Annotated in this window: 197 protein-coding genes, 4 tRNA genes, 3 rRNA genes and 1 riboswitch (2 of these 205 cut by a window edge); of the genes, 124 read left to right on the top strand and 80 right to left on the bottom strand. The window is 53.9% G+C overall.

The annotated features are described in order from the left end of the window. Both thrC and O9K67_RS20995 read left to right on the top strand, forming a co-directional pair. On the top strand, positions 1-1,155 hold the 3' portion of the coding sequence (gene thrC / locus O9K67_RS21000) for a threonine synthase (protein ID WP_061497831.1). 132 nt of this gene lie to the left of the window's left edge; only the last 1,155 of its 1,287 coding nucleotides appear in the window; its start codon lies off the left edge, out of view; the stop codon is at positions 1,153-1,155. Between the two features lie 194 nt (positions 1,156-1,349). Beyond that, the gene (locus O9K67_RS20995) at positions 1,350-1,646 is read left to right on the top strand and encodes a DUF2502 domain-containing protein (RefSeq protein WP_061497829.1); all 297 of its coding nucleotides are present in this window, start codon (positions 1,350-1,352) and stop codon (positions 1,644-1,646) included. Positions 1,647-1,683: 37 nt separating this feature from the next. On the opposite strand, the gene yaaA is transcribed toward O9K67_RS20995, so the two are convergent. Together yaaA and O9K67_RS20985 are read right to left on the bottom strand one after the other, a co-directional pair. Next, complete coding sequence (yaaA, locus tag O9K67_RS20990; RefSeq protein ID WP_061497828.1) at positions 1,684-2,457, bottom strand: peroxide stress protein YaaA; 774 nt, start codon at positions 2,455-2,457, stop codon at positions 1,684-1,686. 80 nt (positions 2,458-2,537) lie between these two features. Continuing rightward, a complete protein-coding gene (locus O9K67_RS20985; protein WP_061497826.1) occupies positions 2,538-3,968 on the bottom strand; it encodes an alanine/glycine:cation symporter family protein in 1,431 nt (476 codons plus the stop codon). A gap of 284 nt (positions 3,969-4,252) precedes the next feature. On the opposite strand from O9K67_RS20985, the gene tal reads away from it, so the two are divergent. The 3 genes from tal (at position 4,253) to O9K67_RS20970 (ending at position 7,338) form a co-directional block, all read left to right on the top strand. Further along, a complete protein-coding gene (gene tal, locus O9K67_RS20980) occupies positions 4,253-5,206 on the top strand; it encodes a transaldolase (protein WP_061497824.1) in 954 nt (317 codons plus the stop codon). A 110-nt stretch (positions 5,207-5,316) separates the two neighbouring features. Continuing rightward, the gene (mog, locus tag O9K67_RS20975; protein WP_061497822.1) at positions 5,317-5,904 is read left to right on the top strand and encodes a molybdopterin adenylyltransferase; all 588 of its coding nucleotides are present in this window, start codon (positions 5,317-5,319) and stop codon (positions 5,902-5,904) included. 126 nt (positions 5,905-6,030) lie between these two features. Continuing rightward, positions 6,031-7,338, top strand: coding sequence for an MFS transporter (locus O9K67_RS20970; protein WP_061497820.1), 1,308 nt, complete (start codon positions 6,031-6,033; stop codon positions 7,336-7,338). A 49-nt stretch (positions 7,339-7,387) separates the two neighbouring features. Here the strand turns inward: O9K67_RS20970 and satP are convergent, their stop codons facing one another. Then, the gene (satP, locus tag O9K67_RS20965; protein ID WP_061497818.1) at positions 7,388-7,954 is read right to left on the bottom strand and encodes an acetate uptake transporter; all 567 of its coding nucleotides are present in this window, start codon (positions 7,952-7,954) and stop codon (positions 7,388-7,390) included. A gap of 297 nt (positions 7,955-8,251) precedes the next feature. Here satP and dnaK point away from each other — a divergent pair, with 297 nt between their 5' ends. The 4 genes from dnaK (at position 8,252) to nhaR (ending at position 13,651) form a co-directional block, all read left to right on the top strand. Continuing rightward, on the top strand, positions 8,252-10,165 hold the full coding sequence (dnaK, locus tag O9K67_RS20960; RefSeq protein WP_061497816.1) for a molecular chaperone DnaK: 1,914 nt from the start codon (positions 8,252-8,254) through the stop codon (positions 10,163-10,165). Between the two features lie 85 nt (positions 10,166-10,250). Further along, a complete protein-coding gene (gene dnaJ / locus O9K67_RS20955) occupies positions 10,251-11,393 on the top strand; it encodes a molecular chaperone DnaJ (RefSeq protein WP_061497814.1) in 1,143 nt (380 codons plus the stop codon). A 164-nt stretch (positions 11,394-11,557) separates the two neighbouring features. Then, positions 11,558-12,721, top strand: a complete 1,164-nt coding sequence (nhaA, locus tag O9K67_RS20950; protein ID WP_061497812.1) for a Na+/H+ antiporter NhaA — start codon at positions 11,558-11,560, stop codon at positions 12,719-12,721. Positions 12,722-12,751: 30 nt separating this feature from the next. Continuing rightward, the gene (nhaR, locus tag O9K67_RS20945) at positions 12,752-13,651 is read left to right on the top strand and encodes a transcriptional activator NhaR (RefSeq protein ID WP_061497810.1); all 900 of its coding nucleotides are present in this window, start codon (positions 12,752-12,754) and stop codon (positions 13,649-13,651) included. A 47-nt stretch (positions 13,652-13,698) separates the two neighbouring features. Here nhaR and rpsT read toward each other — a convergent pair whose 3' ends face one another. Further along, entirely contained in the window at positions 13,699-13,962 is a 264-nt protein-coding gene (rpsT, locus tag O9K67_RS20940; RefSeq protein WP_061497808.1) for a 30S ribosomal protein S20, read from the bottom strand. Between the two features lie 327 nt (positions 13,963-14,289). Here rpsT and ribF point away from each other — a divergent pair, with 327 nt between their 5' ends. The 6 genes from ribF (at position 14,290) to rihC (ending at position 21,090) form a co-directional block, all read left to right on the top strand. Continuing rightward, a complete protein-coding gene (gene ribF, locus O9K67_RS20935) occupies positions 14,290-15,231 on the top strand; it encodes a bifunctional riboflavin kinase/FAD synthetase (protein ID WP_061497806.1) in 942 nt (313 codons plus the stop codon). 45 nt (positions 15,232-15,276) lie between these two features. Next, on the top strand, positions 15,277-18,093 hold the full coding sequence (ileS, locus tag O9K67_RS20930) for an isoleucine--tRNA ligase (protein ID WP_061497804.1): 2,817 nt from the start codon (positions 15,277-15,279) through the stop codon (positions 18,091-18,093). Then, positions 18,093-18,593, top strand: coding sequence for a signal peptidase II (gene lspA, locus O9K67_RS20925; RefSeq protein ID WP_061497802.1), 501 nt, complete (start codon positions 18,093-18,095; stop codon positions 18,591-18,593). Before ileS ends, lspA begins: the two co-directional genes overlap by 1 nt. Positions 18,594-18,700: 107 nt before the next feature. Further along, entirely contained in the window at positions 18,701-19,150 is a 450-nt protein-coding gene (gene fkpB / locus O9K67_RS20920) for an FKBP-type peptidyl-prolyl cis-trans isomerase (RefSeq protein WP_061497800.1), read from the top strand. Then, entirely contained in the window at positions 19,151-20,101 is a 951-nt protein-coding gene (gene ispH, locus O9K67_RS20915; RefSeq protein ID WP_061497798.1) for a 4-hydroxy-3-methylbut-2-enyl diphosphate reductase, read from the top strand. A 74-nt stretch (positions 20,102-20,175) separates the two neighbouring features. After that, positions 20,176-21,090 (top strand): ribonucleoside hydrolase RihC, encoded by a 915-nt coding sequence (gene rihC / locus O9K67_RS20910; RefSeq protein ID WP_061497796.1) that lies wholly within the window; start codon positions 20,176-20,178, stop codon positions 21,088-21,090. On the opposite strand, the gene O9K67_RS20905 is transcribed toward rihC, so the two are convergent. Then, a complete protein-coding gene (locus tag O9K67_RS20905; protein WP_061500189.1) occupies positions 21,087-21,986 on the bottom strand; it encodes a LysR family transcriptional regulator in 900 nt (299 codons plus the stop codon). The genes rihC and O9K67_RS20905 overlap by 4 nt on opposite strands. A 99-nt stretch (positions 21,987-22,085) precedes the next feature. Between O9K67_RS20905 and O9K67_RS20900 the strand changes: the two genes are divergently transcribed. From O9K67_RS20900 to folA, 8 genes are all read left to right on the top strand, one after another. Continuing rightward, complete coding sequence (locus O9K67_RS20900; protein WP_061497793.1) at positions 22,086-22,715, top strand: alanyl-tRNA editing protein; 630 nt, start codon at positions 22,086-22,088, stop codon at positions 22,713-22,715. Between the two features lie 163 nt (positions 22,716-22,878). Continuing rightward, complete coding sequence (dapB, locus tag O9K67_RS20895; protein WP_061497792.1) at positions 22,879-23,700, top strand: 4-hydroxy-tetrahydrodipicolinate reductase; 822 nt, start codon at positions 22,879-22,881, stop codon at positions 23,698-23,700. A 453-nt stretch (positions 23,701-24,153) separates the two neighbouring features. Next, the gene (gene carA, locus O9K67_RS20890) at positions 24,154-25,302 is read left to right on the top strand and encodes a glutamine-hydrolyzing carbamoyl-phosphate synthase small subunit (protein WP_061497789.1); all 1,149 of its coding nucleotides are present in this window, start codon (positions 24,154-24,156) and stop codon (positions 25,300-25,302) included. A 17-nt stretch (positions 25,303-25,319) separates the two neighbouring features. Continuing rightward, a complete protein-coding gene (gene carB / locus O9K67_RS20885; RefSeq protein WP_061497787.1) occupies positions 25,320-28,544 on the top strand; it encodes a carbamoyl-phosphate synthase large subunit in 3,225 nt (1,074 codons plus the stop codon). Between the two features lie 197 nt (positions 28,545-28,741). Continuing rightward, positions 28,742-28,975, top strand: coding sequence for a YgdI/YgdR family lipoprotein (locus O9K67_RS20880; protein WP_061497784.1), 234 nt, complete (start codon positions 28,742-28,744; stop codon positions 28,973-28,975). Between the two features lie 132 nt (positions 28,976-29,107). After that, on the top strand, positions 29,108-29,638 hold the full coding sequence (gene kefF, locus O9K67_RS20875) for a glutathione-regulated potassium-efflux system oxidoreductase KefF (RefSeq protein ID WP_061497782.1): 531 nt from the start codon (positions 29,108-29,110) through the stop codon (positions 29,636-29,638). After that, a complete protein-coding gene (gene kefC, locus O9K67_RS20870) occupies positions 29,631-31,493 on the top strand; it encodes a glutathione-regulated potassium-efflux system protein KefC (RefSeq protein WP_061497779.1) in 1,863 nt (620 codons plus the stop codon). Before kefF ends, kefC begins: the two co-directional genes overlap by 8 nt. Positions 31,494-31,670: 177 nt before the next feature. After that, positions 31,671-32,150, top strand: a complete 480-nt coding sequence (folA, locus tag O9K67_RS20865) for a type 3 dihydrofolate reductase (RefSeq protein WP_061497777.1) — start codon at positions 31,671-31,673, stop codon at positions 32,148-32,150. A gap of 33 nt (positions 32,151-32,183) precedes the next feature. On the opposite strand, the gene apaH is transcribed toward folA, so the two are convergent. Genes apaH through lptD form a run of 6 tightly spaced genes read right to left on the bottom strand, consistent with a single transcriptional unit; the run spans position 32,184 to position 38,906 of the window. After that, complete coding sequence (gene apaH / locus O9K67_RS20860) at positions 32,184-33,032, bottom strand: bis(5'-nucleosyl)-tetraphosphatase (symmetrical) ApaH (protein ID WP_061497775.1); 849 nt, start codon at positions 33,030-33,032, stop codon at positions 32,184-32,186. 6 nt (positions 33,033-33,038) lie between these two features. Then, complete coding sequence (apaG, locus tag O9K67_RS20855; protein ID WP_061497772.1) at positions 33,039-33,416, bottom strand: Co2+/Mg2+ efflux protein ApaG; 378 nt, start codon at positions 33,414-33,416, stop codon at positions 33,039-33,041. A 3-nt stretch (positions 33,417-33,419) separates the two neighbouring features. Next, positions 33,420-34,241, bottom strand: a complete 822-nt coding sequence (gene rsmA, locus O9K67_RS20850; protein WP_061497770.1) for a 16S rRNA (adenine(1518)-N(6)/adenine(1519)-N(6))-dimethyltransferase RsmA — start codon at positions 34,239-34,241, stop codon at positions 33,420-33,422. Next, positions 34,238-35,224, bottom strand: coding sequence for a 4-hydroxythreonine-4-phosphate dehydrogenase PdxA (gene pdxA, locus O9K67_RS20845; RefSeq protein WP_061497768.1), 987 nt, complete (start codon positions 35,222-35,224; stop codon positions 34,238-34,240). Before pdxA ends, rsmA begins: the two co-directional genes overlap by 4 nt. After that, positions 35,224-36,510, bottom strand: coding sequence for a peptidylprolyl isomerase SurA (surA, locus tag O9K67_RS20840; RefSeq protein ID WP_061497765.1), 1,287 nt, complete (start codon positions 36,508-36,510; stop codon positions 35,224-35,226). The genes pdxA and surA overlap by 1 nt, the downstream gene beginning before the upstream one ends. A 53-nt stretch (positions 36,511-36,563) precedes the next feature. Next, entirely contained in the window at positions 36,564-38,906 is a 2,343-nt protein-coding gene (gene lptD, locus O9K67_RS20835; protein WP_061497764.1) for an LPS assembly protein LptD, read from the bottom strand. 197 nt (positions 38,907-39,103) lie between these two features. Between lptD and djlA the strand changes: the two genes are divergently transcribed. After that, on the top strand, positions 39,104-39,925 hold the full coding sequence (gene djlA / locus O9K67_RS20830) for a co-chaperone DjlA (RefSeq protein ID WP_061497762.1): 822 nt from the start codon (positions 39,104-39,106) through the stop codon (positions 39,923-39,925). Positions 39,926-39,965: 40 nt separating this feature from the next. On the opposite strand, the gene rluA is transcribed toward djlA, so the two are convergent. The 6 genes from rluA to araB form a co-directional block, all read right to left on the bottom strand. Beyond that, positions 39,966-40,625 carry a bifunctional tRNA pseudouridine(32) synthase/23S rRNA pseudouridine(746) synthase RluA gene (rluA, locus tag O9K67_RS20825; RefSeq protein ID WP_061497760.1) on the bottom strand — a complete coding sequence of 220 codons (660 nt, stop codon included), beginning with the start codon at positions 40,623-40,625 and terminating at the stop codon, positions 39,966-39,968. 11 nt (positions 40,626-40,636) lie between these two features. Beyond that, entirely contained in the window at positions 40,637-43,543 is a 2,907-nt protein-coding gene (rapA, locus tag O9K67_RS20820; RefSeq protein ID WP_061497757.1) for an RNA polymerase-associated protein RapA, read from the bottom strand. Positions 43,544-43,682: 139 nt separating this feature from the next. After that, on the bottom strand, positions 43,683-46,040 hold the full coding sequence (polB, locus tag O9K67_RS20815) for a DNA polymerase II (protein ID WP_061497755.1): 2,358 nt from the start codon (positions 46,038-46,040) through the stop codon (positions 43,683-43,685). 73 nt (positions 46,041-46,113) lie between these two features. Further along, a complete protein-coding gene (araD, locus tag O9K67_RS20810) occupies positions 46,114-46,809 on the bottom strand; it encodes an L-ribulose-5-phosphate 4-epimerase (protein WP_061497753.1) in 696 nt (231 codons plus the stop codon). A gap of 100 nt (positions 46,810-46,909) precedes the next feature. Next, a complete protein-coding gene (gene araA / locus O9K67_RS20805; RefSeq protein WP_061497751.1) occupies positions 46,910-48,412 on the bottom strand; it encodes an L-arabinose isomerase in 1,503 nt (500 codons plus the stop codon). 10 nt (positions 48,413-48,422) lie between these two features. After that, entirely contained in the window at positions 48,423-50,114 is a 1,692-nt protein-coding gene (gene araB / locus O9K67_RS20800; RefSeq protein WP_061497749.1) for a ribulokinase, read from the bottom strand. Between the two features lie 335 nt (positions 50,115-50,449). Here araB and araC point away from each other — a divergent pair, with 335 nt between their 5' ends. Both araC and O9K67_RS20790 read left to right on the top strand, forming a co-directional pair. Further along, the gene (gene araC, locus O9K67_RS20795; protein WP_061497747.1) at positions 50,450-51,295 is read left to right on the top strand and encodes an arabinose operon transcriptional regulator AraC; all 846 of its coding nucleotides are present in this window, start codon (positions 50,450-50,452) and stop codon (positions 51,293-51,295) included. 128 nt (positions 51,296-51,423) lie between these two features. Beyond that, the gene (locus tag O9K67_RS20790; protein ID WP_061497745.1) at positions 51,424-52,194 is read left to right on the top strand and encodes a DedA family protein; all 771 of its coding nucleotides are present in this window, start codon (positions 51,424-51,426) and stop codon (positions 52,192-52,194) included. Here the strand turns inward: O9K67_RS20790 and thiQ are convergent. From thiQ to sgrR, 4 genes are all read right to left on the bottom strand, one after another. Next, on the bottom strand, positions 52,188-52,889 hold the full coding sequence (gene thiQ / locus O9K67_RS20785) for a thiamine ABC transporter ATP-binding protein ThiQ (protein ID WP_061497744.1): 702 nt from the start codon (positions 52,887-52,889) through the stop codon (positions 52,188-52,190). The genes O9K67_RS20790 and thiQ overlap by 7 nt on opposite strands. Beyond that, complete coding sequence (gene thiP, locus O9K67_RS20780; RefSeq protein ID WP_061497742.1) at positions 52,873-54,483, bottom strand: thiamine/thiamine pyrophosphate ABC transporter permease ThiP; 1,611 nt, start codon at positions 54,481-54,483, stop codon at positions 52,873-52,875. Before thiP ends, thiQ begins: the two co-directional genes overlap by 17 nt. After that, positions 54,459-55,442 (bottom strand): thiamine ABC transporter substrate binding subunit, encoded by a 984-nt coding sequence (gene thiB / locus O9K67_RS20775; protein ID WP_061497739.1) that lies wholly within the window; start codon positions 55,440-55,442, stop codon positions 54,459-54,461. Before thiB ends, thiP begins: the two co-directional genes overlap by 25 nt. 30 nt (positions 55,443-55,472) lie before the next feature. Then, positions 55,473-55,573: riboswitch (TPP riboswitch) on the bottom strand. A gap of 36 nt (positions 55,574-55,609) precedes the next feature. Continuing rightward, complete coding sequence (gene sgrR, locus O9K67_RS20770; protein WP_061497731.1) at positions 55,610-57,265, bottom strand: HTH-type transcriptional regulator SgrR; 1,656 nt, start codon at positions 57,263-57,265, stop codon at positions 55,610-55,612. Between the two features lie 88 nt (positions 57,266-57,353). Between sgrR and sgrT the strand changes: the two genes are divergently transcribed. Both sgrT and O9K67_RS20760 read left to right on the top strand, forming a co-directional pair. Then, positions 57,354-57,506 carry a glucose uptake inhibitor SgrT gene (gene sgrT / locus O9K67_RS20765; RefSeq protein ID WP_071890731.1) on the top strand — a complete coding sequence of 51 codons (153 nt, stop codon included), beginning with the start codon at positions 57,354-57,356 and terminating at the stop codon, positions 57,504-57,506. Positions 57,507-57,628: 122 nt separating this feature from the next. Continuing rightward, positions 57,629-58,807, top strand: a complete 1,179-nt coding sequence (locus tag O9K67_RS20760) for a sugar efflux transporter (RefSeq protein WP_061497730.1) — start codon at positions 57,629-57,631, stop codon at positions 58,805-58,807. Positions 58,808-58,870: 63 nt separating this feature from the next. Here the strand turns inward: O9K67_RS20760 and leuD are convergent, their stop codons facing one another. From leuD to leuL, 5 genes are all read right to left on the bottom strand, one after another. Then, positions 58,871-59,476, bottom strand: coding sequence for a 3-isopropylmalate dehydratase small subunit (gene leuD, locus O9K67_RS20755; protein ID WP_061497729.1), 606 nt, complete (start codon positions 59,474-59,476; stop codon positions 58,871-58,873). A 10-nt stretch (positions 59,477-59,486) separates the two neighbouring features. Beyond that, a complete protein-coding gene (gene leuC / locus O9K67_RS20750; RefSeq protein ID WP_061497728.1) occupies positions 59,487-60,890 on the bottom strand; it encodes a 3-isopropylmalate dehydratase large subunit in 1,404 nt (467 codons plus the stop codon). Between the two features lie 2 nt (positions 60,891-60,892). Next, entirely contained in the window at positions 60,893-61,984 is a 1,092-nt protein-coding gene (gene leuB / locus O9K67_RS20745) for a 3-isopropylmalate dehydrogenase (RefSeq protein WP_061497727.1), read from the bottom strand. Continuing rightward, a complete protein-coding gene (leuA, locus tag O9K67_RS20740) occupies positions 61,984-63,555 on the bottom strand; it encodes a 2-isopropylmalate synthase (RefSeq protein ID WP_061497726.1) in 1,572 nt (523 codons plus the stop codon). Before leuA ends, leuB begins: the two co-directional genes overlap by 1 nt. 93 nt (positions 63,556-63,648) lie before the next feature. Next, entirely contained in the window at positions 63,649-63,735 is an 87-nt protein-coding gene (leuL, locus tag O9K67_RS24785) for a leu operon leader peptide (protein ID WP_134319006.1), read from the bottom strand. Positions 63,736-64,284: 549 nt separating this feature from the next. Between leuL and leuO the strand changes: the two genes are divergently transcribed. The 23 genes from leuO (at position 64,285) to mutT (ending at position 91,514) form a co-directional block, all read left to right on the top strand. Next, the gene (gene leuO, locus O9K67_RS20735) at positions 64,285-65,247 is read left to right on the top strand and encodes a transcriptional regulator LeuO (protein ID WP_061497724.1); all 963 of its coding nucleotides are present in this window, start codon (positions 64,285-64,287) and stop codon (positions 65,245-65,247) included. Positions 65,248-65,632: 385 nt separating this feature from the next. Beyond that, positions 65,633-67,357 (top strand): acetolactate synthase 3 large subunit, encoded by a 1,725-nt coding sequence (gene ilvI / locus O9K67_RS20730; RefSeq protein ID WP_061497723.1) that lies wholly within the window; start codon positions 65,633-65,635, stop codon positions 67,355-67,357. 2 nt (positions 67,358-67,359) lie between these two features. Beyond that, the gene (ilvN, locus tag O9K67_RS20725) at positions 67,360-67,851 is read left to right on the top strand and encodes an acetolactate synthase small subunit (protein ID WP_007373137.1); all 492 of its coding nucleotides are present in this window, start codon (positions 67,360-67,362) and stop codon (positions 67,849-67,851) included. Between the two features lie 179 nt (positions 67,852-68,030). Beyond that, on the top strand, positions 68,031-69,035 hold the full coding sequence (gene cra, locus O9K67_RS20720; RefSeq protein WP_061497721.1) for a catabolite repressor/activator: 1,005 nt from the start codon (positions 68,031-68,033) through the stop codon (positions 69,033-69,035). A gap of 622 nt (positions 69,036-69,657) precedes the next feature. Continuing rightward, the gene (gene mraZ / locus O9K67_RS20715) at positions 69,658-70,116 is read left to right on the top strand and encodes a division/cell wall cluster transcriptional repressor MraZ (RefSeq protein ID WP_061497719.1); all 459 of its coding nucleotides are present in this window, start codon (positions 69,658-69,660) and stop codon (positions 70,114-70,116) included. A 2-nt stretch (positions 70,117-70,118) separates the two neighbouring features. After that, positions 70,119-71,060, top strand: coding sequence for a 16S rRNA (cytosine(1402)-N(4))-methyltransferase RsmH (gene rsmH / locus O9K67_RS20710; protein WP_061497717.1), 942 nt, complete (start codon positions 70,119-70,121; stop codon positions 71,058-71,060). Further along, entirely contained in the window at positions 71,057-71,422 is a 366-nt protein-coding gene (gene ftsL / locus O9K67_RS20705; RefSeq protein WP_061497715.1) for a cell division protein FtsL, read from the top strand. The genes rsmH and ftsL overlap by 4 nt, the downstream gene beginning before the upstream one ends. Before the next feature lie 25 nt (positions 71,423-71,447). Then, positions 71,448-73,214 (top strand): peptidoglycan glycosyltransferase FtsI, encoded by a 1,767-nt coding sequence (locus O9K67_RS20700; protein WP_061497713.1) that lies wholly within the window; start codon positions 71,448-71,450, stop codon positions 73,212-73,214. Then, positions 73,201-74,688, top strand: coding sequence for a UDP-N-acetylmuramoyl-L-alanyl-D-glutamate--2,6-diaminopimelate ligase (gene murE, locus O9K67_RS20695; RefSeq protein WP_061497711.1), 1,488 nt, complete (start codon positions 73,201-73,203; stop codon positions 74,686-74,688). The genes O9K67_RS20700 and murE overlap by 14 nt, the downstream gene beginning before the upstream one ends. Continuing rightward, positions 74,685-76,043 (top strand): UDP-N-acetylmuramoyl-tripeptide--D-alanyl-D-alanine ligase, encoded by a 1,359-nt coding sequence (murF, locus tag O9K67_RS20690; protein WP_061497709.1) that lies wholly within the window; start codon positions 74,685-74,687, stop codon positions 76,041-76,043. Before murE ends, murF begins: the two co-directional genes overlap by 4 nt. Then, on the top strand, positions 76,037-77,119 hold the full coding sequence (gene mraY / locus O9K67_RS20685; protein ID WP_061497707.1) for a phospho-N-acetylmuramoyl-pentapeptide-transferase: 1,083 nt from the start codon (positions 76,037-76,039) through the stop codon (positions 77,117-77,119). The genes murF and mraY overlap by 7 nt, the downstream gene beginning before the upstream one ends. A gap of 2 nt (positions 77,120-77,121) precedes the next feature. After that, complete coding sequence (murD, locus tag O9K67_RS20680) at positions 77,122-78,438, top strand: UDP-N-acetylmuramoyl-L-alanine--D-glutamate ligase (protein WP_061497704.1); 1,317 nt, start codon at positions 77,122-77,124, stop codon at positions 78,436-78,438. Further along, positions 78,438-79,682: a cell division protein FtsW gene (gene ftsW / locus O9K67_RS20675; RefSeq protein WP_061497702.1), complete on the top strand. Its 1,245-nt coding sequence runs from the start codon at positions 78,438-78,440 to the stop codon at positions 79,680-79,682. Before murD ends, ftsW begins: the two co-directional genes overlap by 1 nt. Beyond that, complete coding sequence (gene murG / locus O9K67_RS20670) at positions 79,679-80,746, top strand: undecaprenyldiphospho-muramoylpentapeptide beta-N-acetylglucosaminyltransferase (RefSeq protein WP_061497699.1); 1,068 nt, start codon at positions 79,679-79,681, stop codon at positions 80,744-80,746. Before ftsW ends, murG begins: the two co-directional genes overlap by 4 nt. 57 nt (positions 80,747-80,803) lie before the next feature. After that, positions 80,804-82,276, top strand: coding sequence for a UDP-N-acetylmuramate--L-alanine ligase (gene murC, locus O9K67_RS20665; protein WP_061497698.1), 1,473 nt, complete (start codon positions 80,804-80,806; stop codon positions 82,274-82,276). Further along, positions 82,269-83,189, top strand: coding sequence for a D-alanine--D-alanine ligase (locus O9K67_RS20660; protein ID WP_061497695.1), 921 nt, complete (start codon positions 82,269-82,271; stop codon positions 83,187-83,189). Before murC ends, O9K67_RS20660 begins: the two co-directional genes overlap by 8 nt. A gap of 1 nt (position 83,190) precedes the next feature. Next, complete coding sequence (gene ftsQ, locus O9K67_RS20655) at positions 83,191-84,039, top strand: cell division protein FtsQ (RefSeq protein ID WP_061497693.1); 849 nt, start codon at positions 83,191-83,193, stop codon at positions 84,037-84,039. Further along, a complete protein-coding gene (gene ftsA, locus O9K67_RS20650) occupies positions 84,036-85,292 on the top strand; it encodes a cell division protein FtsA (protein WP_061497690.1) in 1,257 nt (418 codons plus the stop codon). The genes ftsQ and ftsA overlap by 4 nt, the downstream gene beginning before the upstream one ends. 63 nt (positions 85,293-85,355) lie before the next feature. Continuing rightward, a complete protein-coding gene (gene ftsZ / locus O9K67_RS20645) occupies positions 85,356-86,504 on the top strand; it encodes a cell division protein FtsZ (RefSeq protein ID WP_061497688.1) in 1,149 nt (382 codons plus the stop codon). Between the two features lie 100 nt (positions 86,505-86,604). Continuing rightward, positions 86,605-87,522, top strand: coding sequence for a UDP-3-O-acyl-N-acetylglucosamine deacetylase (gene lpxC / locus O9K67_RS20640; protein WP_061497686.1), 918 nt, complete (start codon positions 86,605-86,607; stop codon positions 87,520-87,522). 271 nt (positions 87,523-87,793) lie between these two features. Next, positions 87,794-88,300, top strand: coding sequence for a secA translation cis-regulator SecM (secM, locus tag O9K67_RS20635; protein ID WP_061500186.1), 507 nt, complete (start codon positions 87,794-87,796; stop codon positions 88,298-88,300). Between the two features lie 60 nt (positions 88,301-88,360). Continuing rightward, a complete protein-coding gene (secA, locus tag O9K67_RS20630) occupies positions 88,361-91,066 on the top strand; it encodes a preprotein translocase subunit SecA (protein WP_061497683.1) in 2,706 nt (901 codons plus the stop codon). 58 nt (positions 91,067-91,124) lie between these two features. After that, a complete protein-coding gene (gene mutT / locus O9K67_RS20625; RefSeq protein WP_061497680.1) occupies positions 91,125-91,514 on the top strand; it encodes an 8-oxo-dGTP diphosphatase MutT in 390 nt (129 codons plus the stop codon). 43 nt (positions 91,515-91,557) lie between these two features. Here the strand turns inward: mutT and yacG are convergent, their stop codons facing one another. From yacG to coaE, 3 genes are read right to left on the bottom strand one after another with little or no spacing between them, the layout of a single operon-like run. Beyond that, on the bottom strand, positions 91,558-91,752 hold the full coding sequence (gene yacG / locus O9K67_RS20620; protein WP_061497677.1) for a DNA gyrase inhibitor YacG: 195 nt from the start codon (positions 91,750-91,752) through the stop codon (positions 91,558-91,560). A gap of 9 nt (positions 91,753-91,761) precedes the next feature. Next, positions 91,762-92,505, bottom strand: a complete 744-nt coding sequence (zapD, locus tag O9K67_RS20615) for a cell division protein ZapD (RefSeq protein ID WP_061497675.1) — start codon at positions 92,503-92,505, stop codon at positions 91,762-91,764. Beyond that, on the bottom strand, positions 92,505-93,125 hold the full coding sequence (gene coaE, locus O9K67_RS20610; protein ID WP_061497673.1) for a dephospho-CoA kinase: 621 nt from the start codon (positions 93,123-93,125) through the stop codon (positions 92,505-92,507). The genes zapD and coaE overlap by 1 nt, the downstream gene beginning before the upstream one ends. 321 nt (positions 93,126-93,446) lie before the next feature. Here coaE and O9K67_RS20605 point away from each other — a divergent pair, with 321 nt between their 5' ends. Next, positions 93,447-94,490: a GMP reductase gene (locus tag O9K67_RS20605; RefSeq protein ID WP_061497671.1), complete on the top strand. Its 1,044-nt coding sequence runs from the start codon at positions 93,447-93,449 to the stop codon at positions 94,488-94,490. A 32-nt stretch (positions 94,491-94,522) separates the two neighbouring features. Here O9K67_RS20605 and hofC read toward each other — a convergent pair whose 3' ends face one another. The 4 genes from hofC to nadC all read right to left on the bottom strand — a co-directional run bounded on the left by hofC (position 94,523) and on the right by nadC (position 98,622). Then, positions 94,523-95,725, bottom strand: a complete 1,203-nt coding sequence (hofC, locus tag O9K67_RS20600) for a protein transport protein HofC (protein ID WP_061497669.1) — start codon at positions 95,723-95,725, stop codon at positions 94,523-94,525. Continuing rightward, on the bottom strand, positions 95,715-97,100 hold the full coding sequence (gspE, locus tag O9K67_RS20595) for a type II secretion system protein GspE (protein ID WP_061497667.1): 1,386 nt from the start codon (positions 97,098-97,100) through the stop codon (positions 95,715-95,717). Before gspE ends, hofC begins: the two co-directional genes overlap by 11 nt. 9 nt (positions 97,101-97,109) lie before the next feature. Then, positions 97,110-97,547, bottom strand: a complete 438-nt coding sequence (gene ppdD, locus O9K67_RS20590) for a prepilin peptidase-dependent pilin (RefSeq protein ID WP_061497665.1) — start codon at positions 97,545-97,547, stop codon at positions 97,110-97,112. A gap of 181 nt (positions 97,548-97,728) precedes the next feature. Next, the gene (gene nadC, locus O9K67_RS20585; protein WP_061497663.1) at positions 97,729-98,622 is read right to left on the bottom strand and encodes a carboxylating nicotinate-nucleotide diphosphorylase; all 894 of its coding nucleotides are present in this window, start codon (positions 98,620-98,622) and stop codon (positions 97,729-97,731) included. A gap of 130 nt (positions 98,623-98,752) precedes the next feature. Here nadC and ampD point away from each other — a divergent pair, with 130 nt between their 5' ends. Both ampD and ampE read left to right on the top strand, forming a co-directional pair. Further along, positions 98,753-99,316, top strand: a complete 564-nt coding sequence (gene ampD, locus O9K67_RS20580; protein WP_061497660.1) for a 1,6-anhydro-N-acetylmuramyl-L-alanine amidase AmpD — start codon at positions 98,753-98,755, stop codon at positions 99,314-99,316. Next, a complete protein-coding gene (ampE, locus tag O9K67_RS20575) occupies positions 99,313-100,167 on the top strand; it encodes a beta-lactamase regulator AmpE (protein ID WP_061497658.1) in 855 nt (284 codons plus the stop codon). The genes ampD and ampE overlap by 4 nt, the downstream gene beginning before the upstream one ends. 16 nt (positions 100,168-100,183) lie before the next feature. On the opposite strand, the gene O9K67_RS20570 is transcribed toward ampE, so the two are convergent. The 3 genes from O9K67_RS20570 to aroP form a co-directional block, all read right to left on the bottom strand. Continuing rightward, positions 100,184-101,134 carry a glycoside hydrolase family 43 protein gene (locus O9K67_RS20570; RefSeq protein WP_061497656.1) on the bottom strand — a complete coding sequence of 317 codons (951 nt, stop codon included), beginning with the start codon at positions 101,132-101,134 and terminating at the stop codon, positions 100,184-100,186. Continuing rightward, entirely contained in the window at positions 101,134-102,540 is a 1,407-nt protein-coding gene (locus O9K67_RS20565; protein ID WP_061500183.1) for a glycoside-pentoside-hexuronide (GPH):cation symporter, read from the bottom strand. The genes O9K67_RS20570 and O9K67_RS20565 overlap by 1 nt, the downstream gene beginning before the upstream one ends. Positions 102,541-102,711: 171 nt before the next feature. Further along, positions 102,712-104,085, bottom strand: coding sequence for an aromatic amino acid transporter AroP (gene aroP, locus O9K67_RS20560; protein WP_088237393.1), 1,374 nt, complete (start codon positions 104,083-104,085; stop codon positions 102,712-102,714). Between the two features lie 534 nt (positions 104,086-104,619). On the opposite strand from aroP, the gene pdhR reads away from it, so the two are divergent. The 7 genes from pdhR to yacL all read left to right on the top strand — a co-directional run bounded on the left by pdhR (position 104,620) and on the right by yacL (position 116,862). Then, a complete protein-coding gene (pdhR, locus tag O9K67_RS20555; protein WP_061497651.1) occupies positions 104,620-105,384 on the top strand; it encodes a pyruvate dehydrogenase complex transcriptional repressor PdhR in 765 nt (254 codons plus the stop codon). 174 nt (positions 105,385-105,558) lie between these two features. Then, entirely contained in the window at positions 105,559-108,222 is a 2,664-nt protein-coding gene (aceE, locus tag O9K67_RS20550) for a pyruvate dehydrogenase (acetyl-transferring), homodimeric type (protein WP_061497649.1), read from the top strand. Between the two features lie 14 nt (positions 108,223-108,236). Further along, positions 108,237-110,135 (top strand): pyruvate dehydrogenase complex dihydrolipoyllysine-residue acetyltransferase, encoded by a 1,899-nt coding sequence (gene aceF / locus O9K67_RS20545; RefSeq protein ID WP_061497648.1) that lies wholly within the window; start codon positions 108,237-108,239, stop codon positions 110,133-110,135. A gap of 203 nt (positions 110,136-110,338) precedes the next feature. Then, on the top strand, positions 110,339-111,763 hold the full coding sequence (gene lpdA, locus O9K67_RS20540) for a dihydrolipoyl dehydrogenase (protein ID WP_061500180.1): 1,425 nt from the start codon (positions 110,339-110,341) through the stop codon (positions 111,761-111,763). Between the two features lie 157 nt (positions 111,764-111,920). Then, positions 111,921-113,348: a hypothetical protein gene (locus O9K67_RS20535; protein ID WP_082794186.1), complete on the top strand. Its 1,428-nt coding sequence runs from the start codon at positions 111,921-111,923 to the stop codon at positions 113,346-113,348. A 267-nt stretch (positions 113,349-113,615) separates the two neighbouring features. Next, positions 113,616-116,213: a bifunctional aconitate hydratase 2/2-methylisocitrate dehydratase gene (gene acnB / locus O9K67_RS20530; protein WP_088237395.1), complete on the top strand. Its 2,598-nt coding sequence runs from the start codon at positions 113,616-113,618 to the stop codon at positions 116,211-116,213. Between the two features lie 286 nt (positions 116,214-116,499). Continuing rightward, positions 116,500-116,862, top strand: a complete 363-nt coding sequence (yacL, locus tag O9K67_RS20525; protein ID WP_061497644.1) for a protein YacL — start codon at positions 116,500-116,502, stop codon at positions 116,860-116,862. A 29-nt stretch (positions 116,863-116,891) separates the two neighbouring features. On the opposite strand, the gene speD is transcribed toward yacL, so the two are convergent. From speD to O9K67_RS20510, 3 genes are all read right to left on the bottom strand, one after another. Then, positions 116,892-117,686: an adenosylmethionine decarboxylase gene (gene speD / locus O9K67_RS20520; protein ID WP_061497642.1), complete on the bottom strand. Its 795-nt coding sequence runs from the start codon at positions 117,684-117,686 to the stop codon at positions 116,892-116,894. Positions 117,687-117,700: 14 nt separating this feature from the next. Continuing rightward, entirely contained in the window at positions 117,701-118,558 is an 858-nt protein-coding gene (gene speE, locus O9K67_RS20515) for a polyamine aminopropyltransferase (protein WP_061497640.1), read from the bottom strand. A 142-nt stretch (positions 118,559-118,700) separates the two neighbouring features. Next, positions 118,701-119,048, bottom strand: a complete 348-nt coding sequence (locus O9K67_RS20510) for a YacC family pilotin-like protein (RefSeq protein ID WP_061497638.1) — start codon at positions 119,046-119,048, stop codon at positions 118,701-118,703. Between the two features lie 144 nt (positions 119,049-119,192). Here O9K67_RS20510 and cueO point away from each other — a divergent pair, with 144 nt between their 5' ends. Then, a complete protein-coding gene (gene cueO / locus O9K67_RS20505; RefSeq protein WP_061497636.1) occupies positions 119,193-120,827 on the top strand; it encodes a multicopper oxidase CueO in 1,635 nt (544 codons plus the stop codon). 84 nt (positions 120,828-120,911) lie between these two features. Here cueO and O9K67_RS20500 read toward each other — a convergent pair whose 3' ends face one another. After that, positions 120,912-123,302, bottom strand: a complete 2,391-nt coding sequence (locus O9K67_RS20500) for a glucose/quinate/shikimate family membrane-bound PQQ-dependent dehydrogenase (protein ID WP_061497635.1) — start codon at positions 123,300-123,302, stop codon at positions 120,912-120,914. A 205-nt stretch (positions 123,303-123,507) separates the two neighbouring features. Here O9K67_RS20500 and hpt point away from each other — a divergent pair, with 205 nt between their 5' ends. Continuing rightward, the gene (hpt, locus tag O9K67_RS20495) at positions 123,508-124,044 is read left to right on the top strand and encodes a hypoxanthine phosphoribosyltransferase (RefSeq protein ID WP_061497633.1); all 537 of its coding nucleotides are present in this window, start codon (positions 123,508-123,510) and stop codon (positions 124,042-124,044) included. A 27-nt stretch (positions 124,045-124,071) separates the two neighbouring features. Here the strand turns inward: hpt and can are convergent, their stop codons facing one another. Beyond that, on the bottom strand, positions 124,072-124,734 hold the full coding sequence (gene can, locus O9K67_RS20490) for a carbonate dehydratase (protein ID WP_061497631.1): 663 nt from the start codon (positions 124,732-124,734) through the stop codon (positions 124,072-124,074). A 107-nt stretch (positions 124,735-124,841) separates the two neighbouring features. Between can and O9K67_RS20485 the strand changes: the two genes are divergently transcribed. The 3 genes from O9K67_RS20485 (at position 124,842) to O9K67_RS20475 (ending at position 127,912) form a co-directional block, all read left to right on the top strand. Further along, positions 124,842-125,768 carry an ABC transporter ATP-binding protein gene (locus O9K67_RS20485; protein WP_061497629.1) on the top strand — a complete coding sequence of 309 codons (927 nt, stop codon included), beginning with the start codon at positions 124,842-124,844 and terminating at the stop codon, positions 125,766-125,768. Beyond that, complete coding sequence (locus O9K67_RS20480; RefSeq protein WP_061497627.1) at positions 125,765-126,535, top strand: ABC transporter permease; 771 nt, start codon at positions 125,765-125,767, stop codon at positions 126,533-126,535. The genes O9K67_RS20485 and O9K67_RS20480 overlap by 4 nt, the downstream gene beginning before the upstream one ends. Positions 126,536-126,667: 132 nt before the next feature. Continuing rightward, positions 126,668-127,912 (top strand): polysaccharide deacetylase family protein, encoded by a 1,245-nt coding sequence (locus O9K67_RS20475; RefSeq protein ID WP_061497625.1) that lies wholly within the window; start codon positions 126,668-126,670, stop codon positions 127,910-127,912. A 4-nt stretch (positions 127,913-127,916) separates the two neighbouring features. Here the strand turns inward: O9K67_RS20475 and panD are convergent, their stop codons facing one another. The 9 genes from panD to thpR all read right to left on the bottom strand — a co-directional run bounded on the left by panD (position 127,917) and on the right by thpR (position 134,989). Next, positions 127,917-128,297, bottom strand: coding sequence for an aspartate 1-decarboxylase (panD, locus tag O9K67_RS20470; protein WP_061497624.1), 381 nt, complete (start codon positions 128,295-128,297; stop codon positions 127,917-127,919). A gap of 109 nt (positions 128,298-128,406) precedes the next feature. After that, the gene (gene panC, locus O9K67_RS20465; RefSeq protein ID WP_061497622.1) at positions 128,407-129,270 is read right to left on the bottom strand and encodes a pantoate--beta-alanine ligase; all 864 of its coding nucleotides are present in this window, start codon (positions 129,268-129,270) and stop codon (positions 128,407-128,409) included. 11 nt (positions 129,271-129,281) lie between these two features. Further along, positions 129,282-130,073: a 3-methyl-2-oxobutanoate hydroxymethyltransferase gene (panB, locus tag O9K67_RS20460; RefSeq protein ID WP_061497619.1), complete on the bottom strand. Its 792-nt coding sequence runs from the start codon at positions 130,071-130,073 to the stop codon at positions 129,282-129,284. A gap of 108 nt (positions 130,074-130,181) precedes the next feature. Next, a complete protein-coding gene (gene folK, locus O9K67_RS20455; protein WP_061497616.1) occupies positions 130,182-130,661 on the bottom strand; it encodes a 2-amino-4-hydroxy-6-hydroxymethyldihydropteridine diphosphokinase in 480 nt (159 codons plus the stop codon). Then, positions 130,658-132,055, bottom strand: a complete 1,398-nt coding sequence (gene pcnB / locus O9K67_RS20450; protein ID WP_071890601.1) for a polynucleotide adenylyltransferase PcnB — start codon at positions 132,053-132,055, stop codon at positions 130,658-130,660. The genes folK and pcnB overlap by 4 nt, the downstream gene beginning before the upstream one ends. A 56-nt stretch (positions 132,056-132,111) precedes the next feature. Then, on the bottom strand, positions 132,112-133,014 hold the full coding sequence (gene gluQRS, locus O9K67_RS20445; RefSeq protein WP_061497612.1) for a tRNA glutamyl-Q(34) synthetase GluQRS: 903 nt from the start codon (positions 133,012-133,014) through the stop codon (positions 132,112-132,114). Between the two features lie 92 nt (positions 133,015-133,106). Beyond that, entirely contained in the window at positions 133,107-133,562 is a 456-nt protein-coding gene (dksA, locus tag O9K67_RS20440; protein WP_007373199.1) for an RNA polymerase-binding protein DksA, read from the bottom strand. Between the two features lie 173 nt (positions 133,563-133,735). After that, positions 133,736-134,443, bottom strand: coding sequence for a DNA/RNA nuclease SfsA (sfsA, locus tag O9K67_RS20435; RefSeq protein WP_061497611.1), 708 nt, complete (start codon positions 134,441-134,443; stop codon positions 133,736-133,738). Between the two features lie 15 nt (positions 134,444-134,458). Beyond that, positions 134,459-134,989 carry an RNA 2',3'-cyclic phosphodiesterase gene (thpR, locus tag O9K67_RS20430; RefSeq protein ID WP_061497609.1) on the bottom strand — a complete coding sequence of 177 codons (531 nt, stop codon included), beginning with the start codon at positions 134,987-134,989 and terminating at the stop codon, positions 134,459-134,461. Positions 134,990-135,071: 82 nt separating this feature from the next. Between thpR and hrpB the strand changes: the two genes are divergently transcribed. From hrpB to fhuB, 6 genes are all read left to right on the top strand, one after another. After that, positions 135,072-137,501 carry an ATP-dependent helicase HrpB gene (hrpB, locus tag O9K67_RS20425; protein ID WP_061497607.1) on the top strand — a complete coding sequence of 810 codons (2,430 nt, stop codon included), beginning with the start codon at positions 135,072-135,074 and terminating at the stop codon, positions 137,499-137,501. Positions 137,502-137,616: 115 nt separating this feature from the next. Beyond that, positions 137,617-140,148 carry a bifunctional glycosyl transferase/transpeptidase gene (gene mrcB / locus O9K67_RS20420; protein WP_061497605.1) on the top strand — a complete coding sequence of 844 codons (2,532 nt, stop codon included), beginning with the start codon at positions 137,617-137,619 and terminating at the stop codon, positions 140,146-140,148. A 260-nt stretch (positions 140,149-140,408) separates the two neighbouring features. Beyond that, positions 140,409-142,583 (top strand): ferrichrome porin FhuA, encoded by a 2,175-nt coding sequence (fhuA, locus tag O9K67_RS20415; RefSeq protein ID WP_061497604.1) that lies wholly within the window; start codon positions 140,409-140,411, stop codon positions 142,581-142,583. 47 nt (positions 142,584-142,630) lie between these two features. Continuing rightward, the gene (gene fhuC, locus O9K67_RS20410) at positions 142,631-143,428 is read left to right on the top strand and encodes a Fe3+-hydroxamate ABC transporter ATP-binding protein FhuC (RefSeq protein WP_061497602.1); all 798 of its coding nucleotides are present in this window, start codon (positions 142,631-142,633) and stop codon (positions 143,426-143,428) included. Beyond that, a complete protein-coding gene (gene fhuD / locus O9K67_RS20405; RefSeq protein WP_061497600.1) occupies positions 143,428-144,318 on the top strand; it encodes a Fe(3+)-hydroxamate ABC transporter substrate-binding protein FhuD in 891 nt (296 codons plus the stop codon). Before fhuC ends, fhuD begins: the two co-directional genes overlap by 1 nt. After that, positions 144,315-146,297 (top strand): Fe(3+)-hydroxamate ABC transporter permease FhuB, encoded by a 1,983-nt coding sequence (gene fhuB / locus O9K67_RS20400; protein WP_061497597.1) that lies wholly within the window; start codon positions 144,315-144,317, stop codon positions 146,295-146,297. The genes fhuD and fhuB overlap by 4 nt, the downstream gene beginning before the upstream one ends. A gap of 38 nt (positions 146,298-146,335) precedes the next feature. Here fhuB and hemL read toward each other — a convergent pair whose 3' ends face one another. After that, positions 146,336-147,616: a glutamate-1-semialdehyde 2,1-aminomutase gene (gene hemL, locus O9K67_RS20395; RefSeq protein WP_061497595.1), complete on the bottom strand. Its 1,281-nt coding sequence runs from the start codon at positions 147,614-147,616 to the stop codon at positions 146,336-146,338. Between the two features lie 171 nt (positions 147,617-147,787). On the opposite strand from hemL, the gene clcA reads away from it, so the two are divergent. Both clcA and erpA read left to right on the top strand, forming a co-directional pair. Next, positions 147,788-149,197: a H(+)/Cl(-) exchange transporter ClcA gene (clcA, locus tag O9K67_RS20390; protein WP_061497594.1), complete on the top strand. Its 1,410-nt coding sequence runs from the start codon at positions 147,788-147,790 to the stop codon at positions 149,195-149,197. 82 nt (positions 149,198-149,279) lie between these two features. After that, positions 149,280-149,624, top strand: coding sequence for an iron-sulfur cluster insertion protein ErpA (gene erpA, locus O9K67_RS20385; protein ID WP_023480429.1), 345 nt, complete (start codon positions 149,280-149,282; stop codon positions 149,622-149,624). A 47-nt stretch (positions 149,625-149,671) separates the two neighbouring features. Here the strand turns inward: erpA and O9K67_RS20380 are convergent, their stop codons facing one another. The 3 genes from O9K67_RS20380 to mtnN are packed head-to-tail and all read right to left on the bottom strand — an operon-like array spanning position 149,672 to position 151,800. Continuing rightward, positions 149,672-150,295: a TRIC cation channel family protein gene (locus O9K67_RS20380; protein ID WP_061497592.1), complete on the bottom strand. Its 624-nt coding sequence runs from the start codon at positions 150,293-150,295 to the stop codon at positions 149,672-149,674. A 13-nt stretch (positions 150,296-150,308) separates the two neighbouring features. Next, positions 150,309-151,109: a vitamin B12 ABC transporter substrate-binding protein BtuF gene (btuF, locus tag O9K67_RS20375; RefSeq protein ID WP_061497590.1), complete on the bottom strand. Its 801-nt coding sequence runs from the start codon at positions 151,107-151,109 to the stop codon at positions 150,309-150,311. Beyond that, the gene (mtnN, locus tag O9K67_RS20370; protein ID WP_061497588.1) at positions 151,102-151,800 is read right to left on the bottom strand and encodes a 5'-methylthioadenosine/S-adenosylhomocysteine nucleosidase; all 699 of its coding nucleotides are present in this window, start codon (positions 151,798-151,800) and stop codon (positions 151,102-151,104) included. Before mtnN ends, btuF begins: the two co-directional genes overlap by 8 nt. A 106-nt stretch (positions 151,801-151,906) precedes the next feature. Here mtnN and dgt point away from each other — a divergent pair, with 106 nt between their 5' ends. The 3 genes from dgt (at position 151,907) to cdaR (ending at position 156,312) form a co-directional block, all read left to right on the top strand. Beyond that, the gene (gene dgt / locus O9K67_RS20365; RefSeq protein ID WP_061497586.1) at positions 151,907-153,421 is read left to right on the top strand and encodes a dGTPase; all 1,515 of its coding nucleotides are present in this window, start codon (positions 151,907-151,909) and stop codon (positions 153,419-153,421) included. Between the two features lie 139 nt (positions 153,422-153,560). Continuing rightward, positions 153,561-154,997: a serine endoprotease DegP gene (gene degP, locus O9K67_RS20360; protein WP_061497584.1), complete on the top strand. Its 1,437-nt coding sequence runs from the start codon at positions 153,561-153,563 to the stop codon at positions 154,995-154,997. A 157-nt stretch (positions 154,998-155,154) separates the two neighbouring features. After that, entirely contained in the window at positions 155,155-156,312 is a 1,158-nt protein-coding gene (gene cdaR / locus O9K67_RS20355) for a DNA-binding transcriptional regulator CdaR (protein ID WP_061497583.1), read from the top strand. 59 nt (positions 156,313-156,371) lie between these two features. Here cdaR and O9K67_RS20350 read toward each other — a convergent pair whose 3' ends face one another. The 4 genes from O9K67_RS20350 to map form a co-directional block, all read right to left on the bottom strand. After that, entirely contained in the window at positions 156,372-156,761 is a 390-nt protein-coding gene (locus O9K67_RS20350) for a DUF3461 family protein (protein WP_017457991.1), read from the bottom strand. A 122-nt stretch (positions 156,762-156,883) separates the two neighbouring features. Continuing rightward, a complete protein-coding gene (dapD, locus tag O9K67_RS20345; protein ID WP_061497581.1) occupies positions 156,884-157,708 on the bottom strand; it encodes a 2,3,4,5-tetrahydropyridine-2,6-dicarboxylate N-succinyltransferase in 825 nt (274 codons plus the stop codon). Between the two features lie 33 nt (positions 157,709-157,741). Continuing rightward, positions 157,742-160,417: a bifunctional uridylyltransferase/uridylyl-removing protein GlnD gene (glnD, locus tag O9K67_RS20340; RefSeq protein ID WP_061497579.1), complete on the bottom strand. Its 2,676-nt coding sequence runs from the start codon at positions 160,415-160,417 to the stop codon at positions 157,742-157,744. A gap of 154 nt (positions 160,418-160,571) precedes the next feature. Continuing rightward, positions 160,572-161,363 carry a type I methionyl aminopeptidase gene (map, locus tag O9K67_RS20335; protein WP_061497578.1) on the bottom strand — a complete coding sequence of 264 codons (792 nt, stop codon included), beginning with the start codon at positions 161,361-161,363 and terminating at the stop codon, positions 160,572-160,574. 309 nt (positions 161,364-161,672) lie between these two features. On the opposite strand from map, the gene rpsB reads away from it, so the two are divergent. The 20 genes from rpsB to tilS all read left to right on the top strand — a co-directional run bounded on the left by rpsB (position 161,673) and on the right by tilS (position 185,192). Further along, complete coding sequence (rpsB, locus tag O9K67_RS20330) at positions 161,673-162,398, top strand: 30S ribosomal protein S2 (protein ID WP_061497575.1); 726 nt, start codon at positions 161,673-161,675, stop codon at positions 162,396-162,398. Positions 162,399-162,538: 140 nt separating this feature from the next. After that, the gene (gene tsf / locus O9K67_RS20325) at positions 162,539-163,390 is read left to right on the top strand and encodes a translation elongation factor Ts (RefSeq protein ID WP_061497573.1); all 852 of its coding nucleotides are present in this window, start codon (positions 162,539-162,541) and stop codon (positions 163,388-163,390) included. A 146-nt stretch (positions 163,391-163,536) separates the two neighbouring features. Further along, on the top strand, positions 163,537-164,262 hold the full coding sequence (gene pyrH / locus O9K67_RS20320; RefSeq protein ID WP_061497572.1) for a UMP kinase: 726 nt from the start codon (positions 163,537-163,539) through the stop codon (positions 164,260-164,262). A 165-nt stretch (positions 164,263-164,427) separates the two neighbouring features. Further along, positions 164,428-164,985 (top strand): ribosome recycling factor, encoded by a 558-nt coding sequence (gene frr, locus O9K67_RS20315; RefSeq protein ID WP_061497569.1) that lies wholly within the window; start codon positions 164,428-164,430, stop codon positions 164,983-164,985. A 97-nt stretch (positions 164,986-165,082) separates the two neighbouring features. Further along, positions 165,083-166,282 carry a 1-deoxy-D-xylulose-5-phosphate reductoisomerase gene (ispC, locus tag O9K67_RS20310; RefSeq protein WP_061500174.1) on the top strand — a complete coding sequence of 400 codons (1,200 nt, stop codon included), beginning with the start codon at positions 165,083-165,085 and terminating at the stop codon, positions 166,280-166,282. Positions 166,283-166,465: 183 nt separating this feature from the next. After that, the gene (gene ispU / locus O9K67_RS20305; protein ID WP_061497567.1) at positions 166,466-167,224 is read left to right on the top strand and encodes a (2E,6E)-farnesyl-diphosphate-specific ditrans,polycis-undecaprenyl-diphosphate synthase; all 759 of its coding nucleotides are present in this window, start codon (positions 166,466-166,468) and stop codon (positions 167,222-167,224) included. A 12-nt stretch (positions 167,225-167,236) separates the two neighbouring features. Further along, entirely contained in the window at positions 167,237-168,094 is an 858-nt protein-coding gene (cdsA, locus tag O9K67_RS20300) for a phosphatidate cytidylyltransferase (RefSeq protein ID WP_061497565.1), read from the top strand. Positions 168,095-168,105: 11 nt separating this feature from the next. After that, positions 168,106-169,455 carry a sigma E protease regulator RseP gene (rseP, locus tag O9K67_RS20295; protein ID WP_061497563.1) on the top strand — a complete coding sequence of 450 codons (1,350 nt, stop codon included), beginning with the start codon at positions 168,106-168,108 and terminating at the stop codon, positions 169,453-169,455. A 31-nt stretch (positions 169,456-169,486) separates the two neighbouring features. Then, positions 169,487-171,898, top strand: a complete 2,412-nt coding sequence (bamA, locus tag O9K67_RS20290) for an outer membrane protein assembly factor BamA (protein WP_061497561.1) — start codon at positions 169,487-169,489, stop codon at positions 171,896-171,898. A gap of 117 nt (positions 171,899-172,015) precedes the next feature. Continuing rightward, the gene (gene skp / locus O9K67_RS20285; RefSeq protein ID WP_061497558.1) at positions 172,016-172,510 is read left to right on the top strand and encodes a molecular chaperone Skp; all 495 of its coding nucleotides are present in this window, start codon (positions 172,016-172,018) and stop codon (positions 172,508-172,510) included. Positions 172,511-172,513: 3 nt separating this feature from the next. Beyond that, on the top strand, positions 172,514-173,539 hold the full coding sequence (gene lpxD / locus O9K67_RS20280) for a UDP-3-O-(3-hydroxymyristoyl)glucosamine N-acyltransferase (protein WP_061497556.1): 1,026 nt from the start codon (positions 172,514-172,516) through the stop codon (positions 173,537-173,539). 105 nt (positions 173,540-173,644) lie between these two features. Next, the gene (fabZ, locus tag O9K67_RS20275) at positions 173,645-174,100 is read left to right on the top strand and encodes a 3-hydroxyacyl-ACP dehydratase FabZ (protein ID WP_007373234.1); all 456 of its coding nucleotides are present in this window, start codon (positions 173,645-173,647) and stop codon (positions 174,098-174,100) included. Positions 174,101-174,103: 3 nt separating this feature from the next. Beyond that, on the top strand, positions 174,104-174,892 hold the full coding sequence (gene lpxA / locus O9K67_RS20270) for an acyl-ACP--UDP-N-acetylglucosamine O-acyltransferase (RefSeq protein ID WP_061497554.1): 789 nt from the start codon (positions 174,104-174,106) through the stop codon (positions 174,890-174,892). Next, positions 174,892-176,040, top strand: coding sequence for a lipid-A-disaccharide synthase (gene lpxB, locus O9K67_RS20265; RefSeq protein WP_061497552.1), 1,149 nt, complete (start codon positions 174,892-174,894; stop codon positions 176,038-176,040). The genes lpxA and lpxB overlap by 1 nt, the downstream gene beginning before the upstream one ends. Beyond that, positions 176,037-176,633: a ribonuclease HII gene (rnhB, locus tag O9K67_RS20260; RefSeq protein ID WP_061497549.1), complete on the top strand. Its 597-nt coding sequence runs from the start codon at positions 176,037-176,039 to the stop codon at positions 176,631-176,633. The genes lpxB and rnhB overlap by 4 nt, the downstream gene beginning before the upstream one ends. Before the next feature lie 27 nt (positions 176,634-176,660). After that, complete coding sequence (gene dnaE, locus O9K67_RS20255; RefSeq protein WP_061497547.1) at positions 176,661-180,143, top strand: DNA polymerase III subunit alpha; 3,483 nt, start codon at positions 176,661-176,663, stop codon at positions 180,141-180,143. Between the two features lie 12 nt (positions 180,144-180,155). Continuing rightward, the gene (accA, locus tag O9K67_RS20250; RefSeq protein ID WP_061497545.1) at positions 180,156-181,115 is read left to right on the top strand and encodes an acetyl-CoA carboxylase carboxyl transferase subunit alpha; all 960 of its coding nucleotides are present in this window, start codon (positions 180,156-180,158) and stop codon (positions 181,113-181,115) included. Positions 181,116-181,242: 127 nt separating this feature from the next. Continuing rightward, complete coding sequence (locus O9K67_RS20245) at positions 181,243-183,381, top strand: lysine decarboxylase LdcC (protein ID WP_061497543.1); 2,139 nt, start codon at positions 181,243-181,245, stop codon at positions 183,379-183,381. 59 nt (positions 183,382-183,440) lie between these two features. After that, the gene (locus tag O9K67_RS20240; protein ID WP_061497541.1) at positions 183,441-183,830 is read left to right on the top strand and encodes a VOC family protein; all 390 of its coding nucleotides are present in this window, start codon (positions 183,441-183,443) and stop codon (positions 183,828-183,830) included. Between the two features lie 63 nt (positions 183,831-183,893). Beyond that, positions 183,894-185,192, top strand: coding sequence for a tRNA lysidine(34) synthetase TilS (gene tilS / locus O9K67_RS20235; RefSeq protein ID WP_061497539.1), 1,299 nt, complete (start codon positions 183,894-183,896; stop codon positions 185,190-185,192). Positions 185,193-185,220: 28 nt separating this feature from the next. Here the strand turns inward: tilS and rof are convergent, their stop codons facing one another. Beyond that, positions 185,221-185,481, bottom strand: coding sequence for a Rho-binding antiterminator (gene rof, locus O9K67_RS20230; protein ID WP_061497537.1), 261 nt, complete (start codon positions 185,479-185,481; stop codon positions 185,221-185,223). Then, positions 185,468-185,668, bottom strand: coding sequence for a YaeP family protein (locus O9K67_RS20225; protein WP_007373244.1), 201 nt, complete (start codon positions 185,666-185,668; stop codon positions 185,468-185,470). Before O9K67_RS20225 ends, rof begins: the two co-directional genes overlap by 14 nt. A 195-nt stretch (positions 185,669-185,863) precedes the next feature. Here O9K67_RS20225 and O9K67_RS20220 point away from each other — a divergent pair, with 195 nt between their 5' ends. The 4 genes from O9K67_RS20220 (at position 185,864) to tnpA (ending at position 188,167) form a co-directional block, all read left to right on the top strand. Then, a complete protein-coding gene (locus O9K67_RS20220; protein WP_061497535.1) occupies positions 185,864-186,409 on the top strand; it encodes a YaeQ family protein in 546 nt (181 codons plus the stop codon). Then, positions 186,409-186,831, top strand: coding sequence for an alternative ribosome rescue aminoacyl-tRNA hydrolase ArfB (gene arfB, locus O9K67_RS20215; RefSeq protein WP_061497533.1), 423 nt, complete (start codon positions 186,409-186,411; stop codon positions 186,829-186,831). The genes O9K67_RS20220 and arfB overlap by 1 nt, the downstream gene beginning before the upstream one ends. Before the next feature lie 35 nt (positions 186,832-186,866). After that, positions 186,867-187,562 carry an envelope stress response activation lipoprotein NlpE gene (nlpE, locus tag O9K67_RS20210; RefSeq protein ID WP_061497531.1) on the top strand — a complete coding sequence of 232 codons (696 nt, stop codon included), beginning with the start codon at positions 186,867-186,869 and terminating at the stop codon, positions 187,560-187,562. Positions 187,563-187,732: 170 nt separating this feature from the next. Then, on the top strand, positions 187,733-188,167 hold the full coding sequence (gene tnpA, locus O9K67_RS20205; RefSeq protein ID WP_007369221.1) for an IS200/IS605 family transposase: 435 nt from the start codon (positions 187,733-187,735) through the stop codon (positions 188,165-188,167). An 86-nt stretch (positions 188,168-188,253) separates the two neighbouring features. Here the strand turns inward: tnpA and proS are convergent, their stop codons facing one another. The 6 genes from proS to metN all read right to left on the bottom strand — a co-directional run bounded on the left by proS (position 188,254) and on the right by metN (position 193,826). After that, positions 188,254-189,972, bottom strand: a complete 1,719-nt coding sequence (proS, locus tag O9K67_RS20200) for a proline--tRNA ligase (protein ID WP_061497529.1) — start codon at positions 189,970-189,972, stop codon at positions 188,254-188,256. 110 nt (positions 189,973-190,082) lie between these two features. Beyond that, positions 190,083-190,781: a tRNA (N6-threonylcarbamoyladenosine(37)-N6)-methyltransferase TrmO gene (gene tsaA / locus O9K67_RS20195; protein ID WP_061497527.1), complete on the bottom strand. Its 699-nt coding sequence runs from the start codon at positions 190,779-190,781 to the stop codon at positions 190,083-190,085. Then, positions 190,778-191,182, bottom strand: coding sequence for an Rcs stress response system protein RcsF (rcsF, locus tag O9K67_RS20190; RefSeq protein WP_061497525.1), 405 nt, complete (start codon positions 191,180-191,182; stop codon positions 190,778-190,780). Before rcsF ends, tsaA begins: the two co-directional genes overlap by 4 nt. A 108-nt stretch (positions 191,183-191,290) precedes the next feature. Then, entirely contained in the window at positions 191,291-192,106 is an 816-nt protein-coding gene (gene metQ / locus O9K67_RS20185) for a methionine ABC transporter substrate-binding lipoprotein MetQ (protein ID WP_061497523.1), read from the bottom strand. A gap of 42 nt (positions 192,107-192,148) precedes the next feature. Next, positions 192,149-192,802 (bottom strand): methionine ABC transporter permease MetI, encoded by a 654-nt coding sequence (locus O9K67_RS20180; RefSeq protein WP_061497521.1) that lies wholly within the window; start codon positions 192,800-192,802, stop codon positions 192,149-192,151. Then, positions 192,795-193,826, bottom strand: coding sequence for a methionine ABC transporter ATP-binding protein MetN (gene metN, locus O9K67_RS20175; protein ID WP_061500169.1), 1,032 nt, complete (start codon positions 193,824-193,826; stop codon positions 192,795-192,797). The genes O9K67_RS20180 and metN overlap by 8 nt, the downstream gene beginning before the upstream one ends. 188 nt (positions 193,827-194,014) lie before the next feature. Between metN and gmhB the strand changes: the two genes are divergently transcribed. The 7 genes from gmhB (at position 194,015) to O9K67_RS20140 (ending at position 200,246) form a co-directional block, all read left to right on the top strand. Then, positions 194,015-194,581 (top strand): D-glycero-beta-D-manno-heptose 1,7-bisphosphate 7-phosphatase, encoded by a 567-nt coding sequence (gene gmhB / locus O9K67_RS20170; protein ID WP_061497519.1) that lies wholly within the window; start codon positions 194,015-194,017, stop codon positions 194,579-194,581. Between the two features lie 370 nt (positions 194,582-194,951). Then, positions 194,952-196,493 (top strand): 16S ribosomal RNA (locus O9K67_RS20165). Between the two features lie 71 nt (positions 196,494-196,564). Further along, positions 196,565-196,641: transfer RNA gene (locus O9K67_RS20160), tRNA-Ile, on the top strand. A 102-nt stretch (positions 196,642-196,743) separates the two neighbouring features. Next, positions 196,744-196,819: transfer RNA gene (locus tag O9K67_RS20155), tRNA-Ala, on the top strand. Positions 196,820-196,999: 180 nt separating this feature from the next. Continuing rightward, a 23S ribosomal RNA gene (locus tag O9K67_RS20150) occupies positions 197,000-199,907 on the top strand. Positions 199,908-200,001: 94 nt separating this feature from the next. Continuing rightward, positions 200,002-200,117: ribosomal RNA gene (rrf, locus tag O9K67_RS20145) — 5S ribosomal RNA — on the top strand. The 16S, 23S and 5S rRNA genes sit together here with 3 tRNA genes alongside, the layout of an rRNA operon. A gap of 52 nt (positions 200,118-200,169) precedes the next feature. Next, positions 200,170-200,246, top strand: a tRNA-Asp gene (locus tag O9K67_RS20140). Positions 200,247-200,335: 89 nt separating this feature from the next. On the opposite strand, the gene fabF is transcribed toward O9K67_RS20140, so the two are convergent. The 4 genes from fabF to O9K67_RS20120 are packed head-to-tail and all read right to left on the bottom strand — an operon-like array spanning position 200,336 to position 204,773. Continuing rightward, positions 200,336-201,610, bottom strand: a complete 1,275-nt coding sequence (fabF, locus tag O9K67_RS20135) for a beta-ketoacyl-ACP synthase II (RefSeq protein WP_061497517.1) — start codon at positions 201,608-201,610, stop codon at positions 200,336-200,338. A gap of 22 nt (positions 201,611-201,632) precedes the next feature. After that, positions 201,633-203,192, bottom strand: coding sequence for a DHA2 family efflux MFS transporter permease subunit (locus O9K67_RS20130; protein ID WP_061497515.1), 1,560 nt, complete (start codon positions 203,190-203,192; stop codon positions 201,633-201,635). After that, on the bottom strand, positions 203,189-204,232 hold the full coding sequence (locus tag O9K67_RS20125; RefSeq protein ID WP_061497513.1) for an HlyD family secretion protein: 1,044 nt from the start codon (positions 204,230-204,232) through the stop codon (positions 203,189-203,191). The genes O9K67_RS20130 and O9K67_RS20125 overlap by 4 nt, the downstream gene beginning before the upstream one ends. Further along, positions 204,216-204,773, bottom strand: a complete 558-nt coding sequence (locus O9K67_RS20120) for a winged helix-turn-helix transcriptional regulator (RefSeq protein ID WP_061497511.1) — start codon at positions 204,771-204,773, stop codon at positions 204,216-204,218. Before O9K67_RS20120 ends, O9K67_RS20125 begins: the two co-directional genes overlap by 17 nt. A 199-nt stretch (positions 204,774-204,972) precedes the next feature. On the opposite strand from O9K67_RS20120, the gene dkgB reads away from it, so the two are divergent. Further along, positions 204,973-205,776: a 2,5-didehydrogluconate reductase DkgB gene (gene dkgB, locus O9K67_RS20115; RefSeq protein ID WP_061497510.1), complete on the top strand. Its 804-nt coding sequence runs from the start codon at positions 204,973-204,975 to the stop codon at positions 205,774-205,776. A gap of 36 nt (positions 205,777-205,812) precedes the next feature. On the opposite strand, the gene yafC is transcribed toward dkgB, so the two are convergent. After that, positions 205,813-206,700, bottom strand: coding sequence for a DNA-binding transcriptional regulator YafC (yafC, locus tag O9K67_RS20110; protein ID WP_061497508.1), 888 nt, complete (start codon positions 206,698-206,700; stop codon positions 205,813-205,815). Between the two features lie 228 nt (positions 206,701-206,928). On the opposite strand from yafC, the gene O9K67_RS20105 reads away from it, so the two are divergent. Further along, a complete protein-coding gene (locus O9K67_RS20105) occupies positions 206,929-207,729 on the top strand; it encodes an endonuclease/exonuclease/phosphatase family protein (RefSeq protein WP_071890600.1) in 801 nt (266 codons plus the stop codon). 60 nt (positions 207,730-207,789) lie between these two features. On the opposite strand, the gene mltD is transcribed toward O9K67_RS20105, so the two are convergent. Both mltD and gloB read right to left on the bottom strand, forming a co-directional pair. After that, positions 207,790-209,163, bottom strand: a complete 1,374-nt coding sequence (mltD, locus tag O9K67_RS20100) for a murein transglycosylase D (protein ID WP_061497503.1) — start codon at positions 209,161-209,163, stop codon at positions 207,790-207,792. A 74-nt stretch (positions 209,164-209,237) separates the two neighbouring features. After that, positions 209,238-209,993 carry a hydroxyacylglutathione hydrolase gene (gene gloB / locus O9K67_RS20095; RefSeq protein WP_061497501.1) on the bottom strand — a complete coding sequence of 252 codons (756 nt, stop codon included), beginning with the start codon at positions 209,991-209,993 and terminating at the stop codon, positions 209,238-209,240. Positions 209,994-210,026: 33 nt separating this feature from the next. Here gloB and O9K67_RS20090 point away from each other — a divergent pair, with 33 nt between their 5' ends. Continuing rightward, complete coding sequence (locus O9K67_RS20090) at positions 210,027-210,734, top strand: class I SAM-dependent methyltransferase (RefSeq protein ID WP_061497499.1); 708 nt, start codon at positions 210,027-210,029, stop codon at positions 210,732-210,734. Here the strand turns inward: O9K67_RS20090 and rnhA are convergent. Next, a complete protein-coding gene (rnhA, locus tag O9K67_RS20085) occupies positions 210,731-211,297 on the bottom strand; it encodes a ribonuclease HI (RefSeq protein ID WP_167352631.1) in 567 nt (188 codons plus the stop codon). The two genes, O9K67_RS20090 and rnhA, sit on opposite strands and share 4 nt — an antisense overlap. Here rnhA and dnaQ point away from each other — a divergent pair. Both dnaQ and O9K67_RS20075 read left to right on the top strand, forming a co-directional pair. Next, positions 211,251-211,982, top strand: a complete 732-nt coding sequence (gene dnaQ / locus O9K67_RS20080; protein ID WP_061497494.1) for a DNA polymerase III subunit epsilon — start codon at positions 211,251-211,253, stop codon at positions 211,980-211,982. The genes rnhA and dnaQ overlap by 47 nt on opposite strands. Before the next feature lie 135 nt (positions 211,983-212,117). Beyond that, positions 212,118-212,194: transfer RNA gene (locus O9K67_RS20075), tRNA-Asp, on the top strand. Between the two features lie 46 nt (positions 212,195-212,240). On the opposite strand, the gene O9K67_RS20070 is transcribed toward O9K67_RS20075, so the two are convergent. After that, complete coding sequence (locus tag O9K67_RS20070; RefSeq protein WP_061497492.1) at positions 212,241-213,713, bottom strand: NCS1 family nucleobase:cation symporter-1; 1,473 nt, start codon at positions 213,711-213,713, stop codon at positions 212,241-212,243. A gap of 146 nt (positions 213,714-213,859) precedes the next feature. Between O9K67_RS20070 and O9K67_RS20065 the strand changes: the two genes are divergently transcribed. The 3 genes from O9K67_RS20065 to puuE are packed head-to-tail and all read left to right on the top strand — an operon-like array spanning position 213,860 to position 216,287. Next, complete coding sequence (locus tag O9K67_RS20065) at positions 213,860-214,579, top strand: GntR family transcriptional regulator (RefSeq protein WP_061497490.1); 720 nt, start codon at positions 213,860-213,862, stop codon at positions 214,577-214,579. Next, the gene (locus O9K67_RS20060) at positions 214,576-215,313 is read left to right on the top strand and encodes an aspartate/glutamate racemase family protein (protein WP_061497488.1); all 738 of its coding nucleotides are present in this window, start codon (positions 214,576-214,578) and stop codon (positions 215,311-215,313) included. The genes O9K67_RS20065 and O9K67_RS20060 overlap by 4 nt, the downstream gene beginning before the upstream one ends. 32 nt (positions 215,314-215,345) lie before the next feature. Further along, positions 215,346-216,287, top strand: coding sequence for an allantoinase PuuE (gene puuE, locus O9K67_RS20055; protein ID WP_148654720.1), 942 nt, complete (start codon positions 215,346-215,348; stop codon positions 216,285-216,287). A 34-nt stretch (positions 216,288-216,321) separates the two neighbouring features. Here the strand turns inward: puuE and xni are convergent, their stop codons facing one another. From xni to queF, 5 genes are all read right to left on the bottom strand, one after another. Next, positions 216,322-217,074 (bottom strand): flap endonuclease Xni, encoded by a 753-nt coding sequence (gene xni, locus O9K67_RS20050; protein WP_061497486.1) that lies wholly within the window; start codon positions 217,072-217,074, stop codon positions 216,322-216,324. 112 nt (positions 217,075-217,186) lie between these two features. Further along, on the bottom strand, positions 217,187-218,554 hold the full coding sequence (locus O9K67_RS20045) for an L-serine ammonia-lyase (RefSeq protein ID WP_061497484.1): 1,368 nt from the start codon (positions 218,552-218,554) through the stop codon (positions 217,187-217,189). Between the two features lie 57 nt (positions 218,555-218,611). Then, complete coding sequence (locus tag O9K67_RS20040) at positions 218,612-219,901, bottom strand: HAAAP family serine/threonine permease (RefSeq protein WP_061497482.1); 1,290 nt, start codon at positions 219,899-219,901, stop codon at positions 218,612-218,614. Positions 219,902-220,351: 450 nt separating this feature from the next. Continuing rightward, positions 220,352-221,716, bottom strand: coding sequence for a nucleotide 5'-monophosphate nucleosidase PpnN (gene ppnN / locus O9K67_RS20035; RefSeq protein WP_061497480.1), 1,365 nt, complete (start codon positions 221,714-221,716; stop codon positions 220,352-220,354). 88 nt (positions 221,717-221,804) lie between these two features. Further along, entirely contained in the window at positions 221,805-222,650 is an 846-nt protein-coding gene (queF, locus tag O9K67_RS20030; protein WP_061497479.1) for an NADPH-dependent 7-cyano-7-deazaguanine reductase QueF, read from the bottom strand. A 69-nt stretch (positions 222,651-222,719) separates the two neighbouring features. Between queF and syd the strand changes: the two genes are divergently transcribed. The 8 genes from syd to O9K67_RS19990 all read left to right on the top strand — a co-directional run. Continuing rightward, positions 222,720-223,265: a SecY-interacting protein gene (gene syd / locus O9K67_RS20025; protein WP_061500163.1), complete on the top strand. Its 546-nt coding sequence runs from the start codon at positions 222,720-222,722 to the stop codon at positions 223,263-223,265. 630 nt (positions 223,266-223,895) lie between these two features. Then, positions 223,896-224,225: a YqcC family protein gene (locus O9K67_RS20020; protein WP_061500159.1), complete on the top strand. Its 330-nt coding sequence runs from the start codon at positions 223,896-223,898 to the stop codon at positions 224,223-224,225. Beyond that, a complete protein-coding gene (gene truC, locus O9K67_RS20015) occupies positions 224,225-225,019 on the top strand; it encodes a tRNA pseudouridine(65) synthase TruC (protein ID WP_061497477.1) in 795 nt (264 codons plus the stop codon). The genes O9K67_RS20020 and truC overlap by 1 nt, the downstream gene beginning before the upstream one ends. Positions 225,020-225,024: 5 nt before the next feature. Beyond that, positions 225,025-225,474, top strand: a complete 450-nt coding sequence (locus O9K67_RS20010; protein WP_061497475.1) for a flavodoxin — start codon at positions 225,025-225,027, stop codon at positions 225,472-225,474. Positions 225,475-225,989: 515 nt separating this feature from the next. Further along, positions 225,990-227,342 carry an MFS transporter gene (locus tag O9K67_RS20005; protein ID WP_061497468.1) on the top strand — a complete coding sequence of 451 codons (1,353 nt, stop codon included), beginning with the start codon at positions 225,990-225,992 and terminating at the stop codon, positions 227,340-227,342. A gap of 2 nt (positions 227,343-227,344) precedes the next feature. Beyond that, complete coding sequence (locus tag O9K67_RS20000; protein WP_061497466.1) at positions 227,345-228,685, top strand: enolase C-terminal domain-like protein; 1,341 nt, start codon at positions 227,345-227,347, stop codon at positions 228,683-228,685. Positions 228,686-228,704: 19 nt separating this feature from the next. Beyond that, the gene (gudD, locus tag O9K67_RS19995) at positions 228,705-230,045 is read left to right on the top strand and encodes a glucarate dehydratase (RefSeq protein WP_061497464.1); all 1,341 of its coding nucleotides are present in this window, start codon (positions 228,705-228,707) and stop codon (positions 230,043-230,045) included. 89 nt (positions 230,046-230,134) lie between these two features. Next, positions 230,135-230,686 carry the 5' portion of a glycerate kinase gene (locus tag O9K67_RS19990; protein WP_061497462.1) on the top strand. It continues 588 nt past the right edge of the window, so the window shows 552 of its 1,140 coding nt (coding positions 1-552); its start codon is at positions 230,135-230,137; its stop codon lies off the right edge, out of view.

Genomic DNA, 230,686 nt, shown 5'->3' with positions numbered 1-230,686 from the left:
GAGATGCTGAATCAGGATTTTGTCACCCGTAGCGCGAAAATCCTCGCTGCCTATATCGGTGATGAAATCCCTCAGGATGCGCTGGAAGCACGTGTTCGTGCGGCTTTTGCCTTCCCGGCGCCGGTGCGTTCGGTTGAAAGCGATGTGGGCTGCCTGGAACTCTTCCACGGGCCGACTCTGGCGTTCAAAGACTTTGGTGGGCGTTTTATGGCGCAGATGCTGAGCGCCATCAGCGGCGATAAACCAGTCACTATTTTGACCGCAACGTCAGGGGATACCGGAGCGGCAGTGGCGCATGCATTCTATGGCATGAAAAACGTCCGCGTTGTTATCCTCTATCCACAGGGCAAAATCAGCCCATTGCAGGAAAAACTATTCTGCACGCTGGGTGGTAATATCGAAACGGTCGCTGTTGATGCGGACTTCGATGCCTGCCAGGCTCTGGTAAAACAGGCTTTTGACGATGAAGAGTTGAAAGCGGCGCTGGGGCTGAACTCAGCGAACTCGATCAACATTAGCCGTCTGCTGGCGCAGATTTGTTACTACTTTGAAGCGGTTGCACAACTGCCTCAGGAAGCGCGCAACCAACTGGTTGTCTCTGTCCCCTGCGGTAACTTCGGTGATTTGACCGCCGGCCTGCTGGCAAAATCCCTCGGCCTGCCGATCAAACGCTTTATTGCAGCGACCAATAGCAACGACACGGTTCCACGCTTCCTGAAAGAGGGTGAGTGGAAGCCAAAAGCGACCCAGGCCACGTTGTCTAACGCTATGGACGTCAGCCAACCCAATAACTGGCCGCGCGTCGAAGAGTTGTTCCGCCGTAAAATCTGGCGTCTCAATGAGTTGGGCTATGCCGCAGTGGATGATGAAACCACCAAAGCCACGATGCGTGAGCTGCAGGGCAAAGGCTATATTTCCGAGCCGCATGCGGCCATCGCCTATCGTGCGCTGCGCGATCAATTGAATCCGGGAGAATACGGTCTGTTCCTTGGGACTGCGCACCCGGCGAAGTTTAAAGAGAGCGTAGAGGAGATCCTGGGGGAACCGTTAGCGCTGCCAAAAGAACTGGCGGATCGCGCGGACCTGCCGCTGCTGTCCCATCAGTTGCCTGCGGATTTTGCGGCATTACGTCAGTTAATGATGCGTAACGCGTAATTTCTCTGTTTCCCCCCTGTACTGGCGGGGGAAATGGGGAGAAATTATGTAGAGATCTGGCAGGGAAAAAGCAGAAATTCCCAATAAATGCGCAGGGTTAGAGAATAGGATTGCGCCAATAACAACGCAGGCAGGCGTTACGTAATCTCCTCACATCGGCCCACTACGGGCTGGATGATGCAAAGGAGTAACCTATGTTGAAACCTGTAATGTTAGCGCTTTCCATGATGTTGGTGGCTCCCCTTGCGGTTCAGGCCGCAGAAATCACGCTTGTGCCGGCAGTGAAACTGCAAATTGGCGACCGTGACAATAGCGGTCACTACTGGGATGGTGACCACTGGCGCGATCACAGTTGGTGGAAAAAACACTACGAATGGCGTGAAAACCGCTGGCAACCGCACGGCCACTTTGACGATCGTCGTGATGATCCCCGCGATCATCACGATGACCACCGTGGCGACCCGGAGCAGGAGTGGCAGCGCCACCCGTAACCTTTATCACCCTCTCCCGACCGGGAGAGGGTAACTTTTACTGTTCGTGGCGCTTAAACACCATTTCGCCTGTTACCGAAGCCTCTTCATCAAAGAAATAACCTTCGCTGTTGAATCCGGTTAACTGCTCAGGCTTCGTTAAACGATGCTCAATGATGTAACGGCTCATCAGGCCGCGCGCTTTCTTGGCATAGAAACTGATCACCTTAAATTTACCGTTCTTCTCATCAAGGAATACGGGCTTAATCAGCTGCGCATTCAGTTTTTGCGTTTTAACGGAACGGAAGTACTCATCAGAAGCCAGGTTCACCACCACGTTGTCGCCTTGCGCAGCAACCGCTTCATTGAGTTTGTTAGTGATCACATCGCCCCAGAATGAGTACAGATCTTTGCCTTTGGCGTTCTCGAGACGGATGCCCATTTCCAGGCGATAAGGTTGCATGAGATCCAACGGACGTAGCACGCCATATAAGCCAGACAGCATCCGCAGATGCTGCTGCGCGAAGTCGAAATCCGCGTCGCTGAATGTTTCAGCCTGAAGCCCGGTGTAGACATCGCCTTTAAAAGCCAGGATCGCCTGGCGGGCGTTATCCGGTGTGAAGTCTGGCTGCCAGTCATGAAAGCGGGTGGCGTTCAGGTCGGCCAGTTTATCACTGATGCCCATCAACGTTTTGATTTGCGGCGCAGAGAGTTTGCGCGCGATCTTAATCAGTTGCTGCGAATAATCCAGCAGCTCCGGCTGCGTATAACGCGTAGTCGCCAGCGGGCTTTGGTAGTCGAGTGTTTTAGCAGGTGAAATTAAAATCAGCATACTCAGTCCTTGCTGTGCGAGAAATTTCCGCTGACTTTAGCAAAAAAAAGAACAAACTTGATCGATAGTTGCGATTAGCGCTACGAACGGGGAATGTCATCCCAGGCGCCTGGCGCCAGTTGCCGGTTAATATCCGGGTAGCGCTTGGGATCAAACACTGGCATGACGCCCAGCTTGCGCTGGCGCATATAATCGCGAGCCAGCAGCCTCACCACCGGGGACAGGAGCAGAATCGCAGTCAGATTGATCATCGCCATCAGCGCCATCACCACATCTGCAACGTGCCAGATCAGCGGCACGTTGATCACCGCGCCCAGCAACACCATCACCATGACACAGGTACGTAGCAGCAGGATATTTCGTCGGCTGTTGCGCCGCAGGAAGACAAGGTTATTTTCCGCGTAGATGTAATTGGCGACGATGGAAGTCAGAGCAAACAGAATCACGATAAGCGCCACAAAACCCGCGCCCCAGCCACCGGTGAGCGATACCATGGCCTGTTGCATTAACTGAATGCCGCCGTACGTGTCAGTGGCCGGGGTGACGCCTGCCAGTAATAGCACCAGTGCGCTGGCGGTGCACACCAGGAAGGTATCCGTTAATACGCCAATCATCTGTACTATGCCTTGCGCAGCGGGGTGCGGCGGCCATGATGCCGCGGCTGCGGCGGCATTGGGTGATGACCCCATGCCCGCCTCATTGGCAAACATACTGCGCTGAAAACCACTGGTGACGGCCTGGCTCAAGGTGTAAGCCATTGTGCCTGTTGCGGCCTCCTGCCAGCCAAAAGCGCTTTTAATGATGGTGATAAAGACCCCTGGCAGCAGATTCGCGTGCCAGAGGCTGATGCCAAAGCCCATGATAATCCACGTAAACGCCATTATCGGCACCATCCATTGCGTTAACCGGGCTACGCCTCTCAGACCTTTAACGATAAACAGGAAAGAGAATGCGGCCAGCAATGGACCGGTAATAAATCCCGGCACCTGCCAGGCATAGTGTATGGCGCGTGCGACAGCGCTGGATTGAATGGTATTAAATACCAGCCCATAGGTAAGCAGCAGAAAAACAGAGAACAGCACGCCCATCCAGCGCATGCCCAGCCCTCGTTCCATGTACCACGCCGGTCCCCCGCGTAGCTGGTGGCTGGCATCTCGCTCCTTGTAGAGCTGCGCCAGCGAGCACTCAGCAAAACTGGTTGCCATGCCGATGATGGCGGAAACCCACATCCAAAAAATAGCACCAGGGCCGCCTGTGGTAAGGGCAAACGCGACGCCCGCAAGGTTACCGCTGCCCAACCGCGTCGCCAGACTGAGGCATAATGCCTGATACGAAGAGAGCGTGCCGGGTTGCAATAAGCGACTGCTTTTCAGACTTAGCCCAAAGTCCGTGATAAAGCGAAAGGGAACAAACCGGGTGCGAAGCAAAAACCAGATACCCGCTGCCGCCAGCAGGTAAACCATTAAGGAGCCCCAGAGTATTTCGCTGATAAATGAGAAAAATTCTGGCATTAACGTCCCTCTTGTTGATGCCGGTAATCTGGTCCTGCAGCCTGTTGCAGGCGATGAATCCACTGAGTTTACCATACAATATTCACAGCATTGTCTGCGGTTGCGCTCACAGTGCGTCGTGATATCATCGGGGCAGACCGGTTACATCCCCCTAACTAGTATACTCGTCATACTTCTCGTTCAGGTGCGCTGGCTGCGTTTGTGATTCCGGGTTTCCGGATGACGAATGCGCTGTTGGTCTTAACGTGATTTATTCAGGGTATCGTTTAAAGAGAAACATTATCATGACGGATAAATTGACCTCCCTGCGTCAGTACACAACAGTCGTGGCTGATACCGGAGACATCGCGGCAATGAAGCTTTACCAGCCGCAGGATGCAACAACCAACCCTTCTCTGATCCTTGGCGCTGCTCAAATCCCGGAATACCGCAAGCTGATTGATGATGCGGTGGCGTGGGCGCGTAGCCAGAGCAGCGATCGTGCGCAGCAGGTGGTTGACGCGACGGATAAGCTGGCGGTGAACATTGGTCTGGAAATCCTGAAACTGATCCCTGGTCGTATTTCTACTGAAGTTGACGCCCGTCTCTCCTATGACACCGAAGCCTCTATCGCGAAAGCGAAACGTCTGATCAAAATGTACAACGATGCTGGCATCAGCAACGATCGTATTCTGATCAAACTGGCCTCCACTTGGCAGGGTATTCGCGCGGCTGAGCAACTGGAAAAAGAAGGCATCAACTGTAACCTGACGCTGCTGTTCTCTTTCGCCCAGGCGCGTGCCTGTGCTGAAGCGGGCGTTTTCCTGATTTCTCCGTTTGTTGGCCGTATTCTTGACTGGTACAAAGCCAATACCGATAAGAAAGAGTATGCGCCGGCCGAAGATCCGGGCGTGGTTTCCGTAACCGAAATTTATCAGTACTACAAACAACACGGCTATGAAACCGTGGTGATGGGCGCAAGCTTCCGTAATACTGGCGAAATCATTGAACTGGCGGGCTGTGACCGCCTGACTATTGCTCCGGCATTGCTGAAAGAGCTGTCTGAAAGCGCGGGCAGCCTTGAACGTAAACTGGCGTACACCGGCGACGTGAAAGCACGTCCGGAGCGTATCACCGAAGCGGAATTCCTGTGGCAGCATAACCAGGATCCGATGGCGGTAGACAAACTGGCGGACGGTATCCGCAAGTTTGCCGTTGACCAGGAAAAACTGGAAAAAATGGTTGGCGACCTGCTGTAATCCTCATGCGTGGCCGGGTTCCGGTCACGCTTACTTTTCTCCGCTCTGTTTGACTCTCCCCTCAGCGTGTATCATTTCCGTATATCTCGGTTTTTTTGAACGGAATGAATATGGACACACTACGCATTGGTTTGGTTTCTGTTTCCGATCGCGCCTCCAGCGGCGTTTATCAGGACAAAGGCATCCCCGCTCTGGAAGAATGGCTGGCGAGCGCGTTAACCACGCCTTTTCACATTGAAACCCGCCTGATCCCCGATGAGCAGAGCATCATTGAACAAACCCTGTGTGAACTGGTTGATGAAATGAGCTGCCATCTGGTGCTGACCACGGGCGGAACCGGGCCCGCGCGTCGTGATGTAACGCCGGATGCGACGCTGGCAGTCGCCGATCGCGAAATGCCGGGGTTCGGTGAACAGATGCGGCAGATCAGCCTTCATTTTGTGCCAACCGCGATTCTTTCCCGCCAGGTGGGGGTTATTCGTAAACAGGCGCTGATTCTCAATTTACCCGGCCAGCCGAAGTCCATCAAAGAGACGCTGGAAGGCGTCAAAGCAGAAAACGGCGAAGTGAAGGTGCCTGGTATTTTTGCGAGTGTACCGTATTGTGTACAGCTGCTTGACGGGCCTTATGTGGAGACCAATGCGCAAGTTGTAGCATCTTTCCGTCCCAAAAGCGCAAGGCGCGAAACATTATCCTAAAGAATGGGATTGTATGACATAAGTGATGCCAGTGCTGGAGTGTTGATTTATTTACGATATAGTAATTTTTAATTTACATCGTGCGTAATAATTAAATCAGCACTTCCTCTTTACAAATGGTTGATTATGTCAAATTACACTCGCCCACTGAACCGACAGGACTATAAAACTCTGACCCTTGCCGCACTTGGTGGCGCGCTGGAGTTTTACGACTTCATTATCTTCGTCTTCTTCGCCGCGGTTGTTGGCGAGCTCTTCTTTCCTGCTGATATACCGGAATGGCTGCGCCAGGTACAAACCTTCGGTATTTTTGCCGCAGGTTACCTGGCGCGTCCGCTCGGCGGTATTGTGATGGCGCACTTTGGCGATTTAGTCGGGCGTAAAAAGATGTTTACCCTGAGTATCCTGCTGATGGCGCTGCCGACGCTGGCGATTGGTTTACTGCCAACCTATGCCTCTATGGGGATCCTCGCGCCATTATTACTGCTGCTGATGCGCGTTTTGCAGGGCGCGGCTATTGGCGGTGAAGTGCCGGGGGCGTGGGTGTTCGTTGCTGAACACGTTCCGGCGCGGCGCATTGGCATTGCCTGTGGGACGCTGACTGCTGGGTTGACGGTGGGGATCCTGCTGGGTTCGGTCGTGGCGACGCTGGTGAATACCAGCATGACGCAGCAAGGGATCCACGATGGCGGATGGCGTATTCCGTTCCTGCTCGGCGGGGCGTTTGGTCTGGTAGCGATGTACCTGCGCCGCTGGTTGCAGGAAACACCGATTTTCCTCGAGATGCAACAACGCAAAGCGTTAGCGCAGGAGCTCCCGGTGAAATCTGTTGTGCTGAAGCATAAGAAAGCGGTGGTGGTCAGCATGCTACTGACCTGGCTGCTATCCGCCGGGATTGTGGTTGTGATCCTGATGTCGCCGGTGTGGCTGCAAAAACAGTACGGGCTTGCTCCGGCACTGACTTTACAAGCGAACAGCGTCGCTACCGTTATGCTGTGTTTCGGTTGCCTTGCCGCCGGACTGCTGGTGGATCGTGTTGGCGCCAGCCGCACCTTTATTGTCGGGAGCATTCTGCTCGCCTGCTCCAGCTGGTTTTTCTACCATCTGGTTGGCCCCCATCCTGAATACCTGTTTTTGCTTTATGGGTTGGTCGGGCTGTGTGTCGGCGTGGTGGGCGCGGTGCCTTTTGTGATGGTACGTGCATTCCCTGCGGAGGTCCGTTTCACGGGCATTTCCTTCTCTTACAATGTTTCCTACGCCATTTTTGGCGGGCTGACGCCGATTGCGGTAACCATGTTGATGGGCGTCTCGCCAATGGCTCCCGCCTGGTATGTGTTGGCGCTATCGCTAATGGGGCTGGCACTGGGGATCTGGTTGCGCCAGGATCTCTACTATGAAGATCGTATTGCAGGGCCTACAGTACAGCAGTCATAAAAAACGGAGCCGCAGGGCTCCGTTCTTATTCATACGATTGCATGACAAATCAGTGTTTTTCACCAATCGGCAATACGGTACGGTCAAACTGTTCGTTGAGCACTTCGCCCATTGCCAGATAAATGGCGCTGGCGCCACATACCAGACCGATCCAGCCAGCGACGTGGACGATGTTTTCGTTATCAGCCAGGTGACCCACAGCCAGCAGAGCAAACAGTACGGTCAGGCTCAGGAACACGAACTGCAGCATGCGCGCGCCTTTCAGGGTGCCAAAGAACATAAACAGCGTGAACACACCCCAAATGCCCAGATAAACGCCCAGGAAGTGGCCGTTCGCCGCATCCGCCAGCCCCATTTTCGGCAGCAGCAGGATAGCAACCAGCGTCAGCCAGAAAGAGCCGTAAGAGGTGAATGCGGTTAAACCAAAGGTGTTGCCTTTTTTGAATTCAAGAAGGCCAGCGAAAATTTGTGCAATACCACCATAGAAAATGCCCATAGCCAGGATAATGCCATCCAGCGGGAACATGCCAATATTGTGCAGGTTAAGCAGAATAGTGGTCATGCCGAAGCCCATTAAGCCCAGCGGAGCCGGATTAGCCAACTTAGTGTTGCCCATAATTCCTCAAAATAAATCAATTTGAATGGTGAAATGAAAAGTCCCCGCATCACTATTGAGGAAGCGAGGCGCGGCATCATAATTAGCGCCAATAAGCCTGTCTATGATCTGAACAGGTGGAAATTAAAAAATTTTTTATCCCTCCCCCTTGATGCGTGACGTTACGACCCCATCTTGTAGTCAACCGCAGTATGTGGGCCTGAAAAAAAACGATACTGGGCAGTTGAAACCGCACGTTTCGCCCTTATTACAGGTTCACAACCACATGTTGACCGAATTTTTAGTGGAGACGTTTAGATGGGTAAAATTATTGGTATCGACCTGGGTACTACCAACTCTTGTGTAGCGATTATGGATGGCACTCAGGCACGTGTGCTGGAGAACGCAGAGGGCGACCGCACCACACCTTCTATCATTGCCTACACACAGGATGGCGAAACTCTGGTGGGTCAGCCGGCTAAACGTCAGGCAGTGACGAACCCGCAAAACACCCTGTTTGCGATCAAACGCCTGATTGGCCGTCGCTTCCAGGACGAAGAAGTTCAGCGTGATGAATCCATCATGCCGTACAAAATCATTGCTGCCGACAACGGCGACGCATGGCTTGACGTAAAAGGCACCAAAATGGCGCCGCCGCAGATTTCTGCGGAAGTCCTGAAAAAAATGAAGAAAACCGCGGAAGATTACCTGGGTGAGCCGGTAACTGAAGCTGTTATCACCGTTCCGGCTTACTTTAACGATGCGCAGCGTCAGGCGACCAAAGACGCCGGCCGTATCGCAGGCCTGGAAGTCAAACGTATCATTAACGAACCGACCGCGGCGGCACTGGCTTACGGTCTGGATAAAGAAACCGGTAACCGTACCATTGCGGTATACGACCTGGGTGGCGGTACGTTCGATATCTCTATCATCGAAATCGATGATGTTGACGGTGAAAAAACCTTCGAAGTTCTGGCAACCAACGGTGATACCCACCTGGGTGGTGAAGACTTCGACAGCCGTCTGATTAACTACCTGGTGGAAGAGTTTAAGAAAGATCAGGGTATCGATCTGCGTAACGATCCACTGGCGATGCAGCGTCTGAAAGAAGCTGCAGAAAAAGCGAAAATCGAGCTCTCTTCTGCACAGCAGACCGATGTGAACCTGCCGTATATCACTGCAGATGCAACCGGTCCGAAACACATGAACATCAAAGTGACTCGTGCGAAACTGGAAAGCCTGGTGGAAGACTTGGTAAACCGTTCCATCGAGCCGCTGAAAGTTGCACTGCAGGATGCTGGTCTGTCTGTTTCCGACATTCACGACGTGATTCTGGTCGGTGGTCAGACACGTATGCCGATGGTGCAGAAAAAAGTTGCCGAATTCTTCGGTAAAGAGCCGCGTAAAGACGTGAACCCGGACGAAGCTGTTGCTATCGGTGCTGCGGTTCAGGGCGGTGTTTTGACGGGTGAAGTGAAAGACGTTCTGCTGCTGGACGTTACCCCGCTGTCGCTGGGTATCGAAACCATGGGCGGCGTAATGACTGCGCTGATCAACAAAAACACCACCATCCCGACCAAGCACAGCCAGGTGTTCTCTACTGCGGAAGACAACCAGTCTGCGGTAACCATCCATGTGCTGCAGGGTGAGCGTAAACGTGCGTCTGATAACAAATCGCTGGGTCAGTTCAACCTCGATGGCATCAACCCTGCTCCGCGCGGTATGCCGCAGATTGAAGTCACCTTCGATATCGATGCCGATGGTATTCTGCATGTCTCTGCAAAAGATAAGAACACCAACCGCGAACAGAAAATCACCATCAAAGCCTCTTCTGGTCTGAATGAAGAAGAGATCGCGAAAATGGTGCGTGAGGCAGAAGCGAACGCTGAGTCCGATCGTAAGTTCGAGGAACTGGTGCAAACCCGTAACCAGGGTGACCATCTGCTGCACAGCACGCGTAAGCAGGTTGAAGAAGCGGGCGACAAACTGCCGGCAGAAGACAAGACTGCTATCGAGTCTGCACTGAGCGCGCTGGAAACGGCACTGAAAGGCGAAGACAAAGCTGATATCGAAGCGAAAATGCAGGCGCTGGCGCAGGTTTCCCAGAAATTACTGGAAATCGCACAGCAGCAGCACGCACAGCAGCAAGCAGGTGCTGATGCTTCCGCGAACAACGCGAAAGATGACGATGTTGTTGACGCCGAGTTCGAAGAAGTAAAAGACAAAAAATAATCGCCCTTATGCAGGGTAGATAACCAGCACGGGCGTCGGAGTTCTCTCCACGCCCGTGCTCGTATGTTAAGGGGCAGATAAACCGATGGCGAAGCAAGATTATTACGAGATTTTAGGCGTTCCGAAAACAGCGGAAGAGCGTGAAATCAAAAAGGCGTACAAACGCCTGGCCATGAAATATCACCCGGACCGCAATCAGGGCGATAAAGAGGCCGAAGCCAAATTTAAAGAGATCAAAGAAGCCTACGAAATCCTGACCGATGCCCAAAAACGTGCGGCTTACGATCAGTATGGCCATGCGGCATTTGAGCAGGGCGGTGGCGGCGGTGGATTCGGCGGCGGCGGTTTTGGCGGCGGCGCGGATTTCAGCGATATATTCGGCGATGTGTTTGGCGATATCTTCGGCGGTGGCCGTGGTCGCCAGCGCGCGGCACGGGGTGCTGACCTGCGCTATAACATGGACTTAACGCTGGAAGAAGCGGTCCGTGGCGTCACAAAAGAGATCCGCATTCCGACTCTGGAAGAGTGCGATGTTTGTCATGGTAGCGGCGCGAAAGCAGGCACACAGCCGCAGACCTGTCCGACCTGTCATGGTTCCGGCCAGGTGCAGATGCGTCAGGGCTTCTTTGCTGTACAGCAAACCTGTCCGCATTGCCAGGGGCGCGGTACGCTGATCAAAGATCCATGCAACAAGTGCCATGGTCATGGTCGTGTAGAAAAATCCAAAACCCTGTCCGTTAAAATCCCGGCAGGTGTCGATACCGGCGATCGTATTCGTTTGAGCGGTGAAGGCGAAGCGGGTGAACACGGTGCGCCAGCAGGCGATTTGTACGTTCAGGTACAGGTGAAACAGCACCCGATTTTCGAACGTGAAGGTAACAACCTGTACTGCGAAGTGCCGATCAATTTTGCTATGGCGGCGCTGGGCGGTGAGATTGAAGTACCGACACTGGACGGTCGCGTGAAGCTGAAAGTGCCAAGCGAAACCCAAACGGGCAAACTGTTCCGTATGCGTGCCAAAGGTGTGAAATCTGTACGCGGCGGCGCACAGGGCGATTTACTGTGTCGGGTCGTCGTAGAAACGCCAGTCGGTCTGAATGAGAAACAGAAACAACTGTTGAAAGATCTGCAAGATAGCTTTGGTGGTCCGACGGGCGAACATAACAGCCCGCGTTCTAAAAGCTTCTTCGACGGTGTGAAAAAATTCTTTGATGATTTGACGCGTTAAGCGAGATCACCAGATATTTATCAGGCCCGGCTTTTGCCGGGTTTTTTTTACGCTTTCTCATTGCTCGGAAAAAAGGAGTCTATAAGCAATAATAATCTGTTTTTAGCGAAGAGTTGACGAGCGTAAGATAGCTGCCACGACGTTACAGGGATCGGGAGAATAAGATGAAGTTATTACAACGTTTTTTTAACAGTGACGCCTCCGGCGGCATTGTCCTTATCATTGCGGCTGCGCTGGCGATGTTATGCGCCAACCTCGGCGTTACGCAGGATTTATACAACTCTTTTCTACAAATGCCTGTCGAGCTGAAAGTCGGATCGCTGGAAATCAAAAAAGACATGTTGCTGTGGATCAACGACGCGTTGATGGCAGTCTTTTTCCTGATGGTCGGACTGGAAGTGAAATATGAGCTGGTTGAAGGCACGCTTGCCAGCCGTCAGCAGGCGGTTTTCCCCGTCATCGCTGCACTCGGCGGCATGGTTGCACCGGCGCTGATCTTTTTGTTGTTTAATTTTCACAATCCGCTGGCGAGCCACGGCTGGGCAATTCCTACAGCCACAGACATTGCATTTGCCCTCGGTGTGCTTGCCCTGTTGGGGAACCGGGTTCCGCCCGTGCTGAAAGTGTTTCTGATGGCGCTGGCCATCATCGATGATCTCGGAGCGATTATCATCATTGCGCTGTTCTATACCAGCGATCTCTCCACCATGGCGCTGGGTGTGGCTGCTGCTGCTATCGTCGTGTTGGCCATTATGAATGCCCTGAATGTCCGTCGTATTGGCCTCTACATGCTGGTCGGTGTTGTACTTTGGACGGCAGTATTGAAATCCGGCGTGCATGCAACTCTCGCAGGTGTTGTCGTTGGCTTTTTTGTTCCGCTGCGTGAAGAGAAAGGTGTTTCACCCTTACATCAACTGGTGGATGCCATTAATCCGTGGGTGGCATGGCTCATTCTGCCGTTGTTTGCTTTCGCCAATGCGGGCGTTTCCATGGACGGCATGTCGCTCTCCGGGCTGGCTGATGTGCTGCCCTTGGGAATTATTGCGGGTCTGGTTATCGGTAAGCCACTCGGTATCTCTATTTTCTGCTGGCTGGCGCTACGTGCAAAACTGGCGAAACTGCCGCAAGGCGCGGTATTCAGTCAAATTATGGCTGTGGGCGTGCTGTGCGGTATTGGTTTTACCATGTCTATCTTTATCTCTTCACTGGCCTTCGGCGATGCACATGCGGAGATGATTGCCTGGAGTAAACTGGGCATTCTCACCGGTTCTGTCATCTCGGCAATACTCGGTTATTGCCTGTTGCGTACGCGCATTGCCCGCCCTTAATGCTTGGCGTCGGCAGGGAGTGAATCATCGATGTCTTATATTAATTACAATCATTTGTATTATTTCTGGCATGTTTATCGTGAAGGCTCCGTCGTTGGCGCGGCGGAGGCACTCTGGCTGACGCCGCAAACTATCACCGGGCAGATCAAAGCGCTGGAAGAGCGGTTGCAAGGCAAACTCTTTAAACGTAAGGGGCGTGGGCTGGAGCCGACAGAACTGGGTGAATTGGTGTTTCGCTATGCGGATAAAATGTTCACCCTGAGTCAGGAAATGCTGGATACCATTAATTACCGTAAAGAGTCCAATTTGCTCTTTGATGTGGGGGTCGCCGATGCGCTCTCTAAACGGCTGGTGAGTGGGGTGCTGGACGCTGCCGTACAGGACGGGGAACAAATTCATCTGCGCTGTTTTGAGTCTACCCACGAGCTGCTGCTTGAGCAATTAAGCCAGCATAAACTGGATATGATCATCTCTGATTGCCCAATCGATTCCACGCAACAAGAGGGGCTCTTTTCCGTGAAGATTGGTGAATGCAGCGTCAGTTTTTGGTGTTGTAATCCGCCGCCGCAAAAACCATTCCCGTTTTGCCTGGAAGAACGTCGTTTATTGATACCTGGCCGACGCTCAATGCTCGGACGCAAGTTGTTGAACTGGTTTAACGTCCAGGGGTTACAGGTGGAAATCCTCGGGGAGTTTGACGATGCCGCGTTAATGAAGGCGTTCGGTGCAGCGCATAACGCAATTTTTGTCGCACCATCGCTGTATATTCACGACTTTTATGCGGACGAGCGCATGGTAGAGATAGGGCGGGTGGATAATGTGATGGAGGAGTATCACGCCATTTTCGCGGAACGGATGATCCAGCATCCGGCGGTGCAGCGCATTTGTAATCGAGATTACTCAGGGCTCTTCTCACCGTTACGGAAATAAAAAACCCGCCAGGAGGCGGGTTTTTCACAAAGCCAACAAGCGGGCAATTAAGCCAGTTTGCTGATCTGCGCGGCCAGGTTAGCCTTATGACGCGCTGCTTTGTTTTTGTGGATCAGACCCTTAGCGGCCTGACGATCCACGATCGGTTGCATTTCGTTAAATGCATTCTGCGCAGCGGCTTTGTCGCCAGCTTCAATTGCAGCGTACACTTTCTTGATGAAAGTACGCATCATTGAGCGACGGCTAGCGTTGTGCTTGCGAGCCTTTTCAGACTGAACGGCGCGCTTCTTAGCTGATTTGATATTAGCCAAGGTCCAACTCCCAAATATGATCTATATGGACAATTCAAAGGCCGGGGAATATGCCCTTTTAGCCTTCTTTTGTCAATGGATTTGTGCAAATAAGCGCCGTTAATGCACGACGCTACGTTACGTAGTGATGGCGCAGGATTCTAACAGCTTGCGTGTCGCGAATACAGCTTTTCCACCAGAAAAATCGCTATCAAGGCCAGATTTTCATACCTACAGGACACAGCCTGATGAAATCCTTCTCCTTTCTGCTTTGTTAAGGCAATCGTCGGTTAACGTCGCACGCTGTACAAGGTATAATCCGACGATTTTCACTGTTTTGAGCCAGACATGAAGCTGATACGCGGCATACATAATCTCAGCCAGGCACCGCACGGGTGTGTGCTGACTATTGGTAATTTCGATGGCGTCCACCGTGGCCATCAGGCGTTATTACAAGGGCTTGGCGAAGAAGGCCGTGCTCGTGGGCTACCCGTGGTGGTGATGATTTTTGAACCACAACCGCTGGAACTGTTTGCTGGCGAAAAAGCGCCTGCACGCCTGACGCGTTTGCGGGAAAAGCTGCGTTGGCTGGCTGAATGCGGCGTGGATTACGTGCTGTGCGTGCGTTTCGATCGCCGTTTTGCAGCGCTGACCGCACAAACGTTTGTCAGCGATCTGCTTGTCGATCGTCTTGGCGTGAAATTTCTCGCCGTCGGTGATGATTTCCGCTTTGGCGCTGGTCGCCAGGGGGATTTCTTGTTATTACAGAAAGCGGGCGAGAAGTACGGCTTTGACGTTATCAGCACACAAACCTTTTGTGAAGGCGGTACTCGCGTAAGCAGCACGGCGGTGCGGCAGGCGTTGGCTGACGATAACCTCGAACAAGCTGAAACGTTACTGGGCCATCCTTTCAGCATCTCCGGGCGCGTGGTGCACGGCGATGAGTTGGGGCGGACGATAGGTTTCCCGACGGCGAATTTACCGCTGCGTCGTCAGGTCTCCCCGGTTAAAGGGGTGTATGCGGTAGAAGTGGCTGGACTGGGCGATACTGTCCTTCCCGGCGTTGCCAATATCGGCACTCGCCCGACAGTCTCTGGTGTACGTCAGCAACTGGAAGTGCATTTGCTGGATGTTGTAATGGACCTCTACGGGCGCCATATAGATGTAGTACTGCGTAAAAAATTACGCAATGAGCAGCGATTTGCCTCCCTCGATGAACTGAAAGCGCAAATCGCCCGAGATGAGGTAGCGGCCCGCGAGTTTTTTGGGCTATCTAAACCGGCTTCTTAAGGCCTGGTGGTATTAATCAAACCGAAATACGGAACCGAGAATCTGATGAGTGACTATAAATCTACCCTGAATTTGCCGGAAACAGGGTTCCCGATGCGTGGCGATCTCGCCAAACGCGAGCCGGGGATGCTGGCGCGTTGGACTGATGATGACCTGTACGGCATCATCCGTGCAGCGAAAAAAGGCAAAAAAACCTTCATTCTGCATGATGGCCCTCCTTATGCGAATGGCAGCATTCATATTGGTCACTCGGTTAACAAGATTCTGAAAGACATTATTGTGAAGTCCAAAGGACTCGCAGGATATGACTCGCCTTACGTTCCGGGCTGGGACTGCCATGGCTTGCCGATCGAGCTGAAAGTGGAGCAGGAGTTCGGGAAACCGGGCGAGAAGTTCACCGCCGCCGAGTTCCGCGCCAAATGTCGCGAATACGCAGCCACGCAGGTTGACGGTCAGCGCGCTGATTTTATCCGCCTTGGCGTGCTCGGCGACTGGTCGCACCCGTATCTGACGATGGACTTCAAAACCGAAGCTAATATCATTCGTGCGCTGGGGAAAATCATTGGTAACGGCCACCTACATAAAGGCGCGAAACCGGTGCACTGGTGCGTTGACTGCCGCTCTGCGCTGGCGGAAGCGGAAGTGGAATATTACGACAAAACCTCTCCGTCCATTGATGTTGCATTCCACGCGGTTGATCAGGCTGCGGTAAAAGCCAAATTCGGCGTATCGTCGGTTAATGGCCCGATTTCGCTGGTTATCTGGACCACCACCCCGTGGACACTACCAGCCAACCGCGCGATCTCCCTCTCACCAGAATTCGACTATGCGTTGGTGCAGGTTGATGGTCAGGCGCTGATCCTGGCGAAAGATCTGGTTGAAAGCGTAGCAAAACGCATCGGCGCTGCAGACTACGCTGTTTTGGGCACCGTGAAAGGTTCTGAACTGGAACTGATGCGCTTTAAACATCCGTTCCTCGACTTTGATGTGCCAGCGATCCTGGGCGATCACGTTACGCTGGATGCCGGTACCGGTGCGGTGCATACCGCCGGCGGTCATGGCCCGGACGACTACACCATCAGCCTGAAATACGGTCTGGAAATTGCTAATCCGGTCGGCCCGGACGGCGCGTATCTGGCCGGGACCTATCCTGCGCTGGATGGCATCAACGTCTTCAAAGCCAACGACATCATCGTCAATATGCTGCGTGACAGCGGCGCACTGTTGCATGTCGAAAAACTGCAGCACAGCTATCCGTGCTGCTGGCGTCACAAGTCGCCGATCATCTTCCGTGCGACGCCGCAGTGGTTTGTCAGCATGGATCAAAAAGGCCTGCGCGCGCAGTCTCTCAAAGAGATCAAAGGTGTACAGTGGATCCCGGACTGGGGCCAGGCGCGTATCGAATCCATGGTTGCTAACCGCCCTGACTGGTGTATTTCGCGTCAGCGTACCTGGGGCGTGCCGATGTCGCTGTTTGTTCACAAAGACACGGAAGAGCTGCATCCGCGTACTGAAGAGCTGATTGAAGCCGTTGCTAAACGCGTTGAAGCGGAGGGGATCCAGGCATGGTGGGATCTCGATCCTCGTGACATCCTGGGTGACGATGCTGACAATTATGTGAAAGTGCCGGACACGCTGGACGTCTGGTTTGACTCCGGTTCAACCCATGCTTCCGTTGTGGATGTGCGCCCGGAATTTGCCGGTCATGCGGCGGATATGTATCTGGAAGGTTCGGATCAGCATCGTGGCTGGTTTATGTCTTCCCTGATGATTTCTACGGCAATGAAAGGCAAAGCGCCATACCGCCAGGTGCTGACACACGGTTTCACCGTTGATGGCCAGGGACGCAAAATGTCCAAATCCATCGGCAACACCGTGTCGCCGCAGGATGTGATGAATAAGCTGGGTGCAGACATTTTACGTCTGTGGGTGGCGTCGACCGACTATACCGGCGAAATGGCGGTGTCGGACGAAATCCTCAAACGTGCCGCCGACAGCTATCGTCGTATCCGTAACACCGCGCGCTTCCTGCTGGCGAACCTGAACGGTTTCGACCCGGTAAAAGATATGGTGCAGCCGGAAGAGATGGTGGTGCTGGATCGCTGGGCGGTTGGCTGCGCGCAAGCAGCGCAGGAAGATATCCTGAAAGCATACGAGTCCTACGACTTCCATGAAGTGGTACAGCGTCTGATGCGCTTCTGCTCCATCGAGATGGGCTCGTTCTACCTCGACATCATCAAAGACCGTCAGTACACCGCAAAAGCAGACAGCGTTGCGCGTCGTAGCTGCCAGACCGCGCTATATCATATCAGCGAGGCGCTGGTGCGCTGGATGGCACCGATCCTGTCCTTCACCGCTGATGAAATCTGGGGATACCTGCCGGGCGATCGTGAGAAGTATGTTTTCACTGGTGAGTGGTACGAAGGCCTGTTTGGTCTTGCTGAAACCGAAGCCATGAACGATGCCTTCTGGGACGAGTTGCTGAAAGTCCGCGGCGAAGTGAACAAGGTGATTGAACAGGCGCGAGCTGACAAGAAAGTCGGTGGTTCTCTGGAAGCGGCGGTAACGCTGTTTGCCGAACCTGAGCTGGCGGCGAAGCTGACAGCGCTGGGGGATGAATTGCGATTTGTCCTGTTGACCTCGGGTGCGAAAGTTGCGGATTATGCCACGGCTTCTGCGGACGCCTGGCAGAGCGATGTGCTCAAAGGGCTGAAGGTCGAATTAAGCAAGGCCGAAGGTGAGAAATGCCCGCGTTGCTGGCATTACACTACCGATGTCGGTCAGGTGGCGGAACACGCAGATATCTGCGGACGCTGTGTAAGCAACGTCGCCGGTGACGGCGAAAAACGTAAGTTTGCCTGATGAGTAAACCGATCCTTTCAACAGGGCTGCGCTGGCTATGGCTGGTCGTGGTTGTGCTGATTATCGATCTGGGCAGTAAATACCTGATCCTCCAGAACTTTGCTCTGGGGGATACGGTTTCTCTGTTCCCGTCTCTTAATCTGCATTATGCGCGTAACTATGGTGCCGCATTCAGTTTTCTGGCTGACAGTGGTGGCTGGCAGCGCTGGTTTTTCGCGGGTATCGCTATAGGCATCTGCGTGGTGTTGGCGGTGCTGATGTACCGGGCGAAAGCCTCGCAGAAACTGAATAACATCGCTTATGCGCTGATTATCGGTGGTGCGTTGGGTAACCTGTTCGACCGTTTGTGGCATGGTTTTGTCGTCGATATGATCGATTTCTATATGGGCGACTGGCATTTTGCTACGTTTAACCTTGCTGATACCGCGATCTGTATCGGTGCGGCGTTGATTGTGCTGGAAGGTTTCTTACCCTCCGCGGCAACGAAAAAACAGGCGTAATCCGTCAAAGCAGTGCAGGCCCGGTTGTGGGCCGGATAGCGTTGTGTCATCCGGCAATGAAAATGCAACCGGGCAGTATCACTGCTCAAAACATAAGAGCAACCTGCATGTCTAAATCCGTACAAAGCGATAGCGCAGTGCTGGTGCACTTTACGCTGAAACTTGAAGATGGCTCTCTTGCTGAGTCAACCCGCAATAACGGCAAACCGGCGTTGTTTCGCCTTGGTGACGGTTCACTTTCCGAAGGGCTGGAACAACATCTGCTGGGTTTGAAGGCCGGTGAGAAAAAAGCGTTCTCTCTCGAGCCGGACGCCGCATTTGGTACGCCGAGCCCGGACCTGATCCAGTATTTCTCCCGTCGTGAGTTTATGGACGCCGGAGAACCTGAAGTTGGTGCGATTATGCTTTTTACGGCAATGGACGGCAGTGAAATGCCCGGCGTGATCCGTGAAGTCAACGGCGACTCTATTACCGTTGATTTTAACCACCCGCTGGCGGGCAGAACCGTCCATTTTGATATCGATGTGCTGGAAGTCGATCCAGCGCTGGAGGCATAAATGCAGATCCTGTTGGCTAACCCGCGCGGTTTTTGCGCCGGGGTTGACCGCGCTATCAGCATTGTTGAAAACGCGCTGGCCATCTACGGTGCGCCGATTTATGTGCGCCATGAAGTGGTGCATAACCGCTACGTCGTTGATAGCCTGCGCGAGCGTGGCGCTATTTTTATTGAGCAGATCAGCGAAGTGCCGGATGGCGCGATCCTCATTTTCTCCGCCCACGGAGTTTCCCAGGCGGTGCGTAATGAAGCAAAAAGTCGCGATCTGACTGTCTTCGATGCGACCTGTCCGCTGGTCACCAAAGTCCATATGGAAGTTGCTCGTGCCAGTCGACGCGGCGAAGAGGCGATTCTGATTGGTCATGCTGGTCATCCGGAAGTGGAAGGAACTATGGGCCAGTACAGCAACCCGGAAGGGGGCATGTATCTGGTGGAATCGCCGGAAGATGTCGGAACGCTGAATATCAAAGACGCGGGCAAGCTGTCATTTATGACGCAGACCACACTTTCAGTCGATGACACGTCTGCTGTGATTGATGCGCTGCGTGAGCGTTTCCCGCAGATTGTTGGCCCGCGTAAAGACGATATCTGCTATGCCACCACCAACCGTCAGGAAGCCGTGCGTGCGCTGGCTGAGCAGGCCGAAGTGGTGCTGGTCGTCGGCTCGAAAAACTCCTCCAACTCCAACCGCCTTGCTGAGCTGGCGCAGCGTATGGGGAAACGGGCATATCTGATTGATGACGCGTCTGATATTCAGGAAGTCTGGGTGCAAAACATTGCCTGCGTTGGCGTGACGGCAGGCGCATCCGCACCGGATATTCTGGTGCAGCAAGTGATTGCGCGTTTACAGGCGCTGGGTGGCGGCGAGGCCATTCCGCTGGAAGGGCGTGAAGAGAATATTGTTTTCGAAGTGCCAAAAGAGCTGCGCGTGGATGTTCGCGAAGTCGAATAACGTTTTTACCCGTGCCTTATGCGAAGATGCCAGACTCAGTCTGGCATTTTTTTTAATAATCTTGTGGAGGTGTTATGCGCCAGCCGATCATTCTCGACACCGACCCCGGCATTGATGATGCTGTTGCCCTTGCTGCGGCCTTGTTTGCGCCGCAGTGCGATCTCAGGTTAATCACCACCGTTGCCGGCAACGTTTCGCTGGAAAAAACCACCCGTAACGCGTTGCAACTACTGAATTTCTGGCAGGCCGACATTCCGCTGGCGCAGGGGGCGGCAACACCTTTGCTGCGACCTCTTTACTGTGCAGCCGATGTCCACGGCGAGTCCGGAATGGAGGGATACGACTTTGTTGAGCACCCGCGCCAGCCGCTGGCGAAACCGGCATTTCAGGCGATCCGCGACGTGCTACTGGCATCGCCGGAGCCGATAACGCTGGTCACCATCGGTCCGCTCACCAACATTGCGCTATTGTTGTCGCACTACCCGGAGTGCCAGTTCAACATCCGCCGACTGGTGATGATGGGCGGTTCCGCCGGGCGTGGCAATTTTACTCCGAACGCTGAGTTTAATATTGCTGTCGATCCGGAAGCCGCCGCCCGCGTGTTTAACAGCGGTCTGGAAATTGTGATGTGTGGGCTGGACGTCACCAACCGGGCGACATTAACCCCCGAGTTTCTGGCGACGCTGCCCACGCTAAACCGCTCGGGCCACATGTTACACGCGCTGTTTAGCCACTACCGCAGCGGCAGCATGACAACGGGATTGCGGATGCACGATCTCTGTGCGATTGCCTGTCTGGTTCGCCCTGAGTTGTTTACGCTGAAATCCTGTTTTGTGGCGGTAGAAACCCAGGGACGTTATACCGCCGGGACCACCGTGGTGGATCTTGACGGCAAGCTTAATCAACCGCCAAACGCGCGGGTAGCGCTGGACATCGACATAAACGGTTTTCGCCACTGGGTGGCGGAAGTGCTGGCACTGGCACCCTAAGAGGCCATTTTTTCAGTCAGGTAATCGATCATTGCCCGCATGCGGGCGGGCATATGTTTGTTACGCGCCCACAGTAGCCACAGTTCTCCGGTATAGCTGCTGATGAATTCCCATTCCGGCAGGAGTTGCACAATCTCGCCGCTGTTGAGTGATTCGCGGGCGGTAAACAGTGGCAGGCTGCCAATACCAAGATGTTGCTTAACAGCATCCAGTCGCACGCCAGTGTGATTCGCGGCATAACGTCCCCGTGTCTGAATGGTTTCCACGTTGTCGCCGCGACAGAATTTCCAGCGCGAATCCGTTGGCGTCTCGCCAAGGCTTATACAGCTGTGGTCGCGCAATGCCTGCGGGTGAGTTGGCGTACCATGCTGGCGCAAGTATTCCGGTGTCGCGCAGATAACGTGCGTCACTGGCATCAGCGTTCTGCCATAGAGTCCGGGGGAGGGAGAATGGGTTATGCGCAGCGCCAAATCAACGCCATCGTCGATCAAATCCATATAGCGGTCTTCAAGCCGCAAACAGATATCCACTTGCGGGTAGCGCTGAAGAAACTCAGGTATCAGCGGGTGAATAACAAAACGACCAATGGCTTTGGGAACGCTGACGGTCAACTTACCCTGCGCGATGCTCTGCATACTGCTACCAGAATCCATGGCCTGGCGTGCGGCATCCAGCATCTCCACTGCATGGTCATATACCATTTTTCCAGTGGCGCTGAGCGCCAGTTTGCGGGTGGTACGGTGCAACAACTTATTGCCTAACTCACGTTCCAGTCGCGTAACGCTACGGCTGATTGCCGAGGGTGTCGCGCCAGACAAGCGAGCGGCCGCGGAAAAACTGCCCTGATCAACGATGCAGACAAACGTCGCAAGATCCGGAAGCAGGCTCAGATTCAGATTCATTTGTGCGTCTCAGGCAAAAGTGCATTGAATGGCGATGTAATTATCGCTGCCAGTGAATTGAATATACTCTGCCTCTTGAGAGGAGGACACCCCATGACTGAACGCCTTTATTACACCAGCGATGTGCTGGAATGTACTGCACAGGTGCGACGCTGCGATCAACAAAGCGAAGAGCACTATGCAATTGTGCTCGATAAAACAATTTTTCATCCGCAGGGCGGGGGACAGCCCGCCGATAAGGGATGGATCGCCGGGATTCCGGTTGAGACTGTTTTGCAACAAGGTGATGACGTTGTGCATATTCTGGCCCAGCCATTGGCGGCAAATGCGGTCAGGTTAGAAGTCGATGCCCTGTGTCGGGCACTGCATGCGCGTCTGCATTCCGCCGGGCACCTGATTGGTTATGCCGGAGAGCAGTATGGCTGGCGGCCCGTAAAAGCGCACCACTGGCCGGGGGAAGGGCGCATCACCTTTGCTGCCGGGGAGAATGCCCGCGAACCGGAGATTCAGTGGCTGGATGAGTTCATTGAAGGCTGGCGGTCTGCGGCATTGCCCCGTCATATTGCCTTTGAAGATGGGCGTCGCAAAGTGCGCTTTGGCGATCTCCCTGCCTATGATTGCGGCGGTACGCATGTCGCTTCGTTGGCTGAACTGGGTTCGGTGGTGATCGGTAGCGTTAAAATGAAAAAAGGTCAGCTTATCGTCAGTTACACGGTGCAATAAGCCATAACGTCTGAGTCTGCTTCGTCGTATCATGCCTTTTACTGATATTTCTGGCTGTATATCATTAAATTCTAATTATCGGCGTTTTCGGCTGGTGGCCCCGTCGCGGGCTGGTTAATCTGGAAACGATTCTCACGCATTTTTTTAACAAAAGAGTACAACTATGCATGATGCACCAATCCGCGTAGCCATCGCGGGCGCTGGCGGGCGTATGGGCCGTCAGCTGATTCAGGCGGCACTGGGAATGGAAGGCGTGGAGCTTGGCGCCGCGCTGGAGCGCGAGGGATCTTCCCTGTTAGGCAGCGACGCGGGCGAACTGGCCGGTGTGGCTAAAACAGGCGTAGCCATACAGAGTAGCCTTGAGGCGGTAAAAGATGATTTTGATGTGTTTATCGACTTCACTCGTCCGGAAGGAACGCTGAACCATCTCGCTTTCTGCCGTCAGCATGGCAAAGGCATGGTCATCGGTACCACCGGGTTTGATGATGCAGGTAAGCAGGCAATCGCTGATGCTGCGCAGGAAATAGGGATTGTTTTTGCCGCGAACTTCAGCGTAGGCGTAAACGTCATGCTGAAGCTACTGGAGAAAGCAGCAAAAGTGATGGGCAACTATACCGATATCGAAATCGTTGAAGCCCATCATCGTTACAAAGTCGATGCCCCGTCAGGTACCGCGCTGGCAATGGGCGAAGCGATTGCGCAGGCACTGAATAAAGATTTAAAAGAGTGCGCCGTGTACTCCCGCGAAGGTCACACCGGCGAACGTGTTCCAGGCACAATTGGTTTTGCGACCGTGCGTGCAGGCGATATCGTCGGCGAACATACGGCAATGTTCGCCGATCTTGGCGAACGTGTCGAGATTACGCATAAAGCTTCAAGCCGCATGACGTTCGCTAATGGCGCAGTGCGCTCCGCTTTGTGGCTGAAAGGAAAAAATAAGGGCCTTTTTGATATGCGAGACGTGCTTGATCTCAATAATTTGTAAGTTTATTACCCATCGTGATGTGGTTGTTGCAGTCATAGTGACTTGATTGCAAAGGGCAATATTTTATTGCCCTTTTATTTTTTCACTTTCAAGGTGATTTTGCCAAGAGTCATCTAAAATTATCAATCTTCCCCGTATTTTTTGTTTCATAATTGTAAATTTTGACCATCTGGTCTACTTTTTACGTTATGGCACAACCCGTAAGCAATTTTCTTGCGGCGCAAGCGTTTTCCTGGACGGTTTATCTGATCTTTTTGTCTGTTAAAGCCAGTAAACAAAGGCAGTGGCGTAAAAGAATAAGAAAAATATGCGAGATAAGTTGACTTTTAACCGACATCTCTCCAGAATGCCGCCGTTTGCCAAAAATCCACGGCCAGCAAATTTGCATTGATTCATCATCTGCATTTGAATTAATATGCAAATAAAGTGAGTGAATATTCTCTGGAGGATGTTTTGATTAAGTCAGCGCTATTGGTTCTGGAAGACGGAACCCAGTTTCACGGTCGGGCCATAGGGGCAACGGGCACGGCGGTTGGGGAAGTCGTTTTCAATACTTCAATGACCGGTTATCAAGAAATCCTCACTGATCCTTCCTATTCCCGCCAAATCGTCACTCTTACTTATCCCCATATCGGTAATGTTGGCACCAATTCCGCTGACGAAGAATCCTCTCAGGTACATGCGCAAGGCCTTGTCATTCGTGACCTGCCGCTGATTGCCAGCAACTTCCGCAATACCGAAGATCTCTCTTCTTACCTGAAGCGCCATAACATTGTGGCCATTGCTGATATTGATACCCGTAAGCTGACCCGTTTGCTGCGCGAAAAAGGTGCGCAAAACGGCTGCATTATCGCAGGCGACAATGTTGATGCCGCTGTGGCGCTGGAGAAAGCGAAAGCCTTCCCGGGCCTGAACGGTATGGATCTGGCGAAAGAAGTGACCACCGCAGAAACCTACAGCTGGACACAAGGAAGCTGGACACTGGCGGGCGACCTGCCGCAGGCAAAAAAAGAGAGTGAATTGCCGTTCCATGTAGTGGCTTATGACTACGGTGCGAAACGCAACATCCTGCGCATGCTGGTGGACAGAGGCTGCCGCCTGACGGTGGTTCCGGCGAAAACGCCTGCCGCAGATGTCCTGAAACTCAATCCGGATGGGATTTTCCTGTCTAACGGTCCTGGTGACCCGGCGCCGTGTGGCTACGCTATCGACGCGATTAAAACGTTCCTTGAGACGGAGATTCCGGTGTTCGGCATCTGTCTCGGCCATCAGTTGCTGGCGCTGGCGAGCGGTGCGAAAACTGTGAAAATGAAATTTGGTCACCACGGCGGTAACCACCCGGTAAAAGATATCGATAACAACACGGTGATGATTACCGCGCAGAACCACGGTTTTGCCGTCGACGAAGCCTCTATGCCTGCTAACCTGCGCGTAACGCATAAATCGCTGTTCGATGGCACGCTGCAGGGGATTCATCGCACCGACAAACCGGCATTCAGTTTCCAGGGGCATCCGGAAGCAAGCCCGGGGCCGCACGATGCCGCGCCGCTGTTCGACCATTTTATCGAGTTAATTGAGCAATACCGCAACACCGCCAAATAATCAGGAGAACAAGAGCCATGCCAAAACGTACAGATATAAAAAGCATCCTGATCCTTGGCGCAGGTCCGATTGTTATCGGCCAGGCGTGTGAGTTTGACTACTCTGGCGCGCAGGCCTGTAAAGCCCTGCGTGAAGAGGGCTACCGCGTGATCCTGGTGAACTCCAACCCGGCGACCATTATGACGGACCCGGAGATGGCGGATGCCACCTATATTGAGCCTATCCACTGGGAAGTGGTGCGCAAAATCATCGAAAAAGAGCGTCCGGACGCTGTCCTGCCGACCATGGGCGGCCAGACTGCGCTGAACTGCGCGTTGGAGCTGGAGCGCCAGGGCGTACTGGAAGAGTTTGGCGTGACCATGATTGGCGCGACTGCCGATGCAATTGATAAAGCAGAAGATCGCCGTCGCTTTGATATTGCGATGAAGAAAATCGGTCTCGATACTGCCCGTTCCGGCATTGCGCACACAATGGATGAAGCGCTGGCGGTGGCGGCAGATGTCGGCTATCCGTGCATTATCCGTCCTTCCTTTACCATGGGCGGCACCGGCGGCGGCATCGCTTATAACCGCGAAGAGTTTGAAGAAATTTGCGCCCGCGGCCTGGATCTTTCCCCAACCAATGAGCTGCTGATTGACGAGTCGCTGATTGGCTGGAAAGAGTACGAGATGGAAGTGGTGCGTGATAAGAACGACAACTGCATCATCGTCTGCTCGATTGAAAACTTCGATGCCATGGGGATCCACACCGGTGACTCCATCACCGTTGCGCCAGCGCAAACGCTCACCGATAAAGAGTACCAAATCATGCGTAACGCTTCGATGGCGGTACTGCGTGAAATCGGCGTAGAAACAGGCGGTTCCAACGTACAGTTCGCGGTAAACCCGAAAAACGGCCGTCTGATTGTAATTGAGATGAACCCGCGCGTGTCCCGCTCCTCAGCGCTGGCGTCAAAAGCGACCGGCTTCCCGATTGCTAAAGTCGCGGCGAAACTGGCAGTGGGCTACACGCTGGACGAGCTGATGAACGACATCACTGGCGGTCGTACCCCGGCATCGTTCGAACCTTCTATCGACTACGTCGTGACCAAGATCCCGCGCTTCAACTTCGAGAAGTTTGTTGGTGCCAATGACCGTCTGACCACGCAGATGAAGTCTGTGGGCGAAGTGATGGCGATTGGTCGTACACAGCAAGAATCGATGCAGAAAGCGTTGCGTGGTCTGGAAGTGGGCGCAACCGGCTTTGACCCGAAAGTTAGCCTTGACGATCCGGAAGCGCTGACCAAAATCCGCCGCGAGCTGAAAGATGCCGGCGCAGAGCGCATTTGGTACATCGCGGACGCATTCCGCGCAGGCCTCTCCGTGGATGGCGTGTTTAACCTGACCAATATCGACCGCTGGTTCCTGGTACAAATTGAAGAGCTGGTGCGTCTGGAAGAGCAGGTTGCGGAAGTGGGCATCAACGGTCTGGATGCGGACTTCCTGCGCCAGTTGAAACGTAAAGGCTTTGCTGATGCGCGACTGGCGAAACTGGCTGGCGTACGCGAGGTGGAAATCCGCAAGCTGCGCGATCAGTATGACTTACACCCGGTTTATAAACGCGTGGATACCTGTGCTGCAGAATTCGCCACCGATACCGCGTATATGTACTCCACCTATGAAGAAGAGTGCGAAGCCAACCCGAACCAGGATCGCGACAAGATCATGGTGCTAGGCGGTGGTCCAAACCGTATCGGTCAGGGTATTGAGTTCGACTTTTGCTGCGTACACGCCTCGCTGGCGCTGCGTGAAGATGGTTACGAGACCATTATGGTCAACTGTAACCCGGAAACCGTGTCGACCGACTATGACACTTCCGATCGCCTCTATTTTGAACCGGTTACCTTCGAAGACGTGCTGGAAATCGTGCGCATCGAGAAACCGAAAGGCGTGATTGTGCAGTACGGCGGTCAGACGCCGCTGAAACTGGCGCGTGCGCTGGAAGCCGCTGGCGTGCCGGTAATTGGCACCAGCCCGGATGCCATTGACCGTGCGGAAGACCGCGAGCGTTTCCAGCATGCGGTTGAACGTCTGAAACTGAAACAGCCCGCTAACGCCACGGTAACGGCGCTGGAGCAGGCGGTTGAGAAAGCAAAAGAGATTACTTACCCGCTGGTCGTGCGTCCTTCTTATGTGCTGGGTGGTCGCGCGATGGAAATCGTCTATGACGAAGTGGATCTGCGTCGCTACTTTATGACGGCTGTCAGCGTCTCCAACGATGCGCCGGTACTGCTGGATAAATTCCTCGACGACGCGGTGGAAGTGGATGTCGATGCGGTGTGCGATGGTGAAAATGTGCTGATTGGCGGCATCATGGAGCACATCGAGCAGGCTGGCGTACACTCCGGCGACTCCGCCTGTTCCCTGCCAGCTTATACCCTGAGTCAGGAAATTCAGGATGTGATGCGCCAGCAGGTGCAGAAACTCGCGTTCGAATTGCAGGTGCGCGGTCTGATGAACGTGCAGTTTGCCGTGAAAGATAACGAAGTCTACCTGATTGAAGTGAACCCGCGTGCCGCGCGTACCGTACCGTTTGTCTCCAAGGCGACTGGCCTGCCGCTGGCGAAAGTTGCTGCGCGCGTGATGACCGGTAAAACGCTGGTGCAGCAGGGCCACACCAAAGAGATCATCCCGCCGTACTACTCGGTGAAAGAAGTGGTGCTACCGTTCAATAAATTCCCGGGCGTCGATCCGCTGTTAGGGCCAGAAATGCGCTCGACCGGTGAAGTGATGGGCGTGGGGCGTACCTTCGCGGAAGCGTTTGCCAAAGCGCAGCTCGGCAGCAACTCCACGATGAAGAAACACGGTCGTGCGCTGCTCTCTGTGCGTGAAGGCGACAAGGAGCGTGTGGTGGATCTGGCGGCGAAACTGCTGAAACAGGGCTTCGAGCTGGATGCGACTCACGGGACGGCGATTGTACTGGGCGAAGCGGGCATTAATCCGCGTCTGGTGAACAAGGTGCATGAAGGGCGTCCGCACATTCAGGATCGTATCAAGAATGGCGAATACACTTACATCATTAACACCACTGCGGGTCGCCAGGCGATTGAAGACTCCAAACTGATTCGCCGCAGCGCACTGCAGTACAAAGTACACTATGACACCACACTGAACGGTGGCTTCGCGACGACCATGGCACTGAACGCGGATGCAACGGAGAAAGTGATTTCGGTGCAGGAAATGCACGCACTGATCGGTAAGTAATCGACCTCTGGCCCGCTTCCTGGGCCGGATTTGCTTATCCTGATTCACAGGCCTGATGGCGTTTTACTCATCAGGTCTGTGATACCTCACGCTTTCCATTCTCTTCAGAGTGTTCTGCATTTTCCCCGTTACTCAGTGAGTTAACCTAAAATGGGTTAACAGATGAATGAAATACACTGAAAAGCAGGGAGATAACCATGCGAACGAAACTTCTTATGACTTCACTCTTTACTGCCGCTGCACTGTTTACCGTAGCCGGGTGTTCTTCGAATCAGGCTGTACGTACCACCGACGGTAAGACCATTGTCACCGACGGAAAACCGAAAGTGGATGATGACACCGGGCTGGTTTCCTATAAAAATGCAGAAACCGGTAAAACCGAGCAGATTAACCGCGATCAGGTAAAAAACATGAGCGAGCTGGATAACTGATCCGCGAATGTGGTGCGGTGGCGATTGCCATCGCACGCCTCTCCCCTTATTCCCACACAGATTGCCGCTTTTAGCCTGACGATTAACTGTCTACACTCAAAGAAAAATAAGGCAGTGAAGACAGGCTGATCGATGATTCTGATTATTTATGCACATCCCTATCCGCAGCACTCCCATGCGAATAAGCGGATGATTGAATTGGCACGGACGCTGGAAAATGTCGAAGTGCGTTCCCTCTATGAGCTCTATCCCGATTTTAATATCGACGTAGCCGCCGAGCAGGAGGCTGTTTCCCGTGCTGATCTGATTATCTGGCAACATCCAATGCAATGGTATGGCGTCACGCCGTTGCTCAAGTTGTGGATCGATAAAGTGTTGTCGCACGGCTGGGCTTATGGTCACGGAGGTACGGCGTTACACGGTAAGAGTGTGATGTGGGCGGTCACCACCGGCGGAGGGGAAAATCATTTCAATATTGGTTCTCATCCGGGGTTTGACGTGCTGTGCCAGCCGTTACAGGCCACAGCGCTTTATTGCGGGTTGAACTGGCTGCCGCCCTGCGCGGTGCATTACACCTTTGTCTGCGATGATGAAACGTTGCAGGCGCAGGCGCGTCATTATAAACAACGTTTGCTGGAGTGGCAGGAGGCGCAACATGGATAGTCATTCCTTAATTCAGGCGTTGATCTACCTTGGTTCGGCGGCACTGATAGTGCCTATTGCCGTCAGGCTGGGGCTAGGGTCTGTGCTCGGCTATCTGATAGCCGGCAGCGTGATTGGTCCGTGGGGATTACGGTTGGTCACCGACGCTGAATCTATCCTGCATTTCGCCGAAATCGGCGTTGTGCTGATGCTGTTTGTGATCGGCCTTGAGTTGGATCCGCAGCGGCTATGGAAGCTGAGAGCCTCGGTGTTTGGCGGTGGCGCGTTGCAAATGGCCAGTTGTGGGCTCCTGCTGGGCCTGTTTTGCGCGCTGTTAGGCCTCCCCTGGCCGGTAGCATTGTTGATTGGCCTGACGCTGGCACTCTCCTCAACCGCTATTGCGATGCAGGCGATGAATGAGCGTAACCTGACGGTGTCGCAAATGGGACGCAGCGCTTTTTCGGTGTTGCTCTTCCAGGATATCGCCGCCATTCCGCTGGTGGCGATGATCCCACTTCTGGCGGCGAGCGGCGCTTCTACCACGCTGGGAGCATTCACGCTTTCGGCGCTGAAAGTGGTTGGCGCGCTGGTGCTGGTTGTTTTGCTGGGGCGCTATGTTGCCCGTCCGGCATTGCGCTTTGTCGCGCGCTCTGGCCTGAGGGAAGTGTTCTGCGCCGTGGCGCTCTTTCTGGTCTTCGGTTTTGGTTTGTTGCTGGAAGAGGCGGGTTTGTCGATGGCGATGGGGGCATTTCTGGCTGGCGTATTGCTCGCCAGCTCCGAATACCGGCATGCGCTGGAAAGCGATATTGAACCCTTCAAAGGTTTGCTGCTCGGGTTGTTCTTTATCGGCGTTGGCATGTCTATCGACTTTGGCACACTGGTAACACACCCCTTGCGGATTTTGTTGCTGCTGGTGGGCTTCCTGGCCATTAAAAGTGCGGTGCTGTGGCTGATTGCCCGCCCGTTGAAGGTGCCCGGTAAGCAGCGACTATGGTTTGCGGCATTGTTGGGTCAGGGGAGCGAATTCGCCTTTGTGGTGTTTGGCGCGGCACAAACGGCGCAGGTGCTCGATAGCGAGTGGGCAAAAGCGTTAACGCTTACCGTCGCGCTCTCAATGGCGGCGACGCCGCTGCTGCTGGTGCTGTTAACTCGTCTGGAAACAGCGGGCTCACAGCAGGAGCGCGAAGCCGATGAAATTGATGAAGAAGAAGCGCGGGTGATTATCGCCGGGTTCGGGCGTTTTGGTCAGATTGCCGGGCGCCTGTTGCTCTCCAGCGGCGTGAAGATGGTGGTGCTCGATCACGATCCGGATCATATCGAAACACTGCGCAAGTTCGGCATGAAGGTCTTTTACGGTGATGCCACGCGGGTGGATCTGTTGGAGTCTGCCGGCGCAGGGCGCGCGGAAGTCTTGATCAATGCGATTGACGATCCCCAGGCCAGCCTGTTGCTGACAGAACTGGCGAAAGAGCACTTCCCCGATCTGCAGGTGATTGCCCGTGCGCGCGATGTTGATCACTATATACGGCTGCGCCAGGCCGGTGTTGATAAACCGGAGCGTGAAACCTTTGAGGCGGCGCTGAAAGTGGGGCGCATCGCACTGGAAGGGTTAGGCCTGGGTTCGTATGAAGCCCGTGAGCGTGCCGATCACTTCCGCCGTTTCAACACCCGGATGGTGGAGGAGATGGCACAGGTCGAAAACGATGCGCTGGCGCGGGCGGCGGTATTCAAACGCACCAGCGCGATGCTGACGGAAATTATTGCAGAAGATCGCGCGCATCTGTCGCTGATTCAGCAACATGGCTGGCAGGGGACGGATGAAGGGCGGCATACCGGCGATCCTGGTGATGAGCCCGCAGTGAAACCACAGGTCTGACGGCATTATCGGGTAAGCGTTTGATTCAAAAACGGTGGAACGCTGGCGATACAGTACTGTGCTGTGGTGTCGCCAGCAGAATGAAAAATTTTCTCATTCTTTACCTTGCCCACCGTCGACGAAAGATTGCGCTTTCCGTATAGTGGCGACAATTTTTTTGCATCCAGGAATGAATGAATGATCAGTTTGATTGCGGCGTTAGCGGTGGATCGCGTCATTGGCATGGAAAACGCGATGCCGTGGAATTTACCTGCCGATCTGGCCTGGTTTAAGCGCAATACCTTAAACAAACCGGTTGTGATGGGGCGTCTGACGTGGGAATCCATTGGTCGCCCGCTGCCAGGCCGTAAAAACATTGTTATCAGTAGCCAGCCAGGCACAGACGATCGTGTGGTGTGGGTGAAATCTGTCGATGAAGCGATTGCCGCCTGCGGTGATGTGGAAGAGATCATGGTGATCGGCGGCGGTCGCGTTTACGAGCAGTTCCTGCCGAAAGCGCAGCGTCTCTACCTGACGCATATCGACGCGGAAGTGGAAGGCGATACCCATTTCCCTGACTACGATCCGGACGATTGGGAATCGGTATTTAGCGAGTTTAACGATGCGGATGCGCAGAACTCGCACAGCTACTGCTTCGAGATCCTGGACCGCAGATAATACACGTCCCCGGCTTTATGCCGGGGACTGCTTTCAGGAGGCGATCGCCTCGTCTTCACCCAGATCCATTTGGCGGTTAGAGGGTTGCACAAAGTAGGCTTTGTCTTCCCAGCGCAGGCAGGTTAACACGCCGCCCCAGCAACACCCCGTATCCAGGCCGTAGATCCCTTCTGGTGTCCCTTCACCTTCCAGCGAAGCCCAGTGACCAAAGACAATGCTGTACTCCTCTGACACAGGGCCTGGGATGGAAAACCACGGTTTTAACGGTGCGGGAGCATGGGCAGGAATGTCTTTGCAGTACATATCAAGCTGCCCGTTTGGGAAGCAGTAGCGCATGCGCGTTAATGCGTTGGTGATAAAGCGCAGACGAGCAAGTCCACTCAGTTCCGTTGACCAGTGGTTGGGTAGATCGCCATACATGGCGTCCAGAAACAGAGGATAGGAGTCGCTCGACAGCACGGCTTCAACATCGTGCGCGCAATGTTTGGCCGTCTCGAGGTCCCACTGGGGCGTGATCCCGGCATGAGCCATCACCAGTTTTTTCTCTTCGTCGACCTGGAGTAGCGGCTGGCGGCGCAGCCAGTTAATCAGTTCATCGGCATCGGCGGCTTCCAGGAGCGGAGTCAGCCGGTCTTTCGGCTTATTGCGGCTGATGCCTGCAAAGACGGCCAGCAGATGCAGGTCGTGATTTCCCAGTACGACACGTACGCTGTCGCCAAGGGATTTGACAAAACGCAGCACATCCAGTGAGCCAGGCCCACGGGCAACCAGATCGCCGGTCAACCATAAGGTATCCTGGCCGGGGGTAAAGTCGACCTGTTTTAACAATGCGATCAGTTCATCATAGCAACCATGAACGTCGCCAATAAGATATGTAGACATTGTGTATTAATGGATCAGTGTAGGAACGGCGAGCCGGAAGACCGGGATGGAGATGCGAAAGAGGTCCCCTTGCGCATCGATCATTTCGTAGTGGCCTTGCATGGTGCCCAGCGGCGTTTCGATAACCGCGCCGCTGGTGTACTGGTATTCGCCGCCGGGTTCGATGTGCGGCTGTACGCCGACCACACCTTCGCCCTGAACTTCCGTTTCGCGGCCATTTCCATTTGTGATCAACCAGTAGCGTTTCAGCAACTGGACAGGGGTTCGCCCCAGGTTCCGGATAGTAATGGTGTAAGCAAAGACATAACGTTCATCGTCGGGAGCGGACTGAGACTCAATATAGACGCTTTGCACCTGAATACAGACTCGGGGCGAATTGATCATACGTTAACTCTCCTTCGGCGGCGGATTATCAGCCAGGTAGTTCGCCAACTGGCAATATTGCGCAACAGAGATATTTTCTGCACGCATCGCCGGATCGATACCCAGCGATGTCAACACGTCGACGGTAAACACATTACCGAGGCTGTTGCGGATAGTCTTGCGACGCTGGTTAAAGGCTTCCGTAGTGATGCGGCTCAACACGCGTATATCTTTTACCGGATGCGGCAGTGTCGCGTGCGGAACCAGGCGAACCACGGCTGAATCCACTTTTGGCGGCGGCGCAAACGCCGTCGGCGGCACTTCCAATACCGGAATGATCTGGCAATAGTACTGCGCCATGACGCTTAATCGACCATACGCTTTACTGTTTGGTCCTGCAACCAGGCGATTGACCACCTCTTTTTGCAACATAAAATGCATGTCGGCAATGGCATCAGTATAGCTAAACAGATGGAACATCAGCGGTGTAGAGATGTTATACGGCAGATTGCCGAAGACGCGCAGTGGCTGACCCAGCGTCTGAGACAATTCGCCAAAGTTCATGGTCATTGCATCTTGCTGATAGATAGTCAGTTTTGGCGCAAGAAATGGGTGCGTCTGCAGGCGCGCAGCCAAATCGCGGTCAAGTTCGATGACCGTCATTTTATCCAGACGTTCACCGACGGGCTCCGTCAGCGCGCCAAGACCCGGGCCGATTTCGACCATGGCCTGACCTTTTTGCGGGTTGATCGCCGAAACGATGCTGTCGATCACGAACTGGTCGTGGAGAAAGTTTTGCCCGAAGCGTTTGCGGGCTAAGTGGCCCTGATGGACGCGATTATTCATTGAGTATTAACAATCATTTTGATGGCGAGATTAAGCGCCGTAATAAAACTGCCGACATCCGCTGTTCCCAGGCCTGCGAGTTCAAGCGCGGTGCCATGGTCAACGGATGTGCGAATAAAAGGTAAACCGAGGGTGATATTCACGCCGCGGCCAAATCCCTGGTATTTTAGCACGGGCAGGCCCTGATCGTGGTACATCGCCAGCACAGCGTCGGCATTATCGAGGTATTTGGGTTGAAACAGCGTATCGGCGGGCAATGGGCCACTTAAGTTCATCCCTTGCGCCCGCATTTCATCCAGCACCGGAATGATGGTATCAATCTCTTCGGTGCCCATATGGCCACCTTCGCCCGCATGCGGGTTAAGACCGCAAACTAAAATATGCGGCTGGCGGATGCCAAACTTTTGTTGCAGGTCACCGTACAGGATGCCGATCACTTCGCGAAGCAGTTCCGGCGTGATCGCGTCAGCTACCGCCTTGAGCGGCAAATGGGTGGTGGCCAGCGCAACGCGTAGCTCTTCGGTGGCCAGCATCATCACCACTTTGGCGGCGTGCGAGCGCTCCTCGAAGAACTCCGTATGCCCGGTAAAGGGAGTTCCGGCATCGTTGATCACGCCTTTATGCACGGGACCTGTGATCAATGCGGCAAATTCACCGTTCAGGCAGCCATCGCAAGCGCGAGCCAGCGTTTCGACAACATACGGACCGTTTTGCGTATTCAACACGCCGGGGGTAACTGTAGCGCGCAGAGACAGGGGCAACACGGTCAGTGTCCCGGCCTGTTGCGGCGCGGCGGGGGCGGCGGGAGCGTACTCCCGCAGCACCAGCGGCAGACCGAGCAGGGCAGCCCGCTCGGTTAGCAGCGTCGCATCTGCACAGATAACCAGTTCAACCGGCCAGTCGCGCTGGGCGAGTTGCACCACCAAATCCGGGCCAATCCCGGCGGGTTCGCCGGGAGTGATAACGACACGCGCTGTTTTCATTAGTTGCTCAAAATTTTCACGTAGGCGCTGGCGCGTTGTTCCTGCATCCAGGTTGCCGCTTCTTCAGAGAACTTACGGTTCATCAGCATACGGTAGGCTCTGTCTTTCTGCGCCGCGTCGGTTTTATCAACGTTGCGGGTATCAAGCATTTCGATCAGATGCCAACCGAAAGAGGAGTGAACCGGGCCGCTCATTTGCCCGCGTTTCAGTTTCATCAACGCGTCACGGAAAGCGGGATCGTAAATGTCGGCCGCAGCCCAACCAAGATCGCCTCCCTGGTTCGCTGAGCCTGGATCCTGAGAGAACTCTTTTGCCGCGTTAGCAAAGGTGGTTTTGCCACTCTTGATATCGGCAGCGATTTCTTGCAGTTTCACTCGAGCTTGATCGTCGCTCATGATCGGCGATGGTTTCAGCAGGATGTGACGTGCGTGCACTTCGGTAACGGAAATACTCTGGCTCTGACCACGCAGATCGTTCACTTTCAGAATGTGGAAACCCACACCAGAACGGATGGGGCCGATCACATCGCCTTTTTTCGCCGTGCTTAATGCCTGGGCGAAAATACTTGGCAGTTCCTGAATACGCCCCCAGCCCATCTGACCGCCTTTCAGCGCTTGCTGGTCGGCAGAGTAAGTGATAGCGAGTTTTCCGAAGTCATTGCCACTACGGGCTTGTTCAACAATAGAACGCGCCTGGCTTTCGGCTTCGTTGACCTGATCAGAAGTTGGGTTTTCCGGCAGCGGAATCAGGATATGGCTCAAATTCAGCTCGGTGCTGGCGTCGTTCTGGTTGCCCACTTGCTTCGCCAGCGTTTCAACTTCCTGCGGCAGCACGGTGACGCGACGGCGAACTTCGCTGTTGCGCACTTCGGAAATGATCATCTCTTTGCGGATCTGGGCACGGTAGGTGCTGAAGTTCACCCCGTCGTAAGCCAGGCGGCTGCGCATCTGATCCATCGTCATATTGTTTTGTTTCGCAATATCGGCGATGGCAGCGTCAAGCTGTTCGTCAGTGACTTTGACGCCCATCTTCGTGCCCATCTGCAGAATGATTTGATCCATGATCAGGCGTTCAAGGATCTGATGGCGCAGTGTGGCGTCATCAGGTAACTGCTGGCCTGCCTGTCCTGCGTTAGCCTTCACAGATTGCATCAAACCATCAACGTCACTTTCAAGCACCACGCCATTGTTCACGACAGCGGCGACTTTATCTACAACCTGAGGCGCAGCAAAACTGGTATTCGCAACCATAGCGATACCGAGAAGCAGCGTTTTCCAGTTCTTCATACCTTTTCCATTTCAATTAACCGCAATGCGGATTACGTTGCAAATCAAACAGATCACATTGAACTACGGTACGGCAGAATGTTTGAACGCAGCATTTGTTGCGTGCCCAAACCGTAGTTGGAACTCAAGCCGCGCAGCTCAATGTTGAAACCGATGCCGTTGTCATACTTGCTTTGGTCATTTTGCCAGCCGTTAATTTTGCGTTCATAGCCAACGCGAATGGCATAACAGCAGGAGTTATACTGTAAACCTAACATCTGATCGGCCGGTTTACGGGTATTAGTATCGTAATAGTAAGCGCCGACGACAGACCAACGGTCTACGATCGGCCAGCTTGCTGCCATACCCACCTGCGAAATACCGTCTTTGTATTGCGCCACTGACGCATAACTTGGCAGTGTTGCCTGAATGTATTCCGGGCTGGCGTAACGGTAGCTCAGTTGCACCATACGGTCTTCATCACGGCGATATTCCAGCGAGGTGCTGCTGTTCGCGATGTTGTTCAGACGAGTGTCATACTGCACCCCGCCGCGCAGACCCCAGCGATCGGAGATGCGCCAGTACGTGTCTCCCGCCCACACCAGCGAACCCGTTTTGTTATCTTTCTCCCAGTTAATGTTGTCATCACCGGTACGGGACTCGGTGAAATAGTAGATTTGACCAACAGAAACGTTAAAACGTTCAACTGCCGCATCATCATAAATGCGGGATGTGACGCCGGTAGTGACCTGGTTCGCGGATGCGATACGGTCGAGGCCGCTGTAAGTACGATCGCGGAACAGACCGCTATAGTCAGATTGCAGCAGCGTCGAGTCGTAGTTGTTGATATGGCTCTGATCGCGATACGGAACGTAGAGATACTGGGCACGTGGCTCCAGCGTTTGGGTATAGCCTTCCGCCCAGTTCATATCGCGCTCGAAAACCATTTTGCCGTCCATTTTGAACTGCGGCATAACGCGGTTTACAGAACTTTTATAGTCTGTTCCGTTTTCTTCGTTATAGGTATCCAGATTGCTCTGCTGGTAGTGAGTGGCCAGCATTTTGACTTCGGTATTCAGGTTGCTCCACTCATTCGATACCGGCAGGCTTAATGTCGGCTCCAGGTGAACACGCGTCGCTTCAGGACGATTGGAGTTGGAGCTCACGAAGTTTACGGCCTGGCCATAAATATGGGCATCGAATGGCCCCAGATTGTTCTGGTACCAGTTCACATCCAATTGCGGCTGTGCGGAATAGGCGTCGCTGTTACTGCGGTTAAAGACCTGGAACTGTTTGGTGGAAACCGTGGCGTCAAAGTTTTCCACCGCGTAGCCGACGCTGAATTTCTGCGTGGCGTAACCGTCGGTGCTGGAACCGTATTTGGACGAGAAGTCGTTAAAATAGCTGGCATCGCTGACTTTGGTGTAGTCAACGTTAAAACGCCATACCTGATCCATTACCCCGGCATGTTGCCAGTAGAATAGCCAGCGATGGCGATCGCCTTCGGTAGGGTACTCATCCTGATACACTTTATCCGACGGCAGGTAGTCAAATTCGATTAGACCAGCACCGGCTTGCGTCAGATAACGGAATTCGTTTTGCCACTGTACGCCGCCGCGTTTATGCATATAGTGCGGGGTAATTGTGGCATCAAAGTTTGGTGCAATGTTCCAGTAGTACGGCAGATAAAACTCGAAGGAGTTGTTGGTGCTGTACTTGGCGTTCGGGATCAGGAAACCTGAACGGCGTTTATCGCCGACCGGCAATTGCAGATAGGGACTGTAGAACACCGGAACCGGCCCCAGCTTAAAGCGCGCATTCCAGATTTCAGCGACCTGTTCTTCGCGGTCATGGATCACTTCAGTACCCACTACGCTCCAGGTATTGGAACCTGGCAGACAGGAGGTAAAAGAACCATTTTCCAGAATGGTGTAGCGGTTTTCCCCACGCTGTTTCATCAGGTCGGCGGTGCCGCGCCCCTGACGTCCCACCATTTGGTAGTCACCTTCCCAGACGTTAGTATCTTTCGTATTTAAATTCGCCCAGGCTTTAGGACCTTTCAGGATGACCTGGTTGTCGTCATAGTGCACATTACCCAGTGCATCCACTGTGCGTACCGGATCCGCCTGACCTTCCGCCTGCTGTTGATGAAGCTGGACTTCATCCGCCTGTAAGCGGCTATTACCCTGATTCACATCCACATTGCCGCTGAAAACGGCATTGTCCGGGTAGTTGCCCTTCGCATCATCGGCGTTGATGGTCACCGGTAAGTTGTTGGTGTCGCCCTGCACCAGTGGGCGGTTGTAGCTGGGAACGCCAAGCATACACTGCGAGGCAAGATCGGCTGCCAACCCCTGCTGGCTATAGAGAGCAGAGCCAATCATGGTGGCCAGGAGGGTGGGGATACGTTTTTTCATACGTTGTATTTGTTGTTCCGTCATCTGTGGCTTTACGCTGGCAAACGGTCAGAGACTAACTTACTCACCTTTGCAACGCTAGTGTTAATCCTGCCCGCGTTCGAGCCAGGTCAGAGAAGACTGTGCCTGTGCACGGCATAGAATGACGGGTATGATAAAGCAAATTTTAGCCGACGGCATGACGATTTGGGGAGTATATGCAGTATTGGGGAAAAGTGGTTGGTGTGGTCATTGCCCTTTTCGTGGGCGGCGGCTTTTGGGGCGCGATTCTGGGACTCATTATCGGGCATATGTTTGATAAAGCCCGCAGCCGGAAAATGGCGTGGTTTGCCAATCAACGTGAACGTCAGTCGCTCTTTTTTGCCACTACCTTTGAAGTGATGGGGCATCTGACCAAATCGAAAGGCCGTGTCACCGAAGCCGACATTCAGGTAGCCAGCCTGTTTATGGATCGGATGAACCTGCATGGCGAATCGCGTACGGCGGCGCAGCAGGCTTTTCGCGTCGGCAAAGCGGATAATTACCCGCTACGGGACAAAATGCGTCAGTTCCGCAGCATCTGTTTCGGGCGCTTTGATTTGATTAGGATGTTTCTGGAAATTCAAATCCAGGCCGCCTTTGCCGATGGCACGTTGCACCCCAGCGAACGGGATGTACTGTACGTGATTGCTGAAGAACTTGGCATCTCGCGCATGCAGTTCGACCAGTTCCTGCGCATGATGCAGGGTGGGGCGCAGTTTGGTGGCGGTTACCATCATCAGCAACAACAGACGGGCGGCGGTTGGCAGCAGGCGCGGCGCGGGCCTACGCTGGAAGATGCCTGTAATGTGCTGGGGGTTAAAGTGTCTGACGATGCCACCACCATCAAGCGTGCTTACCGTAAATTAATGGGCGAACACCATCCGGACAAACTGGTGGCGAAAGGTTTACCGCCAGAGATGATGGAAATGGCGAAGCAAAAAGCGCAAGAAATACAGAAAGCGTACGAACTTATCCGCGAGCAGAAGGGCTTCAGGTAAGCGTGAGAACCCCCGACCGTCGTCAGGCCGGGGGGAAGATTCAGAAATCGGCCGGGGCTTTAAAGGTCATACTGTTGCCGAACGCCGGGTGGGTGATGGTCAGTGTTTCTGCATGCAGCAGTAAACGCGATGCCATCGCCAGCGCTTCCGGTGGAGCATAAAAACGATCGCCAAGGATGGGGTGTCCCAGCGCCAGCATATGCACACGCAATTGATGCGAACGACCGGTGATCGGCTTCAGACGCACGCGTGCCGTTCCATCCTCATCCGTACTCAGCACTTCATATTCGGTCTGCGCCGTTTTGCCGGTTTCATAACAGACCTTTTGTTTCGGGCGATTCGGCCAGTCGCAAATCAGCGGCAGATCTACCAGACCTTCCACGTTTTCGGGATGGCCCCAGACACGCGCCAGATACTGTTTTTTCGGCTCGCGCTCGCGGAACTGACGTTTTAACTCACGCTCTGCGGCTTTGGTGAGCGCCACCACAATCACACCGCTGGTCGCCATATCCAGACGATGCACGGATTCAGCCTGCGGGAAGTCGCGCTGAATACGTGTCATCACGCTGTCTTTATGCTCGTCCAGACGCCCCGGGACCGACAACAAGCCGCTGGGCTTGTTGACGACCATAATATGCTCATCCTGATAAAGAATGATCAGCCAGGGTTCTTGCGGCGGATTGTAGGGCTCCATCATCATGGTCGGCTCCGTTACTGATGCGTCACAACGATTAATCGCAGCGCATCCAGGCGCCATCCCGCTTGCGACAGGCTTTCCATAACATGCTGGCGGTTGCTTTCGATGGCAGCCAGTTCGTCATCGCGAATGTTCGGGTTGACCGCTTTCAGCGCTTCCAGGCGTGAAAGTTCCGCAGACAATTTTTCGTCGGCTTCGCTGCGCGCTGCGTCGATCAGTTCACGTGCGGCCGCTTCCACCTGCGCTTCACCTTTTTGCAGGATGGTATGCACGTCCTGCTGTACGGCGTTGATCAGCTTGCTGGCCGTATGGCGATTAACCGCGCTGAGTTGACGGTTAAAGCTTTCGAATTCCACCTGCGCCGCCAGGTTAGTGCCGTTTTTGTCCACCAGCAGGCGGATAGGCGTTGGCGGCAGGAAGCGGTTAAGCTGCAACTGCTTCGGCGCTTGCGCCTCCACAACATAAATCAGTTCCAGCAACAGCGTACCGACCGGCAAGGCTTTGTTTTTCAACAGCGACAGGGTGCTGCTACCGGTATCGCCTGAGAGGATCAGATCCAGACCGTTGCGGATAAGCGGGTGTTCCCAGGTAATAAATTGCGCATCTTCGCGAGAGAGGGCCACATCACGCTCAAACGTGATGGTGCAACCGTCTTCCGGCAGGCCCGGGAAATCCGGCACCAGCATATGGTCTGATGGCGTCAGGACGATCATGTTTTCACCGCGATCGTCCTGGTTGATGCCAATGATATCGAACAGGTTCATCGCAAAGCTGATCAGCGCCGTGTCATCGTCCTGTTCGGCGATGCTCTCCGCCAGCGCCTGCGCTTTTTCGCCGCCGTTAGAGTGGATCTCCAGCAGGCGGTCGCGGCCCTGTTCCAGCTGTGCTTTCAGCGCATCGTGCTGCTCGCGGCAGGATGCGATCAGCGCTTCAAAGCCGTCGGTGTTCTCCGGTGCAGCAAGGTAATTAATGAGCTGGCCGTGCACGCTATCATAGATGGCGCGGCCAGTCGGGCAGGTGTGCTCGAACGCATCCAACCCTTCGTGATACCAGCGCACCAGCACGGACTGTGCGGTTTTTTCCAGATAAGGAACATGGATTTGAATGTCGTGCGCCTGACCAATACGATCCAAACGCCCAATACGTTGTTCCAGCAGATCCGGGTTAAACGGTAGATCGAACATCACGAGATGGCTGGCAAACTGGAAGTTACGGCCTTCAGAACCGATTTCGGAACAGAGCAGCACCTGTGCGCCGCTGTCTTCTTCACCAAACCAGGCCGCTGCGCGGTCGCGTTCGATAATGGACATTCCTTCATGGAAAACCGCCGCACGGATGCCTTCGCGTTCGCGCAGAACCTGCTCCAGTTGCAAGGCGGTTGCCGCTTTGGCGCAGATCACGAGCACTTTCTGCGAGCGGTGACTGGTTAAATAGCCCATCAGCCACTCGACACGGGGATCAAAGTTCCACCATGTGCCGCTATCCCCTTCAAACTCTTGATAAATCTGCTCCGGGTAGAGCATATCGCGAGCGCGCTCTTCCTGGCTTTTACGCGCGCCCATAATGCCGGAGACTTTAATTGCAGTCTGGTACTGCGTTGGCAACGGCAGTTTCACCGTGTGCAGTTCGCGTTTCGGGAAACCTTTTACGCCATTACGGGTGTTACGGAACAGCACACGGCTGGTGCCATGGCGATCCATCAACATGGTGATCAATTCCTGGCGAGCAGCGGCCGCACCCTCACGATCGCTGTTGGCCGTCTGCAGTAACGGCTCAATATCCTGTTCGCCAATCAGATCACCCAGCGTATTGAGTTCATCATTATTCAGGTGATCACCCGCCAGCAGCAGCGCGACAGCATCGGCAACCGGGCGGTAATTTTTTTGCTCTTCAACAAATTGGGCAAAGTCGTGAAAACGGTTTGGATCCAGCAAACGCAGACGCGCGAAGTGGCTTTCCATCCCTAACTGTTCCGGCGTGGCGGTCAGCAGCAGAATGCCCGGTACGCGTTCAGCCAGTTGCTCAATCGCCAGATATTCCCGACCCGGCTCGTTTTCACTCCACACCAGATGGTGGGCTTCGTCGACGACTAACAGATCCCACTCAGCCTCACACAGATGCGCCAGGCGCTGTTTGTTACGGCGTACGAAATCCAGCGAGCAGATCACCAGTTGTTCAGTTTCAAACGGGTTGTCCGCATCGTGCTGCGCTTCAGCGTAACGCTCATCATCAAACAGTGAGAAACGCAGGTTAAACCGGCGCAGCATCTCCACCAGCCACTGATGTTGCAGGGTTTCCGGCACCACGATCAACACGCGCTCGGCCGCGCCGGAGAGCAACTGTTGATGCAGGATCATCCCGGCTTCGATGGTTTTCCCAAGGCCCACTTCATCCGCTAACAGCACGCGCGGCGCATGGCGGCGACCCACGTCGTGGGCGATATGTAACTGGTGTGGGATCAGATTGGTGCGCTGACCACGCAGGCCGCTCCACGGCATGCGGTACTGTTCACTTTGGTATTTACGGGCGCGAAAACGTAAAGCAAAACGATCCATGCGATCGACTTGCCCGGCAAACAGGCGATCCTGCGGTTTGCTGAATACCAGTTTACTGTCGAGCAGCACTTCACGCAGGACGATGTTGTTCTCTTGCGTATCCAGGCGGGTACCGGTATAGGCGAGCAGACCGTTTTCTTCTTTTACCTCTTCAACCGCGAGTTGCCAGCCTTCGTGACTGGTTACCGTATCGCCGGGGTTAAACATCACACGGGTAACCGGCGAGTCGCTGCGTGCGTACAAACGGTTCTCACCTGTGGCAGGGAACAGCAGAGTGACCGTGCGCGCATCCATTGCGACGACTGTACCAAGTCCGAGTTCGCTTTCCGTATCGCTAATCCAGCGTTGACCAAGTGTAAAGGGCATAAATGAACTCTATATCTCAAATTTCAGGCAATAGTTCGTCACCGCCTTAGGGCAGGCGGGCATAAATTTGGGTCCAGGAACAGGAAGGGCGCTATGGTACTGGATGACACCACGTTCGTATAGACTGAATTGTGTGGCTTTAAAATAATCCCAGTTGCCCTGTCAGTAGTGTAGCAAAATCGTCGTCAATGAAAGGGAGAATTCCTTCCGCAACCGGTTGAAGTTGTTTACTGAGATAGTGATCGTAATCCAGCGGCGAATGCTGATAGTCCACTGGCTCAGGGCCGCTGGTGGTCCAGACATAATGGATGGTACCTCGGTTCTGATACTGCGCAGGACGGCCGCGTTTACGGTTTTCTTCATCCGCCAGCCTGGCGGCGCGAACATGCGGCGGTACGTTGCGTTCATAATCCTTCAGCGCTCGGCGCAGGCGTTTGCGATAGACCAGTTGTGCATCCAGTTCGCCCGCCATCAGGCTGGCGATGGTTTCGCGCACATAATCCTGATAAGGCTCATGACGAAAAATGCGCAGGTAAAGGCTTTGCTGGAATTGTTGCGCCAGCGGGGTCCAGTCGGTGCGCACGGTTTCCAGTCCTTTAAACACCATGCGCTGGTTGTCGCCTTCCTGAATCAAACCGGCATAACGTTTTTTACTGCCCAGTTCGGTGCCGCGAATCGTCGGCATTAAAAAACGACAAAAATGGGTTTCAAACTCCAGTTCCAGCGCGCTCTCCAATCCCTGTGCTCGAAGATGCTCAGCCCACCATGTGTTTACCTGTTCAACCAGCGAGTTGCCAATGCGCGCGGCTTCTTCCTCGCTGTGCGGTTTTTTGAGCCAGACAAAGGTCGAGTCCGTGTCGCCATAAATCACGTCATAACCCTGTTCTTCGATCAGCGCTTTGGTCTGACGCATGATCGCATGGCCGCGCATGGTGATCGACGAGGCCAGGCGAGGATCGAAGAAACGACAGGCGCTGGTGCCGAGTACGCCATAAAAGGCATTCATAATGATCTTCAGCGCTTGTGAGAGCGGCTTGTTGCCCTGGCGCTTGGCGTCGTCCCGCCCGCGCCATATTTGCCCGACGATTTCCGGCAGGCAGTGTTTCTCTCGCGAGAACCAGGCACCCAGAAAGCCCTCTGTGCTGTGGACGTTATCCGGATGCGCCATGCCTTCGACCAGGCCGACAGGATCAATCAGAAAAGTGCGGATAATCGAGGGGTAGAGGCTCTTATAATCGAGCACTAGTACCGAGTCATACAGTCCGGGACGTGAATCCATCACATAGCCGCCGGGACTGGCCTGCGGCGGCACCTCTCCAAGGTTGGGTGCCACAAAACCTGCGCGGTGCATACGGGGAAAATAGAGGTGGCTAAATGCGGCGACTGAACCACCATGTCGGTCAACTGGCAAGCCGTTGACTGTCGCACGTTCCAACAGAAATGGCATGATCTCGGTTTTATGGAAAATGCGCGTGACCAGCTCGCAATCTTTCAGGTTGTAGATGGCGAGCGCGGGTTTGTCTTCGGCAAAGCGTCGATCGATTTCATCCATCCGATCCCACGGGTTATCAATGGCTTTCCCTTCACCGAGCAGTTCCTGCGATACGGCTTCCAGGGAGAAAGACGAGAAATTCCAGAAGGCGGACTTCAGCGCTTCAATACCGTCGATAATCAACCGGCCGGTGGCCTGTGCAAAGAAGACGCCATTTTTAAAGCCGTGTTCTCGCCACTCCAGTTCGCTGCCCTGACGGCCAAGCGTCAACGGGACACGATAACGTTCAGCGCTTTTTTGCAAAACCCGCAGATCGAACTGCACCAGGTTCCAGCCGATGATCACATCCGGATCGTGTTGAGCAAACCAGGCATTAAGCTTTTCCAGCAATTGCGGGCGACTGGCGACATACTCCAGATCGAAATCCACCTGCTGTGGGTTGCCATTCTCTGGCCCGAGCATATAGACCGTGCGCTGCCCACAGCCTTCAAGGCCGATGCAATAAAGCTCGCCATGGCGGCTGGTTTCGATATCCAGCGAGACCCATTTCAGCGTCGGGCGGTAGTGCGGGTTGGGTTTAAGGCGTGCATTGACCAGCGCCGTTCCCTGAGTCTCGCCATCGGCCCACACTGGCGCGGTAATAAAGCGTTCCATCAGAAAGCGTTCAGGCGGGCGCACATCGGCTTCATACACGGTGACGCCGCCCTCGCGCAGCGCTTTTTCGATACGCATGAGCTGGCGATGGCCACGGCAGTAGAGGCCATATACGGGTTGACGGTGGAAGTCCGACAGAGTCAGGGGCGTTAAGCGCCAGTGGTTTTCACTGCGCAGCAGGAGTTTGGCTTTTTCCACATGGGCGGCGGGAATAAACGCGACCGATTCCTGCGGCGGCAAGACCACGCGCAGCGGGCCGCTGTCTGTCGCCAGCCAGAACTCCACCTCGGTGCCGCCGGGGGTATCCCGCCAGTGTCGGGTTAATAAAAAGCCTTCTCGCGCTTGCGCCACAGCGTTCTCTCATAAAACAAAACCAGGCAAGATTATAGCCTGGTTCGGTGTGATAAGCTGTGGTTTTATACAGTTATTGCCCGTAATAGGCTTTGGCGCCATGTTTGCGCAGATAGTGCTTATCCAGCAGGGTCTGCTGCATCGGCGGCAGGCGGGGTTCGAGCTGACGGCAGAAAATGCCCATGTAGGCCACTTCTTCCAGCACGATGGCGTTATGCACGGCATCGTTGGCATTTTTGCCCCACGCAAACGGCCCATGGGAATGCACCAGCACACCGGGCATTTGCGCCGGATCGATCCCTTTCCTTTCAAAGGTTTCGACGATCACATTGCCGGTTTCCCACTCGTATTCGCCGTTAATCTCTTCATCGGTCATCTTGCGCGTGCAGGGGATTTCACCATAGAAGTAGTCAGCATGCGTGGTACCGGTCGCCGGGATCGGTTGACCCGCCTGCGACCAGATGGTGGCATGCCGCGAATGGGTGTGCACAATGCCGCCAATTGTCGGGAAAGCCTGATACAGCAAGCGGTGGGTGGGCGTGTCCGATGACGGTTTTTTCTGCCCCTCGACCACTTCTCCGGTGGTGATGTCGACCACCACCATATCATTGGCGGTCATCACGCTGTAATCAACGCCAGAGGGTTTAATCACCAGCACGCCTTTGTCGCGATCGACGGCGCTGACGTTGCCCCAGGTTAGGGTGACCAGGTTATGTTTTGGCAGCGCCAGGTTGGCTTCCAGCACCTGACGTTTGAGATCTTCGAGCATACTCCTCTCCTGAAAACATTACCGGATGGCGCTGAGCCTATCCGGCCTGCGGGTTTGTCAGCCCGGTGAATGAAGCGTCACCGGGCGTAAGCGCGAAGATTTAACGTTTTGAACCGTAATAAACTTCGTTCCAGCGCAGGGCATCTTTAAATGCCGGCAGGCGGGTATCGTTATCGATGACGGTCAGCTCAATATCGTTCAGTTCGCTGAACTGGCGCATATCATCGAGGGTTAGCGCCTGACTAAAGACGGTATGGTGCGCACCACCGGCGAGGATCCAGGCTTCCGATGCGGTAGGCAGGTCCGGCTGCGCTTTCCACAATGCGTTAGCGACCGGCAGTTTCGGCAGATCATGCGGAGTTTTCACCGCGTCCACGCAGTTCACCAACAGGCGGAAACGATCCCCCAGATCGATCAGGCTGGCGTTAATCGCCGGGCCGGTTTGGGTAGAGAAGATCAGACGTGCCGGATCGGCTTTGCCGCCGATACCAAGATATTGCACATCAAGGATCGGTTTTTCATGAGTGGCGATGCTTGGGCAGACTTCCAGCATGTGGGAGCCCAGCACCATGTCGTTGCCATTTTCGAAGTGATAGGTGTAATCCTCCATAAAGGAGGTACCGCCTGCCAGTCCGCCGGACATCACTTTCATGATGCGCAACAGCGCAGCGGTCTTCCAGTCGCCCTCGCCAGCAAAACCGTAACCTTGTTGCATCAGACGCTGTACCGCCAGACCCGGTAACTGTTTCAGGCCATGCAGATCTTCAAACGTGGTGGTGAAGGCATGGAAGCCGCCCTCTTCAAGAAAGCGTTTCATCCCCAGTTCAATACGGGCAGCATCCAGGACGTTCTGACGTTTATCGCCATGAACCTGTGCCGCCGGGGTCAGGCGATAGCTGCCTTCGTACTCATCCACCAGCGCGTTAATATCACCATCGCTGACGGCGTTAACCACCTGCACCAAATCACCCACGCCCCAGGTATTGACTGAAAAGCCGAACTTGATTTGTGCCGCGACTTTATCGCCCTCGGTCACCGCCACTTCGCGCATGTTATCGCCGAAACGCACCACTTTCAGATGACGGGTATCCTGTTTGGATACGGCCTGACGCATCCATGCGCCGATACGCGTATGGGCGTGTTTGTCCTGCCAGTGGCCAGTCACAACGCTGTGTTGCAGACGCATACGCGCACCAATAAAGCCGAACTCGCGGCCGCCGTGCGCGGTCTGGTTAAGGTTCATAAAGTCCATATCAATGCTGTCCCACGGCAGGGAAGCGTTGAACTGGGTGTGGAATTGCAACAGCGGTTTGTTGAGGATGGCCAGGCCGTTGATCCACATTTTGGCCGGAGAGAAGGTATGCAGCCACACCACCATCCCGGCGCATTTGTCGTCGTAGTTAGCGTCGCGGCAAATGGCAGTGATCTCATCAGGCGAGGTTCCCAGCGGTTTCAGCACCAGCTTACAGGGTAATTTCGCTTCGGCATTGAGGGCGTTGACCACCTGTTCGGCATGCTTCGTCACCTGTTTCAGGGCTTCCGGCCCGTACAGGTGCTGGCTGCCGATGACGAACCACACTTCATAATTGTCGAAAATAGTCATGATCTTGTCCTTAATGAGTTAAAGCGGCCTGCGAGACTGTCGCGGCTGAAGGGAGATAGTGCTGTTCGGCGCTCTTCGCCCACTGCTGATAGCGACGATAGAGCTGTTCAAACTGTTGCGCCTGCGGTGAAGGCTGCAGGGTTTTTTCGACAGCGCTGGCCATCTTCTGCTGTGCCGACGGGATATCCGCATGGACTTCCGCCGCTACGGCCGCAAAGATTGCCGCGCCCAATGCGCAACATTGCTCGGAAGCAACCACCTGAAGCGGACGGTTGAGCACGTCGCAGCAGGCTTGCATTACGCCGATGTTTTTGCGTGCAATGCCGCCCAGCGCCATGACGTTGTCAACGGCGATCCCCTGTTCGGTAAAGCACTCCATAATGGCGCGCGCACCAAAGGCGGTTGCGGCAATCAGGCCACCAAATAGCGCAGGCGCATCGGTACCCAGATTGAGGTCAGTAATGACGCCTTTCAGGCGTTGATTGGCATTAGGTGTGCGCCGACCGTTAAACCAGTCGAGCACCACCGGCAGATGTTCAAGAGAAGGATTTTTCACCCATGCGTCAGTCAGTGCGGGCAGAAGCTGTTTCTGGCTGGCTTTGATGTGCGTTTTCAGTTCCGGATGCTGCAGCGCCAGTTGTTCCAGCGGCCAGCCAAGGATGCGACCAAACCAGGCGTAAATATCGCCAAAGGCAGATTGACCGGCTTCCAGACCAATAAACTGCGGAACCACACTGCCGTCGACCTGACCGCAAATACCTTTTACTGCGCGATCGCCCACGCTCTGTTTGTCGGCGATCAGAATGTCGCAGGTTGACGTACCAATCACTTTTACCAGCGTGTTCGGTTGTGCTCCTGCACCAACGGCGCCCATATGACAGTCGAACGCTCCGCCGGAGATCACTACGGATTCGGAAAGCCCGAGGCGTTGCGCCCATTCAGCGGTCAGTGTGCCGACCGGTAAATCTGCGGTGTAGGTTTCGCGAAACAGCGGCCAGTCCAGATGTTTATTGATGATGGGATCCAGCGCGTCGAAGAACGATGCCGGAGGCAGACCACCCCAACTTTCATGCCACAAGGATTTATGCCCGGCGCTGCAGCGGCCGCGACGAATGGCTTCCGGACGTGTGGTGCCAGAGAGCAGGGCGGGAACCCAGTCGCAGAGCTCAATCCATGATGCAGCCGCCTGGGCGACAGCACTGTCGGCGCGGGTTACGTGCAGGATTTTTGCCCAGAACCACTCACTGGAGTAGATACCGCCAATATAACGGGAGTAATCCGTGCTACCAGGTGTGTGGCACAAGCGGGTAATCGCTTCTGCTTCTTCAACGGCAGTGTGATCTTTCCACAACACAAACATGGCGTTCGGGTTGTCGGCGAATTCGGGTCGCAGCGCCAGCACACGCCCTTCAGCATCAATGGGTGCCGGTGTTGAACCGGTACTGTCCACACCAATGCCTTTGATTTCCGCTCGCTGAGCATCGCTTAATTCCGCCAGCACTGTTTTGAGCGCGGCTTCCATCGACTCAATGTAATCCCGCGGGTGGTGACGGAACTGGTTATGCGGTGCGTCGCAATAGCGCCCTTCCTGCCAGCGTGGATACCATTCCACACTGGTGGCGAGCTCCGCCCCGGATGTGCAGTCTACCGCCAGCGCACGTACTGAATCGCTGCCGAAATCGAGGCCAATTGTGATTGCCATTGTGTTGCTCCATAAGAATAACCGTTAGCAAAAACATAGTGAGCGGCGGCAAAAACCGTCAGGCAGGATCCGCTAATCTTATGGACTAAATTGCTATGGCATCGCAAAGTGTGACGCCGTGCAAAAATTCGATGTGGACATTTCTGCCACCTTTATAGACACTTTCGTTATCCCTTTTAACCCTGCGTGAGGGCGTCGAAAAGGCGTAATCGCTTTTGTCTGGCGGGATTAAGTCATCACCGGGTTTACACCATTTTTTCGCAGATGGCGGAGAAGTGAAGGGATTATCAATATGGACAATTGGTTTCTTTGCCGAGCACGGGAGTATTGCGTTTATGGCTGAATCACAAAATGATCCACTGCTGCCTGGCTACTCGTTTAATGCGCATTTGGTGGCAGGTTTGACACCCATAGAGGCGGGCGGTTATCTCGATTTTTTTATCGATCGTCCGTTGGGGATGAAAGGCTTTATCCTGAACCTCACCGTGCGCGGTGAAGGGATTGTGAAAAACCACGGTAAACAGTTTATCTGTCGCCCGGGTGATATGTTGCTCTTTCCGCCTGGAGAAATTCACCATTATGGTCGTCATCCGGATGCCTCTGAATGGTATCACCAGTGGGTTTACTTCCGCCCGCGTGCCTACTGGCACGAATGGTTAAGCTGGCCGACGCTATTTGCCCAAACCGGTTTTTACCGCCCGGATGAGCCGAATATGGCGCGTTTTCGCGAGCTTTTCGCGCAAATTATCGATGCCGGGCAAAGCGCCGGTCGCTATGCGGAGCATCTTGCGATCAACCTGTTGGAACAACTGCTGTTGCGCAGAATGGAAGCGATCAACGAATCGTTGCATCCGCCGCTGGATAACCGTGTGCGCGATGCCTGCCAGTACATCAGCGATCATCTGGCTGATAACCATTTTGATATTGCAGGCGTTGCGCAGCATGTCTGCCTGTCGCCTTCGCGACTTTCGCATCTGTTTCGCCAGCAACTCGGGGTGAGTGTGCTGAGTTGGCGTGAGGATCAGCGCATCAGTCAGGCGAAACTGTTGCTCAGCACGACGCGCATGCCGATTGCCAGCGTCGGGCGTAATGTCGGGTTTGATGATCAGCTCTACTTTTCGCGGGTGTTTAAAAAATGTACCGGAGCCAGCCCAAGCGAATTCCGTGCAGGATGTGAATAATTCGTAAAGATTGGCAATGGTAGGTTCTGAAAAAGGATATAGCCTGTAAAATTTTCAGATAATTGAAGGCTTGACGCTTCCGGCTCTCCTCCGGAGAATCCGGCCTTCGTTGCTGAACAGGACAGGTTATGGAAGCACTGCTGGAACATTTTATTACCCAATCCGCCACATACTCCCTGGCGGCGATTGCGCTGGTGGCCTTTTTCGAGTCGCTGGCGCTGGTCGGGCTGATCCTGCCCGGCACGGTAATGATGGCGGCGCTGGGCGCGCTGATTGGCAGCGGCGAAGTCAATTTCTGGCAGGCATGGTTAGCGGGCATTGTCGGTTGTCTGCTGGGCGACTGGATCTCGTACTGGCTGGGCTGGCGTTTCAAAGCCCCGTTGCACCGCTGGTCGTTTATGAAAAAGAACAAAGCGCTGCTCGATAAAACCGAACACGCACTGCATCAGCACAGCCTGTTCACCATTCTGGTGGGGCGTTTTGTCGGGCCGACGCGCCCACTGGTGCCGATGGTGGCGGGTATGCTGGATCTGCCGGTCAGTAAATTCCTGCCGCCGAACATTATCGGTTGCCTGCTGTGGCCCCCTTTTTACTTCCTGCCCGGCATTCTGGCAGGGGCCGCAATCGATATTCCTGCGGAGATGCAAAGCGGCCATTTCAAATGGTTGCTGTTGCTGGCGGCACTGCTGCTTTGGCTGGCGTTCTGGCTGTGTTGGCGTCTGTGGCGCTCGGGTAAAGCCGGGATCGATCGTTTAACCCCATACCTGCCTCGCCAGCGTTTACTTTGGCTGGGACCGGGGATGATGGGCGCAGCGGCGATCGCTGTTTTCACGCTGATGGAACACCCGCTGATGCCGGTTTACCTCAACATTCTGGGCAAAGTGATCCGCGGTTACTGACCGTGAATGCCCAGTAATGCAGAGACCGCCGGTTTGCCGCTCAGCAGGTCGGTGGTCTTCCCATCCCAGGCGATACGCCCATCTGCAACAACCAGCGAACGCTCAGCAATGCGCACAGCGTCCTCAACACTGTGCGAGACCATCAGTAGCGTTAATTGCTGACGACGGCACACGTCCTGCACCAAAGCCAGCATCTCCTGACGTAGCGCCGGATCGAGGGCAGAGAAGGGTTCATCCAACAGCAGCAGCGGTTGTTCGCGCACCAAGCAACGGGCAAGCGCCACGCGCTGACGCTGGCCGCCGGAGAGCTGATCTGGCAGTCGATCCAGCAGTGTCTCCAGTCCCATTGTGGCGGCAATCGTGGCCAGTTTCTCCTGTTGATTGTGATTCAGTTTCAGCCCCGGGTTAAGCCCAAGGCCGATGTTCTGGCGCACGGTCAGGTGGGTAAACAGGTTATTTTCCTGAAACAGCATGGATACCGGGCGCTGTGATGGCGGCGTCGACGTGTGCGTGATGCCCTCTATCATCAACGTGCCGCTGGCCGGGGTCAGAAACCCGGCAATCAGATTCAGTAACGTACTTTTCCCGGCACCGCTGGGGCCGAGAATAGCGATGTGCTCCCCCCGTTCGACGGAGAGCGTGAAGCGCATCGGCAGATGCTGGTAAAGCCAGGTGACATCAATCAGTCTTAGCATGGCGGCCCGGAAGTTTTTCAATTACGGTGAAGAGTGCAAAACAGAGCAGCAGCAAAAGCAGTGCGGTGACGGCACCATCCTGGCTGCGGTAAGCGCCGATTTGCTGATACAAATAAAACGGTAAGGTGCGAAAGTCGTCATTGCCAAACAGCGCCACAACGCCAAAATCACCAATGGAGAGCACGCAGGCAAAGGCCAGCGCCTGCGCCAGCGGGCGTTTCAGCGCTGACAGTTCTACCACCCTCAGGCGCTGTAAACCCTGCATGCCCAGCGATTGGCATAGTACGCTATAACGCGCTGTCACATCACGCATTGGGTTTTCCAGCACTTTCAGGGCGTAAGGGATCGCCATCAGCGCGTTGGTGAAGATAACGATGCCATCAGCAGAAGTGGGGACGCCAATGCTGCTGTTGAACAGCAAAAAGAAGCCGGTCGCCAGGACGATCCCCGGCATTGCCAGAATCAGCATCCCGCTCAACTCCATGGCTTGCCCGGCGAGCCGCCGCTCACGTGCGCGTAGCTCGCGGCTGCTCCACAGCAACATCATGGTCAGCACAACACACACTATCCCTGCAGCCAGCGCAATGCGCAGGGAGGTCCACACCGCCTGCCACAGTACCGGTTCAGACAGCACTCTGAGTAAGCTCAGGTTGAAGCCATCAACAATCACCGCCAGTAACGGAGGGAGAAGCAGCAACAGCGCCAGGACGATCAGGGTGATATCGGTTATCCGGCTAAACAGCCGATCTTCCGGGTTACGCCAGCCCTGGATCTGATGGCTTCCGACGGCAATCGCTTTGCTCAAGCGTTGACTAAGCAGCACGAGGCCCAGGCAGCAGACCATCTGGATCAGCGCCAGCATCGCGGCACGGGAGGGATCAAAGTCGAAACTTAATGCCTGATAGATAGCCAGCTCAATGGTGGTCGCCTGCGGCCCACCGCCCAGCGACAGCACCGTGGCAAAACTGGCGAAACAGAGCATAAAAATCAGCGCGGCGACCGCCGGGATCTGGCGGCGCAGCCATGGCCATTCCACAAAGCGGAAAAAGGACCAGCCGCGCATGCCCAGTTGTGCTGCCAGTTGCCGCTGCTCACCGGGGATTTGTTCCAGCGACTGCAGCAACAAACGCGACGCCATCGGCAGGTTAAAGAAAATATGGGCTAATAAAATGCCCTGCAAACCATACGGCGAGAAGGTCCATTCCAGCCCAAGCGTGTGGCAGAGCGCGGCAAGCCAGCCCTGGCGACCATACACGCTGAGGATACCGAACACGGCGACCAGTACCGGCAGGATCAGCGTCATTGCGCACAGGCGCAGCAGTGCGAGTCGGCCAGGAAAGCGGCGTCGGTAGAGCGCGCGGGCAAGGAAAATCGCCGGGACGACCGAAAACAGGGCGGAGAGAAATGCCTGCCAGAAGGAAAAACGCACCACATGCCACAAGTAGCTGTCCCGCAGGAAAGCGATAAGTTCAGTCGCCGGTGCGTTTTGCCAGAGTGCGAAAAATGCTGCCAGCGCCACCACCACCAGGAGGGTGGCGGCGGTGACACCGGGGAGCAGCCAGCCTGCAATTAGCGGCTGACGGCGCGTTGCCATGTATTAATCCAGCCCGCGCGCTGTGCAGCGACATCCTGCGGGCTATATTCGAGAGAGGTTTGTGGTTTCACCAGCGTTTCAAAACCGGCAGGTAGCGTGACATTGCTCACCGGATACATCCAGTTGCCCGTGGGAATGGTGTTCTGGAAAGAGGGCGAAACCATAAATTTGAGGAACTTCCCGGCCAGTTCAGGCTGTTTGCTGGCGGTGGTGCGTGCGGCAACTTCTACCTGCAAATAGTGACCTTCGCTGAAATTCGCCGCCGCATAGTTATCTTTTTTCTCTTCGATCAGATGGTAAGCCGGCGAGGTGGTGTAGCTCAGCACCAGGTCGCTTTCCCCTTTCAAAAACAGACCGTAGGCTTCGCTCCAGCCTTTGGTGACGGTGACCGTTTTCGCCGCCAGTTTCTGCCAGGCTTCCGGGGCTTTGTCGCCATAGACTTTTTGCATCCACAACAGCAGACCCAGACCAGGCGTACTGGTGCGGGGATCTTCGTAAATCACGCGCCATTTTTGATCGCTTTCGACCAGCTCTTTCAGGCTTTTCGGTGGGTTTTTCAGCTTATTTTTATCGTAAACAAAGGCGAACCAGCCATAGTCAAACGGGACAAATGTTTCGTTCTTCCAGCCGCCAGGGACGCTGATCGCATCAGTGGATACGCCGCTTTTGGCGAACAGGTTTGTCTGCGTTGCGGCTTCCAGCAGGTTATTATCCAGCCCCAGCACCACGTCGGCTTTGCTGTTTTTACCTTCCATGCGCAGGCGGTTAAGCAGCGAAACGCCATCTTCCAGCGTCACGAATTTCAGTTCACAGTTACAGTCGGCTTCAAAGGCTTTTTTGACCGCAGGACCCGGCCCCCACTCGGCAGCGAATGAGTCGTAGGTGTAGACGGTCAGTACAGGTTTGGCAAAAACAGGCGCTGCGATCAGCAGCAGGAATGGCAATGATTTTTTTAACACTTTGCACCTCAAAATAGGTGGCAAAGGATTTTGAGTAATAGCCTCAAATCCCTTCGCCGGCGTTATCCGGATCAGGTTCGACGGGTATTTTCTCAGCACGCGCCTGTGGCGCAGCACCCCGTTGAGAACGCCGCTATTGTAATGATTTGGTAAAAAATGCGAAAGCCTTATGGATCCGGCGGCGCAAACCAGGCGGATTTAAAATCGAACCAGCCTAAGGTGTTCATACGCAGACCGCGCATGGAACGCTGGCCCTGGATCATTAACCAGTGATGAATAAGCGGCACAATGGCTTTGCTGGCCAGCAGTTGCTGCGACCAGACGGCAAGATTCATTTCCCCTTTGCGCCACTGTGCGGCATCCGCCTGCCAGTCACGCTGAATACAGTGTTGTACTAACGGGACCTCATACAGGTTAGCAAACACCGAGAAATCCAGCGGCAAGGTAAAGTTGGCGCTGTTGAGCCAGATATCGCTGTCGGCATCACCGCGGTGCCACTCCTCGTAATCCACTTCCTGAACGATCAGCTTCACACCTTGCTGCGCCAGTAAGGTACTCATGGTGCGGGAGAGGGCTTCGTGTTCATTATGTTCGCGATAAAACGTCAACGTCAGGGTTTCCAGTCCTGCGGGTTTCTCTCCACTGCCGGGGCGCGCATGATGCCAGCGTGGCAGCAGGCCATATGCCGGGAACCAGTAACGTTGGTATTGTTCGTTGGCATGCCACAACAGATTGGTCGGCGAGAGAATCTTGCTGACCCATTCTCTGACTTCAGGGTTGGCGCCACGGCTGGAACGGGCGTCGAACAGCAGATAGTAGCAGCCCTCTTCGAGGCGGCTTTCCACGGCTTTTTCGCCGTCGGTCGGTCCCTCCAGTGTCAGGCCGTTGGTCGGTTCATCGGCCAGGTCCGGTAAAACCCAGACGTTGACCTCATCAATCAGGGCGCGAAAGCCGAAGTAATCGTCAAAAGCATGGATCTTTAACTGATTGCTGGTATTCCGCGTGACGGCGTAAGGACCGGTGCCAATCGGCTGACTGGCAAAATTGCCCAGCGTGTTCCACTCACGCGGCAGGATCATCGACGGGACGTAACCCATTAACCAGGGGAGCCAGTTATCCGGTTGCGTGAGATGAATATCCAGCGTCCACGGCGTGGGTGAGAGCACTTCGCGAATGTGGGAGTAAAGCGGCAGCGCGGTTGCACGCTGGAGCGAGGCAATCACATCGCTCATATCTAATTCACGGCCGTGATGAAAATGGATGCCGGGGCGTAAATAAAAGCGCCAGTGCAGAGGTGATATTAACGTCCAATGGTGGGCAATATCCGCTTCCAGTTCCCCATTTTCCTCATTTATACGCGTCAGTGCACTGAAAATTTGCCGCGCCATGTGGGTTTCAGAACGCCGCAAAGCCGTTCCGGGCAGCAGGTTGCGCAGTGGCCGGTAATAGAGCACGCGCAGGATATGTCGACCGCTACGGAAGCTGCGACCGAGATGAGAGACCAGCATCTGACGAACGGCGGTTTTATCCCCCACCAGTTGCACAAGCTGATCGATACGATCCTGCTCCAGCAGGTCTTCGGCGCGCTGCTGTTGCAGCGCAAGGCCGGTATAGAGGAAAGTCAGGCGCGATCGTTTGCCGCGTCCGGCTTCCGCATCCCACGTTAGCCACCCGCGTTGCTGCATGGTATTCAACAGCGTACGCATGTGTCGCCGCGAGCAACTGAGCAGATCCGCCAGCTCATTGAGCGTTGTTTCCTGGGATTTTCCATCGCAGCATTGCCACAGACGGATGAACTGTTGTTGCAGGCGACCGGACGACATAAAAGGGGAACTCCTGACAGAAACTCAGCAATTTATTAATCCCTATATTAAGCCAATAATTCTCCGTGATGAAAGCGAGGAGGTGATTATGAAAGGATCATCCACACGGCGATTTTATCTGGACTATTTTCTCGCCACGCAGGATGCATGCTGGCTCGCCTGTCAGAGCGCAAGGCTGCGCCTGAAAATGCTGGAAGAATTGATGCAGTGGGACGTGACAACGCCGATCCGGAAAGGCTGATTCGCGGCCATCATGTGTGACTGAGTATTAGGTGCTAATCACCTGCGCCAGCAAAATCTTTTTTGCTGGCTTTTTTCATTTATTATTTCAACGCTTTTTTCGCCTTTGACAAGGAATTGCTCATGCTCTGGTTGATGACGATGGGACGCCGCCTGAACGGTGTGTATGTCGCTTTTATGATCGTCGCATTTATGATGGGAGTTGCCGGGGCTGTGCAGGCACCGACGCTCAGCCTGTTTCTAAGCCGCGAAGTGGGTGCGGAGCCTTTCTGGGTTGGACTCTTTTATACCGTCAATGCGATTGCCGGGATCCTGGTGAGCCTCTGGCTGGCAAAGCGCTCCGACAGCCAGGGTGATCGCCGGAAATTGATCCTCTTTTGCTGCCTGATGGCGGTTGGCAATGCATTGCTCTTCGCGTTTAACCGCCATTATCTGACATTAATTACCTGCGGTGTATTGCTGGCCTCACTGGCTAATACCGCCATGCCGCAGCTTTTTGCGCTGGCCCGTGAGTACGCAGACAGTTCCGCGCAGGAAGTGGTGATGTTCAGCTCGGTCATGCGTGCGCAACTTTCCCTGGCCTGGGTCATCGGCCCGCCGCTGGCGTTTATGCTGGCGTTAAATTACGGCTTTACCGCCATGTTCACCATTGCTGCCGGGCTATTTGTGATTAGCCTGGTGTTAATTGCTTTCTGGTTGCCTTCGGTCACGCGTATTGCGCAGCCAGCCGACGTGGCGGTAACGCAGGTAGGGGGCTGGCGTGATAAAAACGTACGCATGTTGTTTATCGCCTCCACGCTGATGTGGACCTGCAATACCATGTACATTATTGATATGCCGCTGTGGATAAGCCTTGAGCTTGGTCTGCCGGACAAGCTGGCCGGGATCCTGATGGGAACGGCGGCTGGGCTGGAGATCCCGGCGATGATCCTGGCGGGTTATGTGGTTAAACGCGTGGGCAAGCGGCGCATGATGGTGACTGCGGTCGCGGCGGGCGTGCTGTTCTATATGGGATTACTGTTTTTTCATAGCCAGACGGCATTGTTGGTATTGCAACTGTTTAACGCGGTGTTTATTGGCATTGTTGCCGGGATTGGTATGTTGTGGTTTCAGGATCTGATGCCGGGGCGCGCAGGTGCGGCAACGACGTTATTCACCAACAGCATCTCAACCGGTGTTATCCTGGCGGGCGTTATCCAGGGCGCGCTGGCGCAACGTTTTGGTCATGGCTCGGTGTATGCAGGGATTGCAGCGATTTCAGTGGCGGCGTTGCTGCTCACCAGTCGGGTCAAAGATGTGTGAGTGGCTGGCAGACCTGCGTATCGAGCAAAACGCCACCCGGCATTACACCGGATGGCGGTTCATTTAGCCCATAAAAGCTGGCTGTTTGTTTTCGTATGCGGCAATAGCGTCTTCATGCTGCAACGTCAGGCCGATGCTGTCCAGACCGTTCAGCATGCAGTGGCGACGGAAGGCGTCAAGCGTGAAGCTGTAAGACTTGTCGCCTGCTTTTACCACCTGCGCTTCCAGGTCAACCTCAAACGTAATGCCCGGGTTGCTTTGCACCAGTTTGAACAAGGTATCCACCTCTTCATCGCTCAGCGTAACCGGCAGCAACTGGTTGTTGAAGCTATTGCCATAGAATATGTCGGCAAAGCTCGGGGCGATAACCACCTTGAAACCGTAGTCGGTTAGCGCCCACGGTGCGTGTTCACGTGAGGAGCCGCAACCAAAGTTTTCGCGCGCCAGTAAAATCGATGCGCCTTTGTATTGCGGAAAATTCAGCACGAACTCCGGGTTCGGCTGCTGGCCCTGATCATCGAGAAAACGCCAGTCGTTGAACAGATGCGCGCCAAATCCTGTACGGGTGACCTTCTGCAAAAACTGCTTCGGGATAATGGCGTCGGTATCGACGTTAGCGGCATCCAGCGGAACAACCAGACCGGTATGTTGGGTAAATTTCTCTGCCATGGTGGTCTCCTTATTGCTGCAGGCTGCGAATATCAGCGAAATGGCCGGTAACTGCGGCGGCAGCCGCCATGGCCGGGCTCACCAGGTGCGTGCGCCCGCCGCGGCCCTGGCGGCCTTCAAAGTTACGGTTACTGGTGGATGCACAACGCTCGCCTGGGTTCAGGCGGTCATTGTTCATTGCCAGGCACATAGAGCAGCCCGGCAAACGCCATTCAAAACCGGCTTCGATAAAAATCTTATCCAGGCCTTCGGCTTCTGCCTGCGCTTTCACCGGGCCGGAGCCTGGAACCACAAGGGCCTGTACGCCCGGTGCGACTTTGCGCCCTTTGGCGATTTCTGCCGCTGCCCGCAAATCTTCAATACGTGAGTTGGTGCAGGAGCCGATAAAGACTTTATCGATCGCCACGTCGGTCAGCGGAACGCCGGGTTTGAGGCCCATATAGGCCAGCGCTTTTTCCGCCGAGGCGCGCTCTACCGGATCGGCAAAGGAAGCCGGATCGGGAATTTTGTCGGTGACGGAGATAACCTGACCTGGGTTAGTGCCCCAGGTCACTTGCGGCGCAATCTCTTCCGCCTGCAGTGTTACCACGGTGTCGAAGACCGCGTCTTCATCGGTTTTCAGGGTCTTCCAGTACGCGATGGCGTCGTCAAAATCTTTGCCCTTCGGCGCGTGCAGACGGCCCTTCACATAGTTGAACGTGGTTTCATCCGGGGCGACCAGACCTGCTTTTGCGCCCATCTCAATGGCCATGTTGCACAGTGTCATACGGCCTTCCATGCTCAGGGCGCGGATCGCCTCGCCGCAGAACTCCACCACATGCCCTGTACCACCTGCGCTGCCAGTTTTACCGATAATCGCCAGCACGATATCTTTCGCGGTGATACCCGGCGCGGCTTTGCCTTTCACTTCGATTTTCATGGTCTTCGCACGACCCTGTTTCAGGGTTTGCGTTGCCAGTACGTGTTCAACTTCAGAGGTCCCGATGCCGAAGGCCAGCGCGCCAAATGCGCCGTGCGTTGCGGTATGAGAGTCGCCACACACAATGGTCATGCCCGGCAGGGTAATGCCCTGTTCCGGCCCCATCACATGGACGATGCCCTGATAAGGATGGTTCAGGTCATACAGCTCAACGCCGAACTCGTTACAGTTTTTGATCAGCTCTTGCATCTGGATGCGCGCCATCTCGCCTGAGGCGTTGATGTCTTTGGTCTGCGTGGAGACGTTGTGATCCATGGTAGCAAAGGTTTTACCCGGCTGACGAACCGGACGATGATGAGCGCGCAAGCCATCAAAAGCCTGCGGTGACGTCACTTCATGCACCAGATGTCTGTCGATATACAACAGCGGGGTTTCATTTGGCGCTTCATAGACCACATGGGCGTCAAACAGTTTTTCATACAAGCTCTTGGCCATGATCATACCCCTTCAGTGACATAGCGGGCGATGATGTCACCCATCTCATCGGTACTAACGGCGGCAGCGCCGCGGGCTAAATCGCCAGTGCGTACACCTTCTTCTAAAGCACGGTTGATGGCGCTTTCGATGGCGGAAGCCGCATCGTCAGCGTCCAGGCTGTAGCGCAGTAACAGCGCCAGCGACAGGATCTGTGCAATCGGGTTAGCGATATTTTTACCGGCGATATCCGGCGCTGAGCCACCAGCCGGTTCATACAGACCAAATCCTTGTTCGTTCAGACTGGCCGAAGGCAGCATACCCATGGAGCCCGTGATCATGGCGCATTCATCAGACAGAATGTCGCCAAACAGGTTTGAACACAGCAGCACATCGAACTGGGACGGATCTTTAATCAACTGCATGGTCGCGTTGTCGATATACATATGAGCCAGTTCAACATCCGGGTATTCCGTTGCGATTTCGTTGACGATTTCGCGCCATAACAATGATGTCTGCAGGACGTTGGCTTTGTCGATAGAGTGCACTTTTTTACGGCGCTTGCGTGCGGATTCAAAGGCGATACGCGCGATACGCTCGATCTCAAAACGGTGATACACCTCGGTATCAAACGCTTTTTCGTGCTGGCCTGTTCCTTCGCGCCCTTTTGGCTGACCGAAGTAGATACCGCCGGTTAATTCGCGCACGCACAGAATGTCGAAGCCATTTGCTGCGATGTCTTCGCGCAGCGGGCAGAATGCTTCCAGACCCTGGTACAGTTTGGCCGGACGCAGGTTGCTGAACAATTTAAAGTGCTTACGCAACGGCAGCAGCGCGCCGCGTTCCGGCTGCTGCGCCGGGGGCAGGTTTTCCCATTTCGGACCGCCAACAGAGCCGAACAGAATAGCATCAGCCTGCTCGCAGCCTACAACCGTTGCCTGTGGCAACGGGTTCCCGTGGCGATCAATCGCGATGCCGCCAACGTCATAATGGCTGGTGGTAATGTGCAGGCCAAAACGGTTACGCACGGCTTCCAGTACTTTCAGGGCTTGCGCCATGACTTCCGGGCCAATGCCATCGCCCGGCAACACAGCAATATGGTAATTCTTCGACATCACACGGTTTCCTTGTTGTTCTCTTTGTTCTGAGCTTTGCGTTGCAATTCTTGTTCAACTTCCGCAGCACGCCAGATGCTGTTCAGCACGTGCACCATGGCCTTGGCGGAGGATTCAACAATGTCGGTCGCCAGACCGACGCCATGGAAACGACGGCCGTTATAATTCACCACGATATCCACCTGGCCCAGTGCGTCTTTGCCGTGGCCTTTGGCGCTCAAGCCGTATTTCACCAGCTCAATGTCGTATTCGGTGACACGGTTAATGGCCTGATAGAGAGCATCGACCGGACCGTTACCGTTGGCAGCTTCTGTTTTGATTTCGTCTCCACAGGCCAGTTTCACCGAGGCGGTGGCGATATCGTTGGAACCAGACTGCACGTTGAAATAGTCCAGACGGAAATGTTCTGGCTCTTCCTGCTGCTTGTTAATGAACGCCAGAGCTTCCAGATCGTAATCAAAGACCTGGCCTTTTTTATCCGCCAGTTTCAGGAAGGCGTCGTACAGGTTATCCAGATTGTAATCGGCTTCTTTGTAGCCCATCTCTTCCATACGGTGTTTTACTGCCGCGCGACCTGAACGGGAGGTCAGGTTCAGCTGTACCTGGTTCAGACCGATGGATTCCGGGGTCATGATTTCGTAGTTTTCACGGTTTTTCAGCACGCCATCCTGGTGAATGCCGGAAGAGTGGGCGAAAGCGCCGGTACCGACAATCGCTTTGTTCGCCGGGATCGGCATGTTGCAGATTTGACTAACCGTCTGGCTGGTGCGCCAGATTTCATGGTGATTAATACGGGTGTGCACGTTCATAATGTCTTTGCGCACTTTAATCGCCATGATCACTTCTTCCAGTGAACAGTTACCGGCACGTTCGCCGATACCGTTCATTGCGCCTTCTACCTGGCGTGCTCCCGCATGCACTGCCGCGATGGCGTTGCCCACTGCTAAACCTAAGTCATCGTGGGTGTGAACGGAGATAATCGCTTTATCAATATTAGGCACGCGTTCATACAGGCCGGAGATGATGTTGGCGAATTCAAAGGGCATGGTGTAACCGACGGTATCCGGAATATTGATGGTTTTTGCCCCTGCGTTGATCGCCGCTTCCACAACGCGCGCCAGATCGTCAATCGGTGTACGGCCTGCATCTTCACAGGAGAATTCAACATCGTCGGTATAATTGCGCGCACGTTTTACCATATAGATTGCACGTTCAATGACTTCATCCAGCGTGCTGCGCAACTTGGTGGCGATGTGCATGGGGGAGGTGGCGATAAACGTGTGTATACGAAATGCTTCCGCCACTTTTAACGATTCTGCTGCGACATCGATATCTTTTTCTACGCAGCGGGCGAGGGCGCAAACCCGGCTATTTTTCACCTGGCGCGCAATAGTCTGTACGGATTCAAAATCACCCGGGGACGAAACCGGGAAACCGACTTCCATCACATCGACACCCATACGTTCCAGCGCCAGGGCGATTTGCAGCTTCTCTTTCACGCTCAGGCTTGCCTGTAACGCCTGTTCGCCATCGCGTAATGTGGTATCGAAAATAACGACTTGCTGGCTCATGGTTTAGGTCCTTTTTCTCTTAGGTCGCCTCGCTACGAGCATAAAAAAACCCGCGCCAAGGCGCGGGTTCTTAGTCTTAAACTGGAAGACGATTCAACTCTGAATATCGCCCACCGGTCTACCGCGCACGAGAGATGCGTTTAGTAGTAGTAGACCAGCGAAACCGACGTTGCGAATCATGAATCATGCTCCAGATGAATGCGATATGCTTTTAGTGGTACTGGATACGCCGAACAATGTCAACCCTTGCCGCTAAAAATGGCCCTTGGTTGACTCGGATTATTTTATGGCTGGTTAGTCAATTATTCTGCGTGAAAAAAGAAAAACAAAATTACTGGTTGTATGTTAAGGCCAGTTTTATTGTCATTATCGGATTGACATGATCCACGGAGCCGCGGAAACAGGACTTCCTGAGATGAAATGGTGGCGTGCGTCATAATAGTTGTTTAACTTAAGTGTACTCAATAAAATGAGCATTAATTTTATTGGACATAAGCGATAGCGTTGTCAATTATTTTATGATGATAGTTACGTTGCTTTTATAATTCAGAGGTATTAATTCGCATTCGGAATAGATAATATTGCTGTTGCTTTTTTTTATTTGTTTTGTGCACTTAGCTATCGGGCTTTATATAATCCTAATTTGCTGTGGCTCACTTCTAATAATGCTATATGCATGATAAATCATCTTCCTGAATATTATTATTATACAAGCGAAGGGAGCTTATCATGACGACAGCATGCAACACTCCAGGGAAAGTCGTTGATAACCATAAGATTAGTGAGGTAGGTAAGCCACAGTTACGTTCCGTTGATCTGAATTTACTCACCGTCTTTGACGCGGTGATGCAAGAACAAAACATCACCCGGGCAGCGCATTCGCTCGGTATGTCACAACCTGCGGTGAGTAATGCCGTTGCACGGCTTAAGTTGATGTTTAATGACGAGCTCTTTGTTCGTTATGGACGGGGGATCCAGCCGACTACACGCGCATTTCAGCTTTTTGGCTCCATTCGACAGGCCTTGCAATTGGTGCAAAATGAGTTACCAGGCTCCGGTTTTGAACCGGTGACCAGCGAACGCGTGTTTAATCTTTGTGTCTGCAGTCCGCTTGATAATTTTTTAACATCCATAATTTACAAAAATGTTCAGAAACTCGCCCCCAATATTCATTTAGTGTTCAAGTCTGCGCTTAATCACAATACTGAACATCAATTGCGTTACCAGGAAGTTGAATTTGTGGTCGGCTACGAAGAATTTCGTCGCCCGGAGTTTTCCTGTGTACCGCTTTTTAAAGATGACATGGTGCTGGTTGTCAGTAAAAAGCATCCGCGAATTGATGCAATCATCACAGAAGCGGACGTTTTTAATGAGCAGCACGCCGTTGTTTCCCTCGAACGCTATGCTTCTTTTAGCCAGCCCTGGTATGACACGCCCGAAAAGCAAAGCCGCATTGCTTATCAAGGGATGGCGCTGACCAGCGTGTTAAACGTGGTTTCACAAACCCACCTGGTGGCCATTGCGCCGCGTTGGCTCGTGGATGAATTTGCTGCGAGTCTGGAATTACAGGCGCTTCCGTTGCCTCTTCGGCTGAAAAGCCGAACGTGCTACCTCTCCTGGCACGAAGCGGCGGGGCGTGACAAAGGCCATCAGTGGATGGAAGAGGTGCTCGTCTCTGTCTGCCGCCGCTGACATGCCTTCAATAAACCAGGCTTTAAACGCCTGGTTTATTCTGCCTTGATTTTCACTGCCAGTATTTTGTCCTGATTTTCGTCTGTAGTGGCGTCGGTGTTCGCGTTAAAAATGCATGAATTACTGAACATGCTGCGGTTCGGATGATGAATGGTCATCGTCTTTGCTTATCACAGAGGTTTCCACCAATTCTTGTTTGTGGACTTCGTTTTTCCTCTTTTCCGGCGGGTGGGCGGCGACGGTTTGCTGATTGCTTGCCAGATTTTGAGCGGTTATGGTAACTGCCATTCATAATCAGAAGGCAGGGACTTCCTGTTCTGTACAGTGCGACAGTGCGGAAATGATTTTCGCTGTCAATCGACAAACGAAAGCCTGGAGGCAAACCATGGAGATGTTGTCTGGAGCCGAGATGGTCGTCCGATCGCTTATCGATCAAGGCGTCAAGAAGGTGTTCGGTTATCCCGGAGGCGCGGTCCTCGATATCTACGATGCCCTGCATACTATTGGCGGTATAGAACATGTATTAGTACGCCATGAACAGGCTGCAGTACACATGGCTGACGGACTGGCGCGAGCCACGGGGGAAGTCGGTGTGGTGCTGGTGACTTCCGGTCCGGGGGCGACAAACGCTATCACCGGTATTGCCACGGCGTATATGGATTCGATTCCATTGGTGGTGCTGTCCGGGCAGGTGGCGACCTCTTTGATTGGCTATGATGCTTTTCAGGAGTGCGACATGGTGGGGATTTCCCGCCCGGTAGTGAAACACAGTTTCCTGGTTAAGCAAACCGAAGACATCCCCGGAGTATTAAAGAAAGCGTTCTGGTTGGCGGCCAGTGGCCGGCCGGGGCCGGTGGTCGTCGATTTGCCGAAAGACATCATGAATCCGGCTAACAAGCTGCCTTATGTCTGGCCGGAGTCGGTCAGCATGCGTTCCTACAACCCCACTACGCAGGGGCATAAAGGGCAAATCAAACGCGCCTTACAAACGCTGAGCGCAGCTAAAAAGCCGGTTATCTATGTTGGTGGTGGCGCGATTAATTCCGCCTGTGAAACTCAGCTGCGCCAGCTTGCGGAAAAGCTCAATTTACCGGTGGTATCGTCTTTGATGGGGTTGGGCGCTTTCCCGGCGTCGCACCGTCAGTCGCTTGGCATGCTGGGTATGCATGGCACCTATGAAGCTAACATGACCATGCACAACGCCGACGTTATTTTTGCGGTGGGCGTACGTTTTGACGATCGCACAACCAACAACCTGGCAAAATATTGCCCGGAAGCCACAGTGCTGCATATCGATATCGATCCTACCTCTATTTCTAAAACGGTGCAGGCGGATGTGCCTATCGTGGGGGATGCGCGGCTGGTGCTGGAGCAAATGCTGGAGTTGCTGGAACAAGAGACCTATCCGCAATCGCCAGATGATATTCGCGACTGGTGGCTGCGCATCGATCAGTGGCGTGCGCGACAGTGCCTGAAATATGACACGCAAAGTGAGAGTATCAAACCGCAGGCGGTGATCGAAACCATCTGGCGTTTAACTCATGGCGATGCGTATGTCACGTCCGATGTCGGGCAACACCAGATGTTTGCGGCGCTCTATTATCGCTTTGATAAGCCGCGGCGCTGGATCAATTCGGGGGGGCTGGGCACTATGGGCTTTGGTTTGCCTGCGGCGCTTGGCGTAAAAATGGCCTTCCCGGATGAGATGGTCATCTGTGTCACCGGGGACGGCAGCATCCAGATGAATATTCAGGAGCTTTCTACGGCGCTGCAATATGAGTTGCCGGTGCTGGTGCTGAATCTCAACAACCGTTACCTGGGGATGGTGAAGCAGTGGCAGGATATGATCTATTCTGGTCGCCATTCGCAATCTTACATGCAGTCGCTCCCGGATTTTGCTCGCCTGGCGGAAGCGTATGGTCACGTAGGTATCAATATTACGCGTCCGGAAGAGCTGGAACAGAAGCTCGCGCAGGCGCTGGAGCAGGTGAAGAATAATCGCCTGGTATTTGTTGATGTTACCGTTGACGGTAGTGAACACGTTTATCCGATGCAGATCCGCGGTGGCGGCATGGATGAGATGTGGTTAAGCAAAACGGAGAGGACCTGATTATGCGGCGGATACTGTCTGTCTTACTGGAAAATGAGTCAGGTGCGTTATCGCGCGTGATTGGTCTGTTCTCACAGCGTGGCTATAACATTGAAAGCCTGACGGTTGCGCCCACGGACGATCCCACATTGTCGCGCATGACGATCCAGACCGTCGGCGATCAGAAAGTGCTGGAACAAATTGAAAAGCAACTGCATAAACTGGTCGATGTCCTGCGTGTGAATGAGCTGGGGCAGGGGGCTTACGTTGAGCGTGAGATCATGCTGGTGAAGATCCAGGCCAGCGGCTACGGGCGCGAAGAAGTGAAGCGCAATGCAGAGATCTTTCGCGGTCAGATCATTGATGTTACGCCTTCTATTTATACGGTTCAGCTTGCCGGCACCAGCGATAAGCTGGACGCATTTTTAGCGACCATTCGTGACGTGGCAAAAATCGTTGAGGTTGCACGCTCCGGCGTGGTGGGGTTGTCACGCGGTGATAAAATCATGCGTTAAGCGTGATTAGCCTTCAGCATTTAAAGGCCTGACATCCGGTGTCGGGCCTTTTTTTTGCGAAATCAGATGGAACCAGAGACGAAAGCGGTTGCCGCAGTGCCTATTCTGCGCTTAGATGTTATGGAAATTAGCCTATATCCCTAAAAAGGTTATGGAGTGCACTATTTTAAGGGGAAATTGTGAAACTGGATGAAATCGCCCGGCTAGCTGGCGTCTCACGAACCACGGCAAGCTACGTCATCAATGGTAAGGCGAAGCAATATCGTGTCAGCGACAAAACCGTTGAAAAAGTCATGGCCGTCGTTCGTGAGCATAACTACCACCCGAATGCGGTAGCGGCTGGGTTGCGAGCAGGACGTACTCGCTCTATTGGGCTGGTTATCCCCGATCTCGAAAATACGAGTTACACCCGTATTGCTAACTATCTGGAACGGCAGGCCCGTCAGCGTGGTTATCAGTTGCTGATTGCCTGTTCGGAAGATCAACCTGATAACGAAATGCGCTGTATTGAACATCTCCTGCAGCGCCAGGTGGATGCGATCATCGTTTCCACTTCGCTGCCGCCGGAGCATCCTTTCTATCAGCGCTGGGCAAATGACTCTTTCCCCATTGTCGCACTGGATCGTGCGCTGGATCGTGAACACTTCACCAGCGTGGTAGGTGCCGATCAGGACGATTCAGAAATGCTGGCGGCAGAACTGCGCAAATTCCCGGCTGAACGCGTGCTGTACATGGGCGCGCTACCCGAGCTGTCGGTCAGCTTCCTGCGTGAGCAAGGGTTCCGCACCGCCTGGAAAGACGATCCGCGCGAGGTGCAGTATCTCTACGCTAATAGCTACGAGCGGGAAGCCGCGGCTCAGTTGTTCGAAAAATGGCTGGAAACGAACCCGATGCCACAAGCGCTGTTTATCACTTCGTTTGCGTTATTGCAGGGCGTGCTGGATGTGACCTTACGCCGCGACGGTAAACTGCCGTCTGATTTAGCCATTGCGACCTTTGGCGATCACGAACTGCTGGATTTCCTGCAATGCCCGGTGCTTGCTGTTGCGCAGCGTCATCGTGATGTGGCTGAGCGTGTACTGGAAATTGTGCTGGCAAGCCTCGACGAGCCGCGCAAACCGAAAGCAGGTCTGAGCCGCATCCGCCGCAATCTCTACCGTCGCGGGATATTAAGTCGCGTTTAATCATCGACATTAAAGGCAGCGGCAGCTGCCTTTTTTGTTTTGGTGACTGTCTTTAATCATTTTATTGCTTTTCATCTTCCTAAGATAAATCCTTATTTTTTATCAGGTGGCTTTTTATTTATTCAGGTTGTTTCTTTAAATCCAATTTTTATGTGTTATTGAGAAGTAACTGAACATGATTTCTGTATTAAATTGTTACATCTGAAAAAAGAGCGCAATTGCCGAATTAACAACCGCTTCTGGCAGACAGATTTTACCATCTCTCATCTGCCGCCACGCTAAGTGCAGCCGCACGTAACTGGCACTGTTCAGGTGCGTCAATATGTCTTAAAATGCCGCCCGCGTCGCAAACTGACACTTTATATTTCGCGCGCAGAAATTGAATGGTTTTAAACGCCGGTGCGCATATTCTGTTTTTTTTCTTGCAAATATTCATGACGTTAATTTGCCTCGTAAGCTGAGCAGTAATTCACCAACGCAGATATTCACTGCGAATAAGGGATCTTTTGCTCTGGTTAGCCTTTGCGCTGGCTTGACAAGCTTTTCCTCCGCTCCGTAAACTCCCTTGGTGGGATTTTGTGGGATAAAGTGGTGAAAAAGATCACCTGGGGGTGAACCGGACATGTTCCGTGGCGCGACGTTAGTCAATCTCGACAGCAAAGGGCGGTTATCCGTTCCGACCCGTTATCGGGATTTGCTGCAGGAGAATGCTTCCGGTCAGATGGTGTGTACCATTGACATCCGTCACGCATGCCTGCTGCTTTACCCTCTGCCCGAATGGGAAATTATCGAGCAAAAATTGTCGCGTCTGTCGAGCATGAATCCGCTTGAGCGGCGCGTACAACGTTTATTGCTGGGACACGCCAGCGAGTGCCAGATGGATAGCGCTGGGCGTTTATTGATCGCACCTGTTTTGCGACAACACGCCGGGCTGACCAAAGAAGTGATGCTGGTCGGGCAGTTCAATAAATTTGAGCTGTGGGACGAAACGACCTGGTATCAACAGGTCAAGGAAGATATCGACGCTGAGCAATCGGGTTCCGAAGCGCTTTCGGATCGATTGCAGGATTTGTCTCTGTAAAGATGATGGAAAATTTTAAACACACGACGGTGCTGCTGGATGAGGCCGTTAATGGCCTGAATATTCGTCCGGATGGCATTTACATCGATGGCACTTTTGGTCGCGGTGGTCACTCGCGCCTGATCCTCTCCCGTCTGGGAGCGGCAGGACGCTTGCTGGCGATCGATCGCGATCCGCAGGCGATTGCTGTAGCTCAAACCATTGATGATCCTCGCTTCTCCATCATTCATGGACCTTTCTCTGCGCTTGCTGATTATGTCAGCGAGCGTGACCTTATTGGCAAGATCGATGGAATTCTTCTCGATCTTGGCGTTTCTTCACCGCAACTTGACGATCCTGAACGCGGTTTCTCTTTTATGCGTGATGGGCCGCTGGATATGCGTATGGATCCTACGCGTGGCCAGTCCGCAGCCGAATGGCTGCAAACCACTGAAGAAGCCGATATTGCCTGGGTGTTGAAGACCTTTGGCGAAGAGCGTTTTGCCAAGCGTATTGCCCGCGCCATTGCTGAGCGTAACCGCGTTGACCCGATGACCCGCACAAAGGAGCTGGCGGAAGTGGTTGCGGCGGCGACACCGGTGAAAGACAAGTTCAAACATCCCGCGACCCGTACCTTCCAGGCGGTGCGCATTTGGGTGAACAGTGAACTGGAGGAGATCGAGCAGGCGCTAAAAAACTCGCTCGGCGTGCTGGCCCCGGGAGGGCGGCTTTCGATTATCAGCTTCCATTCGCTGGAAGACCGGATTGTAAAACGCTTTATGCGTGAACAAAGCCGGGGCCCGCAGGTTCCTGCCGGGTTGCCGATGACCGAAGAGCAACTCAGGAAACTGGGTGGCCGTCAGTTGCGAGCATTAGGAAAGTTGATGCCGGGTGAAGAAGAAGTGGCTGAAAACCCACGTGCCCGTAGTTCAGTTCTGCGTATTGCAGAGAGGACGAACGCATGATCGGCAGAGTGACAGAGACCCTGAGCAAAATGAAAGGATCGTTAGGAAGCAACGAGCGCCATGCTTTGCCTGGCGTGATCGGCGACGATCTTTTGCGATTTGGGAAACTGCCACTCTGTCTGTTCATTTGCATCATCATGACGGCGGTGACGGTGGTGACCACCTCTCACCACACACGCTTATTAACCGCGCAGCGCGAGCAGATGGTTCTCGAACGTGATGCGCTGGATATCGAGTGGCGTAACCTGATCCTGGAAGAGAACGCGCTTGGCGATCACAGCCGGGTTGAACGGATCGCGACGGAAAAGCTGCAAATGCAGCATGTCGATCCCTCCCAGGAAAATATCGTGGTACAGAAATAGTGACGAATAAGGAATCACGCGACGCATGAAAGCAGCGGCGAAGACGCTTAAACCGAAACGCCAGGAAGAACAGGCCAACTTTGTGAGTTGGCGTTTTGCGTTGCTTTGCGGTTGCATTTTACTGGCGCTGGGATTCCTGCTTTGCCGGGTCGCGTATTTGCAAATCGTCAACCCGGATATGCTGGTGCGTGAAGGGGACATGCGTTCCCTGCGCGTTCAGGAAGTCGCGACATCGCGCGGGATGATTACCGATCGCTCCGGTCGTCCGCTGGCGGTAAGTGTGCCGGTAAAAGCCATTTGGGCCGATCCGAAAGAATTACACGATGCTGGCGGCGTTACGCTGGATAACCGCTGGAAAGCCCTTTCCGACGCGCTGAACATGCCGCTCGATCAACTTGCTGCGCGCATTAATGCCAACCCCAAAATGCGTTTTATCTATCTGGCCCGCCAGGTCAACCCGGATCTGGGCGACTACATCAAAAAACTCAAGCTGCCGGGCATCCACCTGCGGGAAGAGTCTCGCCGTTACTACCCGTCCGGGGAAGTAACCGCTCACCTCATTGGCTTTACCAACGTTGACGGCCAGGGGATTGAAGGGGTCGAGAAAAGTTTTGATAAGTGGTTAACCGGGCAACCGGGCGAACGTATTGTGCGTAAAGATCGCTATGGCCGCGTTATCGAAGATATTTCTTCAACGGACAGCCAGGCTGCGCATAACCTGGCACTGAGCATCGATGAGCGCTTGCAGGCGCTGGTCTACCGTGAACTGAATAACGCGGTGGCTTTTAACAAAGCAGAGTCCGGTAGCGCGGTGTTGGTGGATGTTAACACCGGTGAGGTGCTGGCGATGGCGAATAGCCCCTCGTATAACCCGAATAACTTCACCGGTACGGCGCAGGATGCCATGCGCAACCGCGCTATCACCGACGTCTTCGAACCGGGTTCCACCGTTAAGCCCATGGTGGTAATGACCGCGTTGCAGCGCGGTGTGGTGAACCCGAACACGGTGTTAAATACCGTGCCTTATCGTATTAACGGCCATGAAATCAAAGACGTGGCGCGTTACAGCGAATTGACCCTCACCGGGGTACTACAGAAGTCGAGTAACGTTGGTGTGTCAAAACTGGCGTTAGCGATGCCCTCCTCAGCGTTAGTAGATACTTACTCACGTTTTGGACTGGGAAAAACGACCAATTTGGGGATGGTCGGGGAACGCAGTGGCTTATTTCCTCAAAAACAACGGTGGTCTGACATAGAGAGGGCCACCTTCTCTTTTGGCTACGGGCTAATGGTAACGCCGTTACAGTTAGCGCGTGTCTACGCAACGATTGGCAGCTATGGCATCTATCGCCCGCTGTCGATTACCAAAGTTGATCCGCCCGTGCCGGGCGAACGTGTCTTTGCCGAGCCCATTGTGCGCACTGTGGTGCATATGATGGAGAGTGTTGCGCTGCCAGGCGGCGGCGGGGTGAAGGCAGCCATCAAAGGGTATCGCATCGCTATCAAGACCGGTACAGCCAAAAAAGTCGGTCCGGATGGTCGCTATATCAATAAATACATTGCTTACACCGCTGGCGTCGCGCCAGCCAGCCGCCCGCGCTTTGCGCTGGTGGTGGTCATTAACGATCCGCAAGCGGGTAAATACTACGGTGGCGCCGTGTCTGCGCCGGTCTTCGGTGCCATCATGGGCGGCGTTCTGCGCACCATGAACATTGAGCCGGATGCGCTGACCACGGGCGAGAAAAGTGAGTTTGTAATTAATCAAGGCGAGGGAACAGGTGGCAGATCGTAATTTGCGCGACCTTCTCGCTCCGTGGGTGCCTGGTGCGCCGGAGCGAGCACTGCGGGAGATGACGCTCGACAGCCGTGTGGCTGCATCGGGTGATCTCTTTGTGGCGGTGGTCGGTCATCAGGCGGACGGGCGTCGTTATATCCCGCAGGCGATTGCGCAAGGTGTTGCTGCCATTATTGCTGAAGCGAAAGGCGAAGCAAATGACGGTGAAATTCGTGAAATGCACGGCGTGCCGGTCATTTATCTCAGCCAGTTAAATGAGCGCCTTTCTGCGCTGGCGGGCCGTTTTTACGGTGAGCCTTCTGAACAATTACGCCTGATTGGCGTAACCGGCACCAACGGTAAAACCACCACCACACAACTGCTGGCGCAATGGAGTCAGTTACTGGGTGAAACCAGTGCGGTGATGGGGACCGTGGGTAACGGTTTGTTGGGCAAAGTCAGCCCAACGGAAAATACCACCGGCTCTGCGGTGGATGTGCAGCACGTGATTGCCAGCCTTGCGCAACAAGGGGCAACCCTTGCGGCGATGGAAGTTTCATCACACGGTTTGGTGCAGCATCGCGTTGCCGCATTGAAATTTGTCGCCTCCGTATTTACCAATTTAAGCCGCGATCATCTTGATTATCACGGTGATATGACGCAGTACGAAGCGGCGAAATGGCTGCTGTTTTCCTCGCACCACTATGGTCAGGCGATCGTAAACGCCGATGACGAAGTGGGGCGCCGCTGGCTGGCGAATCTGCCGGATGCGGTCGCGGTATCGATGGAAGATCATATCAACCCGAACTGCCATGGCCGTTGGTTGAAAGCTGTGGCGGTGGAGTATCACGACAGCGGTGCCACGATTCGCTTTGATTCCTCATGGGGTGAAGGCGAAATTGAAAGCCGTCTGATGGGCGCATTTAACGTCAGCAATTTGCTGCTGGCGTTGGCAACGCTGTTGGCGCTGGGTTATCCGCTTCATGACTTACTGAAAACGGCCTCCCAACTGCAGCCGGTTTGTGGGCGTATGGAAGTGTTCAGCGCACCGGGCAAACCGACGGTTGTCGTTGACTATGCCCATACGCCGGATGCGCTGGAAAAAGCGCTGCAGGCGGCACGCCTGCACTGCACCGGCAAACTGTGGTGCGTGTTTGGCTGCGGCGGCGATCGTGATAAAGGCAAACGACCACTGATGGGCGCCATTGCGGAACAATTTTCGGATGTGCCCGTGGTGACGGATGACAACCCGCGCACGGAAGAGCCCCGGGCCATTATTAATGACATTCTTGCCGGGATGCTGGACGCAGGCCGCGCCCATGTAGTGGAAGGTCGCGCAGAAGCGGTGACCAACACTATTATGCAGGCCAAAGAAAACGACGTGGTGTTGCTGGCTGGTAAGGGCCATGAAGATTACCAGATTGTCGGTACGCGTCGTCTTGATTATTCCGACCGCGTGACGGCCGCACGTTTGCTGGGGGTAGTGGCATGATTAGCGTAACGCTTGGCCAGCTTGCCCACATTCTACAGGCAGAATTACACGGTCAGGATGTCACCGTTGATGCGGTGACCAGTGATACCCGCAAATTAACGCCGGGTTGCCTGTTTGTAGCGCTGAAAGGTGAACGTTTTGATGCCCATGACTTTGCTGATAAAGCCAAAGAGGGCGGTGCTGGCGCGCTGTTGGTCAGCCGGAAACTGGATACTGACCTGCCGCAACTGGTGGTGAAGGATACCCGGCAGGCGTTTGGCGAACTGGCGGCATGGGTTCGCCAGCAGGTTCCGGCTCGCGTTGTCGCACTGACGGGATCTTCCGGCAAGACCTCGGTAAAAGAGATGACCGCAGCCATTCTCAGCGAATGCGGGAATACCCTCTATACCGCGGGGAACCTCAACAACGATATCGGCGTGCCGATGACGCTGTTGCGTTTGACCAAAGAGCATCAGTACGCGGTGATTGAACTGGGGGCTAACCACCAGGGCGAAATCGCCTGGACCGTAGGACTGACCCGCCCGGAAGCGGCACTGGTGAATAACCTGGCGGCGGCGCATCTGGAAGGTTTTGGTTCGCTGGCGGGCGTGGCAAAGGCCAAAGGTGAAATTTACACCGGGCTGCCGGACAACGGCATTGCCATTATGAATGCCGATAACAACGATTGGCTGAACTGGCAGAGCATCATCGGCGAACGCAAAGTCTGGCGCTTCTCGCCGAATGCGGCGAACAGTGATTTTACCGCGACCAACGTTCATGTGACCTCTCACGGTACGGAATTCACGTTACAAACGCCGGGCGGCAGCATTGACATCACGCTACCGTTGCCGGGCCGCCACAACATTGCCAATGCACTGGCGGCGACCGCGCTGGCGATGGCGGTTGGCGCAAGTCTCGATGCGGTGAAGAAAGGGCTGGCGAATCTGAAAGCCGTACCTGGTCGCCTGTTCCCGGTGCAGTTAAGCGAAAATCAGTTACTGCTGGATGACACTTATAACGCCAATGTCGGGTCAATGACCGCGGCAGCACATGTGCTGGCCGAAATGCCTGGCTACCGCGTGATGGTGGTGGGTGACATGGCTGAACTCGGTGATGAGAGTAAGGCCTGCCACATTCAGGTTGGTGAAGCGGCAAAAGCTGTCGGTATCGACAAAGTACTGAGCGTGGGAACGTTGAGTCAGGCATTAAGTTCCGCCAGCGGCGTTGGCGAGCATTTTAACGATAAAGCGGCAGTAGTGGCGCGTTTAAAAACGCTGATTGCCGAACAACAAATTTTGACCATTTTGGTTAAAGGTTCACGTAGTTCCGCCATGGAAGAGGTGGTTCGCGAATTACAGGAGAACGGGACATGTTAGTGTGGCTGGCCGAACATTTGGTCAAATATTATTCAGGCTTTAACGTCTTTTCTTATCTGACGTTTCGCGCCATTGTCAGCCTGCTGACCGCGCTCTTCATCTCATTGTGGATGGGGCCGCGCATGATTGCCCGCCTGCAAAAACTCTCTTTTGGCCAGGTTGTACGTAACGATGGCCCGGAGTCACACTTCAGCAAACGTGGCACTCCCACGATGGGCGGCATCATGATCCTCACCGCCATCGTTGTTTCCGTGCTGTTGTGGGCTTATCCGTCTAACCCGTACGTCTGGTGCGTGCTGGTTGTGTTGGTGGGCTACGGCGTAATTGGTTTTGTCGACGACTATCGCAAAGTCGTGCGCAAAGACACGAAAGGGCTTATCGCGCGCTGGAAATATTTCTGGATGTCAGTCATCGCACTGGGTGTGGCCTTTGCTTTGTACCTTGCTGGCAAAGATACGCCAGCGACCGAACTGGTGGTGCCGTTCTTTAAAGATGTTATGCCGCAACTGGGCTTGCTCTACATCGCGCTGGCCTACTTTGTGATTGTCGGCACGGGTAATGCGGTCAACCTGACAGATGGTCTGGATGGCCTGGCGATCATGCCCACCGTCTTTGTTGCCGGTGGTTTTGCGCTGGTGGCCTGGGCAACCGGGAACATGAACTTTGCGAACTACCTGCATATTCCTTATCTGCGCCACGCCGGGGAATTGGTTATCGTCTGTACGGCGATTGTTGGCGCAGGATTGGGTTTCTTGTGGTTTAACACTTACCCGGCTCAGGTCTTTATGGGTGATGTGGGATCGCTGGCACTGGGTGGTGCGCTAGGCATTATCGCTGTGCTGCTGCGCCAGGAGTTCCTGTTGGTGATCATGGGTGGCGTATTTGTGGTGGAAACACTGTCGGTCATTTTGCAGGTGGGTTCCTTTAAGCTGCGCGGGCAGCGCATTTTCCGTATGGCACCGATTCACCACCACTATGAACTGAAAGGCTGGCCAGAGCCGCGCGTGATTGTGCGTTTCTGGATTATTTCGCTGATGCTGGTGCTGATTGGCCTGGCAACGCTGAAGGTACGTTAATCATGGCAGATTACCAGGGTAAAAAAGTCGTCATTATCGGTTTAGGCCTGACGGGTCTTTCCTGCGTGGACTTTTTCCTCGCGCGCGGCGTGACGCCGCGGGTGATGGATACGCGTGTTTCACCGCCGGGACTGGACAAGCTGCCCGAAGAGGTGGAGCGCCATCTTGGTAGTCTCAACGATGACTGGCTGCTGGCGGCGGATATGATCGTCGCAAGCCCCGGCATCGCGCTGGCTCACCCTTCTTTGAGTGCGGCGGCGGACGCGGGTATTGAGATCGTTGGCGATATCGAACTGTTCTGCCGCGAAGCACAAGCGCCGGTGGTGGCCATTACCGGTTCCAACGGTAAAAGTACTGTAACGAAGCTTGTGGGTGAGATGGCCGAAGCGGGCGGCGTTAATGTTGGCGTCGGCGGCAATATTGGTCTGCCTGCACTCATGCTACTGGATGAAGCGCGTGAGCTGTATGTCCTGGAGTTGTCCAGCTTCCAGCTCGAAACCACTTCCAGTCTGCAGGCTGTAGCGGCAACCATACTGAATGTGACGGAAGATCATATGGATCGCTATCCGTTTGGTCTGCAGCAGTATCGCGCCGCGAAGCTGCGTATTTATGAAAACGCGAAGGTGTGCGTGGTCAATGCGGATGATGCACTCACCATGCCGATTCGCGGCGCGGACGAGCGCTGTGTCAGTTTTGGCGTGGATGTGGGCGATTATCATCTGAACCGCCAGCAGGGGGAAACCTGGCTGAGGGTAAAAGGTGAAAAAGTCCTGAACGTTAAAGAGATGAAACTGACCGGGCAGCACAACTACACCAACGCGTTGGCTGCGCTGGCGCTGGCCGATGCCGCAGGTTTACCGCGTGCCAGTAGCCTGAAAGCGCTGACGACATTTACCGGTCTGGCGCATCGCTTCCAGTTGGCGCTGGATCATAACGGGGTGCGCTGGATCAACGACTCGAAAGCCACCAATGTGGGAAGCACCGAAGCCGCGCTGAACGGTTTGAACGTTGACGGTACGCTGCATCTGTTGCTGGGTGGTGATGGCAAATCCGCCGATTTTTCGCCGTTGAAGCGTTACCTCGGTGGCGATCGCGTGCGTTTGTACTGCTTCGGCCGTGATGGTGCGGAGCTGGCAGCGCTGCGACCGGAGATCGCCGATCAAACCGATACGATGGATCAGGCGATGCGCCTTATCGCTACGCGTGTGCAACCTGGCGATATGGTACTGCTGTCACCGGCGTGCGCCAGCCTGGATCAGTTTAAGAATTTTGAACAACGGGGCGATGTCTTTACCCGTCTGGCGCAGGAGTTAGGTTGATGCGTTTAACTCTCCCCCGCCCGCGAATGCCGCGCCTGCCAGGATTTGGGATCCTGGCGTGGCTGTTTGCGGCATTAAAAGGCTGGGTGATGGGATCCAGAGAGAAAGATACCGACAGCCTGGTGATGTATGACCGCACGTTGCTGTGGTTGACCCTGGGCCTGGCGGCTATCGGTTTTGTGATGGTGACCTCGGCGTCAATGCCGGTGGGGCAACGTCTCACTAACGATCCCTTTTTCTTTGCGAAACGCCATGCGTTGTACCTGTTTCTTGCATTTTGCTCGGCGATCATCACGTTGCGGTTACCGATGGAGTTCTGGCAGAAGTACAGCTCTGTGATGCTGATCGCGGCGATCATTATGTTGCTGGTGGTGCTGGTTGTGGGAAGCTCGATTAACGGTGCGTCGCGCTGGATCGATCTTGGTTTGATGCGTTTTCAGCCTGCGGAGTTCACCAAGCTGTCGCTGTTCTGTTATCTGGCGAACTACCTCGTGCGTAAAGTCGATGAAGTGCGTAACAACCTGCGCGGCTTCCTCAAACCGATGGGGGTGATCCTCGTGCTGGCAGTATTACTGCTGGCGCAGCCGGACTTGGGTACTGTGGTGGTGCTGTTTATTACGACGCTGGCGATGCTGTTCCTGGCAGGGGCCAAATTGTGGCAGTTTATCGCCATTATCGGTATGGGTATTTCGGCAGTAGTGCTGTTGATCCTTGCAGAACCGTATCGTATCCGCCGCGTGACGTCGTTCTGGAACCCGTGGGAAGATCCGTTTGGTAGTGGTTATCAGTTAACCCAGTCGTTGATGGCGTTTGGTCGCGGCGAACTGTGGGGGCAAGGGCTGGGCAATTCGATACAGAAACTGGAGTACTTACCGGAAGCGCATACCGACTTCATCTTCTCCATTATCGGCGAAGAGCTCGGTTATATCGGTGTGGTGCTGGCACTTTTAATGGTATTCTTCGTCGCTTTCCGCGCCATGTCCATCGGGCGTAAAGCGCTGGATATCGACCACCGTTTCTCGGGTTTTCTGGCGTGCTCTATTGGTATCTGGTTTAGCTTCCAGGCTCTGGTTAACGTAGGTGCGGCCGCAGGTATGCTGCCGACCAAAGGGTTAACATTGCCGCTGATCAGCTATGGCGGTTCCAGCTTATTAATTATGTCGATGGCGATTACGCTGTTGCTGCGAATAGATTATGAAACGCGTCTGGAAAAAGCCCAGGCGTTTACACGAGGTTTGCGATGAGTGGTCAACCGAAGCGGTTAATGGTGATGGCAGGCGGCACCGGCGGGCATGTTTTCCCCGGGCTTGCGGTCGCGCACCATTTAATGGATCAGGGCTGGCAAGTACGCTGGCTTGGAACCGCGGATCGCATGGAGGCCGATCTGGTGCCTAAACATGGGATCGAGATCGACTTTATCCGTATCTCTGGCCTGCGTGGCAAAGGGATCAAGGCGCAATTGCTGGCGCCGGTACGTATTTTCAACGCCTGGCGTCAGGCGCGCGCGATTATGCAGCGCTTTAAACCCGACGTAGTGCTGGGGATGGGCGGTTATGTTTCAGGCCCTGGCGGCCTGGCGGCCTGGTCGCTGGGGATCCCGGTGGTGCTGCATGAGCAAAACGGCATTGCCGGTTTGACCAACAAATGGCTGGCGAAAATTGCCACCAAGGTGATGCAGGCATTTCCTGGCGCTTTCCCGAAAGCGGAAGTGGTGGGGAATCCGGTTCGCGTTGATGTGTTGGCGCTTCCGTTGCCGCAGCAGCGTTTACCGGGGCGAGATGGTCCGGTGCGTGTACTGGTTGTCGGCGGCTCGCAAGGTGCGCGTGTACTGAATCAGACCATGCCGCAGGTGGCGGCAAAGTTGGGTGAATCGGTGACCCTCTGGCATCAGAGCGGTAAGGGCGCACAGCAGGAGGTTGAGCAGGCTTACGCCTCTGCCGGGGCGCCTCAGCATAAAGTAACGGAATTTATTGACGATATGGCGCAAGCCTACGCGTGGGCGGATGTGGTGGTTTGCCGTTCCGGTGCGCTGACGGTCAGTGAAATTGCTGCTGCGGGTTTACCGGCGTTGTTTGTGCCGTTCCAGCATAAAGATCGGCAGCAATACTGGAATGCGCTGCCGCTGGAAAAAGCCGGTGCGGCGAAGATTCTGGAACAACCGCAATTCACCGCTGACGCGGTGGCGGCGATCCTCGCAAGCTGGAACCGCGAAGCATTACTGGATATGGCAGAGCGCGCGCGTGCGGCGGCCATTCCGGATGCCACCGAACGAGTGGCGCATGAAGTGAGCCTGGCAGCACAGGCCTAAATACTGGCGGCGCCTGTTGCGCCGCGCGAATTTGAAGTAGTCGATGGCGTTTAGAGAATGAATACACAAGAACTGGCGAAACTGCGTTCAATCGTGCCCGAGATGCGTCGCGTCCGGCACATTCACTTCGTTGGCATTGGCGGTGCCGGCATGGGTGGTATTGCCGAAGTCCTGGCCAACGAAGGCTATCAGATCAGCGGTTCCGATCTGGCCCCGAACCCGGTAACGCAACAGTTGACGTCACTTGGCGCCACTATTTATTTCAATCACCGCCCGGAAAACGTGAGTGATGCCAGCGTTGTGGTCGTCTCCAGCGCCATCTCTTCCGATAACCCGGAGATCGTTGCTGCGCACGAGGCGCGTATTCCGGTGATCCGCCGTGCGGAGATGCTGGCGGAGTTAATGCGTTTTCGTCATGGTATCGCCATTGCCGGGACGCACGGTAAAACCACCACCACTGCGATGGTGGCAAGTATTTACGCAGAAGCGGGTCTGGACCCGACGTTCGTCAACGGTGGGCTGGTAAAAGCCGCCGGGGTACATGCGCGCCTGGGTCACAGCCGTTATTTGATTGCCGAAGCAGATGAGAGCGATGCTTCTTTCCTGCATTTACAACCGATGGTGGCCATTGTCACTAATATCGAAGCCGACCATATGGATACCTACCAGGGCGACTTTGAAAATTTGAAAACGACGTTTATCAACTTCCTGCACAACCTGCCGTTCTATGGCCGTGCAGTGATGTGTGTTGATGACCCGGTGATCCGTGAACTGCTGCCGCGCGTGGGCCGCCAGACAACGACCTACGGTTTTAGCGACGATGCGGATGTTCGCGTTGAGAATTATCGCCAGATTGGGCCGCAGGGGCACTTCACGCTGGTGCGTCAGGATAAGCCGGAACTGCGTGTAACGCTAAATGCGCCGGGCCGTCATAACGCCCTGAATGCCGCCGCCGCAGTTGCCGTGGCGACAGAAGAAGGTATTGAAGACGAGGCTATTCTGCGTGCACTGGAAAGTTTCCAGGGAACCGGGCGTCGTTTCGACTTCCTGGGTGAATTCCCGCTGGAAGGTGTGAATGGCAAACCGGGTACCGCCATGCTGGTTGACGACTATGGCCATCACCCGACCGAAGTGGATGCCACCATTAAAGCAGCGCGTGCGGGCTGGCCGGATAAAAAACTGGTGATGGTATTTCAGCCTCATCGTTATACCCGTACCCGCGATCTGTATGACGACTTTGCCAATGTGCTGACACAGGTCGATGCGCTGCTGATGCTGGAAGTGTATCCGGCGGGTGAAGCGGCGATCCCGGGTGCGGATAGCCGTTCGCTGTGCCGTACGATTCGTGGTCGCGGCAAGATCGATCCGATTCTGGTATCTGATCCAAGCCAGGTTGCGGCAATGCTGGCACCGGTGCTGACGGGTAACGATCTGATCCTGATCCAGGGCGCCGGCAATATCGGCAAAATCGCCCGTAGTCTGGCGGAGAGTAAACTGAAGCCGCAGACCCCGGAGGAGAGTAATGGCTGAGAAAGTCGCTGTTTTGCTCGGCGGCACCTCCGCGGAGCGTGAGGTTTCGCTCAATTCCGGTGCTGCGGTAATTAGCGGCTTACGTGAAGGCGGCGTGGATGCGCATGGTGTTGATCCGCGCGATGTCGATGTCACTCGCCTGAAAGAGATGGGCTATAGCAAAGCGTTTATCGCGTTGCATGGTCGCGGTGGTGAAGACGGTACGCTGCAGGGGTTACTGGAACTGACCGGTGTGGCCTATACCGGTAGCGGCGTGATGGCATCGGCGATTTCGATGGATAAATTACGCAGCAAGCTGCTGTGGCAAGGGGCGGGGCTGCCGGTTGCGCCTTCTGTTGACATCACGCGTGATGCGTTCGAAATAGGCCTAAAAAATGATGATATTCAACGCATTGACCAACTGGGGTTACCCGTTATTGTCAAGCCCAGCCGCGAAGGCTCCAGCGTTGGAATGTCCAAAGTCGACAACAGTGATGATTTGCATGCAGCTTTAGCGCTTGCATTTCAACATGATGATGACGTTCTGATCGAAAAATGGCTGAGTGGACCCGAATTTACCGTGGCGATACTCGGAAATGAAATTTTACCGTCGATCCGCATTCAACCGGCGGGAATCTTCTATGATTATGAGGCGAAGTATCTCTCTGATGAGACGAAATATTTCTGCCCATCAGGTCTGGAAGAGGAGCGTGAAGCGGTTTTACAGTCCCTGGTGCTTAAAGCCTGGCGTGTTTTAGGTTGTCGCGGGTGGGGGCGAATTGATGCGATGCTGGATGGCGACGGTCAGTTTTACTTGCTGGAAGCGAACACCTCGCCGGGGATGACAAGTCATAGCCTGGTGCCGATGGCGGCGCGACAGGCTGGGCTGACCTTCTCGCAACTTGTGGTTCGCATTCTGGATCTGGCGGAGTGATATGTCTCAGGCTGCACTGAACACGCGAAACCGTGACGAGGAAGCGCTATCGGCTTCCCGACGGAATAATGGAACGCGTCTTGCAGGCATTGTGTTCCTGCTGGCGGTGCTGTGCACCGTGTTTGTTAGCGGCTGGGTGGTGCTGGGCTGGATGGACGATGCGCAGCGGTTGCCATTGTCGAAACTGGTAGTGACGGGCGATCGCCATTACACGCGCAATGATGATATTCGCCAGACGATTCTGGCGTTGGGCGCGCCAGGCACCTTTATGACGCAAGACGTAAACATTATTCAGAGCCAGATAGAGCGTCTGCCCTGGATAAAACAGGCAAGCGTTCGCAAGCAGTGGCCGGACGAATTGAAGATTCATCTGGTTGAATATGTACCCATAGCACGGTGGAATGATCAGCATATGGTTGATGTGGACGGCAATTCTTTCAGCGTGCCGGCCGAACGAACCAGTAAACAAGTTTTACCGATGTTGTACGGTCCCGAAGGCAGCGAAAGCGAAGTTTTACAGGGCTACCGCGATATGGGACAAGTGCTGGCAAAGGATAAGTTCACGTTGAAAGAAGCGGCGATGACCGCACGGCGTTCATGGCAGTTAACGCTGAATAATGACATCAAGCTTAACCTGGGCCGTGGCGATACGATGAAACGGCTGGCACGCTTTGTTGAACTCTACCCGGTTCTTCAGCAGCAGGCGCAAACGGATGGCAAAGAGATAAGCTACGTGGATTTACGCTATGACTCAGGCGCGGCTGTAGGCTGGAAAGCGGCCCCTGTTCAGGAACCGAATCAGCAGCAAAATCAGGCACAACAGAATCAGGCACAGGCAGAGCAACAATGATCAAGGCGACGGACAGAAAACTGGTAGTTGGACTGGAGATTGGCACCGCGAAGGTAGCCGCTTTAGTAGGGGAAGTTCTGCCCGATGGCATTGTGAATATCATTGGCGTGGGAAGTTGCCCGTCCCGTGGGATGGACAAAGGTGGCGTAAACGATTTGGAGTCGGTGGTGAAGTGCGTGCAACGTGCCATCGATCAGGCTGAACTGATGGCCGATTGCCAGATTTCCTCGGTCTACCTTGCGCTGTCGGGGAAACATATTAGTTGCCAGAATGAAATTGGTATGGTGCCGATTTCAGAAGAAGAAGTGACGCAGGAAGACGTTGAAAACGTGGTGCATACCGCTAAGTCGGTACGTGTACGTGATGAACACCGCGTTTTGCATGTCATTCCGCAAGAGTATGCCATTGACTACCAGGAAGGCATCAAAAACCCGGTAGGTCTGTCTGGCGTACGTATGCAAGCAAAGGTGCATTTGATTACTTGCCACAACGACATGGCGAAAAACATCGTGAAAGCGGTTGAACGATGTGGATTAAAAGTTGACCAACTTATTTTCGCAGGACTGGCTTCCAGCTACTCCGTGTTAACGGAAGATGAGCGTGAATTGGGGGTCTGCGTTGTTGATATCGGCGGTGGTACAATGGACATGGCGGTCTACACTGGCGGTGCGCTGCGTCATACCAAAGTGATCCCTTACGCAGGGAATGTGGTTACCAGCGATATTGCTTACGCTTTCGGTACACCGCCAAGCGATGCAGAAGCGATCAAGGTTCGTCATGGTTGCGCGCTGGGTTCGCTGGTGGGTAAAGATGAGAGCGTTGAGGTGCCGAGCGTGGGCGGACGTCCGCCGCGTAGTCTGCAGCGTCAGACGTTAGCGGATGTTATTGAACCGCGCTATACCGAACTGCTCAATCTGGTGAACGACGAAATTTTACAGTTGCAAGAACAGCTTCGCCAGCAAGGGGTGAAACATCACCTGGCGGCGGGGATTGTATTGACCGGCGGTGCGGCGCAAATTGAAGGGCTGGCGGCCTGCGCGCAGCGCGTATTCCATACGCAGGTGCGTATTGGTGCGCCGCTCAATATTACTGGCTTAACCGATTATGCCCAGGAGCCTTACTATTCAACGGCGGTTGGGCTGCTTCATTACGGGAAAGAGACCCATTTGAGTGGTGAAGCGGAAGTAGAAAAACGTGTGTCAGTTGGCTCGTGGTTCAAAAGAATCAATAGCTGGCTGCGAAAAGAGTTTTAATTTTTTTCAGAGACCGCCGAAAATTAACGGTCTCAGGCGACAGGCACAAGACGGAGAGAAACTATGTTTGAACCAATGGAATTAACCAACGACGCGGTGATTAAAGTCATCGGCGTCGGTGGCGGCGGCGGTAATGCCGTGGAACATATGGTGCGCGAGCGCATTGAGGGTGTTGAATTCTTCGCAGTGAATACCGACGCGCAGGCGTTGCGTAAAACGGCGGTAGGTCAAACCATCCAGATCGGTGGTGGTATCACCAAAGGTCTGGGCGCTGGGGCAAACCCTGAAGTTGGCCGTAACGCGGCAGAAGAAGACCGTGAAGCACTGCGCGCTGCACTGGAAGGCGCTGATATGGTCTTTATCGCTGCGGGCATGGGCGGCGGGACCGGTACTGGTGCTGCACCCGTTGTCGCCGAAGTGGCAAAAGATCTGGGTATCCTGACCGTTGCTGTGGTGACCAAGCCTTTCAACTTCGAAGGCAAGAAGCGTATGGCATTCGCTGAGCAGGGTATTACTGAACTGTCGAAGCATGTTGACTCGCTGATCACTATTCCGAACGATAAACTGCTGAAAGTGCTGGGTCGTGGCATTTCTCTGCTGGATGCTTTCGGTGCCGCTAATGACGTGCTGAAAGGCGCAGTGCAGGGTATCGCAGAGCTGATTACGCGTCCGGGTCTGATGAACGTTGACTTTGCAGACGTGCGTACAGTGATGTCCGAAATGGGCTATGCGATGATGGGCTCCGGCGTTGCCAGCGGTGAAGACCGTGCGGAAGAAGCCGCCGAAATGGCGATTTCCAGCCCACTGCTGGAAGATATCGACCTGTCTGGCGCGCGTGGCGTGTTGGTTAACATCACCGCGGGCTTTGACCTACGTCTGGATGAGTTCGAAACTGTGGGTAATACTATCCGTGCCTTTGCTTCGGATAATGCGACTGTGGTTATCGGTACTTCTCTTGATCCGGATATGAACGACGAACTGCGCGTGACTGTGGTTGCGACCGGTATCGGTATGGACAAACGTCCGGAAATCACACTGGTGACAAACAAACAAGCGCAACAGCCTGTGATGGATCGTTACCAGCAGCACGGCATGCAGCCGATGCAGCAGGAGCAGAAATCCGCGAAAGTGGTTAATGACAATGCGCCGCAGACCACTAAAGAGCCGGATTATCTGGATATTCCAGCGTTTCTGCGTAAGCAAGCGGACTAAGAATTTGCTGGAAGTTGGGCTTCTTCGCTCTTTGTGCTAAACTGGCCCACCGATTGTGTTATACACTTTGGTAGGATTGGTAATTAGGCGAGATTAAACGATGATCAAACAAAGGACACTTAAACGTATCGTTCAGGCGACTGGTGTCGGTTTGCATACCGGCAAGAAAGTCACCCTGACGTTGCGCCCTGCGCCGGCAAATACCGGGGTCATCTATCGTCGCACTGACTTGAATCCACCGGTAGACTTTCCGGCTGATGCTAAATCTGTGCGTGATACTATGCTCTGTACTTGTCTGGTCAATGAGCATGACGTGCGGATTTCGACCGTCGAGCATCTGAATGCTGCTCTGGCGGGGCTGGGTATCGACAATATTGTTGTTGAAGTCGATGCGCCGGAAATTCCGATTATGGATGGCAGTGCTGCACCGTTCGTCTACTTGCTGCTGGATGCAGGGATCGAAGAGCTGAACAGCGCCAAGAAATTTGTGCGCATCAAAAACACCGTACGTGTTGAAGACGGCGATAAATGGGCTGAGTTTAAACCGCACAATGGTTTTTCTCTCGATTTTACCATCGACTTCAATCACCCGGCGATTGATGCAAGCACGCAGCGCTACGCGATGAACTTCTCTGCCGACGCATTTATGCGCCAGATTAGCCGCGCGCGCACCTTCGGTTTCATGCGCGATATCGAATACCTCCAGTCCCGTGGATTGTGCCTGGGCGGTAGCTTCGATTGTGCCATCGTAGTTGACGATTATCGCGTATTGAACGAAGACGGTCTGCGTTTCGAAGATGAATTTGTTCGCCACAAAATGCTGGATGCAATTGGCGACCTGTTCATGTGTGGTCACAACATCATTGGTGCGTTTACGGCGTATAAATCCGGTCATGCACTGAACAACAAACTGTTGCAGGCTGTTCTGGCAAAACAGGAAGCCTGGGAATATGTGACTTTCGAAGACGAAGCAGAATTGCCGCTGGCGTTCAAAGCCCCGTCTACGGTTCTGGCATAACACCATAACTGCAAAAATCGACTGGTTAACCTGGCACTCTCTCCGGTCAGGGAGACCAGTCGTTTTTATTTGTATGCTATCAACACCCCTCTTTTGATTCCCTTCCATTCTGATCAGAACTCTTGCGGCGCGATCGCTGTTTTCGTAACCACTTTTATCCGTCAGGCACCGGAATACTGCTGCGGTACAGGCGGCTTTAGTGGTAAAATCCGTGCGCAAAAGGACACATACAGAAGCTAATTCGGGTAAGCGTTATTTTTGGGTGGAGCAAGTGAGCGGAATACTGACGCGCTGGCGACAATTTGGTAGACGCTATTTTTGGCCGCATCTCTTATTAGGGATGGTCGCGGCGAGCCTTGGCTTGCCTGCGCTTGCTGGTAGCGCCGAGCCCACGCAAACCCCACGTGAAACCACCCGTAATCACGACAGCACCGGCAGGGTTAATTTCACCAGTCTTGCTCTGCTGGAAGCTAATCGCCGTCCTAATTTTACTGTCGATTACTGGCATCAACATGCCATCCGCACCGTTATTCGTCATCTTTCGTTTGCCATGGCACCTCAAACACTGCCGGTTGCAACGGAAGAGCCACTGCCGATTCAGGCCCACCATCTCGCTTTATTGGATACGCTCAGCGCGTTACTGAATCAGGAAGGCAAACCGCCGGCGATTGTTCACCTGGCAATCCAGACAGCCGCTATACCTGACGTCGCGTTCCGTATCTCCACCTGGTTAGGTCAGGTGCAGGGTATTCGTGCCGGCCCTCATCGCCTCAGCTAAAAAAAGAGTCCTTTATTCATTTTTTTAGCTCCGCAGAGCGGGGCGTTTGAGATTTTTATTATGCTTATCAAATTATTAACTAAAGTTTTCGGTAGTCGTAACGATCGTACACTGCGCCGTATGCGTAAAGTCGTGGCCCAAATCAATGCCATGGAACCGGAAATGGAAAAGCTCAGCGATGATGAGCTGAAAGCCAAAACCGCAGAATTCCGTGCGCGCCTGGAAAAAGGCGAAAGCGTTGAGAGCCTGATCCCGGAAGCCTTCGCCGTGGTGCGCGAAGCAAGTAAACGTGTTTTTGGCATGCGTCACTTCGATGTGCAGCTGCTGGGCGGCATGGTTCTCAACGAGCGTTGCATCGCAGAGATGCGTACCGGTGAAGGTAAAACCCTGACGGCAACCCTGCCAGCTTACCTTAATGCCCTGAGTGGCAAAGGCGTCCATGTGGTTACCGTCAACGACTATCTGGCTCAGCGTGACGCTGAGAACAACCGCCCATTGTTTGAATTCCTGGGTATGAGCGTGGGTATCAACCTGCCGAACATGCCTGCTGTTGCCAAACGTGAAGCCTATGCTGCCGATATCACCTACGGTACCAACAACGAATACGGCTTTGACTACCTGCGCGATAACATGGCATTCAGCCCTGAAGAGCGTGTGCAACGTAAACTGCACTATGCGTTGGTGGATGAGGTGGACTCCATCCTTATCGATGAAGCGCGTACCCCGCTGATCATTTCCGGTCCGGCAGAAGACAGCTCCGAGCTGTACAAAAAAGTCAATAAAATCATCCCGCATCTGGTTCGTCAGGAAAAAGAAGACTCTGACACTTTCCAGGGTGAAGGCCATTTCTCTGTAGATGAAAAAGCGCGTCAGGTTACACTGACCGAACGCGGTCTGGTGCTGATTGAAGAGCTGCTGGTCAAAGAAGGCATCATGAACGAAGGCGAGTCACTGTACTCTCCTGCCAACATCATGCTGATGCACCACGTTACTGCGGCACTGCGTGCACACGCATTGTTCACCCGCGATGTGGATTACATTGTGAAAGACGGCGAAGTCATTATCGTCGACGAACACACCGGCCGTACCATGCAGGGGCGTCGCTGGTCTGATGGTCTGCATCAGGCGGTGGAAGCGAAAGAAGGTGTGGATATCCAGAACGAAAACCAGACGCTGGCGTCCATTACCTTCCAGAACTACTTCCGTTTGTATGAAAAACTGGCGGGTATGACCGGTACAGCAGATACCGAAGCGTTTGAATTTAGTTCGATTTATAAACTCGATACCGTGGTGGTCCCCACCAACCGTCCGATGATCCGTAAAGATATGGCGGATCTGGTCTATATGACCGAAGCGGAAAAAATCCAGGCCATCATCGAAGACATTAAAGAACGCACCCAAAATGGCCAGCCAGTGCTGGTTGGTACGATCTCGATTGAGAAGTCCGAAGTGGTTTCCCATGAGTTGACCAAAGCGGGCATCAAGCACAACGTTCTGAACGCCAAATTCCACGCCAAAGAGGCGGATATTGTGGCACAGGCGGGTTACCCTGGCGCAGTCACCATTGCCACCAACATGGCAGGTCGTGGTACCGATATTGTGCTGGGCGGAAGCTGGCAGGCGGAACTGGCTGAAATCGAAGAGCCAACCGCAGAGCAAATCGCCAAAGTGAAAGCCGACTGGCAGGTGCGCCATGATGCGGTACTGGCTTCTGGTGGTTTACACATTATTGGTACTGAGCGTCATGAGTCTCGTCGTATTGATAACCAGTTGCGCGGTCGTTCTGGCCGTCAGGGGGATGCGGGTTCCTCCCGTTTCTATCTTTCGATGGAAGATGCCTTGATGCGTATTTTCGCCTCCGATCGTGTCTCTGGCATGATGCGTAAACTGGGGATGAAACCGGGCGAAGCGATTGAGCATCCGTGGGTTACTAAGGCCATTGCTAATGCGCAGCGCAAGGTGGAAAGCCGTAACTTCGATATTCGTAAGCAACTGCTGGAATATGACGATGTTGCTAACGACCAGCGTCGTGCAATTTACACCCAGCGTAACGAACTGCTGGATGTAACCGATGTCAGTGAAACCATCGCCAGCATTCGTGAAGATGTTTTCAAAGCCACCATCGATGGTCATATTCCACCGCAGTCGCTCGAAGAAATGTGGGATGTTCCTGGCCTGCAGGAACGCCTTAAAAATGATTTCGATCTCGACCTGCCTATCGCTGACTGGCTGGATAAAGAACCGGATCTGCACGAAGAGACGCTGCGTGAGCGTATCCTACAAAGCGCCATTGAAACCTATCAGCGTAAAGAAGAGGTGGTTGGCGCTGAAATGATGCGTCACTTCGAGAAAGGCGTGATGCTGCAAACGCTGGATTCGCTGTGGAAAGAGCACCTGGCCGCGATGGATTATCTGCGTCAGGGCATCCACCTGCGCGGCTACGCGCAAAAAGATCCGAAGCAGGAATATAAACGCGAGTCCTTCGCGATGTTCGCCGCGATGTTGGAGTCACTGAAATATGAAGTGATCAGTACGCTCAGCAAAGTCCAGGTGCGGATGCCGGAGGAAGTCGAGGCCATGGAACTGCAGCGCCGTCAGGAAGCCGAGCGTCTGGCCCAAATGCAACAGTTAAGTCATCAGGATGATGAGACTGAAGCTGCCGCCGCACTTGCCGCGCAGACGGGCGAACGCAAAGTGGGGCGTAATGATCCTTGCCCTTGCGGTTCCGGTAAAAAATATAAACAGTGCCACGGCCGTCTGGCATAACGCATTGAAAATAATAAAAAGGCGCAGAACTCTGCGCCTTTTTTATGGAGTCTGCATCATGAAAATACTGAACATCGCTGTTGGGATCATTCGTAACCCGCAAGGGGAAATTTTTATTACGCAGCGCGCTGCCGATGCGCATATGGCGAATAAATGGGAATTTCCTGGCGGAAAAATTGAAGCGGGTGAAACGCCGGAGCAGGCAATGATCCGCGAACTTCAGGAGGAAGTCGGTATTACGCCACTTCAGGCCGAACTGTTTGATAAGCTGGAATATCAGTTCCCCGATCGCCACATCACCCTGTGGTTCTGGTTGGTGGAAAGCTGGGAAGGAGAGCCATGGGGTAAAGAGGGACAGCCGGGTCACTGGGTTGCACAACACTCCCTTGATGCTGACAAATTTCCCCCGGCAAACGAGCCGGTGATAGCCAGGCTACTGGCTGGCTGACCCTGATGTTGCCTGCCAGGCAAGCGCCAGCAGGCAACAGTGCTTAATGCTGTTCTTCACTCCAGTCGTCGCTGTCCGACAGATTGCCCTCGCTGGGGATACGTTTCTCTTCTGCTGCCCACTCGCCCAAATCAATCAACTGGCAACGTTTCGAACAGAACGGGCGAAACGGGCTGCTCTCTCCCCAGACAACAAGCTTTCCGCACGTTGGGCAGTTTACGGTGATTTCTTCAGACATTTTTACTCCTTAACAGCAGGCCAGTTCAAAATCGAGACGCTCGGGAACCACACCATGCTCGCTGTCCAGCGGCATAAAGCGAATGGCGAAGCGGCTCTTATGGCCGGAAATTTGCGGGTATAGCTGCTCTTCCAGCGACAATTGCAGACGCAACAAATCGGCGTCATCGCCGTTATCCTGATAAAAACCGTTCAGGCTGGTCTGACGGCGGAACGGTGCGGCATTGCGGATCAAATCGAGGATCAACGTCAGGGTTTGCGTCAGCGGCGTCAGGCTGTCCAGCCAGACCGCGATTTGCGCATCCCGCATTTCCTGCGGCAGGTGCAGCCACATATGCAGCGTCGGCAAATCGAAGCTGCAGCATCCACCGGGAATACTCAGACGCTGGCGTACCAGACCTATCAGACGGTCTTCGCGCAATTGTTGGCCAATACGCGGTGCACTCATCAGAACGGCTCCGCTTGCTTTTAATTGCTGGCGGACAGCTTCAATTCGGCTCAGATCCACACCGGGAACATCACTCCATGCCTGTAATTTACGCTGCTGGCGCTCCAGCTCTTTCAGAAGCTCGGTGCGGGTATCACCGCGTTCAAACACATCCAGTAAATCCCCAACGTTACGGAAAAAGTGTAACGCATCGGCATGGTCACTCAGCGGTAAATGGACAGAAAGCTGTTGCAGTAAAAACTCGACACGCAACCAGGTACGCATCTTTTCGTTAAGCGGATGTTCAAAAAGGATGTGGGTGTGCATTACGGTTTTTCCTGTGAAACGGCCTGCCGGGCATACGCCAGATATGCGGTGTGCAGGCGGGCAACATCCGATGCTATCGCATCCGGTGCGCCATTATTGTCAATAACATCATCCGCGACGGCAAGTCGCGCTTCGCGAGTGGCCTGGGCCGCGAGAATATTTTTAGCATGTTCGCGGCTGACGCCATCACGCTGCATGGTGCGTGAAATCTGTGTTTCTGGTAAGACGTCAATAACCAAAACCCGATCGGCTTTGTGATGCAGCTGATTTTCCACCAGCAACGGCACGACCCACAACACATAAGGTGATGTCGCCTGGGCAATCTTACTCTGTGTTTGCTGGTGAATAAGCGGATGGAGTAACTCATCCAGCCAACGTTTATCCGCCGGAGAAGCGAAAATACGCTCGCGTAATAAACGTCGATTGAGCGAGCCATCCGCGAGGATCATGTCAGCGCCAAAATGTTCCGCAATAGCGCTTAATGCATGAGAGCCAGGTTCCACTACCTGACGGGCGATAATATCCGCGTCGACAACATTAACGCCAAGCGCTGCGAAGGCATTCGCGACGGTGCTTTTACCGCTGCCAATACCGCCGGTTAATGCAACCGTATACCCCATTACGCCTAATCCCAAAATAGTCTGTCGCATATCACAATCTGCGATCTTTATTCTGCCCGCAATGCTATTTTTCGCGACCGTCCTGAATACGGGAAAACGCAAAAGATTAAATATGTTTACGAGCTTAATCAACAGGTTGTGATTTAACCAAACGACATTAAAACCCGTTCGCCTAATCTTGCCTGTTCACCAGGTAAATTTATAGGATTGTAGCGTAAAAAAAGAGAATTTCGCAGTCTTGCGCGGCCCTTATTAGCGCGTATGATAGCGTCACTGGAGTTGTGAGTTTGTACTTTCGCCATTAACCCCAGGAATCCGCACATGCGTATTGAAGAAGATCTGAAGTTAGGTTTCAAAGACGTTCTTATCCGTCCTAAACGTTCCACCCTTAAAAGCCGTTCCGATGTTGAGCTGGAGCGCGAATTTACCTTCAAACATTCAGGAATGCGCTGGTCTGGCGTACCGGTTATTGCCGCTAATATGGATACCGTTGGCACCTTTGCAATGGCGAAAGCGCTGGCTTCGTTCGACATCCTTACCGCCGTGCATAAACACTATTCCGTTGAAGACTGGAAAGCCTTTATCCAGCGTGAACCGGCTGACGTACTGCGTCATGTCATGGTTTCAACCGGGACATCAGATGCCGATTTCGACAAGACAAAGCAGATCCTTGCGTTGCATCCGTCGCTGAATTTTGTCTGTATCGACGTGGCGAACGGATACTCTGAGCACTTTGTGCAATTCGTTGCCAAAGCACGTGAGGCCTGGCCGGATAAAACTATCTGCGCGGGTAACGTTGTGACCGGTGAAATGTGTGAAGAGCTGATCCTTTCCGGTGCGGATATTGTCAAAGTTGGCATTGGTCCGGGCTCAGTGTGCACCACACGTGTCAAAACCGGTGTCGGCTACCCGCAATTATCCGCAGTGATCGAATGTGCCGATGCCGCGCATGGCCTTGGCGGACAGATTGTCAGCGATGGCGGCTGCACGGTACCGGGTGATGTAGCAAAAGCGTTTGGCGGCGGCGCAGACTTTGTGATGCTCGGCGGTATGCTGGCGGGCCATGAAGAGAGTGGCGGCGCCATCGTGGAGGAAAACGGCGAGAAATTCATGCTGTTCTACGGCATGAGTTCAGAGTCTGCAATGAATCGCCACGTTGGCGGCGTTGCAGGTTACCGTGCGGCGGAAGGCAAAACCGTCAAACTCGCGTTACGCGGCCCGGTGGAGAACACCGCGCGTGATGTTCTTGGCGGCCTGCGTTCAGCCTGTACATATGTCGGTGCTTCCCGCCTGAAAGAGCTGACCAAACGCACGACCTTTATCCGCGTTCAGGAACAGGAAAACCGCGTTTTCAACAGCCTGTAATGGGGTTGCAGGCGCACTGTGCTGCGCCTGCATTAACCTGTACCGCCCATCGCATCGCCAAGATGAAAGATAGGCAGGTACATGGCTACCACCAGCACGCCAATAATTAACCCCGTCACCACCAGTAGCAGCGGTTCTAATACGGAAGCCAGTTCATCTGCCTGATGCTGCGTCTGTTCACTATGATGCCGCGCCAGATTCTCCAGCATGGTATCCAGCGCCCCGGAGATCTCCCCGGTATGGATCAACTGAATACACAACGGGGTGAAGTTGCCACTCTTTGCCAGCGCCGTAGAGATAGCCGCGCCGAGGGTGATATCCTGGTGTGCCTGTTGCAGCACGTCTCGCCAGTAAGGGCAGGTTAAGGTATCCCTGACATTTTCCAGCCCTTGCAAGAAGGTGATTCCAGAACGTTGTGTGAGTGACAGCACGGTAAATATCTGACTCAGCCGTTGTCCACGCACCAGTTTACCGACAGCAGGGCAGCGGAGCAGCAGACGCTGCCGGTAGTGCAGCCATTTCATCTGACGGCGCAGTAAGGTCATCGTACATACCACTAGCAACGTAAGTGCTGATAATGGCAGAGCGCCTTGCTGCATCAGTGTAGCGCCGGCAATGACTCCCCGCGTCAGCCCAGGCAAGGGGGTATTGAACGTCTGGTAGATAGCCGAGAACTCCGGCAGCACCAGATACACCATTGCAACCACGATTGCCGCGGTCAGAGAAAGAATAATGAGCGGATAACGCAGCGCCTTTTTTACTTTCAACGCCAGCGCTCGCTGTGCCTGTTGCTGGCTGGCCAGTTTAAAACAGCACTCATCCAGCTTTCCTGTTAGCTCACCGGTATGGACCATCGCTGCCCAGAGTGGAGGAAAAACTTCTGGCCACTGGCGCAGCGCTGTTGAAAAGGTTTCTCCCTGTTCCAGCGCCTGCGCCAGATGGTGCAACAATGCCTGCCATTGCCTGGCTGGATGTTGCTGTGCCAGCAACAACAAGCCTTCCGGTAAGGTGAGCCCCGCCTGCAACAATGTCGCAAGCTGGCGCAGGAGCGTACAGCCATGTTCCGCACGCCACAGTGAACGTCTTACCGGCCTGCGCTTGAGCGTCAGGGGATGGATCTGCCGGTGATAGAGTGTTTGCATTGCGGCATTACGATTTTCGCTCCAGTGCGCACCCTGTTGTAATGCCCCTGCGTTATCGATTCCGGACCATTGCCAGAGGTATTTAGTCGTCATTTGGTAAACCCAATATGCGCACCAACTCTTCCAGCGTCGTCAATCCTTGTTCCACCGCCAGGCAGCCATGCTGAAACAGCGTCGTCATTCCCTCCGCACGGGCGCACTGTTCGATTTCGGCCGCACTTTGACCACTGGTAATGGCCTGGCGGACATCGCGGGTAATGGAGAGCACTTCAAACAAGGCGACTCGCCCATAAAAGCCGTGATAGCACCGATCACACCCTTCTGCGCGCCAGCGAGGTAACGGTCGAGGCCACAGGTTGCCGGGGAGTCGGGTATTTTCCGTGGTCAGTTTCCGGCAATGGGGGCAAAGTTTACGTACCAGCCGCTGGGCGATGACCAGTGATAGCGCCGAGGAGATCATCCAGCGTGCCACCCCCATTTGCTGGATACGCACCAGCGTTTCGCTGGTGGAGTTTGTGTGCAATGTCGATAAAACCAGATGCCCGGTTTGCGATGCTTTGATAGCAATCTCCGCTGTTTCGCCATCACGGATCTCACCAACCATAATAATGTCCGGGTCCTGGCGCAGCATGGCGCGTAGTACGCCCTGAAATGTCAGCCCAGCGCGAGGATTGATTTGCGTCTGATTCAGCCCATCCAGAGGGATCTCTATGGGATCTTCTACGCTGCAAATGTTGACCTCCGGTCTGTTTCGTTTTTGCAGCGCGCTGTAGAGCGTTACGGTTTTTCCGCTGCCTGTCGGGCCTGTCACCAGCAACAGCCCCTGAGGTTGCGCCAACGCTGCGGTAAAGAGTGCCAGTTGAGCATCCGTCATACCGAGTGCAGCCAGATCCAGGGCCTGACTAACCTGATGCAACAGACGTAGCACCACTTTTTCACCGTGTCTGCAAGGCAACGTTGCGATACGAAATGAGATCGATTGCCCGGAGAGTTCCACACTGAACTGTCCATCCTGCGGCAGGCGACGTTCGGCGATATCAAGATTGCCAAGCACTTTCAGCCTTGCGGTCAGCGTAGCGGCTAAATTGCAGGAAAGGGGAGAGAGCGGGTGTAAAACGCCGTCGACGCGTAACCGTATGGCATAACAGGTTTCTCCGGGCTCGAAATGAATATCCGATGCCCGTAAGATCAACGCTTGTTTCAGGGTTTGATCGAGAATTTCCGCTGCGGCACTGCTTTCTTCCCCCTGTGCCGGGGGGTGAGTTTGCACTGCCATTTGTTGATGCTTGTCCATTTGATCTTGCGTCCAGCAACGGATATCGACTCGTTGCTGGATGGCAAAGCTGAGTGATTCCATTAACATGGGGCTGGGATTATCCACCACGGCAATGGTCAGAACGTCGTCTGCGCAATTGAGCAATGCGGCGTTATGACGCTGACAGAGCGCAATCAGTTTATCGTGTTTCATCACGGCTCCTTACGGACGTCCGGTGCGAAAAACATCTTCGCAGGCCTGTTGCAATGCGCTGTCTGCATTTGTATTACAGCTTCGCGCCCATCCCTTCATACCCTCGGCATCGCTCCATTGCGGCGTCATGATTACGCTGAGTCCGTTGAGGCTTTCCTGTCCGGTCAGTGAGACCACGCCTTTTGCAACGCTCATGGCGGCGACGTAACGCGTGGTGGTCGGGGCTGGTATGCCATTGTTGCTGGCATCACAATTGTCAATGCCGCCGCGTTCCAACGCACACAGCTCAATGGCGGTGCGATAAGGAACAAAGGTTTGCAACATGTCAGTCAGTGCAGCTTTACGCAGGTAATTTTGATAAGCGGGAATGCCGATAGCGCTCAGGATGGCGATAATGCCGATTACCACCATCAGCTCGATTAAAGTAAATCCTTGTTGTTTGTTCATCTCTGGCTCCTTGTGTAGAGCCGCTACTTTGTCAGCACGTTACGGGGACGGCGAGGTGCAAAAGGGACTTCGGGAAAGCGCCTTCCTGCTTTTTTGACAGGCTTGCAGAGCGCAACACATTGTTTGAGAGGAAGGGCGCAAAAAAAACGGGCCTGCGGCCCGTTTAGTTATGCAAGTGGGATTAGCGAAAACGCATCGACAGGTCGAGGGCGCGCACATGTTTGGTCAGTGCGCCTACAGAGATGTAGTCAACGCCGGTTTCAGCAAATTCACGCAGGGTTTCCTGCGTCACATTGCCGGAAACTTCCAGCCGTGCTTCGCCGTTGGTGCGCTTCACGGCCTCACGCATTTGGTCGGTATCGAAGTTATCCAACATGATGATATCGGCACCCGCTTTGAGCGCATCGTCGAGTTCTTCGAGGGTTTCTACTTCCACTTCTACCGGCACATCCGGATGCAGCCAGAAAGCTTTTTCCACTGCCTGGCGTACGGAACCCGCGGCAATAATGTGGTTTTCTTTGATCAGAAAGGCGTCGGAAAGACCAAGACGGTGATTGGCACCACCGCCGCACAGGACGGCATATTTTAGCGCTGTGCGCAGGCCCGGCAGGGTTTTACGCGTATCCAGCAACTCAGTTTTTGTGCCGTCCAGCAATTTGACATAGCGGCGAACTTCGCTGGCGACGCCTGACAGGGTTTGCACAAAATTGAGAGCGGTGCGTTCGCCCGTCAGTAACACGCGGGACGGCCCCTCAAGTTCGAATAAGGGTTGATTGGCATGAAGAGTATCGCCATCGGCAACGTGCCAGGTAAGCGTCACATCATCGCCTGCCAGTTGAATAAAGACTTCTTCCACCCAACGCTTTCCGCAAAAAACGCCGTCTTCGCGGGTAATGATCACCGCATGCGAGCGGTTTTCTGGCGGTAACAATTGCGCGGTAATGTCATTATTCGCGTCGACTTCTCCGCCCAAATCTTCGCGCAATGCCTGGGCGACGGCGACAGGGATATCCAGTTCGATACGTTTGAGCAGTGCGTCACGTCGAAGGTCGGGGTTATAGCGGCGAGGCGGCATGATAAACTCCAAAAAAGGTAACGAATCACAAAGTTAGGCTATGTCTTGTTCGGGGATGCCATTACGGTACACAGCGCAAACATGCTACTCTGAAGCGTGTTTCAGCACCATCCTCTAAAAGGAGTTCCTTATGCAGCTACGCAAGGGCTGGCTGGTGGAAGCGCGGCATGTACCGTCTCCCCATTTTGATTGCCGCCCGGACGATGAGCAACCTTCATTGCTGGTGGTACATAATATTAGCCTACCTCCCGGCGAGTTTGGTGGCCCGTGGATAGATGCGCTGTTTACCGGCACTCTGGATGCCAACGCCCATCCCTTTTTTGCTGAGATTGTTCACCTGCGTGTTTCCGCACATTGCCTGATCCGCCGTGATGGCGAGGTTGTGCAATATGTGCCTTTTGATAAACGCGCCTGGCATGCAGGCGTTTCATCCTGGCAGGGGCGGGAACGCTGTAATGATTTCTCGATTGGCATTGAGCTGGAAGGCACGGACACGCTGCCCTATACCGATGCGCAATATCGGCAACTGGCGGAAGTGACACGAACGGTGATTGAGCTTTACCCGTCGATTGCCGACAATATGACCGGGCACAGTGATATTGCCCCTGTGCGCAAGACGGATCCCGGACCAGCTTTTGACTGGGCGAGATTTCGTGCGCTGGTCGCCGGTTTGTCAGAAAAGGAGATGCCATGACGTTATTCACCATGCTGCTGGTGCTGGCAGCAGAACGGTTGTTTAAACTGGGAGAACACTGGCAACTGGATCACCGTCTGGAAGGGCTGTTCCGGCGGGTAACACACTATTCGATGTTAAGAACGCTGCTGATGGCGGCACTGGTGATGCTGGTTACCTTTTTGATCCTGCGTGCACTGTCGGGATTGTTTTTCAATGTTCCGCTGCTGGTGGTGTGGATCCTTATTAGTCTGTTGTGCATTGGCGCGGGGAAAGTCCGATTGCATTACCACGCCTATCTTAAAGCTGCGGCGCGTAACGACAGCCACGCCCATAACGCGATGGCCAATGAATTGACGTTAATCCACGGTGTGCCTCCGGGGTGTGATGAGCGTGATTTTTTGCGCGAGCTGCAAAACGCGCTCGTATGGATCAACTTCCGTTTTTATCTTGCGCCGCTGTTCTGGCTGATCGTCGGGGCTTCCTGTGGGCCGGTGCTGTTGGCGGGATATGCCTTTTTACGCGCCTGGCAATCATGGCTGGCGCGCTATCAGACGCCAACTGAGCGTCAACAATCCGGGATTGATGCGATCCTGCATGTGCTGGACTGGGTGCCGGTACGTCTGGCGGGGGTGGTGTACGCGCTGGTGGGGCATGGCGAGAAAGCCTTGCCAGCCTGGTTTGCCTCTCTTGGCGATCGCCACACATCGCAGTATCAGGTGCTGACCCGCCTTGCGCAATTCTCACTGGCGCGCGAGCCGCATCTGGATAAAGTTGAAACGCCAAAAGCGGCTGTGTCGATGGCGAAGAAAACGTCGCTGGTGCTGGTGGTTGTGGTGGCACTGTTGACCATTTACGGCACGCTGATGTAGTCAGCGCGCCGTCGTATCACGCATGGTCCGCAGGTGGGATGCCGAAGTCAGGCATCCCGTTTTCTTGCCAACGAACGAGCTTCAGGCGGGTATGGCGGTTTGGATCGTAGAGCGGGTCACCTTCGATGTCGGTGTAATTGCGTGCGTGGTATACCAGCACGTCTTCCCCTTCCGGTGTCTGTGTAAAGCTGTTATGCCCGGGGCCATACTGATGGTTTTCATAGCTGGTTTTGAATACCGGCTGCGGCGCTTTATGCCAGTTGGCCGGATCCTGTGGATTGGCAGCGATATCAATCCATAACAGTCCCATACAATAATTTTCATCGGTGGCACTGGCGGAGTAGCTGATAAAGAGCCTGTCGCCGTGGAACAGTACCGCCGGGCCTTCATTCACCAGAAAACCCCTGCACTCCCAGTCGAACTCCGGTTTACTTAACATCACCGGTTCGCCTTTGAGGGTCCACGGATTTTCCATTTCCGCCAGATAGAGGTTCGAATTACCCGCAATATCCGGCGCTTTTTGCGCCCACAGATACCAGCGTTTCCCCTGATGGACAAAGGTGGTCGCGTCCAGCGCGAAGGTATCAAACGGCGTTTTCACCTGACCTTTTTCAACCCACCGACCGGTTAGCGGATCGGCGTCGGTACACTCCAGAACGAACATGCGGTGTCGGAACATGTTCAGCTCATCCAGCGCTTTCGTCCATGTGGCGGCAAAATAGAGATACCATTTCCCATCAATATGATGCAGCTCCGGTGCCCAGATAAGCTCGCTCATTGGCCCGGTCTGCGGTTTACGCCATACCACCACACCGGCCGTCTGGCGTAGCCCTTCCAACGTACTGGCGCGGCGGATTTCCAGCCGGTCATACTCCGGCACCGAGGCGACAAAGTAGTAAACATTGTCATGGCGCAGAATATACGGGTCAGCGCGTTGTTCAATAAACGGGTTCGGCCAGGTGCTCATTATGCTTTCCTTACGTTGTCACCAGACGGCACATGCTGACGTTCGGTCAGTTCATGGTAGTTAATCCGGCGTTTTTCCAGATCGTCCTGAATCCGTCTCATCGTTTCGCGGTCGACTTTCAGTAAACGGACGACGCCTGCCGTGATCAGGTAACCGACGCCAGGGATCACGGTAAAGAGCAGCATGATGCCGTTAATTGCCGTGTCGCTTTGCTGTTTGGCGCCTGCGTCGTAGCCATACCACGAGAGCAGGAAGCCTACCATTGCGCCGGCTATCGCCAGCCCTACTTTCAGGAAGAACAGGTTACCGGAGAAGCTGATGCCGGTAATGCGTTTCCCGGTTTTCCATTCACCGTAATCGTCCACGTCAGCCATTAACGACCAGTGCAACGGTGAGGGGATCTGGTGCAGAATATTCAGCAGGAAGTAGAGCACCACAATCAGCGTCGTGGCGTGTGGGTCAAAGAAGTAGAACGCGCAGGAGAAAATAGCCAGCACGATATTGGTCCAGAAGAAGACTTTCAGTTTGCACCAGCGGTCAGTCAGCACTTTCGCCAGCATACTGCCGAACATCATGCCCACCACGCCAAGGCTGATAAATAAAGTAGCAAAATGGGTGCTTTCTCCCATCACCCAGGTGACGTAGTACATGGTTGCCGCCATGCGGATAAAGCCGGGGCAAACGTTACACAGCGTCAGCAACAAAATGCGCACCCACTGGTCATTTTTCCACACGTCTTTGAAGTCCTTTTTCAGGTCGTCATTGGTGGGAACGGCCGGGTGAATACGTTCACGCACGGTGGCAAAGCAGAACAAAAACATACACATACCAATGAATGCCAACACCGTCATCGCCATCTGGTAGCCTTTGGCTTTGTCTGCACCGCCGAACCATTCTGCCATTGGCAGCAGCGTCAAAGAGAGCAGCAGGGTAGCGATACCGACCATCACAAAACGGTACGACTGACAGGCAACGCGCTCTTTCGGATCGTTGGTGATCACACCGCCCAGGGAGCAGTAGGGAATGTTGATCGCGGTATAGGTCAACGACAGCAGGAAGTAGGTGATAAACGCGTAGATCACCTTACTGTTATAGGTCCAGTCGGGGGTGGTGAACATTAATACGCTGAAAACGGCATACGGCAAAGCTATCCACAACAGCCATGGGCGAAAACGTCCATATTTACTTTGCGTACGGTCGGCGAGGGCACCCATTAAAGGATCTGTCACCGCATCAATTACACGAATCGACAGCAGTAATACCCCGACCAGTGCAGGGGCGAGGCCGAAGATATCCGTGTAGAAGTAGTTAACAAACAACATGATGGCGCCAAAAATGATGTTACATCCGGCATCGCCCATGCCATAGCCAATCTTCTCTTTAACAGACAGCTTATTGTTGTCCATTGCCGCTTCTCCCATTGAGATGTGGAAGAATTATTTGCCTGGAAATTTGACTTTGCGCAGCAGGATAAGGCCACAGTGATGGACAAAATGGCTATGTAAAAGAAAGTGTGAGGAAGGTAACACAGTGATAATACCCCTCTCCCGGGCGGGAAAGGGGTAAGAGGATAAGGATTAATGCGCTTTTACGGCTTTAGCGTTTTTCTGTTTGAGCATGTAACCCACGCCAAGAACCACAATCCATACCGGGATCAGCCATACCGAGATAGCCATACCTGGGGTCATCAACATGATCACCAGCACCGCAGCCATAAACAGCAGGCAGATCCAGTTGCCTAACGGGTAGAACAGCGCCGGGAAGCGCGGCGTCACACCTTGCAGCTGTTTCGCACGGCGGAAACGCATGTGCGCGAGGCTGATCATCGCCCAGTTGATCACCAGTGCGGATACCACCAGCGCCATCAACAGACCGAATGCTGACTCAGGCGCCAGGTAGTTGATCAGTACGCACAGTGCCGTCACGACCGCTGAGACCAGAATGGTGTTCACTGGCACGCCGCGTTTATCCACAGAGAGCAACGCTTTTGGTGCGTTACCCTGTTGCGCAAGACCGAACAGCATACGGCTGTTGCAGTAAACGCAGCTGTTGTACACCGACAGTGCAGCGGTCAGTACCACAATATTCAACGCATTGGCTACAAACGTATCGCCCAGTTCATGGAAGATCAGCACAAACGGGCTGGTATCCGCCGTTACGCGCGTCCACGGCAGCAGCGAGAGCAGTACCGCCAGCGAGCCCACATAGAAGATCAGAATACGGTAGATGACCTGGTTGGTGGCTTTGGGAATGCTCTGTTCCGGGTTGTCGGCTTCAGCGGCGGTAATACCCACCAGTTCCAGGCCGCCGAAAGAGAACATAATGATAGCCATCATCATCACCAGTCCGGTAAAACCGTGCGGCAGGAAGCCGCCCTGTTCCCACAGGTTACGCACGGTCGCTTGCGGGCCGGCGCTGCCGCTAAACAGCAGCCAGCCGCCGAAGACGATCATGGCGACCACGGCGAAGACTTTAATGATGGCGAACCAGAACTCCATTTCCCCAAACACTTTTACGTTGGTCAGGTTAATGGCGTTAATGATGACGAAGAAGGCGGCAGCGGAAGCCCACGTTGGGATCTCTGGCCACCAGAACTGAATGTATTTACCCACGGCGGTCAGTTCCGCCATGGCCACCAGCACATAGAGCACCCAGTAGTTCCAGCCGGAAGCAAAACCGGCAAAGCTCCCCCAATATTTGTAGGCAAAATGGCTGAATGAACCGGCAACCGGCTCTTCCACGACCATTTCACCGAGCTGACGCATGATCAGAAATGCAATAAAACCGGCAATGGCGTAGCCCAGAATAATACCCGGACCCGCGGACTGAATGACTGACGCGCTACCCAGAAACAGGCCAGTCCCGATAGCACCGCCCAGCGCGATAAGCTGAATATGGCGGTTCTTAAGGCCGCGCTTTAGCTGATCGCCGTGCTGTTGACCTTCCATTATGAAACCTCGTGTGTGGTTGTTATGTATACGCTGTCGTTTGCGTGTAAGCGATAAATTCCATTTTTTGTAGTTTTTAGTTTACGAAATGTTGAAGCGAATTTTCGTCCATCCCTTTCGTATGGCTCAGAATAGTGGTAAGCGCCGGGGAATGCATCTGCTTTATGAAGGTCTAATGACGACCTGGTGAAAAAGAAACCATTTGTCAGTAACCCGCCTGTAACCATTCTTAAGTAAAACTAATAAATTATGCAATTTATGTGAATATAAATTCAGTTATTTATTAACTGAATCGGTTCATATGCCTTAATTATCGTTTCAGGAAAGTTAAAACTGCCTCTTTCGTGGTAAACGGGTCATTTGTGCAAGGTTACATCTTTGAAACGTCATTTCTGTAACATTGTTAAAATGTGCGTGGTTTCCTGATTTCAATCAAAACCTGTATGGACATAAGGTGAATACTTTGTTACTTTAGCGTCACGAACATGAAATTGGTAAGACCAATTGACTCTGGGCGAATGGTAGAGACAAGGAACAATGGCCTACAGTAAAATCCGCCAACCAAAACTCTCCGATGTGATTGAGCAACAACTGGAGTTTTTGATTCTTGAAGGGACATTACGTCCCGGTGAAAAATTGCCTCCAGAGCGCGAGCTGGCTAAACAGTTCGATGTTTCTCGTCCTTCACTGCGTGAGGCCATCCAGCGGCTCGAAGCGAAAGGTTTGCTGCTTCGTCGTCAGGGTGGTGGAACCTTTGTCCAGAGCAGTCTGTGGCAGAGCTTTAGCGACCCGCTGGTCGAGCTCCTGACCGATCATCCCGAATCCCAGTTTGACCTGCTTGAAACTCGCCACGCGCTGGAAGGCATTGCCGCCTATTACGCCGCGCTCCGTAGCACCGATGAAGACAAGGTACGTATTGGCGAACTGCATCAGGCGATTGAGCTGGCGCAGCAGTCGGGCGATCTGGATGCTGAGTCCGATGCTGTCGTGCAGTATCAAATTGCCGTCACCGAGGCGGCGCATAATGTGGTGCTGCTGCATCTGCTACGCTGCATGGAGCCCATGTTGGCGCAAAACGTTCGTCAGAACTTCGAATTGCTGTACGCACGCCGTGAGATGCTCCCGCTGGTTAGCAGTCACCGTTCCAGTATTTTCGCGGCGATCATGGCCGGGCAACCGGAAGAAGCGCGCGAAGCGTCGCATCGTCACCTGGCGTTTATTGAAGAGATTTTGCTGGATCGCAGCCGCGAGCAGAGCCGTCGTGAACGCTCGCTTCGTCGGTTGGAGCAGAGAAAGAATTAATATTTTCTGGTGCAGTTTGTACCGGAAGAGTTGTAACACCAGCGCCAAACTTTAGCGCGCGGCAACTAAACGCAGAACCTGTCTTATTGCACTTTTGTTGTTCAGTCATGATGAGAATGCAATGGGACAGGTTCCAGACAAATCAACGTATTAGATAGATAAGGAATACCCCCCATGTCAGAACGTTTCCAAAATGACGTGGATCCGATCGAAACTCGCGACTGGCTACAGGCGATCGAATCGGTCATCCGTGAAGAAGGTGTTGAGCGTGCTCAGTATCTGATTGACCAGCTCCTTTCTGAAGCCCGCAAAGGCGGCGTGAAAGTGGCAGCTGGCACAGGGGCGAGCAACTATGTAAACACTATTGCCGTTGAAGATGAACCGGAATACCCGGGCAATCTGGAACTGGAACGCCGTATTCGTTCAGCTATCCGCTGGAACGCAATCATGACCGTTCTGCGTGCGTCCAAAAAAGACCTCGAACTGGGCGGCCACATGGCTTCCTTCCAGTCTTCTGCGACTGTTTATGAAGTCTGCTTCAACCACTTCTTCCGTGCCCGCAACGAGAAAGACGGCGGCGACCTGGTGTACTTCCAGGGCCATATCTCTCCGGGCATCTACGCGCGTGCGTTCCTGGAAGGTCGTCTGACTGAAGAGCAGATGAATAACTTCCGTCAGGAAGTTCACGGTAAAGGGCTGTCGTCTTACCCGCACCCGAAACTGATGCCGGAATTCTGGCAGTTCCCGACCGTATCCATGGGTCTGGGCCCGATTGGCGCTATCTACCAGGCGAAATTCCTGAAATATCTGGAACACCGTGGCCTGAAAGATACTTCTGAACAAACCGTTTACGCTTTCCTGGGCGACGGTGAAATGGATGAGCCGGAATCTAAAGGCGCTATCACCATCGCAACCCGTGAAAAACTGGACAACCTGTGCTTCATCATCAACTGTAACTTACAGCGTCTTGATGGCCCGGTTACCGGCAACGGCAAAATCATCAACGAACTGGAAGGCATCTTCAGCGGTGCTGGCTGGAACGTAATCAAAGTCATGTGGGGTTCCCGTTGGGACGAACTGCTGCGTAAAGACACCAGCGGCAAACTGATCCAACTGATGAACGAAACCGTTGACGGCGACTACCAGACTTTCAAATCCAAAGACGGCGCTTACGTGCGTGAGCACTTCTTCGGCAAATACCCGGAAACCGCAGCGCTGGTTGCTGACTGGACTGATGATCAGATTTGGGCGCTTAACCGTGGCGGCCACGATCCGAAGAAAATTTACGCTGCACTGAAAAAAGCGCGTGAAACCAAAGGTAAAGCGACCGTTATCCTCGCCCACACCATCAAAGGTTACGGCATGGGTGATACCGCAGAAGGTAAAAACATCGCTCACCAGGTGAAGAAAATGAACATGGACGGCGTGCGTTATATCCGCGACCGTTTCAATGTACCTGTCACCGACGAGCAGGTTGAAAACCTCTCTTACATCACCTTCCCGGAAGGGTCTGAAGAGCACAAATACCTGCACGAACGTCGCCAGGCGCTGAAAGGCTACCTGCCGTCACGTCAGCCGAACTTCACCGAGAAACTTGATCTGCCGGCTCTGGAAGACTTCTCTCAGCTGCTGGAAGAGCAGAACAAAGAGATCTCCACCACTATCGCTTTCGTTCGTGCCCTGAACGTGATGCTGAAGAACAAATCGATCAAAGATCGTCTGGTTCCGATCATTGCCGATGAAGCGCGTACGTTCGGTATGGAAGGTCTGTTCCGTCAGATTGGTATCTACAGCCCGAACGGTCAGCAGTACACCCCGCAGGACCGTGAGCAGGTTGCTTACTACAAAGAAGACGAAAAAGGTCAGATTCTGCAGGAAGGTATCAACGAACTGGGTGCTGGCGCATCCTGGCTGGCGGCTGCGACCTCTTACAGCACCAACAACCTGCCGATGATTCCGTTCTACATCTACTACTCCATGTTCGGGTTCCAGCGTATCGGCGACCTGTGCTGGCAGGCAGGCGACCAGCAGGCTCGCGGCTTCCTGGTTGGCGGTACCTCCGGTCGTACCACCCTGAACGGTGAAGGTCTGCAGCACGAAGATGGTCACAGCCACATTCAATCGCTGACTATTCCGAACTGTATCTCTTACGACCCGTCTTACGCGTACGAAGTGGCTGTCATCATGCACGATGGCCTGGAGCGTATGTACGGTGAAAAACAAGAGAACGTTTACTACTACATCACCACGCTGAACGAAAACTACCACATGCCAGCGATGCCGGAAGGCGCCGAGGAAGGTATCCGTAAAGGTATCTACAAACTCGAAACCGTTGAAGGCAGCAAAGGTAAAGTTCAGCTGCTGGGCTCCGGTTCTATTCTGCGTCACGTGCGTGAAGCAGCACAGATCCTGGCGAAAGATTACGGCGTCGGTTCTGACGTCTACAGCGTAACTTCCTTCACTGAACTGGCGCGTGATGGCCAGGATTGTGAACGCTGGAACATGCTGCACCCGCTGGAAACCCCGCGTGTACCGTACATCGCCCAGGTGATGAACGATGCTCCGGCTGTAGCGTCTACTGACTATATGAAACTGTTCGCCGAGCAGGTTCGTACTTATGTACCGGCTGATGATTACCGCGTACTGGGTACGGATGGCTTCGGTCGCTCCGACAGCCGTGAAAACCTGCGTCACCACTTCGAAGTTGATGCTTCTTACGTGGTCGTTGCAGCACTGGGCGAACTGGCTAAACGTGGCGAAATCGACAAGAAAGTGGTAGCGGAAGCCATCACCAAATTCAACATCGATGCAGAAAAAGTTAACCCGCGTCTGGCGTAAGAGGTAAAGAGATAATGGCTATCGAAATCAATGTACCGGACATCGGGTCTGATGAAGTTGAAATCACCGAGATCCTGGTCAAAGTGGGCGACAAAGTTGAAGCTGAACAGTCGCTGATCACCGTAGAAGGCGACAAAGCCTCTATGGAAGTCCCGTCTCCGCAGGCTGGCGTTGTTAAAGAGATCAAAGTCTCTGTTGGCGACAAAACCGAGACCGGCAAACTGATCATGATTTTCGATTCCGCCGAAGGTGCAGCAGCCGCTGCACCTGCTCCGGCAGAAGCGAAGAAAGACGCCGCGCCAGCAGCAGCCCCGGCCGCTGCGGCAGCCAAAGAAGTTAACGTCCCGGATATCGGCGGTGACGAAGTTGAAGTCACCGAGATCCTGGTGAAAGTCGGCGATACCGTGGCTGCAGAACAGTCCCTGATCACCGTTGAAGGCGACAAAGCGTCGATGGAAGTTCCGGCACCGTTCGCGGGCACCGTAAAAGAGATCAAAATCAACACCGGCGATAAAGTCTCTACCGGCTCGCTGATCATGATCTTCGACGTTGCGGGTGCAGCACCGGCTGCGGCTCCGGCACAAGCGGCAGCTCCGGCTGCGGCGAGCGCACCGGCAGCTGCGTCTGGCCCGAAAGACGTCAACGTACCGGATATCGGCGGCGATGAAGTTGAAGTGACCGAAGTGCTGGTGAAAGTGGGCGACAAAGTCTCCGCTGAGCAGTCGCTGATCACCGTAGAAGGCGACAAAGCCTCGATGGAAGTTCCGGCACCGTTCGCAGGCACCGTGAAAGAGCTGAAAGTGAACGTGGGCGACAAAGTCTCCACTGGCTCTCTGATCATGGTATTCGATGTGGAAGGCGCTGCGCCTGCTGCGGCTCCGGCTGCTGCACCTGCTGCCGCTGCCCCGGCCCCGGCTGCTCAGGCGGCGAAACCGGCTGCCGCTCCGGCGAAAGCAGAAGGTAAATCCGACTTCGCAGAAAACGATGCTTACGTCCATGCCACTCCGCTGATCCGTCGCCTGGCGCGCGAATTCGGTGTGAATCTGGCGAAAGTGAAAGGCACCGGTCGTAAAGGCCGTATCCTGCGCGAAGACGTTCAGAATTATGTGAAAGACGCGGTTAAACGCGCTGAATCTGCACCTGCTGCCGGCGCAACCGGTGGTTCTCTGCCGGGTCTGCTGCCGTGGCCGAAAGTGGACTTCAGCAAGTTTGGCGAAGTCGAAGAAGTCGAGTTGGGTCGTATCCAGAAAATTTCTGGCGCTAACCTGAGCCGTAACTGGGTGATGATCCCTCACGTTACGCACTTCGATAAGACCGATATCACCGATCTGGAAGCGTTCCGTAAACAGCAGAATGCCGAAGCTGAGAAGCGCAAACTGGATGTGAAATTCACCCCGGTTGTCTTCATCATGAAAGCGGTCGCTGCTGCACTGGAACAAATGCCGCGCTTCAACAGCTCGCTGTCTGAAGATGCACAGCGTCTGACGCTGAAAAAATACATCAACATTGGTGTGGCGGTGGATACCCCGAACGGCCTGGTTGTTCCGGTCTTTAAAGACGTGAACAAGAAGAGCATCACTGAGCTGTCACGTGAACTGACGGTGATCTCGAAAAAAGCGCGTGACGGTAAGCTGACTGCTGGCGAAATGCAGGGCGGTTGCTTCACCATCTCCAGCATCGGTGGCCTGGGTACTACCCACTTCGCGCCGATTGTTAACGCGCCGGAAGTGGCTATCCTCGGTGTCTCCAAATCAGCCATGGAGCCGGTCTGGAACGGTAAAGAGTTCGTACCGCGTCTGATGATGCCAATTTCGCTCTCCTTCGACCACCGTGTGATTGACGGTGCGGATGGTGCGCGCTTTATCACCATCATCAACAATATGCTGTCTGACATCCGCCGTCTGGTGATGTAATCGAAAAAGCCGGCCTGACGGCCGGCTTTTTTCTGCTAATCTCATACTGCTTATGGGGTTATCAGGGGCAAAGGACAAATCGTTTGCCGTTTGTTGTTTCAAAATTGTTAACATTTTTGTAAACTGCGGGCGGATAGAACGTCCCGGTGGATGAAGGGCGACATGAAGTACCCCTGACCGCCGGAAATCAATAAGAGGTCATGATGAGTACTGAAATCAAAACTCAGGTCGTGGTACTTGGGGCAGGCCCGGCAGGTTACTCTGCTGCCTTCCGTTGCGCTGATTTAGGTCTGGAAACCGTCATCGTTGAACGTTACAGCACCCTTGGCGGTGTGTGTCTGAACGTGGGTTGTATCCCTTCTAAAGCGCTGCTGCACGTAGCAAAAGTTATCGAAGAAGCCAAAGCGCTGGCTGAACACGGCATCGTTTTTGGCGAGCCGAAAACCGATATCGACAAAATTCGTACCTGGAAAGAGAAAGTTATCACTCAGCTGACCGGCGGTCTGGCGGGGATGGCGAAAGGCCGTAAAGTTAAAGTGGTTAACGGTCTGGGTAAATTCACCGGGGCGAACACCCTGGAAGTTGAAGGCGAAAACGGTAAAACCGTGATCAACTTTGACAATGCAATCATCGCGGCGGGCTCCCGTCCGATTCAACTGCCGTTTATCCCGCATGAAGATCCACGCGTATGGGACTCCACTGACGCACTGGAACTGAAATCCGTACCGAAGCGTATGCTGGTTATGGGTGGCGGTATCATCGGTCTGGAAATGGGTACCGTGTACCATGCGCTGGGTTCAGAGATTGACGTGGTTGAAATGTTCGACCAGGTTATCCCGGCTGCTGACAAAGATATCGTTAAAGTCTTCACCAAACGCATCAGCAAGAAATTTAACCTGATGCTGGAAACCAAAGTGACCGCCGTTGAAGCGAAAGAAGACGGTATCTATGTTTCCATGGAAGGCAAAAAGGCCCCGTCTGAAGCGCAGCGTTACGATGCCGTGCTGGTGGCCATCGGCCGTGTGCCGAACGGTAAAAACCTCGACGCAGGTAAAGCCGGTGTGGAAGTGGACGACCGTGGCTTTATCCGTGTTGATAAACAATTGCGTACCAACGTGCCGCACATCTTTGCTATCGGCGATATCGTCGGTCAGCCAATGTTGGCGCACAAAGGCGTGCACGAAGGCCACGTGGCCGCCGAAGTTATCGCCGGTAAGAAACATTACTTCGATCCGAAAGTTATCCCGTCTATCGCCTACACCGAGCCGGAAGTGGCATGGGTGGGTCTGACCGAGAAAGAAGCGAAAGAGAAAGGCATCAGCTACGAAACTGCCACCTTCCCGTGGGCAGCGTCTGGTCGTGCTATCGCTTCTGATTGCGCAGACGGTATGACCAAACTGATTTTCGACAAAGAGACGCACCGTGTTATCGGTGGCGCGATTGTCGGTACCAACGGCGGTGAGCTGCTGGGCGAAATCGGACTGGCGATCGAAATGGGTTGCGACGCTGAAGATATCGCGCTGACCATCCATGCTCACCCGACCCTGCACGAATCCGTGGGTCTGGCGGCAGAAGTGTTCGAAGGCAGCATCACTGACCTGCCGAACCCGAAAGCGAAGAAAAAATAAATTTTCGCCACGTTAAAGCGCCTCTTCGGAGGCGTTTTTTTTTCGCCGTTTTCGTGAGCGGGTAGAGACTTTCACTGCCAGGGTATAAATATTACGCAGATTTTGCCGATATTACCCTCTGTCGACCATTCCCGGCGAGAGAAGGAGTTTTATCGTCATGATCAACGGCCTCAACCTATCGTCGCTCTCTTCTGCGGCGCGTGTTACCCCATCGTCCACAGTGAACACCTCGGCGCGTACCGCCAGCAGTAACACCACTTCTGCGGGTGCAACGGCATCGGCAAAAGTGATGTTTGGCAGCCAGACCGCGGAAATCGCCGCAGTATATAGCCTGTCGCCAAAGAAAATCAGCGCCAGTCCCTCTCTGCAAAACAATGCCACAATCCAGGAATTGATGCAGTCTGCAAAGGGGAGCAACTCTGTTTCCGCATTCGGCAGTCTGGGCAGCGTGCTGCTCAGTAACCTGAAAGAAAATCGCGCCGATTTCACCCAGGCGCTCTCCGGCGTCGCGATGAACGGGAGTGGTGGAAATGAATCCGCCATCACGCTGGATATCGTCACGCAATCTGGCTCCACCGTTCATCTGATCATGACCCAGCAGGACGATGGCATGGCGGTGGAGGTCAAAACGGAAGGCGACAGTCTGAATGATGACGAAGCTGATGCTGTCGCCAAACTGGGTGAGTCGTTGCAAAAAACGTTATCAGGGCTGGGCCGCAACCCGCCTGAAGTCGACGTGAAGGGGTTAACGCAGTTTGATAGCAGTGTGCTCAAATCCGTGGATTTAAAAACGGATATGCGTACTGGCGACACATCGCTGCAATCACTCAATTTCCATGCGGACATGAAAGAGCGCTGGATAGCCTATGAAGATAAGGATTTCTCGCTGAAGATGAGCAGCGATCTTTCTCAATCCGGGCTGTCTGGCGACTATGCACAGCAGCAAAGTGCGCTGAATGCCTACGACAGCAAGTTTGATAAAGCGCGCATTGCCGGTCACGGTGATCGGGCGCAGATGGAAGCGCTGAAGTCGGTATTCCGCGCGTTAAATACCACGACGGCAAACGATGAGTCATTAAAAGTGGGCGTGGCGGATATTCGCGTCGGCGACAATGGTAAATCGCAGCTAAGCGGGCTGAATGACTTCTCTTTATCACTGACGCAAACGGAAAAATCCATCAACCCGCTGCATGAAGAAGAGAAAGATCGTTTTTCCTACCAGGCTTCGCAAACGACTGAAGAGGCCGTCGCCAGTGATGGGTCAAAAACCCTGAAGCAGACTGCGCGAAGCCATACCAGCGCCGCCTGGCATCAAGCGCTAGACCCCTCTTTCCCGCTGTCGCTGAACGGCATGAAGTCCTCGCAGAACTACTATTACCACTTGCTGGAAAATGATGACGAGAGCAGTACTACCCTCAATTACACCGCGCGTGGGCAACTGGCGAGTGTGGGGCATCACGAGCAGGTGAATAACCGCGAAACGGTGAAAAAATATGTGATGGGAGAACTGGTTGATCAGACCGTTAACCCGGAGCAATACACACGCAACAATGTGGTTTCCTTGCTACGAACGCTGTCACAATAACGTCATAAAAACGGTCCTTTGGGGCCGTTTTTTGTTTTTTATGCCGTCGATTCTGTTCCCTAAAAACCGCCTGTCCTCTGCTTTATTCCGCCTTTAACGATTCAGCTAATTTTTTATGTTGCTTTTTTGTAAACAGATTAACACCCCCCGTAAATCCTGCTATGCTGCCGAACGCGGTTCGCGGATTTACCCTACAAACTGCTGTCTCACAGGAGAGTGAAGAGAAACGCCTGCCGCATTATGACAATGAGAGCGAGGAGAACCGTCGTGCTAGAAGAATACCGTAAGCACGTAGCTGAACGTGCCGCTGAGGGGATTGCGCCAAAACCATTAGATGCAACCCAAATGGCAGGCCTTGTCGAGCTGCTGAAAAACCCGCCTGCTGGCGAAGAAGAATTCCTGATTGATCTGCTGACTAACCGTGTCCCGCCAGGCGTTGATGAAGCCGCCTATGTCAAAGCGGGTTTCCTTGCTGCCATCGCTAAAGGCGACGCCACCTCCCCACTGGTCACCCCTGAAAAAGCCATTGAACTGCTGGGCACTATGCAGGGCGGTTATAACATTCACCCGCTGATTGATGCGCTGGATAGCGACAAACTTGCGCCGATCGCCGCTAAAGCGCTGTCCCATACGCTGCTGATGTTCGACAACTTCTACGATGTGGAAGAGAAAGCCAAAGCGGGCAACGCCTACGCGAAACAGGTGTTGCAATCCTGGGCCGACGCAGAATGGTTCCTGAGCCGTCCGGCACTGGCCGACAAAATCACCGTGACGGTATTTAAAGTTACCGGCGAAACCAACACTGATGATCTCTCTCCGGCACCGGATGCCTGGTCCCGCCCGGATATCCCGCTGCACGCGCTGGCGATGCTGAAGAACGCCCGTGAAGGCATTGAGCCGGATCAGCCAGGCGTTGTTGGCCCGATCAAACAGATCGAGGCGCTGGCGAAAAAAGGTTTCCCGCTGGCCTATGTCGGCGATGTAGTCGGTACCGGTTCTTCCCGTAAATCCGCCACCAACTCCGTACTGTGGTTTATGGGCGATGACATTCCGAACGTGCCGAACAAGCGCGGCGGCGGTCTGGTGCTCGGCGGTAAAATTGCGCCTATCTTCTTCAACACCATGGAAGATGCGGGTGCGCTGCCTATCGAAGTGGATGTGAACAGCCTCAACATGGGCGACGTGATCGACGTGTATCCGTTCAAAGGTGAAGTTCGCAACCATGAAACCGGCGAACTGCTGGCCAGCTTTGAGCTGAAAACCGACGTGTTGATCGACGAAGTGCGCGCCGGTGGCCGTATCCCGTTGATCATCGGTCGTGGGCTGACAACCAAAGCGCGCGAAGCGCTGGGTCTGCCGCACAGTGATGTGTTCCGTCAGGCGAAAGACGTGGCGGAAAGCAGCCGCGGCTACTCGCTGGCGCAGAAAATGGTAGGTCGCGCCTGCGGCGTGGCCGGTATCCGTCCGGGTGCTTACTGCGAACCGAAAATGACCTCCGTGGGTTCTCAGGACACCACCGGTCCGATGACCCGTGATGAACTGAAAGATCTGGCATGCCTGGGCTTCTCTTCCGATCTGGTGATGCAGTCTTTCTGCCACACGGCGGCCTATCCGAAGCCTGTGGATGTGACCACACATCATACGCTGCCGGACTTCATTATGAACCGTGGCGGTGTTTCCCTGCGTCCTGGCGACGGCGTAATCCACTCGTGGCTGAACCGTATGTTGTTGCCGGATACCGTCGGTACCGGTGGTGACTCGCATACCCGTTTCCCGATCGGTATCTCCTTCCCGGCGGGGTCTGGCCTGGTGGCGTTTGCTGCCGCCACTGGCGTTATGCCGTTGGATATGCCGGAGTCTGTGCTGGTGCGCTTCAAAGGCAAAATGCAGCCGGGTATTACCCTGCGCGATCTGGTGCATGCCATCCCGCTGTATGCCATCAAACAAGGCCTGCTGACCGTTGAGAAGAAAGGGAAGAAAAACATCTTCTCTGGCCGCATCCTCGAAATCGAAGGTCTGCCGGATCTGAAAGTCGAGCAGGCGTTTGAGCTGACGGATGCCTCTGCTGAGCGTTCGGCTGCCGGTTGCACCATCAAACTGAATAAAGAACCGATTATCGAGTATCTGAACTCGAACATCGTGCTGCTGAAGTGGATGATTTCCGAAGGCTACGGCGATCGTCGTACGCTGGAACGTCGTGTACAGGGCATGGAAAAATGGCTGGCGGATCCTCAACTGCTGGAAGCCGATGCTGACGCAGAGTACGCGGCGGTCATCGACATCGATCTGGCGGACATCAAAGAGCCGATCCTCTGTGCGCCGAACGATCCGGATGACGCGCGTCTGCTGTCAGACGTGCAGGGTGCGAGCATCGATGAAGTCTTTATCGGTTCCTGCATGACGAACATCGGCCACTTCCGTGCCGCCGGTAAACTGCTGGACAGCCATAAAGGCCAGCTGCCGACCCGCCTGTGGGTTGCGCCGCCGACCCGTATGGATGCCGCACAGTTGACGGAAGAAGGGTATTACAGCGTGTTCGGTAAGAGCGGTGCGCGCATTGAGATCCCGGGCTGCTCCCTGTGCATGGGTAACCAGGCGCGTGTGGCGGACGGTTCGACTGTGGTATCCACGTCCACCCGTAACTTCCCGAACCGTTTAGGTACCGGGGCGAACGTTTACCTGGCATCTGCGGAGCTGGCAGCAGTTGCTGCGCTGACCGGTAAACTGCCGACGCCGGAAGAGTACCTTAACTTTATGTCGCAGGTGGATAAAACCGCTGCAGACACCTACCGCTACCTGAACTTCGACCAGCTTAATCAGTACACTGAGAAAGCAGATGGTGTGATTTTCCAGACCGCGGTCTGAGTACCAGAGCCACCCTTCGGGGTGGCTTTTTTCTTTCCCCTCGCGCTGCAAAAAATCGCTTTTTAAGCGCATCAAATGTCGATGACTGACATGTCGAAAACGCGGCTATCGCCGCCATCATTATGCGTCTTCTGCGCCACAGCAACCCGGCGGATGATTTCTGCGCAGGCGAAGCGCTTTCGCACGGATATTTTTCGTTGCTTCCCGTTAGTATGCTTTTTTTCTGGCAGTGTGCTGCGATAATTACAGCATAGGCGGGCCATCAGGCCGGCAGGAGGAAGCGATTATGGATTACGAATTTCTGCGTGATGTCACCGGCATGGTGAAGGTGCGAATGTCGATGGGCCACGAAGCTGTCGGGCATTGGTTTAATGAAGAAGTGAAAGAGAACCTGGCCTTACTGGATGAAGTGGAGCAGGCGGCGAAAACGGTGAAGGGCAGCGAGCGCTCCTGGCAACGTGCCGGGCATGAATATACGCTGTGGATGGATGGCGAAGAGGTGATGGTGCGCGCCAACCAGCTTGAATTTTCCGGCGATGAGATGGAAGAAGGGATGAGCTATTACGATGAAGAGAGCCTGTCGCTGTGCGGCGTAGAGGATTTTCTTCAGGTGGTGGCCGCCTATCGCGAATTCCTGAAACAGCGATAGTTAAGGGAGCCTCCGTGCTCCGTCGCAGGTTATACGGCTGGAATATTGCGGCCGTAGTAGATCTCGCGCATCTCTTTCCACAACGCTTCTGTGATCTCTTTGCGTTCTTCTGTAGTCAGGTCTTCCGGTTTGGTATGGAACATGTAGTGCTTAAGATCGAACTCTTTAAGCAACATCTTGGTATGAAAGATATTTTCCTGATAAACGTTCACATCCACCATGTCGTACAGTGATTTCATGTCATCAGACATAAAGTTCTGAATCGAATTAATCTCATGATCGATAAAATGCTTCATGCCATTAATGTCGCGGGTAAAGCCGCGCACGCGGTAATCGACCGTGACAATATCTGACTCTAACTGGTGGATCAGGTAATTCAGCGCTTTGAGCGGAGAGATAACGCCGCAAGTGGAGACCTCGATATCGGCGCGGAATGTGCACAAACCTCCCTCAGGATGGCTTTCCGGGTAGGTATGGACGCAAATATGGCTCTTATCCAGATGGGCGACCACGGCTTCCGGCAGCGGGCCTGGGTGTTCGGTTTTATCAATAAGCTGCGGGTCGACGGGTTCTTCGCTCACCAGAATGGTCACGCTCGCGCCCTGCGGCTCGTAATCCTGGCGGGCAATGTTCAGGATATTAGCACCGATAATATTGCAGGTTTCGCTCAGGATCTCTGTCAGACGGTTGGCGTTATAGAGTTCATCAATATAGGCAATGTAGCCGTCACGCTCTTCCGCCGTCTTGGCGTAGCAGATGTCGTAGATACAAAAACTCAGGCTTTTCGTCAGGTTGTTAAAGCCATGCAGCTTCAGCTTTTTCAATTTTCATCACCTCCTTAGGAAGACAGGGCGTCTTGCACATATTGTGGCAAGGCGAAAGCCGCGGTATGAATCGCCGGATTATAGTAACGGCAGGTTATTGCGGCAGTATGGAAACGGGCGGCGATGATCCCGGTTGAGAGGTGGCGCAATGCTTCGTTATCCGTCGCCCAGGCAAACGTCATGATGCCGCCGTAGTAGGTCGGAACCGCTGCCTGATAAAAACTGACGTCGCTAAAATAGTGACTCAATTTGCGATAACTGCCGGTGACCTCCTCTTGTTGCAGAAAGCTTACGCCATTCTGCGCCACGAAAATCCCGCCCGGGTTCAGACAGCGTTTACAGCCTTCATAAAAGGCGGAGGTGAACAGGCTCTCCCCCGGACCGATAGGATCGGTGCAGTCAGAAATGATCACGTCGAATGTCTGGCGGGTGTGGTTAACAAAATTGACGCCATCGTCGATCACCAACTGAAAACGGGGATCGTCATACGCCCCGGCGCTGTGATTCGGCAGATATTGACGGCAGAAAGAGACGACGCCGGCGTCGATTTCCACCATGGTGATGGTGGCAATATTTTTATGGCGCGAGACTTCACGCAACATGGCGCCATCGCCACCGCCGATGATTAACACATCTTTTGCATGACCATGAGCCAGCAGCGGAACATGGGTCATCATTTCGTGGTAGATGAACTCATCACGTTCGGTGGTCTGAACAACGCCATCCAGCGCCATTACGCGACCAAACGCGGCGTTCTCGAAGATGACCAGATCCTGATGATCGGTTTTCTCGTGATACAGCACGTTATCAACGGCAAAGTATTGACCAAAGTGGTCGTGCAGGGTTTCGTGCCACACGGGGTTGTCGGCCATAGGTTGCTCCTTTGTTAACACCGCGAAAATGGGCGCAACATCATAGCTAACTCTGACCGTGGTTGCACGGTCAGAATATCACCGTTATCCCGTCTTGCTTCGTGTCGCAGCGCGGCCAGAAGCAAGATGGAACAGGGGACGATTATTTAACGTAGGCGAGAAGGCTAAGGGAGTCGCGAGCGAGGGCTTTACATTTTTTGGCGGTAGGAATACCGATGCCGCTCAGGTCGCGGTAGCTATCTTCACCCAGCGATTTCATATCCCAGGTGTCATAGTTGCTGAGATCCCACTGGTTTTGCTGGGCGAAAAAGACCAGTGCGCGACGGATCTGCCCGTTAGGCAAGTTGTTATAGCCGCAGTCGTTTTTCAGAAATACAAACACGGCCGTCAGATCGGCCATATCTTCAGCTTCGGATTCACTTAGCGCATAACTGTTTGCGGAGACAGCCAGCAGGCTGCCGAGGACTACTGTTCTGAAAAACGTCTTCATTATTTCTACCACGGCGTAACGGAATTTAAACGTTAGCACAGTCCTGATAGGGCGACGATATTTATTATTATCTGATTTCTTGACCTTCCGGCAGGGGGAGGGTTTATGCTCAAAATATCGCCTGCAATTGATAAGGAAATGCCCATGCAACGCCGTGATTTTTTGAAATATTCCGCCGCGTTAGGCGTAATGAGCGCGCTGCCACTGTGGAGCCGATCGCTGTTTGCCGCTGAACGCCCGACACTTCCCGTCCCGCCACTGCTCAGTCCCGATGCGCAAAACCGTATTCAGCTTACGGTACACGCAGGGGAAACCCTGTTCGGCGGTAAATCTGCAACCACCTGGGGTTACAACGGCTCACTGCTAGGGCCTGCGCTTCAGCTCCGTCAGGGCCGCGCCGTTACAGTTGAGATCCGTAATACACTGGCCGAAGAGACCACCGTGCACTGGCACGGCGTTGAAGTTGCAGGGGAGGTTGATGGCGGGCCGCAAGGGGTAATCAAACCCGGTGGTAGCCGTACGGTAACCTTTACCCCTACGCAACAGGCGGCAACCTGCTGGTTCCACCCACATCAACACGGTAAAACCGGTCGCCAGGTGGCGATGGGGCTCGCCGGGCTGGTACTGATTGAAGATGATACGCTTCGCCAACTGCGCCTGCCGCAACAGTGGGGCATTGACGATGTTCCGCTGATTATGCAGGACAAAAGATTTACCGCGCAGGGGCAAATTGATTATCAGCTTGATGTGATGAGCGCAGCCGTGGGCTGGTTTGGCGATACCTTACTGACTAATGGCGCGGTGTATCCCCAGCATGCCGCACCACGAGGCTGGTTACGTCTGCGTTTGCTCAATGGCTGCAATGCGCGTTCGCTTAATGTTGCCGCCAGTGATAAACGCCCGCTGTATGTGATAGCGAGCGACGGCGGTTTGCTAAGTGAACCTGTCAAGGTCAATGAATTACCGATGTTGATGGGGGAGCGGTTCGAGGTATTAGTGGATATCAGCGACGGTAAGCCCTTCGATATTGTTACGCTGCCGGTACAGCAGATGGGGATGACGGTTGCGCCGTTTGACCAGCCGCAGCCGGTGCTGCGTATTCAGCCGTTGCAGGTCACCGCTTCCAGCATATTGCCCGATAAGCTCGCATCGTTGCCCGCATTGCCACCGCTCGAAGGGTTAACACAACGGACGCTGCAACTGTCGATGGACCCGATGCTCGATATGATGGGGATGCAGGCGTTACAACAGAAGTACGGTGACGCGGCAATGGCCGGCATGATGATGGGCCATGGGCAAATGAACCATACCCAGAGCGGGAATATGCCGATGAGCCACGGGCAGATGGGCTCGATGCAAATGGATCATGGTCAGATGAACCATGGCGGAATGAAGAGTGATCATGGTGCGATGAACCACGGTAACGGTGGGTTTGATTTCCACTCTGCCAACCGGATCAACGGCAAAGCCTTCGATATGACCACACCGGCGTTTGCGGCGCAAAAAGGGCAGTACGAACGCTGGGTGATCTCGGGCGAAGGCGACATGATGCTGCACCCTTTCCATATTCACGGGACCCAGTTCCGTATTCTGTCAGAAAACGGGAAACCGCCTGCGGCGCATCGTGCGGGCTGGAAAGATACCGTGAATGTCTACGGGGCACGCAGTGAAGTGTTAGTTCGCTTCCAGCATGACGCGCCAAAAGAGCATGCTTATATGGCGCACTGCCATCTGCTGGAGCATGAAGATACCGGGATGATGTTAGGGTTTACGGTGTAAAAAAGCCGGAGGGCGTCAAAACGCGCCTCCGGCTGGAGAGTGAGCGGCCCGGTACGCAACCTCGCTACCGGGCTTGCATTCTCTTTATTTGGCGTCATCCGGCAGTGCATAGGCGACGATATAGTCGCCCATTTTGGTGCCGAACGATCCGTGACCACCAGCGGAAATGACCACATACTGTTTGCCATTGACTTCATAGGTCATCGGCGTGGCCTGACCGCCCGCTGGCAATCGACCTTGCCACAGTTTCTCTCCGTTGCTCATATTGTAAGCGCGCAGGTAATTATCAGCAGTTGCCGCGATAAACAGCACATTACCCGCTGTGGAGATCGGGCCGCCAAGCATCGGCATCCCCATATTGAACGGTACCGGAACCGGCATCGGGAACGGCATGCTGTCCTGCGGCGTACCAATACGTTTTTTCCACACCACCTGATTGGTTTTCAAATCGAGAGCGGAAATGTAACCCCATGCCGGTTGTTTACACGGCAGACCGAACGGTGACAGGAACGGGTTCAACGTGACGCCATACGGTACACCGTACTGCGGCTGGATGCCTGACTCAGAACCGGTGCCTTTCGCGTCTTTCGGCGGTTCCATCGGGTTACCCGGACCGCGCGGGATCAGTTTCGACACAAACGGTAGTGCCATCGGGTTGGCAATGGCGACCTGGCGATGCGGATCGACAGAGATGCCGCCCCATTCGAACATCCCCAGGTTACCCGGGAACACCAGCGTGCCCTGTTCCGACGGTGGGGTGAAAATGCCTTCATAGCGCATCTGGTGGAACATGACGCGGCACACCAGTTGATCGAACATGGTGGCACCCCACATGTCCGCCCCGCTGAGATCTTTCTTCGGACGGAAGCTCAGATCGGAGAACGGCTGGGTAGGGGTGACGTAATCACCTTTGGCAGCCCCTTGCGGTACCGGTTTTTCCGGCGCGGGCACGACCAGTTCGCCATTACGACGATCCAGTACGAAAATGTTGCCGGTTTTCGCCGGAGCATAAATCACCGGAACCGTTTTGCCGTTGACGCTGATATCCGCCAGCGTTGGCTGCGACGGCATATCCATGTCCCACAAATCGTGGTGAACGGTCTGGTAGCTCCAGGCCAGTTTGCCGGTGGTCGCGTTCAGCGCGACGATTGAGCTGGCGTAACGCTCCTGCTCGGGTGTGCGTTTACCGCCCCAGATATCCGGCGTGGTGACGCCCATCGGTAGATAGACCAAATCCAGCTTCGCGTCATAGGCGGCAGGCGCCCAGGAATTCGGCGAGTTGACGGTATAATGGTGTTCATCGGCGGGGATCGCATTTGGATCTTTCGCACCCGGATCGAAGGCCCACAGCAGTTTACCGGTATTGATATCGAAACCGCGGATGACCCCTGAAGGCTCCCGGGTGGAGAAGTTATCCGTTACAGCACCGGCAATGATAATCACCTTATCGGTGACGATTGGCGGCGAGGTGGGCTCGTACATGCCCGGCGTGGTCACCGGCATATTGGTTTGCAGGTTGAGAATGCCTTTATTGGCAAAGGAGTCACACGGCTTACCGTTATCCGCGTTGATAGCGAACAGACGACCATCATTCACTGGCAGGATAATACGGCGCGGGCAATCCGCCACCACATCCGGGCTGGCATTGTCAGCGGTCGCTTCATGATAAGAAACGCCACGGCAGGTGACATGCTGGAAGCTCGGATTGGTATTCAGTTGCGGATCAAAGTGCCATTTCTCTTTACCCGTGGCGGCATCAAGGGCGAACAGACGCTGGTGCGCCGTACACAGGAACAAGGAATCGCCGACTTTAATGGGCGTCACTTCGTTGGTAATTTCACCGGGATCGTTTGGCAGTTTCAGATCGCCGGTGCGAAACACCCACGCTTCTTTCAGATTATGCACGTTATCGGCGTTGATCTGTTTCAACGGCGAGTAACGCTGCCCTTCTTGATTACGGCCGTAAGCGGGCCAGTCACTGTCAGCAACTGTAGAGATGGCCTGTGCAGGCGTACTTTCTGCGCTCAGCGTGCCGTGGATCTCTTGCGGATCGTTAAAACCGGCCCACGTCAGAATGCCGCCACTGACCAGCAGCGTCACCACCAGCGCAGCGACCGCGCCACGGGCGGGGACAACTAATCGCCGCCAGACAAAGGGCAAGATTAGCCAGATACCGAAGAAGACCAGGATGTCACTACGCGGTGTGAGCGCCCAAAAATCGAAACCGACTTCCCACACGCCCCATATCATGGTGATCAGCAACAGGGCGGCATACACCCCTAATGCAGCACGCTGACCTTTCCATAACAGCCAGGTCACCGCCAGCATTACCAGGCCTGCGATAGGGTAGTACCAGGAGCCGCCAATGGCGACCAGCCAGGCTCCGCCGATTAACAGATACAGCCCGCAAAAGGCTGCGAACAGTGCCGTCAGCGTCACCAGACGCCGCGGCTGTTGCGTTTTTGTTTCTGCCATAAAAAGACACTCGTCTGTTTGTTAATATTTTGATAGCAATTCATTATAGGAGTTAACAAGTGTGATCGTCATCACAAAATGAGCTTTGTCGCGGAATGGCACCTAATAATCTTTTTGCTGGTATACTGCGCATCTTGCGTTTCAATTACCGGCGCTCTCAACCGGTGTTGAATGATTTACGATTTAAATCATATGGTTAGTTAAAATGAAACACACTGTTGAAGTGATGATCCCGGAAGCGGAGATCAAAGCGCGTATCGTTGAGCTGGGTCGTCAAATCACTGAACGTTACAAAGATAGCGGCAGCGAAATGGTACTGGTGGGGCTGCTGCGTGGATCGTTTATGTTTATGGCTGACCTGTGCCGTGAAGTGCAGGTTTCTCACGAAGTCGATTTTATGACCGCCTCCAGCTACGGCAGCGGCATGTCCACCACCCGCGATGTGAAAATCCTTAAAGATTTGGACGAAGACATTCGCGGCAAAGACGTGCTGATCGTCGAAGACATTATCGATTCGGGTAATACGCTGTCGAAAGTGCGTGAAATCCTCAGCTTGCGCGAGCCGAAATCGTTGGCGATTTGCACCTTGCTGGATAAACCTTCCCGCCGTGAAGTGGACGTACCCGTTGAGTTTGTCGGCTTTTCCATTCCGGATGAGTTTGTGGTGGGTTACGGCATTGATTATGCACAGCGCTATCGCCATCTGCCTTATGTTGGCAAAGTGGTCATGCTGGAAGAATAAAAAAATCGGGGCCGACGGCCCCGATTGTTATTTGTGATTGCTGTGTTTCTGACTGAGGTTAGACACACCCTGACGGTAACGCTGTTCCAGCGTTTCGCGGTTAGTCGCGGTGACATCCAGATCGCGCAGCAGGCCATCATGAATACCGTAGGCCCAGCCGTGAATGGTCACTTTCTGTCCACGTTTCCATGCGGACTGCATGATCGTCGAGTGACCCAGGTTATACACCTGTTCCATGACGTTCAGTTCGCACAGCGTATCGAGACGACGCTCCGGCGGCATTTCGCCAAGCAGCGAGCTATGTTTAAACCAGATATCGCGAATATGCAGCAGCCAGTTGTTGATAAGACCCAGTTCCGGATTTTCAACCGCGGCCTGGACACCGCCGCAGCCATAGTGGCCGCAAATGATGATGTGTTCAACTTCCAGCACATCCACGGCGTACTGAACCACGGAGAGGCAGTTCAAATCCGTGTGGATCACCAAGTTGGCAACATTTCGGTGAACAAACAGTTCGCCAGGTTCGAGGCCGGTAAGGCGTTCGGCAGGAACGCGGGAGTCAGAGCATCCAATCCATAGAAAGCGCGGCTTCTGTGCTTGTGCCAGTGTTTCGAAAAATCCGGGATCTTCTTCAACCAGCATTTTTGACCATAGTGCATTATTGCTGATGAGTGTATCTATGTCTTTCATGGAAGTTAACAACCTGTAACCAGATAAGTGCGTTGCGCTAATATAGGTTAACTCCAACTCTTTTTAAACCACACATCGAGTGTGAGAAAACAGGTAAGTGATAATTCATGACCATTGCACTGGAGCTTGAGCAGCTTAAAAAAACCTATCCGGGCGGCGTTCAGGCGCTGCGCGGCATTGATTTGAAAGTAGAAGCAGGCGATTTCTATGCACTTCTTGGGCCGAATGGCGCAGGAAAATCCACCACCATTGGGATTATCAGTTCGCTGGTGAATAAAACGTCCGGGCGCGTCAGTGTCTTTGGTTACGATCTGGACAAAGACATTGTTAACGCCAAGCGCCAACTGGGGCTAGTGCCGCAGGAATTTAACTTTAACCCGTTTGAAACCGTCCAGCAGATTGTGGTGAACCAGGCTGGTTACTACGGCGTGGATCGTAAAGAGGCGTTAGTTCGCAGCGAAAAATACCTGAATCAACTCGATCTGTGGGAAAAACGTAACGAACGTGCACGAATGCTTTCCGGCGGCATGAAACGTCGTTTGATGATTGCCCGTGCGCTGATGCACGAGCCGAAACTGCTGATCCTCGACGAGCCAACTGCAGGCGTGGATATTGAATTACGTCGCTCAATGTGGGGCTTTCTGAAGGATCTGAACGATAAAGGCACCACCATTATTCTGACCACCCACTATCTGGAAGAAGCCGAAATGTTGTGCCGCAATATTGGCATTATTCAGCGCGGCGACCTGATTGAAAACACCTCAATGAAAGCGCTGCTCTCTAAGCTGAAGTCAGAGACCTTTATTCTCGATTTAGCGCCGAAAAGCCCGTTACCGAAGCTGGAAGGGTATCAATACCGGCTGGTGGATACGTCCACGCTGGAAGTGGAAGTTCTGCGTGAGCAGGGGATAAATAGCGTGTTCAGCCAACTTAGCGCGCAGGGCGTGCAGGTATTGAGTATGCGTAATAAAGCCAACCGTCTCGAAGAGCTGTTCGTCACGCTGGTGCATGAGAAAAAAGGAGAAAGCGCATGATGCAGCTTTTTTGGGTGGCGCTGAAGAGTATCTGGCACAAAGAGATCCAGCGTTTTATGCGCATCTGGGTGCAAACGCTGGTGCCGCCGGTGATCACCATGACGCTCTATTTTATTATTTTCGGCAATCTGATTGGTTCGCGCATCGGGGAAATGCACGGTTTTACCTATATGCAATTTATCGTGCCGGGGTTGATCATGATGGCGGTGATCACCAACGCTTACGCCAATGTGGCCTCGTCTTTCTTTAGCGCGAAATTCCAGCGCAATATAGAAGAGTTGCTGGTTGCTCCGGTGCCGACGCATGTCATTATCGCCGGTTATGTCGGCGGCGGCGTGGCGCGCGGGCTGTGCGTGGGTGTACTGGTGACCGCCGTATCGCTGTTTTTCGTGCCATTTCAGGTGCATTCATGGCTGTTCGTCGCCCTGACGCTGCTGCTTACCGCAGTGCTGTTTTCACTCGCCGGTTTATTGAACGCAGTTTTTGCGAAAACGTTTGATGATATCAGCCTGATCCCGACATTTGTGCTGACGCCGCTGACCTATCTTGGCGGGGTGTTCTATTCATTGACGCTGCTGCCGCCGTTCTGGCAGGCGCTGTCTCATCTGAACCCGATTGTCTATATGATAAGTGGGTTCCGCTTTGGCTTCCTTGGCATTACCGATGTACCGCTGGTAACCACGGTCGGTGTACTGGTGGTATTTATCGTCGCCTTTTATCTGCTCTGCTGGTATTTGATCCAGCGCGGGCGGGGGCTGCGCAGCTAAAGTCGGATCTGGCTCTCTTCTCCGGGGGAGAGCCAATCCCCAGGATTAGCGTATTTTTTGTACTAAAAAGAGCCGTTGGTATTGGTTTCTGCTTTGTTACACTGGGCTCACTTTCTCAGACCGGTTCGTCTCATGTCTCGTTTGATTACCATTCTGTTGCTGCTGATAACCTGTAGCGCTTCTGCCAGTATTGTGAGTGAACAACGTGTTCCTGCTCGCTATATGCAAACCACCGAAGATGCGGATATCTGGGCGCAAGTTGGCGACAAAGTGGTTACCGTCGGCAATATTCGCGCCGGGCAAATCATCGCCGTCGTCCCGGGGGCGGAAGATTACTATGCATTTCGCTTCGGCTTCGGCAGCGGGTTTATCGACAAAGGGCATTTGGGGCTGGTTTCCGGCAATCAGCGCGTGGAAGATAGCCTTGGCGATCTGAACAAGCCGCTCAGTAACCAGAATCTTATTACCTGGCAGGACACACCGCTCTATAACGCACCGGATGTGACCAGTGAGCCGTTTGGCACGCTGGCGGAAAATCTGCGTTACCCGATTATTGATAAGCTCAAAGATCGTCTGAACCAGACCTGGTTCCAGATCCGCATTGGCAACCGACTGGCGTGGGTAAGTAGCCTGGATGCCCAGGAAGACAATGGCATTCCCGTGCTGACGTACCACCATATTCTGCGTGATGAAGAGAATACCCGTTTTCGCCATACCTCGACCACCACATCGGTGCGTGCGTTTACGAACCAGATGACCTGGCTGCGCGATCAGGGCTATACCACCTTGTCCATGTATCAACTGGAAGGCTATGTGCGTAACCGTATGAATTTGCCGGCGCGTTCGGTGGTGATCACCTTTGATGATGGGCTGAAGTCCGTCAGTCGTTATGCCTGGCCTATCCTGCGTGCATATAATTTCAAAGCTACGGCGTTTATTATCTCGTCGCGCATCAAGCTGAAACCACAGCCGTGGGATCCGAAAACGCTGCAGTTTATGAGCGTGTCAGAACTATACGATATCAGCGATGTGTTTGATGTGCAGTCGCATACCCATTTTCTGCACCGGGTCGACGATGCCATGCATCCGATTCTACTGAGCCGCAACTATCACAATCTTCTGTTTGATTTTAAACGTTCACGCCGCGCGCTGGCGCAGTTCAACCCGCACGTGCTTTACCTGGCGTACCCGTTTGGCGTGTATGACGATAAAGCGGTAAAGGCGGCGAATGATGCCGGTTTCCATCTGGCGGTCACCACGGTACGTGGAAAGGTAAAACCTGGGGATAATCCGTTCTTGCTGAAACGACTGTATGTGCTAAGAACGGATTCGCTGGAAGCGATGTCGCGGCTGATCAGTAATCAGCCGCAGGGTTAGGGCATCAGGCAACCTGAACCGGCACGGCTTTGGCCGTGCGTTTCATCTCATTGTCGCCATCGAAATAAGCCACTTTTGGCTGCCAGCTACGGGCAACCTCATCCGGTACGGTGACGTAGCTGGCGATGATCAGGATATCGCCGACATCTGCGCAGTGCGCTGCCGCACCGTTAACCGAAATAATTTTTGAGCCGCGCTCACCGGCAATCGCATAGGTGGAAAAACGTTTCCCGTTGGTCACGTTGTAAATATCAATGGCTTCGTATTCCAGAATACCAGCCGCCTCAAGGAAATCCTGGTCAATGGCGCAGGAACCTTCGTAATGCAGGTCGGCCTGTGTCACTTTGACGCGGTGGAGCTTGCCTTGCAGCATTGTGCGAATCATAAGTTAAACCCTACTGATAAGTAACCTGAAAGAGGGGGCGGCTCCATGCGTATCCCCCCGTACGGCGTGCCACGTCTGCATGAGCAGAGGCGGCGTATTGCCCATTTTTTTACCCCGCCTGATGGGCGAGTTCAACCACTTTATTGTCGATAAGCCGCGCCTGACCAAGCCATGCCGCCATCAACACCACTGCCCGCTGGCTGCTGTCGGATAACGCCAACAATGTGTCTGCATCGCGGATCTGGATATCATCGGCGCGTAAACCGGCGTCATTGACCTCCTGCTCAGCAATCGCAATCAGCTCTTCGCAGTTACGCTCGCCTGCCTGCAGTTTATCAGCGAGCACGTTCATTACTTTGCTGAGCGCCGGAGCGATTTTGCGCTGATCGGCGGTGAGGTAACCATTACGTGAGCTCAGTGCCAGGCCATCTTTTGCCCGCACGGTGGGCACGCCGACAATCTCAATGTCGTAGCCCATATCCGCCACCATTTTGCGAATAAGCTGTAACTGCTGGTAATCCTTCTCGCCAAAACAGGCGATGTCCGGCTGCACCATGTTAAACAGCTTACTAACGATGGTGGATACACCCCGGAAATGACCCGGACGGCTTGCGCCTTCCAGCATGGTGGAGATGCCGGGTACGTCGACATAGGTCTGGGTATCGGTGCCTTGTGGGTAAATTTCCGCAGGGGCAGGGGCAAAGACGATATCCGCTTTGCGTTTGTTCAGCTTTTCACAATCTTCCTGCAGGGTGCGCGGGTAACGCGCCAAATCATCCGGCCGATCAAACTGCATCGGGTTAACGAAAATGCTCACTACCACCACATCGGCACGGGCTTTGGCTTCATCAACCAGTTTCATATGCCCATCATGCAGGTTGCCCATGGTGGGCACCAGCGCAATGCGTTTACCTTCCAGGCGTAGTCGGCGGATATGCTGACGTAGCAGCGGGAGGGTTTCAATAATCAACACAACAGGACTCCTTAATGGAAACTGTGTTCTTCGCCCGGATAGACGCCGGACTCAACTTCAGCAACATACTGCCTAACGGCGGCGCGCATGTCGCCTGCTTCATTCAGGAAATTTTTAGCGAATTTAGGAATGTGGCCGCCGGTAATACCGAAGGCATCGTGCATGACCAGAATCTGACCATCAGTGACGTTGCCTGCACCAATACCAATCACCGGGATATGCAACGCATCGGTAATACGCTGCGCCAGCTCAACCGGTACGCATTCCAGCACCAGCAACTGCGCGCCTGCGGCTTCCAGCGTCAGCGCATCATCAAACAGTCCCTGTGCGGCATCACCGCGCCCCTGGACTTTATAGCCGCCGAAAATATTCACCGATTGCGGGGTTAACCCCAGATGCCCGCACACCGGCACGGCACGTTCTGTGAGCATTTTGACGGTAGGTGCAAGCCAGGCGCCGCCTTCGATTTTGACCATATTGGCGCCGGCGCGCATCACCACAGCAGCGTTCTCAAACGCCTGCTCCGGCGTGGCATATGCCATAAATGGCAGATCGGCAAGCAGCAGGCAAGCCGGTGCGCCACGGCGTACGGCCTGAGTATGGTAGGCGATATCCGCCACTGTTACCGGCAGGGTGGAGTCATGACCTTGTACCGTCATCCCAAGCGAGTCGCCCACCAGCATCACGTTAATCCCCTCTTCGGCAAACAGTTTCGCGAAGCTATAGTCGTAAGCAGTGATGGTTGCGAAGCGTTTCTTTTCCTGCTTGCACTTGTGCAGCCAGGAGATGGTGGTCGGTTTCATAGCGTTTCCTGATAGTCCAAAACGAATCTTGGCGCATTCTAACAGCAACACTCAGGTGGGCAATGATTTTAGACAACCCGTGGGATGCGGGTGGGCAGAAAGGAAATATTACCAGGCGTCAGGTTTCGGAGCGTTAAGTTGCGCCAGTACTGACCGCAGGGTGATGCCATCCGGGAACACGCACTCTGGCGCGATTTCAAACAGCGGCCACAGCATAAAGCCGCGGTTTTTCATGTCGTAATGAGGGACAGTCAGACGGGGAGTATTCAGCGTTAATTCACCGAACAGCATAATGTCCAGGTCAAGCGTACGTGGTCCCCAGCGCTCTGCTTTGCGCACGCGGCCCTGCTGCAACTCAATACGCTGGGTATGATCGAGCAGCGCTTCGGGCATGAGTTCGGTTTCCAGCGCCACGGCGGCGTTGAGATAGTCCGGCTGATCCTGCGGGCCGAGTGGGGGAGTGCGGTAGAGTGAGGAGACCGCCACTATCCGGCTTTGCGGGATCTCCCCAATGGCCGTTATGGCGGCATTAACCTGGTCGAGCGGTGATGCCAGATTGCTCCCCAGCGCAATATACGCGACTGTCACGCACTGCCCTCACGACGCGGCGCGCGTTTGCGTGGGCGACGATGACGACGGCGTTCAGCCGGTTCATCACCCAGATTATCCAGCATATCTTTTTGTGCGGGCGGCGCAGAAACCTGGAATTCACCCCACCATTTGACCAGTCGTTGCAGCTCACCGTTGTTTTCGGCATCGGCGCGCAGCGCCATCAGGTCATAGGCAGCGCGGAATTTGGGATGTTCCATCAGTTTCCAGGCGCGTTTCCCCTGACGACGGGACATACGCAACTGCAACTGCCAGATATCGCGAATCAGCGTAGTGATGCGCTTCGGAATAGCCAACGAACGACAGGCTTCGTCCAGCACATCATTCATCGCCAGCGCAAAAGCGTCGTAATAGGCCAGCCCGCCTTCTTGTGCGATGCGCTGGGCATTCTCCAGTAACGGATACCAGAACATGGCAGCAAACAGAAACGCCGGGTTAACGCGCATATCATTGCGGATGCGGTTATCCGTGTTCTTCAGCACCTGTTCGATAATATGCTCCATCGGGCTATCGCCGTTTTCGGTGAAATAGCGCGTGATGGTCGGGAACAGCGGCTGGAACAGACCGTATTCGCGCAGCAGCCGGCAAGTTTCGTAGCCGTAGCCTGCCTGCAACAATTTGAGCGACTCCTCAAACAGGCGCGCTGGCGGTACATCGTTGATCAGGGTGGCGAGACGCGGGATGGGTTCGGCGGTTTCTTCGCTGATACGCATGTTCAGCTTGGCGGCGAAACGTACAGCGCGCAGCATGCGTACCGGATCTTCGCGGTAACGCGTCTCCGGGTTGCCAATCAGTCGGATCACGCCGTCTTCCAGGTCGCGCATACCGCCCACATAATCGCGAACGGTAAAATCGGCTACGCTGTAATAGAGGCTGTTAATGGTGAAGTCACGGCGCTGGGCATCTTCTTCAATGGAACCGAAGATATTGTCGCGCAGCAGCATACCGTTTTGCCCACGCTGAGAGGTGGTGCGATCGGTTTGTTGATCGTCATGGTGCCCGCGAAAGGTGGCGACTTCGATGATTTCCGGCCCGAACATCACATGTGCGAGACGGAAACGGCGACCAACCAGGCGGCAGTTGCGGAACAGTTTACGTACCTGGTCCGGGGTGGCGCTGGTGGTGACGTCAAAATCTTTTGGTTTTTTGCCCAGCAATAAGTCGCGCACGCCGCCGCCTACCAGGTAAGCGTCGTAGCCCGCTTTATTCAGACGATAGAGCACCTTGAGCGCGTTTTCACTGATATCTTTGCGGGAAATAGCGTGCTGCTCACGCGGAATAACCGTCATCTGTGGTTGGGCCATAGCCTCAACGACCATGCTCTCTTCGCGGCTCAGCACCTTGCGGCAAAAATTAGCGACTCGGGTAAAAATAGTACACCTCGGTAAGTGTCAAACGTCAGGACAAAAAAATAGCGGCTAATCATAGCTCAGCGCGAGGCATTTGAGAATGCTGTATTCGCACACGCTGCTCCCGGAACGCGGGAAAGCGCCCAGTTCGCCACTGCCCTTTTCAGCAATGCCTCAATGCTGAGATCCTGCCATTCTTGTGTTACATCCTGGTTCAGGAATTGTAAAGCCATGATTATTATGGGGCGCGGATCGCCGCCAGGCAAGGCAGGCGCATGGTTCTGCTTGGAGAGCTTATTTCCCTGCTCATTCAGCGCCAGCGGCAAATGAATGTACTCTGGTGTCGGCCAGCCGAAGTGTTGATAGAGAGAGATTTGCCGCACTGTAGGTTCGATCAAATCCGCACCACGCACAATCTCGGTAACCCCCTGAAAATGGTCATCCACCACCACCGCCAGGTTGTAAGCAAACAGCCCATCACGACGATGAATAATAAAATCTTCCCGCGCCAGTTTTTCATCGGCAATGATATGACCGCGCAGTTTGTCATCAAAGGCCAGCACCGGATGCTGTTGCATCAGGCGTACAGCCGCGTTTTCCGGGCCGTTATGGCGGGTACGGCAATAGCCATCATAAGTGCCGCCTACACTTTGAATCCGCGCGCGCGAGCAGGTGCAGTAATAGCTTAATCCTTCACGTTGCAACGTGGCGAGCGCATCGCGGTAAGCTTCATGACGTTGTGATTGCCAGAGCACATCGCCGTCCCACTGCAGGCCATAATGTTCAAGCTGACGCAGGATGGTGTTTGCCGCACCGGGAATTTCACGGGGAGGGTCAATATCTTCGATGCGTACAAGCCAAAGGCCTTGGCTGGCACGGGCTTGCAGGTAGCTGCCAAGCGCAGCAATCAGCGAACCAAAATGCAGTTCACCAGAGGGAGATGGCGCAAAGCGCCCAATATAGTGTGATTCAGGTTCAGGCATATCAACAGGCAAAAAAATATAGGGCGGGAATAAATCCCGCCGTATAAGGCGCAGCCACAGTGTTGTGGTGTGCCGTCAGTGATAACGGGTGATTAACCCGCCATCTGTTTTTCGCGGATTTCCGCCAGCGTTTTGCAGTCGATACACAGATCGGCGGTCGGACGCGCTTCCAGGCGGCGGATGCCAATTTCCACACCGCAGGATTCACAGAAGCCGAAATCTTCGTCTTCCACTTTTTTCAGCGTCTTCTCGATCTTTTTAATCAGCTTGCGCTCGCGATCACGGTTACGCAGTTCGAGGCTGAACTCTTCTTCCTGTGCGGCACGATCAACCGGATCAGGGAAGTTTGCAGCTTCGTCTTGCATATGTGTGACGGTGCGATCGACTTCATCCCTAAGTTGATTACGCCATGCTTCAAGAATGCGCTTGAAGTGAGCCAGCTGGGCTTCGTTCATATACTCTTCGCCCGGTTTCTCTTGATACGGCTCCACCCCAGCGATGGCGAGAATACTCAGGGACGATGTTTTACGGTTTTGCCCTTCTTGCATGTTGCTTCTCCTTAACACGCACTATCGATCCCCGGTTGGGGGAAAAATCAGGCCGCTATAAATAACAGATGCTTTTCCGGATGGCAAATATCTAAACGTAACACTTGACAACCCTGTGAAGAAAAGCGTATTTGCGCACGCGACCAGAACACTTATTAGTCAAACGTCTGCCTTTAATAAACGGTGAAAGGCACCGGCAAACTCAGAGTGATGTTATCGGCAGAAAGTTCCGCTTTATAAGCGAGAATTTCCACCCCCTGACGTTGTGCGTCATTCAACAAACGTGCGTATTCCTCATCAATATGGCGCGCTGGAGAAAAATGTTCAACGGCTGAGTGCAAGACGGCAAACAGGATTACAGCGCGATCACCATTAGCCGCCACGCTCATTAATTCCCGCAGATGCTTCTGACCCCGGAGAGTGACCGCATCCGGGAAAAAGCCTGACTGCTGCTCGGCGAGCGTGACCGATTTCACTTCAATATAGCAGTTGCGGCGATCATCCGCCTGTAGCAGAAAATCAATTCTGCTACGTTCCGCACCATATTTTACTTCGCTTTTCAGCGCGCTATAGCCGGTCAGTTCTGGCAGGCTTCCGGCGAGGATCGCCTCTTTGGTCAGCGTATTTGCGCGCAGCGTGTTGACGCAAATAAATGCCCCTTGCCGGGTTTGCGTTAATTCCCAGGTGTGCGCATATTTGCGTTTAGGATTTTCTGATGTGGAATACCACACCGTGTCGCCAGGTGTGGCGCAGCCGGTCATTGCGCCGGTATTGGGGCAATGCAGCGTCAGCGTTTCGCCCTCTGGCGTAATGACATCGGCAAGAAATCGTTTATAGCGCTGAATCAGCGTGGCGGGTTTTAGCGGCGGGGAAAACTGCATAGGCGATCCTTATTGTTATGGTTTTAATGGCCAGCGGTTGAGCGCCGTATAACGGGTGCGTCCGTTGATAAACTGCGATTCATACAGCGCAAACGCCCCAACCGGAAAGGTCCAGCGAAAACCCGGCGGCGGAATAGCCACCGCCTGACCGGCGTCGCGCAATAGCGTGATATGCGGGTGGAAAGGCTGCGGACTTTGGTAACAACCGCTGCGGGAAGCCTGCGCGCGAAGCATATCCGCCAGCTGTAGCAACCCGCGCGGCGGCTGACGCGCACCAAGCCAGACCACGCGCGATCGCAGCCACTGCCCTGCATCATCCAGTGTCAGCGTAAAACCAGGCTGCTGTATCCGTCCGGCAAGCGTTTCCAGCGCCCGCTGTTTCTCCGCGCTGATATCACCGAGAAATGCCAGTGTCAGATGGAGGTTGGCAGCGGCGATGGGGCGCCCGGCGTCGGCCGGAAAGTGCTGCGCGCGCCAGTGCACCACCTCTGTCTGTATCCCGGCGGGTAACTCAATGGCAAAAAACAGCCTTTTGGATTCGGACATGCGCTCCCCGGTAATGGCTCGGTAATGATTTGCGGCGATGGTATACTACTGCGCTGTTCTATGTTAACCCTCAGGAGCTTTTGTGTCCTTATTGCCGGTCGCCGCTGTTCTTCCCGATATCCTTTCTGCGTTGCAACGCGCCCCCCAGGTGCTATTGAGCGCGCCGACCGGGGCCGGGAAATCCACATGGCTGCCACTGCAATTGCTGCAACAGGGCGCTATTGAGGGGCGTATTTTACTGCTGGAGCCGCGTCGCCTCGCAGCCCGCAATGTTGCGCAGCGGCTGGCGGAACTTCTTAATGAGAAACCCGGAGAAACGGTTGGCTATCGCATGCGGGCGGAAAGCTGCGTGGGGCCAAACACGCGGCTGGAAGTGGTCACCGAAGGGATCCTGACGCGCCTGATCCAGCACGATCCGGAGCTGAGCGGCGTGGGGCTGGTGATACTGGATGAATTCCACGAACGCAGTTTACAGGCCGATCTGGCTCTGGCGCTGCTGCTGGATGTTCAGCAGGGGTTGCGTGATGATCTCAAATTGCTGGTGATGTCCGCGACGCTGGATAACGCGCGCTTGCAGGCGTTGTTGCCGGATGCGCCGGTCGTCGTTTCGCAGGGGCGCGCCTGGCCGATTGAACAGCGCTTCCAGGCACTGCCGGCGCATCAGCGTTTTGACGAAGCGGTGGCGCAAGCGACCGCCGAGTTGTTGCGCAGTGAGCCAGGTTCACTGCTGCTGTTTTTACCGGGTGTAGGTGAGATCCTGCGCGTTCAGGAGCAGCTCGCTTCCCGCGTGGGCAATGATGTTGTGCTCTGCCCGCTGTATGGCGTGCTGCCGTTAAGCGAACAGCGTAAAGCGATTTTGCCGCCCCCGACCGGGCAACGAAAAGTGGTGCTGGCGACTAATATTGCCGAAACCAGTCTGACCATTGAAGGCATACGGCTGGTGGTGGATAGCGCACAGGAACGCGTTGCCCGTTTTGACCCTCGTACTGGTTTAACCCGGCTGATCACGCAGCGTATCAGCGTCGCCTCAATGACGCAGCGTGCCGGGCGTGCAGGCCGTCTTGAACCCGGGATTTGTTTGCATTTACTGGGCAAAGATCAGGCGGAACGCGCCGCGGCGCAAAGCAGCCCGGAAATACTCAACAGCGATTTATCCGGCCTGTTGATGGAATTATTACTGTGGGGATGCCAGGATCCCGCCCGGCTTAACTGGCTGGATATGCCGCCTGAGGTAAACCTCGCAGCGGCACGCAATCTCCTGAAACAGTTGCAAGCGCTGGATGAAGGGCGCTTAACAGCGTCAGGCCGGAAGATGGCGGCGCTCGGTAGCGATCCGCGTCTGGCAGCGATGCTGGCCTCGGCGAAAGGTGATGATGAGATAGCTACTGCGGCGAAACTGGCGGCCATTCTTGAAGAGCCGCCGCGCGCAGGAAATAGCGATCTCAGCACGGCGTTCGCGCGTCAACAGGCGAACTGGCAGCAGCGCGCACGCCAGCTTGCCCGGCGGTTGAAAAGCCAGGCCGGTGAACCGGACAGCGATGCGCTGGCACCGCTGCTGGCCAGCGCCTTTGCCGATCGTATTGCGCGCAGGCGAGGTCAGCAGGGGCGTTATCAACTGGCGAACGGTATGGGGGCCACGCTGGACGCTGACGATGCGCTGGGCCGCCATGAGTGGCTGATTGCTCCGCTGCTATTGCAAGGGAGTCAGTCGCCGGATGCCCGTATTCTGCTGGCGCTGCCGCTGGATATCGACGCGCTGATTGCCCGTTGCCCGCACTTATTGCAGCAGTCAGACACCGTTGAATGGGATGACGCACAAGGCACGTTGAAAGCGTTCCGCCGGAGCCAGATAGGACAACTGACGGTAAAAGTGCAGCCGCTGGCAAAGCCGTCGGAAGAAGAATTGCATCTGGCGATGCTCAATGGCATCCGTGATAAAGGGCTGCGGGTGCTGAACTGGACGCCGGAAGCTGAACAGTTGCGTTTGCGATTACACTGTGCGGCGAAGTGGCTGCCGGAGCAGACATGGCCCGCCGTGGATGACGCTTCGTTACTGGATTCATTGGAGCAGTGGTTGCTCCCGCACATGGGGGGGATCCGTTCGTTGCGCGATCTGAACGCACTGGATGTTACGCAGGCGTTACAAACCCTGTTGCCGTGGTCATTACGTCAACGGCTGGATAGTGAGCTGCCTGGGCATTACACTGTGCCGACCGGAAGCCGGATAGCCATTCGCTATCATGAGGATAATCCGCCGGTACTGGCAGTTCGCATTCAGGAAATGTTTGGTGAAGCCACCACGCCCACCATTGCGCAGGGGCGCGTGGCGCTGGTGCTGGAGCTGCTTTCTCCTGCGCAGCGACCGCTGCAAATTACCCGTGATTTAGCGGCGTTTTGGGCCGGTTCCTGGCGCGATGTGCAAAAAGAGATGAAGGGGCGCTACCCGAAACATGTCTGGCCGGACGATCCGGCGAATACCGCCCCCACGCGGCGGACGAAAAAATACTCCTGAGCCGGTCAGTGTTTGCCGTCCGGCGCGGGTGAAAATTGAGAGATTTCTTCTTCTGCCTCTGTGCAGAAGAGTTGAGAATCAGGCCCTTGCGCCTGAAAGTTGCGGAGAGTAAAGCATGGCGGGGAATGACCGCGAGCCAATTGGACGCAAAGGTAAACCAGCGCGTCCGGCAAAAGAGAAGATCAGTCGTCGTCGACTCCGGGAAGAGGAGTATGACGAGTACGAAGATGATGACGATGAGGATGAAGAACCGATGCCGAAAAAAGGAAGAGGCAAAGGCCGGAAGCCCCGGGGTAAACGCGGCTGGTTCTGGCTGCTGTTGAAAATCTTCATTGTCCTTGCCGTGCTGTGCGCCATTTATGGCGTCTATTTGGATCAAAAGATCCGCGCCCGTATCGACGGCAAAGTCTGGCAGTTGCCCGCAGCGGTCTATGGTCGCATGGTCAACCTTGAACCGGATATGGCGGTCAGTAAAAACGAGATGGTGAAACTGCTGGAAGCCACGCAGTACCGCCAGGTGACGAAGATGACGCGTCCCGGCGAGTTTACCGTGCAGGCGAAAAGCATTGAGATGATCCGCCGTCCGTTTGATTTCCCGGACAGTAAAGAAGGGCAGGTGCGTGCGCGTCTGACGTTTGATGGCGATCGTCTGGAAACCATCGAAAATATGGACAGCAACCGCCAGTTCGGTTTCTTCCGCCTCGATCCGCGTCTGATCACCATGCTCTCGTCGCCAAACGGCGAGCAGCGTCTGTTTGTTCCGCGTAACGGATTCCCGGATCTGCTGGTGGATACCCTACTGGCAACGGAAGACCGCCATTTTTACGAACACGATGGCATTAGCTTCTACTCCATTGGCCGTGCGGTACTGGCTAACCTGACGGCAGGCCGTACCGTGCAGGGGGCGAGTACGCTGACTCAGCAACTGGTGAAAAACCTGTTCCTCAGCAGCGAGCGTTCTTACTGGCGTAAAGCTAACGAAGCCTATATGGCGCTGATCATGGATGCCCGTTACAGCAAGGATCGCATCCTTGAGCTGTATATGAACGAGGTTTACCTGGGGCAGAGCGGCGATAACGAGATCCGCGGGTTCCCGCTGGCGAGCCTGTACTATTTTGGTCGTCCGGTGGAAGAGCTAAGTCTTGATCAGCAGGCGTTGCTGGTTGGGATGGTGAAAGGGGCCTCGGTCTACAACCCATGGCGCAATCCAAAACTGGCGCTGGAACGCCGAAATCTGGTGCTGCGCTTGCTGCAACAGCAGAACGTGATCGACCAGGAACTGTATGACATGCTGAGCGCCCGTCCACTCGGCGTGCAGCCGCGCGGTGGGGTGATTTCACCGCAGCCGGCGTTTATGCAGATGGTGCGTCAGGAGCTGCAGGCGAAGCTGGGCGACAAAGTGAAAGATCTCTCCGGCGTGAAGATCTTTACGACTTTTGATTCTGTGGCGCAGGATGCTGCCGAAAAAGCGGCGGTGGATGGCATTCCGGCGCTGATTAAACAGCGCAAATTGACCGACCTTGAAACCGCGATGGTGGTGGTAGACCGCTTTACCGGCGAGGTGCGGGCGATGGTCGGTGGCGCGACACCGCAGTTTGCCGGTTATAACCGTGCGATGCAGGCGCGTCGATCGATTGGTTCACTGGCGAAACCGGCGACCTATCTGACCGCGTTAAGTCAGCCGAATCAATATCGCCTGAATACGTGGATCGCGGATGCGCCGATCTCACTGCGCCTGTCCAATGGCCAGGTGTGGGCACCGCAGAACGATGACCACCGTTTCAGTGGTCAGGTCATGCTCGTGGATGCGCTGACCCGTTCTATGAACGTGCCGACCGTTAACCTCGGGATGGCGATTGGTCTGCCGGCGGTGACGGATACCTGGGAAAAACTCGGTGCGCCGAAAGATCAGCTGACGGGAATGCCATCAATGCTGCTTGGGGCGCTGAACCTGACGCCGATTGAAGTGGCGCAGGCATTCCAGACGATCGCCAGCGGGGGGAACCGCGCACCGCTTTCCGCGCTGCGCTCGGTGATCGCTGAAGACGGCACCGTGCTCTATCAAAGCTTCCCGCAGGCCGAACGTGCAGTACCAGCGCAGGCGGCGTATATGACGCTGTGGACCATGCAGCAGGTTGTGCAACGGGGTACGGGCCGTCAGCTTGGCGCGAAGTATCCGGGGCTGCACCTGGCGGGTAAAACCGGGACCACCAACAATAACGTCGATACCTGGTTTGCCGGTATTGACGGGCGTGAAGTCACCATTACCTGGGTGGGGCGCGACAATAACCAGCCGACCAAATTGTATGGCGCCAGCGGCGCAATGGCGATTTATCAGCGTTACCTGGAAAACCAGTCGCCGATCCCGTTAGATCTGACGCCGCCGGAAGATATCACCACGATGGGCGTCGACGATATGGGTAACTTTGTCTGCGGCGGTGGCGGTACACGTCAGCTGCCGGTCTGGACCACTAGCCCGGAAACGCTGTGTCAGCAGAACCAGATGCAGCCGCAGACGGGTAACCCGTTTGATTCGTCGACGCAGCCGCAACAGCAGCCACAACAACCACCACAGCAACAGCCGCAGCAGGAGCAGAAAAGCGATGGCGTAGCGGGGTGGATCAAAGAGATGTTTGGCGGCAACTAAGCCATGACAGTGCCATCAAACCCCTGGTCGAAGGCCGGGGGTTTTCTTTTTCGTCGTCTAAAACATCCGGATAACGCGATAGTAAATTCCTTTTAATAGCCCTTTAACTCCCCGTTTCTATCTGGTTATTTCTTCATCCTTTAAGCCCGTTCAGACGGCGCGTTGCTTGCTATACAGGCAACCGTTCGCCTATTATGCTGCGGTCATAATAATAATTATCGTTTACGTTATCATTCACTCATTGATCCAGAGAGAAAACAATGGCGCGTCCCAATACTGCTCAGCCAGTCAACACCTCGCTGCGTAAAATCGCAGTAGTTGTAGCCACAGCGGTTAGCGGCATGTCTGTTTATGCACAGGCAGCAACGACCCAAAAAGAAGAGACCATCACCGTCACCACCGCTGCCCCGCAGGAGAGCGCATGGGGGCCGGCGGCGACGATCGCGGCGAAACACTCTGCGACCGCCACCAAAACGGATACGCCGCTGGAGAAAACCCCGCAGTCTGTTTCCGTGGTGACCAGCGAAGAGATGCAAATCCGCCAGCCTGCTTCCGTAAAAGAGGCGTTAGGCTATACACCCGGCGTTGTCGTGAGTAACCGCGGCGCGTCCAATACTTATGACTTTGTGAGTATCCGCGGGTTTACCTCTGTTGGCCTCAGCCAGAACAATTATCTGGATGGATTGAAACTGCAGGGTAACTTCTACAACGACGCAGTCATCGATCCCTATATGCTAGAGCGTGTTGAACTGATGCGTGGGCCGACTTCTGTTCTCTATGGAAAGAGTAATCCGGGTGGCATTATTTCCATGGTTAGCAAACGTCCGACCACAGAACCGCTGCACGAAGTCCAGTTCAAGATGGGGACGGATAATCTGTACCAGACAGGGTTTGATTTCAGCGATGCGCTGGATGATAACGGTGAATTTTCCTACCGTCTGACAGGTGTCGCCCGTTCTAACGATCAGCAGCAGGTTAATGCGAAGCAAAAACGTTATGCCATCGCGCCCTCTTTTACCTGGCGTCCTGACGATAAAACCCGTTTCACTTTCCTCTCTTACTTCCAGAATGAGCCACAAACTGGCTACTACGGATGGTTGCCGAAAGAAGGAACTGTTCAGCCGTTGCCGAACGGTAGCCGTATTGGTACTGACTTCAATGAAGGCGCGAAGAACAACACTTATTCCCGTAACCAGAAAATGGTCGGTTATAGCGTTGAACATGGTTTCGATGACACCTTTACCCTGCGCCAGAACTTGCGCTTCTCTGAGATGAAAACAGATCAGCAGAGCGTATACGGTACAGGTATTGCGGCCGATGGGCATACCCTTAATCGCGGCACTGTTGTCGATAATGAGCGTCTCCAGAACTTCAGCGTCGATACGCAGTTACAGAGTAAATTTTCCACGGGTGCAGTTGAGCATATTCTGCTGACCGGCGTTGATTTCATGCGCATGCGTAACGATATCAATGCGACATTTGGTAGTGCACCGTCTATCGACCTCTCTAATCCTTATACACCGGAAGATTTCACTTTTGGTGATGCCGCGCCTTACCAATTGAACGAAACCAAACAGACCGGGATCTACGCCCAAAACCAGGCGGAGTGGGATAAGTGGGTCTTTACGCTGGGTGGTCGTTATGACTGGTCAAATCAGCAGACGACCGTACGTGCCGATGGGGGTTCTGTCGATCGCAATGACCACCAGTTCACCTGGCGTGGTGGTGTTAACTATCTCTTTGATAACGGTATTGCGCCCTATATCAGCTACAGCCAGTCTTTCGAACCGAATGCATTCGATCTCTATAGCACGCCGCGTATGGCTTTTGCTCCTTCAAAAGGCGAGCAGTATGAAGCCGGTATTCGCTATGTACCGAAAGATATGCCGATCGTACTCAGTGGAGCGGTGTATCAGCTGACGAAGACCAATACGCTGACTACCGACCCGAATAATACGACGTTACAGGTTCCATCAGGGGAAGTGCGTTCGCGTGGTGTGGAGCTGGAAGCGAAAGCAGCGTTGAATGCCAATATCAATGTGACCGCGTCTTATACCTATATCGATGCTGAATACACCAAAGATACCAATCTGAAGGGTAATCATGTCGAGCAGGTGCCGCGCAACATGGGATCCCTGTGGGGCGATTACACCTTCCATTCTGGCGTATTGTCTGGCCTGACGCTGGGCACAGGAGGACGCTTCATCGGTTCAAGTTACGGCGCTCCGGATAACGCATTCAAAGTGGGCAGTGCGACGGTGATGGATGCTGTTATCAAGTATGACCTGGCTCGTCTGGGTATGGCGGGTTCTAGCGTTGCTTTGAATGTAAACAATCTGCTTGATCGCGATTATGTTTCCAGCTGCTTCCAGGCCTATGGCTGTTTCTGGGGCGCAGAGCGTCAGGTAGTGGCGACAGCAACCTTCCGCTTCTAATCTCTCTTCGGGCACGGTTCGCCGTGCCCTTTGACAAGTTGGCTACTATGCAGGAAAAGAACACGCTTCCCGACACGACATTTCAACTGAACGGTGTGAGCTTTAGCGTACCCGGTCGTACGCTGCTCCACCCGTTATCTTTGCGTTTCCCCCCCGGAAAAGTCACCGGGTTGATTGGTCATAACGGTTCCGGCAAATCCACGCTGCTCAAAATGTTGGGCCGTCATCAGCCACCTTCCGGCGGCGATATTCTGCTGGATGAGCAGCCGTTGGCGAGCTGGAACAGTAAAGCCTTTGCCCGCAAGGTGGCGTATCTTCCTCAGCAACTGCCGCAGGCGGAAGGGATGACTGTACGTGAGCTGGTGGCGATTGGTCGTTATCCGTGGCACGGTGCGTTGGGGCGTTTTGGTATTGCTGATCGGGAAAAAGTTGAAGAAGCGATAGCGTTGGTTGGGTTGAAACCGTTGGCGCATCGCCTGGTGGACAGCCTTTCCGGTGGTGAACGTCAGCGCGCGTGGATTGCCATGCTGGTGGCGCAGGATAGCCGTTGCCTGCTGCTTGATGAGCCGACTTCCGCGCTGGACATCGCGCACCAGGTTGATGTGTTGGCGCTGGTGCATCGTCTTAGTCAGCAGCGTGGGTTAACGGTGATTGCTGTCCTGCACGACATTAATATGGCGGCGCGATACTGCGATTATCTGGTGGCACTGCGCGGCGGTGAAATGATCGCGGAAGGGATACCGGATGACTTAATGCGCGCCGACACGCTTGAACACATTTATGGCATCCCGATGGGCATCCTGCCGCACCCTTCCGGCGCCGCACCGGTGAGTTTTGTCTACTAATGGCCCAATTACCTCAGATTAGCCGTCGTCGCCTGCTGACGGCGATGGCGCTCTCTCCCTTACTGTGGAACATGCGCAACGCGCAGGCGGCGTCTGTCGACCCGCACCGTATCGTTGCCCTCGAATGGCTACCCGTTGAGTTACTGCTGGCGCTCGGCGTTGCGCCCTATGGCGTGGCAGATGTGCATAATTACAACGTGTGGGTTAACGAACCCGCACTGCCTGACGCGGTGATCGATATCGGGCTGCGGACAGAGCCTAATCTCGAACTGCTGACGCAGATGAAGCCCTCTTATCTTGTCTGGTCCGCAGGCTATGGCCCGTCAGAAACCAAACTGGCGCGTATTGCCCCAGGGCGTGGTTTCACCTTCAGCGATGGTAAAAAACCGCTCACGATGGCGCGCCACTCCCTTAACGAGATGGCGCAGTTGCTGAATAGGGAAGCGGCTGAGAAAACACATCTGGATGCGTTTGATGCGTTGATCGACGGGACAAAACCGCATTTCGCCCGCCGTGGCAACCGCCCGTTGCTGATGATCACGCTGCTGGATCCCCGCCATGTACTGGCGTTTGGTCCGAACTGCCTGTTCCAGGAAGTGCTTGATAGTCTGGGAATTCGTAATGCCTGGCATGGTGAAACCAGCTTCTGGGGCAGTGTGGCAGTGGGTATCGACAGGCTGGCGGAATACAACGATGTGGATGTGCTCTGTTTCGATCACGGCAATGACCAGGATATGCGCAAGCTGATGGCGACGCCGCTCTGGCAGGCGATGCCTTTTGTGCGTTCCGGACGTTTCCAGCGCGTGCCGGCTGTCTGGTTTTATGGTGCGACGCTGTCAGCGATGCACTTTACTCGTGTGCTGGATAACGCGCTGGGAGGGAAGGCATGAGTCGTCGTCTCTCCCTTTTCCCGATACTGCTACTGGCGCTGTTATTTGCTATCGCCGCAGGGCTGAGTTGGTCCAATTTAAACATTGCGTTGCCGCGAGCGCAGTGGGGTGAGGCGCTGCGTGCGCCAGACATAGACCGTATCGATCAAATGCTGTTCCACTACAGCTTGCTGCCAAGGCTGGTAATTTCCCTGCTGGTGGGGGCGGGTCTTGGGCTGGTGGGCGTGTTGTTCCAGCAAGTATTGCGCAACCCGTTGGCGGAACCGACCACACTTGGCGTGGCGACCGGCGCTCAACTGGGGATCACCGTCACCACACTGTGGGCGATACCGGGCGTGCTGGCTTCGCAGTTTGCTGCACTGGCGGGTGCGTGCGCTGTGGGCGCGCTGGTGTTTGGCGTGGCCTGGGGCAAACGGTTATCGCCGGTGACACTGATCCTTGCCGGGCTGGTGGTGAGTCTTTATTGCGGAGCAATCAACCAGTTGCTGGCGCTGTTTCATCACGATCAGCTGCAAAGCATGTTCTTATGGAGCACCGGTACGCTGACTCAGACCGACTGGAGCGTGGTGCAGCGTCTGTGGCCACAACTGGCGGGCTGCGGTCTATTAACGTTGTTGCTGCTGCGTCCGCTGACCCTGATGGGGCTGGATGATGGTGTCGCACGTAACCTCGGACTGGCCTTGTCGCTGGCCCGGCTGGCGGCGCTGACGCTGGCGATCGCCCTGAGTGCCTTACTGGTGAATGCGGTGGGGATTATTGGTTTTATCGGCCTGTTTGCGCCGCTGTTGGCAAAAATGCTCGGCGCTCGCCGTTTACTGGCGCGACTGGTGTTGTCGCCGTTTATTGGCGCGCTCATCTTGTGGCTTTCCGATCAACTGGTCTGGTTGCTGACCCGGGTATGGATGGAGATCTCCACCGGCTCCGTGACCGCGTTGATTGGCGCACCGTTGCTGCTGTGGCTGTTGCCGCGCCTGCGCAGCATGAGCGCACCCGCGATGAACGCCGGGGATAACGTTCCCGCTGAGCGTCAGCACGTGCCGGGGTTTGCCTTCGGGGGGCTGGTGTTGCTGTTGCTGGTGATGTGGGGGGCGCTGGCATTCGGTCGGGATGCGCAAGGCTGGCACTGGGCCAGTGGTGCGTTATTGAATGATCTTCTGGAGTGGCGCTGGCCGCGCATCATCGCGGCACTCACTGCTGGCATCATGCTGGCTGTTGCGGGTTGCATTATTCAGCGCCTGACCGGTAACCCGATGGCCAGTCCGGAAGTGCTGGGGATCAGCTCCGGTGCGGCGTTTGGCGTGGTGCTGATGCTCTTTTTCGTGCCGGGGAACGCCTTTGGCTGGCTGATGCCCGCCGGGAGTCTTGGTGCCGCGGCGACGCTACTGATTATCATGATTTCTGCCGGGCGCGGCGGGTTTTCACCGCACCGCATGTTACTGGCCGGTATGGCGTTAAGCACGGCGTTTACCATGCTGCTGATGATGATGCAGGCCAGCGGCGACCCGCGAATGACGGCGATCCTGACGTGGATTTCCGGTTCAACCTATAACGCCTCCGGTGAGCAGGTATGGCGCACCAGTGCGATGATGGTGGTGTTGCTGGCGTTGACGCCGCTGTGCCGTCGCTGGCTGATGATTTTACCGCTGGGGGGAAATACCGCTCGGGCAGTGGGAATGGCGCTGACATCATCGCGTGTTGCGCTACTGCTGCTGGCTGCGGCCTTAACGGCCACGGCGACGATGACCATTGGCCCGCTGAGCTTTGTCGGGCTGATGGCGCCGCATATTGCACGGATGATGGGTTTTCGCCGCACGATGCCGCATATGCTGATTTCAGCACTGGTGGGGGGCGTGTTGCTGGTCTTTGCCGACTGGTGCGGGCGGATGATGTTATTTCCGTATCAGATCCCGGCAGGGTTGCTGTCGACCTTCATTGGCGCGCCGTACTTTATCTATTTGTTGAGAAAGCAGAGCCGTTAATATTCCCCCTCTCCCTGGTGGGGAGAGGGGAAAGAACATCAGAGTTTCGCGAATACGCGGCGAGCGGCATCGATAGTATTGTCGATATCTTCTTCGCTGTGTGCGACAGACATGAAGCCCGCTTCAAACGCAGACGGCGCAAGGTAAACGCCTTCTTCCAGCATCAGATGGAAGAACCGTTTGAAACGTTCAACATCGCATTTCACTACATCCTGATAGCAGGTCACGCTTTGCGCATCGGTAAAGAACAGGCCGAACATACCGCCGACATGGTTCACAACCAGTGGGATGCCTGCCTGCTGAGCGGCATCAAGCAGACCATTGGCCAGTTGGGTGGTCAGTTCGGTCAGGGTAGTGTGGATGCCAGGCTGAGCCACTTCGGTTAAACAGGCGTAGCCCGCCGCCATCGCAATCGGGTTACCGGACAGTGTTCCCGCCTGATAAACCGGGCCGGTGGGTGCCAGTGCATCCATCACCTCGCGGCGACCGCCAAATGCGCCGACCGGCATGCCGCCACCGATGATTTTGCCAAGGCAGGTCAGGTCCGGTGTCACATCGTAGTACGCTTGCGCCCCGGCCAGCGCCACACGGAAACCGGTCATCACTTCATCGATGATCAGCAGTGCGCCAAATTCATCACACAGCGCACGCAGGCCTGGCAGGAATTCCGGCTGTGGCGGAATGCAGTTCATATTGCCTGCCACTGGCTCAACTATAATGCAGGCGATATCCTGCGGATATTGTTCAAAGGCTGCGCGCACGGAAGCGAGATCGTTGTAGGTGCAGGTGAGGGTATGTTTGGCGAAATCCGCCGGAACGCCAGGTGAGTTCGGCTGGCCCAGCGTCAACGCGCCGGATCCCGCTTTTACCAGCAGGCAATCCGCGTGCCCGTGGTAGCAGCCTTCGAATTTGATGATTTTATCGCGACCGGTAAAGCCGCGCGCCAGGCGAATCGCACTCATAGTCGCTTCCGTCCCGGAGTTCACCATGCGCACCATATCCATCGTTGGCACCAGTTCTGTCACCAGTTCCGCCATTTTGACTTCCATTTCAGTCGGTGCGCCAAAGCTCAGCCCGCGGCTGGCGGCGTCGATTACCGCATTGCGAATGGCCGGATGGTTGTGCCCCAGCACCATTGGCCCCCAGGAGCCGACATAATCGATATAGGCTTTGCCATCGACATCGTATAAATAAGCGCCGTCAGCACGCTCGATAAACAGCGGCGTACCACCCACGCCGGTAAAGGCGCGAACCGGTGAGTTGACTCCGCCCGGGATCAATTCACGCGCTGCGTTATAGAGGTTTTCAGACTTACTCATGTTTTCATTCCTGGTTGGTGGAAAAATCAATGCCCGTCATTCTATGTGATTACAGGAAGGTTATGCACGCCCTGGCCGGTGGAATGACATATTTTGCAGGGATTTTAGCCGCGACGCGGGAACCCCGGTTCGTTACAATGCCCGCTGTATTTGTCTTATCTTTTCTCATCTATGACTCCTGAAACCACCTCATTTGAACAGCAGCAAGTGGAACGTCGGCGTCGCAGGAATATTTTGCGTCACTTGTTGCAACGCGATAAAACGCCGCTGGCGATATTAATAATGGCTGCCGTCGCGGGAACGCTGACTGGATTAGTGGGCGTCGCTTTTGAAAAAGCGGTCAATTTCGTCATCAATACCCGGACTGGCGCGCTCGCCCAGGTGGCGGATAACGCGTGGCAGATTTGGTCACTGGCTTTCATTGGCTCCGCTCTGTTGGCGATGGTGGGGTATTTTTTGGTTCGCCGCTTTGCGCCGGAGGCTGGCGGTTCCGGTATTCCGGAAATTGAAGGCGCACTGGAAGAGTTACGTCCGGTACGCTGGTGGCGCGTACTGCCGGTTAAATTTATCGGCGGTATGGGAACACTTGGCGCAGGCATGGTACTTGGCCGGGAAGGCCCGACGGTGCAGATTGGCGGTAATATTGGTCGCATGGTGGCGGATCTGTTCCGTATGCGCAGTGCAGAGGCGCGCCATACGCTACTGGCGACCGGTGCAGCGGCAGGCTTGTCAGCCGCGTTCAATGCGCCCTTGGCTGGGATCCTTTTTATTATTGAAGAGATGCGCTCCCAGTTTCACTACAACCTCATCTCCATTAAAGCCGTGTTCACCGGTGTGATCATGTCGAGCATTGTGTTTCGCCTGTTTAATGGCGAAGCCGCGGTCATTGATGTTGGCAAACTTAGCAATGCGCCGGTCAACACACTCTGGCTCTATCTGGTGCTGGGGATGATTTTTGGCTGCGTAGGGCCTTTGTTTAATACGCTGGTGCTGCGTACTCAGGATCTTTTTCAACGTATTCATGGTGGCCAGACGACCCGCTGGGTGCTGATCGGTGGGCTTATCGGTGGTGCTTGCGGCGTGTTGGGGCTGATTGCCCCGGCGTTTTCCGGTGGGGGTTTTGCTTTGATCCCGATAGCGGCAGCCGGGAACTATACTGTTGGGGTGTTGCTATTACTCTTTTTGATCCGTGTTGCCATGACGCTGCTGTGTTTCTGTTCGGGTGCACCGGGGGGAATATTTGCGCCGATGCTGTCGCTGGGTACGGTGTTGGGGATGGCTTTCGGCAGTGCGAGTGCAGATCTTTTTCCGCACTATCAACTTGATGCAGCAACGTTTGCTGTCGCGGGCATGGGCGCGTTACTGGCTGCTTCGTTACGCGCGCCGCTGACCGGGATCGTGCTGGTTCTGGAAATGACAGACAATTATCAGCTTATTCTGCCAATGATTATCACCTGTCTCGGTGCGACACTGTTAGCACAGTTCCTTGGCGGCAATCCGCTCTATTCCGCAATCCTGGCACGTACGCTTGCCAGGCAGGAGGCGGCCGGTGTTGAGGCGTCGCGGCGGGAGAATACTTGAACGATTTAATAGCGTATTGGATAATAGCCAACAATGATCGGGTGACTATTTGCCCGGATCGCAGTAGCAATGGGAGCAAGACATGAGTGATGACGTAGCGTTGCCGCTGCAGTTTACCGATGCAGCAGCCAACAAAGTAAAAAGCCTGATCGCAGATGAGGAAAATCCAAACCTGAAACTGCGTGTCTACATCACCGGTGGTGGTTGCAGTGGCTTCCAGTATGGTTTTACCTTTGATGATCAAATCAACGATGGCGATATGACCATTGAGAAACAGGGCGTTGGCCTGGTGGTTGATCCCATGAGCCTGCAATATCTGGTAGGTGGTTCGGTCGATTATACCGAAGGTCTGGAAGGTTCCCGCTTTGTGGTCACCAACCCGAATGCGACCAGCACCTGCGGCTGCGGTTCTTCGTTCAGTATTTAACGAACCCGGCAGGTATAAAAAGCCGTGTCATCGACACGGCTTTTTTGTTATCGGCCCGGTTCATCCAGGGCGAACGTCGGTAGCTTCAGATGCCAGCGAATGGCCGCCAGACGAATCACCAGCGTAACCACCATGCCCAGCATACTGGCTGTTTCCAGCGGAATGGTAAAAAAGTGAAACGCAGTCGCATGCACAATGCCGCCGGCGATACAGGCAGTGGCGTAAATTTCGGTACGCAGGATCATCGGCACTTCCCGCGCCAGAACGTCACGGATTATCCCGCCGCCCACACCGGTGACAACGCCCATACAGATGGCGACCAGCGGCCCGGTTTCGGCCAGAAAGGCCTTATTCACGCCAATCCCGACAAACACCGCCAGACCTACGGCGTCCAGCACAGGGAGTATCCACTTCGGCAGGCGGCGCGGCTGACGCACCAGAATAATGGTCAGCATGCAGGTCACCATGGCGACCACCAGATCGGTAGGATCGGTTACCCAGAATACCGGCCCGTGCGCCAGCGCCATATCGCGGATCGTCCCGCCGCCAACTGCGGTAACCACGCCGAGCACCAGCACGCCAAACGGATCCATCCGCAATTTTCCGGCAAGCAGGACGCCTGAGATGGCAAACACGGCAGTGCCGATAATATCCAGCCAGTAGACGAGCATGTGAATTCCCCGGTTATTTCACCTGCGCAAGGGCAGTACAGAGTTGTTGAGCGGCGAGGATAATACGCGGGCTTGCGCGTTCAAACCAGTCGCTGTGTAGAGAAATAATCGGTACATCGAGCTGGCTATGCCAGAATTGTTCGATATTGGGAATTTCACGCGCCTCTCCGGCGACCACAATCGCCTGCGGCTGGCGGGCTAATACTTGCTCGCGGCTGACCTGCGGCCAGGGCACGCGACTGGCGGCAAAGATGTTTTCGCCGCCGCACAGCTCCAGCACCTCGTTCTGAATCGAACCTTGCCCGCTGGTGAACAGCGGCTGTGCACCAAATTGCAGGAACACGCGTTTTTTCGGCTGGTTTGCATAGCGCGCTTTCAATTCGTCATAACGTGCCATCAGCTGTTGCGCCGCTTGTCGGGCCTGCTCAGGATGCGGGCTGTAGGGCTCAAGCGCGCGCAGCGTCTCTGCAACTTGTTCGATGGTGATGGCATCCACCCACATCACGGTAACGCCAAACTGCTTCAGTTGATTGACCTGCCGTTCAGTGTTGCCTCCGCGCCACGCCAGCACCATGTCGGGTTTCAATGCGACAATGCGTTCGAGGTTGATGCCTTGCCAACTGGCGACTTGTTCAATATGCGCGGCTTCGGGAGGGTAATCGGAATAGCTGCTCACGCCGACAGGCGTAATCCCTGCGGCAAACAGCAGTTCTGTATTGGCCGGTGAGAGCGAAATCACGCGCGGCGCGGCGAACAGCCACGCCGGCAGCAGAATAAGCAGGGCGGCAAGCGCCCCGAGTGAACGATTAGCCACGCGCCAGGTTCTGCACCAGGGTTTCTACCATCAGGCTTGATTGTTTCGCCGCGACGGCCAGGAACTCATCAAAGCTCAGGTGCGACTGTTGATCTGCCACGTCGGAGATGGCGCGAACCACAACAAACGGCACGCCAAAGTTATGGCAAACATGCGCAATGGCGGTGGCTTCCATTTCCACGGCGATGGCTTGCGGGAAGTTGTGGCGGATTTTCGCCAGACCCACTGAACCATTGATAAAGGCATCGCCGCTGACAATCAAACCGCGCACGGCGTGCAGATCCAGTTGCGCGATACAGGCTTCTGCGGCGGCAATCAGTTTATCATCGGCTTTAAAGCCCGCCGGGCAGCCCGGTAACTGGCCGTACTCGTAACCGAAAGCCGTCACGTCGGCATCGTGATAACGCGCTTCGTCAGACACCACGATATCGCCTACTTTCAGCGTTGGCGCCAGACCGCCCGCAGAACCGGTATTGATAATCACATCCGGCTGGCAGCGCTCCAGCAGCAACGTTGCGCCCATGGCAGCAGCGACTTTGCCAATGCCCGACTTCAGCAGTGCAACGTCAGTGCCATTCAGCGTACCGGTGTAGATTTCGCTCCCGCCAATATTCAGGGTCTGACGGTTCTCGATTTTGTCACGCAGCAGCGTAACTTCTTCTTCCATTGCACCAATAATGCCAATTTTCATGGAGATACTCGCTAATGTGATAAGACAGAATTACGTTTTCAGGGCATAGTCTATCATGGCATACACAATTGCATGATATCCCGTGACGCTTCGCACAGGAGAGAAAATGGCAGAGATCGACTTTCGCAACAAAATAAACTGGCACCGTCGTTATCGTTCGCCGCAGGGCGTGAAAACCGAGCGTGAAATCCTGCGTATTTTTGAAAGCGATCGCGGGCGCATCATCAACTCCCCGGCCATTCGGCGGTTGCAACAAAAAACGCAGGTTTTCCCCCTGGAACGCAATGCCGCGGTACGTACACGCCTTACCCACTCCCTGGAAGTACAACAGGTGGGACGCTACATCGCCAAAGAAATCCTTAGCCGCCTGAAAGAACTGAAGTTGCTGGAAACTTACGGGTTGGATGAACTGACCGGACCGTTTGAAAGCATTGTTGAAATGGCGTGCCTGATGCATGACATTGGCAACCCACCTTTCGGCCATTTTGGCGAGGCGGCAATTAATGATTGGTTCCATCAGCGGCTGGTGCCGGAAGATGCGCTCGGTCAACCGTTATCGGACGATCGCTGTGAAGTGGCGGTGTTGCGCCTGCATGAGGGCGAAGATGGGTTAAATGCGCTACGTAGAAAAGTTCGTCAGGATTTAAGCCATTTTGAAGGAAACGCGCAGGGGATCCGCCTGGTGCATACGCTGATGCGAATGAACCTGACCTGGGCGCAGGTCGGTTGCATATTAAAATATACGCGCCCTGCATGGTGGGTTGGTTCTCCTCCAACGTCGCACAGCTATTTAATGAAAAAACCAGGTTATTATTTCAGCGAAGAAGCCTATGTTGAGCGCTTACGTAAAGAATTAAACCTGGATACTTACAGCCGCTTCCCTTTGACGTGGATAATGGAAGCCGCTGATGATATTTCTTATTGCGTCGCCGACTTAGAAGATGCGGTAGAAAAACGTATTTTCACGGCGGAACAACTTTACCAGCATCTTTATGATGCCTGGGGAACACATGAAAAGGGCTCGTTGTTTGCTCAGGTGGTCGAAAATGCCTGGGATAAATCTCGTGTGAATTCCATGAGCCGCAGTGCGGAAGATCAATTCTTTATGTATCTGCGGGTCAATACCCTTAATAAGCTGGTGCCCTACGCTGCACAGCGCTTTATTGATAACCTGCCCCAAATCTTCAGCGGTGAATTCAACCATGCGTTGCTGGAGGATGATAGCGGATTCAGTCAGCTACTTGAATTATATAAAAATGTCGCCATTAAACATGTATTCAGCCACCCGGACGTTGAGCAGCTTGAATTACAAGGTTATCGCGTCATCAGTGGGTTGCTGGATATTTACCGCCCGTTGTTACAATTATCGTTGGCGGATTTTACTGAGCTGGTGGAAAAGGAGCGTCTGCGCCGCTTTCCGATTGCATCGCGTCTGTTTCATAAACTGTCGACGCGCCATCGATTAGCGTATGTAGAAGCGGTCAGTAAATTATCGCCCGATTCGGCGGAGTATCCGGTGCTGGAGTATTATCATCGTTGTCGATTGATTCAGGATTATATCAGCGGTATGACTGATTTATATTCTTGGGATGAATATCGTCGTTTGATGGCAGTGGAATAACCCCGTTGTTTTGTAAAGAACGACAATAAATTTTTACTTTTTGCCGAAACGACATCCCGGAACTTCAGGCTATAAATCGACTCTGAGTGGTACATACACAGCAGTTTGTTTGCGTTAATCGGTAATGAGATAGAGACACATGAAAAAAACCACGTTAGCAATGAGTGCACTGGCCTTGAGTTTAAGTTTAGCGCTGTCTCCTCTGTCAGCTACGGCGGCGGAAACAGCATCTTCAGCTACCCCGTCGCAACAAATGCCGAGCCTTGCGCCGATGCTGGAAAAAGTGATGCCTTCGGTGGTGAGTATTAACGTAGAAGGCAGCACGACGGTGAATACCCCGCGTATGCCACGTAACTTCCAGCAGTTCTTTGGTGATAATTCACCGTTCTGCCAGGACGGTTCTCCGTTCCAGGGCTCGCCATTCTGCCAGGGCGGTCAGGGTGGGCAAGATGGCTCCGGCGGTGGTCAGCAGCAGAAATTTATGGCATTGGGCTCCGGGGTCATTATTGATGCCGCCAAAGGCTATGTTGTGACCAACAACCACGTCGTGGATAACGCCAATACCATTAAGGTTCAGTTGAGCGACGGGCGTAAATTTGACGCTAAAGTGGTGGGTAAAGACCCGCGTTCCGACATCGCCCTGATCCAGATTCAGGATCCGAAAAACCTGACCGCTATCAAGCTGGCGGATTCTGACGCCCTGCGCGTGGGTGACTATACGGTAGCGATTGGTAACCCGTTCGGTCTGGGTGAGACGGTGACTTCCGGGATTGTTTCCGCGCTTGGCCGCAGCGGGCTGAATGCTGAAAACTACGAAAACTTTATCCAAACGGATGCGGCGATTAACCGGGGTAACTCCGGTGGTGCACTGGTCAACCTGAATGGTGAACTGATCGGGATTAACACCGCAATCCTCGCGCCGGACGGCGGCAACATTGGTATCGGTTTTGCCATCCCGAGTAATATGGTGAAAAACCTGACCGGCCAGATGGTTGAGTTCGGCCAGGTACGCCGTGGTGAGCTGGGGATTATGGGGACTGAACTGAACTCCGAGCTGGCGAAAGCGATGAAAGTCGATGCCCAACGCGGGGCGTTTGTCAGCCAGGTGATGCCGAATTCCGCCGCCGCGAAAGCGGGTATCAAGGCGGGTGATGTGATCACCTCGCTGAATGGCAAACCGATTAGCAGCTTCGCCGCACTGCGTGCTGAAGTGGGTTCAATGCCAATTGGCAGTAAAGTTGCTCTTGGCCTGTTGCGTGACGGCAAACCGGTGAATATCACGCTGGAATTGCAGCAGAGCAGCCAGAACCAGGTGGATTCCAGCACCATCTTCAGTGGCATTGAAGGCGCGGAAATGAGCAACAAAGGCAAAGATGCTGGCGTGGTGGTTAACGCAGTGAAAGCGAATACCCCTGCGGCGCAGATTGGCCTGAAAAAAGGGGATGTGATTATCGGTGCTAACCAGCAGCCGGTGAAAAATATCGCTGAGTTGCGCAAAATCCTCGACGGCAAACCGTCTGTACTGGCGCTGAATATTCAGCGTGGCGATACCTCCATTTATCTGCTGATGCAGTAATCTGTAAAACCCCTCTTCCTCCCTGCGAGGAGAGGGGCTCCTTCTGTTTTGTGAAGCCTTCCACAACTCCATACTTCTGAATGCTGCTTTGTGCATATGCACAGTGCGCGCTATGGTTTTCTCCCATATGCTTGGGCTCTGCTCACGGGAGGGTTACATGGCTGGCTGGCACCTTGATACCAAAATGGCACAGGATATCGTGGCGCGCACGATGCGCATCATCGATACAAACATTAACGTCATGGATGCACGTGGTCGCATCATTGGTAGCGGCGATCGCGAACGAATTGGGGAATTGCACGAAGGTGCGCTGTTAGTTCTCTCCCAGGGCCGCGTGGTGGACATTGATGATGCGGTCGCGCGTCACTTGCATGGCGTACGTCAGGGGATCAACCTGCCGCTACGACTGGAAGGCGAAATTGTCGGCGTTATCGGTTTGACCGGCGAACCGGAAACGTTGCGCAAATATGGCGAACTGGTCTGTATGACCGCTGAGATGATGCTGGAACAATCCCGTTTGATGCATCTGCTGGCACAAGACAGCCGCTTACGTGAAGAGCTGGTGATGAACCTGATCCAGGCGGAAGAGCATACGCCCGCATTAACTGAATGGGCGCAGCGCTTGGGTATCGATTTAAACCAGCCGCGTGTGGTGGCGGTCGTGGAAGTCGACAGTGGTCAACTGGGCGTTGATAGTGCCATGGCCGAATTGCAGCAGTTGCAGAATGCGCTGACTACGCCGGAACGCAACAACCTTATCGCGATTGTCTCGTTAACGGAGATGGTGGTGCTCAAACCGGCGCTCAATCAGTTTGGTCGCTGGGACGCGGAAGATCACCGCAAGCGCGTTGAGCAGTTGATTACCCGCATGAAAGAGAACGGCCAACTGCGTTTTCGTGTTGCGCTTGGCAACTATTTTACTGGTCCTGGCAGTATCGCCCGTTCATACCGTACCGCGCGCACCACGATGATGGTGGGTAAACAACGGATGCCGGAAAACCGCAGCTATTTCTATCAGGATCTGATGTTGCCAGTATTGCTGGACAGTTTACGTGGCGGCTGGCAGGCGAATGAGCTGGCGCGCCCGTTGTCACGGTTAAAAGCGATGGACAACAATGGCCTGCTCAGGCGCACTTTATCGGCCTGGTTCCGCCATAACGTACAGCCGCTGGCAACGTCCAAGGCGCTGTTTATCCACCGCAACACGCTGGAATACCGTCTCAATCGCATCTCTGAACTGACCGGGCTGGATTTAGGGAATTTCGATGACAGGCTACTACTGTATGTGGCGCTGCAACTGGACGAGCAACGTTGATTTGATATTTCTTACCCGGCCTGTGGAAAGGCTCCGCAGACCGGGTAAGCACGACACGGTTATTTCCCGCGCGTTAATTTCTCAAGATCCGACTCAATTTCATTGATCTTGTTGGTAACCACGCTTTCAAGGTGACGCAGATCGTCAAGGATCTTACGTTTCAGATCCACTTCGGTACGATCGCGCTGGCAGATTTGATCTAACTCATCAATGACATAGCGCAGGTTAGGGCTGATCTCCTGAACCTCTTTATACCCCTGGCCGACACCGTCAGCGACCACGGTTTTACGCTGACGCGGGTATTTAAACTTCACGCTCTTGGCAAAAAACTCGCCTTTGTCCTTATGAAAATAGATTTTCAGGATATCGTTGTTCGCTTCCTGGCGGAGGCTGTAACGATCAATTTCATCGGGATTGGTAATGCCTAAACTTTTCAGATTATCGTACATAGCGGTACCCTTAAGCTCAACATAACCTATGAATAATTAACGAAAAAATCTATTTTTTCCACCTGCGCGTACTAAAAAGGCGGGACAGGTCACCCTCTCCCGAAAAGGGAGAGGGGAAAGACTTAATCGATGGTGCGCAGGAGTTCGTTGATACCCACTTTGCCACGCGTTTTCGCATCGACTTTTTTCACGATAACAGCACAGTAGAGGCTGTATTTGCCATCTTTGGATGGCAGATTGCCGGAAACCACAACGGAACCCGCCGGTACACGGCCGTAGTGAATTTCGCCGGTTTCGCGGTCATAAATACGGGTGCTCTGACCGATATACACGCCCATGGAGATAACCGACCCCTCTTCAACGATAACACCTTCCACCACTTCGGAACGCGCGCCGATAAAGCAGTTATCTTCAATGATAGTCGGGTTTGCCTGTAATGGCTCCAGTACGCCACCGATTCCCACGCCACCGGAGAGGTGAACGTTTTTACCAATCTGCGCACAGGACCCTACGGTTGCCCAGGTATCCACCATGGTGCCTTCATCGACATAGGCACCGATATTAACGTACGACGGCATCAGTACAGTATTACGGGCGATAAACGCACCCTGACGAACCGCAGCCGGCGGCACGACACGGAAACCTTCTTTTTGGAAACGCGCTGCATCGTAGTCGGCGAATTTCATCGGCACTTTATCGAAGTAGCGGCTTTCTGCACCGTCGATAACCTGGTTATCGTTAATGCGGAAAGAGAGCAGAACCGCTTTCTTCAGCCACTGGTGAGTGACCCATTGACCATCGATTTTTTCTGCGACGCGCAGGGCGCCGGAATCGAGCAGAGCAATAACCTGGTTGACCGCTTCACGGGTAACGGTATCCACATTGGCCGGGGTGATCTCTGCGCGACGCTCGAAAGCGGTTTCAATAACGTTCTGTAACTGCTGCATTGTTAAGCTCTTTCCATCTGTGTAAAAAAATCATCACCCTTTATCGTTTGGATTGAGGGCCTCTGTCAACCGTTGTTGCACCTCCTTTTGCAGCGCATTATTAAGGCCACGCCGGTCGGCGGTTGCGATTATAAATAAATCTTCTACTCGTTCACCAATTGTTGTAATTCTCGCCCCGTGCAACGAAATTCCAAGGTCGGCAAACACCTGGCCAACGCGTGCGAGCAAGCCGGGTTGATCGAGTGCAATCAATTCAAGGAAGGATTTTCTGTCGGTATGGGTCGGCAGGAAATTCACTTCCGTGTCGACGGTAAAGTGACGCAATTTGGCTGGCTGACGTCGTGGCTGTGGCGGTTGCCAGGTGTGTTGCGTGATAGCCTGCTCTAAACCAAAGCAGATGGCATCGTGACGATCGGCGGAGAGCGGGCTGCCATCCGGTTCCAGCACAATAAAGGTATCCATTGCCATGCCGTCACGGGTGGTGAAGATCTGTGCGTCATGGACGCTGAGATTACGTCTGTCGAGTTCGGCACATACTGCGGCAAAGAGGTAAGGTCTGTCGGGACTCCAGATAAAGATCTCTGTGCCGCCACGGGTTGCCTGAGGACTAAGCAGGATCAGCGGTTTGCTTAAATCATGCGCGAGCAGGTGCCGGGCATGCCATGCCAACTGGTTTGGGCTATGGCGCACAAAATAGTTGGCGCGGCAACGCGCCCAAATCTGATGCAACTGCTCCTCATCAATATTGTCCATACGCAGCAACGCCAGTGCTTGTAATTGATGATGACGCACCCGTTCACGCATATCCGGCGTGTTTTGCATGCCACGGCGTAGCTGTTTTTCAGTGGCGAAATAGAGTTCGCGCAACAGGCTCTGCTTCCAGCTGTTCCACAGGGTTTCGTTAGTGGCGCAAATATCCGCAACGGTCAGGCAGACCAGGAAGCGTAACCGGTTCTCCGTTTGCACCTCTTCAGCGAACTGCTTGATGACTTCCGGATCCTGAATATCACGGCGTTGGGCGGTTACCGACATCAGCAAGTGATGGCGGACCAGCCAGGCAACCAGTTGCGTTTCTCGGGAGTTCAAACCGTGCAACTCGGCAAATTTCAGCACATCCTGTGCCCCCAGTACGGAGTGATCACCGCCGCGTCCTTTCGCGATGTCGTGGAACAGTGCGGCAATCAAAATCAGTTCCGGATGGGTCAGACGCGGCCATAGCTCTACACATAAGGGATGCTTATTACGTGTCTCTTCTTTAGCGAAACTTTCCAGCTTCAATAACACGCGAATGGTGTGTTCATCGACCGTGTAAGCATGAAACAGGTCAAATTGCATCTGACCGACGATATGCGACCATTGCGGCATATAGGCCCACAATACGCTGTGGCGGTGCATCGGTAGCAGGCCGCGACTGACAGCGCCCGGGTGGCGCAGCATACTGAGGAAAATAGAGCGCGCTTCGGCGATGTAGCATAACGGTTGTGTCAGATGGCGACGGGCGTGTCGCAGATGACGCAGGGTAGTGGAGTAGATGCCGGTAATCGTGCTGTTGCGCACCATGATATAAAACATCCGCAAAATCGCCTGCGGCTCGCGAATAAATAATGTCTCATCGCGCAGATCAATCAGTGTGCCGCGTAGCTGGAACTCATCATCGATCGGACGCGGCTTTTCATCAGCCGTGAGCGCCAGTATCGCTTCATCGAAGAGCTGGAGTAGCATCTGATTCAGTTCCGTGACACGACGTGTAACCCGGAAGAAATCTTTCATCATATGCTCAACCGGCTGGTTGCCTTCGCCGACATAGTTCAGCCGCTGGGCGACGCTTAGCTGGCGATCAAAAAGCAAGCGATTATCGTAGCGGTTCAGTTCCAGGTGCAGGGCGAAACGGATGCGCCACAGCAGATGCAGACACTCGTTCAGTTCATTACGCTCAGCTTCGGTGAGGAAGCCGAAGCCGACCATTTCATCGAGCGATGTTGCGCCAAAGTGGCGACGAGCCACCCATTGCAGCGTGTGAATATCGCGCAGGCCGCCGGGGCTGCTTTTAATGTCCGGCTCAAGGTTGTAGCTGGTGCCGTGGTAACGCTGATGACGCTCATTTTGTTCGGCCACTTTCGCCGGGAAAAACGTTTCCGAAGGCCAGAAATTGTCGCTGAAAATATGCTTTTGCAGCTCAAGAAACAGCGCCACATCGCCAATCAACAGACGTGACTCAATGAGATTCGTGGCGACGGTTAAATCCGACAGCCCCTCCTGTAGGCATTCATCCAGCGTGCGCACGCTGTGACCTACTTCCAGTTTTACGTCCCAGAGAAGTGTTAGCAGTTCGCCAATCTTTTGCGCCTGCTCATCGGGCAGTTTGTGGCGACTGAGGATCAGCAGATCGATATCAGACAAGGGGTGCAGTTCACCGCGACCATAGCCGCCAACCGCCACCAGCGCGACGTCGTTGATATTGCCAAAACCGTACTCCAGCCACAGGCGTTGCAGCAGCTGATCGATAAATTCGGTACGTGCTTCAATCAATTGCTCGGCGGAAATACCGGCATCAAATACATGCCCCAGCCACCGCTGGAAGGCGTCGATATGGGCTTTGATCCCCGCACATTGCAGCGCGTCCTGGGGCCAGACGCCAGGATACTCAGGCTGGCCGGGAAGGGTGGGTTTGACGGTGTTGACGAATTGTTCTGACAAGGTATTGCTCATTATTAGCCACCCGTGTGGAGTGAGGATCACTAACAAAACAAAGTAAAAGAGATAGTCAGAAATGAAAAGTCGTTTATACGTATGACGAAGAGGTTGGCAGGGCAAAAAAAACGACCCGCAGAGCGGGCCGTAGACAAGAGCGTAACGGCGGAGATTAAGCGGCCGTCAGTACCGCGTCGATGGAGTCATCTTTGCGCAGGGTCAGGATCTCACAACCCGTTTCTGTCACCACGATCGTGTGCTCATATTGTGCCGACAGGCTGCGATCTTTGGTTTTCACCGTCCAGCCATCTTTCATGGTGCGAATGCGGTAATCACCGGCGTTGACCATCGGTTCTACGGTAAAGGTCATACCGGCCTGTAACACAACGCCGCCGTCATCTGCATCATAGTGCAGCACCTGCGGTTCTTCGTGGAAACCACGACCAATGCCGTGTCCGCAGTATTCGCGCACCACGGAGAACCCTTGCGCTTCTACGTATTTCTGAATAGCCGCGCCAAGGGTACGCAGACGGATGCCCGGCTTCACCATGCGCAGCGCCAGGTAGAGGCTCTCCTGGGTGACGTGGCACAGGCGTTCGCCAAGGATTGTTGGTTTGCCGACGATAAACATTTTGGAGGTGTCGCCGTGATAGTCGTCTTTGATAACGGTCACGTCGATGTTGACGATATCACCATCCTTCAGCAGTTTTTCGTCATCCGGAATACCGTGACATACCACTTCATTAATAGAGATACAGACGGATTTCGGGAAGCCGTGGTAACCGAGGCAAGCGGAGATCGCGTGTTGCTCATTGACGATGTAGTCATTGCAGATGCGATCCAGTTCGCCGGTGCTGACGCCCGGTTTAACATACGGTTCGATCATTTCCAGCACTTCGGCGGCCAGACGACCGGCAATGCGCATTTTTTCGATTTCTTCAGGAGTTTTAATTGAGATAGCCATGGAGTGCGTCCATCAGTGTCGAATTTTTCGACTATACCAGGATAAGTGTTGTTCATGGTAACAGTCGGGCAAGCTTTGTGCCAAATTGAGAATCATTAACAGCACACCGCGTCAACAACTATTGGTGTCCGGCAGTGTTTTGTGATATAAAGCGCGCCGGACTTCCGTTCCTGTTTTGGGATGGGAGCCACAAATCTCACTTTGTGTAATAACACACACGTATCGGCACATATTCCGGGGTGCCCTTCGGGGTCGGTAATATGGGATACGTGGAGGCATAACCCCAACTTTTATATAGAGGTTTTAAACATGGCAACTGTTTCCATGCGCGATATGCTCAAGGCTGGTGTTCACTTTGGTCACCAGACCCGTTACTGGAACCCGAAAATGAAGCCGTTCATCTTCGGTGCGCGTAACAAAGTTCACATCATCAACCTTGAGAAAACTGTACCGATGTTCAACGAAGCCCTGGCTGAGCTGAACAAAATTGCTTCTCGCAAAGGCAAAATCCTGATCGTTGGTACTAAACGCGCTGCAAGCGAAGCGGTGAAAGAAGCTGCTCTGAACTGCGACCAGTTCTTCGTGAACCATCGTTGGTTGGGCGGTATGCTGACTAACTGGAAAACCGTTCGTCAGTCCATCAAACGTCTGAAAGACCTGGAAACTCAGTCTCAGGACGGTACCTTCGACAAGCTGACCAAGAAAGAAGCGCTGATGCGCACTCGTGAACTGGACAAGCTGGAAAACAGCCTGGGCGGTATCAAAGACATGGGCGGTCTGCCGGACGCTCTGTTCGTTATCGACGCTGACCACGAGCACATCGCAATCAAAGAAGCAAACAACCTGGGTATCCCGGTATTTGCTATCGTTGATACCAACTCCGATCCGGACGGCGTTGACTTCGTTATCCCGGGTAACGATGACGCAATCCGTGCTGTTAGCCTGTACCTGAATGCCGTTGCTGCTACCGTTCGTGAAGGCCGTTCTTCGGATCTGGCTACTCAGGCGGAAGAAAGCTTCGTAGAAGCTGAGTAATAAGGCACGCTCTCTGAGCCCCTTATTGAGCAGGTAGTACCGAGTTTGGTTAGGGGGCCTGTTTATGGCCCCCTTTTTCACTTTTAAGCCTGTTTGGTTCCCCGAACCAGGCAGGTCATATCTCTCCCGAGGATTAAAGAATGGCTGAAATTACCGCATCCCTGGTAAAAGAGCTGCGTGAACGTACTGGCGCAGGCATGATGGATTGCAAAAAGGCTCTGACTGAAGCGAACGGCGACATCGAGCTGGCAATCGAAAACATGCGTAAATCCGGTGCTATCAAAGCAGCGAAAAAAGCAGGCAACGTTGCTGCTGACGGCGTGATCATCACTAAGATCGACGGCACCTACGGTATCATTCTGGAAGTAAACTGCCAGACTGACTTCGTGGCGAAAGATGGTGGTTTCCAGGCATTTGCAAACAAAGTGCTGGATGCTGCTGTTGCTGGCAAAATCACTGACGTTGAAGTTCTGAAAGCTCAGTTCGAAGAAGAGCGTGTTGCACTGGTTGCTAAAATCGGTGAGAACATCAACATCCGTCGCGTTGCTTCCCTGGAAGGCGAAGTTCTGGGTTCTTACCAGCACGGTGCGCGTATCGGTGTTCTGATTGCAGCTAAAGGCGCGGATCAGGAGCTGGTTAAACAGCTGGCTATGCACGTTGCTGCAAGCAAACCGGAATTCGTTAAACCGGAAGACGTGTCTGCTGAAGTGGTAGAAAAAGAGTACCAGGTTCAGCTGGACATCGCCATGCAGTCTGGCAAACCGAAAGAAATCGCAGAGAAAATGGTTGAAGGCCGCATGAAGAAATTCACCGGCGAAGTTTCTCTGACCGGCCAGCCTTTCGTTATGGATCCGAGCAAAACTGTGGGTCAGCTGCTGAAAGAGCACAATGCTGACGTAACAGGCTTCATCCGCTTCGAAGTGGGTGAAGGCATCGAGAAAGTTGAGACTGACTTCGCAGCAGAAGTTGCTGCAATGTCCAAGCAGTCTTAATCACTAAAAAGGAGCCGCCTTAGGGCGGCTTCTTTTTATGCCCTTCATCTGAAAATCAGCCAACACGCTAGTGTTTGCGCTGACAGGCGACGTATCATAGCGCCAGTATTAATCCGTCCAATTGTTGACAGTCTCAGGAAAGAAACATGGCTACCAATGCAAAACCCGTCTACAAACGCATTCTGCTTAAGCTGAGCGGCGAAGCGCTCCAGGGATCCGAAGGCTTCGGTATTGACGCAAGCATTCTTGACCGTATGGCGCAGGAAATTAAAGAGCTGGTTGAACTGGGAGTTCAGGTTGGCGTGGTGATTGGTGGCGGTAACCTATTCCGCGGCGCGGGACTGGCAAAAGCAGGCATGAACCGTGTTGTGGGCGATCACATGGGTATGCTGGCAACGGTGATGAACGGCCTTGCGATGCGTGATGCGCTGCATCGTGCCTATGTAAACGCACGTCTGATGTCCGCGTTTCCGTTGAATGGTGTCTGTGACAATTACAGCTGGGCGGAGGCTATCAGCCTGTTGCGCAATAACCGCGTCGTGATTTTCAGCGCCGGTACCGGTAACCCGTTCTTCACCACCGATTCCGCAGCTTGCCTGCGCGGTATCGAAATCGAAGCCGATGTTGTGCTGAAAGCAACTAAAGTAGACGGCGTGTTTACTGCCGATCCGGTGACCGATCCGACTGCAACGCTGTGTGAACAACTGAGTTACACCGAAGTGCTGGATAAAGAACTGAAAGTGATGGATCTGGCGGCCTTTACGCTGGCCCGCGATCATAAACTGCCGATTCGCGTGTTCAATATGAACAAACCCGGCGCGCTGCGTCGCGTGGTAATGGGCGAAAAAGAAGGCACATTGATTACGGAATAATTCCCGTAAGCAATAAATAAAGGTAAGATTCCGCTTTAATTTATTGAGCCGTTCTTTCTGGCATCTCACGATGCCAGAATGTTGAACAGGGCTATACTTAGCACACCCGCAACCAGGCGTGCCTGTGTATGGTCTGCCTGCGACAAGATTTCAAGGATCCGTAACGTGATTAGCGATATCAGAAAAGATGCTGAAGTGCGCATGGAAAAATGCGTAGAATCGTTCAAAACTCAAATCAGCAAAGTGCGCACTGGTCGCGCTTCCCCGAGCCTGCTGGATGGCATCGTTGTGGAATATTACGGTACGCCGACGCCGTTGCGCCAGTTGGCAAGCGTAACGGTGGAAGACTCCCGTACGCTGAAAATCAACGTGTTCGATCGCTCAATGAGCCCGGCCGTTGAAAAAGCCATCATGGCATCTGATTTGGGCCTGAACCCGAACTCCGCAGGGAGCGATATCCGCGTTCCGCTGCCAGCGCTGACCGAAGAACGCCGTAAAGATCTGATCAAAGTTGTTCGCGGTGAAGCTGAACAAGCACGCGTTGCTGTACGTAACGTCCGTCGTGACGCGAACGATAAAGTGAAAGCTCTGCTGAAAGACAAAGAAATCAGTGAAGACGACGATCGCCGTTCACAGGATGACGTGCAGAAGCTGACCGATGCTGCCATCAAGAAAGTGGATGCGGCGCTGGCGGATAAAGAAGCAGAGCTGATGCAGTTCTGATTCTATAAAAACCGACTAAAACGCCGTACAGAGAGCCATTACAGTGGCTTTGCTGGCGGCGTTTTGCTTTTTATTCTCGCAACGTTGTGAGCGTTTCATGAAGCATTTAACTCTTCTGGGCTCAACGGGTTCTATTGGTTGCAGCACGCTTGATGTGGTTCGCCACAATCCCGATCGTTTTTCCGTTACTGCGCTGGTGGCAGGCAAAAATGTTGCCCGTATGGTTGAACAGTGTCTGGAATTCACCCCACGTTTTGCTGTGATGGATGATGTACAGAGCGCGCAGCAGGTAAAAATCGCTTTGCAAGAAACCGGTTGCCGTACTGAGGTGCTGAGCGGTCAGCAGGCGGCTTGCGAAATGGCTGCACTGGGCGATGTCGATCAGGTCATGGCAGCCATTGTCGGTGCTGCCGGGTTGGTGCCAACGCTTGCTGCGATTCGCGCAGGCAAGACGGTATTGCTGGCGAATAAAGAGTCGCTGGTGACCTGTGGTCGCTTGTTTATGGAGGCAGTGAAGGAAAGCGGCGCGCGGCTGTTGCCGGTGGATAGCGAGCATAACGCTATTTTTCAGAGTTTACCGGAAACAATTCAGCAAAACCTGGGGTACGCTGATCTTGAGCAGAATGGCGTTTCGTCTATTCTGCTTACCGGGTCTGGTGGTCCATTTCGGGAGACGCCATTAGCGGATCTGGCGGCGATGACGCCGGATCAGGCATGTCGCCATCCTAACTGGTCAATGGGACGTAAAATTTCCGTTGATTCAGCCACTATGATGAATAAAGGTCTGGAATACATTGAAGCACGCTGGTTGTTTAATGCCTCTGCCCGCCAAATGGAAGTGCTGATCCATCCGCAATCGGTGATCCACTCCATGGTGCGTTACCAGGATGGCAGTGTTTTAGCGCAACTGGGTGAGCCGGATATGCGTACGCCTATTGCACATACGATGGCCTGGCCTGATCGTGTGCCTTCGGGTGTGAATGCCCTCGATTTCTGCAAACTGAATTCGCTAAGTTTTGCTGCGCCCGATTATGATCGTTATCCCTGCCTGAAGCTGGCCATTGATGCTTCAAGCGACGGACAGGCAGCGACAACCGCATTAAATGCAGCAAACGAGGTCACTGTTTCGGCATTCCTGGCGTCCGCGATTCGTTTCACGGATATAGCCGCTCTGAATCTGTCTGTTCTGGAGCAGTTGGATTTACGTGAACCGCAAAGTATCGACGATGTATTGTCTGTGGATGCCCAGGCTCGTGAAGTCGCACAAAGACAAGTGACGCGCTTCGCAAGCTGGTGATATTACAGCCATGAGTTACGGTGCTATTTGTTAGCGTTCGGCTTCGGTGATATAGTCTGCGCCACCCAATAGCCAGTTTGTCATATGGGTTGTTGGGTTAGCCGTGGTTTACACGGCTTTTTTGCGTAAAGGCTTGTGTATTCCTGAGTACCGCTCAATCCTTTTCAGGGACTAAAACGCGTTATGTTGTCTGCTAACCAACCGATAAGCGAAAGTTTGCCAACGCATGGCTGCCGCCATGTAGCGATAATTATGGATGGCAATGGTCGCTGGGCGAAAAGACAAGGGAAGCTCCGGGCCTTTGGTCATCGGGCTGGAGCAAAGTCTGTTCGCCGTGCGGTATCTTATGCCGCCAATAATGGTATTGATGCGCTGACGCTTTATGCTTTTAGTAGCGAGAACTGGAACCGCCCGGCGCAGGAAGTCAGTGCGCTGATGGAGCTGTTTGTGTGGGCGCTGGATAGCGAAGTGAAGAGCTTGCATCGTCATAATGTGCGTTTACGTATCATTGGCGATACCAGTCGTTTTAATACGCGTTTGCAGGATCGAATCCGTAAAGCGGAAGCGTTAACCGCCCAGAACACCGGGCTGACGTTGAATGTCGCGGCGAATTATGGTGGTCGCTGGGATATTGTTCAGGGAGTCCGTCAGTTAGCAGTGCAAGTGCAGGAAGGGTTATTACGCCCGGATCAAATTGATGAAGAAACGCTGAATAAGCAAATCTGCATGCACGAACTGGCTCCCGTTGATTTAGTGATTAGGACTGGTGGGGAACATCGCATAAGTAATTTTTTACTTTGGCAAATTGCCTATGCCGAACTTTACTTTACTGATGTTCTTTGGCCCGATTTTGATGAACAAGACTTTGAAGGTGCGCTACATGCCTTTGCCAATCGAGAGCGTCGTTTCGGCGGCACCGAGCCTGGTGGCGACAAAGCCTGATGGGGGTTGCTTTTGCTGAAGTATCGCCTGATTTCTGCTTTTGTATTAATACCAATTGTTATCGCAGCACTTTTTTTGTTGCCTCCGGTGGGGTTTGCTATCGTAACGCTCGCCGTTTGTATGCTCGCAGCGTGGGAATGGGGGCAATTAAGCGGCTTCACATCTCGTACTCAGCGGATCTGGCTGGCGGTATTATGCGGGCTTCTGTTGGCGTTTATGCTGATTATGCTGCCGGAATATCATCACAATGTTCACCAACCCATGGTCGCGGTCTCATTGTGGGCTTCGCTGGTCTGGTGGCTGATTGCCCTGGTGCTGGTGCTGGGTTATCCGGCATCCGCTGCGTTGTGGCGTAAGTCAAAAGTTCTGCGTCTGATTTTTGGCGTACTGACGATTATTCCTTTTTTCTGGGGTATGCTGGCGCTCCGGGTCTGGCACTACGATCAGAATCACTATGGCGGTGCACTGTGGCTGCTGTATGTCATGATCCTGGTGTGGGGGGCGGATTCAGGCGCGTATATGTTTGGTAAATTGTTTGGCAAACATAAGCTGGCCCCGAAAGTGTCTCCAGGTAAAACCTGGCAGGGTTTTCTGGGTGGGCTGCTGACCGCTGGCGTTATTTCATGGGGATATAGCGCCTGGGCGGATCTGGATGTTGCGCCTTCAACACTTTTAATTTGTTCAGTGGTCGCGGCACTGGCGTCAGTGCTGGGCGATTTAACGGAAAGTATGTTCAAACGTGAAGCTGGAATAAAAGATAGTGGTCATCTTATTCCGGGTCATGGCGGTATACTGGATCGCATTGACAGCCTGACAGCGGCAGTGCCTGTATTTGCCTGTCTGTTACTGCTGGTTTTCAGGACGATTTAACGGAAGGTTTTATGCTGAGCATTCTCTGGAATCTGGCGGCGTTCATCGTTGCACTTGGTGTGTTGATCACCGTGCATGAATTTGGCCATTTCTGGGTTGCTCGCCGCTGCGGAGTGCGGGTTGAGCGCTTTTCCATTGGTTTTGGTAAAGCGCTCTGGCGCCGTACGGATAAACACGGCACCGAATTCATTATCGCTCTTATTCCGCTGGGCGGTTATGTCAAAATGTTGGATGAGCGTGTCGAGCCGGTTGCACCGGAGATGCGTCATTATGCATTTAACAATAAAACAGTCGGCCAGCGCGCCGCTGTTATCGCCGCCGGCCCCATCGCCAATTTTCTCTTTGCTATCTTCGCCTACTGGTTGGTCTTTATCATCGGTGTTCCTGGCGTTCGCCCGGTAGTTGGCGAAATAACGCCCAACTCTATTGCCGCAGTCGCGCAAATTGCACCTGGCACGGAACTAAAAGCGATTGATGGTATCGAAACGCCTGATTGGGATGCTGTGCGCTTACAGTTGGTGTCTAAAATCGGCGACAGCCAGACGACGATCAGCGTAGCGCCTTTCGGCAGTAACAATCGTCAGGACAAAGTGCTGGATTTACGTCATTGGGCTTTTGAACCTGATAAAGAAGATCCGGTTTCGTCACTGGGGATTCAGCCGCGTTCAGCGCAGCTAGAACCGGTGCTTGCAGAGGTTCAGCCTAACTCTGCGGCCAGCAAAGCAGGTTTGCAAGCTGGCGACAGGATCGTTAAAGTCGATGGTCAGCAGTTAACGCAATGGATGATGTTTGTGGCGCTGGTTCGTGATAACCCCGGCACATCGTTAGCCCTGGAAGTAGAAAGGCAGGGGAGTCCCTTGTCTTTAACGTTAATACCGGATACAAAGCCGGGTAACAAGGCAGAGGGTTTTGCGGGCGTTGTGCCCAAAGTTATTCCGCTGCCAGACGAATACAAGACAGTACGCCAGTACGGGCCATTCAGTGCCATCGCTGAAGCTACGGATAAAACGTGGCAATTGATGAAGCTGACGGTCCGTATGTTGGGGAAATTGATCACCGGTGATGTAAAACTGAACAACCTCAGTGGGCCGATTTCGATAGCTCAAGGGGCTGGGATGTCAGCGGAGTTCGGGTTGATTTATTACTTGATGTTCCTCGCTTTGATAAGCGTGAACCTGGGTATCATTAACCTGTTCCCATTACCCGTTCTTGATGGCGGGCATCTGCTGTTTTTAGCGATCGAGAAGCTGAAGGGCGGACCGGTATCCGAGCGAGTTCAAGACTTTAGTTACCGCATTGGCTCTATTTTGCTGGTGCTGTTAATGGGGCTTGCACTTTTCAATGATTTCTCTCGCTTGTAAGAGAGTTTGTTAGGAAGAACGCATAATAACGATGGCGATGAAAAAGTTGCTCATAGCGTCGCTGCTGTTTAGCAGCGCCACCGTATACGGTGCTGACGGGTTCGTAGTGAAGGACATTCATTTCGAAGGCCTGCAGCGTGTCGCCGTTGGTGCGGCCCTCCTCAGTATGCCAGTACGCCCTGGTGATACGGTGAATGATGAAGATATCAGTAACACCATTCGCGCACTGTTTGCCACTGGCAACTTTGAGGATGTTCGCGTCCTTCGCGATGGTGATACGCTTCTTGTCCAGGTGAAAGAACGCCCGACAATCGCCAGCATCACCTTCTCCGGCAACAAGTCGGTGAAAGATGACATGCTGAAACAGAACCTTGAGGCTTCTGGCGTGCGTGTGGGCGAGTCACTGGACCGCACAACCCTGTCCGATATTGAAAAAGGGTTAGAAGATTTCTACTACAGCGTCGGTAAATACAGCGCCAGCGTTAAAGCTGTTGTGACACCGCTGCCGCGCAACCGTGTTGACCTGAAGCTGGTTTTCCAGGAAGGCGTGTCTGCGCAGATCCAGCAGATCAACATTGTAGGTAACCACGCATTCAGCACCGAACAGCTGATCTCCACCTTCCAGTTGCGTGATGAAGTTCCGTGGTGGAACGTCGTCGGCGATCGCAAATATCAGAAACAGAAACTGGCTGGCGATCTGGAAACACTGCGCAGTTACTATCTGGATCGCGGTTATGCCCGCTTTAATATTGATTCGACGCAGGTCAGCCTGACGCCGGACAAAAAAGGAATCTACATTACCGTTAACGTGACTGAAGGCGATCAATACAAGCTCTCCGGCGTGCAGGTTAGCGGTAATCTGGCTGGCCACTCCGCAGAGATTGAAGGTCTGACGAAGGTCGAACCTGGCGAACTGTATAGCGGTGCCAAAGTGACCAAAATGGAAGACAGCATCAAAAAACTTCTTGGTCGCTATGGTTATGCCTATCCGCGCGTTCAGACGCAGCCGGAAATCAACGATACCGATAAAACGGTTAGGTTGCGCATCAACGTCGATGCCGGCAACCGCTTCTATGTGCGTAAAATTCGTTTTGAAGGCAACGACACCTCTAAAGATTCCGTACTTCGTCGCGAAATGCGCCAGATGGAAGGTGCATGGCTGGGCAGCGATTTGGTTGACCAGGGCAAAGAGCGCCTCAATCGTCTGGGCTACTTCGAAACGGTAGACACTGAAACGCAGCGTGTTCCCGGCAGTCCGGATCAGGTTGACGTTGTCTACAAGGTTAAAGAGCGCAACACCGGTAGCTTTAACTTCGGCGTAGGTTACGGCACGGAGAGTGGGGTCAGCTTCCAAGTTGGCGTACAGCAGGATAACTGGCTGGGTACAGGTTACTCCGTCGGCATCAGCGGTACCAAAAACGATTACCAGACGTACTCTGAGTTCTCGGTCACTAACCCATACTTTACGGTTGATGGTGTCAGTCTCGGTGGCCGTATCTTCTATAACGACTTTAAAGCTGACAATGCGGATCTCTCTTCGTATACCAACAAGAGCTATGGTCTGGATGGCACCCTTGGGTTCCCGATCAACGAGTACAACACCCTGCGTACAGGTTTAGGTTACGTTCATAACTCCCTGTCCAAAATGGAACCGCAGGTGGCGATGTGGCGTTACCTTGATTCCGTAGGGCAGAACGCCAGCCGGACGGATGACAATAACGGTTACTCGGCTGACGACTTCACCTTTAACTATGGGTGGACCTATAACAACCTCGACCGTGGTTATTTCCCGACGAAAGGCTCACGTATTAACCTGAACGGTAAAGTGACCGTTCCGGGGTCTGATAACGAGTTCTACAAAGTCACTGTCGATACGGCTTCCTACTTCCCTATTGATGACGATCACAATTGGGTCGTTCTGGGGCGTACTCGCTGGGGATATGGTGATGGCTTAGGTGGTAAGGAAATGCCATTCTATGAGAACTTCTATGCGGGTGGTTCAAGTACCGTTCGTGGCTTCCAGTCCAATAACATTGGTCCGAAAGCGGTTTATTATGGCAACACGGGCTTGGAGAACTGTAACCAGTCCGGCGGTTACTGTAAATCTAATGATGCGGTGGGCGGTAACGCAATGGGTGTCGCCAGCGTTGAGCTGATTACGCCTACGCCGTTTATCAGTGACAAGTATGCAAACTCTGTTCGTACGTCCTTCTTCTGGGATGCGGGTACGGTTTGGGATACAAACTGGCAAAATACCGCAGAGATGAAAGCACTGGGCATTCCGGATTATAGTGATCCGAGTAATATCCGTATGTCTGCCGGTATTGCTTTACAATGGATGTCCCCATTGGGGCCGTTGGTCTTCTCCTACGCCCAGCCGTTTAAAAAGTACGATGGAGACAAAGCGGAACAGTTCCAGTTTAACATTGGTAAAACCTGGTAACGTATCGCTGCAAAGGAATGTATCAGCAGTATAGTGATGGCTGAGGCCTTGGATAGAAGGCCCGGCCACGCAAAGAGCTGTACCTCCGGGTACAAACGGGATGGTAAGGAGTTAATTGTGAAAAAGTTGTTATTAGCTGCAGGTTTCGGTTTGGCAATGGCAGCGTCCGCTCAGGCAGCAGACAAGATTGCGATTGTTGATATGGGTAACCTGTTACAGCAGGTCGCGCAGACTTCCGGCGTTTCTCAGACTATGAAAAACGAATTCGGCGGCCGCGCCAGCGAACTGCAGAGCATGGAATCCGACCTGCAAGCCAAAAAACAGCGTTTGCAGCGTGATGGTTCCACGATGAAACCAGCCGATCGCACTAAGCTGGAAAAAGAACTGGCTGCCGGTGGCCAGGCATTTGCTCAGAAAGCGCAGGCTTTCGAACAGGATCAGGCTCGTCGTTCTAACGAAGAACGCGGTAAACTGGTTACTCGTATCCAGACTGCAGTGAAAAAAGTTGCTGCGGATCAGGGTATCGATCTGGTTGTTCCTTCCAACGCCGTTATTTACAACAGCAATGATGTCAAAGACATCACCGCTGATGTACTGAAACAGGTTAAATAAGTAATGCCTTCAATTCGACTGGCTGATTTAGCTCAGCAGTTGGATGCAGAACTACACGGTGATGGCGATATCGTCATCACCGGCGTTGCGTCCATGCAATCTGCTCAAGCAGGTCACATCACTTTCATGGTAAATCCAAAATACCGTGAGCATCTGGCTGCATGCCAGGCGTCCGCCATTGTTATGACGCAGGACGATCTTCCTTTTGCCAGGAGCGCAGCGCTGGTCGTCAAAAATCCGTACCTGACTTATGCGCGTATGGCCCAAATTCTGGATACCACGCCGCAACCGGCGCAAAACATTGCCCCTGGCGCGGTGATTGATGCAACGGCAACGCTGGGTAATAACGTCTCGATTGGCCCGAATGCGGTGATCGAATCCGGCGTTACGCTGGGTGATAACGTGGTTATCGGCGCTGGCTGTTTTGTCGGGAAAAATACGAAAATTGGCGCAGGTTCGCGCTTGTGGGCCAATGTTACCATTTACCACGAGATTGAGATCGGCGAAAATTGCCTTATTCAATCCGGGACGGTGATTGGTTCTGATGGTTTTGGTTACGCCAACGATCGCGGAAATTGGGTTAAAATTCCACAGCTTGGCCGCGTCATTATCGGCAACAATGTTGAGATTGGTGCCTGCACGACGATCGATCGCGGGGCGCTGGATGATACCTGCATCGGCCATGGCGTCATCATTGATAACCAGTGCCAGATTGCACATAACGTCGTGATTGGCGACAATACCGCGGTTGCGGGCGGCGTCATTATGGCGGGTAGCCTGAAAATTGGCCGTTACTGCATGATTGGCGGCGCCAGCGTAATCAACGGGCATATGGAAATTTGCGACAAGGTTACCGTAACGGGGATGGGGATGGTCATGCGTCCTATCACTGAGCCTGGAGTTTACTCTTCGGGTATCCCGCTGCAGCCTAACAAAGTGTGGCGTAAAACCGCAGCCCTGGTGATGAACATTGATGATATGAGCAAGCGCCTGAAAGCAGTCGAGCGCAAGGTTAATCAACAAGAATAATCAATCACCGTTTAACGCGTTTAAATCCCGGCCTGTGGGCATTCTCAAGATTGCCGCGGGCCGTGTTATTATTGCCTTTTAGTATATTTGGACAGGAAGAGTATTTTGACTACTGACACTCATACTCTGCACATTGAAGAGATTCTTGAACTTCTGCCGCACCGCTATCCGTTCTTGTTGGTAGACCGTGTGCTGGATTTTGAAGAAGGTCGTTTTCTGCGCGCAGTAAAAAATGTTTCGGTCAACGAACCGTTTTTCCAGGGGCATTTCCCTGGCAAACCGATTTTCCCGGGCGTGCTGATCCTCGAAGCAATGGCGCAGGCAACCGGTATTCTGGCGTTCAAAAGCGTTGGAAAACTGGAGCCGGGTGAGCTGTACTACTTTGCTGGCATCGACGAAGCGCGCTTTAAGCGCCCGGTTGTGCCTGGCGATCAGATGATCATGGAAGTCACTTTCGAAAAAACCCGCCGCGGCCTGACCCGTTTTAAAGGTGTTGCGCTGGTAGACGGTAAAGTTGTTTGTGAAGCTACTATGATGTGTGCACGTAGCCGGGAGGCCTGATACGTGATTGATAAAACCGCCTTTATTCATCCAACCGCCGTTATTGAAGAAGGCGCCATTATCGGCGCTAACGCTCATATCGGCCCATTCTGTATTGTGGGACCCCACGTTGAAATTGGTGAGGGTACCGTACTGAAGTCTCACGTTGTTGTGAATGGCCACACTAAAATTGGTCGCGACAATGAGATTTATCAGTTCGCCTCCATCGGCGAAGTTAACCAGGATCTTAAATATGCTGGTGAACTGACTCGCGTGGAAATTGGCGATCGCAACCGCATTCGCGAAAGCGTCACCATTCACCGCGGCACAGTACAGGGCGGTGGCTTGACGAAGGTGGGGAGCGATAACCTGCTGATGGTCAATGCGCACGTTGCGCATGACTGCACTGTGGGTAATCGCTGCATCCTTGCGAATAACGCTACGTTGGCGGGGCATGTCTCCATTGACGACTTTGCAATTATCGGCGGCATGACCGCAGTGCATCAGTTCTGCATCATTGGTGCGCATGTGATGGTCGGTGGCTGCTCCGGTGTCGCACAGGACGTTCCGCCGTATGTGATCGCTCAGGGCAACCATGCCACGCCGTTCGGTGTGAACATTGAAGGCCTGAAACGTCGCGGCTTTAGCAAAGAAGCGTTAGTGGCTATCCGTAACGCGTATAAATTGCTGTACCGCAGCGGCAAGACGCTGGAAGAGGCGAAACCGGAGATTGCTGAGCTTGCGGCGAAGCATCCGGAAGTTGATGCGTTCCTGCAGTTCTTCGACCGTTCAACGCGCGGTCTGATTCGTTAATGGTCGACAATCGTCCTCTTACGATAGCCCTGGTCGCCGGAGAAACCTCCGGCGATATTCTTGGTGCCGGTCTTATTCGAGCACTGAGAGCGCGTGTACCCAATGCCCGCTTTGTCGGCGTTGCGGGGCCGCGTATGCAGGCGGAAGGGTGTGAAGCCTGGTATGAGATGGAAGAGCTGGCGGTAATGGGCATCGTTGAGGTGTTGGGGCGCCTGCGCCGGTTACTGCACATTCGCGCCGATCTGACCCGACGCTTTAGCGCACTGAAACCGGACGTGTTTGTCGGTATAGACGCGCCGGATTTCAACATTACCCTCGAAGGCAATCTGAAAAAGCAGGGTATCAAAACGATTCACTATGTCAGTCCTTCCGTCTGGGCGTGGCGGCAAAAGCGTGTTTTCAAAATAGGCAGAGCCACTGACCTGGTGCTCGCATTTCTGCCTTTCGAAAAAGCGTTTTATGACAAATTCAATGTACCGTGCCGTTTTATTGGTCATACCATGGCGGATGCAATGCCGCTGGATCCGGATAAAAATGCAGCCCGGGAACGCTTAGGTCTTGCCCGGGATGTGCACTGTCTGGCGCTGTTGCCGGGTAGCCGTGGCGCTGAAGTTGAGATGCTGAGCGCCGACTTCCTGCGTACAGCGCAGCTGCTCCGTGCGCGTTATCCCGATCTTGAAGTGGTTGTACCGCTGGTTAATGCCAAACGTCGCGAGCAGTTTGAACGCATCAAAGCGGAGGTCGCGCCGGAGTTACCTGTGCATCTGCTTGATGGTATGGCGCGCGAAGCCATGATCGCCGCCGATGCCGCACTATTAGCCTCCGGCACTGCGGCGTTGGAATGTATGCTGGCGAAGTGCCCGATGGTCGTTGCCTATCGCATGAAGCCGTTTACGTTCTGGCTGGCAAAACGGCTGGTAAAAACGCCTTATGTCTCGCTGCCAAACCTGCTTGCCGGGCGTGAGCTGGTTAAAGAGCTGTTGCAGGAGGCGTGCCAGCCGCAAGCATTGGCTGAGGCGCTGGAACCGTTGCTGGCGAATGGCAAAACCAGTAACGATATGCATGAAACTTTCCGCGAACTGCATCAGCAGATTCGCTGTAATGCCGATGAACAGGCGGCGGATGCGGTGCTGGAGCTGGCAAAATGATGGAGTTTGTTTATCCACACATGCATTTGGTTGCCGGTGTGGATGAAGTAGGGCGCGGCCCATTAGTGGGCGCGGTGGTAACGGCGGCGGTGATCCTCGATCCTGAACGTCCCATTTTCGGCCTTAACGATTCGAAAAAATTATCCGAAAAACGCCGTGTGACGCTCTACCATGAAATCAAAGAAAAGGCGCTGGCCTGGAGTCTGGGGCGCGCGGAGCCACATGAAATTGACGAGCTGAATATTCTGCATGCCACCATGTTGGCCATGCAGCGAGCCGTCGCCGGGTTGGCAATCAGTCCGGAATTCGTACTGATAGACGGCAACCGTTGCCCGCAACTGCCGATGCCATCGCTGGCGGTGGTAAAAGGCGACAGCCGGGTAGCGGAAATTAGCGCGGCATCAATCCTCGCGAAAGTCACGCGTGATGCCGAAATGGCCGCGCTCGATCTGACATTTCCTCAATATGGTTTTGCGCAACATAAAGGGTATCCCACAGCTTTCCATCTGGAGAAGCTGGCGGAGCATGGCGCAACCGAGCATCACCGACGCAGCTTTGCGCCGGTTAAACGCGCGTTGGGCCTTGTGTCCTGATTCTGGTGACGTTAAAGGAATCTGAAAATGGCTGAACCACGTTTCGTACACCTGCGGGTGCACAGCGACTATTCCATGATCGATGGGCTGGCGAAAACCGGGCCGCTGGTGAAAAAGGCGGCCTCGTTGGGCATGCCTGCGCTGGCGATCACCGATTTTACCAACCTGTGTGGTCTGGTGAAGTTCTACGGAACGGGGCACGGGGCGGGTATAAAGCCCATCGTTGGCGCTGACTTTCATGTGCAATGCGACCTTCTTGGCGACGAGCTGACGCAACTGACCGTCCTTGCTGCCAACAATGTTGGCTATCAGAATCTGACACTGCTGATATCACGCGCCTACCAGCGGGGCTACGGTGCGCAAGGGCCGTGGATCGATCGTGACTGGTTGCTGGAACTCAACGAAGGACTGATCCTGCTTTCCGGCGGTCGTATGGGGGACGTCGGGAAATGTATGCTTCGCGGCAACAGCGCGCTGGTTGATCAGTGCCTGGCTTTTTATATTGAGCATTTCCCCGATCGTTATTACCTGGAATTGATCCGCACCGGGCGCGCTGACGAGGAAACCTGGCTGCATGCTGCGGTGCAACTGGCGGAAGAACACGGTTTACCTGTTGTCGCCACCAACGATGTGCGTTTTCTTGAGGCAGGCGATTTCGACGCGCATGAAATCCGTGTTGCCATCCATGACGGCTTTACCCTCGACGACCCCAAACGCCCGCGCAACTACTCTGCCCAGCAATATATGCGCAGTGAAGAGGAGATGTGCGAGCTGTTTTCCGACATTCCGGAAGCGCTGGAGAACTCGGTAGAAATCGCCAAACGTTGTAATGTCACCGTGCGTTTGGGCGAGTATTTTCTGCCGCAATTTCCGACCGGTGAAATGACCACCGAAGACTTCCTGGTTACTAAGTCAAAAGAGGGGCTGGAAGAGCGTCTGAAATTCCTCTTCCCGGATGAAGAAGAGCGCCTTAAACGTCGCCCGGAATATGATCAACGTCTGGATACTGAACTCCAGGTGATCAACCAGATGGGGTTCCCCGGCTACTTCCTGATCGTGATGGAGTTTATCCAGTGGTCGAAAGATAACGGCGTACCGGTAGGGCCAGGACGTGGTTCTGGTGCGGGTTCGTTAGTGGCCTATGCGCTGAAAATTACCGATCTCGATCCGCTGGAATTTGACCTGCTGTTCGAACGTTTCCTGAACCCGGAACGTGTCTCAATGCCCGATTTCGACGTTGACTTCTGTATGGAGAAGCGCGACCAGGTAATTGAGCACGTCGCGGACATGTACGGGCGCGACGCGGTATCGCAGATTATCACCTTTGGTACCATGGCGGCGAAAGCGGTTATCCGTGACGTGGGGCGCGTTCTCGGTCACCCGTACGGCTTTGTCGATCGTATTTCCAAACTGGTGCCGCCAGATCCGGGCATGACACTGGCGAAAGCCTTCGAAGCGGAACCGCAACTGCCGGAAATTTACGAAGCAGACGAAGAAGTTAAGGCGCTGATTGATATGGCGCGCAAACTGGAAGGGGTGACGCGAAACGCCGGTAAACACGCCGGTGGTGTGGTGATCGCACCGACCAAAATCACCGATTTTGCACCGCTGTACTGCGACGAAGCCGGTCAGCACCCGGTTACCCAGTTTGATAAAAACGATGTGGAATACGCGGGGTTGGTGAAGTTTGACTTCCTCGGACTGCGCACGCTGACCATCATCAACTGGGCGCTGGAGATGATCAACGCCCGCCGCGAAAAACAGGGGCAGCCGCCACTGGATATCGCCGCCATCCCGCTGGATGACAAGAAAAGTTTCGACATGTTGCAACGCTCGGAAACCACAGCGGTATTCCAGCTTGAATCCCGCGGCATGAAAGATTTAATTAAGCGACTGCAGCCGGACTGCTTCGAAGATATGATCGCACTGGTGGCGCTGTTCCGTCCGGGGCCGTTGCAGTCGGGCATGGTGGATAACTTTATCGACCGCAAACACGGGCGCGAGGAGATCTCTTATCCGGATGTGCAGTGGCAGCATGAAAGCCTGAAACCGGTACTGGAGCCAACCTACGGCATTATCCTGTATCAGGAACAGGTCATGCAGATTGCCCAGGTCTTGTCGGGTTATACCCTTGGTGGCGCAGATATGCTGCGTCGTGCGATGGGTAAGAAAAAGCCGGAAGAGATGGCAAAGCAGCGCGGTACGTTCGAAGAAGGGGCGAAGAAAAACGGCGTTGACGGCGAACTGGCGATGAAAATCTTTGACCTGGTGGAGAAATTCGCCGGTTACGGATTTAACAAATCGCACTCTGCCGCCTATGCTTTGGTGTCATATCAGACGCTGTGGCTAAAAGCCCACTACCCGGCTGAGTTTATGGCGGCGGTAATGACGGCGGACATGGATAACACCGAGAAAGTAGTCGGTCTGGTGGATGAATGCTGGCGCATGGGGCTGAAAATCCTGCCGCCGGATATCAACTCAGGTCTTTACCATTTCCACGTCAATGATGACGGGGAAATTGTCTACGGCATCGGTGCCATTAAAGGTGTGGGTGAAGGCCCAATCGAAGCGATCATTGAAGCGCGTAATAGCGGTGGTTACTTCCGCGAGTTGTTTGATCTGTGCGCACGTACGGACATTAAAAAGCTGAACCGCCGCGTGCTTGAAAAATTGATTATGTCCGGGGCGTTTGATCGCCTTGGCCCGCATCGCGCAGCGCTGATGAACTCGCTGGGTGATGCGTTGAAAGCGGCCGATCAGCACGCCAAAGCGGAAGCGATCGGCCAGGCGGATATGTTCGGTGTGCTGGCGGAAGAGCCGGAGCAAGTTGAGCAGTCCTACGCCAGTTGCCAGCCATGGCCAGAACAAGTCCAACTGGATGGCGAACGGGAAACGTTAGGTTTGTACCTGACCGGGCACCCGATCAACCAGTATTTGAAAGAAATTGAGCGCTATGTCGGAGGCTATCGGCTGAAAGACATGCATCCGACCGAACGTGGAAAAGTGACCACGGCGGCGGGGCTCGTCATTGCTGCGCGGGTTATGGTCACCAAGCGCGGCAATCGTATCGGCATCTGTACGTTGGATGACCGTTCCGGGCGTCTGGAGGTGATGTTGTTCACCGACGCACTGGATAAATACCAGCAATTGCTGGAAAAAGACCGCATACTTATCGTCAGCGGACAGGTCAGCTTTGATGACTTCAGCGGCGGGCTTAAAATGACCGCCCGCGAAGTGATGGACATTGACGAAGCCCGGGAAAAATATGCCCGTGGGCTTGCTATCTCGCTGACGGACAGGCAAATTGATGACCAGCTTTTAAACCGACTCCGTCAGTCTCTGGAACCGCACCGTTCGGGAACCATTCCAGTACATCTCTACTATCAGAGGACGGATGCGCGTGCGCGTTTACGCTTCGGCGCAACGTGGCGCGTCTCTCCGAGCGATCGTTTACTTAACGATTTGCGTGGCCTCATAGGTTCGGAGCAGGTGGAACTGGAGTTTGACTAATACAGGAATACTATGAGTCTGAATTTCCTTGATTTCGAACAGCCGATTGCCGAGCTGGAAGCGAAAATCGATTCTCTGACCGCCGTTGGCCGTCAGGATGAAAAATTGGATATTAACATCGACGAAGAAGTGCATCGTCTGCGCGAAAAAAGCGTAGAGTTGACGCGCAAAATTTTCGCCGATCTTGGTGCGTGGCAGGTTGCCCAGTTGGCTCGCCATCCGCTGCGTCCATACACCCTGGATTATGTCCGTCTGGCTTTCGATGAGTTCGACGAACTGGCAGGCGATCGTGCCTATGCAGATGATAAAGCCATTGTTGGCGGTATCGCGCGTCTGGATGGTCGTCCGGTCATGGTTATTGGCCACCAGAAAGGTCGCGAAACCAAAGAAAAAATTCGCCGCAATTTCGGTATGCCGGCGCCGGAAGGTTATCGCAAAGCGCTGCGCCTGATGGAAATGGCTGAACGCTTTAATATGCCGATCATCACCTTTATCGACACACCTGGCGCTTACCCAGGCGTGGGCGCTGAAGAGCGTGGTCAGTCCGAAGCGATTGCCCGCAACCTGCGTGAGATGTCTCGCCTGAATGTGCCGGTTATCTGTACCGTGATCGGTGAAGGCGGTTCCGGCGGCGCACTGGCGATTGGCGTCGGCGATAAAGTGAATATGCTGCAGTACAGCACCTATTCCGTTATCTCGCCGGAAGGGTGTGCTTCTATCCTGTGGAAAAGCGCAGATAAAGCCCCACTGGCCGCAGATGCAATGGGCATTATCGCCCCGCGTCTGAAAGAGCTGAAGCTGATCGATTCCATTATCCCGGAACCGTTGGGCGGTGCGCACCGCAATCCGGAAACAATGGCAGCGTCGCTGAAAGCGCAACTGTTGGCTGATCTGGCCGATCTGGATGTGCTGAGCAAAGACGATCTGCGTAACCGCCGTTACCAGCGTCTGATGAGCTACGGCTACGCCTGATAGTGCTGCAGGCCGGAGAGGCGGAGCGCCATCCGGCAGAAATAACGAGCTGCACCTTGTGTGCGGCTTTTTTTATATCTGCGGTTTACCTCAGCTATGCTTAGCTAATGATTTTAAGGAGGTAGCCGTGAATATTATTGCCATCATGGGACCGCATGGCGCGTTCTACAAAGATGAACCCATTAAGGAACTGGAGCAGGCGTTACAGGCGCAAGGGTTTCAGATTATCCGGCCGCAAAATAGCAACGACTTACTGAAGTTTATTGAACACAACCCGCGCATCTGCGGGGTGATCTTTGACTGGGATGAGTATTCCCTCGATTTGTGCAGTGAAATCAATCAACTTAATGAGTACCTGCCGCTTTACGCTTTTATCAACACACACTCGACCATGGATGTCAGCGCACAGGATATGCGTATGGCGTTGTGGTTTTTTGAGTACGCGCTAAGCGCCGCCGACGATATTGCGACGCGTATCGGCCAGTACACGCAAGAGTACCTGGAAAACATTACGCCACCGTTTACCCGGGCGCTGTTCACCTATGTTAATGAGGGTAAATACACCTTCTGCACGCCGGGGCATATGGCGGGTACTGCATACCAGAAAAGCCCGGTTGGATGCCTGTTTTACGACTTTTTTGGTGGCAACACGCTGAAAGCGGACGTGTCGATCTCGGTGACGGAACTGGGATCGTTGTTGGATCACACCGGGCCGCATCTCGAAGCGGAAGAGTACATTGCCCGCACGTTCGGCGCAGAGCAGAGCTACATGGTGACCAACGGCACCTCGACGTCGAATAAAATTGTGGGGATGTATGCGGCGCCCGCCGGTAGCACCTTGCTTATCGATCGTAACTGCCATAAATCGCTGGCCCATCTACTGATGATGAGCGATGTCGTGCCACTTTGGCTGAAACCGGGTCGTAACGCGCTGGGGATCCTCGGTGGGATCCCGCGCCGTGAGTTCACCCATGCCAGTATTGAGCAAAAGGTGGCGAATACTCGCGGAGCCCACTGGCCAGTGCATGCGGTGATCACCAACTCTACGTATGATGGGCTGCTGTATAACACCAATTGGATCAAACAGACGCTGGACGTTCCATCGATCCACTTTGACTCCGCCTGGGTGCCGTACACCAATTTTCACCCGATCTATGCAGGCAAAAGCGGTATGAGCGGTGAACGGATGCCGGGCAAGGTCTTTTTTGAAACCCAGTCGACGCACAAAATGCTGGCGGCCTTCTCACAGGCATCGCTGATCCACATTAAAGGCGACTATGACGAAGAGACGTTCAACGAAGCGTTTATGATGCATACCACCACCTCGCCGAGCTATCCATTGGTGGCCTCAATTGAGACGGCTGCTGCGATGCTGCGCGGTAACCCTGGCAAACGACTGATTAACCGTTCGGTGGAACGTGCACTGCACTTCCGCAAAGAAGTGCAGCGTTTGAAAGAGGAAGCAGAGGGTTGGTTTTTCGATATCTGGCAACCCGAAGAGATTGATGAAGCTGACTGCTGGCCGGTTGCGCCGGGAGAGAGCTGGCACGGTTTTCGGGAAGCTGATGCCGATCATATGTTCCTTGATCCGGTGAAGGTCACTATTTTAACGCCGGGGATGGATGAGCGGGGAAACATGAGTGACGAGGGGATCCCGGCTGCGCTGGTGGCAAAATTTCTCGACGAGCGCGGTGTGGTGGTCGAAAAAACAGGTCCATATAACCTACTGTTTCTGTTCAGCATTGGTATTGATAAAACCCGCGCTATGGGTTTGTTACGCGGCTTGATGGAATTTAAGCGCGCCTACGATCTGAACCTGCGAGTGAAAAATATGCTGCCGGATCTCTATGCCGAAGATCCGGATTTCTACCGCACGATGCGGATTCAGGATCTGGCGCAGGGGATCCATCGGCTTATCCGCCAGCACGATCTGCCTCGATTGATGTTGCAGGCGTTCGACGTGCTGCCGGAAATGAAAATGACACCGCATGAGGCCTGGCAGCGGCAGGTCCAGGGCGAAGTTGAAACCATCGAGCTAGAGAAACTGAGTGGCCGCATCTCCGCCAATATGATCCTGCCATATCCGCCTGGTGTCCCGCTGGTGATGCCCGGCGAGATGATTACGGAAGCAAGCCGGCCAGTGCTCGATTTTTTACTGATGTTGTGTGCGATCGGCCGCCACTATCCCGGATTTGAAACCGACATTCATGGCGCGAAGCGTGATGAGGAGGGGGTATACCGGGTACGAGTCCTAAAAGTCCACTGATCTGTTGCGGTCAAATGCGGGCAGAGTTAACGTGCTGGGAGGAATAAAAAGGAGCGATCATGCTGGGTTTAAAACAGGTTCATCACATTGCTATCATTGCCACGGACTATGCCAAAAGCAAAGCCTTCTACTGCGATATTCTCGGTTTTACGCTGCAAAGCGAAGTCTACCGGGAAGCCCGCGATTCCTGGAAAGGCGATCTCGCGCTGAACGGGCATTATGTGATTGAGCTGTTTTCGTTTCCCTTTCCACCCCATCGTCCCAGCCGCCCTGAAGCCTGCGGCTTGCGCCATCTGGCGTTTAGCGTCGAAGATATTGATCAGGCAGTGGCGCACCTTCAGGCGCATGGCGTAACGTGTGAAGCGATCCGTATTGACCCGTATACCGATAAACGGTTTACCTTCTTTAACGATCCTGATGGCCTGCCGCTGGAGCTTTACCAGCAGTAATACTTGCCACACAAAGCATTGCCCGGTAACGTGCCGGGCAAGGTTTCCGTTTTGATAACTGCAATGACCACACCCCTTTTCGATTCGATGCCAACCACCGCGCGCCAGTTTCTGGTGGCATTTAGTGGTGGGTTGGATTCGACCGTATTGCTGCACACGCTGTGGTGCTTGCGTGAACAACAGCCAGATATCCGTCTGCGCGCTGTCCATGTGCATCACGGTTTGAGTTCCCATGCCGACCATTGGGCGCAGCACTGTGAGCAGGTGTGCGCGCGTTGGCAAATCCCGTTAACGATAGTGCGCGTGACGCTGGTGAATAATGGCGAAGGTATTGAGGCACAAGCGCGTAATGCGCGTTATCAGGCCTTTCGCCAGACGTTGCAAGCCGGAGAAGTCCTGCTGACTGCCCAGCATTTAGACGATCAGTGTGAAACGTTTTTACTGGCGCTAAAACGCGGTAGTGGGCCCGCCGGGCTTGCCGCAATGCCGGAAAGTTTGCCGTTTGCCGGAACACAGCTTATTCGCCCGCTTCTCAATCACACGCGACAGGCGCTGCATCAGTGGGCGCTGGCACATGATTTATGCTGGATCGAAGATGAAAGTAATGCCGATGCCAGCTTTGATCGTAATTTTTTACGCTTACAGATTTTGCCCTTACTGACCGCCCGCTGGCCGCATTTCGCCTCGGCCACAGCGCGTAGCGCTGCGCTGTGTGGAGAGCAGGAACAACTGCTGGACGAACTGCTGGCCAGCGAACTGGCGATGGCGACCACTGCCGAAGGCGCACTGAATATTGCCTCATTGCTGGATCTCAGTGAGGTAAGACGTAATGCGTTGCTGCGTCGCTGGTTGGCGCAGCAGGGAGCCGCGATGCCCTCGCGGGCGATGCTTCACCGTTTATGGCAGGAAGTGGCATTAGCCCGTGATGATGCTGAGCCCGCGCTGCGGCTGGGAGAATATGACGTTCGCCGTTATCACGGCAACTTATGGTGGAACAAACGGCGTATTAGCCAGCGAGGGACACAGCTTGCGTGGGCCTGCGTGACTGAACCACTGATCTTACCGGCGGATCTGGGGACGCTGTCATTGCTGGCTGGCGGTGAATTACGTGCACCGCAGGCGCATGAAGCTGTGTCGGTACGTTTCCAGGCTTCAGGGTTACTGCACATTGTCGGGCGTAGCGGTGGGCGCAAGCTGAAGAAGATTTGGCAGGAGCTTGGCGTTCCCCCCTGGCGCCGCGATACCACGCCGCTGCTGTTCTATGGTGAAACATTGATAGCGGCGGCAGAGGTGTTTGTAACACAAGCGGGTATCAAAGAAGCGGGTCAGAACGGCGTGCAGCTGGTGTGGAAGCAAAGATAACGGGCAACATGCGCTGCCCGCAAAACAATCAGGACTCGCTCACCACAACGGTGCCGATTTCGGGATGGCTGAAGCTGGCAATTTTGTCGAGACGCAGTTCGCGCGCGGTGCCCGCCACGTCGACCACCAGATACTCCACATTTTTACGTGAGACTAAATCGTTGGCTTTGGCACTGAGCTTCTCGCCGTCTTTCAGTTCCAGCGCCAGTAACAGATGATGCTGGCAGGCGAGCTCAAGGTTGTCATAGTCATCACAGTTGATGGGTTGATAGGCATCATTCATTGACATAATCGCTCACCAGTAAGTTCGCGGCAGCGTACGCCGCCTTTTCCCTGACCGACTCTGAAAGGGTGTCATCCGACGCCATTTCATTTAGCACTTTCAATACGCATCCCAGCGCGTCCGGGATATACCCGAGATCTCCGCTGGCAATTTCTGCATAGCGTTTACGCACTAACTCACAATAATTGTTCACATCACCTCCTGTCAGCAACCTGACTTTACTGTGAGATAACACTAAGCCTACGAACATACACTCTGTTTAGCAAGGTGACTATACCACAGCTTGTTAATCATTATCAGAGTGATGAATACCTGCACGCCCAAGAGATAACAGCGCTTTATGCCGGGATTCGTTACAATAGCGACCATTTTATGAAGGAGTGGTGTTATGGCGCTAAAAGCGACAATTTATAAAGCAATGGTCAACGTTGCCGATCTCGATCGTAACCAATTTTTAGATGCCTCATTGACGCTGGCACGCCATCCTTCCGAGACACAAGAGCGCATGATGCTGCGTCTGCTGGCCTGGATAAAGTATGCCGATGAGCGTTTGCACTTTACTCGCGGGCTGAGCGCAGAAGATGAGCCGGAAGCCTGGCTGCGCAATGACTATCTGGGTATTGATCTGTGGATCGAGTTGGGCCTGCCGGACGAAAAGCGGCTGAAGAAAGCCTGTACCCAGGCAAAAGAGGTGGCGTTATTTACCTATAATTCACGCGCGGCGCAAATTTGGTGGCAGCAAAATCAGACGCGCTGCGCGACGTTCAGCAACCTGAGCATCTGGTATCTTGATGATGCGCAACTGGCCGGGCTGAGTGGCTTTGCCGACGATCGCACCATGAATTTACAGGCAACGTTGCAGGATGGCGCTATCTGGCTTTCCGACGACAGTCAGAACCTTGAGATCCACCTTGAATCCTGGCAGCAGTCGTAATGATTGAGATTTCCCGTGCGGTTGCTATTGCCGAGGACGAACTGGAGATCACCGCAGTTCGCTCGCAGGGGGCGGGTGGCCAGCATGTTAACAAGAGTTCAACGGCCATTCACTTGCGTTTTGACATTCGGGCCTCCAGCCTGCCAGAGTATTACAAAGCACGTTTACTTGATGCTTCGCACCATCTGATTAGCAGCGAAGGCTGGATAGTGATAAAAGCGCAGGAGTACCGCAGCCAGGAGATGAATCGCGAAGCGGCGATCGCCCGCCTGGTGGCGTTAATAAAAGAATTGACGGTGGTGCAGAAGAGTCGTCGTGCTACGCGTCCGACGCGCGCCTCGAAAGAGCGTCGACTCACGACGAAAGCGCAAAAGTCTTCCGTGAAAGCGCTACGTGGAAAGGTTCGTCGTCATGATGGCTGACGGACTTCAACAGAACGATTCATAAGGAATAACGAGTGAATAAGGCGATTTTGTCGGCGGTGGTGGGAGGATTGCTTTTCGCCCTCATCGGATGCAATAACCGCGGCGATGTTGAAATGGTGCAGCCCACGCAGGTTGAAGAACTGAAACCGATGCAGCAGAGTTGGCGCGGCGTGTTGCCCTGCGCGGATTGTGAAGGCATTGAAGCGTCTCTGTTTCTGGCCAAAGACGGTAGCTGGGTGATGAACCAGCGCTATCAGGGCGGAAAAGCGCCATCCGTTTTCGGTTCGTACGGCAAATGGGCGCGCACGGCGGATAAACTTATTCTGACCGATACACACGGTGAGAAAACCTATTTCCGTGCTAAAGGCGAAGCGCTGGAGATGCTGGACAGAGAAGGCAATCCAATAACCTCACAGCTTAACTACACTCTCCAACCGGTGAAAGCCGCACTGCCTGCTACGCCAATGGCGATGCGAGGTATGTATATGTACATGGCCGATACCGCCGTCTTTACCGATTGTGCCACGGGTATGAAAGTGGCCGTTGCCAGCAATGCGCAGCTTGAACGTGATTATGCCGCAGCGCGCGGCACAGAGACCAAACCCATTTTGCTGGTGGTGGACGGGCATTTTGCCGTGGAGCCGAACCCGGATACTGGCGCGCCGCAGAAGGTACTGGTGACAAACAGCAAAGGCAAGTTTGACGCGAAAAAGAACTGTGACGACTAATCCTGCGTTGTGTTAGCCGCAATAAAAAAGCCCCGTCAGGGGCTTTTTGTTGTCACCCCTAAACCACCTCCTGGGGAGGTGGTGATTGATCCTGTAAGGCTATAGCCTGAAGAATGCCCATGCCGGAATATCTCTGCTTACTCACCACAAGTAAAAGGAGACAAACCGACATGGGGCTTTACAGGAGTTCATCACATGTATATTGGCGTTGTAAATACCACATAGTCTGGACGCCTAAGTACCGTTTCAGAATCCTGAAAGATAAGTTGGGCAAGGAACTTTACAGGACAATCTACATTCTCTGCGGAATAAAGGATTGTGAGGTTCTGGAGCTAAATGTTCAGCCAGATCATGTACATCTGGTCGTAATAGTCCCGCCGAAAATCTCGATATCAACTCTAATGGGGCATCTGAAAGGTCGCAGCGCAATCAGACTCTACAATCGTTTCCCACACATAAGAAAGAAGCTATGGGGCAACCACTTTTGGTCACGTGGCTACTTTGTAGATACTGTCGGTGTGAACGAGGAAATTATCAGACGATATGTGAGGCATCAGGAGAAAACGGAACAAATACATGAACAGCAAATGGAATTGCTAGAGTAGTAAGCGGAAAGTGACAATAGCCCCCCTTACAGGGGGCATTCTCAAAAGCCACCTTCTAAGAAGGTGGTCTTTTACTGTTGTGGCGCTTAGCCTTTGATGGCGTTAACCAGGTAGTCCAGGATATCACCGGTTTTGATCAGCTGCTTCTCACCGCTGCGACGATATTTGTATTCAATGTCGTCGTTGTCGAGGTTGCGATCGCCAATCACGATGGTGTGAGGAATACCGATCAGTTCCATGTCGGCAAACATGACACCCGGACGCTCTTTACGGTCATCCATCAGCACTTCAATACCCTGCGCGCGCAGCTCAGCGTACAGTTTTTCCGCCAGTTCCTGTACACGGTAGGATTTGTGCATATTCATCGGCAGAATAGCGACCTGGAACGGGGCAATCGCATCCGGCCAGACGATACCGCGCTCGTCATGGTTCTGCTCAATCGCTGCGGCAACCACGCGGGTAACACCGATACCATAGCACCCCATGGTCAGGATCTGGTTACGGCCATCTTCGCCCTGCACCGCAGCGTTCAGTGCCTGGGAGTATTTGGTGCCCAGTTGGAAAATATGACCGACTTCGATACCGCGTTTGATCAGCAGCGTACCTTTGCCATCCGGGCTTGGATCGCCGGCAACCACGTTGCGGATATCTGCAACAACCGGGGTGGCCACATCGCGATCCCAGTTAATGCCGAAGTAGTGCTTACCATCGATATTCGCACCGGCGGAGAAATCGCTCATGGCCGCAACGGTACGGTCAATGATCACCGGAATCGGCATATTGACCGGGCCGAGAGAGCCAGGGCCTGCATTGACGACCGCACGGATTTCCGCTTCGGTGGCGAAGGTCAACGGCGCAGCAACCTGCGGTAACTTCTCGGCTTTGACTTCGTTCAGTTCGTGATCGCCGCGTATTAACAGCGCAACCAGCGCAGAACCGCTCTCTTCCGTGGCTTTCACCAGCAGCGTTTTAACGGTTTTCTCAATTGGCAGATTGAACTGTTCCACCAGCTCGGCGATGGTTTTTGCATTCGGCGTATCAACCAGCGTCATTTCCTGCGTCGCGGCGGCGCGCGGCTCTTTCGGTGCCAGCGCTTCAGCAAACTCAATGTTAGCGGCAAAATCAGAGGAGTCAGAGAAGATCACATCGTCTTCACCACTTTGCGCCAGTACCTGGAATTCGTGCGATGCGCTACCGCCAATTGAACCGGTGTCCGCTTGCACTGCGCGGAAATCCAGATCCATACGGCTGAAAATTTTGCTGTAAGCAGCGTACATTGCATCGTACGTTTCCTGCAGGGATTCCTGAGAAGTATGGAAAGAGTAAGCATCTTTCATCAGGAACTCGCGGGAGCGCATCACGCCAAAGCGCGGGCGCACTTCGTCACGGAACTTGGTCTGGATCTGGAAGAAGTTCAGCGGGAGCTGCTTGTAAGAGTTCAGTTCATTGCGGATCAAGTCCGTGATCACTTCTTCGTGGGTCGGACCGAGCACAAACGGACGTTCGCCGCGATCGACAAAACGCAGCAGTTCCGGACCATATTGCTCCCAACGACCGCTTTCCTGCCACAGATCCGCTGGCTGCACGACTGGCATCGACACCTCAATCGCACCGGCGTTATTCATCTCTTCACGCACGATGTTTTCGACTTTTTTCAGAACACGCACACCGGTCGGCAGCCAGGTATACAACCCGGAGGCCAGTTTGCGGATCATCCCGGCGCGCAGCATCAGCTGGTGGCTGATGACTTCGGCGTCGGCAGGCGTCTCCTTCAGGGTGGAGAGCAGATATTGGCTAGTACGCATCTTGTTACGGTTCCATTTGGACAATTGGAGCAGGCCCGGAGCGGACCTGACACAAAAAAGTGGTTTAGTTTATCAGCCTGGCAGAGATGCCAAAAGAGAGGGGAATAAAATTAGCGTGCTTCGAGTGCAAACACTTCGAATCCCGCATCGGTTACGCGCCAGCGCACGTTAAAATCCAGCAGCCAGACAGCATAGGTTTTCCCCTGCTCTTCATCTTTACGGTAAGCCGGTCGCGGATCCTGCGCCAGAACGTCAACCAAAAAGGCTTTTAACTGCGGGTAACGCGTTGCCAGTTGCGCCTCAATTTCCGCCGTGAAAAAGACCGGAATATCTGCGGTCGGAGCCTGTTGCGCGTAGCTGGCTTGCGCATTGGGCAGCGCTTCGGCAAATGGCAGGTACGGTTTGATATCCACGACCGGCGTGCCATCGACCAGATCCAGACTGCCCAGTTGCAAGATAACCTGATCTTTATGGCAACGAATACCGTTGAGTTCAACCAGCGACATGCCAATCGGGTTAGGGCGGAAAGTGGAGCGGGTGGCAAACACGCCCATGCGTGCATTGCCGCCGAGGCGCGGAGGGCGCACGGTCGGGCGCCAGCCGCCTTCCATCGTTTGATGAAAAACGAAAAGAACCCATAGATGACTGAATGCTTCCAGGCCGCGTACGGCTTCGGCCTGATTATAGGGGGGAAGTAAGTGAAGTTCGCCGCCACCTTGTTTCACCAGACCAGGCTGGCGCGGCACGGCAAACTTCTCTTTGTACGGCGAACGAATAACGCCTATTTGTTCAAAAGCAAAGCTACTCATTTCGCCGAAATATTGAGGGCGGAACCGACGCAAATGGCCTGACGGTAGCAACCCGGAGTGCCGCTGGTGACTTCACAGCTATGCAGCAGAACGGCGTTGGCTTTCATTTTTGACGCGTTGATTTGCATGCGTTTGCGCGCAGTCGGGATATTCGGCGGAGAGTCCTGGTTGCTTGCCTGGCAGGAGTCACCGGAGACTTCTCCCAGATCACGGAACGGTTTTCCGACTAACTCTTCAGCGTTGGTGATAATCCGTACCGGCGTGGGACGAACGACTTTCGGCTTTTCCGGCTCGGCTTTCGGTGCGACTGCAGTGCTTTTTACAGGTTCGGCGGGAGATCTGCTTAGCAAGGAACAGCCGCTTAGCATCAGTGCTAATAAACAGATCGGTAAAGCACGCATAATATATCCTCAATGAAATGTTCTAAACGCGGCTTATTGAATCAGGCGCGTGCACAAATGACAAGACGGGCTTTCGCCCGCCTTGAATGATATTACAGACAGAGGAGATTACCAGCCTTTCACAGCGCCGCCGTTGAAGACTTTGTTTGCCGCTTCATTCACTTCGTCAGACTGGTATGCCTGGACGAATTTCTTCACATTTTCCGCGTCCTTATTGTCTTCGCGGGCGACGATCAGGTTTACGTACGGGGAGTCTTTATCTTCAACGAAGATACCGTCTTTTGCCGGGGTCAGGCCGATCTGGCTGGCATAGGTGGTGTTAATGACTGCCAGCGCGATTTGCGCATCATCCAGTGAACGTGGCAGCTGTGGTGCTTCCAGTTCAACAATTTTCAGGTTTTTCGGGTTCTCAGTGATGTCCAGTACGGTCGGCAGCAGACCAATACCGTCTTTCAGTTTGAGCAGACCCTGCTTCTGCAACAGCAGCAGAGAACGGCCCAGGTTAGTCGGATCGTTCGGCACCGCTACCTGAGAGCCGTCCTGCAACTCAGAGAGTGATTTGATTTTTTTGGAGTAGCCTGCAATCGGGTAAACGAAGGTGTTGCCGACCGGAACCAGTTTAAAACCGCGATCTTTGATCTGCTGATCCAGATACGGTTTATGCTGGAATGCGTTGGCATCGATATCACCTTTGCTCAGTGCTTCGTTCGGCAGAACGTAGTCATTAAAGGTTACCAGTTCAACATCGAGACCATATTTCTCTTTGGCGACTTTCTGCGCCACTTCTGCAACCTGCTGTTCAGCGCCTACAATCACACCGACTTTAATGTGATTCGGATCCTTTTCATCCTGGCCGCAGCCGACCAGCGCCAGAGATCCAAGCAGCGCGCCGACTGCCGCAAAGGTCTTGAATTTAAAAGCCATGTTATTTTCCTTACTATCAGAGTCGTTATGTTGTGTGTCACGTTATTTGTGCGTTACAGCCCGGACGATACGATCGCCCGCGAACTGAATGAGGTAAACCAAAACCACGAGCAATATCAGTACGGTATTCATCACTAATGGATTGTAGGTCACATAGCCATATTGGATACCCAATTGGCCCAGACCGCCTGCGCCCACGGCCCCGCCCATTGCGGAATAACCCACCAGCGTGATAAGCGTAATGGTCGCGGCGTTGATCAGGCCCGGTAACGCTTCTGGCAGCAGTACCTTACGGATAATTTGCATCGGCGTGGCCCCCATCGCGCGGGAAGCCTCAATTAAGCCTGCCGGCAGCTCAAGCAGGGTGTTTTCCACCATACGGGCAATAAACGGCGCGGCACCTACTGTTAGTGGAACAATTACCGCATACAAACCAATAGAAGTGCCGACAATAATGCGGGTAAAGGGAATCATCCATACCAGTAAAATGATAAACGGAATGGAGCGAAACACGTTAACCAGCGCTGAAATCACCCGATAGAGCCCCGGATTTTGCATAATCTGACCTGGACGGGTGACGTACAGCAGCACACCAAACGGCAGACCAACGACAAACCCCAAAAAGCCTGAAGCAAAGGTCATAAACAACGTTTCCCAGATGCTGCGGGCAAAGAGCCACATCATTGCCTCAGACATAACCGAGTACCTCTACTTTTACATGGTGTTCCTGCAGCCAGGCGATGGCTGCTTGCGTATCTTGTTGAGCGCCGTGCATCTCTGTCAGCATAATGCCGAACTTCACGCCGCCTGCGTAATCCATCTGCGCGCTGATGATATTGTTGTTCACATTGAAGCGGCGCGCTGTTTCCGACAGCAGTGGCGCATCCACTGATTGGCCGGTAAATTCCATACGCAGCATTGGCACGCTATCTTTATGTGGTTCGGCTTGTAAGCGCTGCAGGTAATCTTCCGGGATATCCAGATGCAATGTGGACTGAATAAATTGCTGTGCCAGCGGCGTTTTCGGGTGTGAGAAGACCTCGCTCACCGTATCCTGTTCAATCAGTTCACCATTGCTTATCACCGCGACGCAGTCGCAAATGCGTTTTACCACATCCATTTCATGCGTGATAAGCAGGATGGTCAGGCCCAGACGGCGGTTAATGTCTTTCAGTAACTCAAGAATAGAGCGGGTGGTTGCGGGATCCAGCGCGCTGGTGGCTTCGTCGCACAGCAGTACTTTTGGGTTGCTGGCCAGCGCACGCGCGATGGCGACACGTTGTTTTTGCCCACCGGACAGGTTTGCCGGATAGCTATCATGCTTATCGCCTAAACCCACCAGCTCAAGCAGCTCTTTCACCCGGCGATGGATCTCTTCACGCGGAGTGTTATCCAGCTCCAGCGGTAAGGCCACATTGCCGAATACGGTGCGGGAGGCGAGTAGATTAAAGTGCTGGAAGATCATGCCAATCTGGCGGCGGGCTTTGGTTAATTCCGCTTCGGAAAGTTGTGTCAATTCCTGGCCATCAACCAGCACGCTGCCTTGCGTTGGGCGTTCAAGCAGATTGACGCAGCGGATCAGCGTACTTTTACCGGCGCCTGAGGCGCCAATAACGCCATAAATTTGGCCAGCAGGAACATGCAGGCTGACATCTTTCAGTGCCTGAATTGTGCGGTTCCCCTGCTGGAACACTTTGGTGATATTCGAAAGTTTAATCATCAGATTATTTTTATCGTATAGGAGTGAGCCGTGGCATTTTCTTCTGCCGGTTACGGGGGATGCCCGTAAACACAGCGGATGGTAAGGCATCCAGACGTCTAAATCAATGTCGCTCTGCGCGATGAGCACTTTCCTGCGTAGCGAAACATGAGATACTAGGCATATAGGCCTTTTTCAGGAGTAAACCCGTGGCAAAGTCAGTACCCGCTATTTTCCTCGATCGTGACGGCACGATTAATGTCGATCACGGCTATGTCCATGAGATCGATAACTTCGAATTTATTGATGGTGTCATTGACGCCATGCGCGAATTAAAAGAAATGGGATTTGCCCTGGTGCTGGTCACGAACCAGTCTGGCATTGCGCGCGGTAAATTCACCGAAGAACAATTCGAAACACTGACGGAATGGATGGACTGGTCGTTGGCTGACCGGGGTGTTGATTTGGATGGTATCTATTATTGTCCGCATCATCCGCAAGGTAGTGTAGAAGAGTTCCGTCAGGAATGTGATTGCCGTAAGCCGCAGCCGGGGATGCTTATCTCGGCGCGCGATTACCTGCATATCGATATGGCTGCTTCTTATATGGTGGGTGATAAAATTGAAGATATGCAGGCGGCGACTGCGGCTCAGGTCGGAACGAAAGTTCTGGTGCGGACCGGCAAGCCTGTGACGCCGGAAGCGGAAAACAGTGCAGATTGGGTGATTAATAGCCTGGCAGAGCTGCCTGCTGCTATCAAAAAGCACCAAAAATAACCGTTGTGATGAAAAGATGAGCGGTTGAAATAAAAATGCATTTTTCCGCTTGTCATTCCTCTCCGGCTCCCTATAATGCGCCTCCATCGACACGGCGCTCAGCGAACAACAACTCGCAGCGACGGTAAGTCGAAAGAGAAAAATCCTGAAATTCAGGGTTGACTCTGAAAGAGGAAAGCGTAATATACGCCACCTCGTGACAGCGCTCCAGAGCGCGTCATAACTGCTCTTTAACAATTTATCAGACAATCTGTGTGGGCACTCAAAGTGACATGGATTCTTGACGTCCACGGACGCTAAATGAATACCAAGTCTCACGAGTGAACACGTAATTCATTACGAAGTTTAATTCGATGAGCATCAAACTTTTAAATTGAAGAGTTTGATCATGGCTCAGATTGAACGCTGGCGGCAGGCCTAACACATGCAAGTCGAACGGTAGCACAGAGGAGCTTGCTCCTCGGGTGACGAGTGGCGGACGGGTGAGTAATGTCTGGGAAACTGCCTGATGGAGGGGGATAACTACTGGAAACGGTAGCTAATACCGCATAACGTCGCAAGACCAAAGAGGGGGACCTTCGGGCCTCTTGCCATCAGATGTGCCCAGATGGGATTAGCTAGTAGGTGGGGTAACGGCTCACCTAGGCGACGATCCCTAGCTGGTCTGAGAGGATGACCAGCCACACTGGAACTGAGACACGGTCCAGACTCCTACGGGAGGCAGCAGTGGGGAATATTGCACAATGGGCGCAAGCCTGATGCAGCCATGCCGCGTGTATGAAGAAGGCCTTCGGGTTGTAAAGTACTTTCAGCGGGGAGGAAGGTGTTGTGGTTAATAACCACAGCAATTGACGTTACCCGCAGAAGAAGCACCGGCTAACTCCGTGCCAGCAGCCGCGGTAATACGGAGGGTGCAAGCGTTAATCGGAATTACTGGGCGTAAAGCGCACGCAGGCGGTCTGTCAAGTCGGATGTGAAATCCCCGGGCTCAACCTGGGAACTGCATTCGAAACTGGCAGGCTGGAGTCTCGTAGAGGGAGGTAGAATTCCAGGTGTAGCGGTGAAATGCGTAGAGATCTGGAGGAATACCGGTGGCGAAGGCGGCCTCCTGGACGAAGACTGACGCTCAGGTGCGAAAGCGTGGGGAGCAAACAGGATTAGATACCCTGGTAGTCCACGCTGTAAACGATGTCGATTTGGAGGTTGTGCCCTTGAGGCGTGGCTTCCGGAGCTAACGCGTTAAATCGACCGCCTGGGGAGTACGGCCGCAAGGTTAAAACTCAAATGAATTGACGGGGGCCCGCACAAGCGGTGGAGCATGTGGTTTAATTCGATGCAACGCGAAGAACCTTACCTGGTCTTGACATCCACAGAACTTGGCAGAGATGCCTTGGTGCCTTCGGGAACTGTGAGACAGGTGCTGCATGGCTGTCGTCAGCTCGTGTTGTGAAATGTTGGGTTAAGTCCCGCAACGAGCGCAACCCTTATCCTTTGTTGCCAGCGGTCCGGCCGGGAACTCAAAGGAGACTGCCAGTGATAAACTGGAGGAAGGTGGGGATGACGTCAAGTCATCATGGCCCTTACGACCAGGGCTACACACGTGCTACAATGGCGCATACAAAGAGAAGCGACCTCGCGAGAGCAAGCGGACCTCATAAAGTGCGTCGTAGTCCGGATTGGAGTCTGCAACTCGACTCCATGAAGTCGGAATCGCTAGTAATCGTGGATCAGAATGCCACGGTGAATACGTTCCCGGGCCTTGTACACACCGCCCGTCACACCATGGGAGTGGGTTGCAAAAGAAGTAGGTAGCTTAACCTTCGGGAGGGCGCTTACCACTTTGTGATTCATGACTGGGGTGAAGTCGTAACAAGGTAACCGTAGGGGAACCTGCGGTTGGATCACCTCCTTACCTTAAAGAACCTGCCTTTGCAGTGCTCACACAGATTGTCTGATGAAAAACGAGCAGTAAAGAATCTCTGCAGGCTTGTAGCTCAGGTGGTTAGAGCGCACCCCTGATAAGGGTGAGGTCGGTGGTTCAAGTCCACTCAGGCCTACCAAATTTCAGCTGATACTGCGTTGCGGCGACACTCACATACTTCAGTATGCTTCGTGTCACCCCGCCTTGTCTCAGCTGAAATTAAGGTTACAGAGACCACGATGGGGCTATAGCTCAGCTGGGAGAGCGCCTGCTTTGCACGCAGGAGGTCTGCGGTTCGATCCCGCATAGCTCCACCATCCTTTACTGTCCGGCTCAAAAAAAACTTCAGAGTGCACATTCTGTGTGTACTGCGAAGTTTTGCTCTTTAAAAATCTGGATCAAGCTGAAAATTGAAACACAGAACAGTGCGAACTGTTCTGCGAGTCTCTCAAATTTTCGCAACTGAGGATGTTTCACGAAACATCTTCGGGTTGTGAGGTTAAGCGACCAAGCGTACACGGTGGATGCCCTGGCAGTCAGAGGCGATGAAGGACGTGCTAATCTGCGAAAAGCGCCGGTAAGGTGATATGAACCGTTATAGCCGGCGATGTCCGAATGGGGAAACCCAGTGTGATTCGTCACACTATCATTAACTGAATCCATAGGTTAATGAGGCGAACCGGGGGAACTGAAACATCTAAGTACCCCGAGGAAAAGAAATCAACCGAGATTCCCCCAGTAGCGGCGAGCGAACGGGGAGGAGCCCAGAGCCAGAATCAGCTTGTGTGTTAGTGGAAGCGTCTGGAAAGTCGCGCGATACAGGGTGACAGCCCCGTACACAAAAACGCACAGGTTGTGAGCTCGATGAGTAGGGCGGGACACGTGGTATCCTGTCTGAATATGGGGGGACCATCCTCCAAGGCTAAATACTCCTGACTGACCGATAGTGAACCAGTACCGTGAGGGAAAGGCGAAAAGAACCCCGGCGAGGGGAGTGAAAAAGAACCTGAAACCGTGTACGTACAAGCAGTGGGAGCACCCTCTGGGGTGTGACTGCGTACCTTTTGTATAATGGGTCAGCGACTTATATTCTGTAGCAAGGTTAACCGAATAGGGGAGCCGAAGGGAAACCGAGTCTTAACTGGGCGTTAAGTTGCAGGGTATAGACCCGAAACCCGGTGATCTAGCCATGGGCAGGTTGAAGGTTGGGTAACACTAACTGGAGGACCGAACCGACTAATGTTGAAAAATTAGCGGATGACTTGTGGCTGGGGGTGAAAGGCCAATCAAACCGGGAGATAGCTGGTTCTCCCCGAAAGCTATTTAGGTAGCGCCTCGTGAATTCATCTCCGGGGGTAGAGCACTGTTTCGGCTAGGGGGCCATCCCGGCTTACCAACCCGATGCAAACTGCGAATACCGGAGAATGTTATCACGGGAGACACACGGCGGGTGCTAACGTCCGTCGTGAAGAGGGAAACAACCCAGACCGCCAGCTAAGGTCCCAAAGTCATGGTTAAGTGGGAAACGATGTGGGAAGGCCCAGACAGCCAGGATGTTGGCTTAGAAGCAGCCATCATTTAAAGAAAGCGTAATAGCTCACTGGTCGAGTCGGCCTGCGCGGAAGATGTAACGGGGCTAAACCATGCACCGAAGCTGCGGCAGCGACACGAATGTGTTGTTGGGTAGGGGAGCGTTCTGTAAGCCTGCGAAGGTGTGCTGTGAGGCATGCTGGAGGTATCAGAAGTGCGAATGCTGACATAAGTAACGATAAAGCGGGTGAAAAGCCCGCTCGCCGGAAGACCAAGGGTTCCTGTCCAACGTTAATCGGGGCAGGGTGAGTCGACCCCTAAGGCGAGGCCGAAAGGCGTAGTCGATGGGAAACAGGTTAATATTCCTGTACTTGGTGTTACTGCGAAGGGGGGACGGAGAAGGCTATGTCATCCGGGCGACGGTTGTCCCGGTTTAAGCGTGCAGGTGTGTGTTCCAGGTAAATCCGGTTCACTTTAACACTGAGGCGTGATGACGAGGCACTACGGTGCTGAAGTGACAAATGCCCTGCTTCCAGGAAAAGCCTCTAAGCATCAGGTAACACGAAATCGTACCCCAAACCGACACAGGTGGTCAGGTAGAGAATACCAAGGCGCTTGAGAGAACTCGGGTGAAGGAACTAGGCAAAATGGTGCCGTAACTTCGGGAGAAGGCACGCTGATATGTAGGTGAAGCGGTTTACCCGTGGAGCTGAAATCAGTCGAAGATACCAGCTGGCTGCAACTGTTTATTAAAAACACAGCACTGTGCAAACACGAAAGTGGACGTATACGGTGTGACGCCTGCCCGGTGCCGGAAGGTTAATTGATGGGGTTATCCGTAAGGAGAAGCTCTTGATCGAAGCCCCGGTAAACGGCGGCCGTAACTATAACGGTCCTAAGGTAGCGAAATTCCTTGTCGGGTAAGTTCCGACCTGCACGAATGGCGTAATGATGGCCAGGCTGTCTCCACCCGAGACTCAGTGAAATTGAACTCGCTGTGAAGATGCAGTGTACCCGCGGCAAGACGGAAAGACCCCGTGAACCTTTACTATAGCTTGACACTGAACATTGAGCCTTGATGTGTAGGATAGGTGGGAGGCTTTGAAGCGTGGACGCCAGTCTGCGTGGAGCCAACCTTGAAATACCACCCTTTAATGTTTGATGTTCTAACGTGGACCCGTGAACCGGGTTGCGGACAGTGTCTGGTGGGTAGTTTGACTGGGGCGGTCTCCTCCTAAAGCGTAACGGAGGAGCACGAAGGTCAGCTAATCCTGGTCGGACATCAGGAGGTTAGTGCAATGGCATAAGCTGGCTTGACTGCGAGCGTGACGGCGCGAGCAGGTGCGAAAGCAGGTCATAGTGATCCGGTGGTTCTGAATGGAAGGGCCATCGCTCAACGGATAAAAGGTACTCCGGGGATAACAGGCTGATACCGCCCAAGAGTTCATATCGACGGCGGTGTTTGGCACCTCGATGTCGGCTCATCACATCCTGGGGCTGAAGTAGGTCCCAAGGGTATGGCTGTTCGCCATTTAAAGTGGTACGCGAGCTGGGTTTAGAACGTCGTGAGACAGTTCGGTCCCTATCTGCCGTGGGCGCTGGAGAATTGAGGGGGGCTGCTCCTAGTACGAGAGGACCGGAGTGGACGCATCACTGGTGTTCGGGTTGTCATGCCAATGGCACTGCCCGGTAGCTAAATGCGGAAGAGATAAGTGCTGAAAGCATCTAAGCACGAAACTTGCCCCGAGATGAGTTCTCCCTGAGACTTTGAGTCTCCTGAAGGAACGTTGAAGACGACGACGTTGATAGGCCGGGTGTGTAAGCGCAGCGATGCGTTGAGCTAACCGGTACTAATGAACCGTGAGGCTTAACCTTACAACGCCGAAGATGTTTTGGCGGAAGAGACGCAATAATCAGCCTGATACAGATTAGATTGACAGACCGGAAGGTGTGTTGATGACAGAATTTGCCTGGCGGCACTAGCGCGGTGGTCCCACCTGACCCCATGCCGAACTCAGAAGTGAAACGCCGTAGCGCCGATGGTAGTGTGGGGTCTCCCCATGCGAGAGTAGGGAACTGCCAGGCATCAAATTAAGCAGTAAACCGGTGTGAAAACCGGTAAAGTGACAAATTCGGTGGAGCGGTAGTTCAGTCGGTTAGAATACCTGCCTGTCACGCAGGGGGTCGCGGGTTCGAGTCCCGTCCGTTCCGCCACTCATTTTAAGAACCGTATCTCTTGCGAGGTACGGTTTTTTTTCGTCTGTGACTTATAAAATAAAAGGGTAATTAAGCCCTTTTATCAATCACTCCCAGCGCTTCAACAACAAACTGGCATTGACACCACCGAACCCAAAACCATTCGATAACGCGTAGCGCATGCTGAGTGGACGCGCTTTCAGCGCCACCAGATTAACGCCATCCGCTTCATCATCAGGGGTGTGTAGATTTAGTGTTGGTGGAGCAATCTGTTCACGTAAAGCCTGAATGGTAAAAATCGCCTCGATCCCGCCGGCTGCGCCGAGCAGGTGACCTGTTGCAGATTTTGTTGACGTTACTGCCACTGGGGTTGAGCCAAAAACGCTTTTGATGGCGGCCAGCTCACCTTTGTCCCCTACCTGTGTTGACGTTGCATGTGCATTGATATGCTGGATATCTTCTGCTGTGATGCCTGCCTGACGGATCGCGGCTTCCATTGCCCGGCGTGCTCCATTCCCGTCTTCGGGGCCGGCGGTCAGATGATAAGCATCCGCGCTGGTTCCATATCCCACCAACTCAGCCAGCGGTGTTGCTCCACGCGCCTGCGCATGCTCCAGCGATTCAATGACCAATAATCCAGCGCCCTCTCCCATCACAAAACCATCACGATCGCGATCAAAAGGCCGGGATGCGGTTGCCGGAAAGTCATTAAATCCGCTGGAAAGCGCTCTGGCAGCGGCAAATCCCGCGAGGCTAACCCGATGAATGGCCGCCTCACTGCCACCACATAATGCGATATCTGCTTCACCGCTACGGATCATCCGTGCAGCATCACCTATTGCCTGTGCGCCTGCGGCACAGGCTGTAACAGGCGCGCCAATGGGACCGCGAAAGCCATGCGCAATAGAGACATGTCCTGCTGCCAAATTAGCCAGAAAAGAGGGAATGGTAAATGGAGAGAGGCGGCGAGGTCCGCGTGAATCCGTGATCTGTACCGCATTGGCAATCTCGTTAAATCCACCAATACCGGTCGCAATCACCGTGGCAGTGCGATCCTTTTCCGTTTGATCTTCGGGAAACCACCCAGCCTGGGTTAGCGCCTCATGGGCGGCAACCAACGCAAACTCGATAAAGCGATCCATCTTTTTGCGCTCTTTTGCGGGAATAACCGACAGAGGATCGAAACCATGCTGCGGATCGTGTTCGACAGAAGGGACCTGGCCCGCGACTTTGCAGGGAATATCATCAACGATATCGTCAGGCAGACGAGAAATCCCCGATGTTCCCTGTAGCAGAGATTGCCAGACATGCGACACGCCACACCCCAGTGGGCTGACTATGCCCATTCCCGTCACAACGATGCGTTTTTGCGAAACGCTCATACTCAATTCTCCTTAGTTATTACTACGCCTGTGGCTTTTTCATGAATGGCACAAGCAGCGCGGCAATCAAAAAACCAGCCATGATTAAATAAAACGTATCCGAGAACGCTTCTGTTCGGGCTTCACGCAATGTAAGTGCTGAAAGATTTTTCAGCGCTGTGCTGTCGGCAAGGCCGGGATAAATACCCATCTCCATCAGCCTTGTGATACTTCCCTGAAGAAAATCAGTCAGTGAAAGATTGGTATTATTCAGATGATCGGCAAGACGACTATAGTGCAAATTGGTACGGTCATTGAGCACTGTTCCGCACAAGGCAATACCAATGGCGCCGCCCAGATTGCGCATCAAATTAAACAACCCGGACGCCAGTTTCAGACGTGCAGGCGGAAGGCTGCCGAGGGTTAGCGTGACGGTTGGCGCAACGGCAAACTGTTGAGAAATGCCTCTAAAAGCCTGTGGTAACAGTAATTCTTTTGCACCCCAATCATGAGTTATTGGGATGAAGCTGTACATCGAGGCGGCAAAACCCAGCAACCCGACCATCAACAACCAGCGTAGATCGATGCGGTTAGCCAGCCATGCATATAAGGGAATAGAAAGCACCTGAAACAAGCCTGTCGAGAAAACGGCCAGACCAATTTCCAGTGCGCTGAAACCGCGTACCGTACCCAAAAACAGCGGCGTTAAATAGATCGTAGCAAAGATGCCAACACCTGCCATAAACGAGAAGTAACAGCCAAGGGTAAATGTTCGGTCTTGCAGTGCACGCAGATCCATAACCGGCTGGGGATGACGTAACGTCCGCACAACAAACGCGATGCCGCACAACAGGGCGATCCAGCCGGTCAACGCCAGGGTATTGTCATCAAACCAGCCCCAGCGCGGGCCTTCCTCCAGCGTGTACTCCAGGTTGCCAAGGGAAACCGCCAACAACACGATGCTGAGGTAATCCGCACCGCGCAATAACGAGGGATCGGGCGTGTCGATGTTGACCAGTAGCGGCACCGCAAAGGTAATGTAAATACCCGGCACGATATTGACGAAGAATAACCAGTGCCAGTTGAAGTTTTCTGTGATCCAGCCGCCTACTGTCGGGCCAAGCGTCGGTGCAAGCGAAGCCAGTCCACCAATAGTTGCGGCGGCGATCACTCGTTGCTTGCCCTGGAAAAAAGCAAAAGCGGTGGTGAAGACTAATGGGATCATCGACCCGCCCGCCAGCCCTTGCAGGCCCCGAAAAACAATCATGCTCTGAATGTTCCACGCCCACCCACATAGCACGCTCATCACGGTAAACCCCGCCGCTGAAGCGGCAAATAACCAGCGAGTGGACATCACTTTTGCCAGCCAGCCTGAGAGAGGAATGATGATGATCTCGGCTATCAGGTAACTGGTCTGTACCCAGACAGTTTCATCGTCGCCAGATGAAAGCCCGCCACCGATATCCCGTAAAGAGGCGGAAACGATCTGGATATCGATAAGCGCGATAAACATTCCGATGCACATTGTGGCAAAGGCAAACACCTTCTTACTGGCTGATAACGGCATTTCATGCTGCCGGTGCAAGGCAACGCTGACACTCATTGCGTGCTCTTTTCATCAACGGTGACAATCACCGATAAACCCGGCCGCAGCACATCGAGCGTGGCGGCTTCACCATCCAGTGCGATACGCACGGGAACCCGCTGGACGATCTTGGTGAAATTGCCCGTGGCATTTTCAGCGGGAAGAATACTAAAGCGCGATCCTGTCGCCGGGGAGACGCTGGTGACGCGCCCGCTAAAGGTATGACCTGGCAATACATCTGCAACAACAGTCGCTCTTTGCCCGGGAAGCATGTGCGCCAGTTGACTCTCTTTAAAATTGGCATCGATCCACAAGCCGTGTGCCGGTACGAGAGAAAGCAACTGGGTGCCGCTATTAACATACGATCCTGACCATGCCCGTCGGTTACCCACCACACCATCAAACGGCGCACGGATCTCGGTATAACTGAGGTTTAGTCGTGCCATATCGAGACTGGCTTGTGCCTGCATCAACGCGGCCTGCGTCTGTTTCTCGCGCGCATCCAGCACGCTCAACTGGCGCTCTGCCACCCTCTGGTCAGCCAGGGCTTTACTCTCTTGCGCCTGTGCCTGTCGATAATCCGCCGCTGCATTTTCCCGTACCTGGGCAGAGACTGCGCTGGACATGACCAGCGCGCCATAGCGCCGGTTATCGTTGGCGGATTTTTCTGTTGCCGCCCGTGCGGCTGCCAGCGATGCAGTGGCTCCTTCTATTGCCGCCAGTTGTAATTGCCGGGAGGCTGCCACATCTGCCAGCGCTGCCTGTTGGGCGGCCACTTCGCCAAGCGCTTTTGCCAGTGCAGCCTGGTAATCACGATCGTCAAGTTGTACCAGCAGGTCGCCTTTCCTGACCGCCATATTGTCCTGTACAGCAATGTGCTGGATATAACCGGAGACTTTCGTGGAAATGGCGCTGATGTCGCCGCCGACATAGGCATCATCTGTGGATTGCATAAAACGCCCGCTATGCCACCAGTAAGCGCCATAACCTGCAGTTGCCAGTAATGCTGTGGTAATGAACAAAAGCATTAGCGCTTTTTTCTTACTTCTCTGGGTCATGATGGTCACCCATATGCTGCTGCGGTAAAAATTTTTGCCCTGTATCACCCGCGCGTTTGCGTTGCAAATAACCATGGCGATAGTGAATAACCGGCGAAGCAGCGGGACCGGGAACCAGCGTGTATTTTTCCGGTGTAATGGGATCTCCAGTGGTTTTATCAACCATGATGGCTTCCACCGGACGCTGAGTTGCATTCTCAACGAGTTGAATCTGCGGTCCTTCCGGGGAGAAGTAACGGTTGCCCCATTGCGCCAGTGCCAGCAATACCGGGCGAAAATCGCGACCGCGCTCGGTCAGATGGTATTCATAACGCGGCGGAGTGTTGCTGTAACACACCTTTTCCAGCAGGCCGTCTTCAACCAGCTCTTTCAGGCGACGGGAGAGAATATTCGGTGCGACATTGGTGCTTTTTTGAAACTCATCAAAGCGGGTAAAACCGGAAAATGCGTCGCGCAAGATAATGATGCTCCAACTGTCGCCAATACGGCCCAGACTGCGGGCGATAGGGCAAGGGGCAGTGCAAAGGGGTTCATTTTTCATCTTCAGACCAGAGAACAGTGCAGGATTTGTACTCACGGTGACATAGTGACTTTCAAAATGCAAGTCACTCACGGTGCTAAACTGCGCACACTATTGCTGTTGACGCAAAAATCCTCTGCTTTTTTGGCTCTTTTTCCCGGTGAAATGACTGGTAATAATCTGCGCACAATTTTGGAAAGCGATGAAAAGAGGAATTTTTATGTCTATCCCTGCATTTGGTCTGGGTACCTTCCGTTTAACGGATGAAGCGGTGATTGCTTCCGTTACTCAGGCGCTGGAACTGGGTTATCGTGTGATTGATACCGCGCAGATTTATGGTAATGAAGCGGCGATTGGTAAAGCGCTGGCTCAGTGCGGTATCCCGCGTGAAGAGTTGTTTATCACCACCAAAATCTGGACGGAAAACCTGGGCGAAGACAAACTGATCCCCAGCCTGCAAGAGAGCCTGCAAAAACTGGGCACCGATTATGTTGACCTGACCCTGATCCACTGGCCCTCTCCGGGCGCAGCAGTGCCGGTTGCCGTTTCAATGCAGCAGTTGATGACAGCGAAAGCGCAGGGGCTGACTCGCCAGATTGGGGTATCTAATTTCACGATCCCATTAATGGAGCAGGCGATTGCGGCTGTGGGGGTAGAAAATATCGCCACGAATCAGATAGAACTCTCTCCTTATCTGCAAAACCGCAAAGTGGTTGACTGGGCGAGTCAGCATGGCATCCACATTACTTCTTACATGACGCTGGCTTATGGTAAAGCGCTGAAGGATGCTGTGATTGGCCAGATTGCGCAGAAACACAATGCCACACCGGCACAGGTGATTCTTGCCTGGGCGATGGGCAAAGGTTATGCAGTGATCCCGTCGTCCACCCGACGCGAAAATCTGGCGAGCAATCTGCTGGCGCAGTCGCTGAAACTGGATGCAGAAGACAATGCCGCGATCGCCGGACTGGAGTGCAACGATCGTCTGGTTAGCCCGGAAGGTCTGGCACCTCAGTGGGATTGAGGCATAAAACAACGGGAGCGCTTGCTCCCGTTACTGTTAGTGCGGCACATGCTCGCTGATAAAATCGATAAACGCGCGAATACGCGTGCTGACCGCCCGGTCGCTGTAATATACCGCGCTGAAGGGCATTTCTACCGGCAGGCGTTTATCCGCCAGCACCTCCACCAGTTCCCCGCTGGCCAGCTCTTTGTCGATCATATAGTCCGATAAACTGGCGATGCCATTGCCGCTCAGGCACAAATGTTTGAGCGTCTCTCCGCTGTTGGACGAAATATCCGGTGTCGCTTCATACAGTTGACCATCCGACGAGGCAACAGGCCAGGTGTTAAGTGAGGCCGGTTCGGTAAATCCCAGACAGATATGATCGGCCAGCGCATCCACTGATTCCGGCACGCCGTAACGGGCAATATATTCAGGTGAGGCAATAATCTTACGATAACTTTTGAACAACGGACGGGCTCGCAGGCTTGAGTCGGTGAGCTTGCCCACACGGATCGCGACATCGACTTTGCGCTCAATCAGGTTGATAAACGTCTCGCTGGAGACCAGCGACAGGTTGATTTCCGGGTAGCGTTCGCGAAAGGGTTTAATCAGCGGCATCAGGAAATGCAATACCACGGGCGTTGCAGCATCAATACGTAGCGTCCCGCGGGGGATAGATGTGGTTTCCATGACTTCCGTTTCCGCTGCCGCCATCTCCTGCAATATATTTTGTACGCGACGGAAATAGCGTTCGCCTTCTTCTGTCAGGCTGAGTTGGCGGGTGGTGCGATTAAGCAAATTTACACCAAGCTTGTTCTCCAGCTTTTTGACTGCCCGGCTGATCGCCGAATTGGCCTGCCCCAGGCGTTCCGCTGCCCGGCTGAAGCTGCCGCTTTCGACAACCGCGACGAAGATGGCGAGCTCTTCCGACGTCGTTTTCATTTTTGCCTCTGTAGCAATATTTCAGCGATATTTTTCATTCCTGTGCTATTAAATCATGTTGCCTGCCATGATGCTATGCCGCCTGTATGGCGAAACGTCATTAAGTACTCACTCACCTTAACTGATAGCTTTTCTGCCTATTGGCGTTGAAACTGTGCGCTAAAATCCCTATAACAGAATGAGCACCAGGGAACCGGGTGCGAAAATCAACGAGGTTTTAAGCCGAAAGTGCCAAAAAATACCTATGCCATGCGATATGTTGCCGGACAGCCTGCGGAGCGTATTTTACCGCCGGGGTCTTTCGCGAGTATTGGTAAAGCGCAGCCTGCTGGTGTGCCCCTCAGCAGTGATGAAAAAATCCGCGTGCTGGTGTGGAATATCTTTAAACAGCAACGTGCGGAATGGCTCTCGGTATTGCAGAACTTTGGTAAAGACGCCCATCTTGTCCTGCTACAGGAAGCACAGACCACGCCGGAGCTGGTCCGGTTTGCGACCACTCACTATCTTGCCGCCGATCAGGTTCCTGCTTTTGTTTTGCCGCAGCATCCGTCTGGCGTGATGACGCTGTCGTCTGCACACCCGGTTTATTGTTGCCCATTACGCGAGCGTGAGCCGATTTTACGACTGGCAAAATCAGCGCTGGTGACCGTTTACCCCTTGCCCGATGCGCGCAACCTGATGGTGGTAAATGTGCATGCGGTCAATTTCAGCCTCGGCGTTGATGTGTATAGCAAGCAATTGCTGCCGATTGGCGATCAGATCATGCGCCATGTCGGGCCGGTGATCATGGCGGGGGATTTCAACGCATGGAGCCGCCCGCGAATGAATGCGCTCTATCGCTTCTCGAGGGACATGTCCCTGCGTCAGGTGCGATTTACTGATGACAACCGCCGCCGGGCGTTCGGTCGTCCGCTGGATTTTGTGTTCTACCGTGGTTTGAATGTGCAGGAGGCCTCGGTGCTGGTGACACGCGCTTCCGACCATAATCCGCTGCTGGTGGAGTTTAGTCCGGGGAAAACAGAAAAGTAATGGCAGATGAGGGGCGAAAAAAAAGCACCGGGGGAATCGGTGCTTTTTTATTGGATACTATCAGGAGTCCGGTGTGGCGCTGTTCTTCACGAAAAGCGTCAACTGATCGCCTGGCTGCAGATTGTCAGTATCACTGTTCCAGCGCATCACATCTTTAATGTTCACGCCGTGACGTTTCGCAATACTGGACAACGAATCGCCTTTGCGCACGCGATAAGTAATGCTATCGCCGTTGCTGGCAAGACGCTGTGCACTGCTGCCTGCGCCAACCGTCAGATTCTGGCCCACTTTCAGATTCGCCCCGCGAAGGTTATTCCATTGCTGGAGATCCTTTGCGGTCACGCCAAGGCGTGATGCGATAGCAGAAAGCGTGTCGCCTGAGCGAACCGTATAACTCCGGCTGGTTAACGGCGTATTACTATCCGCGACCAGCGTTGGTTGTACGGCGGCGATTTCGCCGGATGCCAGCGATTCACGCAGCTGATCTGCATGTTTCTGCGGCACCATCACGTACTGTGGCCCTGCTGAACCTAACGTTGTGCCTTTAACGCCTGCGTTGAAGGCTTTCAGCTTGTTCACGGAAATACCCGCCATCTCTGCCAGCTGCTCAACCTCAACCGGGCTGCTCAGTCTGACACGCGCCAGTGCACGGCTTTCGTCTGGTGTTGGCAGACTCACGCCATAGCGTTTGCTGTTCTTGAGAATATCGCTCAAGGCCAGCATTTTTGGCACGTAAATCCGGGTTTCCTGCGGCAACGAAAGCGACCAGAAATCCGTGGGTTTACCCCGCGCTTTGTTCGCTTTTATTGCCTTCAGTACGCGACCTTCACCGCTGTTGTACGCTGCGACAGTTAATAACCAGTCGCCGTCAAACATACGGTTAAGACGCTGCATCATGTCGAGGGCGGCGGTAGTCGACGCCACAACATCACGACGCGCATCGTAGCTGCGTGTCTGTTTTAAACCATAATTTCGCCCGGTGCTCGGTATGATCTGCCAAATGCCAGCGGCATTGGCGCCAGACGTCGCATGTGGGTTAAAAGCGCTCTCCACTATGGGTAGTAGTACCAGTTCCATGGGCATGTTACGTTTTTTAACTTGCCCTGCTATCCAGTACATATACGGCTCTGCCCGTAAAGTTACATCGTGGAGATAGCTCTTATTGCTTAAATACCTTAGTTTCTGTTCGCGAATCCGGCCATTTTCCGGAATTCCCATCTTTAGCTCGTCGCTAATGAAAGCCCACAAGTCACTGTTGCTCTGGGCGGCGAATGTTCCATCGTCCATCCACCGCGCCTGACTGGTAAACTTTCCCGCTTCCCCTTGACCAGCTGCAGAAAGGCTCTGTGCGTGCTGTTGGACCGTGCCATCATGTTTTGAGGCCTGGCACCCCACGAGCAGGACAGAGGCGATTAAGATCGCTTTTGCCTTCATGTGTGTGTCAATAGTAGTTGCTTAAAAGACGAGCGATCATAACGGCGAAGTTTTCAAAAGGCAACCCGGAAATGTCAGAAGTTATCTTTCTTTGCCCTTAACCATGCGAAACGCTCCTCTGGGTGTTGCAAATTTGTTTCTCTGTTAATTACATCAATTAAATCAGCATCTTCCGTGCGTAAAAATAGATTAATTCGCCGTTCATTTTTCAGAATTACTGGGAGGGTTTTTTGATTTTTTGCACGTAACTCCTTAACTTTTCGATAGTATTCGTTAAGTGCAAGATCCTGCGGGAGAATGCTCACCGCAAACTTCATATTTGCTAAAGTGTATTCATGTGCGCAACAAATGACCGTATCATCCGGAAGTGCGTTAATTTTACAAAATGATTGATACATCTGCTTTGCCGTCCCTTCAAAGAGTCTTCCGCATCCCCCTGAAAACAGCGTGTCACCGCAAAACAGATAAGGAAAACTGAAGAAACAGATATGTCCTAAAGTGTGACCTGGCGTGGCGAACACAGAAAATTCGTGGCCCAAAATCGTCATTGTATCGCCTTCTGCGACGACCTGGGTCGTTCCCTTATCTTGTGTTTCCGCGGGCCCATATACCACTAGCGCAGGAAAATGCTGGCGTAGTTCTTTTACACCGCCAACGTGGTCGTTGTGATGGTGGGTCAGCAAAATCGCTTCTGGTTGCCAGTTATGCTCTTGAATGGCGCTCAGTACCGGTGCAGCTTCACCTGGATCGACAATCAGGCAACGTCCGTTATCGTTGTTCAACACCCAGATGTAGTTATCCTGAAATGCGGGAATACTGTTAAGATTCATAAATTACCTCTCAAAGCGTAGCGGAAGGTTGTGATGAAACCGGCAAGGACTCCTCAAACATTCGTAGCACCTGCAGGTTGGGGTGAGCTACCCAAAGGTGCATATTATCGTGAGGCGCTGGAGGGAGAACTTAAACCGTGGCTGGCAAAAATGTATGGATTTCATTTGCTTAAGATCGGTAATCTCAGCGCGGAAATCAATGTCGAAAGTTGCGCTATTTCTCATCAGGTCAACGTGTCACTGAACGGCGAGCCTGCTCAGGTTAGAGCTGACCCTCTGCATTTACCCTTCGCGGAGAAATCGGTGGATGCTTGCCTGCTGGCGCATACACTCCCTTGGTGTACCGATCCGCATCGCCTGTTGCAAGAGGTCGACCGCGTATTGATCGACGACGGTTGGCTGGTGATGAGCGGGTTTAACCCTATTAGTCTGCTTGGCTTATGTAAAGCCGTGCCGTTTGTTCGCCGCAACCCGGTAGTCAGAAGCCGGATGTTTACCCTCATGCGCCAGCTCGACTGGCTGTCGCTGCTTAATTTCGAAGTCTTACATTATAGCGGTTTTCGCGTGCTGCCCTGGACAAAACAGGGAGGAAAGCTACTCAGCACGCACTTACCGGCGCTGGGGTGTATGCAACTGATTGTTGCGCGCAAACGCACCATTCCTTTAACGCTTAACCTGATGAAACAGAGCCGTAACAAACCCCGAGTTCGTCAGCCGGTTGGTGCAACGCGCCAGTCTTAACCCTCGGGTTGATACCCAACATCTTCCTGAGTAGGGTTCATCGCCGCGTTACGCGCCAGTTCATCGCAGCGTTCGTTTTCCGGATGACCTGCGTGGCCTTTGACCCACTCCCAGCGAATTTGATGCTGGCTGAGCGCGGCATCCAGACGTTTCCAGAGATCGACATTCTTCACGGGTTTTTTCTCTGCCGTTTTCCAGCCGCGTTTTTTCCAGTTGTGGATCCACTGCGTAATCCCCTGGCGCACATACTGGCTGTCTGTGCTTAGCACCACTTCGCAATGCTCTTTTAATCCTTCCAGCGCAACAATCGCTGCCATCAGTTCCATGCGATTATTGGTGGTGAGGTGGTAGCCTTCGCTAAAGGTTCTCTCATGCTGGCGATAGCGTAAAATCGCACCGTAGCCACCGGGGCCTGGATTGCCAAGGCAAGATCCGTCGGTGAAAATTTCTACCTGTTTAAGCATCTCTGGTAGACTTCCTGTGTTTAAAACGACAAGTCTGACATAAATGGCCGCTATGAGCACTGCAATTACACGACAGATCGTCCTCGATACCGAAACCACCGGTATGAACCAGATCGGCGCCCACTATGAAGGGCACAAGATTATTGAAATCGGCGCGGTAGAGGTCGTGAACCGCCGCCTGACCGGGAACAACTTCCATATCTACCTCAAGCCTGATCGGCTGGTGGATCCGGAAGCGTTCGGTGTTCACGGCATCGCCGACGAATTCCTGCTGGATAAGCCCACTTTTGGCGATATCGCCGATGAATTTATTGATTATATCCGCGGCGCGGAACTGGTGATCCATAATGCATCGTTTGATATCGGCTTTATGGACTACGAGTTCAGTAAGCTGAATCGCGGCATTCCGAAAACGGAAACGTTCTGTAAGGTAACCGATAGCCTGGCGCTGGCGCGTAAGATGTTCCCTGGCAAGCGCAACAGCCTTGATGCGCTCTGTGCGCGTTACGAAATCGACAACAGCAAACGTACGCTGCACGGGGCGTTACTCGACTCCCAAATCCTTGCTGATGTTTATTTGATGATGACCGGCGGCCAGACATCGATGAAGTTCTCGATGGAAGGCGAAGGGCAGTCGCAGACCGGGGAAATTGGGATCCAGCGTGTTGTACGTCAGGCAAGCAAGCTGCGGGTTGTTTTAGCCAGTGATGAGGAGGTGATGGCCCATGAATCCCGCCTCGATTTGGTACAGAAAAAAGGTGGAAGCTGCCTGTGGCGGAGCTGAATCACATTGTAATTTCTGTAAAAACATTATTGCGGGCGATTTTTGCAGCAAACGATTCAAAACACCGGAAAAAGCGTTGACGGCGTCAGGTGCAATCCGTAATATGCGCCTCGTTCCCTGAAGGGAACACAACGCGGAGCGGTAGTTCAGTCGGTTAGAATACCTGCCTGTCACGCAGGGGGTCGCGGGTTCGAGTCCCGTCCGTTCCGCCACTATTCAGAAGGCCTGAATCAGCAATGATTCAGGCCTTCGTCGTTTTTACTCTTTCGCCGCCACACGCTGTGTGTTGAACGCGCGGCTAACCTCTTCACGTTCATGGCGCGCCAGCCAGCGATAGCAACCCGCCCCCAGGAATGCACCGATAAACCAGCTAAAGTTGGCCACTTCATGCAGCGCTGGAATAAAGCTGATAATCAGGCCCACCGCGACCGATGGCGCCAGCGCGGCAATTGCTTTCGGGTTAAAACCATTGTTGTACCAGTAGCGCCCCTGCGGTGAGACGCTGAACAAATCGTCGACGAACACCTTCCCGCGTTTGATCAGATAAAAGTCCGCCAGCAGGATGCCAAACAACGGCCCGATAAACGCACCCAACACATCCAGCGTGTAGTGAATGAGTTCCGGTGACTGGAACAGGTTCCACGGTGTCAACAGTACTGAACCAACAGCGGCAATCATGCCACCGGCGCGGAAGCTGATTTTCTGTGGTGAACAGTTGGAGAAATCGAACGCCGGGGAGACGAAGTTCGCCACGATATTGATGCCGATAGTGGCGGTGATCATCGTCAGCAGGCCAATTGCCATCGCCAGGCTGTTACCCACATGGCTCACGGTCTCAATCGGGTCGGTGATCATTTTGCCGAACAGAGACTGCGTACCGGAAACGATCACCACGGTTACAATCGAGAACAGCAGGAAGTTGAACGGCAGGCCCCAGCGGTTGCCGCGGCGGATCTCCTGCATGCTCTTGCCATAGCGAGAGAAGTCACCAAAGTTTAACAGCGGCCCAGAGAAGTAAGAGACCACCAGCGCCGTGGCAGTGATCATCTGCCAGGTTTGCTCTCCTGCGGTCAGTTGTTTGCTGGCAAGCGTAAAGGAGATCCCCTCGAAGCCCGTCTGGTAGAGGATCCAGCCTGCCAGCGCCATCATCACCACATACACTGCCGGACCGGCGACATCGATAAAGCGTTTAATTGCACTCATTCCATGCCAGAACACCAGCGCCTGCAATACCCACATAATGCCGAAGCAAACCCAGCCAAGATGAGAGAGGCCAAGAAAATGGCCGGTTGTCATTGGGGCAAGTTCTGGCCAGAACTTCAGGAGCACCAGCATCAAGGCATTAGCAGCAAGGTAGGTCTGAATACCGTACCAGGCAAAGGCGATAAGTCCACGGATCACTGCCGGAATATTCGCGCCAAATACGCCGAAGGACTGGCGACAGATCACCGCATACGGTACGCCCGCCATTTGGCTGGGTTTAGCAACGAGGTTTGCGCACAACTGCACAATACAAATTCCCAGCAGCAGGCAGAGTAAGACCTGCCAGCTCGCAAGACCCAGGGCAAAGAAGCTGGCGGCGACCACATACCCGCCCATGCTATGAACATCGGACATCCAGAAAGAGAAAATATTGTACCAGCTCCAGTTCTGGTCGCGTGTGGGGGCCAGATCCTCATTGGTGAGGCGTGGGCTGTAACGTGCATCGTAATTAGGTTCAACATTTGGCATGGATTCTGCTCCACTGCATACAGATAGTGACGTGTTGTCTGTACGCTCACGTTGCATTAACCAGGCCAGGTTTTAATTTTTTGTATACAAAATAAATTAATGATGTATACAAAAATAGAAAGGCTAAGTAACAAAGGAACGTCAAAATGAATCATCAGATGGGGCTGCAGACCCCTTCGGATCTGGAAGATAAAGAGAATTTCATCTGGCAGTCGTTGATGACCGCGATTGTTGAGCATCAATTACCGCCTGGCAGCAAGCTGCCGGAAGAAGCGCTGGCGGAAGTCTTTGGAGTGAGTCGCACAGGGATCCGTAAGGTGCTGACGCGCCTTGCAACAGTGCAAATGATCACCATGACGCCCAGACGTGGTGCATTTGTGGCGCATCCGGGCGTTGAAGAGTCAAAGGCCATCTTCACCACCCGCAAAATGATTGAGTGCGCCAACCTGTCTCAGGTACTGGAGCATTTACAGCCGCCGCACTTGGTGGGACTGGAAAAAATTGTTGCGCTGGAAGAAGAGGCGCATCAGCGCCACGATGGCGCGGCGGCGATTCGCCACTCAGCCGCTTTTCATATTCAGTTGCAGGCGATTTCCGGCAATGCTGTGGTAACCGATATTATCACCACCCTTGCACAGCGTTCGTCGCTGGTGATTGCTGCCTGGGGCGCGCCATGGCAACGCGGGTGCCGCTGCGACGATCATGACCAGTTAATTGCGCTGCTGCGTAAAAAAGCACTGCCCGCGCTGAGTGACGCCATGGCCCATCACTTTGATCATATTGTTTCCAGCCTGCGTTTCGAACGCAGCGGCGAAACGTTGCCTGATTTTGCCCGCCTGTTTGGTACCAGCGGAGAACATCGATGAGTGAATTTTGTATACAAGTTATTAATCCTAATACCAGTCCGGAGATGACCCATACCATCGCTATGGCGGCCCGCAATGTGGCGTTGCCTGGCACAACCATCCTTGCCAGCTCTCCCTCTCAAGGGGTGATGTCTATTGAGGGGCATTTTGATGAAGCCATTGCTGCGCTGGGGGTACTGGAACAGATTAAACAGGGCAAAGCGCAGGGCGCTCAGGGGCACGTGATTGCCTGCTTTGGCGATCCGGGACTGCTGGCGGCGCGTGAGCTGGCCGCCGGTCCGGTGGTTGGCATAGCCGAAGCGGCAATGCACATGGCAACGCTGGTGGCGACACGCTTTTCAATCGTTACCACGCTGCCGCGCACGGTGATTATTGCCCGCCATTTATTGCGCCAGTATGGCTTTGAACATCACTGCGCAGCGCTGCATGCGATCGATTTACCGGTACTGGCGCTGGAAGATGGCACGGGTCTTGCTCAACAAAAGGTACGCGAGCGTTGTATACAAGCAAAACGCGAGGATAACAGCGGCGCAATCGTGCTGGGGTGTGGCGGTATGGCCGATCTCGCGGGGGCGCTAACCCAGGAGTTGGGTATTCCGGTTATTGATGGCGTCACCGCGGCGGTGAAGATGGTGGAATCCCTCCTCGCTCTTGGGCTGGGCACCAGTAAATACGGCGATCTCGCGTATCCCAATAAAAAGCCGCTTTCCGGATATTTCGAACAGCTTTGCTGAAAGCGGCACTGAATAAAGAGGTCGACATCAGTATGCAATCAGCAATGGACAAACCTTTCTGGCACTTTACCGCCGATTATCCGCGCGATATGGCGGGTTACGCGGGAAAACCGCCTCACGCACAGTGGCCGGGTGGGGCGCGTATTGCGGTTCAGTTTGTCCTTAATTTCGAAGAAGGTGGCGAAAACCATGTGCTTCACGGCGACAGTGGCTCGGAGCAGTTTTTGTCTGACATTATTGGCGCTGCCAGCTACCCGGCACGTCATATGTCGATGGATTCACTCTATGAGTACGGATCGCGCGCGGGTTTCTGGCGTATTCACCAGGAGTTTCAGAAACGCGGCCTGCCGTTAACGGTGTTCGGCGTGGCAATGGCGCTGGCGCGTAACCCGGCTATCGTCGATGCAATAAAGAAAGCCGACTACGATGTCGTTAGCCACGGCTGGCGCTGGATCCATTATCAGGATCTGGATATCCAGACTGAGCGTCAGCATATGCAGCAGGCGATTGAGATCCTGCAAGCCCTGTTCGGCAAAAAGCCGCTTGGCTGGTATACCGGGCGCGACAGTCCAAATACCCGCAAACTGGTGGTTGAACAAGGAGACTTTCTCTATGACAGCGATTATTACGGGGATGATTTACCGTTCTGGACGACAGAGGCGGGTAGGCCGCACCTGATTGTGCCCTATACGCTGGATGCCAACGATATGCGCTTCGCCACTGCGCAGGGGTTTAACACCGCCGAGCAGTTTTACACCTATCTGAAAGACAGCTTTGATGTGTTGTATGAAGAGGGCGAAACTGCGCCCAAAATGATGTCGATTGGCATGCACTGCCGGTTACTGGGGAGACCGGGGCGTTTTCGCGCGTTGCAGCGGTTTCTCGATTATGTGCAGGGCCATGAGGATGTGTGGATCTGCCGCCGCCAGGATATTGCGGAACACTGGGTGAAACATCACCCGTTCAGAGGATAATACCCCGCTAAGGCCCGCCACCCGGTGGGCCAGGTTAACGCGTCAGTCGCAACTGTTGCAGGTTGCCATCCAGTTGTAAATCGGTTTGCAACCTCGCCACCTCCCGGCAGGTAAATGCCATCTCTTTGTGTACCTGTAACTTCTGTCGCCATTTTTCCGGCACCTCATCCAGATGGTCATACAGAGCTTCAAGAGTAGGAAAGGTCGTGAGTAGCTGGGTGGCGCTCTTCGGACCGATCCCGACGACACCCGGCACTTTCGAGCTGCTGATGCCCGCCAGCCCCCAGTAATCCGGTAATTGCTGGGGCGTTACGCCATACTCCTGCGCAATAAAGGGCGCATCCAGCCAGCGTTTCTGGAAATAGTCACGGATGCGGATTGTCGGTGAGAGTAGCTGGCAATAACCCTTGTCGGTGGAAACGATGGTTGCCTGTTGCCCGGCTTGTGCCATTTTTACCGCCAGTGTAGCGGCAAGATCATCTGCTTCATTACCTGGCGTTGCCCAGCAACGAATACCGCGTTGTTCAAAGGCGGCGCGCAATGCGGGCATCTCGCTGTGTAATGAGTCTGGCATGGGCGGCCGGCCTGCTTTGTAATCCGGCAATCTCTGGTGGCGCCAGCCCTGCGCGCGGGCTTCATCATCGAATACCGCCACCGCATGCGTAGGCTGACTGTGCACAATCAATTGTTCCAGCGCGTGCAGGCAGGTATCTACGCAGGGTGATCCCTGTACCGCGTGGATCCGGCGGATCAGATTGAGTGCGTCGACAATTAACAGATGAGCCACAGATACCCTCCTTGAAATCGTGCGCTAAGGGTAACATCGCAGGCATTGCGAGGCTATGAAACGGGAAACAATCAGGAAGATGCCTCGCAAAACGAGGCATCCTGAGCGGGGGTTAGTCGCAGGTAACGATTTTCATGGCCAGGCCACCGCGTGAGGTTTCGCGGTATTTGGCATTCATATCTTTACCGGTTTCATACATGGTTTCGATGACTTTATCGAGACAGACGCGCGGTTCACTGGTGCGGCGCAGCGCCATACGGGCCGCGTTGACTGCTTTCACGGAAGCAATGGCGTTTCGCTCGATGCAGGGCACCTGCACTTGTCCGGCCACCGGGTCGCAGGTCAAACCGAGGTTGTGCTCCATCCCGATCTCCGCTGCGATGCAAACCTGCGCCGGGCTACCGCCGAGCAGTTCCGCCAGACCTGCTGCCGCCATTGAGCAGGCAACGCCCACTTCGCCCTGGCAGCCCACTTCGGCACCGGAAATGGACGCGTTCATTTTATACAGCGAGCCTATCGCGCTGGCGACCAGTAGGTAACGGGCCAGCGAATTGGCGTTCACCTGGCGGATAAACTTGTCATAGTAGGCCAGCACGGCAGGAACAATCCCGCAAGCACCATTGGTCGGCGCGGTAACCACGCGGCCACCCGCGGCGTTCTCTTCGTTAACCGCCAGCGCAAACATATTGATCCAGTCAACGACCGCCATCGGATCGGTGGTCGTTTTGTCGCTGCTGACCAGCATGCGGCGTAGTGCAGCGGCGCGTCGCGGTACACGCAGTTTACCCGGCAACACACCTTCGGTGACAATGCCGCGCTCAATCCCGCCGCGCATCACATCCCACACGCGGGCAAGGTGCTGTTCCAGCTCTTGTTTGCTATGCAGCGCCAGTTCGTTTTGCATCATCAGGCCGGAGAGCGACAGGCCGGTATCACGGCAATGTTGCTGTAAATCTGCTGCGGTTTTGTAAGGGTACGGAACCACGACCGGCGCACTGTTGCTTTGGCCGAAGTGCTCTTCATCGACGATAAAGCCGCCACCGATGGAGTAGTACGTCTGGCTGTAGAGAACGTTGTCGCCCGCCAGTGCGGTGATGCGCATACCGTTTTCATGCAGAGAAAGATTGTCAGCATGGAAATTCATGCACTGATCGACCGGGAACTCCACTTCATGTTTGCCGTTTGCCAGTAGCAAGCGACCGTGGGTATTTACATCCTGAATAAAGCCCGGAATGGCATCGATATCAACGCTGTCCGGCAGGTTACCCGCCAGGCCCATAATAATGGCGATATCGGTGTGGTGGCCTTTTCCTGTCAGGGAAAGGGAACCGTAAACATCCACGACCACACGGGTTACGTCATGCAACATGTTGCGGGCAATCAGGTCGTCAGTGAATTGCTTACCGGCTTTCATTGGGCCAACGGTGTGTGAACTGGAGGGACCAATACCGATTTTAAAAATGTCGAATACGCTGATCATAACGCATTATCCATTGCAAAGAGGAACGCGCCGCCCATGACGGACGGCGCGAAAAGATTAGCTGAACAGGGAGAAGAAGATCGCGGAGATAGCGATAAGGCCCATGATAACAATGAAGATGTTGCTGATGCTGCCGCTGTATTTACGCATAGCCGGTACTTTGGCGATGGCGTACATCGGCATCAGGAACAGGATCATCGCAATGATCGGGCCGCCCAGGGTTTCGATCATGCCCAGGATGCTCGGGTTCAGCGTGGCCACCGCCCAGGTGGTCACCAGCATAAACAGCGCGGTAATGCGGTTCAGCTTGTTGATTTCGATGGTTTTGCCTTTGCTGCGCAGAGACTTAATAACCATACCGTTAAAGCCTTCACGCGCGCCCAGGTAGTGGCCGAGGAAGGACTTGGTGATGGCGATCATCGCAATGATCGGTGCCATCCAGGCAATCAGTTCCACATTAAAGTGGTTTGCCAGGTAAGAAAGGATAGAAATGTTCTGTTCTTTCGCGGCGGCGAGATCTGCCGGAGAGAGGCTCAGCACGCAACTGAACACGAAGAACATGACCGTCAGCACCATCATGATGTGCGCGAACGCCAGGATGCGGGAGCACTTACGCTCTGCATCTACGCCGTACTCTTCACGTTTTGCCACAGCAAAAGAGGAGATGATCGGTGAGTGATTAAACGAGAACACCATAACCGGAATAGCCAGCCACAGGGTCATCCACAGGCCGTGACCGGTTGCCGATGCGCTGCTCAGAGACAGGGTTTCCAGTGCTGCGCCGTTCCACTGCGGGATCAGGTATACCGCCAGCAGCATCAAGGCGATAACAAACGGGAATACCAGAATACTCATCGCTTTTACGATCATCTGCTCGCCAAAACGCACGATAGTCATCATGCCGACAATCAGGATCAGGGAGAGAATAGCGCGCGGCGGCGGCGTCATGCCCAACTGGTGGGTCATAAAGCTGTCGACGGTATTGGTGATTGCCACGCTGTAAACCAGCAGGATCGGGTAGATAGCAAAGAAGTAGAGCAGGGTAATCAGTTTACCAGCACCAATACCAAAGTGTTCTTCCACCACTTCGGTGATGTCCTCGCCCGGGTTTTTACCGGATAGCACAAAACGGGTCAGGCCGCGGTGTGCGAAGAAGGTCATAGGGAAGGCAATAATCGCCATGATAATCAGCGGGATAAGTCCGCCAACGCCGGCGTTAATTGGCAGGAATAATACACCCGCGCCGATGGCGGTGCCATAGAGGCCCAGCATCCACATGGTGTCGGTCTTACGCCATGAACTGCGCGCTTCAGTCGAGGCCAACGTGCTGGTTTGAGTCGTTTCCATTGATAAATCTCCTGGGAAAAGCAAAATGCTGCCATAACGGGTAAAAAACCGTGCCCGAGACGCCAGCGGTAATATTAAATCCGGTCAATTACGGTTTTTTTATAATTTCTTTCCGTAATTATTTGCGGCGGAAAGATACATTTATGTTATGACTCTATCAGTGATCGGGATCCCAATTGCAATAATCTACTTTTTATGTGGGTGTATTTAGACCATATCGCTACTTAACGATCATGATGTGAGATTTATGGGCGCGAAGGCTATCACTGGCAAGATTTGCGATCAAACCCACGCAATTGAAAGAAGATAAACGCGCTGTTAACTGCCTCATTTACAGTGATTTATCGACGATAAAAGCCATTGGATTGGATGAATTCCTGGTGGAGTAGACGGCGTTACTGAAAAGAGATGTTTTAGGTATAAGGGCGACTTATTGGTCGCCCTTGGCGATCAGGAGCAGATTTCGTAGCAGGGGATATAGGCGGAGCCAGGCAATTTCATACGGTGTTGGGCGACAAAACCTTGCAGTAAATCGTCCATGCGGCGCATCATTTCGCTATCACCATGAATTTTATACGGCCCGAACTCTTCGATAGCCCGGATACCCATCTCTTTCACGTTACCCGCCACAATGCCGGAGAACGCGCGACGCAGATCCGCTGCCAGCACTTCTACCGGTTGATCCGGATAAAGTTTAAGATTGGCCATATTTTCATGGGTTGGTTCGAACGGCACTTGCAGGTCTGGCGAAACCCGTATTGACCAGTTGAAACTGTAGGCATCGCCAGTATTGCGGCGGTTCTCTTTCACCAGTGGCATCGCTTTTTTCATCTGACGGGCCACTTCAGCGGCATCGTTAATAATGATCGTGTAGTGACGGCGCGCGGCTTCACCCAGCGTATTGACAATGAATTCATCCAGTACGCGGAAGTAATCCGCACTCTCTTTCGGCCCGGTCAGGATCAACGGCAGCACCTGATCTTTGTTGGCCGGATTCATCAGGATCCCCAACAGATAGAGCAACTCTTCCGCCGTACCCACGCCGCCCGGGAAGATGATGATGCCATGCGCGATACGGACAAAGGCTTCCAGGCGTTTTTCAATGTCCGGCATGATGATCAATTCGTTGACCAGCGGGTTTGGCGGTTCGGCTGCAATGATCGACGGTTCGGTCATGCCGATAAATCGCCCCTCTTTATAGCGTTGCTGCGCGTGACCAACGGCGGCGCCTTTCATTGGTGCTTCCATGGCGCCTGGCCCGCAGCCGGTGCAGATATTGAGCTCTCGCAGACCAAGCTGGGTTCCCACGCGGCGGGCGTAGAGGTATTCGGTCTCGTTGATCGAGTGACCGCCCCAGCAGACAACCATACTGGGCGCTTCGCCCACGTGCAGCGCACGGGCGTTACGTAAAATAGAAAAGACCAGGTTGGTAATGTGGATGGAGCTTTCCAGATCCAGATGCTGGAAACGCCCGGCGTTATTAATTTGCCCGTTAACGAACAGAATATCGCGCAACACAGCGAACAGGTTAGCCTGCAATGAACGGATAATCCGCCCATCAACAAAGGCCTCTTCCGGTGGGTTTATCAGTTCCAGCTTTACGCCGCGTTCACGGCGTAATACGTTGATATCAAAACTTTCGTAGCGAGAAAGCAGCTCTTTGCTGTTGTCCGTCAGGCTCCCTGAGTTCAACACAGCGAGCGAACAGTTGCGAAACAGTTGGTACAAGTCGCTGCTGGCCGTGCGTTTAAGCATATCGACTTCCAACTGCGACAGCATATCCATGGAGCCAAGCGGGCTAATATGTGTAATCAAGTGAACTCCTTACGGGACGAAAATTTTATATTCCCTCCTGATTACAATAGCCCTGGCTTATGACGTTTAACAACCCGCGCGCGAAGTTTTACTGGCGCACCAGGCGACCCGTAGCCGGAATGAAATCGGTATTGGTGCGCCATGGGTTGATATCCAGTCCGCCGCGACGCGTGTAACGCGCATAAACGCTCAGTTTTTCCGGTTGGCAGAAACGCTGAATGTCGGTAAAAATCCGCTCGACGCATTGCTCGTGGAATTCGTTGTGATGGCGGAATGAGACCAGATAGCGCAGCAGTTTCTCACGGTCGATCTTCGGCCCACGATACTGGATCTGCACAGATCCCCAGTCCGGCTGGTGGGTGATCAGGCAGTTTGATTTCAACAGATGACTGACCAGCGTCTCTTCCACCACTTTTCCACTGGCGGCATCGGTGAGTAACGCTGCATCAAAAGCGTAGTTATCTACGGCAATATCCTGATCGTCGATGCAGGTGCCATGAAAATGCGCGACAGGTTGGCCTTCAAGTTCATCAAGGCGATAGAGCGCAACGGTAACCAGACCTTGCGCACAGGCGCTCAGATCGCGCTCCAGCGTGGCGCGCACCTCGTCCCAACTGGCGAAACGCGTCTGGTTAAAGCTGTTGAGATAGAGTTTGAAACTCTTTGATTCCACCAGGTTCAGGCTGGCGTAATCCAGCTCAACATGGCCTACGGCGACCTGCGGCAGACCTTTAGCATTCAGCCAGGAGAGCTCATACAGCGTCCAGATATCTGCTCCGCGAAACGGCAGATTATTAGCCGTTAATCCCAGCGGATCGCGGTTTAATGAACGGGGAACACCCTGAAGCAGAGTGGCGTCGTAGGTGTCGCGGTAAGAAGTGGTTTTGCCCAGCGTCAGGCCAGAGAGGGCCTGATGGTTATCATAAGAAGACATGTTTCATCGCCATTTTGCAGGTAGACTATGCCGCAGAGTTTATCCTGGCTTATGTTAAGAGAGAAATCGGTGGAAAAAGAAACGGCCCTGGCTCTGGAAGCCTTTACCCAACGTTACTGCGATGCATGGCATGCGCAACGCGGCAGCTGGCCTGAGAGTGAAGCGCTTTATGGCGTGCCTTCGCCGTGCATTATTTCTTCGACTGATAAGAGCGTTTTCTGGCAGCCTAAACCGTTCCTACCCGAACGAAATGTAAACCCTGTTGAACAGGCGATGGATATTGTGGTACAATCTGCGCTCCACGCGTTCTATACCACACAATTTGCCGGTGATATGACGGCGCGTTTTGCTTCTGAAACCCTGATATTACTGCAAACCTGGAGTGAAGATGACTTCCGGCGCGTGCAGGAAAACCTGATTGGTCATCTGGTCACGCAGAAAAGGTTGAAGCTTTCTCCTACACTTTTTATTGCCACGCTCGACAGTGATCTCGATGTGATTTCGCTGTGCAATCTGAGCGGGGAAGTCATTAAAGAGACGCTGGGAACGCGTCAGCGGGTTGTTCTGGCACCCGATCTGGCCGCTTTTCTGAACCAGCTCGAACCCGTTGTGTAATCCCCTATACTACTGTTGTTGTGAGAGATCTCTTACATGACCTGTAGGAGATCGCCTGTTCTAATTCCTTAACATCTTTACGACATCTCATGTAAAGCCATTATGAATTAATGAGTTACAGATAAAAATCTGATGTTTCACTCTTTCATTCAAAAGTTTATTTGCATTAAGTCTTCTTGTAAGACGAAACAGAATGGGTGATTCTATCTCTGTCGACACGGAGTCTGACAACGAAGCGTACATTAGGATGATGTTGCTTCATGGACACACCAGAAGGTGCTGCAGGGAAGGCTTCATGATGAAGCGAGAGGAAAACGCAGGAACGCGTTAAGGGACACCTCCAGGATGGAGAATGTGAGCCGGTAGGGATGGTCGGCGGATCAGGATGATCAAGGACACGCTTTAAGGACAAAGCTATGTCACATCGGGGTGGTGTGAGCATGATGCGATGTTTAAGGATGAACAGGTCAGGAGACCGCAGGAAAAGTTGTCACGGATGAGCAGGGAGCACAATAGGTAGCTGGATTGCTGCAAAACGAACCGGGAGCACTGTTTTTACAGTGCTCCCTTTTTTTATTTGCCCATCTCTTTGGTATCCTGCGCGCCAGTCTGTTTTATTTCGGGGTTTTTATGACGCTTCATCTTCGCGTGCGTCAGCAGCTTGAGCTTCTCGAAGCCCTGCTGCGCGAACGCCAGCTTTGGCAAACTACGGTTCCGCAAGCCAGCGCTTTTGAAAGCACTCAACCTTTTTGTATGGACACGCTCGAGCCATTCGAATGGTTACAATGGGTGTTGATCCCGCGTATGCACGCGCTGCTGGATAGTGGGCAGCCGCTTCCACAGGCTTTCGCCGTTGCGCCCTATTACGAAATGGCGCTGGACGCGGCCCATCCTCATCGCGAGATAGTGCTCTTGCATTTACAGCAACTGGATGCACTGTTTACCGGCGACGGTAACTGATGCTGGAGATTATTTACCAGGATGAATGGCTGGTCGCGGTCAACAAGCCATCGGGCTGGCTGGTACACCGTAGTTGGCTGGATCGCGACGAAAAAGTCGTGGTGATGCAAACGGTGCGTGACCAAATCGGCCAGCACGTTTTCACCGCGCACCGTCTCGACAGGCCGACTTCCGGCGTTTTGCTGATGGGGTTATCCAGCGAAGCGGGGCGTCTGCTCGCACAGCAGTTTGAGCAACACCGGATCCAGAAGCGTTATCACGCGGTGGTGCGTGGCTGGCTAATGGAGGACGCGTTGCTTGATTATCCCTTGGTTGAAGAACTCGATAAAGTTGCGGATAAATTCGCCCGCACCGATAAAGGCCCGCAACCGGCCGTGACCCATTATCGCGGGCTGGCGACCACCGAGATGCCCGTTGCCACTGGCAAGTTCCCGACTACCCGCTATGGGTTGGTTGAACTGGAGCCAAAAACCGGCCGTAAACATCAGCTGCGGCGCCATTTAGCCCATTTGCGCCATCCGATTATTGGTGACAGCAAGCACGGGGATTTGCGGCAAAACCGCAGCGCAGCGGAACACTTTGGTTGCAACCGGTTAATGCTGCACGCCAGCCAGTTAACGCTGACGCATCCGTTTACCGGCGAAGCATTAACGTTGCGCGCCGGGCTGGATGATGTCTGGATGAGGGCAGTGTCGCAGTTCGGCTGGCAAGGACTTCTCCCTGATAATGAAAGGGTTGAGTTCTCCGGTCTGAGCGTTCACGATGAGAAAAATCAGACATCACCCAAGGAGTGAAGAGCATGGCGGAGATCGGAATTTTTGTTGGCACCATGTACGGTAATTCGCTGTTAGTGGCGGAAGAAGCGCAGGCGATCCTCACGGCGCATGGTCATAAGGCCACCGTCTTTGAAGATCCCGAAGCCGCAGATTGGGACGGCAACAACGATCGGTATGCGCTGGTGGTGACATCAACAACCGGGCAAGGGGATTTACCGGACAGCATCGCGCCGCTCTTTCACTATCTGCGTGATACCGTAGGCTATCAGCCGGCGCTACGTTACGGCGTAATTGCCTTGGGCGACAGCACATATACGCATTTCTGCGGTGGCGGTAAGCAGTTCGATGCGCTGCTGCAGGAGCAGGGCGCTCAGCGCATTGGCGACATGTTATTGATTGACGCCAGTGAAGATCCGGAACCGGAAAGCGTCTCCAACCCGTGGGTCGAACACTGGGCAACCCTCCTTAAGTAAGAATTTTCCCTCCCCCCTACAGGGAGGGAAACCCCTTTGAACCTGTTCTGATGGTTCACCGTGATGCAATCCGCATGACGATAGCGACCACTTATTATGCCTCTGACTGAATCGAGTAAGCTTCTGGCAATTGCCCTTAATGCCCTGCTCATTTGCCGGGATAAAAAGTGCATCTCCACGGGGTCAAGCGACCTGTTTCACATTCTTTAAAACCGTCCGCTTTTTGCCCTTCTGCAAGGGGTATGGGTTTTCATTTCCGTGAAGTACTCCCCACGTGCCTGGGCTAATGCAATAAACCACCGGGCGGAGGGCAGCGAATGTTGTGTTGTTGCACGGTGAGTGTTGGTAAGGCGCTTTTTATACTTTTCTCGCCAGTTAAAAAAATGCAGTCCGCAGGGGATAGCGACCCAGGCATGGAAACTGCAAAAAACACAACTACATCATCCTGTCTACCCCTACTGGTTGTGCCGTACAGGATGAATGTACATGAACATTTATGCTTCGGGAGTACAACCATGAGTACATTTAGCCAGGCGGCGAGCGGTGCTGAAAAGCGCACGAACGCACGCTACTGGATAGTGGTGATGCTGTTTATCGTCACATCCTTCAACTACGGCGACCGCGCCACGTTGTCGATTGCCGGTTCGGAGATGTCCAAAGCCATCGGTTTGGACCCGGTTGGAATGGGGTATGTCTTCTCTGCGTTTTCATGGGCCTATGTCATTGGTCAGATCCCGGGCGGCTGGTTGCTGGACCGCTTTGGCTCTAAACGTGTCTATTTCTGGTCTATCTTCACCTGGTCGCTGTTTACCTTGTTACAGGGTTTCGTCGACGTCTTCAGCGGCTTTGGCATCATCGTTGCGCTCTTCACCCTGCGCTTTATGGTGGGGCTGGCAGAATCACCTTCCTTCCCTGGCAACAGTCGTATCGTTGCGGCCTGGTTCCCGGCGCAGGAGAGGGGCACGGCAGTGGCGATTTTTAACTCTGCTCAATACTTTGCCACCGTTATTTTCGCACCGATCATGGGTTGGCTGACACATGAAGTGGGCTGGTCGCACGTCTTCTTCTTTATGGGTGGTCTGGGCATTCTGATCAGTCTACTGTGGCAGAAAATGATCCACGAGCCGAATCAACACCCGGGCGTGAATAAGAAAGAGCTGGAGTACATTGCCGAAGGCGGCGCGCTGATCAATATGGATCAGAAAAGCAATAAAGAACGTGTTCCGTTCTCTGAAAAATGGGCACAGATCAAACAGTTGCTGTGTTCACGCATGATGATCGGCGTGTATCTGGGTCAGTACTGTATTAATGCCCTGACGTACTTCTTTATCACCTGGTTCCCGGTGTACTTGGTGCAGGCGCGAGGGATGTCGATTCTGAAAGCAGGCTTTATCGCATCGATCCCGGCGATTTGCGGTTTCACCGGCGGGGTGCTGGGCGGGATCATTTCTGACTGGTTAATGCGCCGCTATGGCTCGCTGAACCTTGCCCGCAAAACACCCATCGTGCTGGGTATGCTGCTCTCGATGAGCATGGTGTTCTGTAACTACACTGATTCAGAAATGCTGATTATCGCCTTTATGTCGCTGGCGTTCTTTGGCAAGGGCATCGGTGCGCTGGGTTGGGCGGTGATGGCGGATACTGCGCCGAAAGAGATCAGCGGCCTGAGCGGTGGTCTGTTCAATATGTTCGGTAACATTTCCGGCATTGTTACGCCAATTGCGATTGGCTACATCGTGGGCACCACGGGTTCGTTCAATGGCGCGCTGATTTACGTGGGGATCCATGCGCTGGTGGCGGTAGTGAGCTACCTGGTGGTGGTCGGTGATATCAAACGTATTGTACTGAAACCTGTGACAGGACGTTAATGATGAACACACAAGCAAGCCCCATTATCACAGAGATGAAAGTCATTCCCGTCGCCGGGCATGACAGCATGCTGATGAACATCGGCGGCGCACATAACGCGTATTTTACCCGCAATATAGTGGTCCTCACTGATAACGCCGGTAATACCGGCGTCGGTGAAGCCCCCGGCGGCGAGGTTATCTATAAGACGCTGGTCGATGCCACGCCGATGGTGGTGGGGCAGGAAGTGGCGAGACTGAACAAAGTGGTTCAGCGTGTTCACAAAGGCAATCAGGCCGCTGACTTCGATACCTTCGGTAAAGGCGCGTGGACGTTTGAGCTGCGTGTTAACGCTGTCGCGGCGCTGGAAGCCGCTCTGCTCGACCTGTTGGGTAAGGCGCTGAATGTGCCGGTATGTGAACTGCTTGGTCCCGGAAAACAGCGTGATGCGGTAACGGTGCTGGGTTACCTGTTCTATATTGGCGATCGTACCAAAACCGATCTGCCGTACCTTGACGCCACGCCGGGCAGCCATGAGTGGTATCACCTGCGCCATCAGGAAGCAATGAACAGCGACGCGGTGGTTCGCCTGGCCGAAGCTTCGCAGGATCGTTACGGTTTTAAAGATTTCAAACTGAAAGGCGGTGTTTTGCCGGGTGAGAAAGAGATCGATACCGTACGAGCGCTGAAAAAACGGTTCCCGGATGCGCGTATCACCGTCGATCCCAACGGTGCCTGGTTACTCGACGAAGCTATCAGCCTGTGCAAAGGCCTGAATGATGTGCTGACCTATGCAGAAGATCCGTGCGGTGCGGAGCAGGGCTTCTCCGGGCGTGAAGTGATGGCGGAATTCCGCCGCGCTACCGGTTTGCCGGTTGCCACCAATATGATCGCCACTAACTGGCGTGAAATGGGGCATTCAGTGATGCTGAATGCAGTGGACATTCCGCTGGCCGATCCGCACTTCTGGACGCTTTCTGGTGCGGTGCGCGTGGCCCAACTTTGCGACGACTGGGGATTAACCTGGGGTTGCCACTCCAACAACCATTTCGATATTTCTCTGGCCATGTTCACCCATGTTGGCGCTGCTGCGCCGGGTACACCGACCGCCATCGACACTCACTGGATCTGGCAGGAGGGCGACGCCCGTCTGACCAAAGAACCGTTGCAAATTCGCCAGGGCAAAATCGCCGTACCGGATGCGCCTGGGCTGGGTGTGGAAATTGACTGGCAGCAAATCGAGAAAGCGCACGCAGCATACAAAAAACTGCCTGGCGGCGCGCGCAATGACGCAGGCCCAATGCAGTACCTCATCCCTGGCTGGACGTTTGACAAAAAACGCCCCGTTTTCGGACGTCATTGATAGACCAAAAGGATAAAAAATGAGCACACATACTTCTACCCCCGTTGTCTCTTCCATGCAGGTTATTCCGGTTGCCGGTCATGACAGCATGCTGATGAACCTGAGCGGCGCGCATGCCCCGTTCTTCACCCGCAATATCGTGGTGATCAAAGACAACGCAGGACATACGGGCGTGGGTGAAATTCCCGGCGGCGAAAAAATCCGTAAAACGCTGGAAGACGCCATTCCACTTGTGGTCGGGAAAACACTGGGTGAGTACAAAAACGTGCTCAATACCGTTCGCCATACTTTTGCCGATCGCGATGCCGGTGGCCGTGGCCTGCAAACCTTTGACCTGCGCACCACTATCCATGTGGTGACCGGTATTGAAGCGGCGATGCTCGACTTGCTCGGACAGCACCTTGGGGTGAACGTTGCCTCCCTGCTTGGCGAAGGCCAGCAGCGCAGCGAAGTGGAAATGCTTGGCTACCTGTTCTTCGTGGGCGACAGCAAAAAAACGCCGCTGCCTTACCAGAGCCAGCCGGATGACAAATGCGACTGGTATCGCGTACGTCACGAAGTGGCGATGACCCCGGATCGGGTTGTGCGTCTGGCGGAAGCCGCCTACGAGAAATACGGTTTTAACGATTTCAAACTGAAAGGCGGCGTACTGGCCGGTATGGAAGAGGCTGAAGCGATTTCCGCGCTGGCGAAACGCTTCCCGCAGGCGCGTGTGACGCTGGATCCAAACGGCGCCTGGTCGCTGGATGAAGCCATCAAAATTGGTAAGCACCTGAAAGGTGTACTGGCCTATGCGGAAGATCCGTGTGGTGCAGAGCAGGGCTTCTCCGGGCGTGAAGTGATGGCGGAATTCCGCCGCGCAACCGGTCTGCCGACTGCCACCAACATGATCGCCACTGACTGGCGTCAGATGGGGCACACCCTGTCTCTGCAATCTGTGGATATTCCGTTGGCGGATCCGCATTTCTGGACCATGCAGGGCTCAGTCCGCGTCGCCCAAATGTGTCACGAGTTCGGCCTGACCTGGGGCTCACACTCCAATAACCACTTCGATATTTCGCTGGCGATGTTCACCCACGTTGCCGCCGCTGCGCCAGGCAATATCACCGCGATCGATACACACTGGATCTGGCAGGAAGGCAACCAACGTCTGACCAAAGAACCGTTCGAAATCAAGGGCGGGATGGTACAGGTACCGAGCAAACCGGGTCTGGGCGTTGAGCTGGATATGGACCAGGTGATGAAAGCCAATGAGCTGTATCAGAAACACGGCCTCGGTGCGCGTGATGATGCCATGGGGATGCAGTACCTGATCCCGAACTGGAAGTTTGATAACAAACGTCCGTGCATGGTGCGTTAACGGGGGATCGCCAGTCCTTGCGGGGGCTGGCATTTTCCTCAGGCTTCCGGGTGTATGCTTGCGGCAGTGAATATGCGTAAGGATGGCTTATGAAAATTGTTATCGCACCTGACTCTTATAAAGAAAGTTTGAGTGCTTTGGATGTAGCGACCGCCATAGAGAGTGGCTTTCGCGAGATTTTTCCCTCAGCGGAATATGTAAAAATACCGGTTGCAGATGGCGGAGAAGGGACAGTTGAAGCCATGGTTGCCGCGACCGAAGGGCGCATCGTGAACGTGACGGTGAAGGGCCCACTTGGCGAGCAGGCTAACGGTTTTTATGGTCTTTCCGGCGATGAAAAATCTGCCTTTATTGAAATGGCGGCGGCCAGCGGGCTGGAAAAGGTGCCTCCGGCGAAACGCGATCCGTTGGTGACCACGTCCTGGGGAACCGGCGAATTGATCCGCCACGCGCTGGATGCGGGCGTGAAACATATCATCATTGGCATCGGAGGCAGCGCCACGAATGACGGTGGTGCAGGCATGGTGCAGGCGCTGGGCGCAAAATTGTTGAATGGCAAGGGTGAGCAGATTGCGTTTGGCGGTGCGGCGCTGGAGACGCTGGAACGTATTGATATCAGCGAACTGGATAAACGTCTGGCA

Source organism: Kosakonia oryzendophytica, from assembly GCF_027886705.1.
Lineage (GTDB): Bacteria > Pseudomonadota > Gammaproteobacteria > Enterobacterales > Enterobacteriaceae > Kosakonia > Kosakonia oryzendophytica.
The sequence above is the reverse complement of the archived record's forward strand: the minus strand, read 5'-3'. Positions and strand labels throughout refer to the sequence as shown.

What these genes read in the sequence shown, in the direction of transcription:
- O9K67_RS20995 (WP_061497829.1), top strand. Translation starts at nt 1,350, where the DNA reads ATGTTGAAACCTGTAATGTTAGCGCTTTCCATGATGTTGGTGGCTCCC.
- yaaA (WP_061497828.1), bottom strand. Translation starts at nt 2,457, where the DNA reads ATGCTGATTTTAATTTCACCTGCTAAAACACTCGACTACCAAAGCCCG.
- O9K67_RS20985 (WP_061497826.1), bottom strand. Translation starts at nt 3,968, where the DNA reads ATGCCAGAATTTTTCTCATTTATCAGCGAAATACTCTGGGGCTCCTTA.
- tal (WP_061497824.1), top strand. Translation starts at nt 4,253, where the DNA reads ATGACGGATAAATTGACCTCCCTGCGTCAGTACACAACAGTCGTGGCT.
- mog (WP_061497822.1), top strand. Translation starts at nt 5,317, where the DNA reads ATGGACACACTACGCATTGGTTTGGTTTCTGTTTCCGATCGCGCCTCC.
- O9K67_RS20970 (WP_061497820.1), top strand. Translation starts at nt 6,031, where the DNA reads ATGTCAAATTACACTCGCCCACTGAACCGACAGGACTATAAAACTCTG.
- satP (WP_061497818.1), bottom strand. Translation starts at nt 7,954, where the DNA reads ATGGGCAACACTAAGTTGGCTAATCCGGCTCCGCTGGGCTTAATGGGC.
- dnaK (WP_061497816.1), top strand. Translation starts at nt 8,252, where the DNA reads ATGGGTAAAATTATTGGTATCGACCTGGGTACTACCAACTCTTGTGTA.
- dnaJ (WP_061497814.1), top strand. Translation starts at nt 10,251, where the DNA reads ATGGCGAAGCAAGATTATTACGAGATTTTAGGCGTTCCGAAAACAGCG.
- nhaA (WP_061497812.1), top strand. Translation starts at nt 11,558, where the DNA reads ATGAAGTTATTACAACGTTTTTTTAACAGTGACGCCTCCGGCGGCATT.
- nhaR (WP_061497810.1), top strand. Translation starts at nt 12,752, where the DNA reads ATGTCTTATATTAATTACAATCATTTGTATTATTTCTGGCATGTTTAT.
- ribF (WP_061497806.1), top strand. Translation starts at nt 14,290, where the DNA reads ATGAAGCTGATACGCGGCATACATAATCTCAGCCAGGCACCGCACGGG.
- ileS (WP_061497804.1), top strand. Translation starts at nt 15,277, where the DNA reads ATGAGTGACTATAAATCTACCCTGAATTTGCCGGAAACAGGGTTCCCG.
- lspA (WP_061497802.1), top strand. Translation starts at nt 18,093, where the DNA reads ATGAGTAAACCGATCCTTTCAACAGGGCTGCGCTGGCTATGGCTGGTC.
- fkpB (WP_061497800.1), top strand. Translation starts at nt 18,701, where the DNA reads ATGTCTAAATCCGTACAAAGCGATAGCGCAGTGCTGGTGCACTTTACG.
- ispH (WP_061497798.1), top strand. Translation starts at nt 19,151, where the DNA reads ATGCAGATCCTGTTGGCTAACCCGCGCGGTTTTTGCGCCGGGGTTGAC.
- rihC (WP_061497796.1), top strand. Translation starts at nt 20,176, where the DNA reads ATGCGCCAGCCGATCATTCTCGACACCGACCCCGGCATTGATGATGCT.
- O9K67_RS20900 (WP_061497793.1), top strand. Translation starts at nt 22,086, where the DNA reads ATGACTGAACGCCTTTATTACACCAGCGATGTGCTGGAATGTACTGCA.
- dapB (WP_061497792.1), top strand. Translation starts at nt 22,879, where the DNA reads ATGCATGATGCACCAATCCGCGTAGCCATCGCGGGCGCTGGCGGGCGT.
- carB (WP_061497787.1), top strand. Translation starts at nt 25,320, where the DNA reads ATGCCAAAACGTACAGATATAAAAAGCATCCTGATCCTTGGCGCAGGT.
- O9K67_RS20880 (WP_061497784.1), top strand. Translation starts at nt 28,742, where the DNA reads ATGCGAACGAAACTTCTTATGACTTCACTCTTTACTGCCGCTGCACTG.
- kefF (WP_061497782.1), top strand. Translation starts at nt 29,108, where the DNA reads ATGATTCTGATTATTTATGCACATCCCTATCCGCAGCACTCCCATGCG.
- kefC (WP_061497779.1), top strand. Translation starts at nt 29,631, where the DNA reads ATGGATAGTCATTCCTTAATTCAGGCGTTGATCTACCTTGGTTCGGCG.
- folA (WP_061497777.1), top strand. Translation starts at nt 31,671, where the DNA reads ATGATCAGTTTGATTGCGGCGTTAGCGGTGGATCGCGTCATTGGCATG.
- apaH (WP_061497775.1), bottom strand. Translation starts at nt 33,032, where the DNA reads ATGTCTACATATCTTATTGGCGACGTTCATGGTTGCTATGATGAACTG.
- apaG (WP_061497772.1), bottom strand. Translation starts at nt 33,416, where the DNA reads ATGATCAATTCGCCCCGAGTCTGTATTCAGGTGCAAAGCGTCTATATT.
- rsmA (WP_061497770.1), bottom strand. Translation starts at nt 34,241, where the DNA reads ATGAATAATCGCGTCCATCAGGGCCACTTAGCCCGCAAACGCTTCGGG.
- pdxA (WP_061497768.1), bottom strand. Translation starts at nt 35,224, where the DNA reads ATGAAAACAGCGCGTGTCGTTATCACTCCCGGCGAACCCGCCGGGATT.
- surA (WP_061497765.1), bottom strand. Translation starts at nt 36,510, where the DNA reads ATGAAGAACTGGAAAACGCTGCTTCTCGGTATCGCTATGGTTGCGAAT.
- lptD (WP_061497764.1), bottom strand. Translation starts at nt 38,906, where the DNA reads ATGAAAAAACGTATCCCCACCCTCCTGGCCACCATGATTGGCTCTGCT.
- djlA (WP_061497762.1), top strand. Translation starts at nt 39,104, where the DNA reads ATGCAGTATTGGGGAAAAGTGGTTGGTGTGGTCATTGCCCTTTTCGTG.
- rluA (WP_061497760.1), bottom strand. Translation starts at nt 40,625, where the DNA reads ATGATGATGGAGCCCTACAATCCGCCGCAAGAACCCTGGCTGATCATT.
- rapA (WP_061497757.1), bottom strand. Translation starts at nt 43,543, where the DNA reads ATGCCCTTTACACTTGGTCAACGCTGGATTAGCGATACGGAAAGCGAA.
- araD (WP_061497753.1), bottom strand. Translation starts at nt 46,809, where the DNA reads ATGCTCGAAGATCTCAAACGTCAGGTGCTGGAAGCCAACCTGGCGCTG.
- araA (WP_061497751.1), bottom strand. Translation starts at nt 48,412, where the DNA reads ATGACTATTTTCGACAATTATGAAGTGTGGTTCGTCATCGGCAGCCAG.
- araB (WP_061497749.1), bottom strand. Translation starts at nt 50,114, where the DNA reads ATGGCAATCACAATTGGCCTCGATTTCGGCAGCGATTCAGTACGTGCG.
- araC (WP_061497747.1), top strand. Translation starts at nt 50,450, where the DNA reads ATGGCTGAATCACAAAATGATCCACTGCTGCCTGGCTACTCGTTTAAT.
- O9K67_RS20790 (WP_061497745.1), top strand. Translation starts at nt 51,424, where the DNA reads ATGGAAGCACTGCTGGAACATTTTATTACCCAATCCGCCACATACTCC.
- thiQ (WP_061497744.1), bottom strand. Translation starts at nt 52,889, where the DNA reads ATGCTAAGACTGATTGATGTCACCTGGCTTTACCAGCATCTGCCGATG.
- thiP (WP_061497742.1), bottom strand. Translation starts at nt 54,483, where the DNA reads ATGGCAACGCGCCGTCAGCCGCTAATTGCAGGCTGGCTGCTCCCCGGT.
- sgrR (WP_061497731.1), bottom strand. Translation starts at nt 57,265, where the DNA reads ATGTCGTCCGGTCGCCTGCAACAACAGTTCATCCGTCTGTGGCAATGC.
- sgrT (WP_071890731.1), top strand. Translation starts at nt 57,354, where the DNA reads ATGAAAGGATCATCCACACGGCGATTTTATCTGGACTATTTTCTCGCC.
- O9K67_RS20760 (WP_061497730.1), top strand. Translation starts at nt 57,629, where the DNA reads ATGCTCTGGTTGATGACGATGGGACGCCGCCTGAACGGTGTGTATGTC.
- leuD (WP_061497729.1), bottom strand. Translation starts at nt 59,476, where the DNA reads ATGGCAGAGAAATTTACCCAACATACCGGTCTGGTTGTTCCGCTGGAT.
- leuC (WP_061497728.1), bottom strand. Translation starts at nt 60,890, where the DNA reads ATGGCCAAGAGCTTGTATGAAAAACTGTTTGACGCCCATGTGGTCTAT.
- leuB (WP_061497727.1), bottom strand. Translation starts at nt 61,984, where the DNA reads ATGTCGAAGAATTACCATATTGCTGTGTTGCCGGGCGATGGCATTGGC.
- leuA (WP_061497726.1), bottom strand. Translation starts at nt 63,555, where the DNA reads ATGAGCCAGCAAGTCGTTATTTTCGATACCACATTACGCGATGGCGAA.
- leuL (WP_134319006.1), bottom strand. Translation starts at nt 63,735, where the DNA reads ATGATTCGCAACGTCGGTTTCGCTGGTCTACTACTACTAAACGCATCT.
- leuO (WP_061497724.1), top strand. Translation starts at nt 64,285, where the DNA reads ATGACGACAGCATGCAACACTCCAGGGAAAGTCGTTGATAACCATAAG.
- ilvI (WP_061497723.1), top strand. Translation starts at nt 65,633, where the DNA reads ATGGAGATGTTGTCTGGAGCCGAGATGGTCGTCCGATCGCTTATCGAT.
- ilvN (WP_007373137.1), top strand. Translation starts at nt 67,360, where the DNA reads ATGCGGCGGATACTGTCTGTCTTACTGGAAAATGAGTCAGGTGCGTTA.
- mraZ (WP_061497719.1), top strand. Translation starts at nt 69,658, where the DNA reads ATGTTCCGTGGCGCGACGTTAGTCAATCTCGACAGCAAAGGGCGGTTA.
- rsmH (WP_061497717.1), top strand. Translation starts at nt 70,119, where the DNA reads ATGATGGAAAATTTTAAACACACGACGGTGCTGCTGGATGAGGCCGTT.
- ftsL (WP_061497715.1), top strand. Translation starts at nt 71,057, where the DNA reads ATGATCGGCAGAGTGACAGAGACCCTGAGCAAAATGAAAGGATCGTTA.
- O9K67_RS20700 (WP_061497713.1), top strand. Translation starts at nt 71,448, where the DNA reads ATGAAAGCAGCGGCGAAGACGCTTAAACCGAAACGCCAGGAAGAACAG.
- murF (WP_061497709.1), top strand. Translation starts at nt 74,685, where the DNA reads ATGATTAGCGTAACGCTTGGCCAGCTTGCCCACATTCTACAGGCAGAA.
- mraY (WP_061497707.1), top strand. Translation starts at nt 76,037, where the DNA reads ATGTTAGTGTGGCTGGCCGAACATTTGGTCAAATATTATTCAGGCTTT.
- murD (WP_061497704.1), top strand. Translation starts at nt 77,122, where the DNA reads ATGGCAGATTACCAGGGTAAAAAAGTCGTCATTATCGGTTTAGGCCTG.
- ftsW (WP_061497702.1), top strand. Translation starts at nt 78,438, where the DNA reads ATGCGTTTAACTCTCCCCCGCCCGCGAATGCCGCGCCTGCCAGGATTT.
- murG (WP_061497699.1), top strand. Translation starts at nt 79,679, where the DNA reads ATGAGTGGTCAACCGAAGCGGTTAATGGTGATGGCAGGCGGCACCGGC.
- murC (WP_061497698.1), top strand. Translation starts at nt 80,804, where the DNA reads ATGAATACACAAGAACTGGCGAAACTGCGTTCAATCGTGCCCGAGATG.
- O9K67_RS20660 (WP_061497695.1), top strand. Translation starts at nt 82,269, where the DNA reads ATGGCTGAGAAAGTCGCTGTTTTGCTCGGCGGCACCTCCGCGGAGCGT.
- ftsQ (WP_061497693.1), top strand. Translation starts at nt 83,191, where the DNA reads ATGTCTCAGGCTGCACTGAACACGCGAAACCGTGACGAGGAAGCGCTA.
- ftsA (WP_061497690.1), top strand. Translation starts at nt 84,036, where the DNA reads ATGATCAAGGCGACGGACAGAAAACTGGTAGTTGGACTGGAGATTGGC.
- ftsZ (WP_061497688.1), top strand. Translation starts at nt 85,356, where the DNA reads ATGTTTGAACCAATGGAATTAACCAACGACGCGGTGATTAAAGTCATC.
- lpxC (WP_061497686.1), top strand. Translation starts at nt 86,605, where the DNA reads ATGATCAAACAAAGGACACTTAAACGTATCGTTCAGGCGACTGGTGTC.
- secA (WP_061497683.1), top strand. Translation starts at nt 88,361, where the DNA reads ATGCTTATCAAATTATTAACTAAAGTTTTCGGTAGTCGTAACGATCGT.
- mutT (WP_061497680.1), top strand. Translation starts at nt 91,125, where the DNA reads ATGAAAATACTGAACATCGCTGTTGGGATCATTCGTAACCCGCAAGGG.
- yacG (WP_061497677.1), bottom strand. Translation starts at nt 91,752, where the DNA reads ATGTCTGAAGAAATCACCGTAAACTGCCCAACGTGCGGAAAGCTTGTT.
- zapD (WP_061497675.1), bottom strand. Translation starts at nt 92,505, where the DNA reads ATGCACACCCACATCCTTTTTGAACATCCGCTTAACGAAAAGATGCGT.
- coaE (WP_061497673.1), bottom strand. Translation starts at nt 93,125, where the DNA reads ATGGGGTATACGGTTGCATTAACCGGCGGTATTGGCAGCGGTAAAAGC.
- O9K67_RS20605 (WP_061497671.1), top strand. Translation starts at nt 93,447, where the DNA reads ATGCGTATTGAAGAAGATCTGAAGTTAGGTTTCAAAGACGTTCTTATC.
- hofC (WP_061497669.1), bottom strand. Translation starts at nt 95,725, where the DNA reads ATGACGACTAAATACCTCTGGCAATGGTCCGGAATCGATAACGCAGGG.
- gspE (WP_061497667.1), bottom strand. Translation starts at nt 97,100, where the DNA reads ATGAAACACGATAAACTGATTGCGCTCTGTCAGCGTCATAACGCCGCA.
- ppdD (WP_061497665.1), bottom strand. Translation starts at nt 97,547, where the DNA reads ATGAACAAACAACAAGGATTTACTTTAATCGAGCTGATGGTGGTAATC.
- nadC (WP_061497663.1), bottom strand. Translation starts at nt 98,622, where the DNA reads ATGCCGCCTCGCCGCTATAACCCCGACCTTCGACGTGACGCACTGCTC.
- ampD (WP_061497660.1), top strand. Translation starts at nt 98,753, where the DNA reads ATGCAGCTACGCAAGGGCTGGCTGGTGGAAGCGCGGCATGTACCGTCT.
- ampE (WP_061497658.1), top strand. Translation starts at nt 99,313, where the DNA reads ATGACGTTATTCACCATGCTGCTGGTGCTGGCAGCAGAACGGTTGTTT.
- O9K67_RS20570 (WP_061497656.1), bottom strand. Translation starts at nt 101,134, where the DNA reads ATGAGCACCTGGCCGAACCCGTTTATTGAACAACGCGCTGACCCGTAT.
- O9K67_RS20565 (WP_061500183.1), bottom strand. Translation starts at nt 102,540, where the DNA reads ATGGACAACAATAAGCTGTCTGTTAAAGAGAAGATTGGCTATGGCATG.
- pdhR (WP_061497651.1), top strand. Translation starts at nt 104,620, where the DNA reads ATGGCCTACAGTAAAATCCGCCAACCAAAACTCTCCGATGTGATTGAG.
- aceE (WP_061497649.1), top strand. Translation starts at nt 105,559, where the DNA reads ATGTCAGAACGTTTCCAAAATGACGTGGATCCGATCGAAACTCGCGAC.
- aceF (WP_061497648.1), top strand. Translation starts at nt 108,237, where the DNA reads ATGGCTATCGAAATCAATGTACCGGACATCGGGTCTGATGAAGTTGAA.
- lpdA (WP_061500180.1), top strand. Translation starts at nt 110,339, where the DNA reads ATGAGTACTGAAATCAAAACTCAGGTCGTGGTACTTGGGGCAGGCCCG.
- O9K67_RS20535 (WP_082794186.1), top strand. Translation starts at nt 111,921, where the DNA reads ATGATCAACGGCCTCAACCTATCGTCGCTCTCTTCTGCGGCGCGTGTT.
- yacL (WP_061497644.1), top strand. Translation starts at nt 116,500, where the DNA reads ATGGATTACGAATTTCTGCGTGATGTCACCGGCATGGTGAAGGTGCGA.
- speE (WP_061497640.1), bottom strand. Translation starts at nt 118,558, where the DNA reads ATGGCCGACAACCCCGTGTGGCACGAAACCCTGCACGACCACTTTGGT.
- O9K67_RS20510 (WP_061497638.1), bottom strand. Translation starts at nt 119,048, where the DNA reads ATGAAGACGTTTTTCAGAACAGTAGTCCTCGGCAGCCTGCTGGCTGTC.
- cueO (WP_061497636.1), top strand. Translation starts at nt 119,193, where the DNA reads ATGCAACGCCGTGATTTTTTGAAATATTCCGCCGCGTTAGGCGTAATG.
- O9K67_RS20500 (WP_061497635.1), bottom strand. Translation starts at nt 123,302, where the DNA reads ATGGCAGAAACAAAAACGCAACAGCCGCGGCGTCTGGTGACGCTGACG.
- hpt (WP_061497633.1), top strand. Translation starts at nt 123,508, where the DNA reads ATGAAACACACTGTTGAAGTGATGATCCCGGAAGCGGAGATCAAAGCG.
- can (WP_061497631.1), bottom strand. Translation starts at nt 124,734, where the DNA reads ATGAAAGACATAGATACACTCATCAGCAATAATGCACTATGGTCAAAA.
- O9K67_RS20485 (WP_061497629.1), top strand. Translation starts at nt 124,842, where the DNA reads ATGACCATTGCACTGGAGCTTGAGCAGCTTAAAAAAACCTATCCGGGC.
- O9K67_RS20480 (WP_061497627.1), top strand. Translation starts at nt 125,765, where the DNA reads ATGATGCAGCTTTTTTGGGTGGCGCTGAAGAGTATCTGGCACAAAGAG.
- O9K67_RS20475 (WP_061497625.1), top strand. Translation starts at nt 126,668, where the DNA reads ATGTCTCGTTTGATTACCATTCTGTTGCTGCTGATAACCTGTAGCGCT.
- panD (WP_061497624.1), bottom strand. Translation starts at nt 128,297, where the DNA reads ATGATTCGCACAATGCTGCAAGGCAAGCTCCACCGCGTCAAAGTGACA.
- panB (WP_061497619.1), bottom strand. Translation starts at nt 130,073, where the DNA reads ATGAAACCGACCACCATCTCCTGGCTGCACAAGTGCAAGCAGGAAAAG.
- gluQRS (WP_061497612.1), bottom strand. Translation starts at nt 133,014, where the DNA reads ATGCCTGAACCTGAATCACACTATATTGGGCGCTTTGCGCCATCTCCC.
- dksA (WP_007373199.1), bottom strand. Translation starts at nt 133,562, where the DNA reads ATGCAAGAAGGGCAAAACCGTAAAACATCGTCCCTGAGTATTCTCGCC.
- sfsA (WP_061497611.1), bottom strand. Translation starts at nt 134,443, where the DNA reads ATGCAGTTTTCCCCGCCGCTAAAACCCGCCACGCTGATTCAGCGCTAT.
- thpR (WP_061497609.1), bottom strand. Translation starts at nt 134,989, where the DNA reads ATGTCCGAATCCAAAAGGCTGTTTTTTGCCATTGAGTTACCCGCCGGG.
- mrcB (WP_061497605.1), top strand. Translation starts at nt 137,617, where the DNA reads ATGGCGGGGAATGACCGCGAGCCAATTGGACGCAAAGGTAAACCAGCG.
- fhuA (WP_061497604.1), top strand. Translation starts at nt 140,409, where the DNA reads ATGGCGCGTCCCAATACTGCTCAGCCAGTCAACACCTCGCTGCGTAAA.
- fhuC (WP_061497602.1), top strand. Translation starts at nt 142,631, where the DNA reads ATGCAGGAAAAGAACACGCTTCCCGACACGACATTTCAACTGAACGGT.
- fhuD (WP_061497600.1), top strand. Translation starts at nt 143,428, where the DNA reads ATGGCCCAATTACCTCAGATTAGCCGTCGTCGCCTGCTGACGGCGATG.
- fhuB (WP_061497597.1), top strand. Translation starts at nt 144,315, where the DNA reads ATGAGTCGTCGTCTCTCCCTTTTCCCGATACTGCTACTGGCGCTGTTA.
- hemL (WP_061497595.1), bottom strand. Translation starts at nt 147,616, where the DNA reads ATGAGTAAGTCTGAAAACCTCTATAACGCAGCGCGTGAATTGATCCCG.
- clcA (WP_061497594.1), top strand. Translation starts at nt 147,788, where the DNA reads ATGACTCCTGAAACCACCTCATTTGAACAGCAGCAAGTGGAACGTCGG.
- erpA (WP_023480429.1), top strand. Translation starts at nt 149,280, where the DNA reads ATGAGTGATGACGTAGCGTTGCCGCTGCAGTTTACCGATGCAGCAGCC.
- O9K67_RS20380 (WP_061497592.1), bottom strand. Translation starts at nt 150,295, where the DNA reads ATGCTCGTCTACTGGCTGGATATTATCGGCACTGCCGTGTTTGCCATC.
- mtnN (WP_061497588.1), bottom strand. Translation starts at nt 151,800, where the DNA reads ATGAAAATTGGCATTATTGGTGCAATGGAAGAAGAAGTTACGCTGCTG.
- dgt (WP_061497586.1), top strand. Translation starts at nt 151,907, where the DNA reads ATGGCAGAGATCGACTTTCGCAACAAAATAAACTGGCACCGTCGTTAT.
- degP (WP_061497584.1), top strand. Translation starts at nt 153,561, where the DNA reads ATGAAAAAAACCACGTTAGCAATGAGTGCACTGGCCTTGAGTTTAAGT.
- cdaR (WP_061497583.1), top strand. Translation starts at nt 155,155, where the DNA reads ATGGCTGGCTGGCACCTTGATACCAAAATGGCACAGGATATCGTGGCG.
- O9K67_RS20350 (WP_017457991.1), bottom strand. Translation starts at nt 156,761, where the DNA reads ATGTACGATAATCTGAAAAGTTTAGGCATTACCAATCCCGATGAAATT.
- dapD (WP_061497581.1), bottom strand. Translation starts at nt 157,708, where the DNA reads ATGCAGCAGTTACAGAACGTTATTGAAACCGCTTTCGAGCGTCGCGCA.
- glnD (WP_061497579.1), bottom strand. Translation starts at nt 160,417, where the DNA reads ATGAGCAATACCTTGTCAGAACAATTCGTCAACACCGTCAAACCCACC.
- map (WP_061497578.1), bottom strand. Translation starts at nt 161,363, where the DNA reads ATGGCTATCTCAATTAAAACTCCTGAAGAAATCGAAAAAATGCGCATT.
- rpsB (WP_061497575.1), top strand. Translation starts at nt 161,673, where the DNA reads ATGGCAACTGTTTCCATGCGCGATATGCTCAAGGCTGGTGTTCACTTT.
- tsf (WP_061497573.1), top strand. Translation starts at nt 162,539, where the DNA reads ATGGCTGAAATTACCGCATCCCTGGTAAAAGAGCTGCGTGAACGTACT.
- pyrH (WP_061497572.1), top strand. Translation starts at nt 163,537, where the DNA reads ATGGCTACCAATGCAAAACCCGTCTACAAACGCATTCTGCTTAAGCTG.
- ispC (WP_061500174.1), top strand. Translation starts at nt 165,083, where the DNA reads ATGAAGCATTTAACTCTTCTGGGCTCAACGGGTTCTATTGGTTGCAGC.
- ispU (WP_061497567.1), top strand. Translation starts at nt 166,466, where the DNA reads ATGTTGTCTGCTAACCAACCGATAAGCGAAAGTTTGCCAACGCATGGC.
- rseP (WP_061497563.1), top strand. Translation starts at nt 168,106, where the DNA reads ATGCTGAGCATTCTCTGGAATCTGGCGGCGTTCATCGTTGCACTTGGT.
- bamA (WP_061497561.1), top strand. Translation starts at nt 169,487, where the DNA reads ATGGCGATGAAAAAGTTGCTCATAGCGTCGCTGCTGTTTAGCAGCGCC.
- lpxD (WP_061497556.1), top strand. Translation starts at nt 172,514, where the DNA reads ATGCCTTCAATTCGACTGGCTGATTTAGCTCAGCAGTTGGATGCAGAA.
- lpxB (WP_061497552.1), top strand. Translation starts at nt 174,892, where the DNA reads ATGGTCGACAATCGTCCTCTTACGATAGCCCTGGTCGCCGGAGAAACC.
- rnhB (WP_061497549.1), top strand. Translation starts at nt 176,037, where the DNA reads ATGATGGAGTTTGTTTATCCACACATGCATTTGGTTGCCGGTGTGGAT.
- dnaE (WP_061497547.1), top strand. Translation starts at nt 176,661, where the DNA reads ATGGCTGAACCACGTTTCGTACACCTGCGGGTGCACAGCGACTATTCC.
- accA (WP_061497545.1), top strand. Translation starts at nt 180,156, where the DNA reads ATGAGTCTGAATTTCCTTGATTTCGAACAGCCGATTGCCGAGCTGGAA.
- O9K67_RS20240 (WP_061497541.1), top strand. Translation starts at nt 183,441, where the DNA reads ATGCTGGGTTTAAAACAGGTTCATCACATTGCTATCATTGCCACGGAC.
- tilS (WP_061497539.1), top strand. Translation starts at nt 183,894, where the DNA reads ATGACCACACCCCTTTTCGATTCGATGCCAACCACCGCGCGCCAGTTT.
- rof (WP_061497537.1), bottom strand. Translation starts at nt 185,481, where the DNA reads ATGTCAATGAATGATGCCTATCAACCCATCAACTGTGATGACTATGAC.
- O9K67_RS20220 (WP_061497535.1), top strand. Translation starts at nt 185,864, where the DNA reads ATGGCGCTAAAAGCGACAATTTATAAAGCAATGGTCAACGTTGCCGAT.
- arfB (WP_061497533.1), top strand. Translation starts at nt 186,409, where the DNA reads ATGATTGAGATTTCCCGTGCGGTTGCTATTGCCGAGGACGAACTGGAG.
- tnpA (WP_007369221.1), top strand. Translation starts at nt 187,733, where the DNA reads ATGGGGCTTTACAGGAGTTCATCACATGTATATTGGCGTTGTAAATAC.
- proS (WP_061497529.1), bottom strand. Translation starts at nt 189,972, where the DNA reads ATGCGTACTAGCCAATATCTGCTCTCCACCCTGAAGGAGACGCCTGCC.
- tsaA (WP_061497527.1), bottom strand. Translation starts at nt 190,781, where the DNA reads ATGAGTAGCTTTGCTTTTGAACAAATAGGCGTTATTCGTTCGCCGTAC.
- rcsF (WP_061497525.1), bottom strand. Translation starts at nt 191,182, where the DNA reads ATGCGTGCTTTACCGATCTGTTTATTAGCACTGATGCTAAGCGGCTGT.
- metQ (WP_061497523.1), bottom strand. Translation starts at nt 192,106, where the DNA reads ATGGCTTTTAAATTCAAGACCTTTGCGGCAGTCGGCGCGCTGCTTGGA.
- O9K67_RS20180 (WP_061497521.1), bottom strand. Translation starts at nt 192,802, where the DNA reads ATGTCTGAGGCAATGATGTGGCTCTTTGCCCGCAGCATCTGGGAAACG.
- metN (WP_061500169.1), bottom strand. Translation starts at nt 193,826, where the DNA reads ATGATTAAACTTTCGAATATCACCAAAGTGTTCCAGCAGGGGAACCGC.
- fabF (WP_061497517.1), bottom strand. Translation starts at nt 201,610, where the DNA reads ATGAGCGTTTCGCAAAAACGCATCGTTGTGACGGGAATGGGCATAGTC.
- O9K67_RS20130 (WP_061497515.1), bottom strand. Translation starts at nt 203,192, where the DNA reads ATGAGTGTCAGCGTTGCCTTGCACCGGCAGCATGAAATGCCGTTATCA.
- O9K67_RS20125 (WP_061497513.1), bottom strand. Translation starts at nt 204,232, where the DNA reads ATGACCCAGAGAAGTAAGAAAAAAGCGCTAATGCTTTTGTTCATTACC.
- O9K67_RS20120 (WP_061497511.1), bottom strand. Translation starts at nt 204,773, where the DNA reads ATGAAAAATGAACCCCTTTGCACTGCCCCTTGCCCTATCGCCCGCAGT.
- dkgB (WP_061497510.1), top strand. Translation starts at nt 204,973, where the DNA reads ATGTCTATCCCTGCATTTGGTCTGGGTACCTTCCGTTTAACGGATGAA.
- yafC (WP_061497508.1), bottom strand. Translation starts at nt 206,700, where the DNA reads ATGAAAACGACGTCGGAAGAGCTCGCCATCTTCGTCGCGGTTGTCGAA.
- mltD (WP_061497503.1), bottom strand. Translation starts at nt 209,163, where the DNA reads ATGAAGGCAAAAGCGATCTTAATCGCCTCTGTCCTGCTCGTGGGGTGC.
- gloB (WP_061497501.1), bottom strand. Translation starts at nt 209,993, where the DNA reads ATGAATCTTAACAGTATTCCCGCATTTCAGGATAACTACATCTGGGTG.
- O9K67_RS20090 (WP_061497499.1), top strand. Translation starts at nt 210,027, where the DNA reads ATGAAACCGGCAAGGACTCCTCAAACATTCGTAGCACCTGCAGGTTGG.
- dnaQ (WP_061497494.1), top strand. Translation starts at nt 211,251, where the DNA reads ATGAGCACTGCAATTACACGACAGATCGTCCTCGATACCGAAACCACC.
- O9K67_RS20070 (WP_061497492.1), bottom strand. Translation starts at nt 213,713, where the DNA reads ATGCCAAATGTTGAACCTAATTACGATGCACGTTACAGCCCACGCCTC.
- O9K67_RS20065 (WP_061497490.1), top strand. Translation starts at nt 213,860, where the DNA reads ATGAATCATCAGATGGGGCTGCAGACCCCTTCGGATCTGGAAGATAAA.
- O9K67_RS20060 (WP_061497488.1), top strand. Translation starts at nt 214,576, where the DNA reads ATGAGTGAATTTTGTATACAAGTTATTAATCCTAATACCAGTCCGGAG.
- puuE (WP_148654720.1), top strand. Translation starts at nt 215,346, where the DNA reads ATGCAATCAGCAATGGACAAACCTTTCTGGCACTTTACCGCCGATTAT.
- O9K67_RS20045 (WP_061497484.1), bottom strand. Translation starts at nt 218,554, where the DNA reads ATGATCAGCGTATTCGACATTTTTAAAATCGGTATTGGTCCCTCCAGT.
- O9K67_RS20040 (WP_061497482.1), bottom strand. Translation starts at nt 219,901, where the DNA reads ATGGAAACGACTCAAACCAGCACGTTGGCCTCGACTGAAGCGCGCAGT.
- queF (WP_061497479.1), bottom strand. Translation starts at nt 222,650, where the DNA reads ATGTCTTCTTATGATAACCATCAGGCCCTCTCTGGCCTGACGCTGGGC.
- O9K67_RS20020 (WP_061500159.1), top strand. Translation starts at nt 223,896, where the DNA reads ATGACGCTTCATCTTCGCGTGCGTCAGCAGCTTGAGCTTCTCGAAGCC.
- truC (WP_061497477.1), top strand. Translation starts at nt 224,225, where the DNA reads ATGCTGGAGATTATTTACCAGGATGAATGGCTGGTCGCGGTCAACAAG.
- O9K67_RS20010 (WP_061497475.1), top strand. Translation starts at nt 225,025, where the DNA reads ATGGCGGAGATCGGAATTTTTGTTGGCACCATGTACGGTAATTCGCTG.
- O9K67_RS20005 (WP_061497468.1), top strand. Translation starts at nt 225,990, where the DNA reads ATGAGTACATTTAGCCAGGCGGCGAGCGGTGCTGAAAAGCGCACGAAC.
- O9K67_RS20000 (WP_061497466.1), top strand. Translation starts at nt 227,345, where the DNA reads ATGAACACACAAGCAAGCCCCATTATCACAGAGATGAAAGTCATTCCC.
- gudD (WP_061497464.1), top strand. Translation starts at nt 228,705, where the DNA reads ATGAGCACACATACTTCTACCCCCGTTGTCTCTTCCATGCAGGTTATT.